Annotated in this window: 202 protein-coding genes and 1 pseudogene (2 of these 203 running past the window's edge); 120 read left to right on the top strand and 83 right to left on the bottom strand. The window is 58.5% G+C overall.

Annotation, left to right across the window (positions count from 1 at the left end):
• A protein-coding gene (locus tag R2940_14980) for a DnaJ C-terminal domain-containing protein (GenBank protein ID MEZ4601091.1) crosses the window boundary here: on the bottom strand, positions 1 to 725 show its 5' portion. Its footprint begins 214 nt before the window's first position; 725 of the gene's 939 nt are visible here — the first part of the coding sequence; it begins with the start codon at positions 723 to 725; its stop codon lies off the left edge, out of view.
• Positions 726 to 1,091: 366 nt separating this feature from the next.
• Between R2940_14980 and R2940_14975 the strand changes: the two genes are divergently transcribed.
• From R2940_14975 to R2940_14960, 4 genes are all read left to right on the top strand, one after another.
• On the top strand, positions 1,092 to 1,538 hold the full coding sequence (locus R2940_14975) for an Hsp20/alpha crystallin family protein (GenBank protein ID MEZ4601090.1): 447 nt from the start codon (positions 1,092 to 1,094) through the stop codon (positions 1,536 to 1,538).
• A gap of 32 nt (positions 1,539 to 1,570) precedes the next feature.
• On the top strand, positions 1,571 to 1,963 hold the full coding sequence (locus R2940_14970) for an Hsp20/alpha crystallin family protein (protein ID MEZ4601089.1): 393 nt from the start codon (positions 1,571 to 1,573) through the stop codon (positions 1,961 to 1,963).
• Between the two features lie 199 nt (positions 1,964 to 2,162).
• Positions 2,163 to 2,408 (top strand): hypothetical protein, encoded by a 246-nt coding sequence (locus tag R2940_14965; GenBank protein MEZ4601088.1) that lies wholly within the window; start codon positions 2,163 to 2,165, stop codon positions 2,406 to 2,408.
• Complete coding sequence (locus R2940_14960; GenBank protein MEZ4601087.1) at positions 2,405 to 2,959, top strand: hemerythrin domain-containing protein; 555 nt, start codon at positions 2,405 to 2,407, stop codon at positions 2,957 to 2,959. The genes R2940_14965 and R2940_14960 overlap by 4 nt, the downstream gene beginning before the upstream one ends.
• A gap of 32 nt (positions 2,960 to 2,991) precedes the next feature.
• Here R2940_14960 and modC read toward each other — a convergent pair whose 3' ends face one another.
• The 3 genes from modC to modA all read right to left on the bottom strand — a co-directional run bounded on the left by modC (position 2,992) and on the right by modA (position 5,611).
• Complete coding sequence (modC, locus tag R2940_14955; GenBank protein ID MEZ4601086.1) at positions 2,992 to 4,047, bottom strand: molybdenum ABC transporter ATP-binding protein; 1,056 nt, start codon at positions 4,045 to 4,047, stop codon at positions 2,992 to 2,994.
• Positions 4,044 to 4,733 carry a molybdate ABC transporter permease subunit gene (gene modB, locus R2940_14950; GenBank protein ID MEZ4601085.1) on the bottom strand — a complete coding sequence of 230 codons (690 nt, stop codon included), beginning with the start codon at positions 4,731 to 4,733 and terminating at the stop codon, positions 4,044 to 4,046. The genes modC and modB overlap by 4 nt, the downstream gene beginning before the upstream one ends.
• A gap of 110 nt (positions 4,734 to 4,843) precedes the next feature.
• Positions 4,844 to 5,611, bottom strand: coding sequence for a molybdate ABC transporter substrate-binding protein (modA, locus tag R2940_14945; protein MEZ4601084.1), 768 nt, complete (start codon positions 5,609 to 5,611; stop codon positions 4,844 to 4,846).
• Positions 5,612 to 5,731: 120 nt separating this feature from the next.
• On the opposite strand from modA, the gene R2940_14940 reads away from it, so the two are divergent.
• The 10 genes from R2940_14940 (at position 5,732) to R2940_14895 (ending at position 13,674) form a co-directional block, all read left to right on the top strand.
• Positions 5,732 to 6,793, top strand: coding sequence for a substrate-binding domain-containing protein (locus tag R2940_14940; GenBank protein ID MEZ4601083.1), 1,062 nt, complete (start codon positions 5,732 to 5,734; stop codon positions 6,791 to 6,793).
• A 224-nt stretch (positions 6,794 to 7,017) separates the two neighbouring features.
• Entirely contained in the window at positions 7,018 to 8,427 is a 1,410-nt protein-coding gene (atpD, locus tag R2940_14935; GenBank protein MEZ4601082.1) for a F0F1 ATP synthase subunit beta, read from the top strand.
• Positions 8,424 to 8,807 carry a F0F1 ATP synthase subunit epsilon gene (locus tag R2940_14930; GenBank protein MEZ4601081.1) on the top strand — a complete coding sequence of 128 codons (384 nt, stop codon included), beginning with the start codon at positions 8,424 to 8,426 and terminating at the stop codon, positions 8,805 to 8,807. Before atpD ends, R2940_14930 begins: the two co-directional genes overlap by 4 nt.
• Positions 8,807 to 9,184 (top strand): AtpZ/AtpI family protein, encoded by a 378-nt coding sequence (locus R2940_14925; GenBank protein MEZ4601080.1) that lies wholly within the window; start codon positions 8,807 to 8,809, stop codon positions 9,182 to 9,184. The genes R2940_14930 and R2940_14925 overlap by 1 nt, the downstream gene beginning before the upstream one ends.
• Positions 9,174 to 9,461, top strand: a complete 288-nt coding sequence (locus R2940_14920) for an ATP synthase subunit I (protein MEZ4601079.1) — start codon at positions 9,174 to 9,176, stop codon at positions 9,459 to 9,461. The genes R2940_14925 and R2940_14920 overlap by 11 nt, the downstream gene beginning before the upstream one ends.
• Positions 9,462 to 9,507: 46 nt before the next feature.
• A complete protein-coding gene (locus R2940_14915) occupies positions 9,508 to 10,206 on the top strand; it encodes a F0F1 ATP synthase subunit A (protein ID MEZ4601078.1) in 699 nt (232 codons plus the stop codon).
• Entirely contained in the window at positions 10,199 to 10,480 is a 282-nt protein-coding gene (locus R2940_14910) for a F0F1 ATP synthase subunit C (GenBank protein MEZ4601077.1), read from the top strand. The genes R2940_14915 and R2940_14910 overlap by 8 nt, the downstream gene beginning before the upstream one ends.
• A gap of 2 nt (positions 10,481 to 10,482) precedes the next feature.
• On the top strand, positions 10,483 to 11,262 hold the full coding sequence (locus tag R2940_14905) for a hypothetical protein (protein MEZ4601076.1): 780 nt from the start codon (positions 10,483 to 10,485) through the stop codon (positions 11,260 to 11,262).
• A gap of 4 nt (positions 11,263 to 11,266) precedes the next feature.
• Positions 11,267 to 12,799, top strand: coding sequence for an alternate F1F0 ATPase, F1 subunit alpha (locus R2940_14900; protein MEZ4601075.1), 1,533 nt, complete (start codon positions 11,267 to 11,269; stop codon positions 12,797 to 12,799).
• Entirely contained in the window at positions 12,799 to 13,674 is an 876-nt protein-coding gene (locus tag R2940_14895; GenBank protein MEZ4601074.1) for a F0F1 ATP synthase subunit gamma, read from the top strand. The genes R2940_14900 and R2940_14895 overlap by 1 nt, the downstream gene beginning before the upstream one ends.
• Positions 13,675 to 13,721: 47 nt before the next feature.
• On the opposite strand, the gene arsJ is transcribed toward R2940_14895, so the two are convergent.
• Both arsJ and R2940_14885 read right to left on the bottom strand, forming a co-directional pair.
• The gene (gene arsJ / locus R2940_14890; GenBank protein MEZ4601073.1) at positions 13,722 to 14,930 is read right to left on the bottom strand and encodes an organoarsenical effux MFS transporter ArsJ; all 1,209 of its coding nucleotides are present in this window, start codon (positions 14,928 to 14,930) and stop codon (positions 13,722 to 13,724) included.
• Positions 14,927 to 15,937 carry an ArsJ-associated glyceraldehyde-3-phosphate dehydrogenase gene (locus R2940_14885; protein MEZ4601072.1) on the bottom strand — a complete coding sequence of 337 codons (1,011 nt, stop codon included), beginning with the start codon at positions 15,935 to 15,937 and terminating at the stop codon, positions 14,927 to 14,929. The genes arsJ and R2940_14885 overlap by 4 nt, the downstream gene beginning before the upstream one ends.
• A gap of 127 nt (positions 15,938 to 16,064) precedes the next feature.
• Between R2940_14885 and R2940_14880 the strand changes: the two genes are divergently transcribed.
• The 6 genes from R2940_14880 to R2940_14855 all read left to right on the top strand — a co-directional run bounded on the left by R2940_14880 (position 16,065) and on the right by R2940_14855 (position 20,468).
• The gene (locus tag R2940_14880) at positions 16,065 to 16,403 is read left to right on the top strand and encodes a metalloregulator ArsR/SmtB family transcription factor (protein ID MEZ4601071.1); all 339 of its coding nucleotides are present in this window, start codon (positions 16,065 to 16,067) and stop codon (positions 16,401 to 16,403) included.
• 58 nt (positions 16,404 to 16,461) lie between these two features.
• Entirely contained in the window at positions 16,462 to 17,853 is a 1,392-nt protein-coding gene (locus tag R2940_14875; protein MEZ4601070.1) for a heterodisulfide reductase-related iron-sulfur binding cluster, read from the top strand.
• Between the two features lie 95 nt (positions 17,854 to 17,948).
• Positions 17,949 to 18,263 (top strand): carboxymuconolactone decarboxylase family protein, encoded by a 315-nt coding sequence (locus R2940_14870; protein ID MEZ4601069.1) that lies wholly within the window; start codon positions 17,949 to 17,951, stop codon positions 18,261 to 18,263.
• Between the two features lie 60 nt (positions 18,264 to 18,323).
• Positions 18,324 to 19,637, top strand: coding sequence for a permease (locus R2940_14865; GenBank protein MEZ4601068.1), 1,314 nt, complete (start codon positions 18,324 to 18,326; stop codon positions 19,635 to 19,637).
• 30 nt (positions 19,638 to 19,667) lie between these two features.
• Positions 19,668 to 19,901: a thioredoxin family protein gene (locus R2940_14860; GenBank protein ID MEZ4601067.1), complete on the top strand. Its 234-nt coding sequence runs from the start codon at positions 19,668 to 19,670 to the stop codon at positions 19,899 to 19,901.
• 243 nt (positions 19,902 to 20,144) lie between these two features.
• Positions 20,145 to 20,468, top strand: a complete 324-nt coding sequence (locus tag R2940_14855; GenBank protein MEZ4601066.1) for a carboxymuconolactone decarboxylase family protein — start codon at positions 20,145 to 20,147, stop codon at positions 20,466 to 20,468.
• A 508-nt stretch (positions 20,469 to 20,976) separates the two neighbouring features.
• On the opposite strand, the gene R2940_14850 is transcribed toward R2940_14855, so the two are convergent.
• Positions 20,977 to 21,138, bottom strand: a complete 162-nt coding sequence (locus tag R2940_14850) for a hypothetical protein (protein ID MEZ4601065.1) — start codon at positions 21,136 to 21,138, stop codon at positions 20,977 to 20,979.
• 126 nt (positions 21,139 to 21,264) lie between these two features.
• Between R2940_14850 and R2940_14845 the strand changes: the two genes are divergently transcribed.
• From R2940_14845 to R2940_14835, 3 genes are all read left to right on the top strand, one after another.
• Entirely contained in the window at positions 21,265 to 22,365 is a 1,101-nt protein-coding gene (locus tag R2940_14845) for an XdhC family protein (protein ID MEZ4601064.1), read from the top strand.
• A 15-nt stretch (positions 22,366 to 22,380) separates the two neighbouring features.
• Positions 22,381 to 22,842: a YhcH/YjgK/YiaL family protein gene (locus tag R2940_14840; GenBank protein MEZ4601063.1), complete on the top strand. Its 462-nt coding sequence runs from the start codon at positions 22,381 to 22,383 to the stop codon at positions 22,840 to 22,842.
• A gap of 73 nt (positions 22,843 to 22,915) precedes the next feature.
• Positions 22,916 to 23,389, top strand: coding sequence for a VOC family protein (locus R2940_14835; GenBank protein MEZ4601062.1), 474 nt, complete (start codon positions 22,916 to 22,918; stop codon positions 23,387 to 23,389).
• Positions 23,390 to 23,450: 61 nt separating this feature from the next.
• Here R2940_14835 and R2940_14830 read toward each other — a convergent pair whose 3' ends face one another.
• From R2940_14830 to R2940_14805, 6 genes are all read right to left on the bottom strand, one after another.
• Positions 23,451 to 24,719: an HlyD family efflux transporter periplasmic adaptor subunit gene (locus R2940_14830; protein MEZ4601061.1), complete on the bottom strand. Its 1,269-nt coding sequence runs from the start codon at positions 24,717 to 24,719 to the stop codon at positions 23,451 to 23,453.
• A 35-nt stretch (positions 24,720 to 24,754) separates the two neighbouring features.
• Positions 24,755 to 27,118: an FtsX-like permease family protein gene (locus R2940_14825; protein MEZ4601060.1), complete on the bottom strand. Its 2,364-nt coding sequence runs from the start codon at positions 27,116 to 27,118 to the stop codon at positions 24,755 to 24,757.
• Between the two features lie 6 nt (positions 27,119 to 27,124).
• A complete protein-coding gene (locus tag R2940_14820; GenBank protein ID MEZ4601059.1) occupies positions 27,125 to 27,883 on the bottom strand; it encodes an ABC transporter ATP-binding protein in 759 nt (252 codons plus the stop codon).
• Between the two features lie 292 nt (positions 27,884 to 28,175).
• Positions 28,176 to 30,272 carry a DUF4388 domain-containing protein gene (locus tag R2940_14815; GenBank protein MEZ4601058.1) on the bottom strand — a complete coding sequence of 699 codons (2,097 nt, stop codon included), beginning with the start codon at positions 30,270 to 30,272 and terminating at the stop codon, positions 28,176 to 28,178.
• Positions 30,273 to 30,297: 25 nt separating this feature from the next.
• On the bottom strand, positions 30,298 to 31,350 hold the full coding sequence (locus tag R2940_14810; protein MEZ4601057.1) for a type IV pilus twitching motility protein PilT: 1,053 nt from the start codon (positions 31,348 to 31,350) through the stop codon (positions 30,298 to 30,300).
• Positions 31,351 to 31,508: 158 nt separating this feature from the next.
• Positions 31,509 to 32,990, bottom strand: coding sequence for a B12-binding domain-containing radical SAM protein (locus R2940_14805; protein ID MEZ4601056.1), 1,482 nt, complete (start codon positions 32,988 to 32,990; stop codon positions 31,509 to 31,511).
• A 220-nt stretch (positions 32,991 to 33,210) separates the two neighbouring features.
• On the opposite strand from R2940_14805, the gene R2940_14800 reads away from it, so the two are divergent.
• From R2940_14800 to R2940_14740, 13 genes are all read left to right on the top strand, one after another.
• Positions 33,211 to 34,689: an ATP-binding protein gene (locus tag R2940_14800; GenBank protein ID MEZ4601055.1), complete on the top strand. Its 1,479-nt coding sequence runs from the start codon at positions 33,211 to 33,213 to the stop codon at positions 34,687 to 34,689.
• Positions 34,686 to 36,050, top strand: coding sequence for a sigma-54 dependent transcriptional regulator (locus tag R2940_14795; GenBank protein MEZ4601054.1), 1,365 nt, complete (start codon positions 34,686 to 34,688; stop codon positions 36,048 to 36,050). Before R2940_14800 ends, R2940_14795 begins: the two co-directional genes overlap by 4 nt.
• 259 nt (positions 36,051 to 36,309) lie before the next feature.
• Positions 36,310 to 36,705, top strand: a complete 396-nt coding sequence (locus tag R2940_14790; GenBank protein ID MEZ4601053.1) for a response regulator — start codon at positions 36,310 to 36,312, stop codon at positions 36,703 to 36,705.
• A gap of 20 nt (positions 36,706 to 36,725) precedes the next feature.
• Positions 36,726 to 38,189, top strand: coding sequence for a DegQ family serine endoprotease (locus tag R2940_14785; GenBank protein ID MEZ4601052.1), 1,464 nt, complete (start codon positions 36,726 to 36,728; stop codon positions 38,187 to 38,189).
• 173 nt (positions 38,190 to 38,362) lie between these two features.
• Entirely contained in the window at positions 38,363 to 39,346 is a 984-nt protein-coding gene (locus tag R2940_14780; protein MEZ4601051.1) for a MoxR family ATPase, read from the top strand.
• Positions 39,347 to 39,425: 79 nt separating this feature from the next.
• On the top strand, positions 39,426 to 40,349 hold the full coding sequence (locus tag R2940_14775) for a DUF58 domain-containing protein (protein MEZ4601050.1): 924 nt from the start codon (positions 39,426 to 39,428) through the stop codon (positions 40,347 to 40,349).
• Position 40,350: 1 nt separating this feature from the next.
• Entirely contained in the window at positions 40,351 to 40,845 is a 495-nt protein-coding gene (locus R2940_14770; protein MEZ4601049.1) for a DUF4381 domain-containing protein, read from the top strand.
• Positions 40,842 to 41,843, top strand: coding sequence for a VWA domain-containing protein (locus R2940_14765; protein ID MEZ4601048.1), 1,002 nt, complete (start codon positions 40,842 to 40,844; stop codon positions 41,841 to 41,843). Before R2940_14770 ends, R2940_14765 begins: the two co-directional genes overlap by 4 nt.
• Entirely contained in the window at positions 41,840 to 43,654 is a 1,815-nt protein-coding gene (locus R2940_14760) for a VWA domain-containing protein (protein ID MEZ4601047.1), read from the top strand. Before R2940_14765 ends, R2940_14760 begins: the two co-directional genes overlap by 4 nt.
• Positions 43,648 to 45,408 (top strand): BatD family protein, encoded by a 1,761-nt coding sequence (locus R2940_14755; GenBank protein MEZ4601046.1) that lies wholly within the window; start codon positions 43,648 to 43,650, stop codon positions 45,406 to 45,408. The genes R2940_14760 and R2940_14755 overlap by 7 nt, the downstream gene beginning before the upstream one ends.
• Entirely contained in the window at positions 45,405 to 45,746 is a 342-nt protein-coding gene (locus R2940_14750) for a zinc ribbon domain-containing protein YjdM (GenBank protein ID MEZ4601045.1), read from the top strand. The genes R2940_14755 and R2940_14750 overlap by 4 nt, the downstream gene beginning before the upstream one ends.
• 210 nt (positions 45,747 to 45,956) lie before the next feature.
• Complete coding sequence (locus tag R2940_14745) at positions 45,957 to 47,249, top strand: HipA domain-containing protein (GenBank protein ID MEZ4601044.1); 1,293 nt, start codon at positions 45,957 to 45,959, stop codon at positions 47,247 to 47,249.
• Entirely contained in the window at positions 47,246 to 47,542 is a 297-nt protein-coding gene (locus R2940_14740) for a helix-turn-helix transcriptional regulator (protein MEZ4601043.1), read from the top strand. The genes R2940_14745 and R2940_14740 overlap by 4 nt, the downstream gene beginning before the upstream one ends.
• Here the strand turns inward: R2940_14740 and R2940_14735 are convergent.
• Positions 47,493 to 47,942 carry a hypothetical protein gene (locus tag R2940_14735; GenBank protein MEZ4601042.1) on the bottom strand — a complete coding sequence of 150 codons (450 nt, stop codon included), beginning with the start codon at positions 47,940 to 47,942 and terminating at the stop codon, positions 47,493 to 47,495. The two genes, R2940_14740 and R2940_14735, sit on opposite strands and share 50 nt — an antisense overlap.
• A gap of 155 nt (positions 47,943 to 48,097) precedes the next feature.
• Here R2940_14735 and R2940_14730 point away from each other — a divergent pair, with 155 nt between their 5' ends.
• On the top strand, positions 48,098 to 48,538 hold the full coding sequence (locus R2940_14730; GenBank protein ID MEZ4601041.1) for a DUF2267 domain-containing protein: 441 nt from the start codon (positions 48,098 to 48,100) through the stop codon (positions 48,536 to 48,538).
• Positions 48,539 to 48,618: 80 nt separating this feature from the next.
• On the opposite strand, the gene R2940_14725 is transcribed toward R2940_14730, so the two are convergent.
• The 9 genes from R2940_14725 to R2940_14685 form a co-directional block, all read right to left on the bottom strand.
• On the bottom strand, positions 48,619 to 50,013 hold the full coding sequence (locus R2940_14725) for an alkaline phosphatase (protein ID MEZ4601040.1): 1,395 nt from the start codon (positions 50,011 to 50,013) through the stop codon (positions 48,619 to 48,621).
• A complete protein-coding gene (locus tag R2940_14720) occupies positions 50,010 to 51,116 on the bottom strand; it encodes a phytase (protein MEZ4601039.1) in 1,107 nt (368 codons plus the stop codon). The genes R2940_14725 and R2940_14720 overlap by 4 nt, the downstream gene beginning before the upstream one ends.
• Positions 51,117 to 51,171: 55 nt before the next feature.
• A complete protein-coding gene (locus tag R2940_14715) occupies positions 51,172 to 51,837 on the bottom strand; it encodes an energy transducer TonB (protein ID MEZ4601038.1) in 666 nt (221 codons plus the stop codon).
• A 6-nt stretch (positions 51,838 to 51,843) separates the two neighbouring features.
• Positions 51,844 to 52,257 (bottom strand): biopolymer transporter ExbD, encoded by a 414-nt coding sequence (locus R2940_14710; GenBank protein ID MEZ4601037.1) that lies wholly within the window; start codon positions 52,255 to 52,257, stop codon positions 51,844 to 51,846.
• Between the two features lie 3 nt (positions 52,258 to 52,260).
• Positions 52,261 to 52,866: a MotA/TolQ/ExbB proton channel family protein gene (locus R2940_14705; protein ID MEZ4601036.1), complete on the bottom strand. Its 606-nt coding sequence runs from the start codon at positions 52,864 to 52,866 to the stop codon at positions 52,261 to 52,263.
• Entirely contained in the window at positions 52,838 to 54,280 is a 1,443-nt protein-coding gene (locus tag R2940_14700; protein MEZ4601035.1) for a MotA/TolQ/ExbB proton channel family protein, read from the bottom strand. Before R2940_14700 ends, R2940_14705 begins: the two co-directional genes overlap by 29 nt.
• Before the next feature lie 29 nt (positions 54,281 to 54,309).
• A complete protein-coding gene (locus R2940_14695; protein MEZ4601034.1) occupies positions 54,310 to 55,059 on the bottom strand; it encodes a DUF3450 domain-containing protein in 750 nt (249 codons plus the stop codon).
• 73 nt (positions 55,060 to 55,132) lie between these two features.
• Entirely contained in the window at positions 55,133 to 56,371 is a 1,239-nt protein-coding gene (locus tag R2940_14690) for a tetratricopeptide repeat protein (GenBank protein ID MEZ4601033.1), read from the bottom strand.
• A gap of 17 nt (positions 56,372 to 56,388) precedes the next feature.
• Positions 56,389 to 59,115: a TonB-dependent receptor gene (locus tag R2940_14685; protein MEZ4601032.1), complete on the bottom strand. Its 2,727-nt coding sequence runs from the start codon at positions 59,113 to 59,115 to the stop codon at positions 56,389 to 56,391.
• 382 nt (positions 59,116 to 59,497) lie between these two features.
• Between R2940_14685 and R2940_14680 the strand changes: the two genes are divergently transcribed.
• From R2940_14680 to R2940_14665, 4 genes are all read left to right on the top strand, one after another.
• The gene (locus R2940_14680) at positions 59,498 to 61,756 is read left to right on the top strand and encodes an inorganic phosphate transporter (protein MEZ4601031.1); all 2,259 of its coding nucleotides are present in this window, start codon (positions 59,498 to 59,500) and stop codon (positions 61,754 to 61,756) included.
• 315 nt (positions 61,757 to 62,071) lie between these two features.
• Positions 62,072 to 63,274, top strand: coding sequence for an efflux RND transporter periplasmic adaptor subunit (locus R2940_14675; protein MEZ4601030.1), 1,203 nt, complete (start codon positions 62,072 to 62,074; stop codon positions 63,272 to 63,274).
• Complete coding sequence (locus tag R2940_14670) at positions 63,271 to 66,360, top strand: efflux RND transporter permease subunit (GenBank protein ID MEZ4601029.1); 3,090 nt, start codon at positions 63,271 to 63,273, stop codon at positions 66,358 to 66,360. Before R2940_14675 ends, R2940_14670 begins: the two co-directional genes overlap by 4 nt.
• Positions 66,357 to 67,862: a TolC family protein gene (locus R2940_14665; GenBank protein MEZ4601028.1), complete on the top strand. Its 1,506-nt coding sequence runs from the start codon at positions 66,357 to 66,359 to the stop codon at positions 67,860 to 67,862. Before R2940_14670 ends, R2940_14665 begins: the two co-directional genes overlap by 4 nt.
• A gap of 69 nt (positions 67,863 to 67,931) precedes the next feature.
• Here R2940_14665 and R2940_14660 read toward each other — a convergent pair whose 3' ends face one another.
• Positions 67,932 to 68,888, bottom strand: coding sequence for a DUF2383 domain-containing protein (locus tag R2940_14660; protein ID MEZ4601027.1), 957 nt, complete (start codon positions 68,886 to 68,888; stop codon positions 67,932 to 67,934).
• A 285-nt stretch (positions 68,889 to 69,173) separates the two neighbouring features.
• On the opposite strand from R2940_14660, the gene R2940_14655 reads away from it, so the two are divergent.
• Positions 69,174 to 70,034, top strand: coding sequence for an SDR family oxidoreductase (locus R2940_14655; protein ID MEZ4601026.1), 861 nt, complete (start codon positions 69,174 to 69,176; stop codon positions 70,032 to 70,034).
• A 61-nt stretch (positions 70,035 to 70,095) separates the two neighbouring features.
• On the opposite strand, the gene R2940_14650 is transcribed toward R2940_14655, so the two are convergent.
• From R2940_14650 to ubiG, 6 genes are all read right to left on the bottom strand, one after another.
• Positions 70,096 to 70,605: a type 1 glutamine amidotransferase domain-containing protein gene (locus R2940_14650; GenBank protein MEZ4601025.1), complete on the bottom strand. Its 510-nt coding sequence runs from the start codon at positions 70,603 to 70,605 to the stop codon at positions 70,096 to 70,098.
• Positions 70,606 to 70,623: 18 nt separating this feature from the next.
• Positions 70,624 to 71,835, bottom strand: coding sequence for a hypothetical protein (locus R2940_14645; protein ID MEZ4601024.1), 1,212 nt, complete (start codon positions 71,833 to 71,835; stop codon positions 70,624 to 70,626).
• 45 nt (positions 71,836 to 71,880) lie between these two features.
• Positions 71,881 to 72,072, bottom strand: coding sequence for a hypothetical protein (locus tag R2940_14640; GenBank protein MEZ4601023.1), 192 nt, complete (start codon positions 72,070 to 72,072; stop codon positions 71,881 to 71,883).
• Between the two features lie 104 nt (positions 72,073 to 72,176).
• Positions 72,177 to 73,970 carry a thiamine pyrophosphate-requiring protein gene (locus R2940_14635; protein MEZ4601022.1) on the bottom strand — a complete coding sequence of 598 codons (1,794 nt, stop codon included), beginning with the start codon at positions 73,968 to 73,970 and terminating at the stop codon, positions 72,177 to 72,179.
• A gap of 502 nt (positions 73,971 to 74,472) precedes the next feature.
• On the bottom strand, positions 74,473 to 75,123 hold the full coding sequence (locus R2940_14630) for a lactate utilization protein (GenBank protein MEZ4601021.1): 651 nt from the start codon (positions 75,121 to 75,123) through the stop codon (positions 74,473 to 74,475).
• A 30-nt stretch (positions 75,124 to 75,153) separates the two neighbouring features.
• Positions 75,154 to 75,957 (bottom strand): bifunctional 2-polyprenyl-6-hydroxyphenol methylase/3-demethylubiquinol 3-O-methyltransferase UbiG, encoded by an 804-nt coding sequence (ubiG, locus tag R2940_14625; GenBank protein ID MEZ4601020.1) that lies wholly within the window; start codon positions 75,955 to 75,957, stop codon positions 75,154 to 75,156.
• 298 nt (positions 75,958 to 76,255) lie between these two features.
• On the opposite strand from ubiG, the gene R2940_14620 reads away from it, so the two are divergent.
• The 10 genes from R2940_14620 (at position 76,256) to R2940_14575 (ending at position 85,550) form a co-directional block, all read left to right on the top strand.
• The gene (locus R2940_14620; protein ID MEZ4601019.1) at positions 76,256 to 76,453 is read left to right on the top strand and encodes a hypothetical protein; all 198 of its coding nucleotides are present in this window, start codon (positions 76,256 to 76,258) and stop codon (positions 76,451 to 76,453) included.
• A gap of 297 nt (positions 76,454 to 76,750) precedes the next feature.
• Positions 76,751 to 77,953, top strand: coding sequence for a GGDEF domain-containing protein (locus tag R2940_14615; GenBank protein MEZ4601018.1), 1,203 nt, complete (start codon positions 76,751 to 76,753; stop codon positions 77,951 to 77,953).
• A gap of 48 nt (positions 77,954 to 78,001) precedes the next feature.
• On the top strand, positions 78,002 to 78,328 hold the full coding sequence (locus R2940_14610; protein ID MEZ4601017.1) for a hypothetical protein: 327 nt from the start codon (positions 78,002 to 78,004) through the stop codon (positions 78,326 to 78,328).
• 224 nt (positions 78,329 to 78,552) lie between these two features.
• A complete protein-coding gene (locus tag R2940_14605) occupies positions 78,553 to 79,401 on the top strand; it encodes an epoxyqueuosine reductase (protein ID MEZ4601016.1) in 849 nt (282 codons plus the stop codon).
• Positions 79,402 to 79,681: 280 nt separating this feature from the next.
• Positions 79,682 to 80,722 carry a methylglyoxal synthase gene (locus R2940_14600; protein ID MEZ4601015.1) on the top strand — a complete coding sequence of 347 codons (1,041 nt, stop codon included), beginning with the start codon at positions 79,682 to 79,684 and terminating at the stop codon, positions 80,720 to 80,722.
• 47 nt (positions 80,723 to 80,769) lie between these two features.
• Positions 80,770 to 81,132, top strand: a complete 363-nt coding sequence (locus tag R2940_14595; GenBank protein MEZ4601014.1) for a hypothetical protein — start codon at positions 80,770 to 80,772, stop codon at positions 81,130 to 81,132.
• Positions 81,133 to 81,384: 252 nt separating this feature from the next.
• Complete coding sequence (iorA, locus tag R2940_14590) at positions 81,385 to 83,145, top strand: indolepyruvate ferredoxin oxidoreductase subunit alpha (protein MEZ4601013.1); 1,761 nt, start codon at positions 81,385 to 81,387, stop codon at positions 83,143 to 83,145.
• Positions 83,142 to 83,720 carry an indolepyruvate oxidoreductase subunit beta gene (locus R2940_14585; GenBank protein MEZ4601012.1) on the top strand — a complete coding sequence of 193 codons (579 nt, stop codon included), beginning with the start codon at positions 83,142 to 83,144 and terminating at the stop codon, positions 83,718 to 83,720. Before iorA ends, R2940_14585 begins: the two co-directional genes overlap by 4 nt.
• Before the next feature lie 69 nt (positions 83,721 to 83,789).
• Positions 83,790 to 85,091: a phenylacetate--CoA ligase gene (locus R2940_14580; protein MEZ4601011.1), complete on the top strand. Its 1,302-nt coding sequence runs from the start codon at positions 83,790 to 83,792 to the stop codon at positions 85,089 to 85,091.
• Positions 85,092 to 85,118: 27 nt separating this feature from the next.
• Entirely contained in the window at positions 85,119 to 85,550 is a 432-nt protein-coding gene (locus tag R2940_14575; GenBank protein MEZ4601010.1) for an ACT domain-containing protein, read from the top strand.
• A 129-nt stretch (positions 85,551 to 85,679) separates the two neighbouring features.
• On the opposite strand, the gene R2940_14570 is transcribed toward R2940_14575, so the two are convergent.
• Positions 85,680 to 87,968: an ATP-dependent DNA helicase gene (locus tag R2940_14570; GenBank protein MEZ4601009.1), complete on the bottom strand. Its 2,289-nt coding sequence runs from the start codon at positions 87,966 to 87,968 to the stop codon at positions 85,680 to 85,682.
• A gap of 234 nt (positions 87,969 to 88,202) precedes the next feature.
• Here R2940_14570 and R2940_14565 point away from each other — a divergent pair, with 234 nt between their 5' ends.
• A complete protein-coding gene (locus R2940_14565) occupies positions 88,203 to 88,907 on the top strand; it encodes a hypothetical protein (protein MEZ4601008.1) in 705 nt (234 codons plus the stop codon).
• A gap of 48 nt (positions 88,908 to 88,955) precedes the next feature.
• Here R2940_14565 and R2940_14560 read toward each other — a convergent pair whose 3' ends face one another.
• From R2940_14560 to R2940_14550, 3 genes are all read right to left on the bottom strand, one after another.
• The gene (locus R2940_14560; protein MEZ4601007.1) at positions 88,956 to 89,411 is read right to left on the bottom strand and encodes a hypothetical protein; all 456 of its coding nucleotides are present in this window, start codon (positions 89,409 to 89,411) and stop codon (positions 88,956 to 88,958) included.
• A 74-nt stretch (positions 89,412 to 89,485) separates the two neighbouring features.
• Complete coding sequence (locus tag R2940_14555) at positions 89,486 to 89,644, bottom strand: hypothetical protein (protein MEZ4601006.1); 159 nt, start codon at positions 89,642 to 89,644, stop codon at positions 89,486 to 89,488.
• Between the two features lie 33 nt (positions 89,645 to 89,677).
• Complete coding sequence (locus R2940_14550; GenBank protein MEZ4601005.1) at positions 89,678 to 91,315, bottom strand: CARDB domain-containing protein; 1,638 nt, start codon at positions 91,313 to 91,315, stop codon at positions 89,678 to 89,680.
• Positions 91,316 to 91,475: 160 nt separating this feature from the next.
• Here R2940_14550 and R2940_14545 point away from each other — a divergent pair, with 160 nt between their 5' ends.
• The 3 genes from R2940_14545 (at position 91,476) to R2940_14535 (ending at position 94,119) form a co-directional block, all read left to right on the top strand.
• Positions 91,476 to 92,978 carry an Ada metal-binding domain-containing protein gene (locus tag R2940_14545; GenBank protein ID MEZ4601004.1) on the top strand — a complete coding sequence of 501 codons (1,503 nt, stop codon included), beginning with the start codon at positions 91,476 to 91,478 and terminating at the stop codon, positions 92,976 to 92,978.
• 31 nt (positions 92,979 to 93,009) lie between these two features.
• Entirely contained in the window at positions 93,010 to 93,561 is a 552-nt protein-coding gene (locus R2940_14540) for a methylated-DNA--[protein]-cysteine S-methyltransferase (GenBank protein MEZ4601003.1), read from the top strand.
• Positions 93,562 to 93,642: 81 nt separating this feature from the next.
• Positions 93,643 to 94,119 carry a DUF4112 domain-containing protein gene (locus R2940_14535; protein MEZ4601002.1) on the top strand — a complete coding sequence of 159 codons (477 nt, stop codon included), beginning with the start codon at positions 93,643 to 93,645 and terminating at the stop codon, positions 94,117 to 94,119.
• Positions 94,120 to 94,146: 27 nt separating this feature from the next.
• On the opposite strand, the gene R2940_14530 is transcribed toward R2940_14535, so the two are convergent.
• Positions 94,147 to 94,815 carry a YkgJ family cysteine cluster protein gene (locus R2940_14530; protein ID MEZ4601001.1) on the bottom strand — a complete coding sequence of 223 codons (669 nt, stop codon included), beginning with the start codon at positions 94,813 to 94,815 and terminating at the stop codon, positions 94,147 to 94,149.
• 234 nt (positions 94,816 to 95,049) lie between these two features.
• Positions 95,050 to 95,289, bottom strand: a pseudogene (locus R2940_14525) (IS30 family transposase).
• A gap of 278 nt (positions 95,290 to 95,567) precedes the next feature.
• Between R2940_14525 and R2940_14520 the strand changes: the two are divergent.
• A complete protein-coding gene (locus tag R2940_14520) occupies positions 95,568 to 96,335 on the top strand; it encodes an RNA methyltransferase (GenBank protein ID MEZ4601000.1) in 768 nt (255 codons plus the stop codon).
• A gap of 247 nt (positions 96,336 to 96,582) precedes the next feature.
• Here the strand turns inward: R2940_14520 and R2940_14515 are convergent, their stop codons facing one another.
• Both R2940_14515 and R2940_14510 read right to left on the bottom strand, forming a co-directional pair.
• The gene (locus R2940_14515; protein MEZ4600999.1) at positions 96,583 to 98,478 is read right to left on the bottom strand and encodes a monovalent cation:proton antiporter-2 (CPA2) family protein; all 1,896 of its coding nucleotides are present in this window, start codon (positions 98,476 to 98,478) and stop codon (positions 96,583 to 96,585) included.
• Positions 98,475 to 99,083, bottom strand: coding sequence for an NAD(P)H-dependent oxidoreductase (locus R2940_14510; protein ID MEZ4600998.1), 609 nt, complete (start codon positions 99,081 to 99,083; stop codon positions 98,475 to 98,477). The genes R2940_14515 and R2940_14510 overlap by 4 nt, the downstream gene beginning before the upstream one ends.
• Positions 99,084 to 99,445: 362 nt before the next feature.
• Between R2940_14510 and R2940_14505 the strand changes: the two genes are divergently transcribed.
• Positions 99,446 to 100,828, top strand: a complete 1,383-nt coding sequence (locus tag R2940_14505) for an NAD(P)H-dependent oxidoreductase (GenBank protein MEZ4600997.1) — start codon at positions 99,446 to 99,448, stop codon at positions 100,826 to 100,828.
• Between the two features lie 251 nt (positions 100,829 to 101,079).
• Positions 101,080 to 102,027, top strand: coding sequence for a glycosyltransferase (locus R2940_14500; protein ID MEZ4600996.1), 948 nt, complete (start codon positions 101,080 to 101,082; stop codon positions 102,025 to 102,027).
• A gap of 27 nt (positions 102,028 to 102,054) precedes the next feature.
• On the opposite strand, the gene R2940_14495 is transcribed toward R2940_14500, so the two are convergent.
• Together R2940_14495 and R2940_14490 are read right to left on the bottom strand one after the other, a co-directional pair.
• The gene (locus tag R2940_14495) at positions 102,055 to 103,458 is read right to left on the bottom strand and encodes an amidohydrolase family protein (protein MEZ4600995.1); all 1,404 of its coding nucleotides are present in this window, start codon (positions 103,456 to 103,458) and stop codon (positions 102,055 to 102,057) included.
• A 290-nt stretch (positions 103,459 to 103,748) separates the two neighbouring features.
• Positions 103,749 to 105,056 (bottom strand): ABC transporter substrate binding protein, encoded by a 1,308-nt coding sequence (locus R2940_14490; GenBank protein ID MEZ4600994.1) that lies wholly within the window; start codon positions 105,054 to 105,056, stop codon positions 103,749 to 103,751.
• Positions 105,057 to 105,773: 717 nt separating this feature from the next.
• Here R2940_14490 and R2940_14485 point away from each other — a divergent pair.
• The 7 genes from R2940_14485 to R2940_14455 all read left to right on the top strand — a co-directional run bounded on the left by R2940_14485 (position 105,774) and on the right by R2940_14455 (position 114,449).
• Positions 105,774 to 106,322, top strand: coding sequence for a PadR family transcriptional regulator (locus R2940_14485; GenBank protein MEZ4600993.1), 549 nt, complete (start codon positions 105,774 to 105,776; stop codon positions 106,320 to 106,322).
• A 60-nt stretch (positions 106,323 to 106,382) separates the two neighbouring features.
• A complete protein-coding gene (locus R2940_14480) occupies positions 106,383 to 107,072 on the top strand; it encodes an ABC transporter ATP-binding protein (protein MEZ4600992.1) in 690 nt (229 codons plus the stop codon).
• Positions 107,069 to 109,660, top strand: a complete 2,592-nt coding sequence (locus tag R2940_14475; GenBank protein MEZ4600991.1) for an FtsX-like permease family protein — start codon at positions 107,069 to 107,071, stop codon at positions 109,658 to 109,660. The genes R2940_14480 and R2940_14475 overlap by 4 nt, the downstream gene beginning before the upstream one ends.
• A gap of 148 nt (positions 109,661 to 109,808) precedes the next feature.
• The gene (locus tag R2940_14470) at positions 109,809 to 110,576 is read left to right on the top strand and encodes an outer membrane lipoprotein-sorting protein (GenBank protein ID MEZ4600990.1); all 768 of its coding nucleotides are present in this window, start codon (positions 109,809 to 109,811) and stop codon (positions 110,574 to 110,576) included.
• A 39-nt stretch (positions 110,577 to 110,615) separates the two neighbouring features.
• A complete protein-coding gene (locus R2940_14465) occupies positions 110,616 to 111,989 on the top strand; it encodes a DUF1302 family protein (protein MEZ4600989.1) in 1,374 nt (457 codons plus the stop codon).
• Positions 111,990 to 112,140: 151 nt separating this feature from the next.
• Positions 112,141 to 113,331 carry a fibronectin type III domain-containing protein gene (locus tag R2940_14460; GenBank protein ID MEZ4600988.1) on the top strand — a complete coding sequence of 397 codons (1,191 nt, stop codon included), beginning with the start codon at positions 112,141 to 112,143 and terminating at the stop codon, positions 113,329 to 113,331.
• Entirely contained in the window at positions 113,328 to 114,449 is a 1,122-nt protein-coding gene (locus R2940_14455; protein ID MEZ4600987.1) for a GEGP motif-containing diheme protein, read from the top strand. The genes R2940_14460 and R2940_14455 overlap by 4 nt, the downstream gene beginning before the upstream one ends.
• Before the next feature lie 120 nt (positions 114,450 to 114,569).
• On the opposite strand, the gene R2940_14450 is transcribed toward R2940_14455, so the two are convergent.
• Positions 114,570 to 115,124 carry a hypothetical protein gene (locus R2940_14450; GenBank protein ID MEZ4600986.1) on the bottom strand — a complete coding sequence of 185 codons (555 nt, stop codon included), beginning with the start codon at positions 115,122 to 115,124 and terminating at the stop codon, positions 114,570 to 114,572.
• Positions 115,125 to 115,181: 57 nt separating this feature from the next.
• Between R2940_14450 and R2940_14445 the strand changes: the two genes are divergently transcribed.
• Positions 115,182 to 115,622: a hypothetical protein gene (locus R2940_14445; GenBank protein ID MEZ4600985.1), complete on the top strand. Its 441-nt coding sequence runs from the start codon at positions 115,182 to 115,184 to the stop codon at positions 115,620 to 115,622.
• Positions 115,623 to 115,670: 48 nt separating this feature from the next.
• On the opposite strand, the gene R2940_14440 is transcribed toward R2940_14445, so the two are convergent.
• Positions 115,671 to 116,957, bottom strand: a complete 1,287-nt coding sequence (locus R2940_14440; protein ID MEZ4600984.1) for an MBOAT family O-acyltransferase — start codon at positions 116,955 to 116,957, stop codon at positions 115,671 to 115,673.
• A gap of 374 nt (positions 116,958 to 117,331) precedes the next feature.
• Here R2940_14440 and R2940_14435 point away from each other — a divergent pair, with 374 nt between their 5' ends.
• The 5 genes from R2940_14435 (at position 117,332) to R2940_14415 (ending at position 122,891) form a co-directional block, all read left to right on the top strand.
• Positions 117,332 to 118,336, top strand: a complete 1,005-nt coding sequence (locus tag R2940_14435; protein ID MEZ4600983.1) for an extracellular solute-binding protein — start codon at positions 117,332 to 117,334, stop codon at positions 118,334 to 118,336.
• Positions 118,337 to 118,339: 3 nt separating this feature from the next.
• Positions 118,340 to 120,046, top strand: coding sequence for an iron ABC transporter permease (locus R2940_14430; protein ID MEZ4600982.1), 1,707 nt, complete (start codon positions 118,340 to 118,342; stop codon positions 120,044 to 120,046).
• A gap of 149 nt (positions 120,047 to 120,195) precedes the next feature.
• Positions 120,196 to 121,248 (top strand): ABC transporter ATP-binding protein, encoded by a 1,053-nt coding sequence (locus R2940_14425; protein MEZ4600981.1) that lies wholly within the window; start codon positions 120,196 to 120,198, stop codon positions 121,246 to 121,248.
• Between the two features lie 132 nt (positions 121,249 to 121,380).
• Positions 121,381 to 122,151: an endonuclease/exonuclease/phosphatase family protein gene (locus tag R2940_14420; protein MEZ4600980.1), complete on the top strand. Its 771-nt coding sequence runs from the start codon at positions 121,381 to 121,383 to the stop codon at positions 122,149 to 122,151.
• A 62-nt stretch (positions 122,152 to 122,213) separates the two neighbouring features.
• Positions 122,214 to 122,891, top strand: coding sequence for an SOS response-associated peptidase (locus tag R2940_14415; GenBank protein ID MEZ4600979.1), 678 nt, complete (start codon positions 122,214 to 122,216; stop codon positions 122,889 to 122,891).
• Between the two features lie 13 nt (positions 122,892 to 122,904).
• On the opposite strand, the gene R2940_14410 is transcribed toward R2940_14415, so the two are convergent.
• A complete protein-coding gene (locus R2940_14410) occupies positions 122,905 to 124,413 on the bottom strand; it encodes an FAD-dependent oxidoreductase (GenBank protein ID MEZ4600978.1) in 1,509 nt (502 codons plus the stop codon).
• Positions 124,414 to 124,696: 283 nt separating this feature from the next.
• On the opposite strand from R2940_14410, the gene R2940_14405 reads away from it, so the two are divergent.
• The gene (locus R2940_14405; GenBank protein ID MEZ4600977.1) at positions 124,697 to 125,605 is read left to right on the top strand and encodes an NlpC/P60 family protein; all 909 of its coding nucleotides are present in this window, start codon (positions 124,697 to 124,699) and stop codon (positions 125,603 to 125,605) included.
• Positions 125,606 to 125,705: 100 nt separating this feature from the next.
• Here the strand turns inward: R2940_14405 and R2940_14400 are convergent, their stop codons facing one another.
• The 5 genes from R2940_14400 to R2940_14380 form a co-directional block, all read right to left on the bottom strand.
• Entirely contained in the window at positions 125,706 to 126,977 is a 1,272-nt protein-coding gene (locus tag R2940_14400; protein ID MEZ4600976.1) for a solute carrier family 23 protein, read from the bottom strand.
• Between the two features lie 18 nt (positions 126,978 to 126,995).
• Entirely contained in the window at positions 126,996 to 127,478 is a 483-nt protein-coding gene (locus tag R2940_14395) for a YchJ family protein (protein MEZ4600975.1), read from the bottom strand.
• 121 nt (positions 127,479 to 127,599) lie between these two features.
• Positions 127,600 to 127,824 (bottom strand): DUF3820 family protein, encoded by a 225-nt coding sequence (locus R2940_14390; GenBank protein ID MEZ4600974.1) that lies wholly within the window; start codon positions 127,822 to 127,824, stop codon positions 127,600 to 127,602.
• A 107-nt stretch (positions 127,825 to 127,931) separates the two neighbouring features.
• Positions 127,932 to 130,274, bottom strand: coding sequence for a penicillin-binding protein 1C (gene pbpC, locus R2940_14385; GenBank protein ID MEZ4600973.1), 2,343 nt, complete (start codon positions 130,272 to 130,274; stop codon positions 127,932 to 127,934).
• Between the two features lie 165 nt (positions 130,275 to 130,439).
• Positions 130,440 to 136,199, bottom strand: a complete 5,760-nt coding sequence (locus R2940_14380; GenBank protein MEZ4600972.1) for an alpha-2-macroglobulin — start codon at positions 136,197 to 136,199, stop codon at positions 130,440 to 130,442.
• Positions 136,200 to 136,463: 264 nt separating this feature from the next.
• Between R2940_14380 and msrA the strand changes: the two genes are divergently transcribed.
• The 3 genes from msrA (at position 136,464) to R2940_14365 (ending at position 139,356) form a co-directional block, all read left to right on the top strand.
• Entirely contained in the window at positions 136,464 to 137,003 is a 540-nt protein-coding gene (msrA, locus tag R2940_14375; GenBank protein ID MEZ4600971.1) for a peptide-methionine (S)-S-oxide reductase MsrA, read from the top strand.
• 230 nt (positions 137,004 to 137,233) lie between these two features.
• Entirely contained in the window at positions 137,234 to 138,745 is a 1,512-nt protein-coding gene (locus R2940_14370) for an OmpA family protein (GenBank protein MEZ4600970.1), read from the top strand.
• A 371-nt stretch (positions 138,746 to 139,116) separates the two neighbouring features.
• Positions 139,117 to 139,356 (top strand): lipopolysaccharide assembly protein LapA domain-containing protein, encoded by a 240-nt coding sequence (locus R2940_14365; GenBank protein MEZ4600969.1) that lies wholly within the window; start codon positions 139,117 to 139,119, stop codon positions 139,354 to 139,356.
• 42 nt (positions 139,357 to 139,398) lie between these two features.
• Here R2940_14365 and R2940_14360 read toward each other — a convergent pair whose 3' ends face one another.
• The 6 genes from R2940_14360 to R2940_14335 form a co-directional block, all read right to left on the bottom strand.
• Positions 139,399 to 139,731 carry a c-type cytochrome gene (locus tag R2940_14360; protein ID MEZ4600968.1) on the bottom strand — a complete coding sequence of 111 codons (333 nt, stop codon included), beginning with the start codon at positions 139,729 to 139,731 and terminating at the stop codon, positions 139,399 to 139,401.
• 65 nt (positions 139,732 to 139,796) lie between these two features.
• Entirely contained in the window at positions 139,797 to 140,279 is a 483-nt protein-coding gene (locus R2940_14355; protein ID MEZ4600967.1) for a DUF3106 domain-containing protein, read from the bottom strand.
• Between the two features lie 45 nt (positions 140,280 to 140,324).
• Positions 140,325 to 140,774, bottom strand: a complete 450-nt coding sequence (locus tag R2940_14350) for a hypothetical protein (GenBank protein ID MEZ4600966.1) — start codon at positions 140,772 to 140,774, stop codon at positions 140,325 to 140,327.
• Positions 140,771 to 141,424, bottom strand: a complete 654-nt coding sequence (locus tag R2940_14345; GenBank protein MEZ4600965.1) for an RNA polymerase sigma factor — start codon at positions 141,422 to 141,424, stop codon at positions 140,771 to 140,773. Before R2940_14345 ends, R2940_14350 begins: the two co-directional genes overlap by 4 nt.
• Positions 141,425 to 141,517: 93 nt before the next feature.
• Positions 141,518 to 143,512 (bottom strand): transketolase, encoded by a 1,995-nt coding sequence (gene tkt, locus R2940_14340; GenBank protein ID MEZ4600964.1) that lies wholly within the window; start codon positions 143,510 to 143,512, stop codon positions 141,518 to 141,520.
• A gap of 110 nt (positions 143,513 to 143,622) precedes the next feature.
• Positions 143,623 to 144,993: a glutamate-cysteine ligase family protein gene (locus R2940_14335; protein ID MEZ4600963.1), complete on the bottom strand. Its 1,371-nt coding sequence runs from the start codon at positions 144,991 to 144,993 to the stop codon at positions 143,623 to 143,625.
• Between the two features lie 224 nt (positions 144,994 to 145,217).
• Between R2940_14335 and R2940_14330 the strand changes: the two genes are divergently transcribed.
• Entirely contained in the window at positions 145,218 to 146,228 is a 1,011-nt protein-coding gene (locus R2940_14330) for a potassium channel protein (GenBank protein MEZ4600962.1), read from the top strand.
• Positions 146,221 to 146,991 carry a sugar phosphate isomerase/epimerase family protein gene (locus R2940_14325; protein ID MEZ4600961.1) on the top strand — a complete coding sequence of 257 codons (771 nt, stop codon included), beginning with the start codon at positions 146,221 to 146,223 and terminating at the stop codon, positions 146,989 to 146,991. Before R2940_14330 ends, R2940_14325 begins: the two co-directional genes overlap by 8 nt.
• Here R2940_14325 and dinB read toward each other — a convergent pair.
• The 10 genes from dinB to rpmH form a co-directional block, all read right to left on the bottom strand.
• On the bottom strand, positions 146,947 to 148,164 hold the full coding sequence (gene dinB / locus R2940_14320) for a DNA polymerase IV (GenBank protein MEZ4600960.1): 1,218 nt from the start codon (positions 148,162 to 148,164) through the stop codon (positions 146,947 to 146,949). The two genes, R2940_14325 and dinB, sit on opposite strands and share 45 nt — an antisense overlap.
• A 216-nt stretch (positions 148,165 to 148,380) precedes the next feature.
• Complete coding sequence (locus tag R2940_14315; GenBank protein ID MEZ4600959.1) at positions 148,381 to 148,803, bottom strand: polymer-forming cytoskeletal protein; 423 nt, start codon at positions 148,801 to 148,803, stop codon at positions 148,381 to 148,383.
• A 12-nt stretch (positions 148,804 to 148,815) separates the two neighbouring features.
• Positions 148,816 to 149,586: a ParB/RepB/Spo0J family partition protein gene (locus R2940_14310; protein MEZ4600958.1), complete on the bottom strand. Its 771-nt coding sequence runs from the start codon at positions 149,584 to 149,586 to the stop codon at positions 148,816 to 148,818.
• Between the two features lie 83 nt (positions 149,587 to 149,669).
• Positions 149,670 to 150,434 (bottom strand): AAA family ATPase, encoded by a 765-nt coding sequence (locus R2940_14305; GenBank protein MEZ4600957.1) that lies wholly within the window; start codon positions 150,432 to 150,434, stop codon positions 149,670 to 149,672.
• Positions 150,435 to 150,600: 166 nt separating this feature from the next.
• Positions 150,601 to 151,257 carry a 16S rRNA (guanine(527)-N(7))-methyltransferase RsmG gene (rsmG, locus tag R2940_14300; GenBank protein MEZ4600956.1) on the bottom strand — a complete coding sequence of 219 codons (657 nt, stop codon included), beginning with the start codon at positions 151,255 to 151,257 and terminating at the stop codon, positions 150,601 to 150,603.
• The gene (mnmG, locus tag R2940_14295; protein MEZ4600955.1) at positions 151,250 to 153,118 is read right to left on the bottom strand and encodes a tRNA uridine-5-carboxymethylaminomethyl(34) synthesis enzyme MnmG; all 1,869 of its coding nucleotides are present in this window, start codon (positions 153,116 to 153,118) and stop codon (positions 151,250 to 151,252) included. Before mnmG ends, rsmG begins: the two co-directional genes overlap by 8 nt.
• Positions 153,119 to 153,205: 87 nt before the next feature.
• Positions 153,206 to 154,579, bottom strand: coding sequence for a tRNA uridine-5-carboxymethylaminomethyl(34) synthesis GTPase MnmE (gene mnmE, locus R2940_14290; protein ID MEZ4600954.1), 1,374 nt, complete (start codon positions 154,577 to 154,579; stop codon positions 153,206 to 153,208).
• A 147-nt stretch (positions 154,580 to 154,726) separates the two neighbouring features.
• Positions 154,727 to 156,364 carry a membrane protein insertase YidC gene (gene yidC / locus R2940_14285; protein ID MEZ4600953.1) on the bottom strand — a complete coding sequence of 546 codons (1,638 nt, stop codon included), beginning with the start codon at positions 156,362 to 156,364 and terminating at the stop codon, positions 154,727 to 154,729.
• 45 nt (positions 156,365 to 156,409) lie between these two features.
• Positions 156,410 to 156,622 carry a membrane protein insertion efficiency factor YidD gene (gene yidD / locus R2940_14280; GenBank protein ID MEZ4600952.1) on the bottom strand — a complete coding sequence of 71 codons (213 nt, stop codon included), beginning with the start codon at positions 156,620 to 156,622 and terminating at the stop codon, positions 156,410 to 156,412.
• Between the two features lie 364 nt (positions 156,623 to 156,986).
• A complete protein-coding gene (rpmH, locus tag R2940_14275; protein ID MEZ4600951.1) occupies positions 156,987 to 157,139 on the bottom strand; it encodes a 50S ribosomal protein L34 in 153 nt (50 codons plus the stop codon).
• Positions 157,140 to 157,600: 461 nt separating this feature from the next.
• On the opposite strand from rpmH, the gene dnaA reads away from it, so the two are divergent.
• The 9 genes from dnaA to nth all read left to right on the top strand — a co-directional run bounded on the left by dnaA (position 157,601) and on the right by nth (position 169,997).
• Entirely contained in the window at positions 157,601 to 158,959 is a 1,359-nt protein-coding gene (gene dnaA / locus R2940_14270) for a chromosomal replication initiator protein DnaA (GenBank protein MEZ4600950.1), read from the top strand.
• 301 nt (positions 158,960 to 159,260) lie between these two features.
• Entirely contained in the window at positions 159,261 to 160,379 is a 1,119-nt protein-coding gene (gene dnaN / locus R2940_14265; protein MEZ4600949.1) for a DNA polymerase III subunit beta, read from the top strand.
• A 39-nt stretch (positions 160,380 to 160,418) separates the two neighbouring features.
• The gene (recF, locus tag R2940_14260) at positions 160,419 to 161,516 is read left to right on the top strand and encodes a DNA replication/repair protein RecF (protein MEZ4600948.1); all 1,098 of its coding nucleotides are present in this window, start codon (positions 160,419 to 160,421) and stop codon (positions 161,514 to 161,516) included.
• A gap of 12 nt (positions 161,517 to 161,528) precedes the next feature.
• On the top strand, positions 161,529 to 163,916 hold the full coding sequence (gene gyrB, locus R2940_14255) for a DNA topoisomerase (ATP-hydrolyzing) subunit B (GenBank protein MEZ4600947.1): 2,388 nt from the start codon (positions 161,529 to 161,531) through the stop codon (positions 163,914 to 163,916).
• Between the two features lie 147 nt (positions 163,917 to 164,063).
• Positions 164,064 to 166,562, top strand: coding sequence for a DNA gyrase subunit A (gene gyrA, locus R2940_14250; protein ID MEZ4600946.1), 2,499 nt, complete (start codon positions 164,064 to 164,066; stop codon positions 166,560 to 166,562).
• The gene (locus R2940_14245) at positions 166,501 to 167,388 is read left to right on the top strand and encodes a tetratricopeptide repeat protein (protein ID MEZ4600945.1); all 888 of its coding nucleotides are present in this window, start codon (positions 166,501 to 166,503) and stop codon (positions 167,386 to 167,388) included. The genes gyrA and R2940_14245 overlap by 62 nt, the downstream gene beginning before the upstream one ends.
• Positions 167,389 to 167,474: 86 nt before the next feature.
• Positions 167,475 to 168,476 (top strand): NAD(P)H-dependent glycerol-3-phosphate dehydrogenase, encoded by a 1,002-nt coding sequence (locus R2940_14240; protein ID MEZ4600944.1) that lies wholly within the window; start codon positions 167,475 to 167,477, stop codon positions 168,474 to 168,476.
• 51 nt (positions 168,477 to 168,527) lie between these two features.
• Positions 168,528 to 169,244, top strand: coding sequence for a hypothetical protein (locus R2940_14235; GenBank protein ID MEZ4600943.1), 717 nt, complete (start codon positions 168,528 to 168,530; stop codon positions 169,242 to 169,244).
• A gap of 102 nt (positions 169,245 to 169,346) precedes the next feature.
• Complete coding sequence (gene nth / locus R2940_14230; protein MEZ4600942.1) at positions 169,347 to 169,997, top strand: endonuclease III; 651 nt, start codon at positions 169,347 to 169,349, stop codon at positions 169,995 to 169,997.
• A 147-nt stretch (positions 169,998 to 170,144) separates the two neighbouring features.
• Here nth and R2940_14225 read toward each other — a convergent pair whose 3' ends face one another.
• Positions 170,145 to 171,449: a pyridoxal phosphate-dependent aminotransferase gene (locus R2940_14225; GenBank protein ID MEZ4600941.1), complete on the bottom strand. Its 1,305-nt coding sequence runs from the start codon at positions 171,447 to 171,449 to the stop codon at positions 170,145 to 170,147.
• 363 nt (positions 171,450 to 171,812) lie between these two features.
• Here R2940_14225 and R2940_14220 point away from each other — a divergent pair, with 363 nt between their 5' ends.
• From R2940_14220 to R2940_14135, 18 genes are all read left to right on the top strand, one after another.
• Complete coding sequence (locus R2940_14220; GenBank protein MEZ4600940.1) at positions 171,813 to 174,212, top strand: PBP1A family penicillin-binding protein; 2,400 nt, start codon at positions 171,813 to 171,815, stop codon at positions 174,210 to 174,212.
• A 261-nt stretch (positions 174,213 to 174,473) separates the two neighbouring features.
• On the top strand, positions 174,474 to 175,439 hold the full coding sequence (locus R2940_14215; GenBank protein ID MEZ4600939.1) for an HD domain-containing phosphohydrolase: 966 nt from the start codon (positions 174,474 to 174,476) through the stop codon (positions 175,437 to 175,439).
• Between the two features lie 109 nt (positions 175,440 to 175,548).
• A complete protein-coding gene (locus tag R2940_14210; GenBank protein MEZ4600938.1) occupies positions 175,549 to 175,800 on the top strand; it encodes an AtpZ/AtpI family protein in 252 nt (83 codons plus the stop codon).
• The gene (locus tag R2940_14205) at positions 175,790 to 176,173 is read left to right on the top strand and encodes an ATP synthase subunit I (GenBank protein ID MEZ4600937.1); all 384 of its coding nucleotides are present in this window, start codon (positions 175,790 to 175,792) and stop codon (positions 176,171 to 176,173) included. Before R2940_14210 ends, R2940_14205 begins: the two co-directional genes overlap by 11 nt.
• A 206-nt stretch (positions 176,174 to 176,379) precedes the next feature.
• Positions 176,380 to 176,919, top strand: coding sequence for a BCAM0308 family protein (locus R2940_14200; GenBank protein MEZ4600936.1), 540 nt, complete (start codon positions 176,380 to 176,382; stop codon positions 176,917 to 176,919).
• A 17-nt stretch (positions 176,920 to 176,936) separates the two neighbouring features.
• Positions 176,937 to 177,347, top strand: a complete 411-nt coding sequence (locus tag R2940_14195; protein MEZ4600935.1) for an archease — start codon at positions 176,937 to 176,939, stop codon at positions 177,345 to 177,347.
• A 21-nt stretch (positions 177,348 to 177,368) separates the two neighbouring features.
• A complete protein-coding gene (locus R2940_14190) occupies positions 177,369 to 178,811 on the top strand; it encodes an RtcB family protein (GenBank protein MEZ4600934.1) in 1,443 nt (480 codons plus the stop codon).
• Between the two features lie 129 nt (positions 178,812 to 178,940).
• Complete coding sequence (locus R2940_14185; protein ID MEZ4600933.1) at positions 178,941 to 181,496, top strand: helicase C-terminal domain-containing protein; 2,556 nt, start codon at positions 178,941 to 178,943, stop codon at positions 181,494 to 181,496.
• A 15-nt stretch (positions 181,497 to 181,511) separates the two neighbouring features.
• A complete protein-coding gene (rfaD, locus tag R2940_14180; protein ID MEZ4600932.1) occupies positions 181,512 to 182,459 on the top strand; it encodes an ADP-glyceromanno-heptose 6-epimerase in 948 nt (315 codons plus the stop codon).
• Between the two features lie 15 nt (positions 182,460 to 182,474).
• Positions 182,475 to 183,038 carry a methyltransferase domain-containing protein gene (locus R2940_14175; GenBank protein MEZ4600931.1) on the top strand — a complete coding sequence of 188 codons (564 nt, stop codon included), beginning with the start codon at positions 182,475 to 182,477 and terminating at the stop codon, positions 183,036 to 183,038.
• 68 nt (positions 183,039 to 183,106) lie between these two features.
• On the top strand, positions 183,107 to 183,859 hold the full coding sequence (locus R2940_14170; GenBank protein ID MEZ4600930.1) for an NRDE family protein: 753 nt from the start codon (positions 183,107 to 183,109) through the stop codon (positions 183,857 to 183,859).
• Positions 183,860 to 183,938: 79 nt separating this feature from the next.
• Positions 183,939 to 186,284, top strand: a complete 2,346-nt coding sequence (gene lon, locus R2940_14165) for an endopeptidase La (protein MEZ4600929.1) — start codon at positions 183,939 to 183,941, stop codon at positions 186,282 to 186,284.
• On the top strand, positions 186,281 to 187,276 hold the full coding sequence (gene thiL, locus R2940_14160; GenBank protein MEZ4600928.1) for a thiamine-phosphate kinase: 996 nt from the start codon (positions 186,281 to 186,283) through the stop codon (positions 187,274 to 187,276). The genes lon and thiL overlap by 4 nt, the downstream gene beginning before the upstream one ends.
• Before the next feature lie 33 nt (positions 187,277 to 187,309).
• A complete protein-coding gene (locus R2940_14155) occupies positions 187,310 to 188,056 on the top strand; it encodes an outer membrane lipoprotein carrier protein LolA (GenBank protein ID MEZ4600927.1) in 747 nt (248 codons plus the stop codon).
• Between the two features lie 208 nt (positions 188,057 to 188,264).
• A complete protein-coding gene (locus R2940_14150; protein MEZ4600926.1) occupies positions 188,265 to 188,750 on the top strand; it encodes a YajQ family cyclic di-GMP-binding protein in 486 nt (161 codons plus the stop codon).
• A gap of 160 nt (positions 188,751 to 188,910) precedes the next feature.
• Complete coding sequence (gene rimO, locus R2940_14145; GenBank protein MEZ4600925.1) at positions 188,911 to 190,272, top strand: 30S ribosomal protein S12 methylthiotransferase RimO; 1,362 nt, start codon at positions 188,911 to 188,913, stop codon at positions 190,270 to 190,272.
• Positions 190,273 to 190,374: 102 nt separating this feature from the next.
• Positions 190,375 to 192,102 carry an ABC transporter ATP-binding protein gene (locus R2940_14140; protein MEZ4600924.1) on the top strand — a complete coding sequence of 576 codons (1,728 nt, stop codon included), beginning with the start codon at positions 190,375 to 190,377 and terminating at the stop codon, positions 192,100 to 192,102.
• Between the two features lies 1 nt (position 192,103).
• Positions 192,104 to 193,897, top strand: a complete 1,794-nt coding sequence (locus R2940_14135) for an ABC transporter ATP-binding protein (GenBank protein MEZ4600923.1) — start codon at positions 192,104 to 192,106, stop codon at positions 193,895 to 193,897.
• A 76-nt stretch (positions 193,898 to 193,973) separates the two neighbouring features.
• Here R2940_14135 and R2940_14130 read toward each other — a convergent pair whose 3' ends face one another.
• The 4 genes from R2940_14130 to R2940_14115 form a co-directional block, all read right to left on the bottom strand.
• Positions 193,974 to 194,756, bottom strand: a complete 783-nt coding sequence (locus R2940_14130; GenBank protein MEZ4600922.1) for a PilZ domain-containing protein — start codon at positions 194,754 to 194,756, stop codon at positions 193,974 to 193,976.
• A gap of 275 nt (positions 194,757 to 195,031) precedes the next feature.
• The gene (gene nifS, locus R2940_14125; GenBank protein MEZ4600921.1) at positions 195,032 to 196,258 is read right to left on the bottom strand and encodes a cysteine desulfurase NifS; all 1,227 of its coding nucleotides are present in this window, start codon (positions 196,256 to 196,258) and stop codon (positions 195,032 to 195,034) included.
• A complete protein-coding gene (gene nifU / locus R2940_14120) occupies positions 196,255 to 197,097 on the bottom strand; it encodes a Fe-S cluster assembly protein NifU (GenBank protein ID MEZ4600920.1) in 843 nt (280 codons plus the stop codon). Before nifU ends, nifS begins: the two co-directional genes overlap by 4 nt.
• A gap of 266 nt (positions 197,098 to 197,363) precedes the next feature.
• Positions 197,364 to 199,622, bottom strand: a complete 2,259-nt coding sequence (locus R2940_14115; protein ID MEZ4600919.1) for an EAL domain-containing protein — start codon at positions 199,620 to 199,622, stop codon at positions 197,364 to 197,366.
• Between the two features lie 366 nt (positions 199,623 to 199,988).
• Between R2940_14115 and R2940_14110 the strand changes: the two genes are divergently transcribed.
• Positions 199,989 to 201,371 carry a sodium:alanine symporter family protein gene (locus R2940_14110; protein ID MEZ4600918.1) on the top strand — a complete coding sequence of 461 codons (1,383 nt, stop codon included), beginning with the start codon at positions 199,989 to 199,991 and terminating at the stop codon, positions 201,369 to 201,371.
• Positions 201,372 to 201,698: 327 nt separating this feature from the next.
• On the opposite strand, the gene R2940_14105 is transcribed toward R2940_14110, so the two are convergent.
• From R2940_14105 to R2940_14090, 4 genes are all read right to left on the bottom strand, one after another.
• Positions 201,699 to 203,570 (bottom strand): long-chain fatty acid--CoA ligase, encoded by a 1,872-nt coding sequence (locus R2940_14105; protein MEZ4600917.1) that lies wholly within the window; start codon positions 203,568 to 203,570, stop codon positions 201,699 to 201,701.
• A 108-nt stretch (positions 203,571 to 203,678) separates the two neighbouring features.
• Positions 203,679 to 204,851: an acetyl-CoA C-acyltransferase gene (locus R2940_14100; protein MEZ4600916.1), complete on the bottom strand. Its 1,173-nt coding sequence runs from the start codon at positions 204,849 to 204,851 to the stop codon at positions 203,679 to 203,681.
• Positions 204,852 to 204,976: 125 nt separating this feature from the next.
• Positions 204,977 to 207,349 (bottom strand): 3-hydroxyacyl-CoA dehydrogenase NAD-binding domain-containing protein, encoded by a 2,373-nt coding sequence (locus R2940_14095; GenBank protein MEZ4600915.1) that lies wholly within the window; start codon positions 207,347 to 207,349, stop codon positions 204,977 to 204,979.
• A gap of 384 nt (positions 207,350 to 207,733) precedes the next feature.
• Positions 207,734 to 209,554 carry an acyl-CoA dehydrogenase family protein gene (locus R2940_14090; GenBank protein ID MEZ4600914.1) on the bottom strand — a complete coding sequence of 607 codons (1,821 nt, stop codon included), beginning with the start codon at positions 209,552 to 209,554 and terminating at the stop codon, positions 207,734 to 207,736.
• A 320-nt stretch (positions 209,555 to 209,874) separates the two neighbouring features.
• Between R2940_14090 and R2940_14085 the strand changes: the two genes are divergently transcribed.
• The 3 genes from R2940_14085 (at position 209,875) to R2940_14075 (ending at position 211,570) form a co-directional block, all read left to right on the top strand.
• Positions 209,875 to 210,447 carry a thioesterase family protein gene (locus R2940_14085; GenBank protein ID MEZ4600913.1) on the top strand — a complete coding sequence of 191 codons (573 nt, stop codon included), beginning with the start codon at positions 209,875 to 209,877 and terminating at the stop codon, positions 210,445 to 210,447.
• A gap of 74 nt (positions 210,448 to 210,521) precedes the next feature.
• Positions 210,522 to 211,034: a YeeE/YedE thiosulfate transporter family protein gene (locus R2940_14080; GenBank protein ID MEZ4600912.1), complete on the top strand. Its 513-nt coding sequence runs from the start codon at positions 210,522 to 210,524 to the stop codon at positions 211,032 to 211,034.
• An 8-nt stretch (positions 211,035 to 211,042) separates the two neighbouring features.
• A complete protein-coding gene (locus R2940_14075; GenBank protein ID MEZ4600911.1) occupies positions 211,043 to 211,570 on the top strand; it encodes a DUF6691 family protein in 528 nt (175 codons plus the stop codon).
• 91 nt (positions 211,571 to 211,661) lie between these two features.
• Here R2940_14075 and R2940_14070 read toward each other — a convergent pair whose 3' ends face one another.
• The 4 genes from R2940_14070 to R2940_14055 form a co-directional block, all read right to left on the bottom strand.
• On the bottom strand, positions 211,662 to 213,308 hold the full coding sequence (locus R2940_14070) for a thiamine pyrophosphate-binding protein (GenBank protein ID MEZ4600910.1): 1,647 nt from the start codon (positions 213,306 to 213,308) through the stop codon (positions 211,662 to 211,664).
• Between the two features lie 4 nt (positions 213,309 to 213,312).
• Positions 213,313 to 214,038 carry a hypothetical protein gene (locus tag R2940_14065; GenBank protein MEZ4600909.1) on the bottom strand — a complete coding sequence of 242 codons (726 nt, stop codon included), beginning with the start codon at positions 214,036 to 214,038 and terminating at the stop codon, positions 213,313 to 213,315.
• Positions 214,035 to 215,327, bottom strand: a complete 1,293-nt coding sequence (locus tag R2940_14060; protein MEZ4600908.1) for a glycosyltransferase — start codon at positions 215,325 to 215,327, stop codon at positions 214,035 to 214,037. Before R2940_14060 ends, R2940_14065 begins: the two co-directional genes overlap by 4 nt.
• A gap of 239 nt (positions 215,328 to 215,566) precedes the next feature.
• On the bottom strand, positions 215,567 to 216,967 hold the full coding sequence (locus R2940_14055; protein ID MEZ4600907.1) for a radical SAM protein: 1,401 nt from the start codon (positions 216,965 to 216,967) through the stop codon (positions 215,567 to 215,569).
• 261 nt (positions 216,968 to 217,228) lie between these two features.
• Between R2940_14055 and R2940_14050 the strand changes: the two genes are divergently transcribed.
• Positions 217,229 to 218,146, top strand: coding sequence for a M23 family metallopeptidase (locus tag R2940_14050; GenBank protein ID MEZ4600906.1), 918 nt, complete (start codon positions 217,229 to 217,231; stop codon positions 218,144 to 218,146).
• Positions 218,147 to 218,294: 148 nt separating this feature from the next.
• On the opposite strand, the gene R2940_14045 is transcribed toward R2940_14050, so the two are convergent.
• Positions 218,295 to 218,465, bottom strand: a complete 171-nt coding sequence (locus tag R2940_14045) for a hypothetical protein (protein ID MEZ4600905.1) — start codon at positions 218,463 to 218,465, stop codon at positions 218,295 to 218,297.
• Between the two features lie 287 nt (positions 218,466 to 218,752).
• Here R2940_14045 and R2940_14040 point away from each other — a divergent pair, with 287 nt between their 5' ends.
• From R2940_14040 to R2940_14030, 3 genes are all read left to right on the top strand, one after another.
• Entirely contained in the window at positions 218,753 to 220,273 is a 1,521-nt protein-coding gene (locus tag R2940_14040; GenBank protein ID MEZ4600904.1) for a hypothetical protein, read from the top strand.
• Positions 220,274 to 220,282: 9 nt separating this feature from the next.
• Positions 220,283 to 221,338, top strand: a complete 1,056-nt coding sequence (locus R2940_14035; GenBank protein ID MEZ4600903.1) for a metal ABC transporter substrate-binding protein — start codon at positions 220,283 to 220,285, stop codon at positions 221,336 to 221,338.
• A gap of 133 nt (positions 221,339 to 221,471) precedes the next feature.
• Positions 221,472 to 222,329, top strand: coding sequence for a metal ABC transporter permease (locus tag R2940_14030; GenBank protein MEZ4600902.1), 858 nt, complete (start codon positions 221,472 to 221,474; stop codon positions 222,327 to 222,329).
• Between the two features lie 13 nt (positions 222,330 to 222,342).
• Here the strand turns inward: R2940_14030 and R2940_14025 are convergent, their stop codons facing one another.
• Positions 222,343 to 222,690: a DUF190 domain-containing protein gene (locus R2940_14025; protein ID MEZ4600901.1), complete on the bottom strand. Its 348-nt coding sequence runs from the start codon at positions 222,688 to 222,690 to the stop codon at positions 222,343 to 222,345.
• Between the two features lie 22 nt (positions 222,691 to 222,712).
• On the bottom strand, positions 222,713 to 223,084 hold the full coding sequence (crcB, locus tag R2940_14020; protein MEZ4600900.1) for a fluoride efflux transporter CrcB: 372 nt from the start codon (positions 223,082 to 223,084) through the stop codon (positions 222,713 to 222,715).
• Positions 223,085 to 223,415: 331 nt separating this feature from the next.
• On the opposite strand from crcB, the gene R2940_14015 reads away from it, so the two are divergent.
• Genes R2940_14015 through R2940_14005 form a run of 3 tightly spaced genes read left to right on the top strand, consistent with a single transcriptional unit; the run spans position 223,416 to position 225,627 of the window.
• Positions 223,416 to 224,045, top strand: a complete 630-nt coding sequence (locus R2940_14015; GenBank protein ID MEZ4600899.1) for a cobalamin-dependent protein — start codon at positions 223,416 to 223,418, stop codon at positions 224,043 to 224,045.
• 5 nt (positions 224,046 to 224,050) lie between these two features.
• Complete coding sequence (locus R2940_14010; GenBank protein ID MEZ4600898.1) at positions 224,051 to 225,169, top strand: HAMP domain-containing sensor histidine kinase; 1,119 nt, start codon at positions 224,051 to 224,053, stop codon at positions 225,167 to 225,169.
• Positions 225,163 to 225,627 (top strand): hypothetical protein, encoded by a 465-nt coding sequence (locus R2940_14005; protein ID MEZ4600897.1) that lies wholly within the window; start codon positions 225,163 to 225,165, stop codon positions 225,625 to 225,627. The genes R2940_14010 and R2940_14005 overlap by 7 nt, the downstream gene beginning before the upstream one ends.
• Before the next feature lie 106 nt (positions 225,628 to 225,733).
• Here R2940_14005 and R2940_14000 read toward each other — a convergent pair whose 3' ends face one another.
• On the bottom strand, positions 225,734 to 226,666 hold the full coding sequence (locus tag R2940_14000) for a carbohydrate kinase family protein (GenBank protein MEZ4600896.1): 933 nt from the start codon (positions 226,664 to 226,666) through the stop codon (positions 225,734 to 225,736).
• Between the two features lie 123 nt (positions 226,667 to 226,789).
• A complete protein-coding gene (locus R2940_13995; GenBank protein MEZ4600895.1) occupies positions 226,790 to 226,954 on the bottom strand; it encodes a hypothetical protein in 165 nt (54 codons plus the stop codon).
• A gap of 86 nt (positions 226,955 to 227,040) precedes the next feature.
• On the opposite strand from R2940_13995, the gene R2940_13990 reads away from it, so the two are divergent.
• The 4 genes from R2940_13990 to R2940_13975 all read left to right on the top strand — a co-directional run bounded on the left by R2940_13990 (position 227,041) and on the right by R2940_13975 (position 230,625).
• Complete coding sequence (locus R2940_13990; protein MEZ4600894.1) at positions 227,041 to 227,904, top strand: YitT family protein; 864 nt, start codon at positions 227,041 to 227,043, stop codon at positions 227,902 to 227,904.
• A gap of 135 nt (positions 227,905 to 228,039) precedes the next feature.
• Positions 228,040 to 228,159, top strand: coding sequence for an entericidin A/B family lipoprotein (locus R2940_13985; GenBank protein ID MEZ4600893.1), 120 nt, complete (start codon positions 228,040 to 228,042; stop codon positions 228,157 to 228,159).
• A gap of 153 nt (positions 228,160 to 228,312) precedes the next feature.
• Positions 228,313 to 229,998: an energy-dependent translational throttle protein EttA gene (gene ettA, locus R2940_13980; protein ID MEZ4600892.1), complete on the top strand. Its 1,686-nt coding sequence runs from the start codon at positions 228,313 to 228,315 to the stop codon at positions 229,996 to 229,998.
• Positions 229,999 to 230,247: 249 nt separating this feature from the next.
• Positions 230,248 to 230,625, top strand: coding sequence for a hypothetical protein (locus R2940_13975; protein ID MEZ4600891.1), 378 nt, complete (start codon positions 230,248 to 230,250; stop codon positions 230,623 to 230,625).
• Between the two features lie 40 nt (positions 230,626 to 230,665).
• Here the strand turns inward: R2940_13975 and hslO are convergent, their stop codons facing one another.
• Positions 230,666 to 230,686, bottom strand: the end of a protein-coding gene (gene hslO, locus R2940_13970; GenBank protein ID MEZ4600890.1) for an Hsp33 family molecular chaperone HslO. 864 nt of this gene lie beyond the right edge of the window; the window shows 21 of its 885 coding nt (coding positions 865-885); its start codon lies off the right edge, out of view; its stop codon occupies positions 230,666 to 230,668.

Raw genomic sequence — 230,686 nt, 5'->3', positions numbered from 1 at the left:
GGCGTCGGAATCTTGATCTTGCCTCCCAGCGCCGCCTCCCAGGGAGCGACTGGCAGATCCAGGTAGAGGTCCTTGCCGTCGACGCGGTAAAAACGATGGGGACGAAACTCCACCTCCAGATAGAGATCACCGTAGTTCCCCTGGTTTTCAGGGGGCCCACCATACCCCGAAAGCCGGATCTGCTGGCCGGGCAATATACCTTTTGGAATCCTGACCGAAAGATCCATTTTTCCTTGACGCAACCTGCCATAGGGATCAATTTCGGGGATCTCGAGGGTGATGGTGCGCACCGCCCCCCGGTATGAATCTTCCAGGTCGACCTGAACAGTGGCATGAAGATCTTCCCCCTGTCGATAACCCCAACTGCCGGAATCTCCCGGGTAGCGGAAACGATCGCGCCTCAACCCCTCGAACAGATCGGACAACTCTTCCACGCCCCCATGGGGGAAATCCTGGCGGGAGTAAAAGCTTTCCGGCCGGGAATTATTGTATATCCTGTTTCCAGGAGTTACATTCACCTGGCTCCTGTCATAGTCCGCCCTCCGCTCCCGATCCCCGAGCACTTCGTAAGCTTCCGCAACCTCCCTGAATCTGCGTTCGGCATCCGGCTCTAAACTGACATCGGGATGATACTTCTGGCTCAGCCTTCGGTAGGCCCGCTTGACCTCTTCCGACTCGGCATTTCGCGCCACCCCGAGAGTCCTGTAATAGTCCCGGTTTGGCATGTCGTTTTCTCCTTGGTCGTCTGCATTTCTATGATTGAATCAGCCTTACATGGCATCAAAAGAACAATTTTTGTGCCAATAAATGCCATTTCTGAAGGAGCCCCGTCGGCCTTGGGAATGAGCTCGCCGGCAAATCGACAGACGACCTCTGCAACGTTGCACTTTCGACACCTGCGACAGAGATGCGACGTCATTCTGCGACACAAAAGCTTCGGAAAAATCCACAATGGATACCAAACATCTCGTTTTCACTGCTCTTTTTCAAAACTCCGGGTTTTTGTCCATTGGCACGGGATTTGTTCTTTAGAGTGGCGTGTGCTGCAAAAGATAAAACGGCATTCGAGACCGAAAGAAAGGAGAACTGATATGGCAGCGTGGGACATGTTTCGCGAAATGGATGAGCTCCGTCGTGAAATCGATCACGTGTTTCGTGGTTTAGGGGTTGGCCGGGGACTGAGCCCCGCGTTTATTCCCGGGATAGGAGTCGGAGATTTTCCCCGCATCAATGTGAGTCAGGATGAAAACAATTACTATATCCATGCGATGGTTCCCGGAATCGATCCCAGCGACCTCGAGCTGAATATCATGCAGGGAACGCTGACCCTCTCCGGGGAGAGGAAAGAGTCCGGGAATGGGGATCGAAGCTGGCACCGTCGGGAGAGAGGATTCGGAAAATTCCTGCGCACAGTGGAACTCCCCGAGAGGGTCAACACGGAAAAGGTCGACGCCCGGTATCATAACGGCATCCTCACCATCACTCTGGGAAAAGCGGAAGAGGCGAAGGCGAAAAAGATTTCTGTAAAAGCCAGCTGAGCATCGCTGAACATCGATAGGAGGAACTAGCCATGGCGGATAGAAACGTTACCGTTCGCAGTGAAAACACCCCCTCCGGGGTGGAAGAAGTGAGCCGCCCGGAGCGTTACTCCCGGCCTCCGGTTGACATTTTCGAAACGGAGGACAGCCTCACCCTGGTGGCTGATCTTCCCGGTGTGGAAAAGGATCGGCTCGATATTCATCTGGAAAAAGGAATTTTAACCATCAGCGGCAGGGTCATGCCGACCCAGGGCCCGGAAGTCCTCGCGCGGGAATTCTCCCTGATTGACTACTATCGGCAGTTCCAGGTCCCCTCTGAAATAGATGCCGACCGGGTCAGTGCAGACTTTAAAAACGGCGTACTGACTCTGTCGATGCCGAAATCGGAGGCGGCGAAACCGAGACGTATCGAGATCAGACACTGACATTGCGACTAAATACAAGTTAAAGACTGCGGGCCGTGGGAGAAATGTCTCCCCGGCCCGTTCTCTCCGTCCCTGCATCCCCGCTCCGCTTCTTCTGAAAAAAGACTTCTGCATAGATCCATCCGAATTTGATCCAGATCATGTGTTGACAAGGACTTTCGGCCTATAGTCGAACCATCCAACGACGAGGAGCGAAATCATGAAACTTCCAGCGGGAATCGGAGATCAGCCAATCAAAAAAATGATTGAAAAACATCCTTTCATCGGCGAGGTGCTGCAAAAGTACGACATCGGATGCATCACTTGTGGTGTGGGCATCTGCCTTGTCAAGGATGTGGTCAGTATTCACGCCTTTGGAGAGGAAACCGAAGCGAAAATCGAGCGGGAAATTATGGACTACTTGCAAAACCGAGAAGTTGTTGCCGGGGCAGGGAGGAAAGGATGAAGCTTGACATTACCCAGGTACTGGCAGACGAACATCAGTTGATTCTGCGCATGATCGCCCTGATTGAAAAGAACGTGGCATTGATGGAGCAGGGCAGGTTCCGCAACTGGCAGTTTTTTATCGACGCGGTCGATTTTATCCGCAACTATGCGGATCGTTTCCACCACGCCAAGGAAGAGGATGTGCTGTTCATCGCACTGGTCAGAAACGGCATGCCCGAAAAGCAGTCGCCGATCGAGGCGATGCTCCTGGAGCATGACCAGGGGCGGGAATTTGTCCGCGCTCTGGAAGAGGCAGCCGAGAAGGCCCTGTCCGGAGAGACCGGACAGTTACCGATAATCGCCGAAAACGCGAGAGGATATGCAGCGCTGCTGCGCAACCACATCGGCAAGGAAGACTCGATCCTCTACCCGCTCGCCGAACGGGTGCTGCCCGAAGAGGTGCGTTCCGGCGTGCTGCAAAATTACCAAAAGGCCGAGGCCAGAACTCCCGGTTTGGAGGAAAAATATCGCAGGTTGGTGGAAAAGTATGAAGATAAGGATGTGATCTGATGCAACCAGCTTTTGCAGGGGGGAAGGAAAGTTCAGTACAACCGGCCAAACGCCGAGGCCTTGATGGCGGCGAAAATCTCCCTGCCCGGCTCCAGTCCGAGTTCCTCAACCGCTTCATCCACGACCTGTGCCACAAGATGCCGGCCGTTGCAGTCGAGTTCGACCCCGATCCGATGACCGGCATCGAACAACCTTTCGACCCTGCAGCGCAGAAGATTGCGGGCGCTGGTCGCTTCCGGATGGCGCTTGAACAGGGTGATGTCCTTGGAGGAAAGCTCGAACATCGCCACCTTTTCCACTTTGTCCGCAGCCACGACCAGTTCCTCGGTACCCCATCGATAGACAAAAAGCCCCCCTCTGGGTTGGGGGTCGCGCAATTCCAGAAGGTTGATGTACCCTGCGCGACTGTTCCCCATCCTTCGGACCGCCAGTTCGTGGGCGGTCGTCTGATTGCAGAGTCTGCCACCGGACAGTTCCAGCACCTGATCGGTCATCAGCCGCATTTCATTCAGAGAGTGGCTGATGAAGAATAGCGGAATTTCGAACTCGGTGAAAACCTTCTTCAGATAGGGAATGATCTGGTATTTAAGCCCCTCGTCGAGGCCGTTGAGGGGTTCGTCCATGAGCAGCAGCCGGGGGCAGGACAGAACCGCCCGACCCAGGGCCACCCGCTGACGCTCGCCGCCGGAGAGGGTGCCGACCCCCCGATCGAGCAGAGGACCGAGGTTGAGCACCTCGACCAGGGAGTCGAAATCGATCCGCCGCTCCTCTTTGGGGATGCGTTTGTAGCCGTAGAGAAGGTTGCGCCGGACACCCATGTGTGGGAAGAGATGGGCATGCTGGAAGACCACTCCGAGCCGGCGCCGATCGGAGGACTTGTTGACTTTAGCGCTGCAGTCGAAGAGGGGTTCGCCCTCCAGGCGGATGTAGCCCCGGTCGGGTTTGAGCAGGCCCGCGAGCATATTCAGCAGCGTCGACTTGCCGCTGCCGGAAGGCCCGAACAGGCCGATGCGCCGGCAACAGGAGACGAATTCGGCGGTAAAGGAGAAATCCCCCAGTCTCTTTTCCAGACAAACTTCGAGGTTCATCGCCGTGCCTCCCGCCTGAAGCGCTTGATCAGGCCTTCGCTGAAAAGCAGTACCCCCAGGGCCAGAAGTATGGAAATTAGACAAAGCCCCAAGGCCATGTGGTCTCCGCCGGGTGTGCTGGTGTAGTCGTAGATGGCCAGGGGAATGGTCTGGGTCACTCCCGGGATATTTCCGGCCAGGATGATCGTGGCGCCGAACTCGCCGAGGCTGCGGGCGAAGAGCAGAGTGGAGCCTGCGAGGATGGCCCGGACGGAAAGCGGGAGGATGACGGTAAAAAGGGTGTCGTACCAGCGGGCACCAAGGGTGCGGGAGGCCTGAATCAGTTTTTCGTCGATATCCTCCATGCCGATGCGGATCGAATGCACCAGCAGGGGGAAACCGACGACGATCGAAGCGATGACCGCCGCCTTCCAGGTGAAGATGATCGGAAAGCCCAACCGGACAAGCTTTTCACCGAGCCAGCTTCGGTTGCCAAGGGACAACAACAGCAGGTAGCCGACCACTACCGGCGGCAGGACGAGGGGCAGGCTGATGATGCCGTTGATCAGGGATTTGCCCGGAACCCGGCCGAAGGCCAAAAGATAGGCGACGGCAAAGCCCAGCGGCAAAGCGGCGAGAGTGGCCGTGATGGCCACCCTCGCGCTAAGCATGATAGCCTGCCAGTCGGTTGGGGAGAATTCGATCATGGTCTTGAAAAATTCAACAATCTATATTTTACAGGGATATATAGGATAGACAGGATTAAAATCAAAGTCTTTGTGCCTTTATCCTGAACATCCTGCCCATCCCTGATAATTCAAGGTTTCGTTTTCTGTCCGGAATTTTCACAGCGAACCACAAACCCGTACTTCCTCAGCATTTCTGCGGCCTCGGCGGTTTTGAGATAATCGGCGAAGGCGACCGCCTCAGGCTTTTTCAGGCCCGCAACGGTGAGGGCGATCGGATAGTTGACCTCGCTGTACAGCTCCTGAGGAATCTCCAGCAGAATCTTGGCCTTCTCCGCCAGCAGTGCGTCGGTCCTGTAAACAAAAGCTCCGTCCACCTCCCCCCGATCGGCGTAGATCAGCGCCTGCCTCACGTCCTTGGCCATGACCAGTTTCGGCTGCACCTTTTCAAAAAGACCCGCAGCCTTGAGAGCCTGTTCAGCGTATTGTCCCGCAGGCACGCTTTTCGGACTGCCGATCGCTATGCGCCCAAGCTTGGCGACATCGTCCAGGGATGTTACCGAAAGGCCGGGGTCTCCGGCCAGAACCAGCGAATTGAAGGCGAGGATCCGAACCTGATCGGCGGGAATCATTTTTTCTTCCACCAGGTAGTTCATCCACTTGGGATTGGCCGAAATGAACAGATCCGCCGGAGCTCCCTGGACAATCTGCTTGGCAAGGGCTCCGGAAGAGGCGAAATTGGGCAGAATCTCGACATCCTCGACCTTTTTCTCGTAGCTGGCAATGATCTCCTTGACCGCATCGGTCAGGCTGGCCGCAACCGAAATGCGAACTTCGGCGGCAAAGGCGGTGGAAACGAGGAGCAGGGACAGCAGCAGGGAAATCAGCAGCGAACGCATAAAATGGGTTTCCTTTCCTTACAAATAAGGTTATTTTTTCCGGAAGCTGCACTTATAACAGGAAGGGGCGAGGTGCAGGACCTCTTGATTTCGCCATGATGATGTCATAGAGTTATTACCATGTCAAAAGATAATTTCATCCTGCAGAATACTGTTCGCAAAACTCGGGAAGAGCATGGATGGTCGCAACAGGATCTGGCCGAACGATCCGGCCTGTCCAGAACCGGCATCAGCGCTATCGAGGCCGGTCGCCTGATCCCTTCCACCGCCGCGGCTCTGGCTCTGGCGGCGGTTTTCGGGTGCAGAGTGGAAGATCTTTTCATGCTGGGTGGAAAGGAATCGGCCGAATGGGCCTGGCCTCCGCCCAAGCAGCCCTGCCGCTACTGGCGGGCGCTGGTCGGTTCCCGCCAATTGATCTACCCTGTTGAATCGAATCCACTGGGAACGATCCCTCACGACGGCGTCTGGCGCGACGGCCAGTTTCACGACCATCCGTTTGCGGAACCGGTACGCACCCTGGTGGTAGCCTGCTGTGATCCGGCGGTCGGCCTGCTTGCGAACGAATACGCTCGCCAGAGCCCTTTCCGGATGCTGGTCCTGCAGCGGGGCAGCCGCGCTGCCCTTGAACTGCTGGCGGCCGGCCTGGTCCATATTGCCGGGTTGCATCTGGGTGGAACCGAGCACGCCGAGGGCAATAAGCGGGCAGCCCTTGAGATCTATGGCAGAAATTTCCAGCTGCTGCGAATTACCGACTGGGAGGAAGGGCTGGCGCTTGCTCCGGGATTGGCAAATGCAGGGGTCAGCTCCATCATCAAATCCAACCTGAAATGGATTGGCCGGGAACCGGGCTCCGGTGCTCGAAAGGTACTTGACAATTTATCCGAGGGCCGGATCGTTCCCGAACATCTGGCCCGTGACCATCGCGGAGTCGTCCAGACCATCCGCAGCGGCTTCGCCCAGGCTGGTGTCTCCGTCCGCCTGGTCTGCGAGGAGGAAGGTCTCGACTTTCTCACCGTCAGCCAGGAGGCCTACGAGCTCTGCATTCCGGAATCCTCACTGGAGGACCCCCGTGTGCAGGCCCTGGTCGAGGTCGTGCGGTCTTCCACCTACCGGCGGATGCTGGCGGAGCTGCCGGGGTACGACTGCCACAAGACAGGGGACACGGAGACGGTCAAAAAGTAACTCCGATTCCCCCAGTCCATATACAGACATTCCCCCCGTTTTTACCGTCTGCCTCACTGTCGCGAACAATTCCGCCTCATACCATCCAAGTATTGCCGAACCGCGACGATCAACCGTTCTGATTCCCTATCCGATACGTGCGCAACTTTGTTTTTCTCCAGCAGTTGATAGAATAAAAGAAGAGTCGTTTTTCATGAACCGTGATGAGGTCGAGCCGGGAGATTATGAATCCTTCAGCGACAAAATCCGGTTCCGTGGTTTCCGTGCGCGGAAGCGTCATCGACGCCGAGTTTTCGGGGGTTCTGCCCCGGATCAACGACCTTCTGCTGGCGGGGGAAGCAGAGACTATCCCTGTCGAGGTCGTTCTCCATCTTGACCGGAGCCATGTGCGGGGGGTCGCCCTAACACCGACCCAGGGCCTGGCGCGGGGCGCGCCGATCCGCGATACGGGCCGGCCCCTCGAGGCGCCGGTGGGCCGGCAGATCCTTGGCCGGGTCTTCAACGTGTTTGGGGATACCATTGACCGCGGGGAGCCCCCTGCAGGATGCGAATTGCGCCCGGTGCATCACAAGCCGGCGGCGCTTGCAGAGCGTTCGACCCGCACGGAAATCTTCGAGACCGGGATCAAGGTCATCGATCTGCTCGCCCCCCTGGAGCGGGGCGGCAAGGCCGGGCTTTTCGGAGGAGCCGGGGTCGGCAAAACGGTCCTGATCACCGAGCTGATCCACAACATGGTGGGCCGCCATCAGGGTGTGTCGATATTTGCAGGCATCGGCGAGCGCTGTCGTGAAGGGGAGGAACTCTACCGCGCGATGCGTGATGCCGGGGTGATGGACAGCACCGTGATGGTTTTCGGCCAGATGAACGAGCCGCCGGGAGCCCGCTTTCGAGCGCCCCTCATCGCCTTGACCATCGCCGAGTATTTTCGGGATGATCTCGGGCAGGACGTGCTGCTGCTCATCGACAACATCTTCCGCTTTATCCAGGCGGGCATGGAGATCAGCGGCATGCTCGGCCTGCTCCCCTCGCGCCTCGGATATCAGCCGACTTTGGCCTCGGAACTGGCCGAACTGGAAGAGCGGATCATCAATACCCGGCGCGGGGCCATCACTTCCATCCAGGCCGTCTACGTTCCGGCCGACGACTTCACCGATCCGGCAGCGGTTCACACCTTCGCTCACCTGTCGGCCTCCGTCGTTCTCTCCCGGAAGCGGGCGGGCGAGGGCCTTTATCCGGCCATGGACCCGCTGGAGTCCGGCTCGCGGATGCTCAATCCCGCAATTGCCGGCGAGCGCCACTACCGGATAGCCCAGGAGGTGCGCCGCACCATGGCCACCTATGAGGAATTGAAAGACATCATCGCCATGCTGGGGTTGGAAGAGCTGTCCCGCGAGGATCGAAAAACCGTTTTTAGGGCCCGGCGTCTGGAGCGCTTCCTGACCCAGCCGTTCTATACCACCGAACAGTTTACGGGCCTGCCGGGAAAAACCGTGCCCCTCGCCGAAACGCTGACGGGTTGCGAACGGATTCTGAACGACGAGTTCGAGCAGTCGCCCGAGAAGGCGCTCTACATGATCGGTTCTGTCGAGGAGGCGGGCCAGGAAAGGAACCGCAAATCGGGATCGGCGGCATGAGGCTGAAAGTTTTTACCCCCACCGGGGTCGTATTCGATCGGGAGGTTGCCGGGATCGTTGCCGAGGGGAGCAACGGCCACTTCGGGCTCAGGCCCCGACACATCGACTTCGTCTCGGATCTTGTGCCCGGTTTGCTGCGCCTGCAGATGGAGTTGCCAAACGGGGATGAGGAGTATATTGCAGTGGACCGAGGCCTCCTGATCAAACAGGGGGATGATGTTTTGGTTTCCGTCCACGATGCCGTCGGCGAGGCGCCGCTGGAGGAGTTGATGGAGATCGTGAACTCCCGCTTTGCCACCCTGAATGACAAGGAAAGGGCCGTACACTCGGCTCTGGCCCGGTTGGAGGCAGACTTTCTCAGGAGGTTCATGGACCTTTGATGACGGCAGAAAACCGACCACCACAGGAGGATCATCCGTCCCGGGAAGAATTCAAGCGGCAGGTCGAGGCCAAGCGGCAGCGCAGACTCAGGTCCATGCGGCACCCGGAGCAAAAGGTCTGGTTCGGTCTGGGCATGTTCGGCCTGGTCGGTTGGTCCGTGGCTTTGCCCACCGTTGCCTTTATCGCCCTCGGGGTCTGGCTCGACAATCGGCTCCGCGGAGATGCCTCCTGGACCCTGATGCTGCTGGTGGTCGGCATCGGCCTGGGATGTCTGAACGCCTGGTTCTGGGTCAGCAGGGAACGCCGGGAGATTGAAAGGGAAAGACGGAACGCAGGGATGAGGCCGGGCGAAGGGGAAAAGGACGATGAAACTTGATCCGTTAATGGTAACCGCGGGCTTCGCAGCCGGCATCGGACTGGGTCTGGCGTATTTCGGCGCCTTGTGGCTGACGGTGGTGCGGATCGGCCGGGTGCGCCGGCCCTGGCAGGTCTGGATGATCAGTCTCGCCCTGCGTCTCGCCCTGGTACTGGCGGCCTTCTACGCCCTGCTGAACCAGGGCTGGACGGTCCTGGCTGCCGCAATGGCCGGATTTTTGGCCGGCCGCCAGATATGGATTGCAGTCAAGGGGAGCCCCTCCCCTCCCTCACCCTAACCCTCTCTCCCCCAAGGGAGAGGACATAACTTCAACTTCGGTCAACATGGAAATCAGTCCGGACTTCATCATCTTCTGGCAGCATGGAGCGCTCAAGCTCAACGCCACCATTCTCGTCACCTGGCTGAACCTGGTGCTTCTCACCGGCGGAGCGGCTCTGATTACCGCCCGGCTTTCGAGGGGTGAACGAATGTCTCGCTGGCAGAATCTGCTGGAGGCCCTGGTCGACGGCATGGCCCGGGAAATCGAGGATATCGGCCTGCGCCCGGCCAGGGATTTTCTGCCTTTTCTCGGCACCCTGTTTCTTTTCATCCTCTTTTCCAACCTGCTGGCGGCGGTTCCCGGATACCGGGCGCCGACCGGATCCCTGTCCACCACAACGGCTCTGGCGCTCAGCGTGTTCGTAGCCGTCCCCTGGTGGGGCATAAAACGGAGGGGCCTGCGGGGATATCTTCAGCTCTACATCCAGCCTTCGCCCTTCATGCTCCCCTTCAACATTCTCGGCGAACTGTCCCGGACCCTGGCTCTGGCCGTCCGTCTGTTCGGAAACATCATGAGCGGGGCCATGATTATCGGCATTCTGCTCAGCGTGGCGCCCCTGTTCTTTCCGGTGATCATGAACCTGCTGGGATTGCTGATCGGAGTGATCCAGGCCTATATTTTCGTTGTTCTGGCTGCTGTCTACATCGCCGCCGCAGCCCGTGTCCAAAAAGAAATGGAAGAGAAAGGAGTCACACATGGATAGTCTCGGATGGGTTGCCGTCGCCTCGATCATATCGGCCGGGCTTTGTATCGGGATCGGAGCCATCGGCCCTGCCTTGGGGGAGGGCCGCGCCCTGGCCCAGGCCCTCAGCGCCCTGGCCCAGCAGCCTGACGAGGCCAATACCATCACCCGTACCCTCTTCGTCGGCATGGCCATGGTGGAATCGACGGCCATCTACTGCTTCGTGGTCACCATGATCCTGATTTTCGCCAACCCCTTCTGGAATTTCTTTCTCGCCCAGGCCGGCGGAGGATAATCGTGCTCATCGACTGGTTCACGGTCATTGCCCAGATCATCAACTTCCTGATTCTGGTCTATCTCCTCAAGCGCTTTCTCTACGGCCCGATCCTGAGGGTCATGGACCGCCGCGAGCAGAAGATCGGCGACCGGTTCCGGGAGGCGGAGAAAATGCGGACTGCGGCGGAAGAGGAGGCGGAACACTTTCGCCGCAAGTCCCGGGAACTGGAGGACGAGAGATCGCACCGGCTGGCCGCTCTGGGCGAGGAAATAGATGAGCGCCGCCGGAAAATGGTCGACGCAGCCAGGGACGAGATCGAGGGCTTGCGAAAGGCCTGGCAGTCCTCTTTGCATCGGGAGCAGCAGAATTTTCTCGGGGAGTTGAAGCGGCGAACCGCTATGGAGGTGGTGAGGATCGCCGGCAGGGCCCTGGCAGCGCTAACGGGTGAGGACTTGGGGGACAGGCTGTTGGAAAGATTCCGCAAGCGCCTTGGCGACCTGTCCGCCGAGGAAAAGGAAAAGTTGGCCGCGGCGGCGTCAGAGGAGGTGACCTGCCGCACCTCCTTTGAGCTCGCCCCGCCCCTGCAAAGCGAAATCGAAGCCGCTCTCCAAAAGGCCTGTGGCGGCGAGCCCAGGGTGCTCTACCGGACGGACCCCGAAATGCTTCTCGGTGTGGAGCTGATCGGCAAGGGAATCAAATTGTCCTGGGGCCTGGAGAGCTATTTTGAGGCCATGGAGAAGGAAGTGACCGGGTTGCTGAAGGAACAGGCAGCCCCGATCGAACACACCCAGGGAAGGTGAAGGGATGAAGCCGTCGACCGCGCCTCTATCCTCTGTGCTGGAAGAGACTTTCGCAGCCATCGACAAGGTTGGCTCGGAGTATGAGCCGGGTCTTTACCTTCAGGAAGTGGGCCATGTGATTTACGTGGGAAAGGGGGTAGCGAGGGTCGCCGGTCTGTCCGGTGCCCGCAGCGAGGAGCTGTTGACCTTTCCCGGCGGACTTCTTGGACTGGTTTTCAACGTCGATCCCGGTGAGGCCGGCGTACTGCTGCTGGGCGATTACGGCCATCTTCGCAGCGGCAACGAGGCGCGCCGCACCGGCCAGGTGTTCGAGGTGCCGGTGGGCGAAGGTTTCGTGGGCCGGGTGGTGGATCCCGCCGGCCGGCAGCGGGATGAGCTGGGCCCGATCCGGTCTCAGGCCCGGTTGCCAGCCGAAAGACCGGCTCCGGCCATTATGGACCGTCTTCCCGTTTCCGTTCCCCTGATGTCCGGGCTCAAGGTCGTCGATGCGCTGATTCCCGTCGGCCGCGGACAGCGGGAGCTGATTCTGGGAGACCGGCAGACCGGCAAGACGGCCCTGGCCGTCGATACGATCCTCAACCAGAAGGACAAGGACGTCCTCTGCGTCTACTGCGCCATCGGACAGCGCTCCTCCAGCATTGCCCAGGTCGTGGATCATTTGCGGGAACACGGGGCCATGGCCTACACCACGGTGGTCGTGGCCGAGGGGGACGATCCTCCGGGATTGCAGTTTGTCGCCCCTTATGCGGCAACCACCATGGCCGAATTCTTCATGGAACAGGGCCGGGACGTTCTGGTGGTCTATGACGATCTCACCCGCCACGCCCGGGCTTACCGGGAGTTGTCGCTGCTGCTGCGCCGGCCGCCGGGGAGGGAGGCCTTTCCCGGGGACATCTTTTACATCCATTCCCGACTGCTGGAGCGTTCGACTCGTCTGCGGGCGGACAAGGGCGGCGGCTCGCTGACGGCCCTGCCGATCATCGAAACCGAAGCTCAAAACCTCTCGGCCTACATCCCCACCAATCTCATCTCCATCACCGACGGCCAGATCTACCTGTCCCCGGAGCTTTTCAGAAAAGGGCTTCTCCCACCGGTCGATGTGGGCAGGTCCGTGTCCCGGGTGGGCGGCAAAACTCAGCTGCCGGCCTATCGTGCGGTCGCCGGCGACCTGAAGCTGAGTTACGCCCAGTTCGAGGAGCTGGAGGTTTTCGCCCGCTTCGGCACCCGCCTTGACGAGGAGACCCAAAAGGTGCTTCGCCGCGGCAGGAGGGTGCGCGCTCTGCTCAAGCAGCCGCAGTTCTCCCCGTTGACGGCAGCCGAGCAGGTCATGGTCCTCCACGCCCTCAACCAGGGGCTCTTCGATCCCTTGGAGGACGAAGAACTGGATAGAGCAGAGTCGGCCGTGCGCGGGGCGATGGCCCGGGTGCCGGACGTGGCGCGGAAGATCGAGCGGGGCGAGGAGCTGGACCGGGAGGACCTCGAGAGCCTGCTGCAGGCCGCCAAAGAGGCCATCAGCGGACTGCCGGGGAGGTCCTGATGGCGACCCTGCAAGAACTGCAGCGCAAGATCAAAAGCGCCGAGGACCTGCATGGCGTTGTGCGGACCATGAAGACCCTCGCCGCGGTCAACATCCGGCAGTACGAGCGGGCGGTCGCCTCGCTGGACGAATACTACCGGACCGTGGAACTGGGACTGCGGGCGGTGCTGCTCACCCAACCCACCTTGAGGCGGCAGGAGGCTCCGGCGGAAACGTTGGCGATGATCTTTGGGTCGGACCAGGGTATGGCAGGGCGGTTCAGCGAAACCATTGTCGATTTTGCCGACTGCAGTCTGGAGACAAAAGAGTTCTCCCCGGGACGAGTCTCCTTCTGGGTGGCCGGCTCACGAACGGAAGCGGCGGCGGAAGCCTCCTTCGGCCCCATCGAACGACTCTGTCCCCTGCCATCCTCCGCCAACCTGATCACCACCTCGGTCCAGGAGATCGTTCTCCAGTTGGAGGAACGGCGTCGCGAACGGGGGGATGTCCGGTTTGTCCTCTTCTACAACACCCCGACCAGCGGCCTGGCCTATGATCAGCGCAGCATGCCGCTGCTCCCGCCTGACCGGACGTGGCTGGAGGAGATCGGGACCCGGCGATGGCCCGGAAGGAGCCTGCCTCTCTACACCCTTCCCCGGGAACAGCTGTTCGCGGCGCTCATCCGTGAGTACCTGTTCGTCTCCCTGTTCCGGGCTTTTGCAGCCTCCCTGGCCGCCGAAAATGCGGCCCGTCTTGCCGCCATGCAGCGGGCCGAGAAAAACATCAGCGAAAGGAAAGAGGAGTTGCATGCCCGCTATCACTCCGTGCGGCAAAGCTTCATCACGGAGGAACTGCTCGACGTCATTTCCGGGTTCGAGGCACTGAGGAAGGAGTGAGAGGTTTTGAACGGAACCGAACGAGACCGTGCGAACATATGGATTCTCTAGGTTTTTACCCGTGGCAGCAGCAACGACAACCCGCCGGCGATAAGGACAAATCCAGCCGAAACCCACAGGCAGCCGGTCAGCCCGGCAAGCTGGAACACAACCCCTGACAGCAGGGTGCCCACCAGGCGCCCCATGGCGTTGGCCATATAGTAGAATCCGACGTTGAGGGCGATCTGGTCGCTCTCGGTATAGGCCAGGATCAGGTAGGAGTGAACCGCCGAGTTGACGGCGAAGACGATGCCGAACAGGGCCAGTCCTGCCACCACCGTCAGCCAAGGGGATAACCCGGACTGCACCCCCAGGGCGATAAGCACCGTGATGGCTGCCAGAGCAAAGGCTCCTGCGCTGGCTGTGCCTCCCTGTGGCGTGCCTCCGGCCAGCCCCCGCTTCAGCAGGTTGGGTGCCATGGCCTGCACACCGCCGTAGCCGATCACCCACAGGGCGAGAAACCCGCCAACCTGCGGATGGCTCCAGCCCAGGCTGGTCGAAAGGAAGACCGGCAGGCCGACCACGAACCAGATATCCCGGGAACCGAACAGAAACAGCCGCGCCGCCGAAAGCAGATTGATCTCGTGGCTCTTGGAGAAAATCCGCGAAAACTTGACCTTGGTCTTCGCCTTGCCCATCTCTTTCGGCAGGGACATGACCGACGCCAGCAGCACCAGGGCCAGTCCCCCCGCCATGGCCAGCAGCGCCGGACGGAAACCTAGCCAGGCCAGCAGCAGCCCGCCGAGGAAAAACCCCACCCCCTTCAGAGCGTTCTTGGAACCGGTGAGGATCGCCACCCACTTGAACAATGCCCCCTGGGCATCCTCGGGAATCAGCACCTTGATGGCGCTCTTCGAACTCATCTTGGTCAGATCCTTGGCGATGCCCGACAGGGCCTGAGCGCCCATCACGTAGGCCACCGACAGGGCGACGGACCAGGACGGATCGAGCAGCGCCAGTGCGGACAGGGCCGCCACCTGCAGGGCCAGCCCGGCGAACAGGGTGATCTTCAGCCCCATGTGAGAGCCGATCCAGCCGCCGACGAGATTGGTAACCACGCCGAAGAATTCGTAGAAGAGGAACAGGAAGGCGATCTGGACCGGGGTGTAGCCCAGCTGGTGAAAGTGGAGCAGTACCAGCATGCGCAGGGCCCCGTCGGTGAGGGTAAAACCCCAGTAGGCCCCGGTGACGAGGGTGTAGTTGCGAAGGTCGGTCATGGTAAATTTGCAGCCACCTTCCGGCAGAGCTCCATCATCCGATGGGCATAGCCCATCTCGTTGTCATACCAGACATAGAGTTTGAGCTGGGTGCCATCGACCACCATGGTGCTGGGGGCATCGACGATGGCCGAACGGGTGTCGCCTTTGAAATCGATGGAGACCAGGGGGCGGTGCTCGATGCCGAGAATCCCCTTCAGACAGGTTTCCGCCGCCTCCTGGAACAGGCCGTTGACCTCTTCGGCGGTGACCGGCCGCTTCATCTCGAACACGCAATCCGTGATCGACCCGGTCAACAGCGGTACGCGCACCGCATGGCCGTTGAGCTTCCCCTTCAGTTCCGGATAGATCAGGGTGATGGCCGTCGCCGAACCGGTGGTGGTCGGGATCAGGGACAGGCCCGATGCCCGCGCCCGCCGCAGGTCCTTATGCGGCAGGTCGACGATGACCTGGGTGTTCGTCATGTCGTGAATGGTCGTGATCACCCCGTGCTCGATGCCAATCCTCTCGTGCAGCACCTTGACCACCGGCGCCAGGCAGTTGGTGGTGCAGGATGCCGCGGTGAGCAGATGGTGTTCCCGCGGGTCGTACAGGTGATCGTTGACCCCCATGACGATGTTCAGGGCGCCCTGCTTGACCGGAGCGGCGACAATGACCTTCTTCACCCCCCGCTCGTAATAGGGTGCCAGCAGCTCCGGAGTGCGGAATTTGCCCGAGGATTCGATGACGATGTCGACGCCGAACTTTTCCCAAGGGACTTCCCCCGGGGTCTTGAATTCGCTGAAACCGACACGTTTGCCGTCAATGATCACGGCGTCCGCCTCGGCGCGAATCTCGCGCTGCCAGCGACCATGAACCGAATCGAATTCCAGCAGATGGGCGGCGCACTCTGCGCCCCCCTTGATCTCGTTGATGTGAACGATCTCCACTTCCGGCCAGTCCCAGGCCGCCCGCAATGCCAGCCGTCCCATGCGCCCGAAGCCGTTGATGCCGATGCGAATGCTCATGTCAAACTCTCCTTTTATATGTTTCGTCAATTCATGAATACACCATATCCGAAAAACCGGATATAAACAACCCGTACCCTAAAAAAACTACTTGCTATATCCGAAAAAACGGATTAGGTTTTTACTTATGAAAACGACAACAGCCTTGTTCAAAGCTCTGGCCCACCAGACCCGGCTGAACATTCTCAGCCTGCTGCTCGACGGCGAAATCTGCGTCTGCCAGATCATGGCCATCCTGCAATTGCCCCAGTCCACGGCCTCGCGCCATCTGGCCATCCTGAAAAATGCCGGTCTGGTCAAGGACCGTCCCGACGGCACCTGGGTTCACTATTCTTTGGCCAATGGGCACAGTGCCCTGTCCGATCAGTTGCTGGCGGCCCTGAAAGAACATCTGCCCAAAACCCGAGAAGGTGCCAAAAATCGCCAGAAATTGTCCGAGGCCCTGCAAAAAACCATCTGCGCTTGATTTTTTTTCACCCCAATATCCGAATTTGCGGATATATCAACTCCCGGAAAGTTGATTGATGAATACCCGAAATGATCAAAGCGATCTGACGCCACAACAAATCATCCGAGAAGTAGTCCGGCTGTGTGCCGACTGCGATACCTGCCGCACCATGATGGAGCAGGACTGCGCGTTTTTTGTCGAGCTCTATCGCCTCCAGGACCAGGAGCAGGAAGAGGGGAAACCGATCACCGAAGAGCAATTGCGTTACCTGACCGAGCTCTGTACCCTCTGCGGCCTGTGTCCCTGCCCCAAGGTGCCCATGGACGTGATGGAAGCCAAGACCCGGTATATCGAGAAAGAGGGCATGCCGCTGGCGACGCGCCTGCTCAATGACGTGCCGCGCTTGGCCAGATTGTGCGGCACCTTTCCGGCGCTGACCAATGCAGTGCAGTCGAACCCCGTCCTGGGCCCCCTTCTGAAGAAGGCGACTCGCATCCATCCCGACCGGCAGTTCCCCGTTTTCCCAAAAAAGGGCTTTTTCCGTTGGGCGAAAAACCGGGGCCTGATGGAGCGCCGGGAGGGCCCTCGTCCCATCTCCTATTTCGTCGGCTGCACCGCCGGATACCTGTTTCCTCAGATCGGACGCAGCGTCGTCGAAATCCTCGAGCACAACGGCGCGACGGTTTACATTCCGCCACAGCAATGCTGCGGCATGCCGTTCCTGGTGGAGGGGGATCGGGCCAGGACACTGTCACTGTCCAAGGCCAACATGGAGCAACTTCTGAAAGCGGCCCGGGCCGGTGACGACCTTGTCTATTCCTGCCCCACCTGCGGGTTTTTCCTGAAAAAACTCCTCAAGGAAAGAGCTTACTATTCCGATATTTTCCAGGAGTCGGTCGGTGCCCGGGAGGGGGAATTGAAGGTCCCCGCCCCGGAGAAGGGCAAGAACGAATTCTGGACGCTGAAAAAGTCCATGTACCGTCAGATCCTGAAGGATGACGGTTATTTTTCCGCCATCGACCCTCTGGAACGGGTCGCCCTTTCCGATCATCTGTCCGATTTCGGCGGCTACCTGACCAGGCTCCACGGCGAAGGACGGCTCGCCACCGACTTCGCGCCTCTGCCCGAGCGGATGGTCTATTTCGCGCCCTGCCATCTGCGCGAAAAAAAGATGGGCCGCCCCTACCTGGATCTTATGAACCTGATCCCCGAACTGGATATCGAACCGGTGGGCAGCGATTACGACTGCTGCGGCATGGGCGGGGTGTTTGGCTTCAAGGAGCATTTCCACCAGAAATCCCTCGACCTGGGCGCGTCGGTGATGGACAAGATCCGCGAGCGCAACCCGCAGGCCATCGTCACTGACTGCATGAGCTGCAAGCTCCAATTCAGTCACTGCCTGCCGTACCCGGTGTTTCATCCCGTGGAAGTACTGGCCCGGGCCTACCGGCAAGGAGGAAAGCAATGAAGGGGCTGCGTAAGAAATTTTACCAAAAGCATTCAAAAAACCGGATATAAACACAAGACATGAAATTTTTAACCACGAACAAAAGGAGAATTTCAATGGACAAAAAAACCCTGGATGCCCTTGCCCGCAGGGCCGGTTGTTTTCCAACGACCGATGAAAAAGACGACCAGGTGAAAACCTGCCGGACAGAGAGCGATGTTAAGGTTCTGGATGCAAAAACCATCGAATTGATCGCAGTGGGTGCTTCGGTAGCCGCATGCTGCACCCCCTGTCTGGAATATCATGTCAAGGCGGCCCTTGAAGCCGGGGCCAGCCTCGCCGAACTGGCGACAGCCGTAAAGATGGGTCGAAAAGTCCGCCAGGCCCCAATGGACAAGGTCGACCAGAAGGCAGCGGAACTCGGAATATGAAATGGAATGGCAGAGCCGACAAGCGCCTAGAGGTTCTACCAAGGAAGGGGTGTTGTTGACATGAACTGGAAAAAGGAATGGAAGCCCCTGGCTCTCATCATAGGCGGCTTTATTCTCTGCTACTACCTGCCGGTGGATTGGCTCAAAGGGCTGGAGCGGCTGCAAAATGCCCTGTGGGAATCCCTTTACCTGGTCAAGTGGTACGCCCGCGAGCATGTGCTGCTCTGCCTTGTGCCAGCCTTTTTCATCGCCGGGGCCGTGGGCGTATTCGTCAGCCAGGCCGCGGTCATGAAATATCTGGGCGCAAGGGCCAACAAGGTGCTGGCCTACGGCGTTGCCGCAGTGTCCGGATCGGTGCTGGCTGTCTGCTCCTGCACTATCCTGCCCCTGTTCGCCGGTATTTATCGCATGGGAGCCGGATTGGGACCCGCCTGCGCCTTCCTCTATTCGGGGCCGGCCATCAACATCCTGGCCATCGTCCTGACCGCCCGGGTGCTCGGCCCTGAGCTCGGCATCGCTCGCGCCATCGGCGCTATTTTGTTCAGCATCGTCATCGGTCTCTGCATGCATTTCTTCTTCCGTAAGGAGGAACAGGAAAAGATCACCGCCCAGGCCATGCACCCGGAACCGGAAGTGGCCCGTCCTCTGTGGCAAAACGCTCTTTATTTCGCCTCCATGGTCGGCATCCTGGTCTTTGCCAACTGGGGTCGACCGGACAGCGAAATCGGCCTGTGGCATGCCATCTTCTCGGCCAAATGGCCGCTGACCGGTGCTTTCGCCCTGGCTTTGGCTCTGATCCTGGTCCGCTGGTTCCAGGTCAGATTCTGGAAAATCGCCTTGGCCGGACTGCCGGTGGTGCTGCTGGCCCTTCTGCTGCCCCAGTTTCCGCAAGTGGCCTTCGTGGTCGGCGTGATCGGTTTGACCCTTATCCTCAATACCGAGCAGGATGAGATGCAGGAATGGTTTGCCTCTTCCTGGGGCTTTGCAAAGCAGATTCTGCCGCTGCTGCTGATCGGCGTGGTCATTGCCGGCCTGCTGCTCGGCCAACCGGGGGCCGAAGGCCTGATCCCTTCCGAATGGGTGGCCAATTCGGTGGGCGGCAATTCCTTGGGAGCCAACCTGTTCGCCTCGGTAGCCGGCGCCTTCATGTATTTTGCAACCCTGACCGAAGTCCCGATTCTCGAGGGTCTGATCGGTGCCGGCATGGGCAAGGGTCCAGCCCTGGCCCTGCTCCTGGCCGGTCCTGCCCTCAGTCTGCCGAACATGCTGGTCATCCGCAGCGTCATGGGCACCAAGAAAACGGTGGTCTTTGTCCTGCTTGTGATGGTGATGGCAACGGTGAGCGGTCTGATTTTCGGAATGTTCTGGGGATAAACACCATCTTTTAAAAGAAAGGAATTCTTTATGAAGAAAATTCAGATTTTGGGCACAGGCTGCCCCAAATGCCGTAAACTGGCTGAAACCGCTCGTCAGGCGGCGGACGAAATGGGTATCGCCTATGAGCTGGTCAAGGTTGAGGATATCCGTGACATCGCCTCTTTCGGGGTCATGATCACCCCGGCCCTTGCCATTGACGGGGATGTAAAACTGGTCGGCAAGGTTCCCAGTGTCGACGAACTGAAAAAAATCCTAGCCTGAAATAACAGAGAAAAGTGAAGATTATGATAAGGGCAGCAGAATAATGCTGCCTTTATAGTTTTATCCGGGTTCCCCAAAACGCTCCTACCTCATCCTTTTATTGCCAATCGCTGGACAATCTTCTAAGATTTTGGTGCTGCACAATTTGAATGTTTCCGAAAGTGACTCCCGGAAAGGTTTCGGGAGCTTTTGCCCGATGGGCGCCGGATGCGGCTTAAACATCAATACTAGGAGGAAACAGCCATGCGGATGCTTGCGGAATTTTTCCCTGAGTTCACCCAACTGCTCGACCAGATGGACGAACTCTACCAGCAGAAAAGGACCATCGACGAAAAGACCTACCAGTTCATCTGCTTTGCGGTATCTATCAAGGCCCGCTCCAAGCCCTGCGTTTTGAAACATTTCAAGGGGGCGCTGGAAGCCGGCGCAACGGTCAAGGAGCTCTCCTATATCTTCGCCCTGGTCATGCGCGAGGCCGCCGGCGCCGACGACTGCTGGACTCACGATGTGCTCGGCGACTGGAAGGAGATCGTGGCCGGGAATGTTGACTGCGGCTGCCCGACCTGATCCTTTTGCAGGGCCGAGGTCGTTTATCGGCCCTGCTTCCTTCGGTTTGCCGTGCGCACGCGGTACAGGCGCTCCGTAAACCCGCCTTCGCTCTCAAAATCGAGGGCAAGCCGCTCGACCTGACGGTCGAGCAAATAGCAGGCCAGGTTAAGGAGAGAGAGTACGCCGTTGGCCGCCAGGCAGGCGGAGGTCAAGGACGAACACGGACGGTCACCGACCGGCACGGACCCGGACGCGGGTCCAGGTTTGTCTTTGTCAGTCCGTGCCGGTCCTTGCTCCGCTTCCGCTCTCCCCTGACCCAAGCCGCAAACGCCTCGACCGTTTGCGGCTTCTGCTGCTTGAAGCGCGTCAAGGCGGGGTGGTTCGGCTCCAAAGTCGCCAAACCCCGCTGCCGCAGAAAATCCTCAAAGTCGAGTCTCAGTTCCTCCAGACTGGCGCGCGCCACCTGGGTGAGTTTGAGCTCGGTCTTCTTCGAGGTCGCCGAAGCCTGCGAGCCCTCGGCGATATTTTAGACTCCCGACCGCGCCGCCTGGACCATCTGATCCTTCGACCGGCTGAAGCGATCGATATATTTATCGCAAAACCGCACCGTCACGTCATAGACCAACTGCGCCACCTGAAAGCTCTTCAACTTACGATAGCCGCCGTGCTTGGGGATCAGATCGGACACGATGCCACCCCTTTCGCGGGTCCCGAAAACCTCTTTGCCAAAAATTTATCTTGCAACCAGAGATGCCTGCTTTTATTTATTATCTATTGCAAATGAAGATAATACATTTCAGAAAAGGGATCGGCAATGGAAAACCTCTATGCGAAAATGGCTGAACTCATCGAAAAAAATGAGAGTTTTGCGGTAGCGACGATTTTCGACAAGACGGGATCGGCGCCGCGCACCGAAGGGGCCAAGATGGTCGTCCGGGCCGACGGCACCATCTTCGGCACCATCGGCGGTGGGCGGCTTGAGGCCGGCACCATCGAACTTGCGAAAAGTGTGATTGCCGAAGAAAAATCCGTGATCAAGAAGTTCGATCTGACCGGCGCGGACGCAGCCTGCTCCGATATGATCTGCGGGGGTGCGGGCGAGATCCTGGTCGATTTCATCGATGCCGGAGACCAGGATAATCTGCTGATCTGCCGCGAAGCCGCCGGGATTGTGGACCGTTCCGACAAGGGTTGGCTGGTGACGGTATTGGGGAAAGAATCCGAAACGTCCGGCATCCCGAGGCGGCAATGCCTGGTCAAAGCCGACCGAACGCTAGTCGGCCAAATCGACTGCAGCCCCTATCTGTTGGAAAAGCTGGTCACCGGTCCGGCCAAAATCACCCTCCATTCCGAGGCCTTTGACGAGCGGCGCTTCCTGGTGGAACCACTGCGGCAGGGAGGGACGGTTTTTATCTTCGGCGCCGGGCACGTCTCCCAGAAAATAGCGCCCCTCAGCGCAAGCGTCGGCTTCAGGACCCTGGTGCTGGACGACCGATCGGACTTCGCCAACCGGGACCGGTTCCCGTCCCCCATTCAGGTCAGGGTGATCGAGGATTTCCGAAAATTGCCCGATCTAGGCATCGACGGGGACAGCTATCTGGTCATCGTGACCCGGGGGCATCTGTTCGACAAGGATGTACTGGAACAGGTGCTGCGCAGCGGCGCGGCCTATATCGGCATGATCGGCAGCCGCAGCAAGCGGGACCTGGTTTATGAGGAAATCATCAGCCACGGCTTCAGCCGGGAGGAACTGGCCAGGGTGCATTCGCCCATCGGCACCAATATCGGCGCGGAAACCCCGGAAGAGCTTGGAGTCAGCATTGTCGGCGAACTGATCCAGGTGCGGGCGGCCCGAAATGCCGGAAAAACCGAAAAACCCCGGGAGGCCTCCGGCTGCCGGATTCAAACCCTCTAAACGGAAAGAAGGGTTATGATTATCGATCTTTTGGCAAACGCGGACCGTTACATTTCTCTTCATCCGGATTTCGCCAGGGCCTTCGCTTTTTTGAAGCGGGACGACCTGCGTGACCTGACCACTGGCCGATACGATATCGACGGGGATCGGGTTTTCGCCATAGTGGCCAGGGATCAGGGGCGCAACAAGGAAGGGTCGCGGCTGGAAATACACAGGAAGTATATCGATATCCAGATGGTGCTGGCCGGGACCGACGAAATGGGCTGGCTCCCAATCTCCAGTTGCACTGAATCGACAGGGCCCTTTGATGCGGAGAAAGATATCGGATTCTTCGACGACCTGCCCTCCGCCTGGTTTCCGGTGGAACCGGGGATGTTTGCCATCTTTTACCCGGAGGACGCCCATCTGCCTCTGATCTCCTCGGGAGAGATTCACAAGGTCATCGTCAAGATCGCAGTGAGCGAAGGACCGGTTTGACGGGCGAAAAAACCGGGATACAGTGTTGAGGATACCGGCAAACAGCCAGATCCTATCCACAAGGAGATCTCCGATGACTAAAAAAATCCCAGAGGGTTTCCATAGCGTTACACCGATGCTCGTCCTGAAGGATGCCCGCAGAGCCATCGATTTCTACAAAAAGGCCCTGGGCGCCCAGGAGTTGATGGTCATGCCGGGCCCCGAAGGGAAAGGCGTGATGCACGCCGAGATCCGCATCGGCGACTCGATCGTCATGATGGGCGAGGAATGCCCGGGGAGTTCCAGCAAAAGCGCGGAATCCCTGGGCGGCTCGCCCATCAGTTTCTACATCTATGTCGAAAACGTCGATGAGGCTTTCCAGACCGCGGTCGACGCCGGTGCCCAGGTTGAAATGCCAGTTCAGGAGATGTTCTGGGGAGACCGCATGGGGTCCGTCCGCGACCCCTTCGGCTACAGCTGGAGTCTGGCCACCCATACCCGGGATCTGACCCAGGAAGAGATCGACAAGGGCGCGAAGGAGGCTTTTGCGCAAATGGGGCAGCAGTAGAGCCAGCGACGACGAGGGCTTATTCCGTTATGCCCGAATGCCTTTGTCGGGCATCCACCCTCTATCCCTCCAATTCCGCAAAATCAACCGCGGCTCCGTCGGTCAGGCTGTCCGGCGGATAGACGATGACCTCCTCACCCTCCGACAGGCCGGACACGACCTCCGCGTCGATACCGTTGCTGTGGGCGATGTCCACTTTTCGCAGGCGGGCCTTGCCCCCCTCGACAACAAAGGTCATCCAGTCGCCGCCCCGCCGAAACAGTGCTCCGGCCGGCACCTGCAGCACGTCCTTGCCTTGCCAAGTGGCGATGCGCGCCTCCACCCGGTAGCGGTCGCCCAGTTCTCTTCCGGGCGGCGGATTTTCGAGAAACTCCACCCGCACCTTGACCCGCTGCTCTTCCACGCCGAGGGCCGAAATCTTGGTGAAGCCGCCCTTTTCGACCAGGGTGACTCGGCCGCGCAGGGACTGTTCGCCACCCCACTGCTCGATGGCGACCTCCGCTCCCGGAACGACCGCCACGGCGTCACTTGAGAGCAGTTCGATCTCCGCTTCCAGATCCCGGGGATCGCCCACTTCCATGATGGGGGTCCCGGGAGCGACCACCCGGGCGTTTTCCTCGAAGACGTTGAGAACGAAACCGTTGATGGGAGCCACGATCCGCAAAACCTTGGATGATCCGGGTTCGGGAGACTGCAACTGGACCAGCCGGGCCCGGGCCTGGTCGAGCTCGAACTCCGCCACCCGCAGGGCAAATTCGGCGGCATTCCGTTCCCGGGTCAGGATGTTCAGGCGGTTTTCCGCGGCGTCCCATTCCTGAACGGAGATGATTCCCTCCCGGCGCAGTTCATCCGCCCGTGCGAACTCCTTCCGGCCGAGATCGAGGGCGATCCGGGCGCGCTCGACTTCGGCGCGGCGCAGTTTCCGGTTGGCCTCGGCGGCTTCGACCCTCGCCTCGGCCTCGGCCCGCGCCCGGGGGTCGAGAAATCCCGATTGTTCGGCTTCGATAGTCGCCAGAACGGTTTCGCCGGCGCGGATCGGGGCTCCCGCTCTCAGCGGCACGCGCTGCAGATATCCTGACACGGGCGGGGATATCACATACCGGTGGCGGATGCGGGTCTTGCCCTCTTCCAGCACGCTGACCGTGAGCGGCCCGCGGCGGACCTTTGCGGTCTCCACCGGAATCGGGTTCGGCCACAGACCGAGGATGATCGCCGCCAGCAGCAGGCCGGCCAGAGCCCAGAGAAGGAGTTTACGCCACTGGCCCCGCTGGTTTCGGGCGGGAATGGCAATACGGGTTCGGTCGGATGCGGAATTTTGTGTAGTCGTCATCGATACCTTCATAAAATCAGAGGATGGCTAAGCCATCATTCCCGGGCCTTGAGCACCGCCAGCAGATCGAGCCTGCGGATCCTTCGACTGACGACAGCGAAAGACAGCCCTGAAGAGGCGAGCACGATCAGCACAGCGGTGGCGAAGGAGCGGGCGGTGAGGACCAGCGGCATGCGGGTGGTTTCGGTGCTGGCGCTTTCGATCAGCAGGGCCGCCAGCCAGCTGCCGATGTACAGGCCCGGCAGCAGAGCCAGCAGGGTCAGCACGGCCAGTTCTCCGATCAGCACCGCCGCCACCTCCCTTTGAGTGAAGCCGATGACCCGCAGGGTCGCCAGGTCGCGGGTCCTCTCTGAGAGGGCAATGCGCGCGCCGTTGTAGATCACCCCGAAGGACACGATCACCGCGAAACTGAAATAGATTGTCTGGACGATGTTCATCATCTGCGCCATGGTCCGGTCGAAACTCTCCCGGGCGGACCGGGTGGTTGTAACGGAGCCGATCCGGGGAGCTTCCTTCACCTCGGCGAAAAAGTCGTTCCAGCGCGACCCGTCCACTGTCACATGCGCCCCGCTGACGGTAGCGCCTTCCTGCATCAGGCGAAGGAGTCCGTCGATCTCCATGTAGGCGCCGATCCCGGCGAAATCGGTGATGGTCCCGGCGAGCACGGCGTCGACCACGGGCCTTCGGCCCTCCTGAATTTCAAGCCGCAGGATGTCGCCGGGCTCGGCATCGAGGATCTCGGCGAGTTTCGCCGACAGCAGCAGACCGGACAGGGGCAGGGCGACCTGTTTGCCCTCGGCGTCGAGCAGACGGTTCAGCCGGGTGACGGTCGGCAAACCGGTGATGGCGATGCGCCGTTCCCGATGGCCGTAACAAATCCGGGCGGCCACGCTCCGATACGGTTCGGCGCTCAAAACGCCCGGTAGCCGGGCCAGATTGTGGAGAGCTTCCGGAGAGCCGGCCTCGATCAGGTCCAGGGTCGCATCCTGGCGCTGGGCACGGCGCCATTGGAAATCCATCAGATAGTCGACCCCGTCGCGCATCGCCCCCGGCACGATCGGGATCGCGGTGGCCAGCGCCAGACCCAGGGCGGTGAAAAACGCCTGCCACGGCTTGCGTTCCAGATTGCGCAAAGCCATGCGGAAAGCCGGGGACGCCAGTTTCTGCACACCGAAGCGCTCCAGCAGGGACGGCTTGAATTCCGCGGGCGGCTCCGGCCGCATCGCCTCGGCGGGGGGCAGATTCATCGCCTGCCGCACGGCATTGAGGACGCCGAGGAACGAAGTCGCCGCGGTCGCCGCCAAACCGACCAGCAGGGCAGGCAGGTCGGGATGAAAAACCAGGGACGGAAAGCGGAAGAACTGACGGTAGAGGACGACCACCCAACTGCCGAGCGCAAGGCCCCCCAGGGAGCCGATCAGGGTGCCGGCGATCACCACGACCAGGGCGAACTTGAAGTAATGCCAGCCGACCGCGGCGGCGGAGTAGCCGAAGGCCTTGAGCTGGGCTATCTGCTCCCTCTGCAGGCGCACCAGCCGGGTGAGGGCGGCGCTGGTCATGAAAGCGGCGATGCTCAGAAAAATGACCGGAAAGGCGATGGCGAAGCCGCGCAGAATCCGGATCCGATCGTCGACCTGCCGGGCCGAAGGGTGATCGGTGCGGTTAAAAGCCACCAGTCCGCCGTAGGGTGCCAGCAGACGGTCGAGCTCCGCCTTGACCTTGCGCCCATCGCCCCCGGGGGCTACATCCACCACCACGTTGTTGAAGGCGCCGTCCAGGTCGAAAGCATTGGCCAGCTCCCGCTCGTTCATCCAGATAACCCCGTAGCGGCGGTTGTCGGGCACCACGGTACCGGGCGGCAGCTCGAAAACGAACTCGGGCGACAGGGCGATACCGACAATGCGCAGCCGCTGACGGGCGCCGTAGATGGTCGCGTCGAGGTAATCGCCGGGACGAAAGCCGTGTGCCTCGGCAAAGGCTTCGCTGACCAGCGCTTCGTCCCGACGGCCGGTTTCGGGAAGCCGTCCGCTGCGCAGAAAGAGCAGGTTGAGCAGATGAGGCTGTTCGTCCGGGATCGACAGCATGATGCCGTCGGCGGGCTCCGCCATCCCCGGCAGGTCCAGCACAGCCCCGCCCTTGACCCGGGTCTGCACTGCGGAAACATCAGGGATGGCCGCCAGCCGCGAGCGCACAGCATTGGGGGCCCGCTTGAGATCGCAGAACACGTCGGCAAAACGGTAAGAGGCGTAGTACGCGTCCCGCGCCCTTTCCAGGGATTCGATCAGACCCCGGGCCATGATCATCATGGTCAGGCCGCAGGCCATCACCAGGGCCACGGCGATCATCTGGCCCTTCATGCTGCCGAGATCCCGCAACAGCTTCAGATCAAGGGGGCGCATCGCTTTTCACCAGACCAGCGAACGCACCGGACGGCGTTCGCGATTGGCAAGAATCTCGGTAATTTGGCCGTCGGAGAGGTGGATCACCCGGTCGGCCATCTCGGCAATGGCGGCGTTGTGGGTAATGATCACCGCCAGGGTGCCGAGGTCGCGGTTCACCCGCTCGATGGCTTCGAGCACGGTGATGCCGGTCTTCACGTCCAGGGCCCCGGTCGGTTCGTCGCACAGCAGCACCTCGGGCCGCTTGGCGATGGCGCGGCTGATGGCGACCCGCTGCTGCTGGCCGCCGGAAAGCTGGGAGGGGAAATGGTCCATCCGGTCGCCGAGATCGACCAGCGCCAAAGCTTCCTCGGGCGCCATCGGATCCCGGGCGATTTCGGTGATCAGCGCCACGTTCTCCCGGGCGGTCAGGCTCGGAATCAGGTTGTAGAACTGGAAGATGAAGCCGACAGCTTCGCGGCGGTAGCGGGTCAGTTCCCGTTCGTCCGCTCCGGTGAGGTTCTCTTCCCGGAAAAATATTTCTCCGGCAGTCGGCGCATCCAGCCCGCCGAGGATATTAAGCAGGGTCGATTTGCCGCTTCCGGAGGGGCCGAGCAGCACGACCAGCTCCCCCGCAAAGAGATCGAGATCGACGCCGTTCAGCGCCCGCACCTCCACATCCCCGCCCGGATGATAGATCTTGGTGAGCCCGCGGGCGCTGAGCAGAGGCTTGCGACCTTCGACTGCTCGATCGCCTGCCTGATTCGGCATCAAATCTTCCACCATGGATCTTCCTGAGATAACGGCAGGAACAGTGCTGCCGCCTTTTCCCTGAACGATTTTGACCGATTCGACATACCGGGTCAACATATCAGATGGTGAAATAATTCTGTCCGATTGAGAGCTATTTAGACTTTTCGTTGTCGTTGTCGTAATCGTAGTCGGAGTAAAGGGAACTTCTTCGATCACGATTACGACAACAACAACCGTTCCGCTGCCGCTTCACTGACAACGAACAAAGGCTCCAGACCCGAAGCGAGTGGAGCCTTTGTCAAATTCATTTGGGAATATTACTTTTCTATCTTCCGGCTCTGGCTTCATCCAGAATCCGGCATCCCTCCATGAGGACCGATTCGAGGGACATCTCGATGTTCTGTTCCGGGAACTCCTTCGCGGGCTCGACGACGAACTCCCCGTCCTCCAGCCAGGTTATGACCTCGTAAACCGCTTCAGGACCCGTCAACTCTCCGCAGCGAGCGTGATTCAGCCGTCCCCGATTGAGGTAAATGGTGGCCTTGTTCCCTCGGCTGTTGGCGAGATCGATTTTCACCGATTTGAGTCCCTGGCTCAGGCCCTGTAGCAGGTCGGTAAAGGAAAAGGCCGAAAACGCGGCCCGAAAACTTCCGAGAGGGGCAGGTTTGGGACGCTCCATGGTGGTTTTCCGCAGGCGGGCGGCAACAATATCCATGTTGTAAGGAAAAGGGAAAACATCATCGAAACCGGCGTCGAACAGGTTGAGCATCTGCGAGGGATCATTCTCCCTGGTGATCGCATAAAGAGAGGTCTCTTCCCTCTTATTAAAAAGAGAAGCGCTTTTCATAATCTCTCTGGGGAAGCTCGGCTCATGGATAAAAATGGCAGCAGGGGGCTGACGCTCGCTCATGTTGGCGGCCTCCTGCAGGGAATTGATTTGAACCGGGTGATATCCGAGATAACGCAAACGGGTGGCAAGTTGGATCAGGTTGTGGTCGCTTTTCCCGACAATGAACAACTGGACATAGGCTGTCGCCCTGAAGTTTTCGGCACTTCTCTCGATTATCCTCAGGTAGGCCTCGACAACCTCGGACCGGGCCAGAAGACCGCTTTTCTTCCTCAGTTCGCTTTTTACGTTCATGACATGGCCTTCCGTCCGGCCCCGTGCAATATGATAGAAATGATGCCAGACGATGGCCAAAATCTGTCCGGCCAGTGCCGTTTCCGGATCGCAGTCGGTGAACTCCTTGAGATTAACCCGCTCGGAAAGGATCTGACGGAAAGCGCGGATGGCATCGTCCAGGGGCCACGGAAATTGGAGGAATTTAGCCTGTTCCAACGTCCTGTTCCAGTCGATGCCGGCAAAGTCATTTTCCGGTAATGAGGAATTCTGGTCGACCACACTTGTTCCGGTCGGAACGATCAACAGGGCCGTCAAGCGCAGGGCATCGATGGCCACCCGGTTCATTTCCAGAGCTTTGGCGAGATTGCCGATATCGTCCCGCAACAGGTCGTAGGGAGGAGTGAATGCGGCCTGTGTGGCATGGCCCTCGGTTATGATCCTGAGGGACTGGGTCAGACTCTGGTACATCCTGTCATAGGAAGCGAGATTGCCAAGTAGGCTGGTACTGATGCGGCCGAATTCAACTATATCCAGACCCGGAAGGGAGGGGGCACGGTGGCGGCACCAGTGGCGTACTTGAGGAGCCATCTCCTCTGAAACCAGAATTTTCTTCACCTCCGGTGATTGGAGCTGCTCGCGGATTTCATTCCCGTCCGAGGGCGCTAGAAGATCGAATCCCTCCCGTTCGAAAATAGGCCCCAGGAAATTTTTGAGAAACACTTCATTGCTGATCAGAAGAACCTGAGGAAGGTTTTTATCTTCTGCGGATTGCAAGAACGAATTTTCGTTTTTGGAGGCTTGGGGTTCTGTCTGGTCGAAGAGGTCCGGGAGCCTGATTCTGTTATTTATTCCGTCTATTTCGGTTTCCATTCCGAGGCTCTCGACCAGACTGGCAAACATTGCCTCCGGCGCAACCAGTATCCTCATTTTCGAACATTTGATCACTCTCCTGACGGCCATGAACGCTTTTTCGTTTTTTGGATCCGTAATCACCAGCGTCAGAATTCCGCTGCTTGCGTCGTAATCGATCGGCAGCACTTCGTTTTCGGAAACAAGGTCAGCGGGAATGGTTTTGACAAACTCCCGGGATACAGGGTCACGGGCCGGATTAAAGGCGGGTACCTGGTGCTGCAGGGAAAGAGCTTCTGCCAGTTTCCCTTCATCAATGGCTTTGGTGTTCAGCAGATGGCTTCCGATCCGGCCTCCGTGAATTTTCTGCTTCTGAAGAGCAGCTTTGATCTGTTCTTCATTGACATAGCCGAGGCGAATCAGGATCTGGTCAAGTCGGTTTTCATTCATGATGTTTTTTTGTTATTTGGCGAAATTATTGATTTTGAACGGCAATCGGGCTCTCGATCATATAGCGGACTGCCTCATCCTGGGTGATGACCTTTTCGGAAACGAGCTGTTTCAGGTGGAGATCCATCAACTGCATGCCGCTGGCCCGGTTGCTCAGGATTGCATTGTTGATGAGGTGGCTTTTCTGGTCACGGATAAGATTGCGGATGGCATGGTTTCCCATCATGATTTCAAGGGCAGCTACCCTTCCTTTCTTATCGGAGCGGCGCAGCAGCTGCTGGGAACAGACACCGACCAGGACCTCAGCCAGCATATGCCGGATCTGGGTCTGCTGCCCGGCCGGAAAAGGATCGACCACACGGCTGACGGTCTGGGCCGCTGAGCGGGTGTGCAGGGTACCGAGAACAAGCTGACCGACTTCCGCTGCCGACAAGGCCAGGGATATGGTTTCGAGGTCCCGCATTTCCCCGACCAGAATAACATTTGGATCCTCCCGCAAGGCGGCACGCAGACCGCTTGCGAAATTTTCGCAATGCTCACCGATCTGCCTCTGGTTGATGAGGCATTTCTTATTTGGATGGATGAATTCCAGGGGATCCTCCAGGGTAATAATATGGTGATTCATGGTGTCATTGAGATGATTGACCATCGCGGCAAGTGTGGTGGATTTGCCTGAGTTGGTTGGTCCCGTCACCAAGACCAGACCGGAGCGAACCGCCAGCATTTTTTTCAGAACATCGGGCAAACCCAGCTCATCGAGGGTGGGGACCTGGTTGGGTATTATCCTGAAGGCTGCAGCCATTCCCGGATATTTTTTAAAAATATTGATACGGAACCGGGCAATCCCAGGCAGGGTATAGGCGCAATCGAGGTCACCCTTCTCCTCCAGATGGCTGATCTGAGCATCGGTCAGAAGCTCGTATATGATGATTTTCACCTCATCTTCGGATAACTGGCGGTGCTCCGCCCTTTGCAGAACCCCGTTGATTCTCAGCATCGGTTCCGTGTTGGCGCTGAGATGCAGGTCCGAGACGTTGTTTTCCTGCATTATTTTCAAAAATGTGTCGATTCTTGGCATTTTCACCCCTATTTACCAACCCGGACGGACTGGAAGCATATTGCATTGAAATCAAGCAATTAGTATGCCTTGGGGTTTCCCGCTTTATGGTTGTCCTTGTCGTAATCGTTTGTGCGCATCGAGGATGAGGAAAGATCTGGACTACGCAACAGTCTCATTCAGCGCAGAATGTACCGTTCGCAGATGGTTCTGAAATGGTAGCCGTAGATGGCCAGGGTGATGACCTGAGGAAAGAGGCGGGGCCGGTGAAAAAGGGTCCAGCAAAGGGCTTTCCAGAAATAGAGACGCCCCTTGCTGAAAAGTCCCAGACGGTACAACGATTTTATAAAGGCCAGCTGATGATGAAAGTTGAGAGATGTTCGCACTTTGGGCGGGCGGTATTCCTCGAGAAAAGCCATGACCCGCTGATAATAGATCCTGGGGGAGTAAATGGTCCGCAGAATGGTCTTGTACCCTTCCTGAAGCATTTCCAGATTCATGGCAGGGATGACATTGGTCAAAAGGCTGACGTTGTCCCCTGTCGAATCGCTGTTGATACGACCCTCCCGCTTCAACCGTTCGTACAGCCTGGTTCCCGGAAGAGCCTGCAGCATCCCGACCATGGCGGTGACGATACCGCTTTCCTGGATGAAATCGATCTGGCGCTGGAAAATGGAGGGTGTATCGCTGTCAAAGCCGACGATGAATCCGCCCTGGACCTGCAGGCCCGCACGCTGCAGCCGCTTGACGTCCCCCACCAGATCGCGGCACTGGTTGTGCAGTTTGCCCGCCTCCACCAGGCCGGCATGGTTGGGGGTTTCGATACCGACGAAAACGGTATCGAAACCGGCGGCGGCCATAAGTTCCATCAGCTCATCGTCATCGGCCAGGTTGATGGAGGCTTCGGTATAGAAGCAGAGAGCCTCATGATTTCTCTGCCAGTCAATGAGAGCGGGAAGGAGGTCGTTTTTGAGCTGCTGTTTGTTGCCTATGAAGTTGTCGTCAACAAAAAATACGCTGCCCCGCCAGCCCTTTGCGTAGAGGCAGTCGAGTTCGGCGATCACCTGGGTTGTGCTCTTGATGCGCGGCCGGTGGCCAAACAGTGTCGTCACGTTGCAGAATTCGCAGTTATACGGGCAGCCACGGGAATACTGCAGACTCATGGCGGCATACCTCCGCATATCCACAAGTTCCCAGAGAGGTACCGGAGACTGGCGGATATCGGCAAACTCTGTTGTCTGATAAAGCCTTTTTGCCTTTCCCTCGGCGAAATCGGCCAGGAAGGAAGGCAGCGTCAACTCCCCTTCATTCAGAACGAAATGATCGACCTCGGGAAACAGTTCGCAGGAAGCGGTGAACAGAGGCCCGCCGGCAATGATCCGGACCCCCGCCTGCCGGCAGAGTGCGATCACCTGCCGGGCCGATTCCTGCTGGACCAGCATGGCGCTGACCAGGGCGATATCGGCCCAGGCCAGGTCCTCGGCCCTGAGCCGTGTAACGTTGAGATCGAGCAGGCGTTTATTCCAGTCGGCCGGCAGAAGCGCGGCGACCGTGACCAGACCCAGGGGCGGGGAAGACGCTTTCTTGTGGGCGAATTTCAGCGCGTGCTTGAAACTCCAGAAGGTGTCGGGAAATTCGGGATAGATCAAAAGAACATTCATTTGATCTTTCTCCTTTTCAGTATTCCGAAGCATACCAGAGAGCACGGGTTTCTCAATCCAGCCGGGGCTTTTTCCTGCTGTTCCGAATTCCTCGCGATCCAGAGTGGCGCATGCCCGTGCTCCGCATCTGCCGCCTCTGATGCTGACGTCTTGACTTCCAACTACGCTCGTTGCAGGATACCGGCAACAAACCAGAAAATATTCTCCGGGATCACAGCCGATGCGCCTGACGCTGAAAATATCCATTGCCTTCCTGCTGAGCGTGGTTCTGCTTTTTTCCCTGCACAGCTACCTTTCGATTCAACGGGAAAGGACCCAGCTGAAGGAGCGGTTGAGCCGGGAGGCCCGCAACCTTGGGGAGAGTCTGCGGGTGATGATGACGGAGATCTGGCGAATTGGGGGGCAGCAGGCCGCCATACGGTTTCTCGAAACCACCAATCTGGTCAGCGGACCTGTCCGGGTTCGCTGGGTCAGCGTCGGCGAGCCGACCGCGGAGAGGTTCCGTCCCCGGGTGCCGAAAGTCGCATTAGCCCCCCTCAGAGCGGGAGAAACCATTTCGCTGCTGGTAGAGTCCCCAGACGGTCGCGACTTTCTGGTCACCTATCTGCCCGTTCCGGTCAGCGGGGAAAAACTGGGCGCTATCGAGCTCATCGAACCGTTGGATGAGTTGCAGGGATACATCAGGGAAAGCCTGCAACGATCGGCCCTGCTGCTGGTGATTACCATCGGTTCCGGGCTGCTGCTGATGGGTTTTCTCGGCAGTTTCTGGATCAACCGCCCGGTTCGCAAGCTGGCGGAGCAAGCCGAGCGGATCGGGCATGGCGATTTTTCCACGGCCATAGCCGTCTCGGGACGGGACGAATTGGCAGAGCTTGCCGGCACCATCGACCGTATGCGCAGCCAACTGGCAGAAGCCAAAGCGGCTGAAGAGGCCGCCAACGAGGCCAGAATCGAAGCCCTGGAAAAGCTGCGGCATACCGAGCGGCTGGCCACTCTGGGGCGACTTTCGGCAGGCATGGCTCATGAGCTCGGCACCCCTCTGAACGTGATTGCCGGCCGTGCCCAGCTTATCGCCCGCCAGGATCTTTCGCCGGAAGAAGCACAGCGGTCGGCGCGGATTATCGACGATCAGGCCCAACGAATGACCACCATCATGCGCCAGCTGCTCGATTTCGCCCGTCGCGGTCAGGCGCGCAAGCAAAAGGTGGAAATGAGCGGGCTGCTCCAGAGTGTCATCGAGCTGCTGTCCCCGACAGCCCGCAAGCAATCCGTTCAGATCGTCAAGGAACACTCGCCGGAAACGTTGACCGTAGATGCCGATCCCGGCCAACTCCAGCAGGTGCTGCTGAACCTGGCCATGAACGGAATCCAGGCTATGCCCGCAGGCGGGGAACTGAGACTGAAACTGTTCCGGGAAGAGTCCCGGCCCCGACCGGAAGGCGAAACAGAAACAGACGGCCCCTGGTGCGTCATTCAGGTATCGGATGGGGGTCAGGGCATCCCTGCGCAGGATCTGCCCCATATCTTCGATCCCTTTTTTACCACCAAGGAGGTCGGCCAGGGTACGGGTCTCGGCCTGTCCATCGCCTACGGCATCATCGAGGAGCACGGAGGCTGGATCGACGTCACCAGCGCTGTGAACGAGGGGAGCACTTTTACCGTCTATCTCCCCCTGGCGAAACAGGGAGGGCGGGAATGAGCGAAGCGCGTCCGACAGGCCATCTTCTGGTGGTTGACGATGATCCGGCCCTGTGCGAACTGCTGGAGGAAATTCTGTCCGGGCGTGGCCACCGGGTGGAAATTGCCCTGGATGTGGCGGCAGCCTGGGGTATTCTGCACCAGAAGGAAATCGATGTGGTGCTGACCGATCTCAACCTGCCGGGGAAAAGCGGCATCGACTTCTGCACGGAATTGCACGTCAACCGCCCCGACCTGCCGGTGGTCATCATGACCGCCTTCGGTTCTCTTGAAACCGCGATCGCCGCCCTGCGGGCCGGTGCCTACGACTTCGTCACCAAACCGGTCGACTTCGACCTGCTGGGGTTCTGTCTGGAACGGGCGCTGCAACATCGGCAGCTGCAGGAAAAGATCCGGCTGCTGAAGGACCAGGTCCGATATCGCCAGGCGGAAGGCGACCTGCTCGGTGAAAGCCAGGCCATGCACATCATCCGGGAACAGATCGCGCGCCTGGCCGACCTGGATACCTCGATCCTGATCAGCGGCGAAAGCGGGACCGGCAAGGAACTGGTCGCCCGGGCCCTGCACCGCCAGAGCCACCGCAGCCAGGGCCCCTTTGTTGCCATCAACTGCGCCGCCCTGCCGGAGACCCTGCTGGAAAGCGAGCTCTTCGGGCATGTCCGAGGCGCCTTTACGGATGCCCGGGAAACCCGTAAAGGGCTGTTCGTCGAAGCTTCCGGCGGGACCCTGTTCCTCGACGAGATCGGCGAACTACCCCTGTCCCTGCAGCCCAAACTGCTGCGGGTGATCGAAGAACGCAGGGTCCGGCCCCTGGGGGGCAGCACCGAGATCGAGTGCGACGTGCGCATCATTACCGCCACCCACCGGGACCTGGCGGAGGCGGTCAGGGAAGGGATTTTCCGTAGCGATCTCTATTACCGCCTGAATGTCATCCCGATTGAACTGCCCCCCTTGCGGGCCCGGGGCAACGACATACTCCTGCTGGCCCATCGCTTCATCGGCGAACTGGCCCGACGATTCAACAAATCGGTGACCGGTCTCGCCGAACCGGCTGCCCGCCGCCTGCTCACTTATCGCTGGCCAGGCAACGTGCGGGAACTGCGCAACGTCATCGAACGGGCAGTTGCGCTTACCGTGCACGACCGCATCACGGTGCAGGATTTTCCCGAATTTCTTCAGAAGCCCGGAGATGTTCCCTCCCCTGCAGCCCTTCCCGATCCCCTGTCCCTGCTTCCCTTGGCTGAAATGGAACGCCGCTACATCGAACAGGTCCTCGAACAGGTCGGCGGCAACCGCACCCTGGCCGCCCGCATTCTCGGCGTGGACCGCAAGACGCTTTATCGGAAGTTGAAAGAAGAGTGAACGGTCAATCTGCCGAAAGTTGAAAGCTAGCAGTTGGCGGCGATCGGACCGATCAGTTCGATCCGACTGATAGGTCCAATGAAATTGATCGCCGCCAGCCCGCTTCGAAATATCCGACGAGGCATTTTGCCCCACAGGGGCATGTTGCCCCACTCCATTGACTACCCAACCCATTGATTTACAATGATTTTCTCTTGGCACGATGGTTGCGAATAGAATGCTTGTTCGCTAACCGATTCTAGCGCGAAGGGAGAACTTCATGAACCTTACTTATCCCCGCATCCTGCTCGCCGAGGATGATCGCGAACTGAGGGAGCTTCTGGCCTTCTGTCTGTTCCGCGCCGGCTACAGTGTGACCAGCTGCGACAATGGCCTTGAACTGCTCGAGCGCCTGGAGCTTTCTTCAGGGGGCAAGGAAGAGCGGTTCGATCTTGTACTGACGGACCTGCGCATGCCGGCCCTGACCGGTCTGGAAGTACTCGAGGCCCTGCACGACCTGCCCGACCGTCCGCCGTTTGTGTGCATGACGGCCTTCGGCGACGAGGCCACCCATATACAGGCGGAGCGACTCGGCGCAACTTTGACCATCGACAAGCCTTTCGACCTGGATGATCTGATTTCCCTGGTCAATTTACTGTGTACCAGCAAATCTTAACGCCATGAGAGGAAAGCATTATGACAAATCGAAGACTTGGAAAACTTTCTATCATTTTGTCCTTGTTGGCCGCCCTGGGGTTCGGGGCTATCCTGCCGCAGCCGGGTCTGGCCCAGGAACAGGGCCTTGAAAGCCTGCGGCAAAGCGGCAACGCCTTTCGCAGCGTCGCCAAAAAAGTTTCTCCGGCAGTGGTTTTCATCCAGACGGAGCGAGTGATCTCCGGACAGCAGCAGACGGAATTTTTCTTTCCCCACGGCAGTCCTTTCGATGACGAGTTTTTCCGACGCTTCTTCGGAGAAACTCCGCAGTTCCGCAGTCCCAACAACTCCCCCCGTCAGCGTCAGGAGATGGGGCAGGGCTCCGGTTTCCTGATCTCCTCCGATGGATACATCCTGACCAACAATCACGTGGTCGGCCAAGCCGATACGGTGACGGTCAAGCTGCAGAACGGCCGGGAATACACCGCCAAAATCGTCGGCACCGACCCCCCCACCGACCTTGCCGTAATCAAGATCGAGGCCACCAAGCTTCCTTTCCTCAAGCTTGGAGATTCGAGCAATCTGGAAGTAGGGGACTGGGTTCTGGCCGTCGGCAACCCCTTCGGCCTTTCCCACACCCTGACGGCGGGGATCGTCAGCGCCAAGGGGCGTAGCGGCATCGGCCTCAACGACTACGAGGATTTCATTCAGACCGACGCGGCCATCAACCCCGGCAATTCCGGGGGACCGCTGGTCAATCTGGACGGCGAAGTGGTCGGCATCAACACCGCCATTTTCAGCCGGAGCGGCGGTTACATGGGCATCGGCTTCGCCATTCCCATCAACATGGCCAAGAACATTCGCGAGCAACTGGTGGAAGAGGGCCAGGTGACCCGCGGGAGGGTCGGCGCCTACATTCAGGATATGACCCGGGAACTGGCCGAGTCCTTCGGACTCGACAAAACCGAGGGTATCGTCGTCACCCAGGTGATGGAGGATTCCCCGGCACAGAAAGCCGGCCTGCGTCAGGGCGATGTCATCCTGGAAATGAACGGCAAGAAGGTGGACAAGGCCTCCACCTTCCGCAATCGTGTGGCCATGACGGCCCCGGGCACCAAAATCGAACTCTCCATCGTTCGGGAAGGCAAGCCGAAAAAGGTGGATGTCACCATCGGCCGACTGGATGCGGATGAGCAGACGACGGCAGCCGATTCCGGTAGCCTGCCCAAACTGGGCATGGGACTCCAGGAGCTGACACCCGACCTCGCCGCCCGTCTGGGTTACACAGGCCAGACCGGGGTCCTGGTCTCCTCCGTGGAACCGGGCAGTCTGGCCCAGCGAGCCGGGATACAGCGCGGCGACCTGATTCAGGAGATCGACCGGAAACCGGTCAAAAATCCCAGGGAGGTACGCCAGCGCCTGACCCTGGAAAAGGGCAAGAGTCATCTGCTGCTGATCCGCCGCGGTCAGGGCAGCCTGTTTCTGGCCCTGAAAAATGACGGATAATGTCCAACTCTTCCCCTGCCCCGGACTCCATTCCGGGGCGGGGGATCGTTGCTTGATTCCAGCGTGTCTTGCGGTTATGATCCTTTACTTATTTATCCCCTAAAATCCATTTTCATCCATAGGTCTTGTGGGTTCCACAAGACTCATAAGACCTATAATAAGGCCCTTTTTCCATGGATTCCGTTCAAAACCGTTTTTCCCGATTGAACCTCGCGCTCAGCCAGCAGGTCATCGGTCAGGAGCTGCTGCTTGAGCGATTGCTCATCGCTCTTTTAGCCGACGGTCACCTGCTGGTGGAAGGGGCGCCGGGTCTGGCCAAGACCCGGGCCATCCGCCAGCTCGGCGGCAGGATCGAAGGCAGTTTCCACCGCATCCAGTTCACTCCCGACCTGCTGCCGGCCGACCTGACCGGCACCGATATCTACCGCCCTCAGGACGGCTCTTTCAACTTTCAGCCGGGTCCTCTTTTTCACAACCTGGTATTGGCCGACGAGATCAACCGGGCTCCGGCCAAGGTGCAGTCGGCCCTGCTGGAGGCCATGGCGGAGCGGCAGATCACGGTGGGGCACAAAACCTATCCCCTGGCCGACCCTTTTTTGGTCATGGCGACCCAGAATCCCATCGAGCAGGAGGGAACCTACCCCCTGCCCGAAGCCCAGCTCGATCGCTTCCTGCTTCATGTCCGCGTCGGATACCCGGCGCCCGAAACCGAACGGCAGATTCTCGCCCTGGCGCGGGCGGAAGCCACTGCCGAGATGGACAACCCTGGACAGCCTGAACGGGTCGAGTCGGATCAGCTCTCTGCTGCCGACCTGCGTCAGGCCCGCCGGCAGGTGCTCGAATTGCACTTGGCCGACAGTCTCGAGGAATATCTGCTGCAGCTGGTGCTCGCCACCCGAGACCCCCGCCCCTATGGCGAGGATCTGGCCGGCCTTATCCAGTTCGGCGCCAGTCCCCGCGCCGGCATCGCCCTCGATCGCTGCGCCCGGGCAAGAGCCTGGCTGCGGGGCCGTGACTATGTGCTGCCTGAGGACATCCAGGACCTGGCTTTCGATGTGCTGCGCCACCGGGTGCTGCTCAGCTACGAAGCCGAGGCGGAGGGGATGACGGTCGACCGGCTGGTCGGGGAACTGATCGCCCGGGTGCCGGTGCCTTAGTACAGCAATTTATGGGACCTATGAGACCCATATGACCCATGAGTCCTATTGTATTAAAATTTCCAGGCAAGATCAGACCATGACGTCACCAAATTCACCTGTCAGCATCGACCTGCCGGGCCTGATCGCCCTGCGGAATCGGCTGGTTGGCATCCCTCGGACTGAGATCAAAACAGCGGCCTCCGGCGATGGGCCCTACCGCACCCGCTTTCGGGGCCGGGGTATGGAGTTCGCCGAGGTGCGGGCCTACCAGCCGGGGGACGATGTGCGCAGCATCGACTGGCGGGTGACGGCCCGGCGGGGCAAGGCGCATACCAAGCTGTTTCACGAGGAGCGTGAGCGGCCGGTGCTGCTGGCGATCGATTATCGCAGGCCGATGTTTTTCGGCACCCGCGGCTGCTTCAAGGCGGTGCAGGTCAGCCGACTGGCGGCCCTGCATGCCTGGCAGGCCCTGGACCATGGCGACCGGGTCGGCGGTCTGATCTTCTCGGAAGACCACCATGTCGAGGTGCGCCCCCGGTCGGGCAAGGGCGCGGTTCTCGGTCTGTTGCGGCGAATGGTGCAGGATCCCGCCTGGCAGCGGCCGCTCCATCGCCCCTTTGATCCGGCCCGTGACCTGGCGGCGACCCTGCAGCGGCTGCACCGGGTCGCACGACCGGGCAGCCTGATCCTGCTATTGAGCGATTTCACCGGTTGGGATCCGGAGGTGGAGAAGCAGTTGGCCCTGCTCGGCCGCCATTGCGAACTGACCCTGGTGCATTGCTATGACCCGCTGGAAAGGGAACTTCCCCCGGAGGGAACCTACCGGGTCAGCGACGGCGCCGCCGATCTGACCATCGCCACCGACGACCCTGCGGCCCAGCTCCGCTATCGGGCAGGTTTTGCCGCCCGCTGTCTGCAGGTGCAGGATTTCGCCCGCCGCTACCGCTGCCGCCACCGGGAATTGCGCACCTGCGACGATCCCCTGGATTGTCTTCAGCCGACTCCGGCAGGGAGGCGCTGACATGCTTGCTCCCTCCGTCATCGATCCGCAAACCCTGCCCCTGCGCGACATCCATCTGCCCGATCCGGTCTCCTGGTGGCCGCCAGCCCCCGGCTGGTGGCTGCTGACGATTCTCGCCCTGGCCCTGACAGCAGGATCAGGATGGCTGTATGTCCGCTATCGGCGCGGCCGTTATCGGCGGCTGGCCCTGGCGGAGCTCGACCGGCTGGACACCCTGCCGGATGCCGAACTGGCCGCCGGGCTGTCGCAACTGCTGCGGCGGGCGGCTCTATGCCATTTCAACCGGGCGGATTGCGCCGGGCTGAACGGCGAAAAGTGGCTGGAATTTCTCGACCGCCCCTTTGCCGATCGCCCCTTTACCGAAGGGATCGGTCGCTGTCTGCTGGAAGCTCCCTATCGCCCCGATGTTCAATTCGACCGCAAGGAACTGGCCGATCTCTGCCGCCGCTGGCTGACCTCTTTGCCGCCCGCGGGTGGTTCCGGGAGGATTCCATGATCCAGTTCGCCTGGCCCTGGGCCCTGCTGCTGTTGCCCCTGCCCTATCTGGTCTATCGCCTGCTGCCGCCGGCCCTGGCCGCCGAGGAGGCGGCCCTCTGGGTGCCGAGCCTTGAGGCCTTTGCCGCGGTGCGACACGAAGGGGGGAGGCGGCGGACCGGGCGTTTTTGCAAAGTTCTGGCGGCCTGCTGCTGGCTGCTGCTGGTCCTCGCCTGCGCCCGGCCCCAGTGGCTGGGAGACCCGGTCGAGCTGCCCGTCAGCGGTCGGGACCTGGTTCTGGCGGTAGACATTTCCGGCAGCATGACCACCGAGGATTTTGAGCTGGGAGGCAACACAGTGGATCGGCTGACCGCTCTCAAGGCGGTGGCCGCGGAATTCATCGCCCGCCGGGTCGGCGACCGCCTCGGACTGATCCTGTTCGGTGAACAGGCCTATGTGCAGACCCCGCTGACCTTCGATCGCCCGACCCTGCAGCAGCTGCTCGACGAGGCTGTTGTCGGCCTGGCGGGGCAAAAGACCGCCATCGGCGATGCCATCGGTCTGGCGGTCAAACGCCTGGAGGGGGAGGAAGGGCGGCGCCGGGTGCTGATCCTGCTGACCGACGGTGCCAATACGGCCGGCCGCGTCTCCCCCCTCAAGGCGGTCGAACTGGCCGCAGGTCAGGGCCTGAAAATCTACACCATCGGCATCGGCGCCGAAGCCATGGAGGTGGGCGGCCTGTTCTTTTCCCGAACCGTCAACCCTTCCGCCGATCTCGACGAGGAGACGCTGACAGCCATCGCGGGACAAACCGGGGGCCGCTATTTTCGTGCCCGGGATAGTGCCGAGCTGGTGGACATCTATGCCCTGCTCGACCGTCTCGAGCCGGTGGAGCGGGAGCAGGAGGTTTATCGTCCCATCACCGAACTCTACTTCTGGCCCCTGGGCCTGGCCTCGGCCGGAGCTTTTCTTCTGATGCTCGCCCGGCACCCGCTGCCGTTTTTCAGGAGGCGCTCGTGACGGATTTTCATGTCCTGCGTCCCGGTTGGCTTCTGGCCCTGCCACCGGTACTGGCGCTGCTGGTCTGGCTCTGGCGCAAACAGGTGCGCAGCCGCAGCTGGGAGAAGGTCTGCGATGCGGACCTGCTGCCCCACCTGCTGCTGGGACGTTCGCGACGCCGTGCAGCCTGGCCCTTGTGGCTGCTGCTGGGAGGCGCGCTGCTGTCGATTCTTGCCCTGGCCGGACCGGCCTGGCGCCAACAGCCGCAGCCGCTTTTCCGACAGCAGTCGGCGTTGGTGATCCTGCTCGACCTGTCCCGCTCCATGAGCGCGGGAGATCTCAAGCCGAGCCGTCTGGAGCGGGCCCGGTTGAAGGTCGAAGACCTGCTGAGCCTGCGCAGCGAGGGGCAGACCGCTCTGATCGCCTTTGCCGGCGACGCCTTTACCGTGACGCCCCTCACCGATGATACAAATACCATCCGCGCCCTGCTTCACAGCCTCGACCCCAACCTGATGCCGGTTCAGGGCAGCGAGCCGCAAAAAGCCATTGAACTCGGCCTCCAGCTCCTGCAACGGGCGGGGCTGAAACAGGGCCGCCTGCTGCTGATCACCGACGAGGATCGCCCGGACAAAGCTCTGGAGGCGGCCCGGGGCCTGCCCTCCCAGGGCATCGACCTGGCAGTTCTGGGCGTGGGCACAACGGAAGGAGCTCCGGTGCCGCTGCCGAGCGGCGGTTTTCTCAAGGACAACGGGGGCGCCATGGTCCTGCCGAAACTGGAGGAAGCCGGACTGAAACAGCTGGCGGCAGCCGGGGGCGGCAGCTATCGACGATTGAGTATCGATGAGGGCGACCTGCGGGCTCTTCTGGCGGGGGTGGACAGTCAACGCATCGACCGGGCCGAACAGGCGGGCGGCAGGACGGGACAGCGCTGGCGGGAGGAGGGCGTCTGGCTGCTCTGGCCCCTGGCCCTGCTGGCTTCTTTGGCCTTTCGCCGCGGCTGGCTGGTCCTGTTCATTCTGATCGCGCTGCAGCCCCGTCCGGTTTTGGCCTTTTCCTGGAACGATCTCTGGCAGCGTCCGGACCAGCAGGCCGCCGCGGCTTTTGCCGAGGAGGATTACGAAAAAGCCGGGCATCTGTTCCGGGACCCCCGCTGGAAGGCGAGCGCCCATTACCGGGGAGGGGACTACCAGGCCGCCGCCGAAGCCTTGCAGCAGCCGGAGACCGCCGACGACTGGTACAACCGGGGCAATGCCCTGGCCCGCGCCGGGCAGCTGCCCCAGGCCCTGGAGGCCTATCGCCAGGCTCTGGCCGGCGACCCGGAACACGCCGACGCCCGCTACAACAAGGATTTGGTGGAAAAAGCCCTGCAGAAACAGCAGCAACCGCAACAGAACGACGGATCACCCTCCGAAAAGCCCCAAGCATCCTCCCGGGATTCGGAGAAAACCGGGCAACCTCAGGATCACCCGGATGACGAATCCCGGACGGCGGACGATGACCCGGCCCGGGAAAATCCCGCTGAAGACCGGAGTCGGGATTCGGACGCTTCCCCCGAATCCTCCCGGCCCCCGGCACGCGCATCCGATGCGAGGTCTGACCGGGAAACTCACCCGCAGCAGGAGAGTGTCGCCCCGCCTGATGAGCCCGAAAAGCGACCGGAATCGCCCCCGGCGGCCCCGGCCGACGAGGAGCAGCTCTCAGCAGAAGAGCAACGGGCGATGCAACAATGGCTGCAGCAGATCCCCGATGACCCGGGCGGCCTGTTGCGGCGGAAATTTCTTCACCAGTACCGGCAGCGCGGCCGACAGCTGGAAACGGATCGACCATGGTAATCATTCGATTATTCTGCCTGACCTTGCTGTTTTCCCAGCTCCTGTCCTTTGCTTCCTTCGCCGCCGAGGTGCGGGCGATCGCCGACCGGGATCGGTTGAACCTCGGGGAGAGTCTGCAGCTCGAACTGCGGGTCGACGGAAAACCCGACGGAGAGGCTGATCTGTCCGTGCTGGAAAAGGACTGGGAACTTCTCAATCAGTCGCAGAGCAAACAGATCAGTCTCGTCAACGGCGAATTCAACCGCTCCGTTGTCTATTCCCTGACCCTGATGCCCCGGCGCGAAGGGGAACTGGCCATTCCGGCCCTCTGTTTCGGCTCCGACTGCAGCCTGCCGCTGCCGATTCGGGTCCTTGCGGGCGAGGGCCCTTCCGAATCCGCCGAAAGCGCCAAGGTTTTGCTGGAAGTGGAGTTCGACGCCGCACAGGTCCTAAGCCAGAGCCAGGTGCTGCTCACCGTCCGCCTGCTGCATCGGGCGGATCTGCTGCGGGGAAGCTTGAGCGAACCGGAGCCGGCCGGAGTGGATGCAGTCCTGCAGAAACTGGGGGAGGACCGCAAGTACCAGACCCGCCGTGCCGGCACCCTTTACGGCATCATCGAGAGGAGATATGCGATCTTTCCCCAGGAACCGGGCACTCTGAGCATCCCTCCCCTGCGTTTCGACGGCCTGCTGGCGGGAACGCCCTCCCGTTTCGATCCTTTCGGCCACCAGGGGGAACGGATCCGGCTTTTGTCCAAACCAAAGACAATCGAGGTGCTTCCCCCTGCCTCAGACCTCGCGGACCGTTCCTGGCTTCCCGCCCTGGCTCTGACCCTGGAAGACGACTGGCAGGGGCGGGTCATGGAGGTCACCGTCGGCGAGCCGGCAACGCGAACCCTGACTCTCACCAGCGAAGGTCTGCAGGCTGCTCAACTCCCGGAACTTCAGGTTGGAATCCCCCCGGGATTCAAAAGCTATCCTGACCAGCCGAGCCGCAAGGACCAAGTCGGCCATACGGGACTGACAGGGGTTTTGCAGCAGAAAGTCGCCCTGGTGCCGACCCGGGCCGGTCGTTACCTGCTGCCGGCCATCAACCTCGAATGGTGGGATGTCCGGGGCGGCCAATGGAGAACGGCCCACCTCGACCCGGTGGAGATGGTGGTCAAACCCGCGCCCGGAACCACCGCTGCGGCTCCCGATGCCGGAGCACCGCCAGCCGAACCGGAGATCCAGGAAAATGAGCCGTCTCCCGGATCTGCGGCGGTTCAGGAGCACATTGCGCTGCCGCCCGCTCCCCCTTCCGCAGCCCCCTCCGGTTTCTGGTTCTGGCTCAGCCTGGCCCTGGGTGCCGGCTGGCTGATTACCCTCATGCTTTTGCTGCGGGAAAGGTTCAAGCGTCAACCCCCATTAGAGTCGCAGTCCGATGAAAACCCGCGAAGGCGGGAGAAAACGGCTCGTCAGGCCCTCCTGCAAGCCGCCCGAAACGACGATCCCCGTGCCACCCGCGCCGCCTTGACGCGTTGGATCGCAACCCTCTGGCCCGGGGAGCCCCAGGCCGGCCTGGAGCGGCTTTACCGGAGCGCCCCTGCTCCCTTGAGGGTTGAACTTGAACGCCTCGACCGGGCACTCTATGCCGCTGCGGGGGAAGTCTGGACCGGGCAAGCCCTGATCGAGAACCTCACCCAATGGCAGCCCCCCGGCCGAAACAGGGCCCCCCAGAATGGCCTGCCCGAACTCTATCCCGCAAGCTCAACCGATGAAAGGATTGTACAATGAGTGAGTTTCCCGAATGTCCGCAATGCGGCTCCGAATACACCTATGAGGATGGGCTGATGTTCGTCTGTCCCGAATGCGGTCATGAGTGGCCCCGGGAAGGTACGACGAATAAGGAGGAAAGGGCAGGTGCCAGCTGCGATGCCTACGGCACCCCTCTTCAGGACGGCGACAGTGTTACCGTGATCAAGGACCTGAAGGTGAAAGGATCGTCGCTGACGGTCAAGGTCGGCACCAAGGTCAAAAACATCCGTCTCTGTGACGGCGATCACGACATCGACTGCAGGATCGAAGGCATCGGCGCCATGAAGCTGAAATCCGAGTTCGTGAAAAAGGCCTAGAAGCCTGTCGGACTTAAGCATGAATCCCGCAAACCCAACAGGCTCCCAGCCGCAATGTTCACTAAAGTGAAAAAATACTTGAATGCAGCGCTTTTTTCCTTCACTATAGTGATCCAGAGATTATTTTCCACCGCAATTTAAAAAGGAAAAAATTCACTATACTGAAATAAAAAAAACCTCTTTGAGCCCTTTATATCACTTAAGTGAACCATGAATTGTCATCTGCAAATATTTCTCGACGGTCGTTGGCAAGTTGCTGCGATCTTCGAGCCGGACCCCCAGAGCATCACCCGGGGTGTTGCGGGAAGCGCTCGCCTGCAGTATGAAATCGATTACGCTATGGCTCATCTTGGTCGCCGGGACGCCGAACTCATCCCCGGCCTTACCGTCGGATTTGAATTGTTCCGCTTTGATCAATGGCCGCCATTTCTGCTCGATCTGATGCCGAGCGGCGCAGGGCGAAGGGCCTGGCTCCGGCGGTTGCAGGTTGACAAAGATGGCCCGCATGCTGACTGGCACCTTCTCACCAAAGGGGCCGGCGCTCCACCGGGCAGTCTGAGGGTGGCTGAAGCCGCGCCTCTTCCTCCTCGCGATCATTTCAAGATTGGCTTTCCCCGCCAGGATATCATCGAACAGCGGGAGGGATTCCTCGATTACGCCGAAGAAAGAGGAGCTCATGTCGCAGGTGCCTCCAGCGTGCAGGGAGAAGCGCCGAAATATCTGCTTGCCGAGGACCTTTTCGGGATGTTTCACGCCGAAGGAGCTCTGACCGATGAGCAAAGCAAACGCTTCTGGCTGGTGAAGTTCCCTCGCGGCCGCCGTGCCGATTCGCGCAACCAGCAGGTTCTTCGCAATGAACCGTTTTACCTGGAAGTGGCCAGAAGGTTCGGCATCCGGGTCGGAGACCCTTTGATCCATGACCAGGGCGTGCTGTTTGTTCCCCGTTTCGATCGGGAAGTCATCGATGGTCGCGTCACCCGCCTTGCCATGCACAGCCTCTATGCCCTGGCCGGCATACCCGGGTATGGCACGGTGGTTCGCCACGATACCTTCTGTCAGGCCCTCGCGAAAGCCGTCACCGAACCTGCTGGAGAAATTCGCGAGTATTTGCGTCGCGACATGCTGAATCTGGCACTGCGCAACACCGACAATCATGGACGCAACTCCGCTGTCCTGAGAAGCAAGGGTCGCATCCAGCTTTCTCCACTTTTCGACTTCGCCCCCATGTTTCTGGACCCGGAAGGCATTGGACGCGTCACTCGGTGGGAGGATGAATCTCCGGGGAATCAACCGGAATGGGGAAAGGTCTGTGAGAAGCTCGCAAACTTTCTAGATCCTGGTGAAACCAGAGTCTGGCTCGCCGGTCACGGGAACGCCGTCCGAAAACTGCCTGAGACCATGGCGGATTGCGGCGTCGATTCCGAGATCATCCAACGGCTGGCACCCTGGACCGAAGCGGTCGCGAAAGGCCTGGAGGAGGCAAAACCGAGGATCACGTTATGAAACGACCCGATGCCCATGCAATGGCAGAGATGAAAGAGGAGCTCTATGCGGCTCTTGCCAGGGGAGATATCGATATCCGCCAGGCGACGCGCCGGATGAGGAAAATCCTCGGCATGACTCAGAAGGAATATGCTCAAAAAATCGCCGATATTTCTCCGCGCATCCTTTCCGAATTTGAAAGTGGAACCGGCAATCCCACGCTGGCCACACTGGAGAAGATAGCCTCGCCTTTCGGCCTGAAAGTCACCTTTCTCCCACCCGAATCCTGGCGGTTCCGGCCTGAAAAGGGATAGCGCCTGACTTCCCTTCCGGTATCGCCAGGTTGTCCCAGGCCTGCCGCAACAGGGTGTGCCCGCCGTAAACAAAATATCCGCTCAGGAGAATAGCGACCGTTTTAAGAAGATACTCTTTGAACGAGATATAAAGAATGGCCCAGAAGGCAGGAAATATCTGCAGGAAGAGAACCAGACCGACCAGGAAGAGGGCGCCGGTGCGCCTTTTGACCGCCAGCCAGGAAAAAGGAACCAGGAAAGCGATCTCGGCCAGCCGGATATAGGGAAAAAAGACCGGTTTTTCACCGGTCAGAAAAGCATTGACGGTCTGACCGATTTTAAAGGCAACGAACAGCGCCAGAATCAGTTTGGGATCCAGCAATATCCGGATTGCCGTTTTCAAGCCATGGCCAGTTGTCACCCGATCCTCCCGTCCGAAATTATCTCCCATTAAGAATAGCAAGCTTTTTGGAAATTTCAGCAAAAGGCAGCAGCAGGGAAGGGTGACGTTTGGCCTTTCACTTAACCGGTGCTGAAACAGGCTATAATGGGGTAAAAAACAGAGGAGGTGAGATCATGAGCGTAACCTGCATGGAGGCCTTTGAAACCTCCCTTCACAAGACCAATGTGTGGTTTCGTGAGATCATGGACGAGATGCACTGGGAAGACCGCCACCGGGCCTATCTGGCCCTGAGGGCCGTGCTGCACACGCTGCGCGACCGCCTCTCTCCGCAGGAAGCAGCCCACCTGGGTGCTCAGCTTCCCCTGCTGGTGCGAGGCATCTACTACGAGGGGTGGACACCGACGGGAAAACCGACCAGGGAGCGGCACAAGGAACAGTTTCTCGGCAAGATCTCCGACTTTTTCGTGAAGGAACCCGAGGTCGACGCCGAGGGGATCGCCCGGGCCGTTTTCCATGTGCTGGACAGGCACATCACCGAGGGCGAGCTGCAGGACATCAAACACTCCCTGCCCAGGGAACTGCTCCTGCTGTGGGAGGCGAAAGGAACCGCTTGAGAGTGAGGCGTGAGGGGTGAGGACCCCATGCATCCCGGTTCAGGGGCGATTCGAGAATCGCCCCTGCCGCTGATTCTCGATCAATTTTTGGAAGCCGACCCTTCCAACAGAGCCATGACCCCTTTGGCGATGGCCGTGTTGTCCAGATAGAGGCCGCGCACAGGGTCGGGGGAGGGCAAAAGGTGCTGAAGGAAAGAGTCTGCACCGGCTCCCCTGGCGAAGAAGGGGACCAGGGAATTGGTATGTTCGGCTGACTGCCACTGCAGATTGGGCACCCTCAGGAGTCCATTTCCGACCAGGGGATTCGGCCGGTCGCTGGAACCGGGGCCGTTGAGAAAGCCGGTTTCATGGTCAGCCGTGACGATCAGCAGGGTTTCCTCCCAGGAGCTTCGGGTTTCCACCCAGGCGATCACCCGGGCCACCGCATGGTCGAAGGCGATCTGCTCCTCGATCATCCTCCCCGCCTGATTGGCATGGCTCGCCCAGTCTATGGCGCCCCCCTCGATCATCAGAAAAAAGCCGTCCTCGTCCTCATCGAGCACGTTCAGGGCGGCTGCCGCCATCTCCGCCAGGGTCGGTACCGTCTCGACAAGGGGGACAGCGAAAGGGGGATCGGAGGCGTAGGTCCCGTCCTCCGACGAATCGCCCCGTTTCTGCTGCAGGGTCGGTGCGATGCGGGCAATGCCGATGACCCGCCCGGGGGTCGCCCCTTCGGCCAACTCCCGGAAAGCCTGGCGATCCTCGATCAGGGTCCAGGGATCTTCCTTGCCGTCGCCATCCATGTCTCCCCCCGCGGTCCCCTGCTCCAGGGCGCTCCAGGTCGATTCGCCGCCGACGGATCGGAAGGACCCGGGCTCCGCTCTTTTCTCGCCATTGCGGTCGAACCAGGGATGCCCACAGCCCATCAGCACCTCCAGGCCGCTTTCGTTTATCATGTACCGGGCGATCTCTTCCATGTTTTTGCGGGTCGGATTGTGGGCGACAAAGCCGGCCGGGGTGGCATGACTGACCGGCACGGTGGTAATCACCCCCGTGGACCGGCCGGTCTCTTCGGCCACTTCCACGACATTGCGCAGCGGCTGACGCTGCATGTCCACGCCGATGGCGTAGCGATAGGTTTTGTGTCCGGTGGCCATGGCCGTGGCCGCCGCCCCTGAATCGGTCGCACCGGTTCCGGCAGAAAGGTAATCCGTCCAGAACCCCTGGGGATCGTATTGGCCCCCGGCGGCATAGGTGCTCATCGCCACCCGGACCGGAAAGGCATGGTAGGGCTGCCCGTCGGCCTGGCCGTAAAGAAACAGGCTGGCGGCCTTGACGTGGTTGAAGCCCATGCCGTCGCCGATCATCACGATGACATTCTTCGTCGATGGCTGTTTCGCGGCCACCGGTTCCTGCCGCATCTGTGGAGTGCAGGACAAGAGAAGGGCTGCCGACAGGGTGAGGAGAACAGGAAACACGAGATTATTCCGGGTCATGGGACATTACCTCCTTTAATCGACAAGGCCGGTTCACCTTTGGCCAGGTCCTCCCATCGGTAATACTGAAAAGTTCTGTTGTCGGACATGGCGACGAACAGCCCATGGGGAAATCGGCTCCCGAGGGGATGGGAAACGACTTCGCACCCATCGCACTCGTTGGTTACCGTGGCAACCGACTTCAATAACGGGTGGTGATGGGGACGAGTGGGCTCCCCCTCGCGGGGATAGATGTTGAAGCGGTTCCCCTGCTGATCGGAAACCAGGATATAGCCGCGCGTTTCGTCGAGCTGATAGATGGCGATCCCCTCACGATCCTCGGTAAAACCATCGGTTCCGAACAGGGCGAGCTCAGCCGATCCCTGATTGTGGTCCGCATGATACTTGCGGATGCCCGCTCCCTCATCAGCATAGTAGATGTAGCCAAGGGCGTCGTCCACGGCAATCGCTTCGATTTCGCCGCGGCCGCTGAAATCGCCGAGCTTTCTTACCAGAATCCCATCGATTTGTCCATTGCCGTTATCTACCAGATGATATTGCCACAGATATTCTCCGGACGGTCCGCTTTTTCTGCCGACGATGGCGAATATCTCGCCGTCCGCGTGATGACGGTATAGCGCGATGCCCATAGGAGCTCGAAAGTCCCCGGCTTCTTCACCGGCAAAGACTTCAATGCCCCCGCCGTCGAGAGGCTGCATATCCGGCAGGCTGAAAATGCGTATCTTGCTGGTCAGCCGTTCTGTCACGACCGCTATATCGATCGATCGCCCTGCCAAAGAGAATCCATATTCGACATCGACATTATTCGGCCGCTGCAGGTTGCGCACGACCCTCTCCTGCAGGATGCGGCCCTGCAGGTCGTAGACGTAGAGAGCCCCGTCCTCATTTTTGTCTGTTCCCAGAACCAGGCTCTCCGAAGGCTGTTCCCGGTTGATCCAGATGGCCGGATCGTCGGTGTCGTAACGGGTCATTTCGGTGACCACTACCGGGTGGAGATAACGGACTCCGGTCAAAGAAACACCCTCCTGACCGGCAGCAACGGCGGCCGACGGCAGGAACAGAAGACAGGAGAGTACGAGACGGAACTTTAAAAGACGGGACACGGCGTTTTCCTTTCCTTTGCGGTCAATGGGAATCCATCGCCGATCTCAATCAGCTTTATTCATTCATTCTGAAGCGGATCGGCACCGACATCCAGGTCGCCACCGTTTCACCGTCGAGGCTCGCCGGCTGGAACCGCCATTGGCGGACCGCATCCAGCGCCGCCTGGTCGAAGACGTCAGGAGGTTTGGAGTCGACAACCGAGACCCGGGTGACCCGGCCTTCTCCGTCGACCAGAAATTTGACCATGACCACCCCCTCGATGCCTTTCTGTCTGGCATCGTAGGGATAGACCGGACTGATGCGGCTGACCGGCATCGGCTGGGAATCGACCTCGCCCAGGTCGAATTCGGTCTGCGGCTGGGCCATCGGGGCAAAGACGGCGAGCCCCATCTCGGGGGTTCCCGCCGCCATCTCGAAACTCGGCGTATTCAGACTCATTCGCGGGCGGTTCGGCGCAGTGGACCTGCTCGTCTGATTGAACCCGACGACCTCGGCGATTTTGGGCAGCTGTTTCGGCTTCGGAGGCTCCTTGGGCAGTTCCCTGTCATCCGGATCCGGCGGCCGCACCCGGGTCGCCTTGCGAAAGGAGAAGCTGCTCGAGATCTCGGTCTGCCGGTTCTTCAGGGACAGATGGGACAGGAGCGGGATCGACAGAAAGAGCAGCAGATTCACCGCCACGCTGAACAGGAAAAATGAGTTGTTGCGAAGCCACTTGGTCATTGCGAGCTATTCCGGTTGCTGGGCTGCGACGCTGAGGTTTTTCACCCCGGCCAGACGGCAGGCATCCAGGGTGGAGATGATGGTTCCGGAGCGGCTGTCCTTGTCGGCGGCGATGACCACCGAACCGGTCGGGTTCTGCATGATAAATCGCTCCATGTGGCCGCGCAGGGAACGGATGTCGATCGGCTTGCCCTCGATATAGAGGATATTGCTGTCGGTGATGGCCAGCACCAGATTGGTGCTTTCCTTGGTTTGCGCCGTAGCCGCCACCGGCCGCTCCACGTCGACGCCGGCTTCCTTGACGAAGCTGGTCGTGACGATGAAGAACAGCAGCAATATGAAGATCATGTCGATGAGGGGCGACATGTTCAGTTCGGTGCCTTTGCGGTTTCTGCGTCTGCTGATGGTCGAATTGCGCATGAATCACCCCTTCGAGGATGTCTGTCGGGAAGCCAGAACCAGTCCGATGGAGAACGCCTGCAGGCGCTCCTTCAGGTTTTCGGCCCGTCGCGACAGCAGATTGCCCAGAACCAGGCCGGGGATCGCCACCACCAGACCGGTCTGGGTGGAGATAAGGGCTTCGGAAATGCCCGCGGCCATGGCCCGGGCGTTGCCGGTGCCGAACACCGCGATGACGTCGAAGGTGGTGATCATGCCGCTCACGGTGCCGAGCAGGCCCATCAGGGGAGCGACCCCGGCGAGCACCAGGATGCTGGGGATGAAACGGTCGATGTCGCTCTCCTGCTTCTTGCGCACCCGGGCCAGATGATCGAAGTCGACCGTCCCCCGCCGTCCGCTCAGCAGGCGAAAATTCCGCACCATATTTCGCTGCCAGATGGAGCCGGTTTCCTCTCCATCCCGGGCGGCAAGCAGATCCAGGACGGTGCCTTCCCGTTTTCTGGCGTTCAGGAACTGCCAGCTTTTGTAGGAAATCAGGAACCACATGATCAAGGACATGATCAGCAGGGGCGGCATGACCGCACCGCCGCTGAGAAAAAAATCAGAGGCTTGACGGTAAAGGCTGCTCATCTTTCGCCTCCCTGACATGGCCGCTTTTCAGCATCGAGATCATGAAGGCGGTGCCCTTCTCCTCCATGTCGGTCAGGATGAGATCGACCTTGCGCTCGAACAGGTGGTGGACGAAAAGGATCGGGATGGCCACCACCAGGCCCAGCTGGGTGGTGATCAGGGCTTCCGAAATCCCCCCGGACATCATGCGGGGGTCGCCGGTGCCGAACAGGTTGATCACCTGGAAGGTGCCGATCATCCCGGTCACGGTTCCCAGCAGACCCAGCAGCGGAGCGATGCCCGCGAACATGGCCAGGGTGGGCAGAAACCGTTCGAAACGGGGGATCTGCTGCAGCAGGGCCTCGTGCAGGGCGTTCTCCAGCACCTGCTGCGACTGGCCGAGGTGACGCAGTCCGCTGGCCAGCACCTGGCACAGAGGGGATTTGCCATTGGCGCGACAGTACGCGACGCATTCGTTTATGGAGTCCTTTTCCACCATCCCCGCCACATCGTCGATGATCCGGTCGGAGTTACTGCGCACGCGGAGGAAAAACAGCCCCCTTTCCACCGACAGCAGCAGGGCCAGCACCCCGATCCCGAGAATCGGCCAGACCAGGGAGCCGCCCGCCTTGAAGGTTTCAGTCAGGCTTTTGCCGTTGGTCATCTTGAGAAAGGCCCCGCCGCCCGACAGGTCGAGGGGGAGAGGCCCCCGTCCCTCCGCAATGAAATGACGGATGCGGGATTCAACCCAGCCCGGTACGGTTCCGGCGACGGCGCTCAATTCACGACCGTTGTTCGTCGGCACCAGATATCCCTGCTCGCCATCGGCCGAGTAGACTGCGGCCAGGGCGCCGATACGGGCTACCCGGCCCTGATTCGGCCGACCGTCCCCGCCGATAAAGGTTCCCTCGCCGCTACGGACCTCCGCTGATGCCTCCCGATAGCGGGTGAACAGACGGACCACGGTTTCGATTTCGGCCAGCCCCGGGAATTTTTTCCGCGCCACCATCTCGTCCACCGCCGCCCGCTCCGCCGCGAGATCCGCACCGAGGAGGCTGTCCTCGAACAGTTCCCCGCTCTGCCTGGCAAAACCGAACACGGTTCCCTGGATATTTTCGATCTCCTCCCGCTCTTTTGCCAGATCGGCGCGGAGTTTTTCCTCTGTTTCCTTCAAGCGCTCATATTCCGCCGTCAGAGGTTTCAGGCGGGATTCAGCATCCGCTGCCTGTTCCCGGTAATTCTTGAGAACCGCTTCCAGGGTAGAGCGGTCCTGCCGAACCAACTCCTCGACCTGCCGCGCCCGATCGGCCGCCCGGGCATTGGCCGATTCGAGGTCGCGGACAACATCCCGCCAGTCTGCGGTCGCCGCCGGGCTGTTGGCGACCGGCGCCAACAGCAGGAAAAGGGTACATAGGAAATAGGCAGGGATTTTCATGATCTCCTCGGTGGGTAATGGGCTCATCGCTATAAAGGCAGTTCCACCAGTTCGGCGGCCCGCTTGCGTTCAACGATGTCCATGGTCGACCGCAACGGGGCGGCATACTTTTCCTCCAGGCGGACCCAGCTCTTCCCGGCGGCATTCCAGACCCCCGGGCTTGTCCCGTCCTTCGTCAGGTAGAACAGGCCGACCCTCCCCAGCCGCAGCACCTCCACCTGGGTCGATTGCCCTTCCAGCTCGAGCTTCTCCGAGGTGACTTCGATATGGTTGCCGTACTCGGCCTCGACCTTGAGCCCTTCGAGGATGCGGCGCAGCTTTTCGCCGAGGGCCAGTTCGGGGTCTCCCAGGGATTCCCTGAGGAAGGCCAGCCGGTCCGCTCTTTCCTCGGGGAGGAAGGGGAGATCCGCGGCTGCGAATCGGGCCAGATTGTCGAGCACCTGATCCAGGTAAGGTTCGAGGGCCATGCGCAGCTGCCGCATGCTTTCCTTCTGTTCGCGCAGCGCCACCAGTTGCTCTTCTTTCAGTTTGATGTACTCCTGGTACTGCCTGTTCTGGTAGCGATTCCACTGCAGGCGGGTTTTCTGGTCCAGGATGCTGTTCGCCAGCGCCTGTTTTTCCGCTGACCAGCTGTCCGTCTGCTGCTGGCTTTTCTGCTCCCGGGCCAGCGCGGAAACCGTCGCTTCCTGCACGGAATCCACATCGACCGCCGCCGCCTGCGTGGCGACGCAGAGCAGCGACAGAACGACCAGCCTTTTGAAGCGTTCGGATTTGAGCATGTCTGTCTCCATTGGCAGGAGCTCCGGCTTTCCGGAGTTCCCCGGTTTTAGGGCTGAACGGTCAAAGGCGTTTTCACCGGACGGCACTGGTCACGGCAGTCTGGCCCGCCTGAAGGGGCCCCGCCAGCAGCATCTCGATAATGTCCAGAGCCGAATCGGCCGCCGCCCTGGTGGCCGGGAACCGGCGGGCCGTCCGGAAACTCAGCATCGCCTCCTCCCAATCCTCCAGTTGCCAGGCGGCGAAGCCTCTGAGCGGGTAGAGCTCGGCATGATCCGGGTACGTTTTGCAGGCCGACCGGAGCAGCTCCAGTGCCTTGCGGTACTCCGATCTCTCATAAAGCCATGCGGCCTTCAGCCGATAGGTTTTGGCATCCGGCCACCTCTGCAGCTTCTGGGTCAAACAACTGTCGGCCGGCTCATAAAGCCCCCCTTGCCAGTAAAGCAGGGCAAGTCGCTCCAGCCCCTGGCCGATTTTTCTGATCTCAGGGTTTTTTTCCAGGGTTTCGGCGGCCCGCAAGGGGAGGTTGAGGGACAGATAAAGATCGGCCAGATGTTCCAGGTCCGAGGCTGAGGGGGTCTCGTAGCGATAGGCGACCTCCAATGCCGCGGCCGCCTCGGCATACTTCTGCCGGTACAGCTGCAACTGGGCGAGAAACCTCCAGTAGTCCGCCTTCCCCGGGTTTATCGCCAGCAATTGCCTGACTGCGGCCGTGGCCTCGTCATAATCCTTCAACTCCAGAGAGGCATGCAGCAGCAGTTCGAACCATTCCGGTTGTCCGGGGGGATGGGCTTTCAGAAGCCGTCTGGCGGCCTCCCTGGCCTTGTGGTAATCCTTGACCCGGAGCAGCAGCGCCGCTCCCTGGTGAAGAAGCCGTGGATCGGCCGGGTCGGTCAGCTCATAGGCCCGAACGTACTGTTCCCCTGCCAGCTCCAGCCGGCCGGATCGCTCCAGCGTCAGTGCCAGATTGAGGTTCAGCAACGGGTCTCCCCGATGCAGCCGCAAACCCCTCTGGTAGGCCTTTTCCGCCTCAAGGTACTTTTCCTGCTGAAAATAGCTGTTGCCCAGCAGAAGGAAAAACCGGGCATATCCGGTCTCGGGGTGTTCTTTCAGGTACTCCTCGAGAATCAGAGCGCAGGCCTGAAGGTCTTTGTTTTCAAACCTTTTCTGGGCCTGGTAGAGAATTTTCCGCTCCCCGTGGCTGGGCTCCCTCCCGGAGGATTGGGCCGCAGCCCCGCCGGACGGCAGAGCTGCGGCCATGAACAGCGCCAGGATCAACCCGGCCCAGAAGGGAATGTCTTTTCTTCGCGACAAGAGCAAGCCAACCTTTCCTACAGCGCGAATTTCAGACCGATCCTGGCCGACCATCCGTATTTCTCATACTGGCTCAGCCGATTCGACTCTCCCCAGTAGGCTTTCAGCGGCTCGTCGGTCAGGTTGATGAAATTGGCAAACACCGTGTATCTCTCCTTGTAGGTATAGGCGGTGGAAAGATCGAGTTGGAAATGGTCGTCGATATAGCGGTCTTCGAAAGATTCCTCTCCGACCTCGTCCAGATAGGAGCTGCGGTAGGTGCCGCTCAGGCGAAGGAAAAAACCATACTTTTCATAGGAGATGGCTGCGCTGCCGACAGTATCCGAGTTGCGGATGAAATCGACGCTGCGCGATTCGCCCCCCTCTTCGGCGGGCAGGATTTTGGCCCTGCTGTCCGTCAACGCGATGTTGCCCTGAATGGAAAAACCTTCCAGCAGAGGTGTCAGGGAAGCAAGCTCCAGGCGCCCCGCCAGTTCGACGCCGGCGATATGTCCGCCATCGCCGTTTCTCCAGCTGATCAGATCGAAATCGTCTTCAAAGGAAGTCTGGGAATAGATGAAGTTGTCGATGTCCTTATAGAAGACCCCCGCCGAAGCCATGCCGAGCTTGGGCGCGTAGTAGGTCAGGGTGGCATCCCAGTTCATCGCCTCGTAAGGGTCGAGATCCGGGTTGCCCACCTCCACCTCGCCGTCGTCCTCGACCCGGGCGTACTTGGTCTGCTCCCAGGTGGGGCGGGAGATCGAGTTCGTCCAGGCGGCGTTGAGGATCAGGTTGTCCGTCAATGCGGCCCTGACATGGATGCTGGGCAGAATGTTGTCGTAGTGGTGCTTGCGGGTTTCGCTGCCGAGAACGGCCTCAGCTTCGGCATCGACCACGTTGCCGGTCGCCTTCAGCTCGGTATATTCGTAACGCACCCCCGGCAGAAGGCTGACCCGGCCGAAATCGACCTGGCCCATCAGATATCCGGCATAGATATTTTCGTCGGTATCGTAGTCCTGCCCCTCGGAGTCGACCAGATCCCGCTCCATGGCAAAAGCGCCGGAATTTCTCCGGAACCGTTCCACCAGATTGCTGGAGAGCAGGGGAAAATCGGAATATTCCCTGCGGCCGTCGCCGGTATTGCCTTCGAGGGTGTCGAACGCGGCCGGATTGTCGTCGCTCGTCCAGACTTCGGTATCGTTGTTCTTGTTGCGCAAACTGACGTAATAGCCGGTCTTGAGATAACTCTGCAGAGGGAGACGGAAACTCTTTTTCAGGTTGCCCTGGAAGATCCAGGCATCTTCCTCGACGATCTGATCGGCATCCTCCACCCCGTCCAGCTCGTAACTGCTCAAATCGAGCAGATCGCCGCCGGTCACCGCCACCGAGGGCGTATCGGTAGCGGCATCGCTGTAGCTGTAGCTCAGGGTCGTGTTTTCGTAGACGATCTCGGTATCGTCGGGGGTATCCTGCTCGGCATAGGAATAGGCCAGCGAGTAATCCCAGGACCAGGAGCCCGCCTGCTGTTCCCCGCCGGCGCTCAGGGTCCAGTTGAGCTGGGTTTCCTCGCGATCCTTCAGTTCAGAGGAGGTGGTCAGGTCGTCACCGCCGATGGTACCGGCATTGCCGGAGGCATCCGGGGTCATTTCCATGTCGGTGATGGCGGTCAGGCGTCGGATTTCGTGGTCGGTGAATTCGCTGAACACGCCGCGCAGGAAAAAGAGGTTGTTTTCCGAAGGCTTATACTCCAGATTGGCGGTGGCGCCGAAACGCTCCCGGGTCAGATCATACTCCCGGTACTGGATCTCTTCGGTCACCCAGGCGCCGTCGTCGTTCTGCTCCCAGGGATCGGCTTCGACATTGTCCGACCCGTAATCCCGGCGGTCGTAACTGACCGAGCCGAGGAATCCGAACTTGTTCCCTTGACCGAAAGTGTTGCCGAAGGTCAAGGACCCGCTGGGAGCATACTGGTCGGTCAGATCGGCATAGTTGACGCCGGCGGTGGCGTCAAGAGTCATCTGGTTGCGATCGAAGGCGCTCGGGGTTTCGATTTCGATGTGGCCGCCGATGCTGTCGGCCGGCATGTCGGCGGTGAGGGCCTTGGTGACCACGAGGGTCTCCATGACATTCATGGGGATGACGTCGAGCAGAACCGCCCGGCTGGAATCGTCCGGCGCTGCCAGAGCCACGCCGTCGATGGAAACGCTGTTGAGATTGGGGTCGATGCCGCGCACGATGACAAAACGGCCTTCACCCTGGTCCCTTTCGACGGAGACGCCGGGCAGTCGGTTCAGGGCTTCGGCGGCGTTCTGATCGGGAAACCGCCCGAAGGCGTCAGAGGCTACGATATTGGTCAGGTTCGGAGCCGTTTTCTGGCGGTTCAGGGCCCTGGCCTGACCCACCGCCTGCCCCTGCACGACCATTTCATCCATGGCCACCGTCTCGGCGCCGAGGTCGATGTCCAAGGTGGCGGTTTCGTTTTCCTTGACGACGACGGTGCGCGTGACCGGCTCGTAGCCGAGATAGGAGAAGGTCAGGGACTGCTCTCCCGCGGGCAGGATCAGGCTGAATTCCCCCTGCCGGTTGCTGACCGCTTTCCGGCTGTTGTCCTGATTGGTAACGAGAACCCCCATCAATTTGATGTTGTTCTCCGAATCGATGACCGTCCCGGTGACCTTGCCCGGCTCGGCGGCCAGTGCCGCACTGCCGCCTGCAAGGCAGAACAGGAAGACAGCAAAAGCTACTGAACTGACGCGTTTCAGCATTGAATATCCCTCCTTGACAGCAAATGGAACCAATAGTGGATCCGGCCGGTAGCCGCAAAAGCGACAACCGAACTTTCTTCAGCGGTCAATTAAAGGGGAATTTTATTAAGTTCTTGTTTCGAAAGAATTAGTTTACGATGGAAAGGCAGCCTTTCCGCTAACCTCTGCCTAACATTTTGCTTTACAGGAGAAGGCGAATTTCTTAAAGTCTTGCACGATGCAAAACCAAAAAATTCGATCAGGGAAACGGGACGCCGGCCGGACAAACCTTTGCAGTTTGCCCGGTTTTTTACCGAATGGCGGCCGTTGAATTAAAACAGCATTCTGGTTTTCCTGCAGTCCGTCGGCAACCGGCTTCAAGACAGAAAGGACTCAAAGCAAGATGAGTACGGAATTCGTGTATGTCGGGCTCGGCATCCTGATCGTTGTCGCCTTCTTCGACATTATCGTCGGGGTCGCCAATGACGCGGTCAACTTTCTCAACTCCTCCTTCGGATCGAGGGTGGCGCCGAGAAGGGTTGTGCTGGGCATAGCCAGCCTGGGGATCCTGCTCGGTGTGACCTTTTCCAGCGGCATGATGGAAGTGGCCAGAAAAGGGATCTTTCATCCCCAGCTCTTCAATATGCCGGAACTGCTGACCATGTTCCTTGCGGTCATGATTGTCGACATCATCCTGCTCGACCTCTTCAACACCTATGGCCTGCCCACCTCCACCACGGTTTCGATCGTTTTCGAGTTGCTAGGCGCCGCCGTCGCCGTCTCGGTGCTGAAAATCGTGCAGGCAGGGGAAAGCCTGGCCGACATCGGCAACTACATCAATTCGGACAAGGCCTTCACCATCATCATGGGCATTCTGCTCTCGGTGGCCATCGCCTTTGTCTGCGGGGCGATCATCCAGTTTTTCACCCGTCTGCTCTTCACCTTCGATTACCGCAAACGGATTAAGCGTTATGGCGCCCTGTGGGGCGGGCTGGCGATGTGCTCCATAACTTATTTCATCCTGGTCAAGGGCGCCAAGGGCGCATCCTTCATGACCATGGAGAACGTGGCCTGGATCAAGACCCACACCTTCACCCTGCTGTCGATCATCTTCCTGATTTCGGCAGCCGTCATGCTGATCCTGCAGCTCCTTAAAATCAACATTCTCAAACCGATCGTGCTGATCGGCACCTTCGCTCTGGCCATGGCGTTTGCCGCCAACGACCTGGTCAACTTCATCGGCGTGCCCTTGGCCGGCCTGGATGCCTTCCGGGCGGCGATGGCTGCGGACAACCCGCTGACAGTCGGCATGGGGGCTCTGGGGGAGAAGGCGCAGACGGAGACCTACGTCCTGCTGATTGCCGGCATCGTCATGGTCCTGACCCTCTGGTGGTCGAGAAAAGCCCATACCGTGACCGAAACCGAAATCCGCCTCAGCCAGCAGGAGGAGGGGAGCGAGCGGTTCGAATCGATTTTCCTGTCCCGCGGCATCGTTCGGCTGTTTCTGCACGTGTTTGAAACAGTTAGGTTCACCGTGCCACCGGGAGTTCGTGCCTTCATCAACCGGCGCATGGACCCCGCCGCCTCCACCATCGCCGGAGCGGGAGAACGGCCCTCCTTCGATCTGCTGCGTGCGTCGGTCAATCTGATGGTGGCAAGCGCGGTCATTTCCTACGGTACCGCCAACAAGCTGCCGCTTTCGACCACTTTCGTCACTTTCATGGTGGCCATGGGCACCTCCTTTGCCGATCGGGCCTGGGGCCGGGATAGCGCCGTCTATCGCGTGACCGGCGTGCTCACGGTCATCGGCGGGTGGTTTATGACTGCCGTCATCGCCTTCATCTTCGCCGGCCTGTTCGCTACCGTCATCTTCTATCTGAAGGGACTGGGCGTGCTCCTTCTGCTGTTCATCGCCGGAGCTCTGATCTGGAATGCTCATCGGAAACACCGCGCCATGGCTCGGGAAGGGCAAAAGGAGAAGGTTTTCAATCTCGTGGCTGTTGCGGACGCCCGCAGCACGGTGGAGACGACCTTCGAACACATGAGCTTCCTGCTGGCCGAGATCCGCGAATCCCTCGACACCACCCTCGATGCCCTTTTCCGGCAGAGCTTCGACCGGCTGGGCGTCGAACGGAAAAAAGTGAGCAGGATTCAGCAGTGGTCCAACATCATCAGCGCCAACGTCTTCAAGTCGATGCGACTTCTCGATCAGCAGGGGCTGATGGTTTCGCACAAGTATCCGCAGGCCGTGCGCCGCCTGCAGAAGCTCACCGACGGCCATCGCGACCTGGTCCTGCGGGCCTACACCCATGTCGGCAACCATCACAAGGGGCTGCTGCCGGTTCAGATCGAGGAACTGCAGCGGGTTCGGCAGATGCTCAGCGACATTCTGCTCGAAACGGAGAAAACCTTTCGTGAGCGCCGGACCGCCAATATCGAAGGGTTGAAGGCAAAAATGACGCAACTCCGGGCCCTTGCCGCCGAGCTGAATGTTCGGCAGGTGGCCAGGATTCACGACAGCTCCTCCAAAACCCGTCTGAGCATCCTTTTCTATGCGATCGTCGGCAACGCCATCATGCTGTCCAAGCAGAACCTGGAACTGATGGAAATTTTCCACCAGTCCTTCAGTCAATTCGAAAAGAACAACACGGATAATTCCTGAAACTGCCTGTCGATTCTGTCAAAAGCCTCCGGTTCAAGAACCGGAGGCTTTTTTCTTCTCTTGCCGACGATCCGTCACGTCCGAGCGCATATTTTTCAATTTCCGGAATCAGGGTCCAACCTTCTTTCGGAGCACTTTCACAATATTTCCTCTTTCCTCACCGACTTTTTGTCATACAATTGATTGCCCGGTCCGCTCATGAGCCTGAAAGGTTTGTCCCCGGCTCAGGCCCAAGCCTGACTGGCTCACTGTTGCCCCTTTTCCCGGAATACTTGCGGTTTCGAGTAAACTTTTTTCCCCCGCAGAGAGTCTTCAATGAACCTTCGTCTGCTGAAAAAGTCTGTTCTCATGGTCTTGCTGATCCTTGGGGTGTTGGCCGGATGGCTGTTTTTCCGGCCCGACTCGGCAAAACGGGAGTCCCTGTCCAAACCTTCCGATCAGCCGATTCCTGTCGAGGTGGTCGATATCGTGCGCGGTCCCATGGAGTTGCGCCGCACCTTCAGTGGAGCTTTGGAAGCCCCCAGCGAGTTTGTGGTCGCCCCTAAGGTGAGCGGCCGGGTGGAACGGCTGAAGGTGAACCTGGCCGATCAGGTCTCCCGCGGACAGGTCGTGGCGGAAATGGACAATGACGAATATGTGCAGGAGGTGGCCCAGGCCAGGGCCGAACTGGCGGTGGCCGAAGCGAACCGGGCCGAGGCCCGGAGCGCGCTGGAAATTGCAGACCGCGACCTGGATCGCGCCACCCGCCTGCGCCAGCGGGGAGTGGCCTCCGAGGCGGATCTTGATACGGCCAGGGCCAACAAGCTGGCGAAGCAGGCCCAGCTCGAGGTGGCCCGGGCAGGAGTGACACGGGCCAGAGCCGCCCTGGAAACAGCCAGGATCCGTCTCGGCTATACCAAGATAACGGCTGACTGGAACGACGGCAGCGGCACCCGGGTCGTTGCCGAACGTTTCGTTAACGAGGGGCAGACCGTTTCGGCCAATACCTCCCTGCTGCGAATCGTGGAACTCGATCCGCTCACCGGAGTCATCTTCGTTTCGGAAAAGGATTACGGCCAGCTGCGGACTGGTCAAGCCGTTACCCTGACTACCGACGCATATCCCGGTCAAACCTTCAAAGCCCGCATCGAGCGCATCGCACCGGTTTTCCGGGAAGCCACGCGACAGGCCAGGGTCGAGCTGTCCGTTGCAAATCCCGAGCGGCAGCTGAAACCGGGCATGTTCATCCGGGCCACCATCGTTCTCGACCGGGCGGCTGATGCCGTCATTGTTCCCGATCAGGCACTGACCAGCCGAAGGGACCGGACCGGAATCTTTCTGGTCGCAGAGGACAGCCGAACGGTACATTGGCGGGAAGTGCGGACCGGTATTCGCGAGGAGGGGCGGGTGCAGATTCTGGACCCCGAACTTTCCGGGCAGGTCGTCACCCTGGGCCAGCAGCTGGTGGAGGACGGTTCACCGGTGATTATTCCCACCGGTAAAGAAGCGGCCGGCCGGCGGGGGGAGAAACGTCGATGAATTTGCCGCGATTCAGTGTCAGCAGGCCGGTTTTCACGACCATGGTCACCCTGATCGTGATCGTTCTTGGCGGCATTTCCCTGAGCCGTCTGAAAACCGATCTGCTGCCCCAGATCGAGCTCCCCACCCTGTCCATTACCACCGAATATGAGGGCGCGAGCCCGGAAGTCATGGAACGCCTCGTGACCCGCATCGTCGAGGAGATCGTCGCCACCGTACCCGGAGTGGAAGAGCTCGCCTCCCGATCTTCGGAAGGTTCCAGCCGGGTCACTGTCACGTTCGTCTGGGGAACCGACATCGACACCGCCGCCCTGGACGTGCAGGCACGGCTCGAGGACGAAATCAACGAGCTCCCCGAGGACATCATCCGGCCGCGAATCAGCAAATTCGACGTTTCGAGCTTTCCGGTGGTGCTGTTGGGGATTTCCAGCAGCCTCGATCCGGTGGAACTGACCCAGCTGATCGAGGACCAGGTCCGCTACCGTTTCTCACGGCTGCCCGGCGTGGCCCAGGTGGACCTCTGGGGGGAATTCAAGCGCGAGGTGCGGATAGAGATCGATCCCAACCGGCTGAAAGCCCTGGGACTGGCCTTGGACCTGGTGCTGCAGGCGATCCGGGATGCCAATCTCGACCTGCCCGCGGGACGGATCGAGCAGGGACAATACGAGGTCACCCTGCGGGCTCCTGCCGAATTCACCCAGCTTGACCAGATCCGCAACACCGTAATCTACCGTCAGGGAGGCGCAGTCGTCACCCTTGGGCAGGTGGCTCAGGTCCGGGACACCTACGAGAAACTGCGGCGCCTGGTCCGGGTCAACGGGGAGCGGGGGCTGAGGGTGGCGATCCGCAAACAGGCCGACGCCAACACGGTGGAGGTGTCCCGGCGGGTTCTCAAAGAGATCGAAGAGGTCAACAAAGCCTTCCCGCAGATCCGCATCGTTCCGGTCATCAACCAGGGCAACTTCATCGAACGCTCCATCGCCAACGTGGCCCAGTCGGTGCTTTACGGCGGCGGCCTGGCGATCATCGTGCTGCTCTTCTTCCTGCGCGACATCCGCAGCACCCTGGTCATCTCCCTGGCCATCCCGATCTCGATCATCGCCACTTTCGTCCTGATCTATTTCGGAGGCTTCACCCTCAACCTGATGACTTTGGGAGGACTGGCGCTGGGGGTCGGAATGATGGTGGACAGTTCCATCGTCGTGCTGGAGAATATTTTCCGCCGACGCAAGGAAAACAGGGAGGAGACGGCGGAGGCAGCGGTGGAAGGGGCGCGGGAAGTCGGCCCGGCGATCGTAGCCAGCACCCTGACCACCCTGGTCATTTTCCTGCCGATGATTTTTATTCGAGGTGTGGCCGGAGTCCTGTTCAAGGAACTGGCCTATGTGATCATCTTTTCCCTGGTCTGCTCACTGCTGGTGTCCCTCAGCCTTGTGCCGATGCTCGCCTCCCGGCTGCTGGCCAGGGCGCAAAGGCCGGCAACCGGACGGAATCAATGGAGCCAAGCCCTGGCCGAGCGCGCAAATACCGTCTTCGGCCGGTTCGACAACAGCTACAGCAATCTGCTGCATTTCGTCCTGCAGCACCGCTGGCGTACGATTCTGATTGCCGTGTCGCTGCTCGCCGTCAGCCTGCTGCTGTTGCCGGGCATCGGGACCGAATTTCTTCCGCCCAGCGACGAAGGGGAGGTGCGGATAACCGGGGAGATGGAAACCGGCACCCGGCTCGACCTTGTCGACCAGCAGACCAGGCGGTTGGAGCAGATCGTCACCCCGGAGGTACCGGAGACGATCTCCTACGTGGCCAGTGCGGTAACCTCCGGCATGTCCAACAGCGGCGCCGCGGAGGGTCATCTGAATATCGCGCTGATGCCGGCCACCCGGCGGACCCGCTCCAATGAGCAGATCGCTCAGGAGCTGCGCCGCTTGCTGGAGGGCAGGGTTCCCGGCATGACCGTGCGTGTCAGAGCGCCTCAGGGACAGTTTCTTTTGGACAGGCTGCTGGGAGGAGAAGAAGCTGTCACCATCGAGATCCGCGGCTTCGATTTTGCCACCCTCGATACTCTGGCGGCACGGGTGGAACAGTCTATTCTCGATGTGCCGGGGGTCACCGATCTGTCCGCCAGCAAAAAGGCGGGAACCCCGCAACAGGAGATCCGGGTCAACCGGGACAAAATTGCGGATGTCGGTTTGAGCGTCCGGGATGTCACCCGGGCCCTGGAAACGGCAGTAGCCGGCTCCAGGGCCGGTGAATTCCGCGCCGAGGGGAATTCCTATCGGATCTTCGTTCAGTTGGCCGATGCCGAGAAGCGCTCCATCGAGGAAATACTCGACCTCACCCTGACCACGGCTGACGGGGAGCAGGTGGCTCTGCGCAATCTTGTCACTTCGGATATGAGCCGAGGACCGACTTTTATCGAACGAAAGGACCAGCAGCGTTTATTGGCGATCCAGGCCAATGTCGCCGGTCGCGATCTGGGGTCGGTGGCGCAGGACATCCAGGAGCGCCTCGAACTCATTCCCCGTCCGGTCGGTTACGACCTGACCATCGCCGGGAAATTCGAGGAGCAGCAGGAAGCCTTCCGTGAACTGATCATCTCCCTGCTGCTGGCCCTGCTGCTGGTCTACATGGTGCTGGCCTGCCAGTACGAGTCCCTGCGCAACCCGCTGGTGGTCATGCTCTCGGTGCCGGTGGCCGCGGTGGGCGTGCTGCTGATCCTGTTTCTCACCGGGACCACCCTCAACCTGCAGTCCTACATCGGCTGCATCATGCTGGGGGGCATCGTGGTCAACAACGCGATTTTGCTGGTCGACCAGGCCGGCCAGCTCTCCCGCCAGGGCATGAGCGTGAACCACGCCGTGGCCGAGGCAGGCCGGCGCCGATTGCGGCCCATCCTGATGACCAGTCTGACCACCATTTTGGCCCTGATGCCCCTCGCACTGGGTATCGGGGAAGGCGCCGACGCCCAGGCCCCGCTGGCCCGGGCCGTGGTCGGAGGCCTCACCGGCTCCACTCTGATCACTCTGGTGCTGATTCCGGCGGTCTACAGCCTGTTCCATGCCGAATCGAAAGGAGCCGGAAAGTGAAGGTTATCTGTCCCAAGTCGATCCTGATTCCATTCCTGCTCCTGCATGTGCTGCTCCTCGGGCCAGCTGCCGGCTTTGGGCAATCTGAAACTGATACCGCTTCCCAAAAGGTTCTCGATCTCTCCGTGGAGGAGGTCGCCCTGCTGGTTCTGCAGAACAACCGCGACCTCCGGGTGCAGCGCCTCAACCCGGTCATCGCCGGAGCCTTCGAGAAGCTCGAAAGGGGAGCCTTCGACCCCGAACTGTTTGTCCAGGCCGAGTACGCCGAGGAAAAGGCAACCGAAACCGCACGATCCACCGGCACCCAATTCGAGGTGGATGGCAGCGACAGCGCCATAGCCGCCGGTGTCAGTCAGTTTCTCCCCACGGGAACCTCCGTCGACCTTACGGTCGATCAGTCCCGCAGCATTTCCAACCGTGCACCGGAACAGCAGGTCGCTCGACTCGGGCTGACCGTTACCCAGGCTCTGCTGCAGGGGTTCGGCCCGGCCGTCAACCTGGCCGCCGTTCGCCAGGCCGAACTCGGCACCGTCGCCAGCCGATATGAACTGCGCGGGTTCGTCGAAACGCTGCTGGCGGAGGCGGAAATCGCCTACTGGAACTTCGTGCTGGCCCAGGAACAGATCGCGATTTTCGAAAGCTCCCTGGAGGTGGCCCGCGAACAGCGAAACGAAACGGAACTGCGCATCGAGGTCGGACTGCTGCCGGAGGTGGAAGCGGCCGCCGCCCGGGCCGAAGTGGCACGCCGGGAACAGGCCCTGATCGCCGCCCGCAGTCTGCTCGAGGAACGCCGCCTGCGCCTGTTGCGGCTTTTGAGCCCAGCTGACAGCTTCAATCAAAGGATCAACGCCACCAGCCAGCCTCGCATGCGCACAGAGCCGGTCAAGGAACTGCCGGAACGCCTGCAGCTGGCTGAAAAGATGCGCCCGGAACTCAACGAAGCCAGGATGCGGATGCAGCAGCGGCGGCTGGAAACCGTGGTCACCCGCAACGGCCTGCTGCCTCGGCTCGATTTTTTCGTCACCCTGGGCAAAACCGGCTACGCCGATACTTTCGACGACGCCTTCCGCGAGCTGGACGGCGACAACTACGACCTGGTCGCAGGAATCCGTCTGAGCCGGGCCCTCGGCAACACCGTGGCCGAAGCACGGGATTTGGCCGCCCGAACGACCCTGCGCCAGGCGGAGGAGGCCCTGGCCAACCTGCGTCAGCTGGTGCTGCTGGATGTGCACCTGGCCGCAAACGACCTGGAGAGAACCCGCCAGCAGATCGCAGCATCCGCTGCAACCAGGGACCTCCAGGAACAAACACTGGCCGCCGAACAGGAGCGCTTCGAAGTCGGCACCAGCACCACCCTGCTGGTCTCCCAAGCCCAGAGAGACCTGCTGGTCAGCCAGATCGCCGAAGTCGAAGCCATCGTCAACCACCGCATCGCCCTGGTGAACCTGTTTCTCGCCGAGGGAACTCTCCTCGAAAGAAGGGGGATCGATCTGGGGCCATAAACAGGGGTGAGGGGTGAGGAGTAAAGGCCGATCGGCAGAGGATCGGCCTTTATATCACCCGAACGAGCCTTACGCCCTGACCCCCGGCGGCTGCATGGTCACAAAGGGGATATCGGGATAGTTGGACTTTGCCATCTCCTTCTCCCGGTTGAAACCGTCCAGTATCTCCTTGGCCCGCTTGTCGCTCAGAACCTGCCGCAGATCCTCGAAAATTGTTTCCTCTTCCTCCTTGATGTGATGCTCGACCATCTCCTTCAACACTGAGGCCTTGGCCCGAAAGTGCTCGTCGTCAGGGGAGAGATGAACCAGTTCCTGCAGTACGATCTGGGCGGCATGGTGCTCCTCGATGCTTTCGAGAGCATCGGACCAGGCGTCCTTCTGTTCTTTAAGGGATGCATAAATGATCTTTTCCTCCCCGATCATGTGGGGCAAAATCTCCTTGCGCAGGGTTTCCACCAGATTCTTGCGCTCCGAGCCGCTCTCCGTTTCCTGGATTCGGGTAAAGATCTTCTTGACTTCCTCATGATCAGTTTTAAGCGTATTGAACAGTTGATCGTGCATATCTGTCCTCCTTGTCGGCTGTTTGGTTTCCCACATCTTCTGTGAAAGAGCCTCCTCGATGTACCGGAGGTGTTTCGCCTCCTCAAGCCGGTTGTTTTCGATAATGCCCCTGATATCAGCGGGAAAATCTTTCTTCACGGCTTCTTCATACTTGCGGTTGGTCAGTTTTTCATTGGATTGCATGGCTTTGAGTGCCCCCTTCGTTCCGGTGCTGCTGCGAAGGGAAGTAAACCCCTCGATCAGGTAGCCCTTCAGATCGGGAGAACGGGGGACTTTTCCGCCAAGTGCGGCCAATTTTGGAGACAGATCACGAACATGTCTCTCATGCTCCTGCTTGAATGAAAGCAACTGCCTCCTTACCTCGATAATCTCTATCTTTTCTATAGTTTGTTCGTAGGAATGAATTGCATCAATGTCAAGCTGAATAAGATCTTCAATCTCCTTCTGCATCTTTTTCTGATCCATCTATGCCTCCTTCCTGCCCCCGGATTCGACAAAGTTTATAAATGGTATAGGTAAAAAGAATATTGTCAATTTCTTGATAATATTACAATTAAAACCATGATTTTCATTAACTGTTGATGGTTCTCATTATCGATCTATTCATCAAATATCGAAATTTGATCGCTGATTTTATACTTTCTTGTATTTATAAATATTGGTGATATTCAAATAATCGTCATGATCTCCATGCTTAACCAAAGAACCCATCTTCAAAGAAGACAACTTCTTTCCGAGGGAGGAAAAATTATGGGCGATCAGAACCAGCAATTCCCACCTCAGCACCAGGAACGGCAGCCGGGGCGTCGCGAGGAAATGGAGCCGCATCCCCTCAGCAACATGGAAGATTACAAGGGAAGCGGGAAGCTGAAGGACAAGGTGGCCATCGTCACCGGGGGAGACAGCGGGATCGGCAGGGCGGTCGCCATCGGTTTCGCCAAGGAAGGCGCCGACGTCGCCATCGTCTATCTGGAGGAGCATGAGGATGCAGAGGAATCGAAACGGCTGGTGAAAGCCGAGCAGCGGCGCTGCCTGACTATTGCCGGCGATCTCGCCTCCGATGAGTTCTGTCGACAGGTGGTAGAGAAGACCCTGGAAAAATTCGGCAAGCTGGACATAGTGGTCAATCATGCCGGGGTCCAGTTTCCGCAGAAATCGATCACCGACATCTCACCGGATCAACTGGAAAGGACCTTCCGGGTCAATGTTTTCGCCATGTTCCACCTGATCCGGCACGCCCTGCCGCATATGCAGGAGGGCAGCGCCATCATCAATACCGCCTCGGTCACAGCCTACAAGGGGATGCCGATACTGATCGATTATTCGGCTTCCAACGGAGCGATCGTCTCCCTGACCCGCTCCCTGGCCCTGAACCTGGCACCGAAAGGCATTCGGGTCAACGCCGTGGCGCCCGGTCCCATCTGGACGCCGCTCATTCCGGCAACTTTCGAAGAGGACCAGGTGGAAAAATTCGGCGCCAACACGCCCATGGGCCGGGCCGGCCAGCCGGACGAGCTGGCTCCCAGCTATATCTTCCTGGCCTCCAACGACTCCTCCTACATGACCGGGCAGATGCTGCATCCGAACGGGGGGAGGGTGATGTCGAGTTGATCCGAGTGAGGAGTGATGAGTGAGGGCGGTTTTCAGGCCGCCCTCTTTTTCTTTGCCAACCTTACAACTTCTTCAACGTTTCAACGATGAACGACGGGATATCCCCCGGGTTGCGGCTGCTGACCAAGTTGCGGTCCACCACCACTTCCTGGTCGACGAAGTCCGCCCCGGCGTTCTTGATGTCCTGGATAATCGACTTGTAGCCGGTGAACTTCCGCCCCTCCAACACCTGGGCGGTGACGAGCAGCTGGCCGGCGTGGCAGATGGCGAAGACCGGTTTGTCGCTGCGGACAAATTCGGCAGCAAACTGCACCGCCTTTTCGTCAACTCTGAGCTGGTCAGGAGAATACCCCCCGGGAATGAGCAGGGCATCGAAATCGTCCACCCGGACATCCCCGACCGATTTGTCGATTTTTATTTTGGTCCCTTCGGTTTTCCCGGTCACCGTCTCCCCAGCCTCCAGGCCTATGTTGACCACCTCGTGGCCTTTCTGCCGGTAGGCATCGACCGGCTTGTTGTATTCCGAATCCTCGAACATCTCTGCTACTATCGCTGCGATTTTCTTCCCCATACTTGTCTCTCCTTGGGCTTAGTGAGCGGCCCGGTATTTTTCCAGGTTATGGGGGCCCTTGAGCTCCTGGCGGTACTCGCCGCGCCGTCTCTCGATATGGCTCTTGACCACCTCGACGCTGGGGGTTCCCCCTGCATTGACGATGTCCTGATGCTTCCAGTAGCGGTGATCCTTCGGCAGGCTGTCCATCTCCTTGTATTCGATGCCGTCGGCGGTCCAATCGGACTGTTCGGCAATGATCTGCCGGACGTAGTCGATGTTGGACTCGAAGATGGTCAACTGCTCAGGCATGGTCTTGGGCAGGAATTCCGCGGCGTCCCGCTTCTCCACCTGTTTCATCATATCGATGGCCGCATGCAGGTGGGCGATCTCCATGTCGAGATGCTCCTGCCACATCTGTTTGAGCATGGAATCGGTCTCGCTCTGCAGACAGGAGTAGTAGAGGTAGCACTCATTGTATTCGTGCATGACCAGGCGCTCACACCAGGTCATGGAGGGGTCCAGCAAGGATTCGTAGTGGGTGACATGCTGCTCCTCGATCTGAGCGATCTCCATGTACAGCCCGCGTCCCAGCATCTCCTCCGGGCGGTTGCCGACGTTCATGTAAAAGTTCATCGTCTGCTGTTCGGCGGCAAGGATGGTCATGGCGTGCAGCTTGGTCAGGAATTCGGCCTTTTTGCCGTCAAAATGATTGCGGACTTCGTCGAAGGGATGGCGGTGTTCGAGCACCGTCGGCCGGCCTACGGTGATCTCAGTATATTCTCCGGTCAGTTCCGCCGCTTTCTTGCCCATGGTCATGTCCATCAGATTGGCGTAGCGGTAGAGGTGGTCGAAATCCTCGAGCAGGGCAAAATCGAGGGCGCTTTTGACCAGCGGATCCGGTTCGGTGCGGGCCAGGTAGGCGGTAAGATCGACGGCAACCTGTTCGTAGCCGATGGTTGTCTCCAGCACGGTTTCATCCGCAGGGAAGCGCCAGCTGATCATCTTCTGCTGCTGCTGTTCCGCCCGTCGGGTCAAGGCCAGCTTGCGCTTGATTTCCGCATCCGCATGCCGCGCGAACTGATGGCCGAACCAGTTGGCCTCGAACTCGGCACCGTTCATGAGGATCAGGCGGCAGCGGCTGTAGGGATGGATGCCGTTCTTGTCGTAGGGCTTGACGTTCATTTTCGACCAGTTGGTGAACTGCTTTTCCAACGGCATACCTTTTTCATCCAGAGGGTTGAATCCCATGATCCTGTTCTCCTTTCTGGTTAAGTTTCTGAAAAACGTTCAGAGTCAGTCTCCTGGCTTCATGCGAATATGTTCACGGGAAGGCTCTTGGCCCAGACCTTCCCGCCCCTTCCTTTCATGCCGCTTCCTCCAGCGGCGGAAAGTATAATAAGTCGTGGCGCCGAGGGCTCCACCCAACAGCGTCAGGACGGGTCCCTTGCGGGTCTTGATATCCCTAAAAGAGTCGCGTCCGAACATGAAAGTCTCCTTTCTTCGTCTTGATGGCTTTGCCCCCGTTTCAATCGACGGGGAAAGCCATGGTGGTGACCAGGGGTCCGACCCTCCATTTTCTTTTCTCCGGCTCACTTTCGACCATGGGGGAGCCATGACTCGACCAAGTCCTTCATCGACTGCCTGACGATGCCGGAGGCATCCGGATCCCCCTTGACCAGGGAGGAGAGAAAGGATCTTGCCTGTTCGTAGCTGATGTGAGGGGGCAAGGGCGCCACATCCGGATCGGTGTGGGCGTCGATGATGACCGGCCGGTCGCTTCTCAACGCCTCCTCCCAGACCCCGCCAATCTCTTCCGGGCTTTTCAGTTCGATGCCGTTGAGGCCGACCAGTTCGGCGAAACGGGCATAGGGGAAATCGGGCAACTGCTGCGAGGCCAGGAATTTCGGATCACCCGACATGATGCGCTGCTCCCAGGACACCAGGTTGAGGTCGCGGTTGTTCATCACGCAGATGATCAGCCGCGGGTCCTCCCATTCACGCCAGTGGGCGGAAACGGTGATCAAACCCAGCAGCCCGATCATCTGCATGGAGCCGTCGCCGACCAGGGCGATGGCCGGGCGATCGGGATGGCAGAATTTTGCGGCGATGGCATAAGGCACCCCGGGGCACATGGTCGCCAGAGAGCCGGAAAGGGAAGCCATCATGCCCGGCCGCAGCTTCAGATCCCTGGCGTACCAGTTGGTCGACGAACCGGAATCGCAGGTGATAATGGCGCGATCGGGCAGGCGGGACGAGAGCTCCCAGACGAGCCGTTGAGGATTGATCGGATCGGCTCTGTGATAGGCCCGGGCCTCCAGGATCTGCCACCACTGATCGACATTCTTTTCCACCTTTTTGCGCCAGGAGCGGTCTTTTTTTCGTTTCAGCAGAGGCAGCAGGGCGCGCAGGGTCAGGGCGGAGTCACCGTGCAGGGGCACTTCCATGGGGTAGCGCAGACTGAGCATGCGCGGCTTGATGTCGATCTGAACGCCGCGGGCCTGCCCTTCAGGCGGGAGAAATTCGGCATAGGGGAAGCCGCTGCCGATCATCAGCAGAGTGTCGCACTCCATCATCAGGTCCCAACTCGGTTTGGTGCCCAGCAGGCCGATGGACCCGGTGCAGTGGGGCAGATCATCCGCGACCACCGCTTTTCCAAGCAGCGCCTTGGCAATGCCCGCACCGAGCACATCCGCCGTCTCCAGCACTTCGTCGGTCGCATCCAGGGCACCGGCGCCGACCAGCATGGCGACCTTGCTGCCGGCATTGAGCACCGCGGCGGCGCGCTGGAGATCCTTCTCGCGGGGCACGATGGCCCCTTCGGAAAAGCCGATACCGGTAAAAACGGTGCCGTGCTTGCGCGGGGGCGACTCCACCGCCGGCTTTTCCTGAACGTCGTTGGGGATGATCACGCAAGTCACGGTGCGTTCGGCCTTGGCGATGCGCAGAGCCCGATCGATGATGGTGCGGACCTGGCCGGGTACCGCCGCCATGTGCACATACTGATGGGCGACATCCTTGAACAGGGAGATCAGATCGATCTCCTGCTGGTAATCAGAGCCGATAGCTGTGGTGGCCTGCTGGCCAAGGATGGCCACCACCGGCTGGTGGTCCATCTTGGCATCGTACAATCCATTGAGCAGATGCACCGCCCCTGGACCGGACGTGGCCATGCAGACGCCCACCTCCCCGCCGAACTTGGCATGGGCGCAGGCCATGAAGGCGGCCATCTCCTCATGCCGGGTCTGGATGAAGCGGATTCTGTTCTCGGCCCGGTTCAGAGCCCCCATCAGACCGTTGATGCCATCTCCCGGATATCCATATATGCGGCGTACGCCCCAGGCGTAAAGACGCTGGATGACAAAATCGCTGACGTTCATGGCCATGGTATCCTCCTTTTTCAAGAGCGGTGTGTTCCGTTTGTTCAGGTTATGCACTTTCCGGAGGAGTTCTTTTCGTTGTCACTGAAGCGGCAGCGAAACGATTCGCCCAAACTGAAACCTGGTGCATTACCAGGATGGGGCAATGTTTTGCTTTGTCGCCCGGGGGCGGGGAAGGTACGCCGCGGCTTGAGAGCAATTGCAGCAAGCAGCAGTTGGTGAACTTTTACGAAAACATCAATGTTTGAAGAGATATCATCCGCAAGGTCAAATGCAATGAACAATCGAAAGAAAGTTACGATAATTCGATATGTTATGAAACAGAAGGGGCTTGAGGGGGGACGATAAGGAGCTGATTTTTCTGGGTCTTTCGGGGCCGCTGAACTGCCGGGCACTTGTGGAGATAAAACTCGACGTGGATAAACGAACGGAGTCTTTTATCCGACCTCGATTGCACCCGACCGAGCCGGATAAAGTTCACTCTGAAGGAGGATCCATAAAGTAAAGGTCAGTAACCGAGGTTCTCCCCGACCAATTTAACGTGGATCCGACCCTCGTTCACGGCGAGTTGCCCTTCGGTGATAGCCCAGACATTGCAGATTCGCTGGGGGGATCGGCAGTCGCTGCACAGGCCGGTTTCGACACAGGGATTCTTGTAGCCGGCGCGTAAAGTGTTGACCGTGGCCGCGTAATGCTTGACCCTGGTTTTGGCCGTCGCCAGATCCGGCACCACCTTGTTCATGCCCGCCACCAAAATGACCTTTTTCGGACCGAAGGTCATGGCGGCGACCCGATTGCCGACGGCGTCGAGGTTGACCAGAACGCCATCCAGGGTAATGGCGTTGGCGCTGGCGATCATGACGTCGGCCAGCAATCCCTGACGCCTCAGATTCATCGATTCTTCCGGAGAGAGACCTGGCCGGTAATGATCGATGATCTGCACTCCGGGCATTTCGGCCATCCTGTCCCAAAGACCGATCCCCGCAGTTGTCATCGAGGCGCAGCGGTAAACCACTGCCCCTTCCGGGATCATCGCCAGCACTTCCTCTCTGGCTTGAGCGGCATCGGGGGCGTAGCTCCCCTCCATGTGGCGCTTCTTCAGGTTATCGATAATGACCGCAGCGGCTTTTTCGTTCCATGTTTTCTGGTTCTGGTCCATTTCCCTCTCCCCGGGGTCCCCCTGCTGAACCTATCCGTTCGATTTCCTGATCGCGTAACCCATGTAATTCACATTGATATCCGGTCCTTCAACCGACCCGCCGACACGTCTGCCGAATTCCGCGGCCGATATCCTGCCGCGGTTGAGTCCCCGCATGGCCCAGAGCATTCTGAAAGGGTTTTTGGGGGGATTGGTGCCTCTGATGTCCATGTTGAGCAGGCCATGCCGATTCATTGCGGAAGTGAGTTCCTCCGGCCGGATGAACATATCCCAGACATGCAGGTTCGGGGGCAGAAAACGGGTATATTTCCACTCCTGGGCCAACTTGATGAAAACCAGTTTGCTGATCGGGGTCCGGTTAATGGTGTCGTAGAAAAAAAGACCTCCCGGTTTGAGCACTCGGGCCACCTCGGCAACCACGTGGTCCCAATTCTGGATATGCTCCAGCACATCGCAACAACTCACCAGATCGAAGGACCCGGTGTCGAAGGGGAGCCGGTCGCCCGACCCGTGCCGGTATTCGATCGCCAAACCGTTTTCCCTGGCATGGGCCCTGGCTGCCTGGATCGATTTTTCAGAGGGATCGAGGCCTGTCACCGTCAGTCCAATGGCAGCGAATTCTTCGGTGAGCACTCCGCCGCCGCACCCCACATCCAGCAGGCGTTTTCCGCAAAACCCTTTCCTGCCTTCATGATGCAATATTCGCTGAAAGTACGGAAAGCGCCAGGGATTTGAAACATGTTCCAGGAGTGAGGCAAATCCGGTGGCGCTCCACCAACGTTCCGGATACTGATCATAGATGTCGTTGTCTATGGCTGCCGCGGTTGTTTTCATGTTTTTCGTTCCTTTGGTGATTGGAGTCTCAAGAGACGAAAAAAACCCGCTCCTACCCCTGATTGATTCATGGGAATTGGAGCGGGTTTCGTTGAGTCTGCCAGAGGCAGAGGACGAAAGAGGCGCCTTCAACAGTTTGAAGAATTGCCCTAAATTCTTCACTTTGTCAAGTTTCATGACAAAATTCTCCCTGTTGGGCAGGTTTTCAATCTTGGACTGGGCAGAGTCTTGGGCAGAGGATGCCCGAGCAACCGAAAAATGTTATAATGGCCCTTCAGGATGAAGAAAGGAGTGAACAATGAATCGAGAAAACTATATCGATATCTGCGAAATCATGGCTACTGGTAAGGAAGCCTTTGTTCGAAATATCTCCAGCGGGGAAGAGGGACGGGTTGAGAGTTGTACCCGCGAGCATATCCTGGTAAAAACCCGGGAGGGTAAGGAAAAAGTCTGGGACTACCACGAATGCGACAAGGTTCGGGGCTCTTTTCACTAGCCGAATCGCTTCGCCACAATAACTCACTCGAAATCAATTAGAACAGAAGTTTACAAAGAAAGCCCTGGCCGCGTCATCCACGGTCGGGGTTTTCTTATTCCTGATCGGCGCGAGAATGCGTAGTTTCTGAGCTGAAACAGCCAAAATCTCATCTGGCCCACCTCTTGCATACCTTACAAAATATGCCTTTTCGAATTAAATATTTTTTATATGGGTGGCGATAAAATTTCTTCTTTCCCGCATGGTCACCGCAAAATTTGGGGCTATTGATCGAAGCTTTACGTGGAGACGACTAGCTTGAATCTTGACAGGCCGTACAATATTCTGACTCTGAAGTTCTTTGACAAGGAGCTCGAAGAAAACTTCAGGAAGGATTATTTCAACAAAGACCTCCTCCATCACCGTTCAGCACTGCTGGCAGGAACCTTCCTCTATGCCATTTTCGGCATTCTCGATTGGTTTATACTGCCGGAGAAAAAAGAAATTTGCTGGCTTATCCGGTATGCCGTCGTCTGCCCCGTGCTTGTTTCCTGTTATTTCATAACCTTTACAAACCTTTACAGAAAGTTCCAGCCTTATATCATTTTCCTGGTGGCGATGACAGCCAGCCTGGGTCTCATCGTGATGATTTCCATCGCTTCCGAGCCCGGCAACTACCTCTACTATGCCGGCTTGTTCCTGTGTGTGCTTTTTTACTACGAGCTGATCCCCGACCACATTTTGTCCAACATCCTGGCTTGGGGTACCTTCGTCCTTTATGTGATTGCCGCCGCCCTTTTCAGCTCGACGCCCGCATACTTCCTCTTCAACAACAGTTTCATCTTCTTTTTCTTCAATATCGCCGGGATGTTCGCCTGCTATAACATGGATCAGTCCAAACGCGCGGACTATCTGCAACGGCAATTTATCGAGCAGCAGGCCCAGCAGCTGAAAAAAGCCCTGGAGGATGTCGAACGGGAAAGGGCCCGGGTGGAAAAACTCAGCCTTCAGGATCCATTGACCGCTCTTTCGAACCGACGCCACTTCTTTACAATCGCCGAAAAGGAAATGAAGCGGAAGGCCCGCTACCAGCACCCCCTTGCCGTCATGCTGATGGACCTGGATCATTTCAAGAAGATCAACGATACCTTCGGCCATGCGGCTGGGGACATGGTGCTGCAGAAGGTGGCGGAGATCATCATGAGAACCATTCGAAGTTCCGATCTGGCCTGCCGCTACGGAGGGGAGGAATTCGCCATTCTTCTGCCTGAAACCGACCGCGCCTCGGCGCGGCAGCTGGGAATCAGACTGCTTCACAATATCGAGCAGTCCCAATTCGTCACCGAAAGGGGGACCGTCTATCTTTCAGCAAGCCTGGGAATCGCCGCGCTGAATGGTGAGGAGCAGGTCGATCCCCTGAATCTGATAGAGAGAGCCGACCAGGTTCTTTACCAGGCTAAAAATGCAGGTCGCAACCAGCTCCGCTTCTGGGAAGCCCCCAGGCAGGACGAGCCTGAATGAGGCTATCGTCAAGACACTTTTCCATCAATTATTCAAGGAGGAATTATCATGAAGCGTGTACTTTTTTTCTTGTCCCTGGCCGCTGTCGGATTTTTGGCGGTAAACACCTTTGCCGGCCATATGCCGGATTATCATTGTGACGAACAACTGTCCCAATGCGAAAGAGGGTGTGACCAGTTGGCAGAGGAATCCCGAAATGCCAACGCCTACCAGGAGTGCCTGGACCGCTGCGCCAAAGCTCACCGGCGATGCCAGGAGCGTCAGGACAAGACCACCATTTGCGCCGAGGCCTTTATGGATTGCATCAAAGAGGCCAAGGACAATGAAGCCGCCATGGAGAGCTGCCGGGAAACTTACCGCAACTGCAAGCCCTGAAGAAAAGGCTTGTTATCTGCTTTTTTTACGGCTGAAAGACGTCTGCACCGGCCAGGAAGCCAGCCCGGGCTGACTCATGAAAAAACCGCCAGGGCCCTTACCCCTGGCGGTTTTTCTTTTTTTCCAGGAGCCTTTTTTCAGGGAAGGTGCCGGCAACCTTTGCTCCCGAGCCTACTCGGAGTATAATCACTTCTCAAAATTCTCTGCAAAAAAAGGGAAGATCGATGGACCAGGTGATCAGGGAAGAAATTCGCAGCTTTGTTCGGGCCAGTCCGGACAATCGTTTTGCCGGCAGCAACCGACCGTACTTTGATGAACCGCTGGTCGGTTATGCCGCCGCGGAGGATCCTCTCTTTTCCGAATTCAAGAAAATCATCGGGGATTTTCATCTGACACCGGGCGAAGTATTGCACAACGCCAGCGGTTGTCGGGAAGAGGAGGCGAAAACGGTCATTTGCTGGGTGCTGCCGATCTCTGAAGCGACCCGCCGCAGCAATCGGCAGGAGAAGAAGATGCCCTCCCGGGAGTGGGCCATGACACGGTCCCACGGGGAACGCTTCAACAATCTGCTGCGGATTTACGTGACCAACCTCATCCACTCCATCGGCGCGATAGTCGCCTCTCCCCTGCTGACCGGCCTGTGGCGCCCGGTCAAGGACCCCCGCATCGGCATGGCCTCGACCTGGTCGGAACGACACGCCGCCTACGCGGCCGGCCTAGGCACCTTCAGTCTCAACGACGGTTTCATTACCGACCGCGGCATCGCTCACCGCTGCGGCAGCGTGGTCACCGATCTGGAAATAACAGCCAGCCCGAGAACCTGCGCCGATCCCTGGAGCAACTGCCTGTACCACCGAAACGGCAGCTGCGGGCTCTGTGTGCACCGCTGCCCGGCAGGCGCCATTTCGTTGGAAGGCCACGACAAGGAAAAGTGCCAGGCCTACGTCTACGGAGAATTGCGGCAGACCGCCGGTCCGCTCTACGGAGTCATGGAGACGGGGTGCGGGCTGTGCCAGACGGGGGTACCCTGCGAGGCGCGGGTACCGACCACGCATACAAATCAGGGAATTTGACTTCCGCAGGAATAAAACCCTTCTGCTTGCCTGCGACGCTAAAAAGATTAAAAACTGGAAAGGCCTCCCTTGACAAACTGTTCTCTCTATGACATCACTACTTATCAGATATCCTGAAAACCTTTAACAATAATAGGTTTTGAATTAGATAGCGCCCCCTTCGTCCTCTGCCACAGGCAGACGCAACGAAACCCGCATTGAATCTGCCTTTACAGAATCGATGCGGTTTTTTTTGATGCCTCGGTTTGTTACACTTCGCTGCCGTCAGGAGCACCGGAACATGGAAAATGGCGAAGCGCAAAAAACCTTCATCGGTGTTCTCGGCAACAACGACAATCCCAAGATCCACGCCTCTCTTGCCTCGATTTTTCATCACTTCTACCGGCATTCAAACCGCGCCACTTTGGAAAAATACCACTTTCTATTCTCCGGCCGGGCTCATGACCGGCTGTTCTATGGATATGAAGCCAACGGTTTGCCCCCTCTCGATTCCAAGGTATCCGACTGGCTTTACGACGATTGCGGTGTCACGGCCCTTCCCGGAGGCAATGAAGGAGGGGTTATCGTCCTTTCCAACCTGATCAGCTACCGCAAGTGCAGTATTGCCTGGCCTTTCTTCGACCCCTTCGACACCCCCTGGCTGCGCCCGGACATCCTGGCGTTTCTGCGCCTGTCCGATCACTGTCACGTCAAGCGGCTGATGAACCGGGGGTCGGTTCTGACCTGGTTCGACCATGAAGCCGAGGCCGATGCGGGACGCAATCTGCAGCCCTGTCCGCCGACCCTCTGGCTTGGCCTTGAAGAGGATGAATCGAAGGGGCTGCCTTTCCCCCATAAAAAACCGGAGGTTCGTCACGAGGGCGAACCGTCAGTAAACGCCCTGAAGGGGAGGCCCATACCCTTTTCGGAGATGACCGTCGCCCTCATCGCCCATTATGAAATGAAACCGAGAATGATCGATTTCGCCATCGACCATGAGTCCGAGCTGAACAAATTCGGACGCATTCTCGCCACCGGGACGACCGGCAGGGAAGTGGCGGCGGCCACTTCGCGCAAAATCGAAAAGAAGATGGTTCGCTACCATTCCGGACCTAAAGGCGGCGATATCGAGATTGCCACGGCGATCCTCTACGACCAGTGCCACGTGGTCATCTTTTTCGTCGATCCCCTCAATCCTCATCCCCATATCGAGGATGTGAGAGTGGTTTTTCAGTCATGCATGTTCAAGGATCAGGTGGTCATGATCACCAACGAAATGCACGCCCGGGAATTCATGTCCCGGGTGGTTCGGGGAAAAGATGCCCTCACCCTCTATCTTTAGCCTGGTCAACAAGCCGTGCCATCAACCACAATCGAAAGGAGAACAGGATGAACAATCGGGATAGCTGCTGTTCCATCGCCCCCTACTTCAGGGTGCCGTCGGAAAACCTGCAGAGCTTCAAGGAGCTCTGCGCCAGATTTGTCGAAAGTTCGAGCCAGGAACCCAAATGCCTGTATTACGGTTTTACTTTTGACGGGGACCAGGCGCACTGCCGGGAAGGTTATGCGGATGCCGAAGGGCTGCTGGCCCATCTCGCCAATGTCGGCCCGTTGCTGCAGGAAGCGTTGAAACTGGCCGAGATCACCCGCCTGGAAATTCACGGGCCGGCCGAGCAGATCGAGAAACTGAAGGAGCCGCTGGCGGCATTGAATCCGCAGTTTTATACCCTCGAATTCGGTTTCCGTCAGTAACGACCAACCTCGGGTCTGCCCCCATCTCGGCGGGCAGACCCGATGCCCGGCAAAGACCGGATCTTCTCCCTCTATTTCCGCCGCTTTTTACTCTCCCGAAAATCCTGTGAAATCTTCAAACGGTATTTCCAAAACGGTTCCATGATTCACGGATTAATTGACTTTCCGGGGGTGATTTTCTATATTCATGGTTCGATTTTTTCAGGCCGCTGCCGAATTTTTTACCCGCACTTCTACAAGGAATGATGTTTTATGGAACGCGCCATCTTATCAGGCAACGAGGCGATCGCCCGCGGAGCCTACGAGGCCGGGGTCAAGGTCGCCTCCGCCTATCCCGGCACTCCCAGCACCGAAATCCTTGAAAACATGGTTCAATATCCGACCATCGACTCTTCCTGGGCACCGAACGAAAAGGTTGCCCTGGAAGTCGGCATCGGCGCCTCCTTCGGCGGGGCGCGGGCACTGGTGGCGATGAAGCACGTCGGGGTCAATGTGGCCGCCGATCCGCTCTTCACCCTGTCCTACTCGGGAGTCAAGGGAGGACTGGTGCTGGCCGTGGCCGACGATCCCGAGCTCCATTCCTCTCAGAATGAACAGGACAGCCGCAACTACGCCAAGTTCGCCAAGATTCCGATGTTCGAGCCGGCGGACAGCCAGGAGGCCCTGACCTTCACCCGGCTGGCCCTGGAAGCCAGCGAACAGTTCGACACCCCGGTGATGCTGCGCACCACGACCCGCATCTCCCATTCTAAATCGGTGGTGACGCTGCGGGATCCGGTGGACGGGTTGCCCGCCCCCGGTCTCGAAAAGAATCCCTCCAAATACGTGATGCTCCCGAGCAATGCCCGCAAACGCCACCCCCTGGTCGAGGAACGTCTGCGGAAGATGGAGGAGTGGGCCTGCGGGCAGGACTTCAACCGGGTGGAAAAGGTGGGGGGCAAGGTCGGCGTGATCACTGCCGGCGTTTCCTATCAATATGCCCGGGAAGCGCTGCCGGACGCGGACATCCTCAAACTGGGCCTGGTCTATCCTCTGCCCAAAAAGCTGATCCGTGAATTTGCCGCCAACTACGAAACCCTCTACGTCATCGAGGAGCTCGACCCCTTCATCGAAGAACAGGTCAAGGCCATGGGCATCGACGTCCGGGGCAAGGACGTTTTCTCCATCTGCGGCGAGCTGACTCCGGGCCGGGTGGCCGAGAGCCTGACCGGAAAGCAGGACGAGCCCTATTTCACCCACAACGAGACGTTGCCGAACCGGCCGCCGAGCATGTGCCCCGGCTGCCCCCACCGCAGCGTCTTTCACTCGCTGAATCGCCTGAAGGCCTTCGTCACCGGCGATATCGGCTGCTACACCCTCGGTTTCATGGAACCTTTCGCGGCCATGGACACCTGCATCTGTATGGGTGCCAGCATCGGCAATGCCACGGGTTTGAGCAAGGTTTTGTCTCCCGAGGACCAGCGCAAGGTGGTGGGGGTCATCGGCGACTCGACCTTCCTGCACACCGGTATCAACGGTCTGATGGACATGGTCTACAACAAGTCCACCGCCACGGTGGTCATCCTCGACAACCGCACAACCGCCATGACCGGCCGCCAGGAAAACCCGGGGTCCGGCTACACGCTGATGGGAGCGGACAGCTACCAGGTGGATCTGGAGCAGATCTGCCAAGCTTTGGGGGTGAAGCATGTGCGGGTGGTCGACCCCTATGAGGTCGCCCATACCTATCAGGTCCTCAAGGAGGAGATGGAACGCCCCGAAGTTTCGGTGGTCATCGCCCGGCGCCCCTGCATGCTGGTCAAGCGGGATCCGGCGCTCCGCAAGCCGGCTGTGATGATCGACAGCAACCTCTGCAGCGGCTGCCGGGCCTGTCTAAAGCTGGGCTGTCCGGCCATCGAATGGCGCACCCTCGAAGACGGAAAAGAGGTCGCCCATGTCAATCGACTGTTCTGCGTCGGCTGCGGTCTCTGCAGACAGGTCTGCCGCTTCGACGCCGTGAGGGATATCGAATGAGCAATCAGGTCACAAACATTCTTATTTCCGGGGTCGGCGGCCAGGGCATCCTGCTCGCCAGCGAAATCCTGTCCGAAGTGCTGATGCTGGCCGGACACGACGTCAAGAAAAACGAGATCCACGGCATGTCCCAGCGCGGTGGCAGCGTGGTCTCCCATATCCGCTACGGCCAGAAGGTCTACAGTTCCATTATTCCCGAGGGGCAGGCCGATGTCCTGCTCGGCTTCGAACTGCTGGAAACCTACCGGTACCTGCCGCTGGTGCGGGAGGGCGGTTGCGTCATGGCCAACAACCTGCAGATCTTTCCGCCGCCGGTCACCCTCGGCAAGGAGACCTATCCGGACAATATCCCGGGCAAGATCAAGGCTGCCTTTCCCGACAGCCTGCTGGTCGACGGGCTCGGCCTGGCGATGAAAGCGGGCAACCAGCGGACAGTCAACACCGTCCTCCTCGGTGCCCTCTCACGACGGGTTCCCGTGGAGCAGAGCTGCTGGGTGGAGACCCTGCAGAAAATGGTGCCGGCCAAGTACCTCGAAGAAAACGTCACCGCCTTTCACCTGGGGCGCAATCTGTGACCTCGAACAGCGGACCGGGGCCGGACCGCCTTCCTTCGGCCCAGCTCCGGTCCGCGACGGAAAACCGCCATGATCTGGAATGACGAATTCGAAACCCTGCCTCGCGAAGCCCTGGCCTCTCTGCAGCTCAAGCGCCTGCAGAACACCCTGGAGCGGGTCTACGCCACGGTCCCCTTCTATCGGGGCGCCTTCGACCGCGCCGGGGTCAAGCCGGAACAGGTGAAAACCCTGTCCGACCTGCAGCGTCTTCCCTTCACCCTCAAACAGGACATGCGGGACAACTACCCCTACGGCCTCTTCGCCGTGCCGCTGGAGCAGATCGTTCGCCTGCACGCCTCCTCCGGCACCACCGGAAAACCGACCGTCGTCGGCTACACCCGCCGGGACATCGACATGTGGGCGGAGCTGATGGCTCGCTCCTTCACCGCCGCCGGAGTCGGCCGGGGGGATGTCATCCACAACGCCTACGGCTACGGCCTGTTCACCGGCGGTCTCGGCGCCCATTACGGGGCCGAGAAACTCGGTGCGGCGGTTATCCCCATGTCCGGGGGGAATACCAAGAAACAGATCATGATCATGCAGGACTTCGGCTCCACCGTCATCACCTGCACCCCCTCCTACAGTCTCTACCTGGCGGAAGCGGCGGCCGAGGAGGGCCTCGACATCCGCACCTTCTCCCTGCGGGTCGGCATCCTCGGCGCCGAACCCTGGAGCGAATCGATCCGCCAGGAGATTGAGCGGAAACTCAACATCAAAGCCATCGACATCTACGGCCTGTCCGAGATTCTCGGGCCCGGCGTGGCCATCGAATGCATCGAGGCTCAAAAAGGGCTGCATATCTGGGAGGACCATTTCATCGCCGAAATCATCGATCCCGAAACGGGACAGGTCTTGCCGGACGGGGATGAGGGCGAACTGGTGATCACCACCATCACCAAGGAAGGGATTCCCATGATCCGCTACCGGACCCGGGACATCACCCGCCTGATCAGCGCGCCCTGCATCTGCGGCCGGACCCACCGCCGCCTGCAGCGCATGAGCGGCCGCAGCGATGATATGCTGATCATTCGCGGGGTCAACGTCTTCCCCTCGCAGATCGAAAGCATCCTGATGCAGGTCGAAGGGGTGGAGCCCCATTATCAGCTGGTGGTTGACCGGGAAGAGAATCTGGATACCCTTGAGGTGCAGGTGGAAGTGACCGAGCACATCTTCTCCGACGAGGTGAAGGTGATGCAGGGGCTCAGCGATCGCATCCGCAAGGAGATCAAGGACCTGCTCAACATCACCTGCAAGGTGCGACTGGTGGAACCGAAGAGCATCACCCGCAGCGAAGGCAAGGCCAAGAGGGTTATCGACCGGCGCCCCCGGTAGGATTTGCTTTGTGAAAGGAGAGGGCAGATGACTGTGCAGCAGATTTCCATTTTCATCGAAAACCGGCCCGGCCGGCTGGCCCAGGCGACTTCGGTGCTGGGCGGCGCCGGTGTCAACATCCGTGCCCTGTCCCTTGCCGACACCTCGGATTTCGGTATTCTGCGCCTGATCGTCGACCAGACCGATCTCGCCAAGGACGTGCTGAACAAGGAAGGTTTCACCGTCGAAAAGACCGAAGTCGTCGCCGTCCAGGTCCCCGACCGGCCGCTTGGACTCGCCCATATCCTGCAGCAGTTGGACGAGGCGCAGATCGTCGTCGAATATCTCTATGCCTTTGTCGAGCGCTGCGGGGACAATGCTGTCATCATCTTCCGCTTCGACGACACGGCCCAGGCCGTCGCCGCTCTGTTGGAACGGGGGATCAAAGTTCTACCGGCTCAGGCGGTCTATGCCCTTTAGCCCTTACCGTTAAGCGCCATTTCAAACCACGCCTGCTTGTTCTGTCATGAGGTTCTGAATTTCTGCTGGCAGCATCCTGCGCAGGAACCAATCAACCGGAGCTCCGCCCGGTACTTCGCAGTCTTCTTTTCAGCAGCCTGCTGAAGGTTCCACGTTCCACCAAATCGGAAATAACCGAAATACTTCCGGACGGGCAAAGCGGTCATCGATTAAAAAAATCACCCCCTGGTCCTGCTGGTTTCGTATCACCCGGCCGGCGGCCTGCACCACCTTTTGCAGACCGGGATAGAGATAGGCGTAATCATAACCGGCGCCGAACAGCTTTCCCATCCGCCCCCGGATCTGCTCGTTGACCGGATTCACCTGCGGCAGCCCAAGCGTGGCGATGAAAGCCCCGATCAGGCGCTCGCCGGGCAGGTCAATCCCTTCGCCGAAGGCGCCTCCCAGCACGGCGAATCCGATGCCCCGGCTTTCAGGGGTAAAGCGGGCGAGGAAATCCTCCCGTTCTTTCTCCACCATGAAGCGTGCCTGCCGCCAGGCCGGGATGCCGGGATGACGGGCTTCGAGCAGATCCGCCACCTGGGCCAGATACTCGAAACTGCTGAAGAAGGCCAGGTAGTTACCGGGCTGGGCGTCGAACTGTTGGGCCATCAGATCGACGATCGGTGCCAGAGAGGCGTCGCGATCCCGGAAACGGGTCGAAATCCGGTCGACGATATTCACCGACAGCTGGTCGGCGGTGAAGGGCGATTCAACGTCGATGCGGGCGGTATCGGCGGGCAGTCCGAGCAGATCGCGGAAGTAGTGACCCGGCCGCAAGGTTGCGGAAAAAAGGACGGTCCCGTGGGCGAACTCGAAACGGGAGGCCAGGAAGGGGGCGGGAACCAGGTTGCGGATGCAGAGGGTCCCGTTCCGGCGTTGTCCGCCGCCGGGCGATACCCGGATGTCGAAAAGGGAATGCGCGTCCAGCAGCTCGGCCATACGGCAGAAATGCATCGCGTCAAAGTAGAAATCCCGCAGCCCGCTGTCGAGATCGAAGGCATTCTGGTCAAGATAGTCAGTTATGGCAGCGATAAATTTCTGCAGCGCGCCCAGCAGCTTTGCGGGAGTCGTTTCGTAAACCCGGTACTCCTCCTGCTGCTCCTTGTACGCCTCGTTCCAGCAGCGCTGGATCCGATCCAGAGTTTTCTTGAGTTCGGGGGGAGACGATCGTCTCACCGTCCGAAGGGTCGCCTGGTCCAGCTCGGCGGTATATATTCTGCGGGCCCGCTCCACCAGGTTGTGAGCTTCGTCGACCAGCAGGCCGATCCGCCACTGATTCACCGAGGCCAGGGTATAAAGCATAGCGGTAAGGTCGAAGTAGTAGTTGTAGTCTCCGACGATGACGTCGGACCAGCGTGCAAGCTCCTGGGCCAGGTAATAGGGGCAGAGAGCGTGCTCCAGCGCCACGGCCCGCAGCCTAACCCGGTCGAGGCGGCCTTCCTCCAGGGCGGCCAGGCGCGCATCGGGCAGCCGATCGTAGAAACCGTGGGCCAGGGGGCAGGATTCACCGTGGCAGGCGAGATCCGGGTGTTCGCAGGCCTTGTCCCGGGCAACAAGTTCCAGAACCCTCAAGTTCAAATCGGGCGCGCTTTCCCGGATCAGCTGCGCCGCATCCAGGGCCAGTTGGCGGCCGGGGGTTTTGGCCGCAAGGTAGAAAATCTTGTCCAGCCGGTGCTCCGGCATCGCCTCGAGCATCGGAAACAGGGTGCCGATGGTCTTGCCGATCCCGGTGGGAGCTTCCGCCAGCAGGCAGCGGCCGGCGACGACTGTCCGGAAAACCGCTTCCGCCAGCGGACGCTGACCGGTGCGGAAGGACGGATAGGGGAAGCGCAGCGCCCCCAAGGCCGTGTCCCGCTGCAGGCGGTGGGCCTGCTCCCGCTCGGCCCAGTCAAGAAAACCCTCGCACTGCTCCTCGAAGAACCGACGCAGATCTTCTGCCTGGTACTTTTCGCTGAGCCTGGTTTCCCGCTGGCTGGCGATGTCGAAATAGATCAGCGCCAGGTTGACTTCAAACAGACCTGAGGACTGGCAGAGCAGCCAGCCGTAGATCTTGGCCTGCGCCCAGTGCAGCCGGCGGTGGTTCTCCGGCAGGAGGCTCAGATCGCCCCGATAGGTCTTTATCTCTTCCAGCCGGTTCGCTGCGGGATCGTAGCCGTCGGCCCGCCCCCGGACCAGCAGCCCCTTGTACTCTCCACTCAGCGGCAGCTCCCTCCTGTAGTCCTCGCTCCGCCGCGCAGCCACCACTTTATGTCCAATGATCCCTTCCTGAGCCGAAGGCGAGGGGGTAAAACGCAGATCAAGGTCGCCGGCCTTGGCTGTGAATTCACACAAGGCGCGGACCGCTATCTGGTATTTCTGTGGTAGAGGTAAACTCATTGGCTGCGATGCAATTTCGGCTGATGGCTGATGGCTGATGGCTGATGGCTGATGGCTGATGGCTGATGGCTGATGGCTGATGGCTGATGGCTGATGGCTGATGGCTGATGGCTGATGCAAGATAGCAGGGGCGAGGGGTCCGGACAAGCGATTGCTGGTTTTTCTTTTCATCGGGCTTCATTTTTGCTTATCATTCACAAACAAGTCCTGTCCTGTCTTCTCCTGGAGTAAATTATGCAGATGTTGAATGTTTCAGAACTGCTCCTCTGGTATTTCGCATTTCTCGCGGCGATCGTCGCCCATGAAGCCGCCCATGCCTGGGCCGCCCTGAAACTCGGCGACCCGACGGCCCGGGACGGCGGGCAGGTGACCCTCAACCCCTTTCCCCACGTCCGCAGGGAGCCCGTTGGCGCCCTGGTCGTGCCGATCGTCTCCTATGCCATCGGCGGATGGATGATCGGCTGGGCCAGTGCCCCCTACGACCGCGCATGGGCCCTGAGATACCCCCGCCGCGCCGCCCTTATGGCGCTGGCGGGACCGCTGGCCAATTTGGCCGTGGTACTGGCCGCAGCCCTGCTGATCCGCCTGGGCATTCTCCTGGATGTTTTTGCCATCCCCTCAAGCATCAGCTTCACCAGCCTGGTCGCCGCCCCCTACGGCGGGGTGTGGGACGGTCTGGCCATGCTGATCAGCATCTTTTTCTCCCTCAACCTGCTGCTCCTGGTCTTCAACCTGCTGCCCCTGCCGCCTCTCGACGGCAGTGCCATCGTCCCTCTGCTGCTCAGCAACAAGCTGGCCCTGTCCTATCGACGTCTCCTCGACAGTTCCACCGCCGCCATGCTCGGTTTGCTGCTGGCCTGGAAGTTTTTCGGGACCGTCTTTCGCCCCCTGCAGCTGCTGGCGGTCAACCTTCTCTATCCTGGTGTGGGATATCATTGATTCTGTGGGCAACTCGGCAAGTGTCAGCATCCTGAAGCGGGCCGCAGGTTAATTCTTTCCGTTGCCCTTACCATTCCCTTTGGCACCTCCTCCACCGTTGCCCCGGCCGCCAGGGGCATTTTTTGCCTCCCATCCCAAATGTCCCTGTTTTAGAGCATGGAACTCGGCCGATCCCGGCTTGATGCCGAGGCTTTTGGCCAACGCCCCCCATCCCTGACCCTTGCGGCTGCGGTATTCGCGAACCACCATCTCAACAGGCTTGCCGGAGTGTACCGCCAGCCAGAAACAGACCGCGGCGTCAGCCGGGTAGTCGACGGAGCGAAAAACGAGATCTATCTGGGGACCGGAGGCACCAAAATGGGCACCGACCTGTGTACGGAAGCCGCCGATATCCCCCTCAGCGCTGATATTGAGGCTGTGCAGATAGGCATCGAGGTCCGCGCGAGCAATTCCGGCAGTAAGCAGGACAAGGGCGAAGGTCAATAGAAAAGGTCTGATACGCATGGTGTTCCCTCCCAAATCATGAAGAAGAATTTCTGATCCCCGAACCGGCAAGCCGCCGGATGAATCAGCATAAGTCATGCCATTTGCAAAGGAATTGCGGACTGGGTTTTTTCCGCCACCTCCTTCGGCAGCGAGCTGAAATCCTTTACTGCCGGAACAAAAAAGGACAGTGTATGATCGCCATTTGCACTGGAATCTTTTTCAGGTATCACGATTTGGGTACAGGAGAACATTCGTTCTCCTGTCCGCATGCAGCATCCGTTATCCTATCCCAGGCACCCCCCGTTTGCACTGTTGTTTCCCTCGTTGGTGAACTCATCGACCTGATTGTCCGAATCGACTCTGATAGTGAACGAGCAATCGGGGCTGAAGCAGTTCGACGGGACGTTGAACAGCAAATCCACCGAAGCTCCGGCGGGAACAGGGGGCGTGTCGAGGGTGACAGGGCCGCCGCGGAACAACACCGTCGTTCGGGAGGCGGCCGCGTCCCCGTTCCCCTGGTTTCTGACCGTGACCCTCAGCAGTGTCCCCGAATCCTCCAGCCGGCAGAAAGCCAGGGGGTCGGTTCCGAGCGGGCTGAAGGGAACGAGGTCAGGCGCCACTGCGGAAGCAATCGGTTTGATCCCGAGAATCGCGACCTTGTGGGAGAAAGCATGGCCCGGGCTGCCGTCCTTGTCCTTCAGGATGGAGGAAACCTTGTAGCGCAGGGTTCCGGTCGGATCCCCCGCGGCCTTTTCGTACTGGAATTCATCCAGCCAGGTTCCGATCTCGGTCACCTGCTCGTCGTCGCATCCGTAGTGCAGGTCCCACCCGACCAGCATGGGAATGGCGTATTCGAAGGGAACATTCTCGACGGTAACCTCTTCCGTCTTCTCACCGGGCCCCTCGCCGAGGCAGGCTCCGATGATCCCTTTGTCCTCGATCGGCAGGATGGCGAAGGGCGGCTGGATCACTCCGACATCCGGGCCGCCGAGGCCAGAAACCATCTCCCCGAAACCGTAGCCCCTGCGACCGGCGTTGTCTTTGAAAATAGCGTAGGTTTCCCAGCTGACGAAGCCGGAATCGACCTGATGAGTCACTGTCGGAGGCAGCGGGGGATTCTCGATCGGCGTCACCTCCTCGCGAAACCCTTTCTTATAATTTTTCTCGTTTTCGACAAAAGCTTCGGCGTGATCCAGGTTGAAACCGAGCTGGAGCAGATGGTGATCCGTCTCGCAATCGGAACTCCAGCGAAACCCGAATCCCCGGGGGAGAACCGCCACCGTCCTGCCGGAAGCAAAACCCGGATTGAAGAGGAAGGAGGAAAAAGCGGACAGGGCCGTCGTCGTACCCGCGTTGTCGGTAATGAAGAAGTTCGTCTCCGCGGGATCCCGCGACTCGCAGCTTCCATCCCGCTGATCGACGACGAGATTCAGGTTCGCGGGGTTCCAGGCCACCACCGTATAGTGATAGCACCAGCGGTAGCCGTCATCGAAATTCTTGTCCGAGAGCGCCCCCGCTGCCTGCCACTTCAGGGTACTGCCCTCCATCCGGATATTGCTGATCATGGTTCCGAGGCCCCCGACATGGTGGTCGGAGCTGAGGTATGTCATGCGCCAGCCGTTGAGAAACACGGTCGCCCGGGCATAGCGCTGAAGCTCGAGGCTCTCTTCGACCTTCAGCACGTCTTCGATACCCCTTTTGTCGGACTCCGAGCAGCTGAATCCGTGCCAGACGGCGATGGTGCCGGGATCCTCCAGCACCACCATCCGGTTCGAGCTGACCACCTCGGCCTCCGGCACCCCGCCGATAAGATCGCACAAATCGGTGTAGACGACACAGGGGGTGCAGGATGTGCAAAGGGCAGCCACAAGGACGGCGAGAGTCACCAATACGCAGTGGGACATGGAATTTCGGCTTTTCATTCTATCCCTCCCGGTCGCTTTAGCGTTGTTTAATGGAAATATAGAGGAATAAAAAGCTTTTTCAAGCAGCAGGACTTGCCGAGGGACACCAACCGGATTTTCCATGCCGATGTCCGGATCTGGCGAGTATTTCCTGTCTGATCCTGCTAGAATGAGCCCCATGAAACAGCTCGATGAAGACAAATGCTACAACGCCCTGCTGGCCCGCGACCGGCGGTTTGACGGATTGTTCTATACCGCCGTACTGACGACCGGGATTTTCTGCCGCCCGATCTGTCCCGCCCTCACTCCCAGGCGCGAAAATGTGCGGTTTTTTCCCACGGCCGAGTCTGCAATGGCGCACGGCTTTCGTCCCTGCCTGCGTTGCCGGCCGGAAGTCACGCCCGGCAGGCCCGCCGCCGAGGGGGTTCATGCCACCGTGCGTCGCGCGGTGCACCTGATCGAGGAAGGGGCGCTGGCAACCGGCTCCCTGGAGGATCTGGCTGCCCGCCTCGGCATCGGCGCCCGCCATTTGCGCCGGCTCTTCAAGGAACATACCGGCGTCACCCCGCAGGAACACGCCAAAGCGCGCCGGCTGCTGCGCGCGCGGCAACTGATCGTGGACAGCAACCTGTCGATGAGCGAGATCGCCGAGGTGGCCGGTTTCGGCAGCCTGCGCCGGTTCAACGATGCGATGAAGATCGCTTACGGCCATGCCCCGACAGCCTTTCGGCGCGGTTTGCCCCTTGCAGTGCGCGCTCCGGTCCCGGACTCGCCCGGAGCGGCCGCGCTCGACCTATGGGCACCGCGACCCGACGATCTCGTTCTTCGGCTGCGCGCCCGGCCGCCTTTCGATGCCGGCTATCTTCTCTCCTTCTTCAGCGATCGCGCCATTCCCGGGCTGGAACAGACAGGACCCGACTGGTATTGTCGAGGTTTTCGGCTCGGCGATGCCGTGGGGTTGATGATCTGCAGGTTTACCCGGGACGGCCTGGGGGTAGATGTTACCCTGCGCGGCTCCGTCGGTGGCAAGGTACTGGACATCGGCGGACGGGTGCGCCGCCTGTTCGATCTGGATTCCGATATCGGCGCCATTACCTCTGTTTTGGCCGAAGATCCGCTGCTTCTCCCGTTGATTGAAAAACGGCCGGGGTTGCGGGTTCCCGGCTGTTGGGACCGGTTCGAACTTGCGGTACGGGCGGTGCTGGGGCAACAGGTTTCGGTGGCGGCGGCGCGCACCCTGGCCGGGCGCCTGGTCAAGCTTTATGGGGAACCTTTGCCGGAAGACCTTGTGGCCGGTTCCGCTGTCACGCACCTGTTTCCTGCCGCCGAGGTTCTGGCGGGCCGGGATCTGCAGCCGATCGGCCTGACCAGGCGCCGCGCTCTTACCCTTTCCGGAATCGTCGAGCTGTTTGCCTGGCCCCACCTTCAAGATCAAGCGGGAGAAGCGCTTCTCGCTAATCTCGCCCATATTCCTGGAATCGGTCCCTGGACCCTGAATTATTTCGCCCTGCGGGGACTGGGCGATCCGGATGCTTTTCCGGCAGCCGATCTCGGTCTGCTCAAGGCCTCCTCCCTTGGCCTGGGGCCGGACAAGGCGAGGCCGCTGGAACAGCGCTCGCAAACGTGGCGCCCCTGGCGGGCGTATGCCGCCCAGTACCTGTGGTCAGCTCTGATTCCTTGATGATCTATCCGTTCGAGAGGAGAACACTGCCGTGAACACCCGTATCGACATCGCCCGTTATCCCAGCCCTGTTTGCGAACTGATCCTTGCCTCCACCGGAGGCAAACTGGTTCATCTCGACTTCGAGGGGAATGACGATCGGCTTCGAACAATCCAGAGCCGCCGTTTCGGAAAGATCGACTGGCGGGAAGGGGGGACGATGCCGGCCTCAGTTTTTTGCTGGCTCGACGCCTATTTTTCCGGAGAGATACAACCGTTGCCGATGGCCGATATCGAGATGATCGGCACCGACTTTCAGAAAAGGGTCTGGCAGGCGCTGATCACCATTCCTTTCGGGGAGAGCCGGTCCTATAGCGGACTGGCTGCCGCCCTCGGCCATCCGGCAGCCGTGCGGGCCGTTGCCCGGGCCAATGCGCTCAATCCGGTGTCGATCATCGTGCCCTGTCACCGAGTGATCGGAGCGAACGGCAAATTGACCGGCTATGCCGGCGGTTTGGAACGCAAGCGGTGGCTGCTTGCACACGAGGCGCGGATGCGCCGTGCAGAAACTGCATCTTTTCCAGCCCGGGGGTTGTTGCTGTAACCTTTGGCGAAAAACGTTATAGTTGTTTACAGAAAAAGATTTTCATCCCCCTCGATCAGCTTGCTGAAAGGGAACCACTGCATGAACACCGACGAAAGGGACAAGGCCAGAAGGCAATTGGAACGGCTGGCGTGGTTTCTGGACAACCTCATTCCGATTCCCGGACTCGATATCCGGGTCGGACTCGATTCTCTGATCGGCCTGTTCCCTGGGATCGGGGACACCGTGGGCGCTCTTTTATCGAGCTATATCCTGGCCGCCGCCTCCCGCCTGGGCGTTCCCAAATCGGTCCTGCTGAAAATGGCCTTCAACATCGCGGTGGACGCGCTGATCGGCGCCATTCCCTTCCTGGGCGATCTCTTCGACGTTGCCTGGAAAGCCAACAACCGCAACGTGAAACTCCTCGGCGAATATCTGGACCAACCGCGCAAGACCGTCGTCACCAGCCGCGTATTCGTCTGGGTTTTGGCCCTACTGCTGGTGGCCTTCGTGGTGTTCGTCGGCATGCTGGGGTTTTTGCTGGTTCGGGCGCTGTGGCTGGCGGTCAGCAACGGCTGAGCTTTCCGAAGAGATTGTCGCCTCGCATTAGATCCTGAAATTCTTCCAGTCGGTCCGGGCAAAATCGATCAGAAGTGCGGTGGGGATGAAGGTATCGAGCTCAATGAGGGGAGAGCCGAGCAGGCGGGCTGAAAACTTGCGGAAAATAACGATTTCCTCTTCGAAGGTCTTGCGGAACTCCCAGCGCAGCTCCGGCCGTTGCAGAGGATCGACGCCGGGGAAATTCTTCGTGCACCATACATCGGAAAAACTCTCCCCCGAGAAGTCGATGTTCGGCAATCCGTGGAGGCGGCAGATCATCGGCCGCCAGGCGTAGACCAGGCAGGTGCCGTCGGCGCCGAGGAGCGGACAGGGTGTTTCGTCGTCCTCTGGCATCTCGGTCCACTCCTCGTCGGGAATGCCGTTGAGAATGTAGGGGGCGGCAAAGCCCGGCCAGCGGACCCTAAGGTCCTCCAGTCGCCTCCGGGACTTCTCCAAAGAGACCTGGCGGATGTTTTCCGGAAGGTGCTGGAAACCCTGCTGCAGAAGGAAGGCGTCGAGGAGGGAAATGTCGAAAAACCCCCGGCAACAGGCGCTGCACCCCTTGGAGCAGGCGATCCGCCCGGGGCCGGCCGCGGCCACGGATCGTTCGAACCAGCCATCGATGCGGGCAAGGAGATTCTTGTACTCTTCGAGGAGATCGTCCATGGAGAGCATGCTACCCTTTTTCCGCCGTTTGGCGCAAGTCAGACGGAAACTGCTGCTCCGGTGGGTGGAGTAAAACACCCATCGGCGTTACCATGGAGGGCGGCAGCTCCAGGTGATATCTTTTTTGCCTTCCCGGGAACCTTTTACTTCCTCGGAGCATCTAAGGGGTGAAGCCGCAGAAACGGAGACTCGAAAATGGACAAGGCAGGTTTATCCCCCGCAACCCTCAACGAGATGGCAGATTCAATTTGCAAGTGCACCACTCAGGGCTTCATCGAAGACTTCCTGGGGTGTCCGGTAGCCAAGACATTTTCTTGGCCGGTTGTTGAGCTTTTGAACCGCTTTGGCCAGTGTTTTTTCTGATAGGCGGCGGAAATCGGTTCCCTTGGGAAAATAGAAGCGCAACAGACCGTTGGTGTTTTCGTTCGTGCCTCGCTGTCAAGCAGCATACGGTTCGGCGAAATAAACTTTAAGTCCTGTCTGGTCCTCCAGTTCAAGGGGACGTTCTTTACAGTTCAAGGGGACGTTCTTGCATAACCCAACATAACCCAAGGGGACGTTCTTGAAAAATATAAATTTATGACGCGGCAGGACGACTGACCGGCGAGGGCAACTTCCAGGAAGGGCTCATTATCAGGATCGGGGAGTGGGTGCGGGATGGGGTGAGGAAGCGACCGGGGCGGCCCCGGTGCTCGATAAGATCAAGTAGGGCGTCAACCTTCTCTTTTGAAAATTTGAACTTCGGCCGGGGGACAGATACCATGCCTGCAAACGAAATCAGCGCCTCGCCCGACCCTTGTAAGGGGCCCGTCATCGTACTGTGCGGACCTCAGATCCCGGGCAATGTCGGTTCCGTGGCCCGGGCCATGGCCAATTTTGGGTTGAGCGATCTGCGCCTGGTCAATCCCTGCGATCACTTGGCCGAGGAAGCTCGCATGTTCGCCGCCGGCGCGACACACCTGCTTGAATCGGCCCGGATTTTTCCCGCCCTGGCTGACGCGATCTCCGACCTGCAGATCACTATCGCAACAACCCGCCGGGAAGGCCGGCTGCGCGGCCGGCTGCTGGACAGCACCCAACTGCCGGCCCTCTTCGGGTCTTTGCCCGCCGGCACGAAGGCGGGTCTGATCTTCGGCCGTGAGCAGAGCGGGCTGACCAGTGACGAGGTAGCCTTGTGCAGCCATACCGCGAGGGTGGCGACCAGCGATGCAGCCGGCTCACTCAACCTTGCCCAGGCCGTTGTGCTGTTTCTCTACGAACTGGCCCGACAACCCCAAGGGGCCGTATCCGAAGCCGAGGGCGAATTGCCAACCCAGCAAGAGCTGGACAGCATGTTCGCCCAGATGGCTGCCGTGCTGGAGAGAATCGCCTTCCTCAATCCAAGCCGCCGGGAGGCGGGGCTCAACAGGTTGCGTCGTCTGATCTCCCGAGCCCATCCCGACCGGAACGAGGTGGCCCTGCTAAGGGGTCTCTGGAGCCAGCTTTCCTGGAGCATTAACGACTGGCGGGGTCGAAAACGGGGCGGCTGAACCGTCGCCGGGGGCGTTCAAAGCCATTCGCGCAAAGTTCGCTAAGCACGCAAAGAAAATTCAAAGCCAGGTAAAGCCTTTGAAAGGACTTCGCCTTCCTTTGCGACCTTTGCGCCTTTGCGCGAGACAGATTTTGCTGGGCGGGTTGCGGTTGCGATGTTCATCGTGGCATGTTCACCCTCAATTTCGGTCTTTGCCAGCGACGGCACGATTCAATCCGCATCAGGAGCGTTCACATCAAATTTTATCATTCCGCCGACAGACAGACCCCATTCTCCTCTGCTGCCGTCACCGGACCGATGGAATCCCAGGCATGGTCGTGCTGGTTATGGATGCTGGCGCGGTCGCTGGCCAGCAACTGTTCCTGCAGCCGGATCTGCTCTCTGGCGCTGGAGATGTAATCTTTTGTGTCGTGGCGATGCGGAGCAAGATGGCGCATGGCGGCTTCGTCATATTTCATGAAGTTCTGGCCGGCCCGGGTCGCACTGTAGCGCCGGTGTCCGAGGTTTGCCAGAACGTCAACCCCCGCCCGCACGGAGGTGTCGAGAAACGCCCGATAGACATGGTTTACTCCGAGATCCAGCAACTCCTGGGCATCCAGGTTGTCTCCGGCGCAGGCCATGATCTGAAGCTTGGGGAAATGCTTTTTCGCGGTTTCAACGAGATTGTTGACGATCGAGGGGCTGTCTATGGCGATGAACAGGATGCGGGCGCTGCCGGCACCTGCGGAGTGGAGGATGTCCAGCCGGGTGGCATCCCCGTAAAACACCTTGAATCCCATCCTGCGCAGCAAGTCCACCTGGTCGGAGTCGTTGTCCAGGATGGTCGCCTCAACGCCGTTGGCCCGGAGAAAACGGCCCAAGGTGCTGCCGAAGGAGCCGAACCCGGCGATGATGACCGGGTGCTCGGTATCGATGTGGTCGGCTTCCTTTTCCACCTGCTGGAGGGTGCCGAAGCGTGACAGGACCAGCCGTTCGTTCAAGAGGAGCAGCAGAGGGGTCATGGTCATGCTGATGGCGGTGACCGCCATCAGCGTATCTATCCACTTGTTCCCGATAATCCCCAGCCGGCTGATAAAGGCGAAGAGGACAAAGGCGAACTCCCCTACCTGGGACAGGCCGAGGGCGAAGATGCTGTTCTGGTCGAAGGAAAGCCGGAACAGCCGCCCCGCCAGGATCAACACCGCGGCTTTGAGCACGATGACCGCCAGGACCAGGGACAGGATGACAACCGGGCTCTCGGACAGCAGCCTGAAGTTGATGGACGCCCCGACCGCGATGAAGAAAAGGCCGAGCAACAGCCCCTTGAATGGTTCGATGTCGCTTTCCAGCTCGTGGCGGAATTCACTGTTAGCCAGCAGTAAGCCGGCGAGGAAAGCGCCCAGCGCCGGGCTCAGGCCGACCAGCTTCATCAAGAGGGCGATGGCGACGATGATCAGCAGAGCTGCGGCGATGGAAAGCTCCCGGACACTGGTCTTGGTGACGATGCGAAGGATGGGAACAACGATATATCGGCCCATGATGATGACCGCGGCCAGGGCAAAGAGGACTGACCCGGCCTTCAACCAGACCGGCAGGCCTTCCAGCAGTCCAGGAGCGTCGCCATGGGGCGCACCTGCGCCGGCCTGCAGGGCAAGAAATGGGAGCAGAGCCAGGATCGGGATGACGGCGATGTCCTGGAACAGCAGCACGGCGAAGGAGCTGGCCCCTGCTTGAGAGCCGCCGAGCCCCTTTTCCTTGAGGGATTGAAGCACCATTGCCGTGGATGACATGGAAAGGGCCAGCCCGGCGGCCAGGGCGCCCCGCCAGTCCAGGCCCAGCATCAGGAGGCCGCCCGTGAAGGCGAGGGTGGTCAGGACCAGCTGCAGCGTCCCCAACCCCAGAATCCGATTGCGCATCTTCCAGAAATGGGCCGGCTCCAACTCGAGACCGATCAGGAAGAGCATCATGACCACGCCGAATTCCGCGAAGTGCATGATGTCTTCTCCCTCATGGCCGATAAAGCCGAGGCAGAAGGGGCCGATGAGAATGCCGGCCAGCAGGTAACCCAGCACCGATCCCATCCCCAGACGCTTGGCCAGCGGCACGCAGATCAGCGCCGCACCAAGGTACACGACTGCCTGGCCAAGCAAACTGTCTGTCATGGCTGCTCCTTTCCGTTCATGTCCGCAATCCAGTCATTGAGGAAATCGTAGCGCCAGACCGATTCCAGAGAAGGGGACCGTGCCAGCTCCAACAGCACCTGACGGTACATGCTGCCGTAGTTCGCCAGCATGTCGTCTGTCAGACGGTAGGTTCCCTGCACCGCGAAGGGGGGAAGCCATGTCATCCGGCAGAGGCGGGTCGCCTGCCTGAGCGGGAACAGCAGCTCAGACATTGTGTGCCGATTGAATCCGCTGTGGGAGTAGCTTTCCCGTGTGCCGCCACTGGTGATGGTGACGAATAACTGTTTGTCCTCGAGGGTTGTTACCCCCGCACCGTGAGCCCAGCCATGCTCCAGCACAAGGTCCATCCACTGTTTGACCATGGCGGGTGCCCCATACAGGAACAAGGGGTAATGCCAGATGATGATTTGGTGCGCCAGCAGCAGGTCCTGCTCTCGCGCAATGTCGACGTTGAAATCTGGATACAGCTCATAAAGATCATGCACCGTAATGCCGTCCTGACCGTGAAGAGCGCCAAGCAGCGCCTTGTTGGCCCGGGACTTTTCAAAGCGCGGATGTGCGAACAGAATCAGTATGTTCTTCATGCTGTGCTCCTGAACACCCAAAGGAAAAATAATCCCAACCTATGGCACCAGCGACCAAAGGTCAAGCGCTATCCCTTGTCCCTCCCGGGTTTCGTTATGCCTTCGATTTCGACGCGGCCGTCGTATGCGAATCGGCCTTTTATGGGATACGCATCAAGGGGATTGCGCGGAGACGGACACCGGCACACCTCACATTATTTTTACCTGATCTTGTCCCCAAGCTTAGAATTCCCGGGCGATTCCGGAAAAAAATAGTATACTCCTCATATCTTTTCTCATCATGTACCGACCAGTTGAAGTCAAAGCCTCTTTTGGCTTCCTTCATAAAAAACTTCCTTATCACTTTAATAGAGAAACAAGCAATGAATGTTGTAGTGCTGAGCGGCAGTCCCAAGGGCGAACAGAGCATCACACTGCAATACGTTCGCTACTTCGAAAAGAAAAATCCGCAACACAAATTCACCTACCATCATATCGCCCGCGACCTGAAAAGCATCGAACAGGACCCATGTCAATTTGCCGCCGTTATCGACCGTATCAAAAATTCCGACCTGATCATCTGGAGCTTTCCCCTCTACTACCTGATGGTCCATGCTCACTATAAACGCTTTATAGAGCTGATCTGGGAGCGTCAGGCTGCGTCCGCTTTTGCCGGTAAATATGCCCTGGCCATCGCTACCTCGGTCCATTTCTACGACCACACCGCCCTGCAATATATCCGCGCCGTCTGCCACGACCTGGGGATGCGTTTTATCGATGCCTTTTCAGCCGACATGCAGGATCTGCTCGACGCCGAAAAGCGTCGCATGCTGCTGCAGTTCGCCGACAACGCCTTGCAGATTACAGAGCAAGGTCGGCCGACCTTCCATCAGGCCCAACCTGTGTCCGCAGAATCTGGCCCCTATGATCCGGGGCCGGTCGCAGCGACTGTGGATCCCGGCGGTAAAAAGGTTCTCATCATCTGTGACCTTGAGGAACCGGACGGTAACCAGGCTCGGATGGTCAGGCGGCTGCAAATCTGTTTCGGCGGCAAGGCGGAAACCGTCAATCTCCGTGAGCTGCATATCGAAACCAGTTGTCTAGGCTGCATCCAGTGCGGTTACGACAACAGCTGCCCGCTCGAGGAGCGGGACGACTTCATCTCCTTTTACCGGCAGCGGGTGATGGCTGCCGATATCCTCATCTATGCCGGCGACATCCGTGACCGATACCTCTCGGCCCGCTGGAAGACCTTTTTCGACCGGACCTTTTTCCTGGGCCATACTCCAAGCATCATCGACAAGCAGGTTGGCATCCTCGTTGCCGGTCAGCTGAGCCGCAACCCTCATCTGCGTGAGATCCTTGAAGCGTACTGCGAGTGGGCAAAGGCCAATCTGGTGGCGATAGTGAGTGACGAATGCCATGATTCGGCCGCCCTCGACGGCCAGCTCGACCTGTTGTCCCATTGCCTCGTTACCAGTAGCGCCCAGCACTATCGCAGGCCCCAAACCTTTCTCGGCCTCGCCGGCACCAAATTGCTGCGTGACGAGATCTGGGGTCGGCTGCGCTTTCCCTTTGTGGCCGATCATCGCTATTTCAAAAACCACGGAGTGTACGATTTTCCGCATCGCATTTGGCGCATACGGTTTAGAAACGCATTGATGATAATGCTGGCGAACAGCTCCCGCATCCGTGAGGAGCTTTATCATAGTCGGATGAAAGGCGAAATGGTCAGAGCCTTGCGTAAAGTTGTCGAGGAAAGCTGACCTCTCAACATGTTCCAAATCATGTCCAGACTCTTTGCAATACCTTTTGGTCCTTCCCTTACGGGTAAAAAATTACTCTTCCCCCACCAGGAAAATGCCCCGAAATAATTTGGCTCTTACCGCATTTTTTGTTTTGACAGATTTTATAAGTGAGTTGTACCCTTAAAAAACTTTTCAAAGAACATTCTTACCCGATAAAAACTTCTATGGGAATGGAAAGGCTATTATAATAAGGAGGATGGGTTGGTTCCATGCTTGTTTCGATCCTGATCAATAATCATAATTATGGAAAATTTATTGAAGAATCAATAAATTCGGCTTGTAATCAATCCTATTATAATATTGAAATAGTTGTGGTTGATGATGGATCCAATGATAATTCAGTTGAAACAATAAGCAGACTCGCCAAAAAAGACAATAGAATAAAAACTTACTTTAAAGAAAATGGAGGACAGCTTTCTTCCTTCAACCGTGGGTTTGAACTTGCAGGCGGTGATATTATTTGCTTTCTTGACTCCGATGATGCTTATAAACTTAATTATATTCAAAAATTAGTCGATTTGTATTCGGAAAGAAAAGAGTGTGATTTTATTTACTGTGGACTTCAAGAATTCGGCCAAAGCCAGAAACAAATCATTCAACCTTTTACCGATAAAATCACTGATTTAGGATATACTGCTTTTTTGACGTATCTCAGTCATTCCTGGATCGGGGAACGAACTTCAGCTATTTCGATACGACGGTCGCTGGCAAACAAAATATTTCCGATTCCAATGGAGGAAGACTGGCGCATTCGTGCTGATGATTGTGTCATCTGGCTGGCCTCTATTGTGGGCGGGAGAAAGTTTTATCTCGCAGAATCTTTAGTGAATTATCGTGTGCATCAAAGCAATCATTTTTTTGGAAAAAAGGAAGACTTTGAAGCAAAGTATAAAAGAAGTTTCCAGGTTGCCAGATTTTTCGGGTGGGTTGATGAAAATTACCCACAGTTTAGACAGGTCAGGAGGGAAAAGATTTTTCAATTGTTGCTCTTAGAGGCGCTCACCGGGAAAAAGAATGCGCCCCTTTTGCGACATTATGCCCGGAGGATGGGAAAGTACAAAAAATATTTTTCCCTTAAACACCGATGGTACATTCATAACCTTCGTAAAAATCCCGTTGCTTTTCTTAACTCTTGCCAACCGAAGGACAGTCGGTAGCCCCGAATTGAGGGGCGACATGGTTCATCAGGGAGTCGCCGCTGCGGCGCTTTTCGCGTGAGCCAGCTTGTCCGACTTCAGGGCTGCCTTATCGAAGGTATACACCTGCCGGGCGTTGTCGGCGAAAATGCGGTTTTTCAGCTCGCCGACGGCCGAGCCGAGGGGGCGAAATCCGAATTTTTTCTGGAGATTTTCCGGAATTTCCAGGCGGCGCAGGGCCTCGATCTGCCATTGGGGGGAGCCATACCAGACGGAATCCGTCCCCCAGAGCACCCTGTCCGCGCCCATCCCCTTGATCAGCGTGCCGAGGATGCCCGCACAGTAGCGCGGAGCGCTGACGCAGGTGACAGCGAACACCGAGCCCAGTTCCGCGTAGACGTTGTTCACGCCGTGCCGTTCCGGAATTCTTGCCAGGTCGCTCACCCAGGGTATCTCTCCCGTTTCCTCGAAGGTTTGCAGCTCTTCGCCGGTCGGTATGCCGCCCCGGCGGATGGCGGAGTGGTAGATGAGAAAGCGCAGCTGCGGCCAGTCCTTCGCGGCTTTGGGCACGTCGTCCACACCTCCGTAGCGCCAGGTACTCGCCATGCGCTGCCGGTAATTGGAAGGCAATAATCCTTTATGAACGCAGACCGTGGTGATGCCCGCCTCGACCATTTTTTCATAGGCCGGGTACACGAGCTTTTCGTCATCCATGCGCCATGGCCAGCGGGATTCGCCGGAGGGCATGCCGACGGTGTAGCCTTTCCAGGCGTCGGGTTTCATGGCGATGGCCCGCTCCAAATCCTCCATCCACCCGGGGCGTCCGGGAGTGAACAGGGCATGGACGTTGAGACGCCGGCTGCCGGCCTGCTTTTCGACCCGATCTCGCGCCCGGATCAGGTCCTCGTTGTGAAGAAAGTAGCGCTGCGGGTCGTCGGCCGGGGCGCTGCTCAGCACCGCCAGGGCCGTGTCGCTGTTCAGGAAGACTTCCCGGTAAAAATTGTCGTACTGGATTTTTTCCAGGGTCTGGCGCCCCTGAATTTCCGGATTCCAGCGTTTGGCAAGTTCGCGCAGACCGAGCAGGCCCCGCGAAGGGTATTCCGGATAAACAAAATGGGTCTGTACATCGATGACGAGCTGCCCGGCCAGGGCCCGGGATCGTTCCTCGGCTGATTGCGGATCGGCTGCTTCCGCCGGACTCACGTCGAACAGCGGCCCGAACACGGCATTCATGGACAGGAATGCCGCTGCCAGACCGCAACTGCTGCGCAGGAATTGCCGGCGATCCATCCCCAGGGGCGGCCCGCAACAGTCGGCAAGGTTATGCAGATGGGCTTCGACCTTGCGCATTCGGGGCGTTTGCATCTCCCCTGCGGCACCTTCCGGGCGGATGCGGGTGGGCCACGGTTGGATCGAACCCTTGCACGCCCTCGCGCCTTCTCCCTTTTTCATCGCCTCCCCCTTTGTCGGCATACGAAACAGTCTACCCTCTCTGTTTTCAAAGTCGAATTTGAAGGCAGGGGGGGTATAGGTCTGGCTGGAGTATCAAGAACCGGCGGAGGTTGAAAACGGGGAGGCTAACCTGGCAATTGGCTGCATCAGGTTCTTCCACATATCGGCGATAAGATTCACGGTTGATTTGGAGGTCAATGGAAAGCTCGATGGAAGCAAACTCGAGAAAGGCATTCAGGTATTTGAAAAGCGATGGGTGTCATCGCCAGCAGCCGAAACGGTGACACCATTCAAGGGGCGGGTTTAAGGGATTTGCTGCCATTGCCACCTTCGCTCGGCTCCAGCAGGCAGCACTCCATCCGGTTTCGCCCCAGATTTTTTGCCTGATAAAGGAGGTCATCCGCCCGCTTCAGCAGGGATTCCATAGACTCTCCGGTATATTGCACCAGGCCACCGCTGATGGTTGTCCTGAAATTTTCCCGTTCCCATTGATAGGACTGGATACTTTTTCGGATGCGGTGGGCGATTATTTTGCCTTTTTTCAGGTCGGTCTCCGGAAGTATGACCAGAAATTCCTCCCCCCCATATCGGCCGACCAGGTCTTTTTCCCGCAGGCATGATCTGAGAATAGTACTGATCTGTTCCAACACCTTGTCACCGGAATCGTGGCCGTAAGTGTCGTTGATCCTTTTGAAATAATCCAGATCCATAAGAATAATCGACAAATCGCCACCTTGTCGATCAACCGAAGCGATTTTTGCGGCAAGCTGCTTCAACAGAAAGCCGCGGTTGTAAAGCCCGGTAAGATCATCGGTAATGGCGATCTTCTGGAGAACCTGGTTGGTTGCCTGCAGGCAAGCGGTCTTTTCCTCCACGAGTTTGTCGAGGGCGACATTCATTTGCACCAACCGATCCCGTTCGCGCTTTTCCCGGAGCAGCCGCCACCAGCAAAGAACAAGCAGAAGACCGGCGCCCAGACAGAAACCGAGCACAACCCTGTGGTACTTTTCATAAAAACCGGGAGGACTGTTTATAATACGGGCATTTTTCGGCAACTTGCGGGTGTCGATGCGAAAGGCCTGCAGCTGATTGTAATCGAACAGTGGACGACTGCTTGTGCCGGAGACGATCGCTATATTGTGCGGATTTTCCCCTTTCAGAACGCGCAGCGCCAGTTGCGCGGCGATTTTCCCCTGTTCAAATCCCGGAGTTATCAAGCCCCCAACGATGCCTCTACCGAGATAGAAATCCCAGGGACCGTAAATCGGCACCTTTGACGCCTCTGCCAACAGGGCTAATCCTTCAGCATAGGAAATATAATTATCATTGCGATCTCGATTGAAGGTGAGAAGGAAGATCATGTCCTCGGGCCCCAAAGCGGCCGTATAAGAGGCCGCTTCTTCCAGGGTGAAGTCATGCAGAAGTTCGACCTGGGCACGATCATGAAACTTTGCGACTGCTTCATTCAGGGAGTTTTTTAAAGCCTTTCCGGTCGGGGTGCCGTCCAGGATCACCACGATCCGTTTTCGCTCCGGATGCAGCCGCAGCATCAGTTCGAGGTTCCCGGCAATATCCGTTTCCTCGGTAACTCCCGTCACCAACGGCAGGGTATCGATGAGGTCGGGCTGAAAATGATTGATGCCACAAAAGATGAGCGGTGGACCTCCTTTCAGTAAACCATAATTCTTTTTTATAAAAGTAAGCGCATTGTTGTCAGAGATAATCACTGCCTTAAATTGAACATTCTTCATTTTTGCAGAAAAAAGCTCTGTCAACTTTTTGTCATAGTCATCCCCGACATTTCTTTTTGCATCAAGATATTCATAATAAATTTCATAGTTCCTATCGAAAGGCTTGAAAATAGCCTGAATACCTTCTGTGATGCTGTCGGTCCACTCCAGTCCCTGGTGGTAAGAGTGTAAAACCAGGATTCTTTCCTTCCGGGCTCCTTCAGCCAGACACGGCAATCCCCACAAAACAAGAATGATTATGAAAGCCCTGAATTTTACAAAGTGTTTCCCCAATGGCATTTTGTTGAATTCCACTTCTTGAAAAAAGAAACCCACTTAGGGGTATTTTTATCCCAACTGCCGGGAGTCATGTTTATAACCGGATCCCCCCGGAAATACTGTTCTCTATCAGTGTTTTTGCAATTAACGCTCCAGAAAAATTCCCCTCTACGGCAGGACGCAGCTGTTCCCAGGAGATTTACTTCCATAGCTCACCCGATTCCCCAATGACTGTGAAAGCGATCAAGAAGATGTTGACATCCTATAAAACATTTTATATATACTTTTATCTAAAGGAGAAGGCGTATGTCAGTCAAATATGCGATGCTCGGCATCCTGGCCGAGAAAGACCTGCACGGTTACGAACTGAAAAGCTCTTTCGACGAGAAAATCGGGGAATTCTGGAGCCTGAACTACGGCCAGATTTACACAACCCTCGACCGCCTCGAGAAGGAAGACCTTGTAACCCATGACCGTCAGGCGCAGGACAGGCGTCCGGACAGGAAAATCTACAGCATTACCCGAAAAGGCAGGGAGGAGTTGCTCGAATGGCTCTCCACTCCGGTCAGCAAGGTGCGGGCGCTGCGCGATGAATTCTTCATCAAGCTCGTCTTCATGGACAAGCGCGACCCGGCATCCATTCTGGAATTGATAGAAAAACAGAAAGCCCTCTATCTCAAACAGATGACCCGCCTCACGCAGCGAAAGGTCGCCCTGAAGAAAAAACCGGGGAATCCCGATATGCTCACAACCGAGTTGCTTATGGACGCGGGGCTGTTCCATGCGGAGGCCGATATCAAGTGGCTGGATTTGTGCGCCTCGAAGATTAAAAAGGACGTGAGGAGTGAGGAGTGAGGGGTGTGAGGCTGTGAACTGCATGTATTTGTAAACGCATAGAAGGTTGGGAGAGAACCTATGATTGAAGTCGTGAATGCCGGGAAAACCTATCATCAGGGAGCAAAGGAAGTTCATGCGCTGCGGGATGTTTCCTTCAGGATCGAAGCGGGGGAATTCCTGTCCATCATGGGGCCGAGCGGATCGGGCAAGAGCACCCTCCTGAACCTCATCGGCGGGCTGGATCAGCCGACAAAGGGAGAGGTTTTTATCGACAACCGGCCCCTGCACGGCATCTCCGACGACGAACTCACCCTCATCCGGCGCCGGCGGGTCGGATTCATCTTCCAGTTTTTCAACCTCCTGCCGATCCTGACCGCCATCGAGAATGTCAGCCTGCCGCTTCTTCTGGAAGGGATCCCTTTTTCTCGGGTCAAGGACAAGGCGGCCAGTCTCCTGGAACAGGTCGGACTGGGAGGACGCATGGAGCATCGACCGGAACAGCTTTCGGGCGGGGAGATGCAGCGGGTGGCCATCGCCCGCGCCCTCATCACCGAACCCGCGGTGCTGCTGGCCGACGAGCCGACCGGCAACCTGGACTCTCACACCAGCGAGGAAATCTTCCTGCTCCTGGCAAAACTCAACGAAAAGGGGCAGACCATCGTGATGGTCACCCATGATCCCAAGGCGGCGGCCTACGGCACGCGGATCATCACCCTCAGGGACGGCACCCTGTCGGAGGACGTTTTCCTCCAAGAGGTCATGCCATGAACCTCGCCAACCTGCTCCGCCACATCAGCCTCAAGCACCTGAAGCACCAGAAAGCCCAGACGATCATGGCTGTAGCCGGGATAGCCCTTGGCGTGGCCGCCATCGTCTCGATCGGCATCGTCAACAAGAGCGTCCTCCGTTCCTTCGAAGATTCCTTCATTCATGCGACGGGCCGCGCCAGTCTCCAGGTTACCGGCGCCCAGTCGGGTTTCCCCGAGGCGATCCTCGAACAGGTGCAGGCCGTGCCAGGCGTGGAGTATGCCGTGCCGGTCATCGATACCGAAGGGCTTCTCTCCGCCGGCCAGGAACGCTCCCTGATGATTCTCGGCGTGGACGTCCTGATCGATGGCCAGATTCGCGATTACAGCCTTTCCAACGAGAGTGCGGACATCCCCGACCCCTTGCTGTTCCTGGCCAGACCCGACTCCATCATCATCACGAAAACCATGGCCGAGCGGGAGCAGATCGCCCTGGATCAGCAAATCCAGGTGGAGACGGTCCAGGGAACCCGCACCTTTCGCGTCCGCGGCATCCTGAACCCCGAGGGGCCGGCCAAGGTCATGGGAGGCAATCTGGCGGTCATGGACATCTACGCCGCCCAGATGGCCTTCGGCAAGGAGGGGCGCATCGACCGGGTCGACGTCAGCCTCCTGCGGGGCGAGGACCTGGAAACGGTTAAACGGCGCATCCTGGCCGCGCTGCCTGAAGGGTACTCGGTCGAGACGCCGGTGGGCAGGACCCGCCAGATTGAGAGTATGCTGGCCAACTTTCAGACCGGCCTGAACCTGATCAGCTTCTTCGCCATAATCGTCGGCATGTACCTGATCTATAATGCCGTCTCCATCTCCATCGTTCATCGCCGCAAAGAGATCGGCATCCTGCGCGCGCTCGGGGCCACCCGCGGCCAGATCATGCAGCTGTTCTTGGGCGAAACCCTGGTGATTTCCGCCGTCGGATCGGCGCTCGGCGTCGGGCTCGGGATCCTGTTCGCGGGCTCCGTCGTCGGGACCCTGGGCAAGATCGTTTCCCAGTGGTACGCGAGGACGGCGGTCACCGGAATCGAGCTGACCTGGGTCTATCCCGCGGCCGGCATCGCCTGCGGAATCGCCGCCAGTCTTGCCGCAGCCGTATTCCCCGTCCTGGCGAGCAACCGCATTTCCCCCGTCTCGGCCATTCGTTCCGTGCCCTGGCTAGAGGAAGGATTCTTCACCGGGAAACGCCTGAACATCACCGCCGGTATTTTTCTCCTGTTGGCGGCAGCGGTATTCTGCCTGTACAAGTTTTCGGACTTCTCTCCTGTTTTCAAAAACGGAACATTTCTCTTCTCGGCCCAGCTCTTTCTCATCCTCGGGATTTCCTTTTTCACGCCGGCATTCCTAAAAGGCTTTCTTTCCCTGTTCCACCGGTTTCTGGCTTCCCGCCTCGGGTCCATGGGAAGGCTCGCCGGGCTCAATCTGCAGAAGAACATCACCCGCAATGCGGTTGCGGTGGCGGCCATATTCTTCGGCATTTCCGTTTTTGTCAATTCGGCCGGTTACGTCCACAGCAGCAAAGAGTCGGTCATGACCTGGCTGGATGCCGTGGTCCGCGCCGATATCATCGTTTCGGCCGGGCACCCCAGCTCCAGCACCAACGCCCAGACCGTGCCGATGCCGGTGGAGATGTGGCGCGACATCGAAGAGGTACCCGGGGTGCGCTCCGCGGATCCTTGGCGAAAACTGTATATGGATTACAACGGCCAGCGGGTGCTTCTCTCGACCATCGACATCGTACGACGGGGGGAATACAGTCACTTCATCGTCACTCAGGGGGACGGGGAGGAAATCCGGCGTCTTCTGCCGCACCAGGACAATATCGTGGTCAGCGAACCTTTCGCCACCCGGTTCGGCCTCAAACCGGGGGACGTCATAACGCTGGCCACCCCTTCGGGACCTGTCCGGTTCGGCATCACCGCCGTGGTGGTGGACTACCTGTACGACAGCGGCACTGTAATTTTCGATCTGTTCACCTTCCAGCGCCACTGGGGAGACATGCTGGCCGACCAGTTTTCGGTCCGGGTCGTGCCGGGGGCGGACATCCCCACCGTGCGCGATGCCATCCAGAAACGACTGGGAGGCGACAGAAAACTGTTCGTCCTGCCGGTACAGGAATTCAAGGACGAAATTCGCAAGGCGATGGACGGGACCTTTGTTTTCAATTACGCGCTGAGCGTCATCACTATGACCATCGCCTGTTTCGGCATCATCGTCACCCTGCTGGCCTCGGTGCTGGAGCGGACCCGGGAGGTCGGCATCCTCCGCTCCATCGGCATGCTTAGACGGCAGGTCACCGCCGTCGTGCTGATCGAGTCCCTGCTCATGGGTGCCGCAGGGGGGCTGCTGGGGTGCGGCGCGGGCGTCATCACCGGGTGGCTCAACCTCGAAGGCTCGTTCCGGGCCAACTACAGTTCGGCGGCGCAATATTTCATCCCCTACGGCTCCATCGCCTGGGCACTCGTCCTGGCGGCGGGGCTTTCGGCCCTGGCCGGGATATATCCCGCCCGCCGGGCGGCCAAAACCGATGTCGTGGAGGCACTGACCTATGAATAGAAGAAAATCGGGCACAGGGCACAGGGTGCAAGGCACAAGGAGTGAAATATTGAATCGAAAGAATCCCCTTCCCTCTGGCTGGAAAGGAACAGGATGGGGGGGCGCAGGGGCAGACCCGCGTGTCTGCCCACCAGGAGGGCGACACATTGTGCTGATCATATGGCTCGCATGCCTGTTGATCGTTTCTCCGGCAATTTCCGCCCAGGCCATGAGCGGCCGCGAGGTGTATGAAAAGGTGCACGAAGTCCGCTCCCGGGCCCTCGACCGGCAGACCGAGGCCACCATGGTCCTTTTCGACAAGGGCGGCGGCAAGCGGACCAGGACCCTTACCGAGTACAGCAAAAAAGCCGACCCGGAAGCCTACAAGGTGCTGGTGGTATTCAATTCTCCGCCGGACCTGAAAGGAGTGGGTTTCCTGATCCACGCCCACACTTTCGCGGAACGGGACCTCTGGGCCTATTTCCCCGAATACAAACGGGTCCGGCGCATCCCGACCACCTCCCAGGACGATTCCTTCTTTGGCTCCGACTTCTCCTACGACGACTTCGGCGGGCCGCCCAGCCTGGACGATTACAAATTCAAGATCCTGAAGGAGGAAAACATCGACGGCAGGCCCTGTTACGTCGTCGAGGTGACGCCCAAAATCCGGCGCAAATACACCAAATACATCGGCTGGGTGGCAAAAGACCTGTGGGTGCATCTGAAGATCGAATATTACCAGGACGACAAGGTCTACCGCGCCGGGGAATTCACGGATGTCAGGATCATCGACGGCATTCCGACGCCGTTTCAGCTCAAGGTGGAGAACAGATCGACCAGCCACCGAACCGAGCTGACCCTTGAAAGCATCCAGTATCATACAAAGTTTTCGGACGACCTGTTTACCCAGCGGTCACTGCAGCGGAGCGGCAGATAGCGTCCAAAGACCCGGCAAGCGCGCTCCTCTGGGAATCCTATGCGAAGAATCTGCCTGTGCCTGGCCTGCATCTTGCTCGCCGCGAAGCCCTTCACCGCGCCCTGTTTCGCCGGCGACTACTTTTCCGTTTCCGGCAGGCTTGATCTGAGGGGCGTGGCGGCGCTGGACAGCGAAAGCGAGGAGGAATACCCGAGCCTGATCGGCAGGCTGAAGATCGATACGCCTCCATCGAAGTGGCGTTTCCATTCCTGGCTGGAAGGCGGTTGGGACGGAACCGTGGATCTTCCCGCCACGGACAATGCGCTGCTCAAGACATTCGACGAGGTCTATCAGAGCAACACGCCGTTTCTGGAGTTCAAGGAACTGTATGTCGGCTTTACAGCCAATGATCTGGAACTGCGGGCCGGAATTCAACGGTTTGCCTGGGGCAGGCTGGATGAGTATCCCATAAACGACCTTTTGAATCCCTGGGACTACACCCGCTTCATCCTGCGGCCGCTGGAAGACCGCAAGATCGGGGTGCCCTCCCTCTCCGCCAATCTGTACAAGGGCGTCTGGAACCTGGATGCGGTCTGGGTCCCGGCGCTCGTCCCTTACCGTCTTCCCCTGCCTGACGAGCGATGGTTCGGCAGATCGATCCTCTCGGAATTTTCCCGGGCAGCGGATGCCGAAATCGAGCCGGACGAACCCGACCTGCCGGCGCGCACCATCGAAAACAGCGCCGTCGGCCTGCGGGCGCAGCACGTCGGAGACATCGAATGGGCCTTGAACTTCTTCCACGGCTTCGATACGAGGCCGGTCTTCAAAACCACCGCGCTCGCCATCATACCCCAATCCGGCAAGATTTTGATCGATCCGGGATTCGTTCCGGACTTTCACAAAATCACTTCCATCGGACTGGATGCGGCCGCCATTGCCGGTGACTGGAGCCTGCGGGGGGAAGCGGCCTACACCTTCGACCGCATCTTCAACACCCGCCAGGAACTGTGGGGATATCCGGCGGCACCGGCGCCGGGAGTGTTCCCCCTGGCCCCCAATCAGCACCGAAGCGATACGATTGCCTACGGCGTCGGCGCCGATTACCGCATTGTGGAGGACGTGCTGCTGACCCTACAGGCCCAGCAGACCGCCATTCTCGACCGGCCGGACACTCTTTATGACAGAAAGTTCGAAACCCTGCTCTGGGGCAATCTCAAGGTATTCCTGATGAACCAGAAGGTGGAAACGAATTTGAACATCGCCTACAACCCGGAGCACGGCGACGGGATGGCAAAAGTGAAGCTCTGGTACACGTTTACCGATTCCTGGAAAGCCGGGGTAACGGCAGTCGCGTTCACCGGCCCCGCCCAATCCATGTTCGGCAGGTACGCCTGGAACGACCAGCTGGAGGTGGAAATCAGGTATGCTTGGTAGGACGGTTTGATCTTGCCCGCAAGGGTTTGTAGCATTTCCCTCCAAATTGCCTTTTCAACAGTTTATAATCCAGCTTCCGGCGTTTCCGCCGGCAGCCTTCTTTTTTATCTCTTGCGAAAAACTTATCCGTAAGCTGTGAAGGAGGATTAAAATGCATCCGTTCAAACAGAAAAGTTTTTTTCTTATATCCACCTTCGTATTTCTTTTCATGGCAGGCGCTTCTGCTGTGAAAGGAGCCGACCTTTCCGCTGTGACCGTTACAGCCGCATCTTTGGTTCCCGGAGAGGAAACTCGCTATATTGTGAAATTCCGTGCCGAGGGTCCGTTGGATTTATCCAAAGGGGCCGGGATAAAAGTCGAGCTTCCCCAGGGTTTCAGAATTATCCAGAATGACATTCTGGCTGCTGATCCCGGCTGCACCTTGACCAGACTGGAGTATAAAATGCCGCAGGACCGGTTTTACGGGGTGGTTCGCGGCACCATGGATGTAAAAGATGCCATTGACAATGTGCAATGCACATTTACACCGCAAGCAGAGCAATTGGTCATACCTGCGGGCACCGATCTTTACCTGACCCTGCCCGGTGTCATCAACCCGCCTGTCACGGGGCCCATGGTGCTGAACCTGATGATACAGGATATTCATGGTGTTTGTTATCAAGGCGAAGGGCAGTTCAATCTGGGGTTGCCGCCGGCCACTGTTCCCCGGCAGGTGCGGCTTGTGGACGCTACCTCCTATGAAGTAACGCTGGCCTGGGATCCGGTGCCGGGAGCAAAACGATACCGTGTCACATTTTCCTCCCAACCTGACGGATACTTTATCAGCGCTCTGGATCTTTCAAGAGAACCGTATCCGGGGGAAGATTGGCAGCTTGCAGACACGACCCACACCTTTAGCGGGCGCGGGAACGGTGGTCTTTTGCCCGGCAGAACCTATTATTTCAAAGTACAGGCCGGCAACGAGGCAGGTTTTGGGCCCTCTTCGAAGCTATTGCCTGTTACGCTGCCGGAAATTAGGCCGAGAGATAAAAGGATGAGCACCGCTGTTCTACCAGAAAATACGCCTGCTGTCTGGCTGGACCAGCCGGTGAAGATTGCCGATCCCGACGCCATCATAGTTTATGAAAAACCTTCCGGAATCAAGGTTCAAGACGTACAAGTCCTCCTGGACGAGGCCGATGGAAGGATGATCCGGGTCAGTGCCAAGATGCAGCCCGGGCAAGAATATATGGTGGTTTTTTATGAGGGCGCCCTGGAAAGCCGGGTCAAGGCGAATGTTGTTAATAATACTTTTGGCTGGACCGCGATTGTCGAGGACGGCAGTCAGGGGGGTAAAAAATGAAAAAACTCTTCACTCCATCTCTATTGCCTCCGATTCTGGTACTTCTGGCACTGTTGACCTTTCCCGTGCTGGCGGCTTATAAAGCCCATCTTAACATTCTGGATTCAATGCTGTTTGTGGATGCTTATCCCCAAGCCAGGGACACCAAGACGGATAACTGTTTTTTGTGCCATACCGGTGGTGTTATCGAAGGAAGGTATCTTAATGATTGTGATTATTGCCACACAGTCTACGGGTATAAGGCCCCCCACCCCCAGGGCAGTCTCGCCAAGACGCTGAATGCTTACGGGGCGGCATACCTCAAGGCCGGCAGAAACGTGGAGGCCTTCATCACTGTTGGCGCACAGGATTCTGACGGAGACGGCTTCAGCAATGCGGAGGAGATAAAGGGCGGCTATCTTCCCGGAGATAAAAACGACAGTCCGGCAACGCAAGAGGCGCCGGCGGTTATTTACGACAGGACCAGACTCAGCCGGCTGCCGCGCACCAGTCAGTTGATGGCGTTTGATACGGCCAAGTTCGGGGATTATTATGCCGTATATTCCGGAGTAAAGGTTTTGGATCTTTTGCTGGATGCGGGAATCCTGGATTCGGCTACGGATATTACCGTTTACTCCATCAGCGGCTACAGCCGCAACTTTGCCATAAAAGACCTCCAGGAAGGCTTTGCCCAGGGAGTATTTTTCTCACGCTATCCATGGATAAAACACCCTGCGGAGGTCCCATTACGGGATGGGCAGCAGATACCGGGGAAGCAGTTCTTCTTAGTGGCCTTTGAGCGGGATGGTTATCCTCTGCTGGAAGGCAGAATGAAGTCTGACGCCAAAGGTCATTTCCACATGCACGGCGAAGGCCCTTATCGTTTCATATCGCCATACCTGCAACCGATCGTACCTGATCGATCCCAATGGAGCATAGACCGGGACGAACCGCCCTATCCCTTCAATCCCGGCAGGCCGGTAGCCAAAAATGCCGACTATTGCGTTAAATCAATTGTCGCCATTCAGGTGAACACAGAGGACAACAAGTCCTATCGATATAACTGGGCCGAGCAGCAGTTCCAGATGGCCGCAAAAGGAGAACTGGTCGTATACGGTGCCATCAGGCCCCCTGAATAGGCCCTTTTCTGTCGGAATCTGAAACGGATCTCCACCTTTCTGCGCATCCCGATGTTGCGGGACTGATCGAAGTGGATTTGGGCCGAGCGAGAAATCGACCTCTTTTTAATGGCTTCTGGATTACAAAACGCCAACGCCGGCCGATCGCCAACCTTGAGGCTGATTATACTTCCTGGAAAAATAAATGGCCGCATCTCGCAATTTACGCATCTGCTCTTCGATCGATTCTTCACTGATCCGGAATTTATCCGACCCCAGGGAATCGACGATGAAATCATCGATGTGGGGGGAGTAATGGGAGATGTCCTTGTAGTTGTCGAAATTGAAGGTGATCTCCTCACACGCCTGGAAGTCGTACAGTTTCACATTCGGTAAACGACGCGTCAGCTCGAAAACGCCCCGCTTGAAGGCAAGGATAGGCTCTAAAGTGCCTTTCTTATAGGAATTCGCCCAGATCAGGGCTGAATATGGTGGGTAAAAAATATAAAAATCGATCTGTTTATTTTTTTCCAGGATGGGTAGAAAATTCAGCTCGAAGCTGCGGACCAGTTTTTCCACCTCGAAATCGTCAGGCTTCAGCGTCTTGCCGAACTGAGCCCGCGCCCAATCTTGGAACACAGCCGCTTCACTGAACCGGGAGTCTTTCTCCGTAGCCCAAGTACCCAGACTGTCCACGTGTGTCCTGTCCAAGCCCTTGCCCGAAAAATTTGCCCGAAAAAGATATTTATAAAATTGAATGGTATCGAGGCTGAGAAGATAATTGACATCATTGAAAGGATTGTCGTCATACAGGTAGAGCGGCATGCCGGCTTTTCCATTGCTGAAGCGGTCGGGCTCTCCCGTAAAGGAAAAAACATCCAATCCGTAGATGACGTTCTTGACTTTCCCCGTCTTAAGGGCCACGTCGAGAGTCAATCGTTTCTCATAGGCGGTTCCCCCGGAGATTGTCAGCTTGACAGACCTGAACCCGAGCTTTTCCCTGACATAGCCCGGCTTGAAGTTCTGTACCATGGATGTGCCGAGTATCACCGTGTCATAGGGATAATGCCGCGCCACACCGGGGTTGAGGAAACGGGAATTCTTGAAATACGGTTTGTAAAAGGTCGCTTTACGAAAGTGTTGAAACGGATCGATGACGAAGTTACAAAAACCTACCAGAAAAAGTACGGATAGGCAGACGATCATCCAGATGCATGTCCAGCGTTTATGTTGTCTCATTTTTCAGAAATTAAAATATAGAAACTCAGATACCTGCGTGAGCTTGAAGGTGGCATAGGTAAACAGCACAAGCGAAAACGCCAGGTGCCTCTTGTTCGTTCTCATGCAGGCGCCGATTTCGAGCGAATTTTTTGCTGCCACGGCAATCAGGCCGAAGAGAAGAAGCATACTGGCTGCAGTGCTTCCTCCATCGATACCGGCCAGGGCCTCGCCGAATTCGACGCCGTAATTCCCCAGCCAGCCAAAAGCTGCGCCGAGGCCCTCCGGCAGAACAAATCCGCTCAACCCGAACAATCCCCGAAACACCTTGAGGGCATCGTCAAAGCTTTGGGCCCGGAAAAAAACCCAGGCGAAGTGCACAAAAAGAAAAGTCGTCAGCCAGGCCGCCCACTTCGGCATCCGCATACCCTTGTCCTGCCACCACTTGTGCAGGGCCGTCCCGGCGCCGTGCATGCCCCCCCAGAGGACAAAGGTCCAACCCGCCCCATGCCATAAGCCCCCCAGGAGGAAAGTCAAAAAAAGGTTGATGTAGGTGCGGCCGGGCCCCTTGCGGTTGCCACCGAGGGGAATATACAGATAGTCGCGCAACCATCGGCTGAGAGTGATATGCCAGCGGCGCCAGAAATCCTGAATGTTGACCGCCTTGTAGGGGGAGTTGAAATTGATCGGCAGCTGGATGTTGAACATGTAGGCCGAGCCGATGGCCATGTCCGTATAGCCGCTGAAGTCGTAATACAGCTGAAGGGTGTAGCTCAGAGACGATGCCCAGGCTTCAAAAAATGTCAGGACGTCGGCTCCGTCAAAGCCGGCAGTGGCCCAGACGGCGAAAGAATCGGCAACCACGACTTTTTTGAAGAACCCGATGGAGAAAATAAAGACGCCCATAGCCATGTTCTTCCAGTTGAAGAAAACGTTCTTCACCCGTGCAAACTGCGGCATCATCTCCTTGTGGTGGACAATCGGCCCCGCGATCAACTGGGGAAAGAAACTCACGAAAAGGCAGTAGTTGAGAAAGTCGTATTCGGTCGTCTCGCCTTTATAGCTGTCAAACAGGTAAGCAATCTGCTGGAAGGTAAAAAAGCTGATGGCAAGCGGCAGGGCCAGGCGGAAGAAACTAAAATCGGTTCCGGCAAGAGCATTGATGTTTTCTATAAAGAAATCCGAGTACTTATAGAACCCGAGCAGAGCCAGATTGATCGAGATTCCAAAAATAAGAACTGCCTTTGGATTCGCTCTCCCGCCCTTCTCATGCCTTGCCATGGCGGTGCCCAAGGCATAATTGAAAAGCATCGAGGCCACAATCAGGAGAAGATATCTCGGATTCCAGTATGAATAGAACAGAAGGGAGGCAAGGACGAGCCAGGCTTTCGCCGGCTGAACCCACCGCAGGCGGTTAAGAAAAAAGAAGCCAGCCAGCACGGCCGGGAGAAAAAGAAAAATATAAACATGTGAATTGAATAGCATCTGATACCTCGGGAAAAACGATCCTTGAATAACATTTTTCAGATCTGTTTGCCAGCTTAATCCGATCAGCCTGCCGGATAACCCCATCAAAACTATCGTCGCAGGATGCTCTTTTCCACTCATTCCGCTTGACAACAGTTCCCCTTTTTCATTATCTTTCTGAAAACAATTTTCATTTCTATTTTCCCCCAGGAGAAAACATGATCCCCTTGCGTTCGTATTTCCTTTTCTTTTCCCTGCTGCTTCTCATCCTTCCCGCAGCCGCTCTGGCCGAAGAGGTGGTGGTCTATTCAGCGCGCAATGAGCATCTCATTCGCCCCCTTTTTGACGCCTACACGGCTGAAACCGGGGTCAAGGTCACCTTCATAACCGACAAGGAAGGTCCCCTTCTGCAACGGCTCATGGCCGAAGGGAAGAACACGCGGGCCGACATGCTGATCACCGTCGATGCGGGCAACCTCTGGCAGGCGGCGGAAAAGGGCCTGCTGCAGCCCGTCCGGTCCAAGGTGCTGGAGGCAAATATTCCGGATCATCTGCGGGATCCCGAAAACCTCTGGTTCGGCCTGTCGCTCCGGGCCCGGACCATCGTCTACAGCACCGAGCGGGTCAACCCAGGGGAGCTCTCCACCTACGAAGCTCTGGGAGATCCCCGCTGGAACAAGCGCCTGCTGCTGCGCACCTCGAACAAGGTCTACAACCAGTCGCTGGTGGCCATGCTGATCGCCGAGCATGGAGAGGCGAAAGCGGAGCAGATCGTCCGCTCCTGGGTGAAAAATCTCGCCGCGCCCCCCTTCTCCAACGACACTCAGGTGATGGAGGCCATCGTTGCCGGGCAGGGTGATGTCGGTCTGGTCAACACCTACTATTTCGGCCGACTGAAAGAGGACAATCCCGACCTGAAACTGGCCCAGTTCTGGCCCAACCAGAAGGGGAGCGGCGTCCACGTCAACGTCTCGGGTGCCGGGATAACCCGGCAGGCTCCCAATGCCTCCGGCGCCCGCAAGCTGCTGGAGTGGCTCTCCTCCGAAAAAGCCCAGAGCCTGTTCGCCGACGCCAACCTGGAATACCCTGCCAATCCCGCGGTCAAGACCCATCCCGATGTTGCGGCCTGGGGAACGTTCAAGCAGAATCCGATCAATGTGAACAACGCCGGGGAGCTGCAGGCCGAAGCCATCAAGCTCATGGATCGCGCCGGTTACCGCTGATTCATGCCGATCCCTTTTTTTCGCAACCCTTCCCCGAGGGGGGCCGGGGCGCCGCTGGCGATCGTCCTGGCCCCTCTCGGTCGACTTCGCTTCTATGACGGCTGGCGGATTTTCACCATCCTTGTAGCCCTGCTCGTTCTGGTGCCCCTGTCGGTGGTCGGATTCTCCTGGCTGACCCCGGCCGGGGATATCTGGAGCCATCTGCGGGAGAACCTGCTGGCAAGACTGCTGCTGAATTCGCTGTGGCTGGTAGTTGGGGTAGGGGGCGGCACGCTGCTTCTAGGGGTGAGCCTGGCCTGGCTGACCGCCGTCTGTGAATTTCCTGGGCGAAGTTTCTTCTCGTGGGCGCTGCTGCTTCCTTTGGCCATGCCGACCTATGTGCTGGCCTTTGTCTTTCTCGGCCTGTTCGATTACGCCGGTCCGATCCAGAGCGCCTTCCGGGAATGGTTCGGGGTCGGGACACCCTTTCCCAACATGCGTTCTGGCGCAGGGGTCGTCCTGGTCATGTCCCTGGCCCTGTATCCCTACGTCTATCTGTTGACCAAGAATGCCTTCCAAAGCCAGGGCAAGCGGGCTCTTGAGGCTGCCGAGACCCTGGGGTGCGGTCTGCTCGAAGGGTTTTTCCGGGTGGCTCTGCCCATGGCCCGCCCCTGGATCGGCGGTGGACTGCTGCTGGTGCTGATGGAGGTCATGGCCGACTTCGGTGCCGTCTCCATCTTCAACTTCGACACCTTCACCACAGCCATCTACAAGGCGTGGTACGGATTCTTCTCCCTGCCGGCGGCGGCGCAGCTGTCTTCGCTGCTGGTCGCGCTGGTGCTTTTGCTGGTGGCGATGGAACGGAAACTGATTTCTCCCCGGCGGCGTTTCACCACTTCCCGTCAATACGGTTCGGGAGAACGCCTCCGGCTGCGGGGCTGGAAAGGGGTGGCCGCGACGGCCTGGGCCTCGGCGGTGCTGCTGGCCGGATTTCTGATTCCTGTTTTCCAGCTGGGGACTTGGGCCCTGGCGAGTTTTTCGCAAGAATTCAACAGCCGCTACCTCGGGCTGGTGGGACGTTCCCTTCTGCTGGGAATCTCCGCCGCCCTGCTGATCACCGCCACAGCGCTCGTCATCTCCTACGCTTCCCGCCGTCATCCCGATGGTCTGACCCGCACCCTGGTACAGGTGGCCAATCTCGGCTACGCCTTGCCGGGGGCGGTGCTGGCGGTCGGCATCTTCATCCCCCTGGCCGCCCTCGACAACCTGATCATCGATGTCGCCCGGCAGTTATGGGGAGTGCGCCTCGGCCCCCTGCTGCAGGGGACCGTGATCATCATGCTGGCGGCCTATCTGGTGCGTTTTCTGGCCACGGGGTTCAAACCGATCGACAGCGCCATGCACAGGGTAACGCCGAGCATCGATGAGGCCGCCCGCCTCACCGGCCTGCGGGGGCCCGGCATTCTTGTTCGAATTCATCTGCCGATGCTGCGCGGCGGCTTGATGACCGCTGCCACCATTGCACTGATCGACGTGATGAAGGAGATGCCGATTACTCTGATGACCCGCCCGTTCGGTTGGGACACCCTGGCGGTCAAGATCTTCGAGCTCACGTCAGAGGGGGAATGGGAGCGGGCGGCATTGCCGGCCGTGGGCCTGGTCCTGGCCGGACTCGCTCCCATCGTGCTGCTGATGCGCCATTCCGAAAAATCGGAGAAAAGTCGGAAATAAGGCTTGATGTTTGGCAAAAAGTCATTCCCAAAGCGATGTTGATCGGGAATCCAGTCTTTGAATCCTGGAAAACATGGATGCCCGATAGACCCATCGGGCATGACGAATCGAATTTTCGAATGCATAACTGTTTGGATGAGAAGAAAGATATGAAGCAACCGGTTCTACAGATTGACAAGATTTCCCAGTCCTACGGTCCTCAAATGGTGATCCGCGAGCTTTCCCTGCAGCTGGACAAAGGCGAGATCGGCTGCCTGCTCGGAGTCAGTGGGTGCGGGAAAACCACGGTACTGCGCACAATCGCAGGATTTGAACGGCTGCTTGACGGTGAAATTCGCCTGAACGAGCGTCTTGTCAGCAGTCCGCTGCTCCATCTTCCGCCGGCGAAGCGGGGGATCGGCATGGTCTTTCAGGACTACGCGCTCTTTCCCCACCTTTCGGTCGCGCAAAACATCGCTTTCGGTCTGCGGGGGGTCGAACGGGAGCTTAAACCGCTACGAGTGCAGGAGATGCTGAAACTGGTCGGGCTGGAGAAGGAGCGCGACCGGTATCCCCATGAAATTTCAGGGGGGCAGCAGCAGAGGGTGGCCCTGGCGCGAGCCCTGGCCCCCCAACCTGAGCTCCTGCTCCTGGACGAACCCTTCTCCAACCTCGATGTCACCTTGCGGGAACGACTTTCGATGGAGGTGCGCGACATTCTCAAAGCCAATGGAGCTACAGCCCTCTTCGTCACCCACAATCAGCATGAGGCCTTTGCAGTAGCCGACCGGATCGGGGTGATGGATAGCGGCCGGCTGCGGCAATGGGGAACGGCCTTCGATCTCTATCATGCGCCCTCCGACCCTTTCGTGGCCTGTTTTGTGGGGGAAGGAACTCTGCTTCCGGGAACCGTCCGGAAAGATGGAGGGGTGGAAACCGCTCTCGGCATCCTCAGGGGAGATTTTTCCCCTGGACTGGCTGAAGGGCGGGCCGTCAGGGTACTGATTCGCCCCGAGGAAATTGCCTGCAATTCTCACGATTCGGTGAGCGCCGAAATCGTGAGGCGAAGTTTCAGGGGTGGCGACATCCTCTACCTCCTGCGCTTGCCGAATGAAGATCTGGTTCAGGCGCTTGTTCCCAGCCATCTCTCTTACGATGTCGGCGACCTGATCGACATTCACCCCAAGGTGCGCGACCTGGTGGTATTCCCGGTGAAAGAATGATCCTGCAGAGATCGTTCAAGCAGGGGCGGAGGGAGGCTGCCGCTCAAGAGCAAAGAAGGGGCAGGGCTTGCATTCCTTGCGGTCGCTATTTACCCTTTGAAAGCAGGCATCTTAAACGACTGCGAGGGGACCATGAGGTTTGTGCTCTACAACATCCGATACGGGACGGGTTCCAGGTCGCACGGATTTGTGCGGCCCTCAGCCAGAAATCTGAAACGGATCTCCACCTTTCTGCGCAGTCTCAACCCGGATGTGGCCGGTTTGATCGAGGTCGATCTGGGCTCCTACCGCACCGGGTGGAAAAATCAGGCGGAACTGCTGGCGGATTCCCTGGAGTGCTACCATTCGCATTCAGTCAAATACGCCCAGACCTCTCTCTGGTCCCACCTGCCGGTCTTCAACAAGCAGGGAAACGCTTTTCTGGCCCGCGACCGCATCTGCAACGAGACCTTTCATTTCTTTCAAAAGGGGATGAAGCGTCTGGTCATCGAGCTGGAGCTGGACCATGTGGTTTTCTATCTGGTGCACCTGGCCCTCGGGGCGCGGACGCGCCATCAGCAACTGACGGCACTCTACGACCTGGTGAAGAGTACCGGCAAACCTTATGTTGTGGCGGGGGATTTCAATGCTCTGTGGGGCGAACGGGAAATCGACCTTTTTTTGGCTGCCTCAGGCCTGCAGAACGCCAACGCCAGCCGTTTGCCAACCTTTCCGAGCCGGCATCCGACCCGGCATCTCGACTTCATTCTCTACAGTCAGGGGATTAAGGTACGGGATCTCCGGATTCCGCAGGTTCTTTTCTCCGACCATCTTCCGCTGGTCCTCGATTTCGATATTGAAGTCGAACAGGAGAAGCGGGAACGCCCCAGACAATCGGAAAAAAGAGCGTTCCGGGTTCCCTAGGAAACCGCTTGAGATAGAATGTTGGGGAAAAGGAGTTTTTTCCTTCTCGGGGAGAGTCTCAAATGCCCGGACGCTTCTCGCAGGCCCTCTCTCAAGCCGACCTCAAGAACTACTTTGACCTTTTCGAGGCCAAACTGCCGAGGCGGCGATACAATGTTGCGCCCAACACGGTGATTGGTACGGTGCGCGCCGATGCCGAAGGGCACCGCCTGCTGGCGATGCTGCGCTGGGGGCTTATCCCGGAATGGGCCAGCGATCCGAAGATCGGTTACTCGATGATCAATGCCCGCAGCGAGACGGTGGCGCGAAAGCCGGCCTTTCGCCGGGCTTTCCGCTCGCGGCGCTGCCTGGTGCCGGCGAGCGGTTATTACGAGTGGGAAAAGAAGGGGAAAGAGCGCCTCCCCTTTCATATTACCCGGTGGGACGGAAGTCCGCTGGCTTTTCCCGGGATCTGGGAGAGGTGGGAGGGACCGGAGGGGCCGGTGGAATCCTGCTCGATCCTGACCACCGAGCCGTGCCCCTTGATCCGTCCCATCCACCACCGCATGCCGGCCATTCTGCAACCAGTGGATTTCCCCCTGTGGCTTGATCCCACCGTCTCAGATGCGGACCAGCTTTTACCCCTTCTCGCCCCCTATGACTGCGGCGACCTGCTGCTGACAGCCGTCAGCACCTACGTCAACAAGGTCGGCCACGAGGGGCCGGAGTGCTTTACACCGCGCAGGCCAGATTCGGATTGACCGGTGGAAACGCCTAACTTCCCCGCAAATGCAGCTCCCTCCTTGCCAGCGGCTCCAGAGCCGGACCTTCGATCACGCTGCCATCGGGAGCGAAACGGCTGCCGTGGCATGGACAGTCCCAGCTTTTTTCCAAAGGGTTCCAATGGACGACGCAGCCGAGATGGGTACAGACCGGCGAGACGGCGCTCCAGCCGTTCTGTTCGTCGCGGTACACGGCGACCCTTTTCCCTTCGAAATCAGCCACCTTGCCGCTGCCTGGCGGTATATCCCCCAGTTGCTTCTTTTCAGAAGGGGTCAGGTAATCCTTGAAGAAATGCTTCACCACATCGACATTTTCCTTGAATATTTTTTGACCCCCTTTGCCAGGGGCAAAGCGGGTGGAACGATAGACCTGTTCCCATCGGTTTTCCCGCCCGTGGATCACGTCCGAAATAATCATCGCCGCCAGCGGTCCGTAAAGCAGACCGCTGGTGCTGAATCCCGTTGCCATGTGGACCTTCCCCGACGCCGCCGTGCGCCCGATGTACGGCAGGAGGTCGGCCGGTCGGTAGTTCTGGGCCGACCAGCGGAAATCGATGGCTCCTATGTCAAAACAGTCGCGGCCGTACTCCTCGAGCCGCCGGAAATAGTCCGACTTCGGATCGTGCTGGCCGGTCTTGTGCTCTTCGCCGATGACCATGAAATACCTGGTCCCTTCCCTCTCAAAGGATCGAATGGAATGGCTCATCTCCTGCATGGTCCAGAAGATTCCATCGGGGACCGTGCCGGAACGCAGCCGGCCTGCAATGCCGTACTCCCGATTGGGCCTGAGTTCCGTCTGCACCAGGTTGAATCCCTTGGGAGTGTGGGTCGCCATGATCACGGCAGCCGCCCGAACCTCGCCCGAGTCCGTCTTCACCCTGACATGGAGTTCGTCGATCTCCCTGACCGGTGAGTTTTCGAAGATCCGGCATCGATCCGAGGAGATCCTGCCGGCCAGTTGCTGGACGAACAGCAAAGGATGAAACTGTGCCTGCCCCTCGATGATCAATCCCTTCCGTCCCGAGAAGGGAGCAGGCAGGTCCGTGACTCTGGAAACCATCAGGCCCGCCTCGTCCATGGCTGCATGTTCCTCCTCCAGGGGCTGCAACTGGGAATCGTCTGTCGCAATCAGGTGATGCGGCCGGCGGCAGAAACGGCAATCGAGATTGTACTCTGCCACAGTCGACTCGAGCAGTTTCAGAGCCTCTCCGCGGGACTCCGCGACAAGCGCCATCGCCTCCTTTCCCCACTTTTTCCTGATGGGATGGAGAGTCTCGTCCGGCACAATGTGAAGATTGCCGGTCGAACGCCCGGTGGAGCCGGAACCGAGCCGCTTCGCTTCCAGCATCACGACCCGTTTTCCTCCTTCAGTGAGCAGCATGGCCGCCATGATTCCGGTGATGCCGCCACCGATGATGACCACATCGGTTTCAATAGACCCGGTCAATGATGGAAAAGCCGTGCCGTCCGGGGACGTCGCCTCCCAGATCGATTTCGTCATTGCCCACCTCCCGTGACTGGTTTTGATTTGAAAACACTAACAGGTGTAAAACCAATGGCAAACGGCTGCAGATACCGGAACCTCCACTCTTTCTTCAGCTCGGCAAAATCCTTGAAAAAACCTCCATCTCGAAGCCTCATAGAAGGACGGAGAAATTTCTGATGACTTTTTCGCAAATATTCTTTAAAAGGAAGTTTGATTCTGACGGACTGATATGTCTCCGCTGATTCGTTTTTTATGGGGGGCCTGGACGTTTTGCCAGGTGATTTTCAGAATGCCAGACATGAGCAGAAAGTTTCTGTTGGTGATCGCTTTCACCTTGTGGGCGACCACCGCCTTTGCCGAACCCGGTGCCGGAGATCAGGCCTATACCCTGCAGGTCGGCGCCTTCGCCCTTGAGACCGCCGCTGAAAAAATCGCTTGCAAGCTTGAAGATACCGGTCTGAACCCCTTTGTCACTCCCAACAAAAAGGGGTTGTTCGTCGTACGGTTGGGCAACTTCGTTTCCCGGGATCAGGCCCGGCAGACGGCCGCCAGACTGAAAGCCGAAGGGGTTGTAAAAAGCAGCCTGATCGTGAAAACCACCCTTCCCACGCCCGAGGTTCCCGCCGAATCTCAGACATCCGGTCAGCCGATAGAGTCTGCGGACGTTGTCGGCGAGGTCCCGCCGGCCGCAGAAGAGGCGGTGCCCCAAACGGTGGAACCGGCTGCGATCGAAGCAGCGATTGCGGTTCCTGCGGAACCGGAAATGACGGTACGAGCCATGGTCGCCAGCGAGCTGAAGGACCTGGCCCGGCATCCGCTGGGCCCCCAGAATCTCGGATTCCGGGCCGCCCGGATCGCCCTCGACTTTCTCGGCGTGAAATACCGCCTGGGAGGCATGTCGAGGGAAACCGGCATGGATTGCAGCGGGTTCGTCAAAACGGTCTATTCCCTCTGCGGCATCAACCTGCCGCGCACCTCTTCCGAGCAGTACCATCAAGGGAAGCCCATCGAGCGTACCGAGCTGGCCGCCGGCGACCTGGTCTTCTTCGGCAAGAATCAGCGGGTCAACCACGTCGGCATCTACCTGGGGGAGGGGAAGTACATACATGCCCCGCGCCCGAAGGAAACAATCCGCATTTCGAATCTGGAAGAAAAATCCACCTTGCGGAGATTTCTTGGAGCTCGTCGGCTGCTGTCCGATGATTGAGGATAGACATTCCTGCTTTTAGTCGAAAAGGGGCCAAATCTCATTCGGGATTTGGCCCCTTGATTTATTGTGGAATCGGTTCGAGCAGAGTTCGCGGCGGTCATCCATCTTTCAGGATCAGATGTTCCAGAAGCAATACGGCCCCGGTACCGACGACGAAACCGTTGCCGAGCACCGGACGCAGGACAGGCGGGAAGGTGGCGACGGCCTCCGGAGGCAGGAAGGCGATGATGGTCCCGAGAAGGAGGGGCAGGCCGAGGATCAGCCCATGACGGAACTGGAAGGGCCCGGACTGCTGGAGAATGTCAAGTCCGGCCGCGACCTGGGCGGTAAGGATGTAGAGCAGGATGCTGCCGATCACGACATCGGGGAGCAGACCGGCCAGGGAGATCGCAGCGGGAAAAAACGACAGGACCAGGAGCACCAGGGCCGCCGGCAGAATGGTATAGCGGGAGGCGCAGCCGGTGGCGGCGACCACGCCCGGACTGATGGAAAAATTGACCGGGCCGAGGACGCCGAAGAGCCCCGACAGGGCATTGCCCAAGCCGGTCAGGGTAATTCCGCGGCGCAGGCGGGCGGGCATGTCGGGCGGCCGCAGCAGGGAGCCGATCGACTGGATGGAGCCGAGATCGTTCACCGACAGGGCGAGAAAGCAGAAGAGGAAAGCCAGAAGGACACCAAGGTCCGCGACCGGCTGCAGGACGAGGCCGCGCAAAAAGCCGCCAACTGCGGGGATGGGCGAAACCGGCCGGGGCTGGAGGCCGAACAGGGCGGCATAGGCTATTGTCCCGGCAACCAGTCCCCAGACGATGAGGGTGGAGCGCCACAGCCCGCCGAGCCGTCCATAGGCGATGAATAGGGCCATGAGCAGACCCATGGCAAAAAGGAGATTGGCCAGGGGGGAGGCTCCTCCGTCAGGAATCAGAAGCCGCAGAATGGTCGGGGTAAGGGTGAGGGCGATCAGCAGCAGCACCGCGGCAACGACGCGGGGGGAAAACAGTTTCTGCAAATGGTTGAAAATCCCGGTGGCGCTGAGGATGGCGAGGAGCAGCCCTCCGGCGAAAATGGCCGTGTAGACGGCGGCGGGAGCCGCTCCCGCGCTGGCCACCGCCCCTATCAGCATCACGGCGGCCGGCCCTGACACCAGCGGCAGGCGATGACCCCAGAGGATCTGGACGGCCATGGTCAGGGCCATCACGAAGCAGGTTTTCTGCAGGAAAAGGATCTGGTCGAGGTAGTCGGGAAACTGGAGAATGCCGACCACCCGGCCAATGATCAGTATGGCCGGAAAGGCGATTCCCAGCCACTGCAGACCGAAAAGCGTCGTCTCGCGAAAAGGGGGCAGGTCATCCAGCCGGTAGCGAAGATCCATGAGGCGGCCTTCTCCCGGTCACTTCCCGCAGCACTTCTTGAACTTGCTGCCGCTGCCGCAGGGGCAGGGATCGTTGCGCCCGACCTTGCTGGAACTCAGCGGCTGCTCCTTGACCATGACACCTTCGGCGAAGAACCATCGCTTATTCTTGCGCTTGAACTGGCCGCGCTCGTGGTAACTGTGCACGCCGCCCTTGTCCCGATAGCGGGCGATGAACTCGACTTCCCCCGCCTCGTCATCGGGGCCTCCCTGGGCCGTATCGAGAATCTGCAGACCGTGCCATTCGGCCTTTTCCGCCCAATCGCGGGTCCCCTTGTGATCGTACCCTTGCCGGTGGTCGGGATGGGTGCTTTCGAAGAGGAAATCGACCGCGACCTTGACATGGGCCGAGTAGCGCGCCCGCATCAGTTGTTCCGCCGTCTCGGCGGGTGTTTTTCCGGAAATGATCGGTTCACAGCAGGCGGCGTAGTCCTTACCGCTGCCGCAGGGGCAGTTGTTCATGGAGAGACTCCTTGATCGGCATGGATGCCGGATTATGAAAAACTTAAAGTATAATCAAAATAACGATTTCGATCCCGATTTCGATTTCGATTTGGAGAAACCTGATCGGTTGTAACCAGACTCACCGCAAGGGCTCGAAGAGGTATTCCAGCCCGTTGACCTTTATTTCGTAGACGATGCCCAGCATCCTGCCTAGTTTCCCTTCCGGAAACCCCTGCTTGGCGAACCAGATGACATAAGGTTCGGGCAGGTCGATCAGCCGCAGTCCGGCGTGCTTTCCGAAAGGCATGCGCATCTCGGCCAGTTCCAGAAGGGCCGCGTGGTCGAAGGGAAAAGAGGGTTTCATAAGGGCACCGGGAAGCAGGGCAGAAACATCGCATCCTTATACCCGCGTCAGGTTCTTTTTGCAAGCATGTGAACCCTCGGCATGACTTCTCTTGTCATTTCTGCCTTTCAATTCTCCCGATCCCTCATCATCCCCACCCGTAACCGCCGATGATCAGCCCGGCCGTGATCGTCTACGACCCGGACCACGTAATCACCGGCGACCGGCGGCCAAAAAAAGGGTTCGTCGGATTTTGAGGAGCTCACATAGCGGTCGTCGACGAACCAGAACAACTCCCGCACGTCGCCGTCGGCCACGGCACTGAAGGGAATCCTTTCCTTTTCCAGCTTTTCGCTCCGCAAGCGGTATTCCAGGTTGTCCACCGGGGACTGGATGCTCGGCGCCGCCCCGCTCTGACTCTGCAGGTCGAGACTGCAGTCGGCGGCGAAGGGGGGCGGGCTTTTGAGGGCCAGGCCGGCCTGGCGGAAGATCTGCTGCAGGTCGGAAGGCCAGAATTCGTACACCTGCATTTCAGTCGTTCCCGGCTGGGGCCGACAGGCGCGCAGGCCGGTTTTTTTGTCGATCGGTACGGCGCGATGGACGGTGGACACCTTGATCGGCGACACTCCGGGGATGAACCAGGATTCGGCGGTGCGGGGGCAGTAGCGGCCGGGAAGATCGCCGGTGTCGGCGCACATGGGGACCTTCTGCAGGTTGAGCAGACCAGGATTGAGGGTATCGGCGGCCCGCCAGGGGCGGCCATTGGCCAGATTGTGAAAGACCTCGAACAGCAGCGGACCGGCGGCATCCCGACCGACGAAGGCCCGGTTGCTGGAACCGTCGAAGTTGCCGATCCAGACGGCCACTGTATAGGGGCCGGAAACACCAACCGCCCAGGCATCACGAAAGGCATGCGAAGTGCCCGTTTTCCAGGCGACCTGCGGCCCGGAAACCTGCTGACCGGGAAGGGCGGGGCGGATTGGCGGAGGATTGTGACGCAGGATGTCGAGCACCAGGAAGCAGGCTTCGGGACTCAAAGGGGAGGGCCCTTCCGTAGTGATTGGATCATGTCGCAACAGGCGCAGGGGCTGGAGAAGACCGCCATTGGGCAGCATGGCATACAGCTTCAGCAGATCGAGCATGGTCACCTCGACCCCTCCCAGGGCCAGGGCCAGGCCGTAGTAATTTTCCTCCCGGAGGTTTTTCACCCCGGCGGTCTGCAGCAGTTCGTACAGCCCGGGCTTGCGGAGAGCGGCCTGCAGATGGGCGGCCGGGAGGTTGCGGCTGTTGATCAGGGCATCGCGGGCCAGCATCGGGCCGAGGAAGGCCTGATCGTAGTTTTCCGGAGCGAACCCGGCGAAGCGGCGCGGCGCGTCCTTGAGCATGGTCATGGGATGGATCAGACCCTGATCCATGGCCAACCCGTAGACGAAGGGCTTGAGGGTCGATCCGGGGGAACGGGGTGCGGTGCAGCCGTCGACCTGTCCGTCGATTGTGCGATTCCAGAAGTCGGCAGAACCGACCAGCGCCTCCACCTCCATGGTCTGGTGATTGAGAATGGCCACGGCGCCGTTGACGATGCCGACATTTTTATGCCGCGCGACATAATCCTTCAGGCGCCGTTCCGCCAGGCTCTGCAGCTCTCCGTCGATGGTCGTGGCGATGCGCCCTCTCTGCGCCGGAGGCAGCTGCTGGTCGAGGCCGGAGACCAGGTGGGGGGCGCGAAAAGGCAGATCCTCCGGAATCCGCACCTGCAGGGGCAGATCGAAAAAGGGCTGCAGACGAGCAGCTTCGGGATAGCTCTCCTGCCAGCGCCGGAACAGCTGATCCCGGGCGGCCTTCAGGGCGGCGAATCCCCCGGGAATGGTGGGATTGCGTTTCACCGGGTTTTGCGGAACGACGCACAGGCTCAGGGCTTCGGGTAGGGTCAGATCCTTAGCGGACTTGTTGAAATAGATCAGGCTGGCCGCCTCGACCCCCTCGATGTTGCGGCCGTAGGGTGCCAGATTGAGGTAGGCTGCGAAAATCTCGTCCTTACTGTAATGACGGGTCAGCTGCAGGGCCCGCAGGATCTGCAGGAATTTGCCGGGCAGGGTGCGGGTCTGCAGGCGCCAACGCACCCGAGCCACTTGCATGGTGATGGTGGAGGCGCCGACCGGGCGCTCCCGCAGGATGTAGCTGGTCCAGAAGGCGCGCAGCAGCGCCAGGGGATCGACTCCGGGATGACGGTAGAAATCCCGGTCTTCGTAGAGCAGGGTGGCTTCCCGTAACTCCGGGGCGATTTCCTGCAGGGGGACGGGCAAACGGTACCGCTCGTCATCAGCCAGGGTCAGGCGCAGCAGCCGTCCCTGGCGGTCGAAATAGGCCCGCGAGGCACTGCGATACTGCAGCAGGTCCGGTTTGGGGATGATGAGGATGCCGGCTGCGATCACCAGCAGGAAGATCGCGGCCGGCCGGAGCAGTTTTTTCATGTTTTGGCATTAGCCATGGATCAAGACCTTTTTATTGAACGCAGATAACGGCGGATAAAAGCGGATGAAATCAAACCTGCTTTTGACATTATCTGCGAAAATCCGCCTTTATCTGCGTTCGATTGGGGTGGCTTTCTTTGTTACTGTTTTTTCCGCCCCGAATCGTCACTCAGGAGTGACTTTGATATGCCCCGCCTCTCCGGCAGCCTTTACCGCCCGGTCGTACATGGCTTCGGCCCAGGGCGGCGGCACGATGAATTCACCGGCGCTGGTGACCTTGGCCCTGTAGGTGAGCTCCCGTACCGAGGTGTCGAAGCTGCCGTAGAAGATCACCCTGTCCTCCCTTACGTCCACATAGTCGGCCCGCCAGTTGTAGGCGGTGCGGGGCACCGAGTCGCGCAGCACTTCGAAACCGCCCGGCATCAGCTCGATGACCGCCACGTTGTCCACCCTCTCCTTCAGGGCCCTTATCCGCAGGCGCACGGTGACGTCCTGTCCCTGGCTCAGTTCGGTGGCCGGTTTGCCTTCGCCATCAAGGAAATCGCGGCTGATCTCGAGCCCGTTGCGAACCACGGCGGCGGGCGGTTCTCGGTCGAACCCGGCCTGGGACAGGAGATAGAACAGGGCCCGGTCCGCTTCCGCCAGCACCCGGGCCGTGCCCGGGTTGATGGAAGCGCGGGGCAAAGGCTGCGCTTTTGCCGTCAGAACCTTTTTCCCTCCCTTAACGTCGATAGCCGTGAACCGGATCGACTCCGAACCCTCGTCATGCTGCAGCTTGCCGTAGGCGCCAAGGGCCAGAATGGTGTAGGCCGCGGAAATGGTGTTGTAGCGGCCGCGGAACACCGGCTCGATCAGGGGGAGCAGGTTCTGTCCGTCGAGTTTTGCCGCCTGCGGCGGGAAGTGGTTCGCCAGCAGATAGACGAACTGGGCGTCCCGGGTCAGGGGCGAGTGGAATACCCCATCCTTTTTGTCGCCGGCCTCGCCGAGCCGGTAACGTCCTATCAGATCGTCGGCTTCGCCATTTTTTCTGAGCAGCTTGTAGGACGCGGCCATGTAGGCGGCCGCCAAATCCTGACGCCAGGTTTTCGAATGGTTTTCCTCGAGCCAGGTCTGCAGGTGAACCAGATGGTTCGTGGTGACTTCTCCCATCCGCGTCAACAGATAGACGGCGTAGGCCCGGACCCTCGCCTCCTCCAGAGTCGAGGGGGTCCGGCCGACATATTCCCGCAGGTAGTCCTGCCCGCGGATCATGAGGTCTTCGGGAACGGCGTAGCCGAGCTCCCGCACCTCGTGAAGAAAATGCATGGCGTAGACCGTGGGGAACTCCGCTGTTTCACTGCCGCCGGGCCAGAAGCAGAAGCCGCCGTCGGCCATTTGCCGCTCCCGCAGACGGGAGATGAGGGCCGCGAAGCGGGCCTGGTTGTCGGCCGAGTGGGGCGCGAAGGCCGGATGGCTCATCAGTCCGACCAGGGGAAAGACCTGGCTGACCACCTGTTCGGTACAGCCGTGGGGGAAGTGTTCAAGATAGGATGAGAGGCCCTCGATGAGCACCAGCGGGCTGCCCGAAGCCGCTAGCTGCTGATCGGCCAGGTCAGGATAAAGGCTGCGGGGCACCTCGATCTCCACCCGTCCGTCCTTTTCGAAGCCGCTGATCATGCTGGTGGAGTAGGGGATGGCCGGGCGGATGCTCAGGGTCGCCCGGCGGGCGGCCTGCTCTCCGGAAGAGCTGACCAGGAAACGCACCTGGGCGGCACCGAGCCGATCGCCCGCTTGAAGCTCGAAGTGCACGGTCTTTTCGTCCCCTTCGCTGATAGTCAGGCGCTGCTCTTTGGCGCCGACGATGCGGAGATGTTCGGAAGCTTCCAGCCGCACTGTCACAGGTGCATTTTTTCCGGAACCTTCCAGGATGTTGCTGATGTTCGCCGAGGCCCGGAAACTATCGCCCGGCGCGGCCTGGGTCAGAAGACTGGGGGTGATGACGAAGGGCCCCCGTACCAGGCTGGAGCTTTGGGCTACGCCGATGGCGCCGTCCGCCACCGCCACCGCCATGACCTGAAGGGTGCCGGAAAAGGTGTCGGGCACCGTGAAGTGGACGGTGCGGCGGTCGCTGTCGGCCTTGAGGATACCCGACCAGAACACCGCCGGCTTGTCCAGGGCCCGGGCGAAGGGATTGAGGTTGGCGGCCAGAGCTTTGCTCCGCTCCGAAGCCGCATCCCCGCCGCTGGCGGACACCTCGCGGATGAGGTCGAACTCGGGCAGGATCAGGTCGAGCATCTGCAGGGTGTCGACCTGCAAGGCGCGTTTGCGCAGAAAATGATCCAGGGGCTGGGGGGTCCGATAGCCGGCCACCTGCAGAATCCCTTCGTCGACGGCGAACACCGCGATGCGCGAGGGTTTCGAGGCGTTGTAGGCGATCTCCATCCGGGCCCCGGGCCGAACCTTTTCCGCAACTTCGAGACCGACGTGCAGGGTCCTCCGGCCCCGGTCGATGGTGAAAGGCGCCACCGCGTAGCTCAGGGGACTGGTGAATATCTCTTTCGATCCGGAATCACGAACGAAGGCCACGTTCACATAGGCGTTCCCTTCGAGATCGGCCGGCACGGTGATGGTCTGCAGGGTACTGGTGGTGTCGGTGGTGAAACGTTTCCAGGCATGCACCCGGTCGCTTTCTATGGTGATCAGACCACTGCCGGTGTAGGGAGCGGTGATGTTCATCTCGATGGTGTCGCCGGCCTTGTAGTCGGACCGATCGAGCTTAAGCTCCAGTTCGGCATTCTTTTCCAGCCGGCCGAGCAGGTTGCCGTGCCCGGCCACGCTGAAGCGCACCCGGGCCAGCTTCAGCCCCTGCGGTTCGATCAATTCCCAGACGTAAGTGCCCGCCCGGTTGGTGGGCAACCGGTAGCGGGTGCCCTCAGCGGCGATGGCGAAATCTGTCGTGCTCAGCTCCTGTTCCTTTTCCACCGACTGGTAGGCAAAGGTGCCGTTGGGCTGCCTGACCAGGGTCGAAAGGGTGCGGATCTCGATCAGCCGGGCTTTCAGGTCCTTCAGGGCCCGCCTCTCGAGGTCGGAGCCGATGGCGATTAGGTCGATAAAACGTTCGGCTCCCTGGCTGACATAGTCCAGCCTGCCGTCCGGGCGGATGCCGACCAGGGTCTCCAGGGGGGAGAGGAGTACCCGATTGCGGGCGGAGACGCTGCGCCCGCCGCCCGGTTCGAAACCTTCCGCTGTCAGGGTCAGCAGGTAGGTCCCTTCGGCAAAACGGTCCAGCGGCAGGGTGAATTCCGCCCGGCCCTCCTCATCGATCGTCTGGGCGGGCAGCTCCTCGTTGACCTCCAAAATTGGCTTGTCCGGATCGTACCAGGGATCGGCGAAGATGAAACCGGGGTACCGCTCGAAATCGAACCGGGCGGTCCGGACATTGAGAAAACCTGTCACCTTGCGCCCCTGGGCCGGGGTACCGAACAGGTTGCGCAAGGTCACCTTCGCCGTGAGGCGTTTCTCGGTGCTCCAGCCTTCATCCCTCACCCCGGCCAGGGTGCTCTGGATCTTCAGGGTATCGGGCTGGAACTCCTCGATCCGGAAACTGCCCGAGCCGATCATCCGCTCCCGGTACTTCTGGTCCCGCACCAGGTAGAGGGCGACCTGGTAGGTGCCCGTCTCCGAGGAAGGTTCGGTGACGAAGGGATAATCGAAAAAACCCTTCTCCGGCAGGTTGAGGCGCCTGCTCGCCACTTCATTGCCGCGGGGGCTGCGGATGGCGATCTCCAAAGGGACCCCTTCGACGTTGTCGAGCAATCCCGACTTGACGATGCAGCCCACGGCGACCTTTTCACCCGGCCGATACAGACCCCGATCCGTGAACAGATAGGCGTTCAGGCCGTTCCCCTCCTCCGATTGGCGATCCCGTGCGCCGCCGACCTCGAAGCGGGAGAAGTTCAGCCGGCGGGAAGGCCGCTCGAAGGGGATGAAGGCCATGTCGCCGCCCGCCCGGACGACGTAGACCGTCGGCTCCTGTTCGTTTTCAAACCCTTTGGTGCTCGGCAGCGCTGCATGACCCCGCTGGTCAGTTGAACGGGTCAGCAGCGGCAGGCCGTTGCGCCCCAGCAGGGTGACCTGGGCGCCTGCCACCGCTTTGCCGGTGGCGACGGACTGGACGAAAACCTCATGACTTTGGTCGGCATTGTCCTTGGCCAGCAGGCCGAGATCGGTCACCAGGATCACCCTCCGGTCGCTGATCCAGTCCATGGGGGTCCGGTGTTCTTTGTCCCAGCCGCAGACCTCGATAAAAAACAAGCCGAACCGCTCGTCGCCGGCGGGGAGGTGGTTTGTCAGATCGACGGAGGCGTAGTTGGCCTGTTTGGGGTGAAGGGGTTTCAGGTCGATCACCTGCTCGGCATACTCGACGAGATTGTTCTGGTCGAAGGAGAAGCCCTGGAAAACGGGATCCCGGATATCACCGCGGGTCTGGCTGATGAGGTGCTGCAGCTGGCCCGGCAGCAGTTTTCCGATCCGTACCCGAAAGGCGCCCAGATTGCGGGTCAGCAGCCCCAGCTGGTGAGCACCGCCCAGGGAGAGGAGGGCTCCGTCGGCGGCGAGCTTGATCTCCTGAGGGTATGCGGGAGGCTGGATGAGGGTGTCGTAAAGGGACGCGTGGACGAATCCTCCCAAAGAGGTCAGGCCCGGTTCCAGACGCAGGTAGAGGGTCCGTTCGGCCGGCACGTCGAAGGGGATGTGGTATTCGCGGGCAAATCCCTTTTCGGTCTCCAGGGGAGCGAGATTCAGCGCTTCCGACTGTCGCAGAACGGCCTCGGTGACCTCCCGGGGCCCGCTCCAATAGCGGTTGCGATGGCGGGGATTCTCTTCGGGCAGCAGCCAGATCCGCAGCTTGCCCTTCAGTTCCTCTTCGGCGATGTCGTCGGTGAAGCGAAGGAAGAGAACCTGCTGCGGCTCGTCCTGCTGGTTGCGCACGATGTCGGCCCGGGCCTCCTGCACCTTGAGATAGCTGTTGCGGTCGGGAATCAGCAGGTCCCGGTAAAGATCCTTGTCCGAAGCCTTGCCGCCGATGGCCGGTTCGACTCCGGAAGCGACCGTCAGCCGCAGATAGTTGGAACGCTCCGGCAGCTCCAGAGGCACGCTGTGCACATAAGCCTCGCGCCGGTTCCGGTCGAAGGTGACCTCGTATTTCACCTCCTCCGGCGCAGCTTCCGCCCCTTTATCCGCAGGGCGCATGGTCATGGTCAGATGTTTTTTCAGGCTGCTTTCGTCAACCGGATGGGAGAATTTGAGGGTGGCAACGGCCTTGCGGATCTTGCGGTCCCGGGGATCCTGGTAGAACTCCGGATCGTCCAGGGTGATGGTGAAGGCGGGGGTTTGAAAATCGTAACGCAGCTCGCTGAACCGGATTTCGGGAACGAAGATTTTTTTATCGAGGCGAACGGTGAAGGAGCTGCCGGCCGGCCATTCCCGCTCGGGAACGAAGACCAGCGTCCGGTCACCCTCGAAGCTCCAATTGCCGGTCATCGCCGGATCGAGGCGGATTCCGTCTTCCAGCCGCTGGTTTACCAGATCGATGCGGGCCACCGATGGCGGAGACTCCGGAACCTCCTGACCCGGACCAAGGCCATCGGTCTTATAGGAGAAGATGATGCGCAATGGATCGGGTCGGGGATCTTCGACGTTGGGGGTAAGGCCCGGTTCCTCGATCGATGCCGACACCATCAGAGGCTTCGGCAATCGTAGATATTGGAGATAGCCGGCAATCCCTCCCGTCAACAAAATCAGCAGCAGGAAAAGTCCGCTCCAGAATCGGCCCGGGCGCTCTTTGCGGCGGCGATTCAGGGCGGTCGCCCAGGGGGGAGGGGTCCAGGAAAAGGTTCCAGCCAGTTTTTTGCCCACGGACCCGAAGCTGTTCAACAGATTCCCCATTTTCTCCATCCTTTCAGAAAAATCAGAGACCGGCCAATCACTTCTTCATACCCGTCCCGGCGACAGCGATCAAGCTTTTTCCTCCAACTGTATCCGCCGTTTTTTTTTTAAGGTCATAAGGAGGACAAAAAGGTCTTCGCTAGACCCGCTGGTATCGATCACCGGGGAATCTGGAGGGGGATTACGCATTTTTGACAGCTCTGTGGTAGAATTTTTTTGATTTTTACGACAGGAACGCCGATTAAAAAGAGAACAAGGAGACCCATGAACGATCAGCTTGAAGTGGCTACCCTGGCCGCAGGTTGCTTCTGGTGTGTGGAAGCCGTTTTCAGCCAGCTGAGAGGAGTCATCAATGTCGTTTCAGGTTATGCCGGCGGAAACCTGCCCAATCCCGGATACCGGGAGGTGTGCAGCGGCCGAACCGGCCATGCGGAGGCTGTACAGATCCGTTTCGATCCGCAGATCATTTCTTTCGCCGAGCTACTCGAAATTTTCTGGAGATCCCATGATCCCACCACCCTCAACCGCCAGGGCGCGGACGTAGGCACCCAGTACCGCTCGGCCATCTTTTTTCACAATGAGGAACAGCGTAAGATCGCTGAGAAGTCCAAGGCCAACATCGAAAAGATCCTCCTCTGGCCCGATCCGATCACCACTGAAATCGTTCCTTTCACCGCTTTCTACCCGGCCGAAGATTATCACCAGGACTACTATCGGCTGAATCCCGACCAGATGTACTGCCGGATGGTCATCGATCCGAAAATCCAGAAGCTGCGCAAGGATTTCGCTGAAAAGGTCCGATAAGACCTTTTGGCGGCAGCCTTTCACCCCCACCTTTTGTCCCAAGATCCGGCCGGTCCCGTGACTTTCCACGGGCGACGTTTCCTTTTCCCGCCGCCATGACCCTGCGCTGCAAGTCCTCACCTTCATCCCGGCAGCCTTGTGTTGCAAATGCAATCGTTTTTTTCTACACTGAGTCCACCCCTTTTCCTGTTAAAGGTTGTTTTTCATGTTATTTCCAAGGAGATTCACCGATGGGAAGTCGTTTGCGTATGGTTGCGACCGGGGCTTTGCTTATGGTTCTGCTCGGAGGCTGTGCCGGCCGGGAAGTCCTTCCCGAAATCGCCCTGGAAACCAATGATCCGGTTCAGCAATTCAACGGCCTGAAACAAGACCTCGCATCGGCGCGGGCAGAGCAGTTTGACGTGCTCGCTCCCGAGTCCTTCGTCCGGGCGAACCAGCTGTTCGAGGAAGCGGGCAGGATGTTGGCCCGGGAAGAGAAGATCTCGGACATCCTGCTGAAAGTAACCTCCGCCCGGGTGGAGCTGCAACGCGCCGAACAGGCGGTGCAGATTAGCAACACTGTCCTGGCTAATGTGATCAAGGTCCGGAACAATGCCATAGAGGCCGGTGCCATCGCATTGGGGGAAGATTTTGCCGAGGCGGAGGAAGAGTTCCTGAAATTGACCCGGGCCATCGAGAGCAGCGAGCTCACCTGGGCTCAGCGCCACAAGGCGAAGGTTTTCGATGCCTTCGACCAGTTGGAATTGCGTGCCATCAAGGACCGGCATCTGAACGAGCCCCGCTCTCTCCTGGCGGCACTGGAGCAGCGCAGGGCCGCCAAGCAGGCGCCGCTGACCCTCGCCGAGGCTAGGGACCAACTGCATCAGGCGGAAATGTTTATTTCCGAAAACCGGTACCAGACGGATGAGATTCGGAGAAAATCGGCCGCCGCCCTGTTTCAGGCGCGGCGGCTTGAAACCGTGATGCAGGAGAGCGAAAGACTGAAGACCCTGAATCCCGAACAGATCGCTCGTGAAATGGAGCACCAGCTTTTTTCCACATCGAGCCGGCTGGGCGCCCCGGATCAGCGGGATCAGCTCTTTGCCGAGCAGCTTGAAAGCATACTGGCCACCGTCGAGGCCTGGGAGGCGGCCAGTCAGGCGTTGAACGACGAGGTCATCGCCCGGGAGAGGGAGGTCGGCAAGCTGCGGGAGGAGATCGCCACCCTCGAAGGGGTGACCAGGGAAGAACGGGAGGCCCGGGAACGGTTGGCGGAGGAGAAACTGGCCGCCAGAAAGCACCTCGAGGAAGAGCGCCGGATTCAGCAACTCTTTACACAATTGCAGGATCTGTTCAAGCCTGGGGAGGCTGAAATCTACAAACAGGCGGACCGATTCATCATTCGTCTCAAAGCGCTCACCTTTCCCGTCGGCAGCTCCACGGTGAGTACCGAAAACTACCCCCTGCTGGGCAAGGTGAGGCGAGCCATACGGCTGTTCGACCGCCCCGAAACGATTATCGAAGGCCATACCGACAGCACCGGCTCTGAATTCAAAAACCGGGAACTTTCCCAGAGCCGGGCAGATGCGGTGAAATCCTACCTGGAGGCCAGTGAAACCCTGCCGGGTGGAAAGATAACCTCCATCGGCTACGGTTCCCAGCGGCCGCTGGCTTCCAACGCCACTGCCGATGGGCGGACTCTCAATCGCCGCATCGATCTGGTCATCAAACCGGTCCTCCCGGTTCAGCAGGAAAGCCTGTAAAACTGGCAGGCGGCTATCCGGGAGCTGCGCCTTTAACAACCTGATCGACAGCCTTACGCCGGCTGACAAAAAGCTCGATTCGGTTGACTCTGTCAACGACCGTCCTGGCTTAATTTTGATACAAAGTGAAACTTTTTGATAAATTTTCTTGTATTAAGATAGCCGTTGTGTTAACAACTCAAACAGATCCCATTCCTGCTTTTGTGAAAAACGATCCTTTTGGTTGCAATGTGCCCCGTTTTTGGCGAGAAAAACGGGCGATTCCTCCTAGAGTGTGTCAAATAGCCCCCCTCCTTACCCCACACAAACAAGGCGGCGGCGGCTTTTTTTTGTTCCGACGTCCTCTCATTCATTTTGCCAAGGGAGTTCATATGGCAAAAGGCCGTCTCATTTTCGCAGCCTTGCTGGCTTTGCTGGCCACCACGGTTATCCTGCAGAACACCCAGCCAGTTGAAACGAGAATCCTGTTCCTGAACATCATTTTGCCTCACGCTCTTCTGCTTCTGGTGACACTGCTCACCGGGTTTGCTCTCGGCGTCATCGTCACCATGCTTTACAGCCGTAGCAGAGGCAAAGGGAAAGCCTCGAAAAAATCCTCCGGATCTCCCTAAATACCAAAAACCACTAGGTTGTAACTTTTTGTTGGTTCCAAGTCAGAAAGTTTCAAGAATGTAATCGGCGATTTTTCTGGCCTCGCCGTCAGGGATGAGTTCCGGGCCGAAGGGGGTCATGCCCGGGCCAGGGTTGCGAAGGGTGTCGATGATGCCGTCGACATCGTCAATGCCGTTGGCTGCCAGAGTCTCTTTATCCAGCGTTTTTGCGGGGTTGATGATATTGCCTCCGTTGGGATGGCAAAGGGCGCAGTGCTGTGCGAACAGGGCCTTGCCGCTTTTGTCGGTGGCCTGTTCCGCCCAAACGAAGGAACCGCCCGTCAGCAGGGCGATCAGCAGGCACATAAGGAATATGCACAACGGTCTTTCTTTCATTCTTGCCCTCCCTGGTTTTCCCCTGGAGTATATCACCTGAGAATTTGACGACAACGCTGCCACTATCAGCGGCGACCGCCCCCCTTGCCGTTCCGTTCATGGCCGTTTTCGTCGAAGAACTTTCGACGGATCTCCTGGCGCCGCAGGCTGCGTTCATCGGGGGGGAGTTCCTTGAGCTGCTGCCAATCCCTTTTCAACTCTTCCTGCTGCTGTGGGGTAAGTTGCTGGATGCGCTGGTGGCGTTCCAGCATCTCCTGCTGTTTTTGCGGGGACATGTCCTTGAATCGCTCATAACGCTGTCGCAGCTTCTGCTGCTCCTCGGGCGATAGTTCCCGAAATTTCTGATATCGTCTCTCCAGTTCGCGGCGCTGGTCAGGGGTCATTTCCCGCCGGTCTTCATGCCGGTATTGACCTCGGTCGTCGTCTGCCCTGGCTATTCTCCAGGATTCGAACGACTCGAATTTGTCGAGGTTTTTAGCCAACGCCAGGTCATGAATCAGAACCAGACCGAAAACCAGAGCGAGTACGGGCAGCAGGAAGCGTTTCATTTTTCTTTTTCCCCATTGGTCGGGATATCATATCCCCATTCAGCCTTATCCATCGAATTCCTGCAAAAGATCAAGCTGTTCGAGCATTTCCATTTTCTGCAGCAGGTCCATTTCCTTCAAAAGGGTGGATTCCGCCACTTTATTCGAACTGTCGCCTGGCCCCGGCCGCAGAGCGGGGGGGCGAACCGACAGCATCAGGGCGAGCAGTCCTGCGGTGGCCAGGGTCCCCCCCCAGAGCCAGCCACGGGACAATCTGCGCCGTCCGGCACGCCGGGCCACCCGGGCTGCAAAATCGAGCGTTTCCTTGTGGGACAGAGTCACGCCAACCCGAGGTACGGCTCCCAGAGTCCGCAGCAGCGACCGCCAGATGTCCCCGCATGTCTGACAACCGGCGATATGGCTCTCCATCCGGGATCTCTCCTCGCGGCTGGTTTCGCCGTAATAGTGGAGCAACAGGTCCTCTTCGCTGTAATGTTCTCTGTGGTGGCTGTTCATGGCTGATCCTCATGCAGATCTTGGAGTTCGACGCGCAGAACACGGACCGCCCGGTGAAGATGGGCTTTGACTGTTCCTTCCTCCAGTTGGAGCACGGCCGCGATTTCCTTGAGCGGGAGCCCTTCCTGATGGCGCAGAACGAATACTGCCCGCTGCCGCCCAGACAGGCGTTTCAGCGCCTGCTTCAAGCGGCTCTCCGTCTCCCGGGCCTGCAGAATATCGACACTGGAAGGACCCGAGTCGGGCACCAATTCCAGGGGGTCGGCCTCTTCGTCGCTCTGGCGGAAGAAAAACAGTTTGCGCCTTAACTTTTCCCGCCGCAAGTGATCGATAGCCAGGCGGGAAACGATCCGGTAGAGCCAGCTGGAAAGGCTGCATTCGCCGCGGAAAGTATCCAGGGTTCTGTGCATTTTGAGGAAGGCTTCCTGGGCAATGTCCTCTGCCTCCTCCCGATTGCCTACCAGGCGATAGGCGAGATTGATCATCTGTGGCGCCTTGGCCTGCACCAGCTGCTCGAAAGCCAAGGGATGCCCGGACCTGATCTGGTCGAGCAGAATCTGCTCGGTTAGAACACTTTCTGTTTCCAAAACCTCAGAAACCTCCGCAAGACGGTCCGGATCGATAACAGTTGCGGCGGCATTCAAATTCATCAGCCTTCCCCTGAATCTACTGGTCTGTTTGCGAATTCTGACGTTTCAGCAGAAAAAAGGTTTACCCGGGCAATGCGACGATCGGAACAATTTTTATCTTTTCAACAATTGCACCACAGCTTCGATGACTTTTTCCGGCGTAAACCCGAAATGCGACATCAACTCTTTTGCCGGGGCGCTGGCACCGAAACCGCTCATCGCCAGGATACGGCCTTTCCGGCCGACATAGCGCTCCCATCCGAAGGGCGAAGCCGCTTCCACGGCTACCCGGACTTGACAGGTAAGCGGCAGGACGTCCTCCTTGTAGTCCTCCGGTTGATCCTCGAACAGTTCCCAGCAGGGAAGGGAGACCACACGCGTGGGGATGCCCTGTGGCTCCAGCTTCTCCCGGGCGGCCAGTGCCAGAGCCACCTCCGATCCGCTGGCCAGCAGAATCGCTGACAAGGGTCCCTGCTCCCGTGCCAGGACGTAGCCTCCACGGGCCAGGCCGGCGGCGGGGGCGAATTGGCTGCGATCGAGGATAGGCAAGTTCTGACGGCTCAGAATCAGGGCCGTCGGTCGCCTTCTGCTGGCGATGGCGACCTGCCAGGCGACTGCCGTCTCGTTTCCATCGCAGGGGCGGATGACCTGCAGCCCCGGCACCGCGCGCAGGCCGGGAAGCTGTTCGATGGGCTGATGGGTCGGTCCGTCTTCGCCGAGACCGATGGAATCATGGGTGAAAACATAGATTGTCCCCAGACCCATCATGGCTGCCAGACGGATCGGCGGACGCATGTAGTCGGAAAAGATGAGAAAGGTTCCGCCATAGGGGATAAGCCCCGGGGTGTGGGCCAACCCATTGAGGATCGCGCCCATGGCATGCTCGCGCACTCCGAAATGGATGTTGCGTCCACTGGTTCCGGGAGCGAAGGCACCCTGCCCCTTGATCATTGTATTGTTGGAAGGACCGAGATCAGCCGATCCGCCCAAAAGCAGTGGCAACCTCGAGGCGAGGAGGTTGAGAACCAGGCCGCTGGCTTTACGGGTGGCCATGGGGCCGTCCTTGGGAGCGAACTCAGGCAGAGCCTGCTCCCAGCCGTCGGGAAGATGCCCTTCAGCGGCCTTCCACCAGATCTCCGGCAGCGCTTCGCCGTGACGCTCGGCCAGCTTTGTGCGCCACTGGTGTTCCAGTTCTGCGCCCCGCTGTACCGCCTCCGCCATATGTCGTGCCACATCTTCCGGTACGACGAACATCTGATCCGGGTCCCGACCGTATGCCCGCTTGGTCTGCCGGAGTTCCTCGGATCCGAGAGGAGCGCCGTGAGCCTCTTCGCTATCCTGTTTGCCTGGTGAGCCCTGGGCGATATGGGTTCGGAGGACGATCAGGGAGGGGCGGGGATCCCCCTTGGCCCGCTCGAGAGCGGCGTCGATCTCAGGAAGGTTTTCCCCTTCGGCCCTCTGCACATGCCATCCATAAGCAAGAAACCGGGCGGCGACCTCCTCGCTGAAAGTCAGGTCGGTTTTTCCCTCGATGGTGATACGGTTGTCCAGGTAGATACAGATCAGATTGCCCAACCGCAAATGCCCTGCCAGGGAGGCTGCTTCAGCTCCCACGCCTTCCATCAGGTCTCCATCGGAGCAGAGAGCGAAAATTCGGTAATCGAACAGGTCGACATCGATCTGCTGGGCCAGGAAACGGGCACCCATGGCCATGCCGACGCTGACTCCGACCCCCTGGCCCAGAGGTCCGCTGGTGGTTTCCACTCCTGGCGTATGGCCGAACTCGGGGTGCCCCGGAGTCCGGCTGCCAAACTGTCGGAAATGGCGGATATCGTCCAGGGACAGATCGTAGCCGGTCAAAAACAGGGCACCGTAGAGAAGCATCGAGGCATGGCCGCAGGAGAGTACGAAGCGATCACGACCGGGCCATTGGGGGTTTTTGGGGTTGTGGCACAAATGATGGCGGAACAGCAGATAGGCGACCGGAGCCGCTTCCATGGGGGTTCCGGGGTGTCCCGAATTGGCTTGCTCCACGGCGTCAGCCGCGAGAAGTCTCAAAGTGTCGATAGATGCCCGGATGAGTGGGATATCGGTTTTGGCGTCTTTCATACAGCAGATTCTCCGCTTTGCTTTGGGCACCAACAGGTCCGGATCAGTTTACTACCTCCAGGCCCTGCAATTCAAAGACCTTTTTTAGTTAGTACTGATGTGCCGGGTTCCTAGGAACAAAAGGAATAACCACAATGCTCCCTGAGCAGGGAAAGCTTTTCCGCCCTGGACCCCTGCCAGCCAGCCAGCAGCCTTTCGGCCAGGGTCAGACCGCTCTCCGCTATTTCTCCTATCTGATCGAGAAATTGGCTTTCATCGGGCCGATCCAGGCCCTGCCGGTGTTGGCGGCGCAGCCCATCTCGGGCAAGGGACAGGATATCCAGGGTCACCTCCCTCAAAGTGCGGTTTCCGAATGGCGTCTTGAGGCCCATTTTCCATGAATTCCGGTAAACTTGGAGAAACTTTTCCACCCCCAGTTCCTCGAATATCGAAGCGACTGCCCTGCGGGACTCCCGATCGTACAACAGCCCCTTGGCCAGGGCCGCTACCGCCAGAGCGAGACGGGGCGGCAGGCTGTCGGCGCTCCGCAGTTCTATCTGCGGGCGCAGGCGGACCTCGGGAAACAGGGTGGAAAGATGCAGGTCCCAGTCAGCCAGGGTAGGGCGAGCCTCGTCAAACCCCTCGGCCAGGTACCGGCGAAAGGAAAAACGCTCCCCGGTCATATCCAGCATCCGGCCTTGCCGGTGTATGAAGTACATGGGAACATCGAGGGCGTACTCGGCGTAGGTCCCCAGATCGGCATTTCCGGCAAAAAGCCCGAGCAGCAGGCCGGTCCTGTCGGGATCGGTGCGGGACCAGATTTCTCCACGAGTGGAAAGAAAACCGGTTGGTCGGTCGTCCATGATCGGCGAGTTGGCAAACAGGGCGTAGAAGAGGGGAGACAACCACTGGGCAACGCGCATTTTTTCGATGCAGTCCTGCTCATCGGAAAAATCGAGGTTGACCTGCAGGCCGGCACTCTGTTTCATCATGCGATGCCCCATGTCGCCGGTTTTACTCATATAGGAACGCATGATGTCGTACCGGGCCTTGGGCAGCCAGCCGATGTCATCGGGATTGGAAAAGGGCTGCACCCCCAGACCGAGGAACAGCAAACCGAGGCTTTCAGCCTGCTCGACGATCTGTGCCGCGTAGCGGCAGAAGTCCCCAAGGCAGCAATAAAGGTCCGGGCAAAGGGCACCCGAAAGCTCCAACTGACCGCCCGGCTCAAGGGTTACGGAAGAATCGGGTCCTCGCAGCGCGATCAATCGCCCCTGCTCATGGATTCGCTTCCATGGGCCAAGGGAAGCCAGGCGTTCGAAAAGGACCTCGATCCTCTCCAAAGCAACCGCCTCTCCGGAATGAACATCCAGGACCAACTTTTCCATTTCGACCCCGACCCCCCATTTTTCCGGAGGACGGGCGCCTGACTTCAGGTAATCGACCAGGTCCCGTACCCCGGTCACGGGGTGGTCGAGCCCGGTTTTCAGCATTGTGGTCATGGGTTATCGAAACCATCCTTCCCAAGAGAGGAACCGAAGCAAAGCAGATGGTACGCCGGTATCTTTGCCATCCATCCGCGCAGGCTTCAGCAGGTTTTTCGAATTGTAAGCAGTTTCCCCAGTCTGTCAAGGTGTTTAGCTCAGGAACCAGGGCAGGGTTCCTTGCTTGCCTTTTTCCCGGTGCAAGGCTATCATCCGGAATATTTTGTTTCACCGGAGAGGACATGAATCCGGCTCGCAATCTTAAAATCTCCCTGCTGGTCCTCGTCACCACCATAGTGCTCGGCACCGTTGGCTATGCCACGATCGAGCACTGGTCCTACCTGGATGCCCTTTACATGACCGTTATCACGGTTTCAACGGTGGGCTTCAAGGAGGTGAATACCCTTTCGGAAGCAGGGCGTATCTTTACCATTCTGGTTATCGTCTTCGGAGCCGGGACCATCGCCTATACCATAGGAAGCCTCGCCCAGTCGATGGTGGAATGGCAGCTGCTGCGGATACTGGGGAGGATGAAATTGGAAAAAAAGATCAATCAGCTTCAGGGGCATTACATAATCTGCGGTTATGGAAGAATAGGAGCCCTGATCAGCAAGCAGCTTCAGGGCAGGTTACCCTTCGTTGTCGTGGAAAACAATCCGGAACTCTGCCAGCAATTGCGGACAAGCGATATTCTGTTTGTCGAAGGGGACGCCACGGAGGACGAATCTCTCATCGAGGCGGGCATTCAGAGAGCCAAAGGCCTGATCACCGCTGTCAATTCCGAAACGGCCAATGTCTACATCACCCTGACCGCCCGCGGACTCAATCCGGATCTCTTCATCCTGGCGCGGTGCGGGGAAGAAGGAACCGAGGTCAAACTGAAAAGGGCGGGTGCCAACAAGGTCATTTCTCCCTATCAGATCGGGGCCAACCGTATGGCATGTGCAATTCTGCGCCCTTCGGTGGTCGATTTCATCGACATCGCGGTCGGTGGGGAAAACCTCGAGCTGCAGCTTGAAGAGATCCGGGTGGCCCCCGGATCCTCCCTCGTGGACAAGACCCTGATCTCCTCCGGCATCCGCAAGGAATGGGGAATCATGATTATCGGCATCAAGAAGGCGGCCGGCAACATGCTGTTCAACCCCGCTTCGACAACGGTCATCGATGCCGGGGACATCCTCATTACCCTGGGAGAGCAACCCGCTATCCAGAAACTCGAACTGATCGCCGCCGGAGGAGAGGATCATGGGTGACCGGCTCCATGTCCACGTTCCCTGCCATATGCTGAAGGAGCACCTCGGGCTGCTTCTGGAAAATCGGCTGCAGCCGGAAATCGGTCTCAAGTGGGATGATCTGGAGAAGCCGGTAGGAGAGTTGATCGACTGCTGCCGTCAACTGGAAGAGGAGGGTCTCGGGATTATTTTCCATGCCCCCTTCATGGATCTGAATCCCGGCGCCCTCGAACCCCTGGTGAGAAAAGCCAGCAAACTCCGCTTCCGTCAGACTCTTGACCTGGCCGGGAAGTGCCGGGCAAGCCTGGCCGTGTTCCATCCCGGATACGATCGCTGGCGATATGGCGGCCGCAGCGAGCCCTGGCTCGAAGCCAGCTTGGCTTTCTGGCCCGATCTGATCAACCAGGCCGGTGAACAGGAATGTCTGCTGGCCCTGGAAAATATTTTCGACGATGAGCCGGAGCCCCTTGCGACCCTGATTGAAGAACTCGACAATCCATGGGTGGGCCACTGCTTCGATATTGGCCACTGGAACCTGTTTGCCAAAGTGCCGCTCCGGCAATGGCTTTCAGCCTTCCGCTCACGACTGATCCATCTGCATCTGCACGACAACGACGGGACCAGCGATGCTCATCTGCCGGCCGGGGAGGGGAATATCGACTTCGAGGACCTTTTCCAGCAGATCGATTCAATGCACCGGTTACCGACGGCCACGCTCGAGATTCACAGCAAGGCCGGTTTACTTCGAACCATCCCCTTTTTCGCGGCCCGGTTTCGGCCCTGATGGCCCTTCCAATAGCGATGCCCTGCGGATTCCATCAAATCCAAATCGCCCCCTAAGACTGTCTACGGCCTGATCAAGCGCCATCTGTCGCTGGCGCGACTCGATTCCGAAAAGTTCCGTCTGTCCATCACCATGGTTCTGCAGCCTGCCGAGGCTGATTCCCAGCAAACGGACGGCCTTTTCACCGGCCGCTGTCCGCCCCATCAGTTCAACAGCCTGATGATAGATATCCATGGCATGGTTGATTCCCTGATCCAGGGTACGGCTTCGGGTCACCGTCGAAAAGTCCGCATACTTGACTTTGAGTGTGAGGGAGGCTCCGCACAACCCTTTCCGTCGGAGGCGGGCGGCAACCCGCTCCGCCAGATCGAGCAGGGCTCGGTGCATTTCCTGCCGATCCCACAGATCCCGCTCGAAGGTGTCTTCGTGCCCGACCGATTTGACCTCCGAAAAGGGCTCGACCGGCCGGCTATCCTCCCCTCTGGCCAGGCGATAGAGATGTTCGCCCATGGCTCCGAAGCGTTTCTGCAGACTCTCACGGCTCATCCGCCTCAAATCGGCCACGGAGCGCAACCCCTGATTTTCAAGAGATTTGAGCATCACCGGACCAACACCCCAGAGCCGCCCCAGCGGCAGCGGCAACAAAAACGATTCCGGTGGATCCGGCACGATGAAAAGACCATCGGGCTTGGCCTGCTCGGATCCGAGTTTGGCCAGAAACTTGTTCCCCGCCACTCCGGCACTGATGCTCAATCCGATCTCCGAAGAGACCGTCTTTCGAATTTCGGCCGCTATTTTCCCAGCCGGACCGAACAATCTTTCGCAACCGGTGACGTCCAGAAAGGCCTCATCTACCGATAGGGGTTCAATACAGTCGGTATAACGGGCAAAAATTGCGAAGACCTCCCTGGATACTTCGCCGTAGCGTTTTATTCGCGGCGATCGGACCACGGCCTGGGGACAGAGACGCATCGCTTTTGCCATGGCCATGGCCGAGCGAACTCCGTATCGCCGGGCCGGGTAGGAACAGGCGCAGACCACCCCGCGATCCCGACTTCCGCCAACGATGATGGGAAGACCGCGCAATTCCGGATAATCCAGCTCCTCAACCGAAGCGTAGAAGGCGTCGAGATCGAGATGAATGATAGATCGCTCGGCCTGCATCAGATTCATTCCACCCTTCACTATGAAACGACTCATTAAAAAGGCGAAACCACCAATATAGCGGTTCCGCCTGATATCTTACTTCATGCAATTGTCTTAAGTCGATGCGAATATTTTCCGATGCTGCGTCCGACCTCGTTCTCGATCAAAATTCAGGGGATCGGTTGAAGGCACTGGATTGGCCATATGGCCGGGTTAAAGGGGGGAGGGTGACAATTAGGGGCGTCATTCCTTCTGGTTGATGGCGGCCACAACCTTCGGGCTTTCTTTTAACCCTTCCTTGCGCATTGTGATGGTGCTGTTCAGCACCACCCCTTCCTCGACTGCCAGGGAGGGGCTTTCTATGGTCCCCTCGACTTCCGCGGGGGCCCTCAATTCGACTTTTTTCGCCGCTTTTATGGTGCCTTTAAAACGGCCGCTGAGAATCAGGGTGCCCACTGTGACATCCGCATCGATTTTGGCGGTTTCCCCGACGATGAGAGTGTCCTTCGACGTAATCTTGCCGCTGAAGATGCCGTCCATCCGGACGATCTCATCAAAAATCAAGGTCCCTTCGAACTGGCTGCCTGCACCTAAAAAAGCCTTAATTTCTCCTTTTTCCGTACCGGATTCTTTGCGCATGGTTGTTTTGTCCTTTTTTTTCAGCATGATCGCGTGTCCCTAGAGCACCCCGAGCACCTCCAGCAATCGATTGAGGTCGTCTGCGGAGAAATAGGAGATTTCAATTTTTCCGCCTTTTTTTCCGGGCGATATTTTGACCTGTGTACCCAGTGCTCTTTGCAATTCTTCTGCCAAATGGACAATTTCCGGGGCAGGACGAGGTCTTGGCTTGCGGTTCGGAACGCCGCCGAAGCTCTTGATTTTTCTCACCAGTGCTTCGGTCTCCCGCACGGAGAGTTTCTTTCGCAACACCTGTTCCCGCGCTTCGAGCAGATCCGCATCATCATCCAGTGAGAGCAGGGCCCTGGCATGCCCCATGGTCAGTCGAGCTGAAGTGACATCCTCCCTGATCTCCGCGGGCAACCGGAGCAGGCGCAAGGAATTGGTTACGGAGGATCGATCCTTTCCGACCCTTTTTGCGGCCTCTTCCTGGGTGAGTTCATAGCGGTCTATCAAATGGCGGTAGGCTTCGGCTTCTTCGATCGGGTTGAGATCCTCCCGCTGAAGGTTTTCAATCAGGGCCATTTCGAAGGCTGTATCCTCCGTGACATCCTGTATGACCACCGGGACCTCATGCAAAGCCGCTTTCTGGGCCGCTCTCCACCGCCTTTCCCCCGCAATGATCTGATAATGGTCTTCGGTCCTGCGAACAACCAGTGGTTGAATAATCCCTTTTTCCCGGATTGAGGCTACCAGCTCGGCCATTTTCATATCATCGAAGGTTTTTCTCGGCTGCTCCCGGTGTGGACGAAGTTCTTCTATGGGGCACATAAAATACTTGCTCCCGTTATCCGATGAAACCGAAGTCAGGAGGGCGCCGATTCCTTTTCCGAGTGCGGGTCTTTTAACCATTTTCATTTCCTCGTGTGGATAATTTCTTTCGCCAGCGCCAGGTAGGCGGAAGCTCCGCTGGAGGCAATGTCATACATCAGCACGGGGAGGCCATGACTTGGAGCCTCAGAGAGCCTGACATTGCGGGGAACGACCGTTTGAAAGACACGGTCCGCAAAATATTTGCGCATCTCCTCGCTCACCTGGTGGGAAAGGTTGTTCCGGCGATCGAACATCGTCAGCAAGATACCGTTTATCTCCAGCCGGGGATTCAGATCCCGCTGGATCAGACGGATGGTCTTGGTCAATTGGCTCAAGCCCTCCATGGCGTAGTACTCGCACTGCAGCGGGATCAGCACCGAGTCCGCTGCGGTAAGGGCATTGACGGTCAGAAGTCCGAGGGAAGGGGGACAGTCGATGATGATATAGCGGTAATCATCCCTCAGCTCGGATAGAACCGAACGGAGGCGGGTTTCCCGCTCCTTTTCTCCGACGAGCTCAATTTCGGCGCCGATAAGGTCGGTTGTCGCGGGGAGAATCTGCAGATATTCGATGCATGTCGGCTGGATGACATCCTGGACGGGAACCTCGCCCAGAAGAGCATGATAGGTTGTTTTGCGCAGGGAGGTTCGGTCGATGCCGATACCACTGGTGGCATTGGCCTGAGGGTCCATGTCAACAAGCAAGGTGCGCTGTTCGGCAATTGCCAGGCTGGCGGACAGATTGACCGCCGTCGTGGTTTTACCGACCCCGCCTTTCTGGTTGGCCACTGCTATAATCTGGCCCATAACTCAACCCTCCCGAAGAATTCACATTGTTGGAAGCTACCACATTTTCTCCCTTCGATTAAAGGGAAAAGGTGTCGTCTATATCTTCAACATACCGCTGGTTATGGAATCAGGACTGGACGAAAACTCACCGGGACGGGCACCAGTACCATCAAAAGAGAATGTTTTATCGGTTTTTCCTGGAAAAGAAAAACAGAGTACGGGAGGCTCCGGAAACCGGCAGTTGCAGGGAGTGTTGACCTGAGCAGACCATCTCTGCTGCTGCCAGGGCAGGAGCCGCTTCCGCCAACTCCCTGTCCCCATCGGGACCTTTCATGGCGACAATCATCCCTTTTTCTGAAAGCAAAGGCTCAGCCAATTCAAGAATCGGGAGAATCCCTGAAAAGGCTCTTGCCACGATCATGCCGAATTTCGGAATATGCTTTACGTCCTGCAAATTCTCTGCCCGAAGGCGGCAGGCCTTGAAGTTCTGCAGACTCAATTCCCTGACCATATGGTTCTGAAAGGCGATTTTCTTACCATTGGAATCGATCGACCATACTTCCAGATCCGGGCAGACTATTTTAATCGGGATACCAGGGAAGCCCGCACCTGACCCCAGATCAAGCAGGTTGCCGTTTTTCTCAATGAAGGGGAGAAGAGTCAGCGAATCCACCAAGTGTTTTTCCATGGCCTCGTCTGGATTCTTTATCGCCGTCAGATTGATGGTGCTGTTCCATCGCAGCAACTCATTGCGCAAGTGTAATAATTGGGTAATGGCTTTTTCAGACACCGAAATACTCAGCGCCGCCAACATTTCAGATAGTTTTTCCCGGTCAGACATGGCTGTGTTTTCTCAGCATTACGGACAGAATGGCCAGGGCTGCCGGGGTCACTCCCGGTATCCTTGATGCCTGGCCCAGATTTTCCGGTCGGGTCCTGGAAAGCTTCTCCTTTACTTCAGAAGACAGGCCCGAAATGGTCGTAAAGTCGAAATCCTCCGGAATCAGGATACGTTCAGTTTTTTGAAACCGGCCGACCTGGTCCAGTTGTCGCTTAATATAACCCTCGTATTTAGTCGCAATCTCCAATTGCTCAAGGACGGAAGGGTCGAGAGCGGACAAATCTGAATCCAGTGTTGCCAGCTGTTCGATAGTCACATCCGGTCGGCGCAACAACTGTTCCAGGGTTGAGCCGTTCTTCAGGTCTGTCAGGCCCAGATGATCCACCGCCTTTCGATTACCGGGTTTTATCCTTGTCTGTTCCAACAGGATTCGCCCTCGAGCCAATTGGTTCATTTTTTCGGAGTAGTGCCGCCACCGCTCTTCCCCAACAACGCCTAAATGATAACCCTGTTCCGTCAACCTCTGGTCGGCATTGTCCTCGCGCAATAGCAGGCGATATTCTGCTCTTGAGGTGAACATGCGATAAGGTTCTTTGGTTCCGTGGGTCACCAGATCGTCGATCAGTACTCCGATATAACCTTGGTCACGCCCGACAATCAATGGACTCCGACCATAAACCTGCAGGGCGGCATTTATCCCAGCGATCAAACCCTGAGCTCCGGCTTCTTCATACCCGGAGGTACCGTTGATCTGTCCCGCATGATACAGACCTTCTATCTCCCTGGTCTCCAAAGTCGATTTCAGCTGGACAGGATCGACGTAATCATATTCGATTGCATAACCCGGCCGGGTTATTTCAACCTGTTCGAGTCCCGGAATGGTGCGCAGAAAGGCCAGTTGAATATCTGGCGGCAGGGATGTCGGTACTCCATTGGGATACATTTCCGACGTATCCAGACCCTCCGGTTCCAGGAACACCTGGTGATATTCTTTTTCCGGGAAACGAACCACCTTATCTTCAATTGATGGGCAATAGCGGGGACCGACCCCTTCGATGACACCGCTGTAAAGTGGAGACCTGTCCAGGCCCGACCTGATTATTTCATGGGTGCGGGGATTGGTTCCGGTTATAAAGCAGGGCACCTGAGGCCCTGTTATCTCCCTTGTCAACAGGGAAAAAGGACGGGGAGGCACATCTCCCGGCTGAGGCTCTGTGCGGGAAAAATCAACCGTATTACCATCGATTCGTGGGGGAGTGCCCGTTTTCAAGCGGCCGACACGGAATCCCAACTGGCGGAGGAAATCGGATAAACCTTCCGAGGGAGGTTCCCCTGCGCGACCCCCGGGAAAATTTTTGAGACCCACATGAATCAGGCCCCGCATAAAGGTACCGGTGGTCAGCACGACGGCCTGTCCCCGAAATACCAGACCATCCCTGGTTTCCACCCCCTTGACCCTGGTCCCTTCCAACAGAAGCTTGACAACCGCCGCCTGTTTTAAATCCAGGTTCGGTGTCCTCTCGAGACATCTTTTCATCCAGGCCTGGTATTTCCTGCGGTCGGCCTGGGCTCGTGAGGCCTGTACCGCCGGACCTTTTTTTGTATTCAGGATACGAAACTGGATCCCTGTCTCATCGATGCAACGGGCCATCATCCCATCGAGGGCATCGATCTCTTTAACCAGATGACCTTTTGCCAATCCTCCTATAGCCGGATTACAGGACATCTGGGCAACCGCATCCAGGCTCATATTCAGAAGAAGGGTGGTGCAGCCCATTCGGGCAGAAGCTAAAGCGGCCTCACAACCCGCATGACCAGCACCAACGACTATCACCTGATAATCTTTTCCGTACCCATACATGGTAATAATTCCTTGAAATCAGCCGGGAATTGAAAAGGGATGTTTCACGTGGAACATTTTAGAGGCCTCTCTATAATCCGAATATTTCTATTTCCCAATACAGAATCGGGAAAATATATTTTCCAGAATAGAGGCAGGGGTTGTTTCCCCGGTGATCTCTCCAATGGCATCAAGGGCATCCCTGATTTCTACTGCCAGAAGTTCCGGCGCTGTTTGCGCTTTTAATCCCAGCAGGAACCTTTCCAAGGCTTGTTTTCCCCTCACCAGTGCTTCACGATGCCGGGCATCGGACAGTGCAACCGATTCACGAACATCGGCACCAGATCCTCCTCCGAATATTTTGGATATGTATGCCTCTATCTGATCCAGTCCATCACCGACCAATGTGGACACATGGATTTTCGGAAGCTGTGCGAAAGGAGGAACAAGGTCGACGACACCCAGGTCCTTCTTGTTGACGATCAGCAGAACACGCCTCTCTTTACAAGCGTCGAGGGCGAAAAAATCATCCTGATCCAGAGGGCCGCTTCCATCGATGACCAGAAGAACCAGATCAGATTGGCTCAGTTTACCCCTGGCCCGTTTAACCCCTTCAGCCTCCACGGGATCGACGGTTTCCCGGACTCCGGCAGTATCGACGAGTCTGAGAGGGATACCTCCCAGGACGAGGCTTTCCTCGATGGTATCACGAGTCGTGCCGGGAATCTCGGTGACAATGGTCCTGGCCTCACCGAGCAAACCGTTCATCAACGAGCTTTTCCCTACATTCGGTTTCCCAAAGATAAGGATCCCAAGACCCTCCTTCAACACGCGCCCTGATTCAAAGGTGGCGAGGACAGACTCCATATCGGCGAGCAACAGGGTCCCCCTGTCATAGAGCTCCTGCCCTTCCTCGGTTTCCAGATCCTCTTCAGGAAAATCGATCCCGGCCTCTACCTCCCCCAGCAAATACCCCAATTGATCCCTGTACTGGTGAATTTTCTTGGACAGTTTCCCCGTCATCTGCCCGAGAGCTACATGAAAAGCAGCCTCGGACCTGGACCGAATCAGGTCGATAACGGCCTCAGCCTCGGCGAGATCTATCCTGCCATTGAGAAAGGCGCGCAGAGTGAATTCACCGGGCCGTGCCAGACGGGCTCCGCTATCCACAAGCAGGTGCAGAATCCGGGTTTGAACCACTCTGCCGCCATGACATTGAATCTCAACGACATCTTCCCGGGTGTAGGAGCGGGGCGACCGCATGACAACGGCCAGAACTTCGTCGATCATTTCACCTTCCGCCCCAACAATTTTCCCATAGTAAAGTTTGTGAGACTGAAGGGATTCGCCGGGCATTCCCGGCTGAAAATGCTGCAACAGCAGGTTCTCGGCCTCGACACCGGATAGCCGGATGACACCTATTCCTCCTTCTCCGGGAGGAGTGGCTATGGCGACAATGGTATCCTGATCCGCCAGCTCCATAAAAATCCTTTTGATTCCTGTTGTCCTGTGGGCATCTCGGGGTTGAGAATCCGAAGGCCTATTTGTTATTCCGCTCTCAGCAAAAAAGGATGGGAGGCACCTGAAAGGGCCTCCCAACAATTGACGCTAAAACTGTTTACCGGAAAATCAGGCCGTGGCCGGCTTGCTTTCCCGGTTGATAAACCATTGCTGCAAAATGGTCAATAGATTGTTGACCAGCCAGTACAGAACCAGACCCGACGGAAAGTTGAGAAACATAAAGGTAAAAATGATCGGCATGAACATGAAAATTTTAGCCTGTGCAGGATCCATGGTACTGGGACTCATCTTCTGCTGGATAAACATGGTGGCTCCCATTATAAGCGGCGTGATGTAGTAGGGATCCTTGGCCGCCAGATCTTGAATCCAGAAAACAAAGGGAGCGTGCCGCAGTTCGATGGTACCCAGAAGAACCTTGTAGAGCGCGAAGAAGACCGGGATCTGAATAAACATAGGGAGGCATCCACCCATGGGGTTGACCCTTTTGGTCTTGTAAAGCTCCATGATCTCCTTGTTCATCTTCTCTTTGTCGTTCTTGTGCTTCTCCCGAATTTTCTGCATTTCGGGTTGCAAGGTCTGCATCGACTTCATCGACTGGTAACTCTTTCTGGTCAAGGGCCAGAAGAGCAGTTTGATTATAAACGTCAGTAGAATGATGGCCACACCGTAATTGCCGACATACTGGTAAAAGAACTTGAGTACACTGAGCAGCGGCCGGGCAATGACCCCGAAAAATCCAAAATCGATAGCCTCTTCGAGGGAATGGCCGACCTTCTTGAGAATTTCGAGATCGCGGGGGCCGTAATAAAGGAGAAATTCAAACGCGGTCTGTTCCCCGGGATTGACAATCCGGACATCGCTGACAATGCTGTTTTCCACGGCCTGCCCCACCTTGGCCAGGCGGTAATTTTCACCGGCCCCGGTAAGGGGGACGGCTGCGGCCATAAAATACTCCTTCTCAAAAGCCGTCCAGCCCGCACCTTCCCCATGTTCGACGGCCTGCTCCTCGATATCCTCGACCTTATAGGTGTGAACCTTTTCATCCTCGAAAACGGCCGGTCCGGTAAATGAATATCGCGATTTGTCCATGGAATCGTCCCAGGGTTGAACCAGGGCGAGACTCAAAGATCCGCGGCGGGGCTGCGAGGAGGTATTGGTCACTCTGACTTGGAGGTCGAAATCGTACCGGTCTCCGTAAACCGTAAAGACCTTGTCGACGCGAAGGCCGCTGTCCGCCTGGGTACTGAAGACAATTTCCTTTTGCTCACCGGGTCCCAAAACCAGGAGGTCCTCTTGGGTGGCCATGGAAAAAAGTGTTTCAGAGGAAAAACCGAAATCTCCGAGACCGGATGTCCTCAGAGTGGCCAAATGATCATCCTTCACCGAAACCAGTGAGACCAGGGGAGAGTCCTTTTTGGGAGTCTGCCTGTAATCTTTCAGGGTAAGAGATTTGAGACGACCACCGGAGTTGGTGAAAACAGCGGTAAAGAGGTCGGTTTCCACAACCAGCTCTCTCGATTCCAAGGCGGCCGCGGATTCCGGTAAAGGAAGAGTCGTTTGTTTCAATTCCCTGTCGTCACTGACGTTCTTTTCACTGAAGGATGTCTCTGCTTTTTCCCCGGATGTCTGTACCTCAGCAGATCCTCGATCTGCCTGGGGCACTGGTTTTGCCGGGAAGAGCAGGCTGCTGCCAAACCACACGCCCAGAATGAGGATGAAAGCTATAATAAGGTTTCTGTTTTCCATATATATGCGTTCTCTCCGCGGTTAACCGCTCGAAATCTCTTTCGGTTATTTGACCGGATCATACCCTCCCGGATGGAAAGGATGACAGCGCAGCAACCGGCAGAGTGTCATAAGCCCTCCACGAAGGGCGCCATATCTGGTGATCGCCTCAAAAGCATACTGGGAACAGGAGGGATAATATCGGCAGGAAGGCACCAGTAGGGGGGAAATCAGCCGCTGATAGGCTACTATCAACACGAGAATCAGTTTTTTGAACATCGTTTTTTCACAGCGGAGAGGCCGAAAACCGTCTTCAACTCGGAACAGACCTGGTCAAAATCCAGATCCGGGGCTCCTTTTTTAGCGACGACGGAAATATCGGTGTTTTCCGGCAAATGTTTTAAATGACGGCGAAAAAACTCTCTAACCAGTCTTTTGACCCGGTTTCTCTGAATGGCCCCTCCGACTTTCCGACTGACGGTTAAACCGAGCCGGGTGGAACATTTATCGGTATTTCTCAACAAAATGACTAGAAAGTGCGGGCTGTTCCGCCTTTGCCCCCGGCGAGAGGCGAGAAGAAAATCCTCCCGCCTGCAGATTCGCCTTTCCCTGGGAAATTCCTCCCCCATCGATCCTTGAAATCCTACTTGGTGGGTATAGTAGGCACCAGGCTCTTCCGACCACGGGCACGACGGCGCTTCAGCACCAAACGGCCGTTCTTGGTCTGCATCCTGGAACGAAATCCGTGGGTTCTTTTCCGGCGAATTTTGCTGGGCTGATAAGTTCTTTTCGACATTTTCTCAAATTCTCCTGTTCTTTATAATGGTTAAGGTTCAACCGGACCAAATCCGGCCGATCCCTTCGGACGGCACAAGCCGCTACATCCGGCTGAAGGCTTCTTTCCCGAAAACGGGGACCGGATTCCAATTCTGGCCGTCCTTGCACCAGACTGCTGTCGGAACGGAAACCGGCAAATCGCATTATTAATCACGATAGCGAATTTTTGTCAAGCAGGAAACCCTCTTTCCCTTGTATAAGGGGCAGGGTGCCGTTTGCCGGTTTTTTAAAAACATCTTGCAAAAGACTATCACCTCTGTTAGCTTGAATTCTCTTTTTTAATGGCCTGCAGATCGGGTCTCAGCTCCCGCCGAATTTAAAGAAATCCATTTATCCACAGCTGTTAATATCTCTGTGGATATATGTTTTTCTCCCGGAATATATAGATTTCCATAAATTTGGTTTTGTCAGACGATGCCGATGAACGGAATTTGGGAAAAAACCCTGACCCAACTGGAACAAACCCTCACCCCTCAACATTTCTCCACCTGGATTAAACCGATCAATTTTATCGGCGTGGAAGAAAATGTCATTTTCCTCGAGGTACCCAATCGTTTCGTCCTGGACTGGATCAGGGACCATTACACCCCGCTGATCCAGGAGATTCTTTCGGAAATCACCACTGAATCCTTCCGCATAAACCTGAATATCGCCTCGGCAAAGAATCGGCAGGCATCTTCCCTTCCTCCAAAAGAGCGGGAGGAACCAAACCCGGTTGCTTCCCAGGAAAAGGTGGTTCCGACCCGATCCCGAAACAACGGGTTCAACCTGAATGTCAAATATACCTTCGAGGAATTCGTTCTGGGCTCCTCCAACCAGTTTGCCTGTGCTGCGGCGATGGCAGTTGCCAACAATCCGGCCACTACCTACAATCCCCTGTTCATCTATGGAGGGGTGGGGTTGGGCAAGACCCATCTTATCACGGCCATCGGCAATGCCATCCTGAAGAACAATCCGGATATGAAGGTGTGCTATTACACCTCGGAAAAATTCATGAATGAACTCATCAACTCTCTCCGTTATGCCAAGATGGATGAATTTCGTAATAAATTCAGATCTATGGATGTTCTGCTTATCGACGACGTCCAGTTCATAGCCGGCAAGGAGAGAACCCAGGAGGAGTTCTTTCATACGTTCAACGCGCTTTACGATTCCCACAAGCAGATCGTGGTCACTTCCGACAAGTTCCCGAAGGAGATACCGGGCCTGGAGGAGCGGCTCCGTTCCCGGTTTGAATGGGGATTGATCGCAGACATTCAGGCGCCGGACATGGAGACCAAGCAGGCCATTCTGAAAATGAAGGCCGAACAGAACGGAATAGATCTCCCCGAGGAGGTGGTCTGTTTCCTGGCCAACTCCGTCAGCAGCAACGTCAGGGAACTGGAAGGTTACCTGATCCGCATCGGCGCCTATTCCAGCTTGACCGCCACCCCGGTCTCCCTGGAGATGGCACAGGATATCCTCAAGGATATTCTTATCGAAAAAAAGCGGGAGTTGACCATCGAAGAGATCCAGAAACAGGTCGCCACCCATTTTTCCATCAAGGTTTCCGACATCAAGTCCTCCAAGCGGATGAAGGCCCTGGTACTCCCCCGGCAGATCGCCATGTATCTGACCCGGCAACTGACATCCCATTCCTTTCCTGAAATCGGCGAAAAATTCGGCGGCAAGGATCATTCCACGATCATTCATGCCATCAAAAAGATTGAAAAAATCATGGACGAGGACTTCCAGGTCAGGTCGACCATCAATGCTCTGAAAAAAGATCTGACGAGTTGAAGAGTACCGGCCTGCCAGGACCGAAAGAAGTTATCCGGGAAGGGACTTTTTGGTAAATTTAGCCTCTTCGAAAACTGTGGGCGGTTCCGGGGACAGCCGTGGGTAAATTTTGAACTCTGCTGGTTATCAACAAAACGGGGTCTTCTGACCACAGCCGGAAAGGTTTTTTTTCAACAGATCAACCTGTTGAAATACAAAAAGAAAACAGAGATATACCCAAATTCACAGGAAACTGTTACTATCGACTGTCAAATAGATTATTAAAAACAATAAGAGTAGTTGCCTGTATACAGGAGGCGTCATGCATTTTTCCATTGAAAAAGAAGTATTCCTCAGGGGGCTCGCCCGGGTTCAGGGAATCGTGGAAAAAAAGAACACCATCCCCATCCTCTCCAACGTCCTTATCGAGGCGGGTGATGGGGAGATTCATCTGACGGCGACCGACCTCGAGGTGGGAATGAAGGCCACCTATCCGGCCAATGTCACCACCGCCGGAAAGATCACTGTTTCGGCGAAAAAGCTGTTTGAAATCATCAAGGAGCTTCCGGAGAAGGAGATCGATTTCAACGCCAAGGACAATTGCTGGATCGAAATTCGCTGTGGCAAGGCCTTTTTCAATATCGTAGGGCTGTCCGCCGAGGAATTTCCGTTTTTTCCAAATTTTCAGAAGGAGCAGTTCTTCCGCATCGACGGTGGTGTGTTGAAGGAGATGATCGACAAAACCAGTTTTTCCATTTCCACCGATGAGAGCAAGTACAACCTTAACGGCATCTACTTCCGCTCTCTGGAGGTGGACGGCAGACCCTGCCTGCGTCTGGTCGCCACCGATGGACACCGGCTGGCCCTGGTTCAAAAAGATATCGATGTTTCCCACATAGAACAGTTGTCGCGAGGTGTTATTTTCCCGCGCAAAGGCATTCACGAACTGCGAAAAATGGCAGATGAAAGCAACGGCGATCTGCAACTGGGTTTTCTCGACAACAATGCGGTGATCCAGAAAGAGCAGACGGTGGTCGTCATGCGTCTGGTAGACGGGGAATTCCCCGATTACGATCGGGTCATTCCGAAGTCCAATGAAATGGTTGCGGTGATCCCCACCGATACCTTCCTGCATGCCCTGCGGCGGATGTCTATTCTTTCCAGTGAAAAATCCAAGGGGGTCAGGATCGTTCTGCGAACCAACCTTCTCGAAATGTCCTCCTCCAATCCCGAGTTTGGTGACGCCCGGGAAGATTTCGACATCGAATACAACGGAGAGGAAATTGCCGTGGGCTTCAACGCCAGGTATCTGATCGACATACTCAATGCGCAGAGTGAGCCGAAAGTGCGGATGGCTTTGAAGGACAAGCTTTCACCAGGAATGGTCACCCCGGTGAATACGGCGGATTTTCTCACGGTCATCATGCCCATGCGGCTCTGATGGGACGACCGCTGAAGGGACAGGAGCTTTTCTGACTCCATGCATCTGCGCCGCCTGGTATTGCACAACTTTCGCAATGTCACTCAAGCCGAACTGGTACCAGGACCGGGCTTAAACATTCTCTGGGGAGAAAACGCCCAGGGAAAAACCAATATCCTTGAAGCCATCTATCTGCTAGGTCATCTGAAGAGCTTTCGCGGGGCCCGCAATGACGATATGATCCGGCGGGACACTCCCTTCGGCCGTCTTTGCGCCGAGGTGGAAAAGGGGAATACCCGTCACTCCATAGGACTGACCCTCCAGGAACAGGGGAAAAGCGTTCAGGTCGACGGCAAGGGGATTTCCAGCAGTTCCGATTTTCTCGGCTGGTTTTCATCGGTCCTGTTCGCTCCCGAGGAAGTGAGCCTGGTACGCGGGTTCCCTGCCGGCCGTAGGGCGCTGCTCGACCGGGCCGTTTTTCAGACCGATCCGGTTTTTTTGCAGGAGGCCCGCAATTTTCATCGTCTGCTCAAACAGAGAAACCGGCTGCTCAAGGAAGGGTGCCATGGAGATCACCTGATTCCCTGGACCGAGGGACTGATCGCCGCCGGCGCCCGAGTTCGTCTGCGGCGGAGCCGGTATTTGCAGCGATTGGTGCCTTTGTTGCAAGCGACTTACCGGGCCATTACCGACGGACGGGAAGAGGCCGACCTCATCTACCCGGATCAGGGTGAGGATATAGGGCAGCTGGAAGAACGCCTGCGCGGTGAAATAAGGCAGCGCTCTTCCCGAGAGAGGCGCCTGGGAACCACTCTCGCCGGGCCCCATCGGGACGATCCGGTTTTCACCGTCAATGGTCATTCTCTGCGGGTGTTCGGTTCCCAGGGGCAGCAGCGTTCCTTCATGCTGGCCTTCAAGACGGCTCAGATCATGGATCTGGAAAGCCATGCAGGCATCCTGCCGGTGTTGCTGCTGGACGACATGACCGGTGAACTTGACCGGACAAGACAGGAATTTTTCTTCCAATTTTTACGCAGCCGGCGAGGACAGGTTTTCGTCACCACCACCGAGCTGCATTCCATGATTGACAAAGGGTTCTGCGACATGCGGTCCTTTCGCGTAGTTCAGGGGACGTTGCTGGACTGCTGCATTCAATAGAACGAGGAATACATGAGTCTACAAGAGGAAAAAGATTACGGCGCGGGAAGCATCAAGGTTCTGGAAGGGCTCTCCGCCGTTCGCAAGCGGCCGGCCATGTACATCGGGTCCACCGGGGTCCAGGGGCTTCATCACCTGGTTTACGAGGTGGTGGACAACTCCATCGACGAGAGTCTGGCTGGTTATTGCAACGAAGTTGAGATCACTATTCACCTTGACGGGTCGGTGACCGTCGAGGACAACGGCCGCGGCATCCCGGTCGACATGCATCCAACGATGAAAAAATCGGCAGCCGAGGTGGTCATGACCGTCCTCCATGCCGGCGGCAAGTTCGACAGCGATTCCTACAAGGTGTCCGGAGGGTTGCACGGGGTCGGAGTCTCGGTGGTCAATGCCCTGTCGGAAAGGCTCGACCTGGAGATCCGTCGCAACAAACGCAAGTACCGGCAGAGCTACTGTCGCGGCGTGCCCCTGGAGCCGCTCAAGGAGGAGGGGGAGACGGGAAAAAGGGGCACCAAGATCACTTTCTGGCCTGATCCGGAAATCTTCGAGACCACGGAGTTTTCCTTCGAAACCCTGTCCCGCCGCCTGCGGGAACTGGCTTTTCTCAACGCCGGCGTCCATATCCGCATCCAGGACGAGCGGAGCGAAAAAGAACACGTTTTCGTGTATGAAGGAGGGATCGTTTCCTTCGTCGAGTATCTCAACCGGGCCAAGACACCGCTCCATACACCGCCTATCTTCTTTAAGGGAGAGCGGGAAGGGGTCGAGATGGAGGTGGCCTTCCAGTACAACGACGGCTACGACGAGCGGATTTTCTCTTTTGCCAACAACATCAACACCCATGAGGGGGGAACCCATCTGATCGGTTTCAAGGCGGCCCTGACCCGGACCATGAACCATTATGCCACCGCCAACAACCTGCTCAAGAACATCAAGACCTCCATCTCGGGAGACGACCTGAGGGAGGGGATGTCGGCAGTCATTTCGGTCAAGCTGCCCGAACCCCAGTTCGAGGGGCAGACCAAGACCAAACTGGGCAATTCGGAGATCAAGGGGTTCGTGGAGACGCTTGTCAACGAAAAACTGGCCACCTATCTCGAGGAAAATCCCCAGGTTGCCCGCAAGATCCTCGAAAAAGGGATCGAAGCGGCCCGGGCCCGGGAGGCGGCTCGCAAGGCCCGTGATCTGACCCGGCGCAAGGGGGCTCTCGACAGTCTGTCGCTGCCCGGCAAGCTGGCGGACTGCCAGGAAAAGGATCCGGGGCTTTGTGAAGTCTATCTGGTCGAGGGTGACAGCGCCGGAGGCAGCGCCAAACAGGGCAGAGACCGCCGCTATCAAGCCATTTTGCCTCTCAAGGGCAAAATTCTCAACGTCGAAAAAGCCCGTTTCGACAAGATGCTCACCTCCAACGAGATTCGCACCCTGATCACAGCTATGGGCACCGGCATCGGCAAGGACGATTTCGACATCAGCAAGATCCGCTACCACCGGATCATCATCATGACCGACGCGGATGTCGACGGCTCCCATATCCGTACCCTGCTGCTGACCTTCTTTTTCCGGCAGATGCCGGAAATCATCGAGCGGGGCTACCTCTACATCGCTCAACCCCCCCTGTACAAGGCGAAGAAGGGCAAGAGCGAGATCTATCTCAAGGACGAGGAGGCCCTGCTCGACTATCTGCTCGGCCAGGGGGTGGAAGGGATCACCCTGCAGTTTGAAAAAACGGAAAAAACCCTGCGGGGCAAACAGATTATTCCGACTCTGCGCAACATCATAGAATATAACCGTTTATTCGACAAAATGGTGCATAAGGGGATACACGCTGAACTGCTGAAGGTCTTCGTTCAGGGCAAACTGGCCAACAGCTTCGCCGACCTGGTCACTCTGGAACCCCTGGCGGAAAAACTGCGGCAGCTGGAGCCCCGGGCCACCTTTCAGGTCATGGAAGACCCGCAGCGGATACTGTTTACCCTTGGGAACATCAGGGCCCGCATCGATCAGGCTGTTCTGGAGGCACTGTCGACCCGGGAATACCAGCTGCTGCTGCAGGCCTACGGCCAGGTGGAGGATGTCTGCAAGGGAGAGAAGGCCTTTGTCTCCAGCGAAGGACAGGAAGAGGCCACCGTAGCCGACCGCCAGGAACTGCTCAATCTGTTTCTGACCAGGTCGCGCAAGGGCCAGTACATCCAGCGCTACAAAGGTCTCGGCGAGATGAATCCGGATCAGCTCTGGGAAACCACCATGGATCCGGAAAAACGGGTTCTGCTCCAGGTGAAGATAGAGGATGCGGTGGAAGCCAACGAAATTTTTACCGTGCTGATGGGAGACCAGGTCGAGCCGCGGCGGGAATTCATCGAGAACAACGCCCTCAACGTTGCCAACCTGGATATTTAATGGTTTGAGAAAAGGGGTTCGGAAGTCGGATCTTCGAACAACCGGCTCGTCTCCAATCTGAATTCCCGACAGAACCGCCTCGGCAATGAGATATCACGATTAGCAGGAAAAATTTGCGGGATGTCATTCTATCCCCGGAGGAAATAGATGCTTTCGGATCAGAACAAGCAGAGCGTCAACATCGAAGATGAGATGCGCAAGTCCTATATGGACTATGCCATGAGCGTCATTATCGGAAGGGCCCTGCCCGATGTCCGTGATGGACTGAAGCCGGTGCACCGTCGGGTGCTGTACGCCATGAGCGAACTGGGCAACGATTACAACAAGCCCTACAAGAAGTCAGCCCGCGTCGTCGGTGACGTCATCGGTAAATACCATCCCCACGGCGACACGGCCGTGTACGATACCATTGTCCGCCTGGCCCAGGATTTCTCCATGCGCTATCCGCTGGTGGACGGGCAGGGCAACTTCGGCTCCCTCGACGGCGATTCGGCGGCGGCGATGCGTTATACCGAGGTGCGCATGGACCGTCTGGCCCACGAACTGCTGGCCGACCTGGAGAAGGAGACGGTTGATTTCGGTCCCAACTACGACGATTCGCTGCAGGAACCGCTGGTTCTGCCATGCAAGTTCCCCAACCTCCTGGTCAACGGCTCGGAGGGGATTGCTGTCGGCATGGCGACCAAAATACCGCCCCACAATCTCGGCGAGGTCATCGACGGCCTGATCGCCATCATCGACGATCCGACCCTGTCCTTCGAGGAACTCTGGAAGCTCATACCCGGGCCCGATTTCCCCACCTCCGGCTTCATCCTCGGCCGGGAGGGGATCCGCCAGGCTTACCAGACCGGTCGCGGCATCGTGCAGATGCGGGCCCGGGCACTGGTGGAAAAGGATCGCAGAACCGGCCGCGAGAAGATAGTGGTCACCGAGATCCCCTATCAGGTCAACAAGGCCAAGCTGATAGAAAAGATCGCCGACCTGATCAAGGAGAAGAAGCTGGAGGGAATCTCTGACCTGCGGGACGAGTCGGACCGGGAGGGTATCCGGGTGGTTATCGAGCTGAAAAAGGACGTCATTCCCGAGGTGACCCTGAACCAGCTCTACAAGATGACGGTCATGCAGTCCTCCTTCGGCATCATCATGCTGGCCATCGTCGCCGGTCAGCCGAGGGTGCTGACCCTGCGCGAAGTGCTGGACCGTTTCGTCGATCATCGCAAGGAGATCGTCACCCGGAGATGCATCTACGAACTGAAAAAGGCCGAGGATCGCGCCCATATTCTGGAAGGTTTCAAAATCGCTCTGGAAAATCTGGACGAGGTGATCGCCATCATCAAGGAGTCCGCCAGTCCGGCGGAGGCCAAGGAACGATTGATGGGGCGGTTCGCCTTTTCCGAGCGCCAGGCCCAGGCGATTCTCGATCTGCGTCTGCACCGTCTGACCGGCATGGAGCGGGACAAGATCCTCGCCGAATACCGTGACATCCTGGCCCTGATCCAGCGTCTCAAGGAAATTCTGGCCAGCGAGGTGGAGATCCTCAACATCATCAAGCAGGAACTGCAGGAGATCAGGGACCGTTTCGCCGACAAGCGGCGTACCGAAATCATCGAGCAGACCGGCGAACTCTCCCTGGAAGACCTGATCGTCGACGAGGACATGGTGGTCACCGTCTCCCATTCAGGGTATATCAAGCGCAATGCCGTTTCCCTCTACCGTGCCCAGCGCCGCGGCGGCAAGGGAAAAACCGGCATGCGTCCCAAGGAGGAGGATTTTGTCGAGCAGCTGTTCATCGCCTCGACCCACTCCTTCGTGCTGGTCTTCACCGACCTTGGCAAGGTCTACTGGCTCAAGGTGCACGAAATTCCCCAGGGGGGTCGGGCGTCCCGCGGCAAGGCGATCGTCAATCTGCTGCAGTTGGCCAGCGGTGAAAACGTCACCAGCATCCTGCCGGTGCGCGAATTCACGGAAGGCAAGTTCATCATTACCGCAACCCGCAACGGCATCATCAAGAAAACCGACCTGATGGCCTATGCCAATCCCCGGGCCGGCGGCATCATCGCCCTTACCGTGGATGAAGGCGACCGTCTGGTCTCGACCCGCCTTTCCGACGGCACCATGGATATTCTCCTGGCCAGCCGCAACGGCAAGGCGATCCGCTTCGACGAGGAGGAGGTGCGTCCGATGGGTCGTACTTCCCGCGGAGTCAGAGGGATGCTCCTTGAAGGGGACGACTGCCTGATCGGCATGGAAGTCGTCTCAGACGCCACCTCCGCCACTCTGATCACCGTGACGGAAAACGGCTATGGCAAAAGGACCGATCTCGGAGAATATCGCCTGCAGGGACGGGGCGGCAAGGGCATCATCACTATCAAAACCTCTCAGCGCAATGGCAAGGTGGTGGATATCAAGCTTTTGAGTGAAGATGTCGACCTGATGTTCATCACCGACCGGGGAAAAGTATTGCGGACCAGGGTTTCCGATCTTTCCATTATAGGCCGAAACACACAGGGAGTGAGGCTGATGGTCCTGGAGGCGGAGGAAAGGATCGTGGCCGTCGCCAAACTGGCGGAAAGAGATGAAGGCAATGGAGATACAGAAACTGAAGAAGAAGATACTTTGGGAGGAGAAGAAGAGGAGGAAATCTAAGTCAGGGCCCGGATGGACCCGGAAGCTTCTCATCGGTCTTATCGGAGCACTGCTGGTGACGGGGGTCGCCCTCGTTTTCTATCTGCGCAACCTCGACCGGATTCTCGAAACCCAGTTCCAGCGAGCGGAAACGTTGCTTGAGGAGGGCGAATACAGCAGGGCCCAGGCAAAATTCTACCGGCTCTATGAAAAGCATCCGAACTTCAACCGTTCGGCGGAAGCGCTGTTGATGTCGGGAGAAATTCTTCATCTCTATCTGCAGAGGGAAAAGGAGGCCTTGCTGGCCTATCTGCTGCTGGAACGGGATTATCCCGACGCAGTGGAGTGCCAGCGGGCCCAGTATCGCATTGCGGAGATTTACAAATATCGGCTGGAAGATTATGATCGGGCTCTACCGGCTTTTCAGAAGCTCATCGACAGCGACTACGCCGAGGCAGATCGGGTTCAGTATGAAATAGCTGACACTTATTTCCGGCAGAAAAACCGGGAACAGGCGCGGATAGAATTTGAATACCTGGTCAAAAACTATCCCCGGAGTCCTCTGATCCCCGAGGCCCTCTTCCGGATCGGCTCCACATCGGCACTGGAAGGAAATTTCGGTGAAGCCGAGTTCGTATACCGGAAAGTCATGGAGGAATATCCCGACAGCCCTTTTGCCCAGGAGGCACAGTTGGGTCTGGTAGCGGTTTTTGAAAGAAAGGGAGAGTTGAGGGCCGCTCTGCAACTGCTGGAAACAATGCGTGGGACCTATGACAAGCAAGAAATCCTTGAAAATAAAATTAAACAGATTCGGAACCGGATGCTGAAAAAGAAAAAAGCGATCTGACAGCCAGTGGAAGTCTGTTGCCGTATTTCTTTACACCGGCTAAAGATTGAAGCGGATTTCCTGAATTTCTGTCAAGGGGAGTGAAGATGAAAATAGGGGTGATAGGGGCTGGCAGCTGGGGTACAACTTTGGCCGATCTGCTGGCCAAAAAGGGCGAGGATGTAATTCTCTGGGCTTTCGAAAAGGAACTGGCGGAGCAGATGCAGGAAACCCGGAAAAACGACCAGTTTCTTTCCGGTTTCACCTTGGATAAAAAACTCTCCTTCACCTCTGATCTCCTGGAGGCGGCCACGGGCCGTGATCTTCTGGTACTGGTCTCCCCGTCCCAGGTCATGCGCCAGGTTTTGCGGCAGCTCGAACCCTGCATCACGCCGCAGACCATTCTGGTCTCTGCCGCCAAGGGGATCGAAAACGAGACTTTGATGACCATGTCGGAAGTTCTGGAGGATGTGCTGCCCGAAACAAAACGGCAACGCACAGCCTTTATTTCCGGCCCGACCTTTGCGCGGGAAGTTGCGGCGGAAATGCCGACCGCTCTGGTCGTCGCTTCCACCTGCCAGGAAACGGCCCGCCAAGTCCAGGATATATTCAGCTGCCACTATTTCCGCCTCTATCGTCAGGGTGACGTCCTCGGGGTCGAACTGGGCGGCTCCCTCAAGAATGTGATGGCTTTGGCGGCCGGGGTTACCGATGGCCTCGGCTATGGCTACAATACCCGGGCCGGACTGATAACGCGGGGGCTGGTGGAAATGAGCCGCATAGGCCAGGCCAAGGGCGCCAGGGAGAGCACTTTTTACGGCCTTTCCGGCATGGGAGATCTGGTTCTGACCTGCACCGGCGATCTTTCCCGAAACCGCTCCGTGGGTCTCGAGATCGGTCGAGGGCGGAAGTTGACGGAAATTCTCTCCGGGATGAAAATGGTGGCAGAGGGAGTGAAAACCACCCTTTCCGGTTATCAGCTGGCGCAGAAACTGGGAGTCGAGGCTCCCATCATCGAGCAGATGTATCTGATTCTGAATGAAGATAAGGATCCGCGCAGGGCCGTCAGTGACCTTATGCAGCGGGAATTGAAGGCCGAATCGGACTGACCGGAACCAGACAATTGTCCTGAAGGGGGACGAGTGTACGCGATCCGGATAATGACCTACCATATACACCGCTGTCAGGGCGGCGACGGACAGACCGATCCCGAGCGGATTTTAGAGGTGATTCGCCAGGTGGCGCCCGATCTGGTTGCCTTGCAGGATGTCAACAGCGGCGAGGACCTCGATCAATTGGGTTTTCTTGCCCGACAGCTGGGGATGGCGGCCTACGGTAAGGAGCGACCAGGCGGCAACGCCTTTCTTTCCTATTATCCGCTGAAGGGGGTGCAGGAGTACGATCTGGACGGGGAGGGCTGCTGTCTGCGGGCCGATCTCGATATCGCCGGGCGCAGGGTCCACCTGTTCAACGTCCGTTTGAAGGGACTCTATTTCCGGCCCCGCCGCCAGATTGCTAACCTTCTTGGTCTGGAACTCCTCGGCAAGAGTTCCGTTGCCTGTCCGGTGCTGATCCTCGGTGATTTTGCCGGGTTTTCCCGAGGGGCGGGCGATTTTGCTCTGCTTCCCTCCCTGCGCCGGGCTCCGAGACCGCTCAGAAGCGCAACCTATCCTGCCTGTTTTCCCCTGCTTTCCCGCGATCGGGGCTATTTAGGTGAGGGGCTGAAGATCGAGAAGGCTTCCGTTCAGCGCACCGACCCCGCCTCCAGGGCCTCCACGCATCTGCCGATGATCTATACGGTCAGAATCAGTGATACCCGCCGCTATCTGCCCGTTGAAAAGTTGAAAGGACGCTGGGTCGAGATCGCTCCCGGGTGAACCCCATCACCCGATGGAAGAGTTGATCCGGATTGTGGAAAAACCTGTGGAAAGGGTTGATAAGTGTCCGCGGTAAAGACATCCCACCGGAAAAAGAGGTCCTTGGCGGGCCGAAGCTCCCCCGAAAAAGCCCTTGAAATGCTTGAAATTCTCCGAAAACTCTATCCAAACGCACATTGCGCCCTGATTTTCGACAGCCCCTTCCAGCTTCTGGTCGCCACCATCCTCTCAGCCCAGTGCACGGACGTTCAGGTAAACCGTGTCACACCGAAGTTGTTCACTCGATATCCTGATCCTTTGGCGATGATGTCAGCCGATCTGGAGAGCCTGGAAAACCTGATTCGTTCAACCGGGTTTTTCCGCAACAAGGCTCGTAACCTCATCGCGTGTGCGAGGCTGCTGGTGGACCAATATCAGGGAAGGGTACCCGACACGCTCGAAGAGTTGGTGCGCCTGCCCGGGGTTGGAAGAAAGACGGCCAACGTGGTCCTGGGAAACGCTTTCGGGATTCCCGGCATGGTGGTCGATACCCATGTCAAGAGATTGTCCCGCAGAATGGGATGGAGCGATGGGACAGACCCGGAAAAAATCGAGCAGCAACTCTGTGAATTGCTGCCCGAAGAAGACTGGACCCTGGCGGGTCATCTGCTGATCCTGCACGGCCGGGAAATCTGCAAGGCCCCGGTCCCCCTCTGTTCAATCTGCCCGCTGCAGGCACTCTGTCCGAAGATTGGCGTGGACAAGGCGCGCTGAAAAGACACTCGCTTTTATTCTCAGCGACGCCACAGCGGAGCGGTTGTCGTTGTCGTACTCGTACTCGGGAAAAATCCATGCTACGAGTACCGGCCCATGCGGGCCTGAGTATGAGTACGAGGATTCCAGAGTACGAAAAAAATTCCCTCAGCTATTCAGATACTCGGTTATACTCTCCCCGATGGTTCTGAAAATCCGCGTGAATTCCGCTTCGTCCTTTTCCAGCAGCGTTATCCGGAAACCCTGCTCCTCGGTACAGAAGGAGGAGAGGGGGACAACGCAGATGCCGGTGGACGCCAGCAGGTAGTAGACGAACCGCTTGTCCGGCGCGATGCCTGGGGCGCTGACCAAACCCTCCACCAGGCGCCGGACTTCATTGTTCTCGATCGGCAGGGTCTGGTGCTCCTTCAGAAGTTCCCGATTGAAGACCACGCTCATGTAAAAAGCGCCGTTGGTGCGATTGACCTTGATCCCCGGAATTTCCCTGAGTTGGTCATAGGCGATGTTGCTGTGTTTCTCGTAGCGGCTCTTGCGCTCTTCGAGATAAACCGGAAACTGAGGATGGCTCAGAATCAGCGGAATGGCTTTCTGCGGCAGGGTGGTGGAGCAGACCTCCACCATCTTCGCATTCAGGATGCTTTTTACATATTTCTGAAACACCGGATCCTTGTCCGCATTATAGACTTCGATCCATCCACAGCGGGCACCGGGCCAGGGCAAATCCTTGCTGATCCCCTTGAGAGCCATGGCCGGAACATCGCCGATCAGATCGGAAATCGGTTTGGTGGATTGTCCGTTGTAGACGATGTTGTGATAGACCTCGTCGCAGATGACAAAGAGATCGTATTGCCGGGCAATAGCGATCATTTCCCTGAGGATCCTCTCTGGATAGACTGCCCCCGTTGGATTGTCGGGATTGATGATCAAAATACCCGAAATGGTCGGATTGTATTTGACCGACAGTTCCAGATCGTCCAGGTCCGGGTACCAGTTGTTGTCCGGGTCGAGGCGGTAGGAAATCGGCCGGGTGCCGGCATGGGCCGCTTCGGCCGAGGAGTGGGTCGAATAGGTCGGAGATGGACCGATAACCCGTGCTTCCCGGCGCAGAAACCCGTAAACCTTCTGGATGGCGTCCCCCAGACCGTTGAAGAAAATGACATCATCCGGCGAAATCTGGGCCTTGCCCCGGCTGTTGGTACGGGCAGCGAGGAATTGCCGGGTTTCGAGAACGCCCCGGGTCGGGCAGTAGCCGTAGGAACAGTCCTGCATCACCAGATCGGCGACCACCTCTTTCATCCACTGGGGAATTTTTTCCCCCTTGGCCACGGGATCGCCGATATTTTCCATATTGGTCTTGATGCCCATCCCCTGAAGCTTGTCGGCAATCTCGACGATGGCCCGTATTTCATAAGTCAGTTCGCCGGCCCCGATATGAACGATATTATTTCGCATAGCATCCTCTCCCAGCATTCGATTGCCGGTTGTTAGCCGGATAAAGATAAAAATAAGAAGGCCATGGACCCGCGAGCCCATGGCCTTACTGCTGAATTTTCAGGAAGCCGATTTTTCAGTCAGCAAGACAATGAGCGAAGGCGCATCCCCGCCGCCTTGCCCGCTCGAACCGCCGCTGCATACGCCGACTGTAAATTCCCCTGTCTGGCACCGAGTTTCGACATACGTTTTTTCCTTTGTTATCCTCCCCGCTTGGGTAGCATAGTGCCGGGACAATGTCAACACGTTTCCCTTTTTACAGGCCCTTTTGCCCTCTCCTGAAATGTGTTATAAAACAACGATAATTTCGGGAGATTCCATTCTATGAATATGACTAAATTAGCACGTATGGCACTTTTCTCCCTTTTGGGAGGGTTGCTGGCCGGAGCCATCGGTCTCATCGCGATTTACTTCATGGTTTCGGCCTCACTGCCCAGGGTCGATTCCCTGGCCGATTACAGACCACCTGTCATCACCCGGATCATGGGGGATGACGGGACGGTGGTGGCGGAATTTTTCAGGGAGAGGCGAATCGTCGTTTCCGTGGACAGGATGCCCGAACAGCTCATACGGGCCTTCGTTGCCGCGGAAGACAGCAATTTCTTCGACCATCAGGGGATTGATTTCAAATCCATAATCCGCGCGGCGATCAAGAACCTGCGTGCCGGCGGGATCGTCCAGGGGGGATCGACCATCACCCAGCAGGTGGCGAAAAGTCTTCTGCTGACGCCGGAACGGAAATTTTCCCGCAAGTTCAAGGAGGCCATTCTGGCCTGGAGGATGGAGAAGAAGTTGTCGAAAACGGAAATCCTCTACCTCTACCTCAATCAGATCTATCTCGGCCACGGAGCCTATGGAGTGCAGGCAGCCGCGGAAAATTATTTCGGCAAGAATGTTGAGGAGCTGTCCCTTGCCGAATCGGCCATGCTGGCGGGCCTGCCGCAGGCACCCAGCCGGTATTCCCCCTACCATCACTACAAGAGGGCTGTCGAAAGGCAGAAATACGTTCTGGGACGGATGCTGCAGGAGGGATTCGTCAGCCAGGAAGAGATCGACCTGGCCCTGGCCGAGGAGTTGGTGATCCATCCGCGGCCCCGTCTGCATATACCCGGCGCTGCTTATTTTACAGAGCAGGTGCGCCGTTATCTGGAAGCCCGTTACGGGGCGGAACAGGTTCAGGGGGGAGGTCTCGAGGTGCACACCACGATAAATCCCGCCATGCAACAGGCTGCCCAACTGGCGGTCCAGGAAAACCTGCGCAGTTACGACCGCCGCAGGGGCTATCGGGGACCAATGCGGGTTCTGTCAACCGAAGAAGAGGCGGGCTTCCTGGCGGAACAGACCGAGCAGCTGGGCGCAACAAGGCCGCCGACCGGCTCCTTTATCGAGGGGGTTCTGGTGGGCGGAGAAAAGGGCGATCTGCTGATCCGGTGCGGAGCCTTTACGGGACGAATCCCTTCAGGAGAGACCGGATGGGCCGGTCAGATCCGAGTGGTCGAGCGGGGCAGGCCGGTGAAGATCAAATCCAGGCCGATCCATCTGCCGGCCGGATCGGTACTGCTGGTCGGTGTGGAGGAACACCTTGCCGACGGCACCTTGCGCCTCAGCCTGCAGCAGGAGCCCGAGGCCCAGGGGGCCCTGGTCGCCCTCGACCCGCGGACCGGCCAGGTCAAGGCGATGGTGGGCGGTTACGACTTCGGCAAGAGCCAGTTCAATCGTGCCATCCAGGCCCGCAGGTTGCCCGGCTCCGCCTTCAAGCCGTTTATTTATTCAGCGGCCATCGACAAGGGTTATACCCCGGCCACCATCGTTTTGGATACGCCCCTGATCTACCGGCAGAAGAACGATCAGGGCGGAGAAACGGAATGGAAACCGAAAAATTACCGGGGCTCTTTTACCGGCGCCACATCCCTGCGTAATGCCCTGACCCACTCCTACAACGTGGTAACCGTCAAGATCCTGGAGGACATCGGGGTCGGCTACGCCATCGGCTACGCCCGGAAACTCGGTATCCAGTCGCCCCTGAACCGGGACCTGACCCTGGCTCTCGGATCATCCGCCGTATCGCCTCTTGAACTGGCCACGGCCTACTGCCCCTTTGCAAATGGGGGGGTGCGACCAACGCCGGTCTATGTGACCAAGGTTCTGGACCGAACCGGGCGGGTGCTGGAATCGGTCGACCCCGCCGATTTTCCCAACGGGCCGGAAAAAGGCCAAAATCTGATCGTCAAATCTCCGGAAAGGGTCATCTCCCCGGAAACGGCTTATCTGGTGACCAATATGATGGAAAGCGTGGTTCGTGATGGAACCGGGATGGCTGCCAGGTCCCTCGGTCGCCCGGTGGCCGGCAAGACCGGCACCACCAACGATCTGAAGGACGCCTGGTTCGTCGGCTATGTTCCACAACTTCTGGCGGCGTCCTGGATCGGTTACGATCAGGAGCGATCGCTGGGCAATAGGGAAACCGGCTCCCGCGCGGCTTTGCCGGCCTGGCTGGCCTTCATGCAGAAGGCGGTGGAGGAGATACCTGCAGAGGATTTCACCGTCCCCGACAATGTGGAGTTTCGTCCCATCGATCCAGTGACCGGATTGCTGGCACCGGAAGACAGCGGAGAAATTACCATCGAGGTTTTCGCCCCCGGCACCGCCCCCACCCGCTACGCCCTTGAACTTGAAACCCCTGAGGCCCGGGATTTCTTTATGCTCGACATGGAGGATTTCTGAACCCACTCCTTGATGACCTCGCATAAACCCGCATCCGCTGCATAACGAAAGCAATCCCTTTGTATCCCTGTCCCGAACGGGAACCGGCGCACTTTTTGCTTTCATCCCATTGGGCTGTTTTCGGTAAAGGCCTCTTCTCTGAAGGCCCGCTTCCAGAAAGGAAGGAGCGGAAACACCCTACACAAGCCGGGAAAGGTTTGGTTTGCAAAGATTCAATTGGGGATTGCCCTTCACTCATTCCTGCAAAACCAGCGGTGCGGCATGAAAGCCTGTCGGAATATTGACCGGACCAGATGGTTGCCGGTGGCGCTCGATACGTTTCTCTGGGGCCGTGCGGTTCCCTGCGATCTGTATCTGCGCCTCAAGGACGGGGACTTCGTGCTTTTCGCCAGGAAAGGGCTTGTTTTTGACGAGAACAGCCGGAAAAGACTTCAGGAAAACCGCACCGACTACCTCTACATTGTCGAGGAGGAAGGCGAGTTCTATCGGGAGTATCTGAAAAAGGCTCTGTTGGGGATTATCCATAATCCGGCCGTGAGCGCAAACAACAAAGCGGAGGTTGTGCTGAATGCCTGTCGCCAGGCGATGAACCGGGTTTTTGACAACCCGCGCCCGGTCGAGGTCAAACATGCCTGTGAAATCATCGAACCGACGGTCGATCTGATCCTCCACGACCACCAGGCCACCCGGCAGCTGATAAAACTGTCCGCCTACGACCATTCCACGACCGTCCATTCCACCAACGTCGGCATCTTCAGCATGGCGTTGTCACGAATTTTTTTCGGGGACGATTGTCGGCCCGACATGCACCGTCTGGGAATCGGCTTTTTCTTTCACGATCTCGGCAAATGCCGGATACCCATCGAGATCCTGAACAAACCAGGGCCTTTGACTCCGGAAGAAAGACAGATCGTCAACCGCCACGTCATGGAGGGGTACCAAATGCTGGAAGGGAACGGTCTGGTCACCGAGGAAGCCCAGACCATACTTCTTCAGCACCATGAGCGGGATGACGGCGGAGGCTATCCCTTCGGCAGAAAAGGTTCCGACATCCACCCCTATGCCCGTATCTGTCGCCTGGCCGATGTTTACGAGGCACTGACCAGCGACCGCCCCTATCATCAGCGCAAAACCACTTTCGAAGCTCTCAAGTTCATGAAGGAAAAAGTGGTTACCGATCTGGATGAAAATCTCTTCGCCCGTTTCGTAAAACTTTTTATCGATTAACTCAAAGACCGGTTTCCGCCTGGCCCCCCGATACGGTTTGACTTCCGCAAAGCCATGTGATACCTCAGGCTATTACGGAAGGACAGGGCCATCAGGGTGAGAAGGGACCATGGGCGAAGATAAAAGAAAGCTTTACAGATCTCTGGGATTTCTCTCCAGCATGGGCATATCGATGGTGGCGGCAACCTTTATCGGTCTTGCCATCGGCTACAATCTCGATAAATGGCTGGAGACCAGTCCCTGGTTGACCCTGATCTTTCTGGTTTTCGGTATAGTCGCGGGATTCCGCAACATATTCATTCTGACCAACCGGGAAATCAGGCGCCAGGAGGAGGAAGGCAGGGGCAACCATGACGAATGACGAGCGCCTGCTGGCCGATATCGCCCGGCGCAACTGGCTGATTCTTATCGGACTGGTGCTGCTCAGCCTGCTGGCCAAATCCTTCTCCTTTACCCTGGGAGTCGCAGGAGGAGGCGTCGTGGCCATTGGCAGCTATCATTGGCTGCATGCTTCTCTGGCAGGCCTGCTGAAACCCGGCGAGCCGAAGAGCCGTATCAAATATCTTCTGACCTACCTGACGCGGCTGCTGGTGTTGGGGGTGGCCCTCTACCTGGTGCTGGTCCCGGGCAAGGCTCATCCCGTCGGCCTGGCCGTCGGCGTTTCGGTGGTGATGCTCAACCTGACCTGGACCTCGGTGACCAGACTGCTTGGGAAGAGGGATGGTGGTTCCTGATAACGGCACAGAGAACAGGAACTCTAGGGGTGGTTTTCTTCAAGGAGACCACCCTTTATTTTTAGAAGGCGAAAAGCTTGGAAGCGATGGGTGGGAAGGCATGGGTGAATGGCTGCACGGAACGGGAACTTTCTTCCGCATTGGGGGTTAGTGCTATAATTTAAGAAAAAGCTTTTTGACAGAGCCATTTGCACAAGGGGGAACCGATGCGGAACGATCCCAATATTCGTGCCATGCGGAACGAACACAAGTCGACCAACAGCGGCAAGCGGAACAGAGTCCAGACCAGTACCGATCCCTATATCGAGGAAGCTGGCATGCCGGAACCGTCCCGGTGCACGAGCTGCGGCGCCGTTTACCTGAACAAGCGCTGGTATATCGATGCTCACGCGGCTTCCATCCAGGTTGAGAAAATCGATCGCACCGTCATCTGTCCCGGGTGCCGCAAGGTCCAGGACGGGTATGCCGAAGGTTATGTCGAACTGAGCGGGGACTATCTCTGGCAGCACGAAGAAGAAATCCGCAACAACATCAGGAACGAAGAAAAAAAAGCCCAGGATAAAAATCCCCTGGAAAAGATTATCTCCATGGAGCGCCAGGGAGACCTTCTTGTCATCGAGACCACTGAAGAGAAACTGGCCGAACACATCGGCAGGTCCCTCAACAAGGCTCATCAGGGAGATCTGAAAATCAACTGGGCCGAGGACCATGCCATCTGCCGGGTGTACTGGTCCCGGTCTCATTAAATGAAGGGGGAAGAAACATGAATTACCGGCTTCTGGAGCATACCGCCGATATGGGCATCGAGGTCACAGGGAACACTCTCGAAGAGCTGTTTTTTGCCGCCGCCCTCGGGCTTCGCGAAATCGTTTTCGGCGACCAGGCGGTCGAGGGCGGGCAAGAGGAGTTTCCTGTCGAGGTGCTGGGCGGCGATGCCGAAGAGCTGCTGGTGAATTGGCTCAACGAACTGCTGTTCCTGATGCAGGACCGATCCGTCTTTCCGAGGGATTTTCATCTCCGGCTGACGGATGAACAGCATCTGCGGGGGAGGGTTCTGGGTTTTTCCCGGCCTTGCATAGAGCCGGTACGGGAGGTAAAAGCGGCCACCTTTCATCAGTTGAATATCACGCAACGGAACGGGCGGTGGCAGAGCCGGATTTACGTGGATCTCTAAGTCATTGGCAAGGTTTCCACCATGGGAGTCAAAGTGGAACAGATCGACCAGGTGCGCTGGCGGATCCCGAAAGAGGGGCCGATGCGGACCGATGGGCTGGTTTTCGCCACCCGCGGAATGATGGACATTCTGCGCAAAGAGCAGGCTCTGGAGCAGGTGCGGAATGTCGCCACCCTGCCCGGAATTGTCGGCCCTGCCATCGCCATGCCCGACATCCATTGGGGCTACGGCTTTCCCATCGGAGGCGTGGCCGCTTTTGATGCCGATCAGGGGGTCGTTTCTCCGGGCGGGGTTGGCTACGATATCAACTGCGGCGTCCGTCTGCTCCGTTCCGCTCTTTGCGTCAACGAGATCCGGCCGCAGCTCAAGGAGCTGGCCGACGCTCTGTATCGCAACGTCCCCTCAGGGGTAGGCTCCCATCGCCGGGATCTGAAACTTTCCCTCGAGGAGGAACGCAGGGTTTTACGGGAAGGGGCCCGCTGGGTCGTGGATAGGGGCCACGGCATCGAGGAGGATTTGCGGCACATCGAGGAAGGCGGCCGGATCGAGGGCGCGGACCCGGAACTGCTCTCTGACCGGGCTCTGGAACGGGGGCGGGCGCAGCTCGGCACGCTGGGCAGCGGCAATCACTTCATCGAAGTGCAGATGGTGGAGGAGGTTCTCGACACTTCCGCTGCCGAGGCGCTGGGCCTGTTTCCCGGACAGATCACGGTCACCATCCATACCGGCAGCCGGGGGTTGGGATACCAGGTGTGCGACGACTACTTGCGGCTCATGCTGCAGGCCAGCCGCAAGTATGGCATCGAGCTTCCGGACAAACAGCTGTGTGCGGCGCCCCTGACCAGTCCTGAAGGCCGGCAGTATCTGGCGGCCATGGCCTGCGCGGCCAACTACGCCTTCGCCAACCGGCAGTTCATCACCTCCTGGGTGAGGGAGTCCTTTGAAGAGGTGTTGCGGAAAAGCGCGGCCGAGCTCCAGCTTTCACTGATCTACGACGTCTGTCACAATATCGCCAAATGGGAAAACCATCAGGTGAACGGCAAGAGCCGCCGTCTTTGTGTACACCGCAAAGGGGCGACCCGGGCCTTTCCTCCTGGACACAGGGAGGTTTCGGAAATCTACCGGGGCGTCGGCCAACCGGTGCTGATTCCGGGGGATATGGGGCGCTACTCCTACGTGCTGGTAGGCACCCGGGAAGCCTATGATGAAACCTTCGGTTCCACCTGCCACGGCGCGGGCCGCGTGTTGTCTCGCCATGCGGCCAAAAAAGCGGCACGGGGCCGTAATATCGAGGCCGAGCTGGCCTCCCGGGGAATCCTGATTCGTGCCGCCGACCGGGCAACTGTTGCTGAGGAGATTTCCGAGGCCTACAAGGATGTGCTGGAGGTTGTTGGAGTGGTCGCCCAGGCCGGCATCGGCAGGATCACGGCCCGGCTGAAGCCTCTGGCGGTGATCAAGGGTTAAGCCCAGTTCCGCCGCCGGCAGAGAAAGACCGGAAGGACTTCTGGGACTCAAGGGACTCCAACCTGGAAAACTTTTCTTTTCTTCCTTCCTTTCCTATAATGACCCGACTTTTCCCCTGGAGCAGATTTCATGGAACGAAGTTTTTCCCCAGAAGCCATTGGTTTGATGCGTCAGGCCATTCAGGGCGCCGGTGGCCGCGAGGTCTTTTTTCTCGGCCGGACCGATGGGGAATTGCGGGTGGTGGAAGTGGACGTGCTGGCCCGAGGAACGGAGGAGGCGGTTCCGGCCATTCTCCACACCTGCCGCTATGGCGACGTGGTTATCCACAACCACCCCTCCGGAGGCTTGCAGCCCTCCCGTAACGATCTGGAGATTGCCGGCCGCCTGGGCAACCTCGGGGTGGCCTTCTATATTGTGGACAACCCTGTGAAAAATGTGTACAAGGTGGTGGAGCCCTTCGTCTCCCGCCAGGTACAGGAGGTGGAGGCCGGTCGCATCGAGGCCCTGCTGGGACCCGGTGGAGCGGTGGCCGGCAACCTGCCCGGATATGAGGATCGTCCCGAACAGCTGCGGATGGCGCGCGCCGTGGCAGAGGCTTTCAACCACGGCCGGCTCGCGGTCATCGAAGCCGGGACGGGAACCGGCAAGAGCCTGGCCTACCTGGTTCCCGCCTTGCTCTGGGCGTTGGCCAACGAGGAGCGGGTGGTGGTTTCCACCAACACCATCAACCTTCAGGAGCAGTTGATCCGCAAGGATTTGCCTTTTTTGCAGCGAGCCACCGGCCTTAAATTCCGCGCGGTGCTGGTCAAGGGGCGCGGTAATTATCTCTGCCGGCGGCGAACCGAAACGATCCGTCTGGAACCGGGTCTGTTCGACGACGAGCTGGCCGGAGAGCTTCATTCCCTGCTGGAATGGGCCGCGACGACCAGCGACGGGTCAAAGGAGGAACTGCCCTTTGTCCCCCGTCATGAGGTGTGGGAAGAGGTCTGCTGCGAGATCGATCAGTGCGTCCGGGTCCGCTGCAACCATTATGGAGAATGTTTTTTTCATCGGGCCCGCCGGCAGGCGGCCCAGGCCGATTTGCTGGTGGTCAATCATGCCCTGCTGCTGTCGGACCTGGCCCTGCGCCAGCAGACGGAAAACTATTCGTCCGCTGCCGTACTCCCACCCTTCGACCGGATCGTCATAGACGAAGCCCATCACCTGGAGGATGTCGCCACCCGGTACTTTTCCTCTCAGGTGACCCGGTTCGTTTTTGCCCGGGTTCTGAACCGCCTGCGCCATTCCCGAAAGCCCGAAAGGGGTCTCCTGCCTCGCTTCCTGAGCCTGCTGGCCCGGGAGTTGCCGGATCAGGAAGACGACCTATATCGTGAACTGTACGAGCAGGTGGAAAGGCTGTCAACAGCCAGGCATCAGCTGCTCGACCACGCGGTGCGGGTGCTGGAGGAGATCGGCCGGAATCTGGCGCTGCATCTGAACCGGCAGATCGGTGATGGGGAAGAATTGAAACAGCGCCTGATCCCGGACTTTGTCGCCGACGACTGCTGGCAGATCATGGTCGGACAGGTGCGGGAGCTGGCCCGGGAAACCGATGATGTGGCCAAGGGGGTCGCTGCCCTGCTCAGGGGGTGCGACAAACTGCCCGAAAAGGTGGCCGAAAAGCTTGTGGCGACCCTGACCGATCTGCGCGGCATCGGCGGAAGGCTGGCAGGGATCGCCGCCGACATGGCCTTTTTCATCTCTACCGATGAAAAGACCTGTGGCTGGATCGAGGTTGTTTCCGGCCGGGTCGGGCGAAGCAGCGGCATCGTTACCCGGTTGTGCACCGCCCCGCTGACCGTCGCCGGCCGCCTGAAAGAGGCTCTTTACGACCGCTATCGAACAGTGGTCATGACCAGTGCCACACTGGCGGTAGGCCATTCCTTCGGCTACCATAAAAGCCGTGTCGGACTCGACCGGGCCGAACCGGCCAGGGTGACGGAGCTGCTGCTCCATTCCCCTTTCGATTTCGCGCGTCAGGCCCTGCTCGGCGTGCCTACGGATGTCCCCGAACCGGGGCGTGCCGGTTACGGCGAAATGGTGCGGGACCTGAGCGAACGGGCCATATTGACCGCCGACGGCCGGACGTTTCTCCTGTTCACTGCGTATTCCCTGTTGCGGCGGGTGCATGGAGAACTGGCACCGGTGCTCTCAGCCAGGGGTTATCGCTGTCTGCGCCAGGGTGAGGAAAGCCGCCACCGGTTGCTGAAGACCTTTGCGGCGGAGGCTACCAGCGTTTTGTTCGGCACCGACTCCTTCTGGGAAGGGGTCGACGTGCCGGGGCGGGCCCTGGAGCAGGTCATCATCACCCGGCTTCCCTTCAAGGTCCCGACCGAGCCGGTGCTGGAAGCCCGCGCCGAGGCCATCGAGGCAGGGGGCGGAGACCCCTTCATGGAATATACGGTGCCCCAGGCGGTGCTCAAGTTCAAACAGGGTTTCGGCCGGCTGATCCGGCACCGTGCCGATCGGGGAGTGGTCCTGATTCTAGACAGCCGTGTGGTCAAAAAAGGCTATGGGTGGATTTTTCTGCGCTCTCTGCCCGAGGTCAGGGTGGTGACGGGGGCCACGGAAGAAGTTCTCGCCGCCCTGGAAAGTTTCATGAGCGGCACCCCCGCAGGGGTGGCCGCGCATATCGAACCATCGTAAAGAAAGGAAGCAGAGATGATTATTGTCACCGGAGGGGCCGGCTTTATCGGCAGCAATATCGTGCAGGCGCTCAACAGACGCGGGCGCGAGGACATCATGGTGGTGGACGACCTGACCGACGGCACCAAGTTCGTCAATATCGCCGATGCCCGACTGGCCGACTACCTGGACCGGCACGAATTCCTGCAGCGGATCGAGGCTGGCGACAATTTCGGCGGTGTGGAGGCCGTCATTCATCAGGGCGCCTGTTCCACGACCACCGAATGGGACGGCCGCTACATGATGGAAAACAATTTCACCTATTCCAAAGTTCTGCTCCACTACTGCCTGAGCCGGCGGATTCCCTTCATCTACGCCTCCAGCGCGGCCGTTTATGGTGGCGGCACGGTTTTCCGGGAGGAGCCCCAGTTCGAGCGTCCGCTCAATGTCTACGGCTATTCCAAGGCCCTTTTCGACCAGTATGTGCGCCGCTGCATGCCTGGCACCAGAAGCCAGGTCGCCGGTTTCCGCTATTTCAATGTCTATGGACCGCGGGAACAGCACAAGGGGAGCATGGCCAGCGTCGCCTTTCACCTGAAAAACCAGCTGGAGGCCGACGGGGTCATCAAGCTGTTCGAGGGGTGCGACGGCTATGGCGACGGGGAGCAGCGGCGGGATTTTGTCTTCGTCGAGGATGTGGTCAATGTCAATCTGTGGTTTCTCGACCACCCGGAACGGTCGGGGATCTTCAACGTCGGCACCGGCCGCAGCCAGAGCTTCAACGATGTCGCCAACGGGGTGCTGAAAGCCTTCGCCCGGGGCGAACTGCGCTATATCCCCTTTCCGGAACACCTCAAGGGACGCTACCAGAGTTTTACCGAGGCTGATCTGACCCGGCTGCGGGAAATTGGCTATGAAGAGAGATTCCGTACGGTGGAAGAAGGGGTGGCCAGCTATATGCAGTGGCTGCGTCAGGGGGGCTGAAAGGTTTGGCAAATCATGGCAGGTGACTGGAACAAGGTCTGGCAGGAAAGGGGCGAGGAACGTCTGACACCCGATACCTGGCTGATCAGGGCCCTGCCGCTGCTGCCTCCGGGCCGGTTGCTCGATGTCGCTTGCGGCCGGGGGCGCAATGCCCTCTTCATGGCGGAAAAGGGCTATGTGGTGACGGCCGTGGATGCTTCGGCCGAAGGATTATCCCAACTTGCAGCGGAAGCCGGGCAGCGGGATTTGACCATCGCTTTGCACCGTCAGGACCTGGAGGCAAAACCGGATCTGCCGGCGGAAGCCTTTGACGTCGTGCTGCAGTTTTTTTATCTGCAGAGATCCCTCATCCCCGCCCTGAAGCAGGCGGTACGGCCGGGAGGGGTGGCGGTGGTTCGCACCTTCAGTCATGCCGGGCCGTGGGCCGGCGGGCCTGGGCATCCCGAATATGCCCTTGGAGAAGGGGAACTGCTGAAGCTTTTCGCCGGATGGGAGATTCTGCTTCACGAAGAAGGGCTCGAGCAGTCCCATCGCGGCGGCAGCCTGGCCGGAATCGTGGCCCGGCGACCTGCAATTTAACCGCGAAGCCAGCGACATCGAAAAAGGCCGGGAGGAACCCTTTCAACACCCCTTGATAGAGAGCCGTCATGTGCCTGATCTTGTTGGCTGTCGACCAACACCCCGATTATCCGGTCGTGCTGGCGGCCAACCGCGACGAATTCCATGCCCGCCCCTCATTGCCGGCCGGCCGATGGCCGGACATCCCCGCTGTTTTCGGCGGTCGTGATCTGGAAAAAGGAGGCAGCTGGCTCGCTTTTTCTCCTGGAGGCCGGTTCGCCTGTGTGACCAATTTTCGCGAACCTCCCCCGCTCAGGAAACCGCAACTGTCCAGGGGCCTGCTGGTCAGGGATTTTGTCCGGGGACAAGAAAGGCCATTGGAGTGCCTGGCACGGATGGAAGAAGAGGGCCATCGATACCGGGGTTTTTCCCTGCTGGTAGGGCAAGGCAGGGAGATCGGATACGCATCCAATCGTGGCCCCCGGATGATGCTGGGTCCTGGCCTGTACGGGGTCGCCAATGCCCTCCTTGACACCCCCTGGCCCAAGGTCGTTCACGGCAAACAGCAGCTGGCTCTGCTTCTGGAAAAGCGTTGCCTCGATCCCGCGAAAATTTTCGATCTGCTGATGGATCGTTCCGTTCGGGGAAAAGCATCGCCGCAGGCCGGCTTTCCAGGCAGTGCGAACGAATCCCAGGCGCCGATATTTGTTCGCAGCCCGGACTTCGGCACCCGCTGCTCCTCTCTGCTGCTGATCGATCAAGCCGATCGGACGACCTTCATCGAGCGGACCTTTTTCGAGGGGGGGGAGGACTGGAGCGAAATCCGCCTCGACATTCCATGAAGTTGGGGCCTTCTTGACAGGGGCGACAATCTCATTGATGATGAAAAAAACCCAAAAGAGCCGTTTACCGGAGGACAGTTTGGAAAAAACGTTGAAGGACATCGACGTACCGTCGCAACTGCCGCTGCTGCCGGTCAGGGATACGGTGGTTTTCCCGCATATGATCCTGCCGCTCTATGTCGGCCGCCCGCAATCTCTGGCAGCCGTTCGGGACGCACTGGAAAAAGACAGGCTGATTTTTCTCGCCACACAGAAGGAAATTGGCGACGAACAGCCGTCTCCCGAGGATATCTACCGGATCGGGTCCGTCGCCATGATCATGCGTATGATCAAGCTGAAGGACGGCAGGGTGAAGATATTGGTGCAAGGTCTGAGCAAGGCCCGCATAACCGGATTTCAGCAGCAGGAGCCTTTTTTCGCCGTTTCGGTCAAGCCGATCCGGGAGCCGCATTTCGAGGAGCTGCCGCTGGAAGTGGAGGCACTGATGCGGGCGGTCAGGGATCAGGTTCTGCAGCTGCAGGCGCTGAGTAATCTCCTGTCGCCCGAGGTCCTGGTGGTGCTGGACAATATCGAGGATCCCGGTGGACTTGCCGACCTGGTGGCTAGCAGCATCCACCTGCGCATCGAGCAGGCCCAGGAGCTGCTGGAGATTATCGATCCCTGCGAGCGTCTGCAGGAAATCAACGATCTCCTGAACAAGGAACTCGAACTGGTCTCGGTGCAGACCCGCATCCAGATGCAGGCCAAGGAAGAAATGGGCAAAACCCAGCGGGAATACTTTCTGCGGGAACAGCTGCGTGCCATTCAAGCCGAACTCGGGGAATCGGACGCCAAAAGCGAAGACCTGGCCGAGCTGCGGGAGAAGCTCCGCGACGCCTCTCTTCCGGAAACTGTGCAGGAGGAAGCAACCAAGCAGATGCGCCGCCTGGAAAACATGCCGGCCGAGGCGGCCGAGTATTCCATGCTGCGCACCTATCTCGAATGGCTGGCTGAACTCCCGTGGCAGAAGGCCACCACCGACAACCTCGACCTGCGTGAGGCCCGGCGGATCCTGGACGAGGATCACCACAATCTGGAGAAGGTCAAGGAACGGATTCTGGAATTTCTGGCCGTGCGCAAGCTGAAAAACGAATTGAAGGGGCCGGTCCTCTGCTTGGTCGGTCCCCCCGGAGTCGGCAAGACCAGTCTCGGTAAGTCGATCGCCCGCGCTTTGGGGCGCAAGTTCGTCCGCGTCTCCCTGGGTGGACTGCGGGACGAGGCCGAGATCCGCGGCCACCGCCGCACCTATGTAGGTGCCCTGCCGGGGCGGATCATCCAGGGGATGAAGCAGGCCGGTACCAACAATCCGGTCTTCATGCTCGATGAACTCGACAAGGTCGGCGGCGCCGATTTCCGCGGAGACCCTTCCTCCGCCCTGCTGGAACTGCTCGATCCCGAGCAGAACCATGCTTTTTCCGATCATTACATCAATCTGCCGTTCGATCTCTCCAACGTCATGTTCATCGCTACCGCCAACATCATGGACCCGGTGCCTTCGGCCCTGAAGGACCGGCTCGAAGTGTTGCGCCTGGCGGGATACACCAACGAGGAAAAGCTGGCCATCGCCCAGCGCTTCCTGGTCCCCCGTCAGCTCGAAGCCAGCGGACTCAATGAGGGAGACCTGAAATTCTCACCCCAGGCCCTGGAGAGGATTATTGTCGAGTACACTTCGGAAGCGGGGCTGCGCAACCTGGAGCGGGAACTGGGCAGCATCTGTCGCAAGGTCGCCCTGCGCTTCGCCGAAAACCGGCGAAACCCGGTGCAACTCACCAGTGGCGCTGTCCCCAAATATCTCGGCCCGCAGCGGTTCTTTCCCGAGGACAAACTGCGGGAGAGCGAAGCGGGCCTGGCGACCGGTCTGGCCTGGACCGAACGGGGAGGGGAAATTTTGCACGTGGAAGTCAGCACCATGCCGGGCAAGGGACGGCTCAACCTCACCGGCCAGTTGGGGGAGGTGATGAAGGAGAGCGCCCAGGCGGCTCTGTCCTACGCCCGCGCCCATGCCGGGGAGCTGGGATTCGATCCCGATGTCGTCGAGAAGATCGATATCCACATCCATGTTCCGGCAGGAGCCATCCCCAAAGACGGCCCCAGCGCCGGAGTGACCATGGCGACGGCGCTCATCTCCTCCCTGACCGGTCGCCGGGTCGACAAGAATGTGGCGATGACCGGCGAGATCACCCTGCGGGGCAAGGTGCTGCCCATCGGAGGTCTCAAGGAGAAGGCGCTGGCGGCGGTGCGCGCCGGTATCGAAACGGTCGTCATCCCCCGTCTCAACGAAAAGGACCTGGTGGAAATCCCCCCCGCTCTGCGGAGGAAAGTTTCCTTCATCTCCGCCGAATCGATGGCGGAGGTTTTGAAGGCCGCTCTGGAGTCTGAAGCGTGAAGCTGGCCGAACTGGGTGAATTCGGTTTTATCGAGCGCATCCGGCAGGCGGTGATCGACGCGCCCGGGGTGCGCCGGGGCATCGGCGACGACTGCGCGGTTCTGGAACTGCCGCCCGGTCACCTGCTGCTGACCAGCAAGGATCTGCTCATCGAGGATGTACATTTCCGGCTGGGCTGGACCGATTGGCGCACCCTCGGGCGCAAGAGCGTCGCCGTCAACGTCAGCGATGTCGCCGCCATGGGAGGCACGCCCCGCCATCTCTATCTCGGGCTGGGCATCCCTGCCGGAACCGCTGTTGACGATCTCGAAAAATATCTCGAAGGTTTTCTGGAAGCGGCCGGCGAGTACGGCGCTATTCTGGTCGGTGGGGATACCTGCCGCTCGCCGGGACCCCTGCTGATTTCGGTGACCGTGGAGGGGTCGGCGCTGGCGGAGGAAGTGGTCTGCCGCAACGGCGCCCGGCCCGGAGATGCCATCTATGTGTCCGGTACCCTTGGCGACAGTGCCCTCGGTCTTCGCTGTCTGCTGTCGGGTGAGAAGGCATTTGGTTTTTCGCTGGGCCGCCATCTCGATCCCCGGGCACGGGTGGCTCTCGGCCGAGCCCTGGCCGCGCGGGGTCTGGCGAGCGCCATGATCGATCTGTCCGACGGGCTTTGCGGCGACCTCAAACATATACTCTCTGCTTCCGATGTGGGAGCACGGCTGGAAAAAGGTTCGCTGCCTTTGTCCTCGGAATTCCGCGAGGCCCTGGCGACCGAGCCGGAATTGTTGGAACTTGCCTGGTGTGGAGGCGAGGACTACGAACTGCTGTTTACCGTACCCAGGGAGAAGGAGCCGCTGATGAAAGACCTTGCCGCCGCCCTGGAGTTGCCCCTGACCTGCATCGGAAGGATCACCGAAAAGGAGGAGGGGTTTTTTTTCATCGATACCCAAGGTCATTTCCACCCGCCCCAAACCGGAGGCTTCAACCACTTCCGGACGGAAGTTTAGCCAACTTTCACAATTATTGGAGGAATCCCTTATATGAAAAGATGTTTGCCACGTGCCGTTCTGCTGGTTCTGCTGCTGCCCGTTTTCGCCCTGGCGGGAGGAAGCCCCGAGCCCTCCCTGAAGGAGGTGGTGACGGCGCTTGAAGCCCCCTTCCGGCCGGGGGGCGCGATCAGGGATTTCCGGGCGGATTTCGCCCAGCAGTCCTACCTTGGAGCCCTGGACAGGGTGGAAGAGGGGAGAGGCCGGGTAGCGGTCCGCTTCGATCGCAAGGGGCAGGAGGTGACGCCCCGATTCCGCTGGGAATATGCCCTTCCCACTGTCCAGGAAATCGTGTCCGACGGCCAGACCGTCTGGGTCTATCTTCCGGAAAACAACCAGGTTCTGATATCACCTTTGCCGGCGGACGATCAGCTGAAGCGTGACGACCCCCTGGCATTCCTGACGGGACTGGGAGAATTGTCCAAGCGCTTTCAGATCCGGTGGGCCGACCCGGCCAGGACCGAACAGGGGGCTTTCCGCCTGCTGCTGACCCCCCTGCAGCCCTCCTCCTTCATTGAGCAACTGGTGCTGCTGGTCGATCCCGCCGTAGTACACGGCAGGGCCGGCCAGGCGAAATATCCCCTGCGGGGCGCAACAATTTTCGGACCTACCGACAGCCGGACCACCATCCTTTTTGAAAATCTCCGCGTCAACCAGGGCCTGAAGAACAGTCTCTTTACCTTCGAACCCCCGGAAGGGGTCGAAGTGGTGCGCCCGGAGGAGGGTGGACTGGGGTTTTAGAATCGGTCCCGAGTCCATAAAATCGGTCCCGGGTCCCGGGTCGAAGGTCGAAGTCCAGGGTCTTAAGTCTTGGGTTCTTTGGTTTTGGTCTCGGGACTCGGAATCAGGGACGGTTTTGGTTCTTGGACCCTGGACCGAATTTATGCTATAAGGCCCTGTTTCCGTTGCCCTTATCCGGCGGACAGACACCGAATCAGGAGAAGTTTCCATGCCGAGTTTCGATATCGTATCCAAGGTCGACCTGCAGGAGATCGACAACGCCGTCAACCAGGCCCTGAAGGAGATCGCCCAGCGGTACGACTTCAAGGGGACGCATAACGAGATCAACCTGGAGAAGGACAGCCTCGTGCTTTTGGGGGCGGACGACTACAAGCTCGACGCCGTGGTCGACGTGCTGAAGGGCAAGCTGGTGCGGCGCAACGTATCCCCCAAGTGCCTCGATTTCGGCAAGAAGGAGCCGGCTTCCGGCGGGGCGGTCCGGCAACGGGTCGCGATCGTTCAGGGGATCTCCAAGGAAAAGGGGAAGGACATCGTCAAGCTGATCAAGGACAGCAAGCTCAAGGTCCAGGCCCAGATCATGGAGGACCAGGTTCGGGTGTCGGGGAAGAAAATCGACGATCTGCAGGAGGTCATTCAGCTGCTCAAGGGGCAGGACCTGGGGATCGAGCTGCAGTTCGTGAATATGCGCTCCTGATAAAAGTTTCAATCGAAATCCAAATCGGGATCGGGATCGAAATCGGGATCGACGTTTCTGCCTTGCCGATATCCGACAAATTAACCAGACTCAGCCCGATACCGATACCGATACCGATACCGATACCGATGCAATTTCTTTCACAAAGGAATCATCTTACGTGAACAAACGGAAAGTTTGCATGGTCAGCCTTGGCTGTGCCAAGAACCTGGTCGATGCCGAAGTGATGCTGGGCTACCTGCCCAGCGAACGCTACGAAATCGTTACCGACGAGTCCCAGGCCGAGATCATCATCGTCAACACCTGCGCCTTTATCAGTGATGCCAAGGAAGAATCGGTGGAAACCATCCTGGAGGTGGCGGATCAGAAGAAAAAGGGCCGCTGCCGGATGCTGGTGGTTGCCGGCTGCCTGTCCCAGCGCCATCCCGCTGAACTGGCCGAGGAACTGCCGGAGGTCGACATTTTCATGGGACCGGGCGAGGTGCCGCGCATCGCCGAACTGATTGAGGCCCGGGAAGCGGCGGAGAGTTCCCTGGTGGCGGTGGGGCGGCCCGATTATCTCTATGACCATAACTCCCCCCGGGTCAAATCCTCCCCGTTCTATTCGAGCTATGTGAAGATCGCCGAGGGGTGCGACAACCTCTGTTCCTACTGCGTGATTCCCCAGTTGCGGGGATCGCTCCGTTCCAGAAGCATCGCATCGGTTGAGGCCGAGGTGCGGCGGCTGGTGGCCAACGGTGTGCAGGAAGTGAATCTGATCGCCCAGGATCTGACCGCCTACGGTCGCGACCGCACAGACGTCGCCCGGCTGGAGGATCTGCTCCGGACGCTGGTCAGGATCGACGGCCTGCGCTGGTTGCGGCTGCTCTATGCCTATCCGGACGGCATTTCCGATGAACTGATCGAGCTGATGGCCACAGAGGACAAGATCTGCAACTACCTGGATCTGCCGCTGCAGCATGTCGACGATACGATTCTGCTCCGCATGAACCGTCGCATCAACCAGGCCGGAATCCGCTCGCTGCTGGAGCGGATCCGCGGCCGGCTGCCGGATATCACCCTGCGCACCTCCTTTATCGTCGGCTTCCCCGGCGAGACCGAACAGCAGTTCGCCACCCTGCTCGGATTTGTCAACGAAGGCCATTTCGACCGGGTCGGAGTGTTCCGCTATTCCTGTGAGGAAGGCACGCCGGCCGCAGTCATGGAGGACCAGGTGCCGGAACGGATCAAGAAGTCCCGCGAGCAGAAGTTGATGAAGGCCCAGCAGCGGGTGTCCTTCCGTCGCAATCGCTCCCTTGTCGGCCGCATTGTGCCGGTGCTGGTGGAAGGATTCAGCGAAGAAACCGACCTGCTTCTGAGCGGACGCAGCATTCGGCAGGCACCGGATATCGACGGACAGGTTTACATTACCGCGGGACAGGCTCTAGTGGGGACCATCGTGCCGCTGCGCATTACCGACTCGTCCGACTACGATCTGATCGGAGAAATCGTGGAGGACGACGCATCTCCCGCCGGGGGATAAACCCGGTTTCCTGGCGCCCCTTGTTCCCTCGGTCGTTGCTGACGGAAGCTCACGACTGCTGCCGGGTGGCCGGTTTTTCTGATCGCGACCGGAGCCTTGCCCATGCCGACTCTTCGTCTGCTCTGGCCCTATCTGCAGATCTATCGTTCCGCTCTCTGCTGGGGGCTCGCCTGGCTGATCATCACCGACCTGCTCGGACTGCTGCTGCCCTGGATGCTCAAGGTCGGCATCGATGCCGTGCAGCAGGGAAATCATCAGCTGCTGATGCTCTCGGCCGCTGTGCTGGCCGGTGCGGCTTTGGTGCGGTTTTTGACCCGCCTGGTGTCCCGTTTCGCCTTCCTCCGCACCGCCTGTCGCATCGAGGTGGACCTGAGGCGTGATCTGCTGGTCCGCCTGCTGCAGCAGGACGCCTCCTTCTTCGATACCCATCGCACCGGGGATCTTCTGTCCCGTTTCACCAACGATCTGTCCAACATCCGCACCATGGCGGGTTTCGGTCTGCTGATCCTGATCAATACCCTGTTCGTGTACGTCATGACCCTGGTCCTGCTGATGGCCCTGTCTCCGTCCCTGACCCTCCTGGCCCTGATCCCCTTCCCCTTGTTGCTGCTGATCGTCAAACGCCTGAGCGCGCGGCTGCTCAGAGCCTCGGGCGAGGTGCAGAAGAGACTGGGGAAAATCAGCGAAACCATCGAGGAAAGTGTCGCCGGTCAGGCTGTCATTCGCAGCTACGGACTGCATGAGGTCTACGGTACCAGCTTTGCCCGGGACAACGAAAACTATCTGGAAAGCAATCTGGTGCTGGCCAGGCTGCGGTCCCTGGTCGGTCCGGTCATGGCGATCATTGCCCCTCTCGCCACCCTTCTGATCCTCTATTTCGGCGGCATAAAGGTGGCGAACGGACGGATGACGCTGGGCGAACTGGTCGCCTTCAACGCTTATCTCATGCAGCTGGCCATGCCGACCTTGATGGTCGGCTGGGTCCTGAGCCTCGCCCAGCGGGCGGCAGCCAGCGTGGAAAGGCTCGGCTTTCTGCTGCATCGTCCGGGAGAAAAGACGACCGGGGAGGAGATCGGCCCGGAGTCTGCTCCGGCCGTCGCCATCCGCTCCCTGTCCTTTGCCTATGGCAAGGAGCCGGTTCTTAAAAATGTCGACCTCGAAGTGCCTGCCGGGTCCCTTATCGGGGTTACCGGACCCGCCGGTTCGGGAAAAAGCACCCTGCTCTATCTGCTGGCCGGGCTCTATCCACAAAGGGAAGGAAAAATTTACATCGGAGGCCGGGAGCTGAGCTCTCTCGATCTGGAGGCTCACCGACGGCGGCTGGCAGTGGTTTTTCAGGAGGGCCGGCTCTTTTCCGGCTCTCTGCGTGAGAACCTGCTGTATGCCGTCCCCGACGGCAGCGATGCTCTCGCCCGGCAGGTGGCGGCGACGGTCGGCCTGGAGAAGGACATCGCCGGATTCCCGGAGGGATTCGATACCCTGGTCGGCGAGGGGGGCAAAACCCTGTCCGGGGGGCAGCGCCAGCGGGTTGCTTTGGGGCGGGCCGTAGCCCGGGGCGGAAACTTGTGGCTGCTGGACGACCCCTTCAGCCATCTCGATGCGGGTACCGCCCGCGACGTCTGGGTGGCCCTGCGGCCTCTGCTCAGGGAAACCACGGTTTTTATGATTACGAGCCGGGTGCCGCTGCTGGCCGAGGCCGACCGCATCGTGGTGCTGGAAAACGGGGAGGTGACGGAACTGGGCCGCCATGATGAGCTGGCCGGAGGTGGAGGCTATTACGCCGGCATGGTGGAGCGGGAAAGACTTCGGCAGGAACTGGAGGGTTTCTGAGATGAAGCGGGGAATGTTCGATCTTGATGAAATGTCCGGACGTCATCTGGACTGGACCCTTTTCCGCCGCTTCCTGGCCCTGCTCCGTCCCTATCGGAGGGCGGCTATGGGCGCCCTGCTGCTGTTGCCCCTGGTGACGGTTTCCCGGCTGGTGCAGCCCTATCTGGTCAAGGTGGCCATCGACCAGCACATCGTGCCGGCACGTCTCGAGGGGCTGGGCATGGTCGCCGTCCTGTATCTCCTGGCTGTGTGCAGCGAAAGCCTGTTCGGGTTCGGTCAGGGCTACCTGGCCCAAGTCGTCGGGCAGCGTTTGATGGCGGGATTGCGGGAGCGGAGTTTTCGCCACCTGCTGCGGCTGCCCGCCGGCTTTTTCGACCGTAACCCCTCCGGAAGGCTGGTCACCCGCCTGACAGGAGATGTGGAAAATGTCGGCGAACTCTTCGGTTCCGGGGTTGCAGCGGCCCTGGGGGAAATCTTCTCCCTGGTATTCATCGTCGGGATCATGTTCTGGCTGAACCTGCGACTGACCCTGGTGGCCTTCGCCCTGGTTCCGCTGCTGGTCGGCATTCTGCTGCTGTTCCGCAGAAGCATGCGGGGAGCCATGCGCCAGGTGCGGGCCCGGGTGGCGGGCCTGAACGGCTATCTGGCCGAGCGAATCGCGGGGATCAACGAGGTGCGCCTGTACGGCCAGGAAAAGCGCACCTTGGAAGAGTTCGGCGAGCTGCAGAGGATGTACCGCAGCAGCTCCTTCCGCTCGATCCATTGGGATGCCTTTCTCTTCAGCGCCCTGGAAATTCTCAGTTCCCTGGCTATTGCCGGCATCCTCTGGGTCGGGGGAGGAGCCGTGCTGGCCGAAACCGCCACCTTCGGGACTCTGGTGGCGTTTGTCGAGTACGTACAGCGGTTTTATGCGCCCCTGCGCAAGCTGTCGGCCCAGTATTCCCTCTTGCAGTCGAGCAATGCTTCCCTGGAGCGGATTTTCGCCCTGATGGATGAAACGCCGGAAATTTATGGGACGGGGGATTGGCCGAAGGGGGACACCCCCATCAGCCTGGAGAAAGTGAGTTTTGCCTATGATGGAAAAAATCCGGTCTTGAAGGATATCGATCTGACGATCGCCCCCGGGGAGACGGTCGCCCTGGTGGGCGATACCGGCAGCGGAAAAACCACCCTGACGAGGTTATTGCTCCGCTTCTACGAACCCGATAGTGGAAGGATTCGGATCAACGGCATCGACCTCTCGGAAATCGATTCACAGCGGATCCGGAAGCAAGTGGCCTGGGTATCCCAGGAGCCGTTCCTGTTCGCCGGAAGCTTGCGGGAAAACCTCGATCCTGAAAATTGTCTGTCTGATCGGGATCTGCAAAAACTGATTGTCGGAACCGGCTGCGAGGATTCTGTACGGCGTCTTGGCGGACTGCAGGGGGTGATCACGGAACGGGGGCGCAACCTGTCGGCCGGCGAACGGCAGCTGCTCTGCCTGGTGAGGGCGCTGGCTCTGAATCCCAAACTCATGATTTTCGACGAAGCCACCAGCCGTCTCGACGGGGTGACCGAGGAGCTTGTGCAGCGGGAAATGGCCCGGGCCGGTCAAGGCCGGACATCCCTGATCATCGCCCACCGCCTGCGCTCCATTCGCCACGCCGACCGGATCGTGGTTCTGCACCACGGACGGATAAGGGAGAGCGGCACCCACCAGGAGCTGTTGGCCGCAGGCGGCCTGTACAGCCGGCTGTGGCGGCTGCAGGAATTGACGGGGGAGGGCCGCGCGGCGGAATCGGCGGCGTTTCTGTAAGGTCAAAGGCGAACGGGAAGACAAGCGGAACTTAAGGACGAACAGGGACTCTCACCGAAAGACACGGACGGTTCGGTCAGGGTGTCCTTGTGCGTCTGTGTTTGTCCGTGTCTGTCTGTGTGGAGGATGAGGCCGGGTGGGAAGCCGGCAGGGTCTCTTCGATGTGGGAAAAGTAATCCCAGATGTTCAGCAGGTCGGGCAGGCTCAGGGACAGAAACTGCACCCCCATGCCCGGTGGCAGATTGTCGTTGACCGGTTTGGCGGGAGGATTGCTCCAGGCGACGAAGGCTTTGCACACCACGGGTTGTTTGGTGTTGGGCAGGCTGAAATCGAGAAAAAGCTCCTGACTCGGATCGAAGGGGTGTTCCGTTTCGATGAACATGCCGCCGGAACTGAGGTTGCAGGAGAAGCCGTGGTGCATGTTTCTCTGGTCCAAACCGTAGCGCACGATGAGCCGGGTCGCTATGCGGTTGAAGGACCGATAGGCCAGTCCGAGAAGGCGACGGGAGGTGGCCAGCAGCAGATGGTTGCTGAAGGGCAGAAAGATGATGTCGGTGCAGTCCGCTTCCAGGCAACGGGCCAGGTCCTCCCTGCTCTGCCGGTCGATGACCAGGACCACGGGGAGTTCCTTGAGAAGGAGATCCTGCCGCACCTTCCGGCAGCACTGGTCTCCGCTCAAAAGGGGAGAGTGCAGGCTGAGAAAAACCAGATCGGGTTTCTGACGCTGGATAATCTGCCAGGCCTGCACGCCATCCTGGGCGACGATCAGACGGAAATTTTCCCGGGTGGAAAAATCGTCATCCAGGCTCAGAAAAGGTTCCAGATCGGCTGAAAGAAGAATGTTGTATTTGGGCGCCATCGAAACCCTTTCCGGTACAGCTGAATTGGCCTTAATTTTCAGTATCCGTCAAACCATTTCGAAATGGATGGCTTGGCAAAGGCGTTTGATCATGCCCGGGTCTGTCGGGCATGCATGATTTAAATGACTTAAAGCTGGATTCCCGATCAAAACCACCTCGAGAACGACTATTTTCAAAAGCGACGGGAATTGACTGAAAGTATAACCAGTTTTTTTAATCCCACCAAGTTTTTTGATGAAAGGGTTTTCTAATCCAGAAAAGTCCCTTCCACGTTTCACCCGTGGGCGTGGTGCTCGCTCTCTCCGCCGACCATGAACGGGCTGAGCGGCTTGCCTTCGAGAAAATCCTTCCAGAAAGGAGAGATGTCGCGCAGCCGCTGGATGATCGGCGGCAGGACCTTGATCACGTGATCGACATCCTCGTCACTGTTGAACACACTCAGGCTGAAGCGGATCGAGCCGTGGGCGGCGGTGAAAGGGACTCCCATTGCCCGCAAAACGTGGCTGGGCTGCAGGGAGCCGGAGGTGCAGGCCGATCCCGACGAGGCGCAGATGCCCTGGTCGCTGAGCAGCATCAGGATCGATTCCCCTTCGACGTACTCGAAGCTCAGGCTGCAGGTGTTGGGCAGCCTCCGTTCGGGATCGCCGTTGATCATGGTGTTGGGAATCCGGTCCAGCAGCCCCTGTTCCAGCCGATCCCGCAGGTTGCGAACGCGCCCGTTCTCCTCCTCCATGTGGGCCATGACAAATTCGGCCGCCTTGCCGAGGCCGACGATATAGGGGACGTTTTCGGTTCCGGCGCGTCGCCCGGACTCCTGATGTCCGCCGATCACGAAGGGGGAAAAACGGGTTCCCTTGCGGATGTAGAGGGCCCCGATGCCTTTTGGGGCATGCAGCTTGTGGCCGGAGAGGGAGAGCAGATCGATGGTGCTTTTGCGCATATCCATGGGGATCTTGCCGACGGCCTGGACCGCATCGGTATGGAAGGGGACCCCCTTTTCCCGACAGATGGTGCTGATCTCCTCCACCGGGAAGAGCACACCGGTTTCGTTGTTGGCGGCCATGATGCTGACCAGGGCGGTATCGGGATTCAGAACGGCTCTCAGTTCATCCAGATCGAGGCGACCCTGACTGTCGACGCCCAGTTCGGTAATGCGATAACCTCGGGCCTGGAGGTGATGGGCGACGTTGAGTACGGCGGGGTGTTCGACCCGGGAGATGACCAGGTGTTTTTTTTCGGGGTAGGAATAGAGGGTGCCGAATATCGCGGCATTGTCGCTTTCCGTACCGCTGCTGGTAAAGACGATTTCCCCGGGATCGGCGCCGATCAGCGCGGCCACCTTTTCCCGGGCCGCGGCGACCTGTCGGCCGACCTGGCCGCCGAAAAAGTGCATGCTGGAGGGATTGCCGTAGAGATCGCTGAAGAAGGGCCCCATGGCTTCGACGACTTCCGGAGCGGTGCGAGTGGTGGCATTGTTGTCCAGATAAACGGTTTTCATCATTTCACCTCCTCGACCTCGATTTCCGGGGCGACGAATTCCCGCAGCTTCGCCTCAACGAAGTGCTTGAGCGTAAAGCTGGACTGGGGGCAGAAGGAGCAGGTCCCCCGCAGGGCGACATAGACCTTGCTGCCGTCGATGTCGACCAGTTCGAGATCGCCGCCATCGGAGCGGATCGGAGGCAGAATCTCCCTTTCCAGGGTTTCCTGGATCAGCCTTATCTTCTGGAGGTTGGAGAGTTTTTTCCCCGCCGGAAGACGCTGCTCGACCGGTTCTGCGGGAGCGGCGTTGCCCAATTTCTGCAGGATGGCCTCGATTTTCGGATGACACATCTGGCATCCGCCGCCGGCCTTGGTGTAATCCGTCACCTGCTCGATGCTGGTCAGCTTGTTTTCCCGGGCCACCCGCTCGATCTCCCGGTCGGTAATACCGAAGCATTTGCAGACAATCTCGAACTCCTCTTTGGTCTGGGTTTCCCCCCGATAGTTGGCGATCGCCGCCTCCAGGGCCTCCTTGCCCATGACCGAGCAGTGCATCTTCTCTTCAGGCAGTCCGCCGAGAAATTCGGCCAGATCCTGGTTGCTGATCTTTTCCGCCTCCTCCAGGGTCTTGCCCTTGGCGATTTCGGTCAGGGCCGAGGAGCTGGCGATGGCGCTGGCACAGCCGAAGGTCTTGAACTTTATCTCTTTGATCCGTTTGTTGACATCGAGCTTGAAGGTCAGGCGCAGGGCGTCGCCGCAGGCCAGAGAACCGACCTCGCCGATGCCGTCCGGGTTATCGACCTCCCCCACATTGCGGGGGTTGAGAAAATGATCCTTGACTTTGTCCGTATAATCCCACATTCGCATGCTCCTGAAATTTAAGACTGGGTGGATAATTGCAAATCCAAAGATGATGACGTCGCACCTTTTGGGCTTTCTTGCGACGGCATCAAAGCTGACCAATTTGCTACTATTTTAAGTTCTCCGACCGCCCTTGTCAAAGATGGAGAAAAGTTTGGTAATTCAGGCTCACATTGCCGTTTTCCGCTAGGCCTGCCTCCAGGCTCTGAACAGAGCCCCCCGGTTATTCCATTTGTTTTTGAACAAAATCGGGGCAATCACATCTCTCATCGAACCTTATGCAGCTTGTCTTCAAAATCGGTATCGGAGGATGGAAAGGGAGGTGTTAAAGGCCGATGAAGATATGCGGTGGCTTCCTCGGTGGTGAGTGGGCGAGCAAAGAGAAACCCTTGGCCCTGATCGCACTGCCTTTGTCGGAGAAAATCGAGTTGCACCCTGTTTTCGATCCCTTCGGCCACCACCCCCAGATTCAGGTTTTCGGCAAGAGCAATGATGCCGGCCGCCAGGGAGGTTCCCTCGGCAGCGATGGTGATGCCCTTGACAAAGGATTGGTCGATTTTCAACCTGTCGAGAGGGAGTTGCTGAAGGTAGCGCAAGGAGGAGAATCCGGTACCAAAATCGTCCACCGCCAGCGACAGGCCCATGGTCCTGAGTTGCTGAAGCACGCCGGCGGCTTCCTGAATATTGTCCACCAAGATGTTTTCGGTGATTTCCAGCTCCAGGAAGCGCGGGTCGAGTCCGGTCCGAAAAAGGATCCGGTCCACCGCCTGAACGAATCCGGGCTGCTTGAACTGGCGGGGGGAGATGTTGACCGATACCCGCAGTTTGTCGAACCCCCTGGACCGCCAGAGCTGGGCCTGGGAGCAGGCCTGGTCCAGAACCCATTCCCCGATCGGCACGATCAACCCCGTCTCCTCCGCCATGGGAATGAAGTCGGATGGAGCGATCATCCCCTTGAGGGGATGTTTCCACCGCAGCAGGGCTTCGAATCCGACGGTTTCACCGGTCTTCAGATCGAGCTGGGGTTGATAGTGGAGGACCAGCTGCTGCTCCTCGAGGGCATGGCGCAGATGGCTTTCCAGTCGCAGGAGTTCATGGGACCGGGCATTCATCGCCCTTTCGTAAAACTGATAGGTGTTTCGTCCCTGCTCCTTGGCCCGGTAGAGCGCCACGTCCGCGCTTTTCATCAATTCCTCGACATCCTGTCCGTCGTCCGGATAGAGGGCGATGCCGATACTGGCGGTGGGAAACAGGACATCGTCGTTGATCCGGATGGCTTTTGCCAGCTGGGCCAGAATTTTCTGGGCGATGGCGGCAAGATCACAGTGATCGACCAGGTCCTGGACGATGATCACGAATTCGTCTCCGCCGAGGCGGGCAATGGTATCGTGGCTGCGAAGGCAGCCCCTGAGTCGCAGCGCCACTTTCCGGAGCAGTTCGTCTCCCGTCTGATGACCCAGGGAATCGTTGATGTTCTTGAAGCGGTCGAGGTCGAGAAAAAGCAGCCCCACTTGCTGCTTTTTCCTGCAGGCCGCCTTCATGGCCCGGGCCAGCCGGTCATGAAACAGCAGCCTGTTGGGCAGGTTGGTCAGGCTGTCATGAAAGGCGAGATGGTTGAGACGCTTTTCGTTTTCCAGCAACAGCCTCTCCGCCCGGATCCGCGGGGTGATGTCTTCGAGCAGAATAACTGCCCCTGAAGAATCCCCGGCTTCCGCCAGCGCGCTGAGATGAAGCTCGAAATGCCGGCGGGATTCTTCAGCCGATTTCCGGACCACCTGACACTTTTCCGGTTCGTTTTGCTCCAGGACCCGACGCAAACGGAAATGAAAATCGGTTCCTGCCAGTTCGGGAAGAAGATCGAACAGATGACTGCCGCGCGCCTCGGCTTCCTCCATTTCAAACCAGCCGGTCATTTTGCAGTTCCAGGAGGTGATCCGCAGATCGGAATCGAGGGTGAAGATGCCCAGATTGACGCTGTCGAGCACATGCCGGCTGAAGTCATGGAGTTTTCGGAAGCGGCCGCTGACGAGGCGGAGGTTTTCATAGAGGTTGGCATTTTTGATGGCTATGGAGGCATGCCTTGCCACGGTCATCAGGGATTCGAGATCGGTTTCATCGAAGGCGTGGGGGACGGGGCTCTCAACATTGAACACGCCCACCACTTGGTCCTCGACGATAAGGGGCACGGCCAGCTCGCTGCGGGCGCCCGGAATGCCGTAGAGGTAGTCGGCCGACTGGGTAACGTCAGGAACCAGGATCGGTCTGGCCTGCGCTGCAACCTTGCCCATGATGCCGCACCCGACGAGGATCTCCTGCTTAAGGGCTTCCCTGGTGTAGCCATAGGAGGCCGCCGGGATCAAACGCAGCCCGTCCTGGGACACAAGTCTGATGATGGCGTTGTCGAACTGAAAAACCTCGCGGGCCACCCGCAGGATTCTTTCCAGCAGTTGTTCGAGATCGGTGATGGTCAGCAGCTCTCTGCTGATCTCGATCAAGGCCTGCAGCAGTTTTTCCTCTTTTTTCATCTTGTGACCGTAGTTGTGCGTTGAGGAAGGATTTAAAGCATGATGCGTACCACAGATTAAATGAATTTTTCTGCTGATAAAATGGCAGGTTAGCATCATTAGAGAGGGTTTTCTTATGTGGATGACTGTTGTTTGGGCAGGGCGTTGCCTAATATTTTCGCTGACACGGCCAGGGGGCAGGGGAATAAAGCCTTGCACGGGCCAATAAAGATCGCTATTAATACCGCAATCGATCGATTTTCATACTCTTTGGGGAGACCCATCCCCGGGGCTTGGCTGCCGCCATCCTGGTGACAGACGACCCTTTGCGCGGGCACTCGGAGCCCTTTTGGCTGAACAGGTATTTCCAACGAAAGGAAACAGTGCATGCAAAGCCTGCTTGATTCCCTGAGCGGCCTGGTCTGGGGACCGGTCACCATTTTCCTGCTGGTCGGTACCGGCCTGCTTATGACCCTGCTGGTCGGATTCGTTCAGCTGCGCCGCTTCGGCTATGCCTGGCAGTTGATCAGCGGACGTTTCGACAACCCCGAAGACCAGGGGGAAATCACTCATTTCCAGGCCCTGAGCGCTGCTCTTTCGGCCACCATCGGTACCGGAAATATCGCCGGGGTGGGCACTGCCGTCGCCTTGGGGGGGCCGGGAGCCATCTTCTGGATGTGGGTTACGGCCTTTTTTGGCATGGCGCTGAAATATGCCGAATGTTTGCTGTCTCTGCATTTTCGCACAATCCATGAGGATGGTTCGGTAAGTGCCGGGCCGATGTACTATCTGGAGAAAGGGCTGGGGCAGAAATGGCTGGGGGTTCTGTTCGCCTTTTTCGCCGTGATCGCTTCCTTCGGCATCGGCAACATGGTTCAGGCCAATTCGGTGGCCGAGCCGGTGCAGGTCTATTTCGGCGTTCCCAAACTGGTGACCGGACTGGTGATCGGCTCCCTGGTTTTTGCGGTCATCGTCGGTGGTATCCGGCGTATCGGCCAGGTGGCCAGCAAACTGGTGCCCTTCATGTGCGTTTTTTACGTGGCCGGGGCCCTGTGGGTCCTGTTCGCCAATTGGCAGGGGATTCCGGGAGCGTTCGCGGTGATTTTTCGTGATGCCTTCAGCGGCAGCGCTGCGGCGGGCGGCTTTGCCGGGGCCGCGCTGGCCCAGGCGATCCGTTTCGGTGTGGCGCGGGGCGTCTTCTCCAACGAGGCCGGACTCGGCAGCGCCCCGATCGCCCATGGCGCGGCCCAGACCCGGGAACCGGTGCGGGAGGGACTGGTGGCCATGCTCGGGCCTTTTATCGATACCATCGTCATCTGCTCCATGACCGGCCTGGTGATCATCCTTACCAACGCGTACGAGAGCGGGCTGACCGGCGCCGAACTGACCGCCAGCGCCTTCCAGGCCGGACTGCCCGGGCCCGGGGGCTACATCGTGGCCTTCGGCATCATCTTTTTCGCCTTTTCCACCGCCATAAGCTGGTCCTATTACGGCGATCGTTCCATCGAATACCTGCTGGGCGCAAGACTGATCCTGCCCTACCGTGTGCTTTTCTGTCTGCTGTTGCCCGTTGGCGCCGCGATCCCCCTTAACCTGGTTTGGACCATTTCCGATATTTTCAATGCCTTGATGGCCTGGCCCAACCTGGTCGGCCTCCTCTGCCTCAGTCCGCTGGTGATCCGTATGACCCGCGAATATTTCAAGGATCCGGGCCGGGTGAATCCCTTCGGGGAAGACGGGACTCGTACCGCCCCTGCCGAAAAGAGTTAAAATAGACCTTGTTCCTGCATGGAGGAGTCCTTTTCGTTGTCGGTGAAGCGGTAGCGGAAACCAAGATTTCGCCTCTGCAAGTTGCGGATCTTCTTCCTCCATGGCGAGGCTTTAGATTTTTCCAAATCGAAATCGCTATCGAAATCGAAATCGGGTGTTAGCTTTTCGTTTTGACGATTTCGATTTGGGTCACTCTACTGCAAGGCTAAAACCCTCGGCATCCAAACCAAAGTCAAAAGCCAAAATCCGATTTCGATCCCGATCCCGATTTCGATTTCGATTAAAACCTTGTCAAACTGGTATCGCGATTCGCCCCCCTTTTCCCCTTCAGGCGCACTTGCTCTGCTGTTCCTCCTCCGAATCCTCCAGAATGCAGAAGCCGCTGTCATGGATGCCGTGATCCTCGGCGAGATACATCCCTTCGAGAACTCGGTTGAAGTTTCGGGCAATAACCTGACGTTTGAGTTTCAGGGTGGGGGTGACTTCGTTGCCCTCGCCGGAAAAATCCCGGGAGATCAGCACGAACCGCTTGATCCGGCTGAAGGAGGGCAGGTCGCGCTGCAGAGTGTCGACATGCTGCCGTACCAGTTCGAGTACCCGGGGATGGTTGACCAGATCGCAATGATTGAGAAAGTCGATCCGGTTCTGGCGGGCGAATTTTTCCAGTTTTTCGAAGTTCGGCACCAGCAGGGCAATCAAGTAGGGTTTTCCGTCACCGTAAACCAAAGCGTTGGAGAGGAGCGGGTCGCTCTTGAAGAGGTTTTCCAGGTTCTGGGGGGGCACCTTTTTGCCGCCGGCGGTGACGATGAGGTCCTTTTTACGGTCGGTAATGGTCAGGAAGCCGTTTTCATCCAGCTCTCCGATGTCTCCGGTTCTGAACCAGCCGTCCTGCAGCACTTCCTCGGTCTGTTCGGGACTGTTCCAGTAACCCTGGAAGATGGTCGGCCCGCTGAGCAGAATTTCTCCATCCTCGGCGATGCGAATGCTGGTTTCCGGCAGCGCTTTTCCCACCGACCCGATCCGCAGGTTTTCAACGGTATTGACGGCAATGCCGGAGGCGCTTTCGGTGAGGCCATACCCTTCGTAAATGGGGATCCCGGCGGCCAGGAAAAATTCGGCGACCTTGGTCATCAGGGGAGCTCCTCCCGAAATGAAAAACCGCACCCGGCCCCCAAGCCGTTCGCGCAGCCTCTCAAATACGGCCTTTTTGGCGAGGCTCAGGGCCCCCTGAAACAGAGCCCCCTGAGGCTCCTCCCTCTGCACGGCCTGGGCATGGGCTCGGCCGATCCTCAAGGCGCCGAAAAACACCTGCTTTTTCAACCAGGACCCGGACAGGACCTGCTCCATGATGCGGGAAAACATTTTTTCGAACAGCCGCGGCACCCCGATCACCACCGTCGGGCGGACTTCGGTCAGATTGAGGGGAACCGTGTCGATGCTTTCGGCGTATGCAATGACCGCCCGTTGGAAAAGCATCAGGTAGTAGCCGTCGACCCGTTCGAAGACGTGGGAAAGGGGCAAAAAGGAGAGGCAGACGTCTCCGGGACCGATATCGAAAGCCGTCACCGCCGCCCGGATCGAGGCGAGGATGTTGTCATGAGTCAGAATCACCCCCTTGGGCGGTCCGGTGGTTCCCGAGGTATAGACGAGGGTGGCGATGTCGGAGCCCTGTACCTTTTCCAGCGACTTGTCGACCTCCCTGGAGTGGCTTTCCCGGGCATGATTCAGGAAGGACTCGATCTCGATAAACGCCGGATTCTCCCCTCTGCCCTCCAGCAGGATCACCATCTCCAGATCAGGCAGTTCCCCGAGGTGTTGCGCCAGGTCCTGGGCGACCAGAGAGGAGTAGAGGAACAGGAAGCGGCTGCCCGAATCGCGCAGGATATGCAGGATGTTTTCCATCCCTTCCGTCTGATAGACGGGGACGGTCACGCCACCGGCCGCCATGATGCCCAGATCGGCATAGACCCAGCGGGGGCAGTTGGGTGCCATGATCGCCACCCGGTCCCCCTGTTCAATGCCTTTGGCCAGCAGGGCTGCGGCATAGCGGCGGATCTCGTGGACCATCAGCTTCCAGGGAATGTCCAGATAATGGCCCTGCGCCTTGAAACGCAGTGCGGGGCGGTCGGGGTCCTTCTGAGACAGTTTCAGAATGGCTCGCGGAAGGGTTTCCGTTTTCAGGATCAGGTCGTCACTCATGGCAGGTCCCTCTGTGCTGCAGGTCGCTGAATCGGCCTTTTGTGCCCGAAGCATCGGCTGTTCAGCGCCCGGTCACGATCATTGACAGTCCTGGCGGGAACAGGACATTCAAGCTCTTTCGAAAACCCCGGCGGCCCCCATGCCCCCGCCGATGCACATGGTCACCAGCCCGTATCGGGTTTGGCGCCGGCTCATTTCGGCCAGCAGGGTGGCGGTCAGTTTGGCTCCGGTGCAGCCCAGAGGGTGTCCCAGGGCGATGGCCCCGCCATTGACATTGACCAGGTTCTGGTCGAGGTCAAGGGCCCGAATGACCGCCAGGGCCTGGCCGGCAAAAGCTTCGTTGAGTTCGACCAGGCCGATCTCCTGCTGCCGCAGACCGGCCTGAGCCAGGGCGGCGGGGACGGCTTCCACGGGACCGAGCCCCATGATTTCGGGGGCCAGACCCCGCACCGCGAAGGTGGCAAACCGGGCCTGGGGCGATAGCCCGGTCCTTTTCAGGAAGGCTTCTGAAACGACCAGAGCGGCGGCGGCGCCATCGGTCATCTGCGAGGCGTTGCCCGCCGTCACGGTCCCGCCCTTTTTGAACACCGGTTTCAGCCGGGACAAAACCTCCGGACTGGTATCGGGACGGATCCCTTCATCTTCCGCTGCGGTCAGGGAAAAGTTTTCCCTGCGCCCCTCGACCAACCGGCACCCGGTCACCTCCACCGGCACGATCTCCTCCTGGAACAGTCCCTCTGCCCTGGCCCGGGCGGCCTTGTGATGGCTGGCGCAGGCAAAGGCATCCTGGTCCTCCCGGGAGATCCGGTTTCTTTCCACCACCAGTTCGGCGGTGATGCCCATGGCGGCGTAGGTTTCCGGCCAGTCGGCCATCAGCGCCGGGTTGACGCTGTACTTATGGCCGCCCATGGGCACCATCGACATCGATTCGGTGCCGCCGGCGATGATGCATTCGGCCGATCCGGCCATGATCCTCTCCGCCGCCAGGGCGATGGCCTGCAACCCCGAAGAGCAGAAGCGGTTGATGGTCATGGCCGGCACCGTGACCGGCAGTCCGGCCCGCAGGGCGGCGATGCGGGCCACGTTCATCCCCTGCTCCCCCTCGGGAAAGGCGCAGCCGAGGATGACGTCGTCCACCCGAGCGGGATCAATGGCCGTGCGGGTCAGAACACCCCGGATGGCCGTCGCCGCAAGATCGTCCGGGCGGATGATGCAAAGCTGTCCGCGGGGGGCCTTGCCGCCGGGAGTGCGGATGGCGCTGAGAATGTAGGCTGTTTTCATGCAAGTTCTCCGTTTGCTACCTTACCAAGTCCGATAACCCCGACCCCGACACCGAAAACGTCAAATTGCCTCGGGGTCGGTATCGGAATCGGTATCGGTATCGAGCCCTTTCGCTGAGACCGGTATCAATTCCGCAGCGGCTTCCCCGTAGCCAGCATGTGCCCGATCCGCTGGCGGGTGCGCTCTTCCCCGCAGAGCTTCAGGAAGTTCTCCCGCTCCAGTTGCAGCAGATCGTCCTCGGTGATCGGGGTTCCCGCCGCCACCCCCCCTCCGCACAGGACATCGGCGATCAGGCCGCCGATATACGCGTCGTAGTCGCTGATGAAGTTGCCCGTGCGCAGGTTCCAGAGGCGGTTTTTCATGGTGGCCGCGGCGCTCGGGCCGGGCGCCTTCACGTCTTTTGCCAGCAGGGGGCGGAAGGAGGCCGCCAGAGCCAGAGCCTGCCGTTTGGCGTCGCCCAGGAGCAGCGAGCGGTTCATGCAAACCTGGTCGCCGGGGCGCAGATAGCCGAGATCGAAGAGCTCATCCGCCGAGCGGGAGACCTTGGCCATGCCGATATTCTCAAAGGCCCGAAGCAGCAAAGGCAGCGGATCGATCCCACAGCTTTCGGCCAAGGTCAGGGCGCGCAGGGCCAATTCCTTGGTGCCGCCGGCGGCGGGGATCAGTCCCACGCCGACCTCCACCAGTCCCATGTAGGTTTCGGCATGGGCAGTGACGGCCGCGGCGTGCAGCACATATTCGCAGCCGCCGCCCAGAGTGAGCTGGAAGGGGGCGGCGATCACCGGAACCCGGGCGTATTTGAGGGACAAGGTCGCTTGCTGGAAAGCCGCGATCATCCCATCGATCGCTGCGAAATCCCTGCGATCCATGGCGTCGCCCAGGAGGGCCAGGTTGGCCCCCGCGGAAAAGAGCTCTCCCTGGTTGCCGATCACCAGCGCCAAACCGTCCGCTTCGGCCCGCTTGACCGCCCGGCGTGTCAGGTCGAGGAGTTCCGGGCCGATGGTGTTCTTCTTGCCGTGGAACTCCAGGCAGAAAACACCGTCTCCCAGGTCGAGCAGGGAGGCGCCGGCAATGGCTTCGACCACCCCTCCACCGGCTTTGACCGGCACCAGACGGATTTCGCCGTCGGCCGACGGTATCGGTCGATAGTCCCCGACCACCGGGTCCCACACGCACGGCCTGCCGTCCTCGATTTTGTAAAAGGCCGCTATCTCTCGAAGGATGGCCGGGACCTCCAGCCCATCCCCGTCCACCCGCCGGACGAACTCCTTTACGCCGATCGCATCCAGCATGGCAAAAGGTCCGAGCTCCCAGTTGTAGCCGGCGCTCATGGCCCGATCCACGTCCTCGAAACGCTCGGCAATTTCCGGCACCCGTCGCACGGCGTAGAGCAAAATATCCCGCAGGTGGCGCCAGGCGAAGCGGGCGGCGGAGTCGCCCTCCCTGATCAGCGCCGCCACCCGCTGGCCGAGATCGGCGATCTTCCTGACATTCAGCAAGCTGGCGAAACCCGGCTTTTCGAGAAGTCGATAGTTACCGTCCCCGGAATCGTAAACCTCGATCCCGCCATCCTTGTCCCGCCGATAGAAGCCGCCGCCGGTCTTGTCTCCCAGCAGTCCTTTTTCGACCATTTCTTGCAAGAAGGGCGGGATATGAAAAATTTCCCGTTCCTCGTCGTCCGGCAGCATCTGCCAGGAATGGCGGGCGACCTTCACCAGGGTGTCGAGGCCAACGATATCCGCGGTGCGGAAGATGGCGCTTTTGGGCCGGCCGGTGACCGGGCCGCAGATGGCGTCCACCTCGGCGAAGGACAGGCCGAGATCCTGCATATGCTGCATGGCGTTGAACAGGGCGTAGACGCCGATGCGGTTGGCGACGAAATTGGGGCTGTCTTTGCCCACCACAATCTCCTTGCCCAGTTTGCGGCGGGCGAAGGCGGTCAGTTTCTCCACCAGGAGAGAATCGGTGGCGGCCGTCGGGATCAATTCGAGCAGGGGCAGATAGCGGGGAGGATTGAAGAAATGGGTGCCGAGAAAGCGGCGGCGCAGGTCTTCCGGCAGCTCTTCGGCCAGGGCCGTCACAGACAAGCCGCTGGTGTTGGTGGAGAGGATGGCTGCTGTGGAAAGATGGGGCGCCAGGTGGCGGAAAAGTTCTTTCTTGGCCGCGGGATCTTCGATGATCGCTTCAATGACCCAGTCGCAGTGGGCCAGCTGGTCGAGATCGTCCTCAAGGTTGCCAGTTCGGATCCGGTTGGCCTTGTCAGGGGTAAAGAAGGCGGCAGGTCGGGCGGCGAGGGCGCGTTCGACGCCGATCCTGGCCCGCCGGTTGCGAACGGCCGGGTCTTCCGGGGTGAGGCCCTTCTGCCGCTCTTCGTCGGTCAGGGTGTCGGGGATACGGTCGAGGAGGAGGACGTCGAGGCCGGCGTTGGCGAGGTGGGCGGCGATGGCGGCGCCCATGACGCCGGCGCCGATGACGGCGGTTTTGTAAATTCTGGCCATTTTTCTCCTCCCCGTTCCTGGTTCCGGCTACAGGCTGAAAACCTGAACCGCGGGGTTGCGCCCCCGCGCGACGCCTTACTCTTTTGATGCGCGTCAAAAGAGTAAGCAGAAAAACGCGCCCCGGCTCCTTGCCCGCCTGCGGCGGGTCCCCTGCGCGGAGCAGACGTCGGGCGGGCGGAAAAAAACTCGCTCGCTGCGCTCCCTCAGACAGTTTTTCCGCCTTTTTCGCCCGCCGCCCGCTTCGCTCCGGCTGCGTCACAGGGGAGTTGACGGCAAAGGCAAGGCAAAGTCAAAATCAGCCACGAGCCACGAGCCACGAGCCACGAGCCACGAGCCACGAGCCACGAGCCACGAGCCACGAGCCACGAGCCACGAGCCACGAGCCTATCCCCGTTTCTCCCACTCCTTGACCATATTGTCCTCCAGCCAGGCGAAATCTCCGGCGAGAATCTTTTTGGCGAGGGGGCCGAGGTGGCGGTCGTCGTTGCAGTAGAGGTTGCGGTGCAGCTGCCGCAGCCGCCTTCGTGCCATGCGGCAAAAAAGATCAGCCAGCTCCACGGCCTTCGGTTCTCCGGCGGCGGAGGCTCGGGAAATGACGGCCGTCATGGCGAACAGTTCGGCGCCGCTGTCGACCAGGCGGCCCAGGACCAGCTGCCGGCGCTGGAGTTTCTGGCTGTGCCGGGCCAGCATGTGGAACAGATCGCGGGCCAGGCGCCGGGTGGCCCCTTGCAGGTAGCGCAGATGTTTCCGCAAAGGGCCCGCAACCGGGACATCGGGAAGGCTGAAGGAGGGCAGCCAGAGGCGCGGATACCAGCCGGCATAAAATTTGGTTGCGGCGACCAGGTCGATGCGTTGGGAGGTCGGTGTGACCCCGGCCGCCTTCATGTGGGGATCGAGGGCTTCGCGGGCGATGAACAGGCGCATGATTTCGCTGGTGCCTTCGATGATCATGTTGATCCGGGCATCCCGCAGCAGTCGCTCCATCGGCATCGGCTTCTCCCCTCGGGCCCGCAGGGAATCGGCGGTTTCGTAGCCCCGTCCGCCGCGGATCTGCATCCCGGCGTCCACGGTCCGCCACAGCGCCTCGCTGCAGAACATCTTGGCCATGGCCGCCTCCAGGCGGATGTCGGTGACTGCCTGGTCGGCCATGGCCGACGTCAGCCAGGTCAGGCTTTCCACCGCGTACAGATCGGTGGCCATGGCGGCCAGTTTGGCGGCGACGGCCTCGTGGCGACCCACCGGCACCCCCCACTGAACCCGCTCGCCGGCCCAGTCGCGGGACATGGCCAGGACCTGCTTCATCGCCCCGCCGCAGGCTGCCGGAAGAGTCAGTCGGCCGGTATTGAGGGTGCGCAGGGCCAGCGCCAGACCACGGCCGATCCCCTGCAAAATGTTTTCTTTCGGCACCCGCACGTTATCGAACTTCAGCAGGCCGTTCTGGATCCCCTTCAGCCCCATGAAGTCGCAGCGGTGGGAGACGGTCAGACCGGGACTGTCCCCCTCGACGATAAAGGCCGTGATCTCCGGACGATCCGCCTTGGGGTCGTTGGTGCGGGCCATGACGATGAGCAGTTCGGCGATGGGACCGTTGGTGGTCCAGAGCTTTTCGCCATTGAGCAGATAGACCGAATCGTCCTCAACGGAGGTCGCCGTTGTCGACATTTTCGAGGGATCGGAGCCGACCCCCGGCTCGGTCAGGGCGAAGGCGCTGATCGCTCCGCCTGCCAGTCGGGGCATGTACGTCCGTTTCTGCTCCTCGGTGCCGAACAGCTTGAGAGGCTGGGGAACGCCGATGCTCTGGTGGGCCGAAAGAAGCACGGCGGTGGAAGCGCAATGGCCGGCCACCAACTGGATGATGCGGTTGTAGTTGATTTGGGAAAGGCCAAGCCCGCCATGCTCCCTGGGCAGCTTGATGCCGAACAGGCCGAGGTTGCGGAGGCCCTCGATGACCTCGGCGGGAATTTCCTTTTCCCGGTCGATGCGGTCGGCATCGACTTTTTCCACGAGAAAAGTCTTCAAAGGGGCGAGGATTGCATCCCCGGCCCGGCGGTCGGTTTCGTCCTGTTCGGGAAAGGGGAACACCAGTTCGGTACGGAACCGGCCCATGAAAAGTTCGCCGATGAAACTGGGCTGCTGCCAGGATGTTTCGCGGGCGGCTTCGGCTGCTTCCAGGGCCCTTTTCTCGTCGCGGGGGTCACTTTGCATTGCAACTCCTCCCTGTTTAACGGATGGAGTAACCGAACCTTTCCATCCGATCGAAGAGCATTTCAGCCCCCTCGTCCTTGGGCGGAAACGAGCCCTTCTCTGTTCATTTATCTCAATTATTACCGGTATTTACGCCATTGTCAAATTTGAAGGGAAACACGACCCGATTATAATGAACTTGATGCCATCGTAGAGAAAGGTGTATCTTTCATACCGTTATTCCAAAAGCTTAATTACCCATGGGTAAAATCGTTAACTGCCTGAAGCCTTGAGGGTTTGGAGTGACCCCTCACCCCTCACGCCTTACGAGGCTTGACTTTATGAACCTCTATCTTCGCCTTTTCTGGATGCTGCTGCGACTCATCTTCCTGACGGAGGCTGCCGATCTGACAGGTGTCTTTCGGCGATCGTTCCGGGTGCTGCCCACCGACTGCGATGTCAATATGCATCTAACCAACGGCCGGTATTTCAGCCTGCTGGATGTGGCCCGCATCGAGCATCTGGCGCGCATGAAACTGCTCGGCAAGTTGCTGCGTCGGCGCTGGATGCCGGTGCTCAACGCCACGGAGATCACTTTTATCAGACCTTTGCCGCCCCTGCGGAAATTCGACATCACCACCCGCATGGTGACCTGGGACGAGAAGTATTTCTATCTCGAGCAGCGGTTTGAGAGTGGCGACACCCTGCATGCGGTGAGCCTGGCACGGGCCGCCTTTATCCGGCGCGGGGAACTGGTTCCACCGAGGGATGTGGCGCTCCTGGCCGGCTACCAGGGCAGTCCTCCCCCCTGTTCCGCCATCGTCAACGGCTGGCAATGCCTGCTGGGGGACAAGAGGGATCACTATGCCACGGTTTGTCCGATCCCTCCCCGAGCCAAGGGGAAGCAGGGGTAGCCGGAGGTTGAAGGCTACTTGCAACATATGAGAAACAGAATATCATTAATGCATCGATTCCAAGGAGGAATGATATGCAGACATCGGACAAAGGTATCTGGAATCCCTATCTGGCCGGAGCTCTGTCGGGCCTGGTCGCGGTGCTGTCGGTCGCTTTCACCGGAAAATTTTTCGGCGCCTCGACCTCTTTCGTTCGCACTACCGGGATGATTCAGGAATGGTTCGATCCCGAGCGGGTGGCGAGGATGGAGTATTACATCAAGGAAGCGCCGAAGGTCGAATGGCAGTGGATGTTCGTGGTCGGCATCCTGCTCGGCGGTTTGATCGCAGCGGTCACCTCCGGCTCCTTCCGCTGGCAGGCTGTGCCTGATATGTGGCAGGCCCGGTTCGGCGCCCGCAGCACGTTCAGCCGAGCGCTGACCGCTTTCGTCGGGGGAGTGATCCTCATGTTCGGAGCGAGGATGGCGGGAGGTTGCCCGAGTGGCCATGGCCTGAGCGGTCTGATGCAGCTTTCAGCCAGTGGCTTCATCGCTCTGGTCTGTTTCTTTGCCGGCGGTGTCGTCGTGGCCCGGCTGGTCTACAAGTGAGGTGACATATGAATCTTCTGATCTGGGGATTGGTGACGGGCATACTGTTCGGTTTTCTGCTGCAGAAGGGTCGCGTGCTGCGCTATGACAAACAGCTCGGCGCCCTGCGCCTCATCGACATGACCATCGTCAAGTTCATGCTGTCCGCCATACTGGTCGGGATGGTGGGCATCTATCTGCTCAACGACCTCGGCCTGCTGGCTCTGAAGCACAAGTCCGCGGTGCTGGGAAGCAATATCATTGGCGGATTGATTTTCGGCGTTGGCTGGGGATTGGTCGGCTATTGTCCGGGAACCTCCCTGGGTGCCCTTGGAGAGGGCCGCTGGGATTCGATTTGGGCCATACTGGGGATGCTTTTCGGTGCCGGAGTTTTTGCCGAGTTCTATCCGGGCTTGAAGCGGACCGTCATGAGCTGGGGAGACTTCGGCAAGATCTCCCTGCCTGAAATGCTGGGCGTCAACCACTGGATCATCATTGCGGTGATGTTTGTCCTGGTGATTCCGCTGTTTGTCTGGTTTGAGAAGAAGGGGCTCTGAGAAAGATTTTCCATAGGTCCCATAGGACGCATATGTCCTATAGGGTTTTAAATAAAAAAAGGGCGGCGCCGCTAGGGATGCCGCCCTTTTTTTATTTACAGGAGTTCTCCCGCACCTTTTCTCCCAGTGCGGCGGTCAACCGCTTCAGGGCCGCGGAGCAATCCTTCGGGTCAATATGGACCTCGAGGATGGCCCAATTCGATCGATCGGCCTGAGCCCGGGCCAGGGCGTCCACGAACTCTTTTTCCGTATGGATTTCGTAGCCCCGGCCGGTGCCGAGGAAGTCCGGCAGCCGGCTGAATCTCCACAGGGGGATGTCGTTGAAGTGGCCGTCCAGCATGGGCCGTTCGGTCCCGTAGCCACGGTTGTTGAGCACGATGACGATGGGGGTGAGGCCGAAACGTCCGGCGGTGGCCAATTCCATGCCGGACATCTGGAAGGCGCCGTCCCCCACCAGCACCACAGGGCGCAGGTCCGGCCGGGCCATCTGCGCCCCGAGAGCGCCGGGCACGGCAAATCCCATGGAGGTGTAGTAAGCCGATGCGATGAAGGCGCCGGAATGGTGCATTTTCAGTTCGGCAGCACCGAAAAGCGCTTCGCCCGGATCGGCCAGCAGGACGATCTGCTTGTCCAACTGATGCTGCAATGCCTGAATAAGGCGGTTGATGGTGATCGGTTCATCCGTTGCGGAAAACTCGCCCATCCCCGGTTCTTGCGGCAGGTCGAACTGACGGTCGGGCAGATCTTCCGCCGACAGACCTTCCAGAAAATCGGCGAGGAAAACGTCCGGATAGCTGTGGTAGCCGATGGAGGTGGTTTCGCTGCCGATGGAGATCAACTGGGTCTGGTTCAGCTTGGCGGTATAGATGCCCAGGTTGACATCGGTCATGAGGACGCCGCAGAGCACCACGCAATCGCTGTCCTCGACATAGCGGCGCACCTGTTCCCGGCACAGGGCCCCTTCATAGACTCCCAGGTAAAGGGGATGATCCTCATTGACCGCGGATTTCCCCAGCAGGGTCGAAGCGAAGGGGATGCCGGTCCGGGTGACCATTTCCAGAAAAGGCTGTTCCAGTTGAAAACGCGAGATTTCGACTCCGGCAATGAAGACCGGCTGCTTGGCCTGACGGAGTCGTGAAAGGGTTTCGCCTAGCGCTTCCCGGAGGGCATCCCGATCGCTCTGCTGATCGGTGCTGAAACTTTGGCGATAGGTGGGGCAGGACAGGGCGGTGAGGTCCCGCGGAAGTTCGATGTAGACCGGGCGCTTGTATCGCAGGGCCGCTTCGAGGACCCGGTCGATATCCCGGCAGCCGTTCTGGGTATCCATCAGGTCGGTGGCTGCCACCGTGAGATGACGAAAGATATTCAGCTGGGTGTCGAAATCCCGTACCTTGTGATGGAGCAGGGGGTTGCGTTGCCGTTCCCGCCGGCCGGGGGCGCCGCTGATCACTACAACCGGCGATTTTTCCGCGAAGGCCTGAGCCGTTGTGTTGGCGACTTTCATGCCACCAACGCAATAGGTGATGCAGACCACGCCAAGGCCGTGCAGACGGGCGTAGGCATCGGCGGCAAACCCCGCCCCCTGCTCATCGCAGGTATTGATGACCTGCAGGGGGCTGTCTTCAAGTTGTCGAAAAAACCCGAGCACGTAGTCTCCCGGGACGCCGAAGACATGCCTGACGCCCAGTTCATGCAGTCGGTAGATAAGATATTCGCTGACGGTTGTCGGGGGTTTCATGGCACTATCCTTTTTTGTCGTGTTTTTTTCCGATCAGTCGTTCCGCTTCTTCATGGCATCTGTCCAGGCTCTCCCGCAGGTGTTCCACCCATGGGGGAGAGCTGACGGGATCGAGGTTTTCCGGCAGCCGAAGCGGTTGCCCGATGACCAGGGCGATTCGCGAAAAGGGCCAGGGCATTTCCATCCTGTCCCAGCGGCTTTTCGACTGCCAGCAATGATTGGCCGCCACTCCGAGCGGCAACAGGGTGAAATTGAACCGGCTGGCCAGTTCCAGGGTCGACGGCTTGATGTGATGCCAGGGTCCTGTCGGGCCATCGGCGGCGGTCCCCCAAAGAGGGTGATCGGCCAGGGCACGACGCAGAGTGAACAGATATCTTTTCTCAGGTTTCTCAGGAAGATGGACCGAATGGTAGCCGAAGCGGCGACACACCTGGCCGATGACCCTGCCCCGAAAAGAACTGTTGGTCAGCACACAGGCCTTTTTTTGCTTCATCAGGGGGAACAGCGGCAGGTATTTGCCGTGCCAGAACAGAATCAGGGTCCGTTCCCCGCGCTCGATCATCGCGTCGATCCCTTCCAATCCCTGGATATGCTTCTGCCATGAGGCGGCCCAGGCCTGTAACAACCCGGCAAAGAGATTCCCCGTCAGGCACGCTGTCCGGTTTTTGGCGAAAGGGATCCCGGATTCGTCGAAAGCCAACCTGTCCTCATGTTGACCCTTTTTACTCACTCGGGATTCCCGTCAGGCTCCAGGGATGCCGAAGTTCGCATGGCCCCGCCGATGGCATTGGCAAAATTGTGCAAAATTTTCCACTCTTCCTCGAATCGCTGACGCAGGGCCGTCAATGGTCCGTTCAGCGCCTCCTGACGAGGCCCGTTCTCTACCAGCTCCCGGTAAAGATCGAGCATTTTCGCGGCACTTCCGTCCATTGAAAACGCCTGGGCGGTTTCCGCAATTTCCTGCATGAGCTGGCGCAGACAGTCATCGGCAAGATTCAGAACCCACTCGAGAGCCTCGGCGAAGGGAGCGATCTCCTCTTCCGGCAGCAGCCGGCCGTTTCTGCCGTCCCGGACAATGTCCCTCACCCCCGGTCCATCGAGGGCCACAACCGGAACTCCCGCCCCCATGGCCTCCGTCAAAACCATCCCCTGCGTTTCGCTTTTCGAGGCGAAGATGAAAACATTCATGGCCCGATAGGCCTCCGCCAGCTCATCCCGCTGAAGAAGGCCCGGGCTAAAAAGCCGATGGCTCAGGCCGGCGGCTTCGAAGGGCGCCAGAACCTCCTGTTTGGCGGTTCCTTCACCGACCAAAAGCAGGCCGGACCGGGGATGACGATGAAGGAAGGAGAGGGCGGCTTCGGCCAGAAAGCGCAAATTCTTCTCAGAGCTGAGGCGCCCGAGATAGCCCAACAGGAAAAAATCCTGGGGTATGCCATGCCGCCTTCGAAACCTTCGGCCGTCGGCTCCAACAAACATTGCCGTATCAACTCCCGTCGGAATCACCCGTACAGGAACCTTCACCCCCCTATCCCTGAGACAGTCCGCCACTGACGCACTTGGCGCTACCACGGCATCGCAAAGGTTGCAGTAGCCGATGGCCAGTTCGACGGCGAACCTTCGCAGCCGCGGAGAATCCAGGGGCAGGTAGTGGGTGTAGCGTTCGTAGAGTGTGTGATGGGTGAAGACGACAGGCAAACCCCGCTGGGCGGCGACGCGCAGCGCTGTGTCTCCCAGCAGAAAGGGGTGATGCGAGTGTACTATGTCCGGCTGAAAATCCTTCAGGGCGGCCAGCAGACGTCCCGGAACCGGCATGGGTACGCTGAAATCGCTGTTGTAGAAATGCTGCCAGGCGGGGAAACGGATGACTTCAGGTTCGTCCGGTTGGTAGCCCTCGAAGGAAGGGGCGGAAACCAGGACCCGGTGACCGAGTTGTCGAAAGCTCTCGCTGAAGGTCTCGACGCTGCGGGCCACCCCTCCCACATGGGGAGTGAAGGTATTGGTCATCATGAGAATGTTCATCCGACCCGCTCCCGCTCCTGTTAAATACTTGCAGGGCAAGGGTTTCAATACCTTGCAATGTTTCAATAGTAACGGGTTTTCCGCGGACCGCCAGTAGAGACCTTCTGTTACAGGCCCCGATATGTCTGATCTCCCTGTTGTGCTGCGGAAATCTTTTCCAGATTTTTCGGGGCCGGTATCGAAAAAACTCGACCCCACCCCGATGTATCCCGTCCAGGCAGCTGGATATCCAGGTTTCTTTAATAGTAGTCCTGCAATCCTTCTGGAATAAATTCGAATCTGGCCGGCCCGGCCAAAGGACCTTCGTTCAGGTCTGAAGGGGGATGCTGATTGCCAAGAAAGATCCGGTAGAAAAGTTCGGCCTCGCTCCCCGACAGCTGGACGTCCTGGATCGACTTGGCCCGTTCGACGATGACCTGCTGTCGCTCGCTGACCTTGACGGTCAGGAAGGGATTCTGGTAGCTCACCCGGGGAAGTTGGCGGCAGGCGGCATAGCCGACCAGCAACCGGGAATCGGACAGGTCGACCAGGGGCCAGAGGGAAGGGTGGAAGGTCAGCCGGTCCCGGGAGGAACTCAAAGCCCATTTTTCGGCCCCGCCGCACTGCTGCCGGAAAATCTCCACCTGCCGTGATAGGGTTTCCGGATTCGAAAGCAGGGTCAGGGAGCGGATGAAGCCATTAAGAGTGAGGGATTCAAAGGGTTTGATGAGGAAGGCGGCGTTTCTTCTGCGGGCTGCCGAACCCTGGTAGAGGTTCTTGAAGACGAAGGAGCAGTAGTTGACCGGCAGGCCGATCTTATGATCGATGGCGTATTCCAGAAGTTCCAGGGCCGCCAGTTCCGAGTCGAGCACCGTCACTTTTTCACCGTGGAGAAAGCGATAGCCCCGCGCAACGACCCGGTCGAAGTTGTAAGGGGTGAGGCGCAACTGGTGCAGATTGAGATGGCCGACGCCGGCCTCCGCCATCTCCAGCATTTTCTGCTTCAAGAGTGGAAGATCTTCGGGAATCGCAGGGATTTCCACGGTCACAGTGGGGATGATGCCGGCAGCAAGACGGAGCTTGTCGAGCCTGTACCCGGTGGCGCCGATATCGAAGCGGATTTCGTCGAGACCGGCATCGCTGAGCCGCCCCAGTTTGTCGGAGTCAGCCAGCGTGCCGTTGGTGTAGAGCCAGACATGCATCGCCGTGCCGAACCGTTTTTTGATGGCGGTGACGAAGGCCAGGGTCCGCTGGAAGGTCAAAAAGGGCTCGCCGCCGCTGATGCTGGCGCCGCTGAAACCGAAGCGTTCGAGATAGGCCACGTAATCCGCCGGGGTGCGAAACTCGACGGTGTTGGTTGTCGGAAGGCCGATCTCATCCTGCGCGGTGGGGCAGTAAAAACAGCGCACGTTGCAGCGGCCATTGATGAACAGGCAGGACCACCCGCCCTCGGCACAGATGCGGCAACCGGGGGAAAGGTCGGAACAGTCAAGCTTGGTGCCGCCGTAGCCTGTCAGAGCCCGGCCCTCCAGTGCGTCCAGCAGCTGCCTTCGGCGGGTCGAGGCTGCTTCCGCTTCATCAGGTGAAATAAAACGCAGCTCATTGTAACGATCGCCGTACTCCTGCTGATTTCGAGCGATGAATCCGGCACGCATTGCCATCCGATTGCTCACGGTTCCCTGCCCCTTGTGAAAAAATTGGCTCCCGTTGATAGTGTCTTTAAACGTGCGAACTATAGTCGATTTCTGGCACATAGAGGTAGGGATTTTTGTGCAGCAATGGGATGGCCCTCGCCTTTTTTATAGCCCCTGGTCGCGATTTTTCCTGAAAAGATGTAGAATGTGCCGAAGCCACCCAGGCTTTCTAATAAATTTTCTGGTACTGTGCAGAAAAAACAGGTTTTTGCTCTGAGAGAAGGGGCCATGGCAATAAAAAAAAATCAGTTGTTCCGGCACGCCCTCATCCTGCTGGTCTTCTTGCTGCTTGCCGCAGGCCCCAGCATCGCTGCGGCTGCTGAGTGGAGTGTGTCCCTGCAAACCCGGGAGCTTTTTCCGGGAGGAGTGGGCCGGGTCGAAATATCCCCCGGTGAAAAGGTTGCCTCGGCCAGTGTTATCTGGAACGGCTCCCTTATCCGCTTGATGCCTCTGAAGAAAGAGAGTTTTACCGCATTTTTCGGCATTCCCCGGGATGAAAAGCCCGGTGAAAAGACTCTGGAATTGACTGTTACCGGTCAGGACGGGCAGGTGACCAGGGATATGTTTTCCTTTCAGGTTCTTCCCCGGGAGTTTCCCGTACAGCGTCTTACCCTGCCCGAAAGTAAAGTCACTCTGGACCAGGCGAGTTTGGAACGGCATCAGCGGGAACAGAGAATGCTGGAAAAGATGTTTGCCGGGCTGCGGCCAGACCCACTGTGGCAGGAGGCCTTTATAATTCCTGTAGAAGGAAAGGTGCTGTCGCAGTTCGGTTTTCAGCGCATTCTGAACGGAAAGCCCCGCAGTCCTCATTCCGGTGTCGATCTGCGGGCGGCGATGGGGCAACCGGTGGCTGCCTCTGCGGGAGGGGTGGTGGTCCTGGCCGAGGAGCACTTTTTTTCAGGCAAATCGGTCTATATCGATCATGGAATGGGCATCGTGACCATGTATTTTCACCTCTCGGAGTTCAAAGTTCGGCCGGGGGACCGGGTGGAAACCGGACAGACCATCGGCCTGGCGGGTTCCACCGGCCGTTCCACCGGGCCCCATCTTCACTGGGGAGCGAGAGTCCATGGCGTCAAGGTCGACCCCTTGACCTTGACGGCGGCGACCGGTGCCAGGGACTCAGGCCCGGAAAAAGAGGGGTGAGAGGTGGCACCTGTTGACAGTTGAAAAGAATGCACTAGGATTATCAAGGTGCCACTCTTAATGAGCCCATCGGCTCATATGCAATTCAATGGTTGGAATTATCATGTTAAAAGGGATGCCGACGACAATCAGGATGGCGAAGGCTGCTCTAACGATGCTGGCCCTGTTCATCCAGTTGGGTCTGCTCCCGTTCCAGCTTTTTCATCTCGGTCATGAAACAGGACCTTGTCCTGCTGCGAAGCAGCGGCCATCGGTGGGCGCGGATGTCACAGGCAGCGTTCCTGAGGTTGGCGAAAGGGGCGGCTTCCCCCACCGGCACGATCCATCCACCTGTCCTTTCTGTCAATCCCTGGCGCGGATCGGAGCCCCCGTCCTTGGCACTGCCTGCCGATACCCCGCCCCTTCACAAGTTGTCCACAGGTTTTTCTCCGTTCCCAAAATCCAAACCGTTCGCTCCCTCGTCTGGACCCCTTTTTCACCCCGGGCACCTCCCTTGTCGCTTTGAATCCTTCTGTTCATTGTTTTTCGCTTTCGATCCGGAAGGCGATTGCTTTTGAGAGGGTCCGAAGGGCCCCGTGAAGAGTATTTTTTGACAAGGAGAGTTTTATGCCAAAGGTACAATTGCGGCTTCTGGCTGCAGTCTGTCTGTTGCCGACCGCTCTGGTTCTTTTGAGTTGCGGGCAGGTTGAAGCAGCCCAGACCGACCAGTTGGAGGTGATCATGCAGCGCCTGGATGCGCTGGAGCAGGAAAACCGGGCTCTGAAGGAAACCGTTCGGCAGTTGCAGCAACAGGTGATGCCGCAAGAAAAAACGGCCGTCCCCGTCGACCCTCTGGAAGAGGCGCTGCAAACCCTGCCCGCGGCTGAGAAGAGGGTTCCGGAAAGGGAGGAAGACCGGACGGACCTGGCTTCGGTGGAACTCGGCCGCGGGGCCAGGCTGCGTCTCATCGACGTTTCCCTGGATATCCTGGTGGCCGCAGGGACCTCCTCGGAAAGGGACGAAGTCATAAAGGTTTTGCAGGGGGGAGGACATGATCCAAAGCGGCGAGGTTTCACTTTGCAGCAGGCCGAACTGTCCCTCATAGGGGCCGTGGATCCCTATTTCCAGGCCGAAGCCCATATCCTCGCCTCGGAGGATGCGGTCGAGCTGGAGGAGGCCTTTGCCCGTACCCTGAGCCTGCCATGGGGTCTGGAGCTGGAAGCCGGCTATTTCCTGACGGAATTCGGGCGCATCAACCCGACTCATCCCCACGCCTGGATCTGGATGGACCAGCCGGTGGTCAACACCCGTATCTTTGGGGGAGAAGGGATGCGGGGCGCGGGAATGAGGGTATCAAAAATGCTCGGTACCCCCTGGTATTCGGTGCTGCACGCCGGCGTACAGAATGCGGACGGGGAGTTCATGGCCAGTTTCCTCGGCGGCGAGGTGGCGCATGATCATGGACATGGAGACGACCATGGTGAGGAAGGGCATGACCACGAGTTTGGCATCGGCCGGCGGCCCCTGGTGGACCAGGAGGTGCGCGGCCTTGGCGACCTGGTCTACCTGGTGCGCTGGGAAAACGCCTTCGATCTGTCCTCCACCTGGACGACTAAAGTGGGGCTGTCGGGCCTGCACGGGCCCAACTTCACCGGGCCCGACGGTGAAACCTGGATCTACGGCGCCGATTTTCTTTGCAAGTGGATGCCTTCCGACAACGTTCAGGGACGCCCGTTTTTCCGCCTTGAAGGGGAATTCATCAAGCGCGATCTGCGGGCGGACAATGCCGTCGTCGAGGAGGATGGCGAAATAGAGGAGATCGCCGGCGACACCCTGCGGGACTGGGGTTTCTATTTGCAGGGGCTCTACGGCTTTACCGGCCGCTGGGCTGCCGGTCTGCGTTACGAATACGCCTCCGGAAGCGGCGCCAGCTTGACCCACGAGGGGGCCTTCGAAGGGCGCAGCGACGATCCCTATCGCGACGACCGCTGGCGCATTTCCCCGCTGGTGGTGTTCAGCCCGTCGGAATTTTCCCGCTTGCGTCTGCAGTACAACATTGACGATGCCGATCACCTGGATGACGTTGTGCACTCCGTTTGGCTGGGACTGGAAGTACTGATCGGCGCCCACCCGGCGCACAGCTATTAGGAGGAGAGTATGAAATGCAAATCTTCTTTTTCAGTCGCCGCCCTATTGAGCTGGTTCCTCCTGCTGGTTGGACTGGCGATGCCGGGGGCCGTTTTGGCCGCCCCCCTGAAAATCTGTGCTACCGTAGTCGAACTCGGCAGTCTCGCCAGCTCCGTCGGCGGTGACCGGGTCTCTGTCACCGTGCTCGCCAAGGGGAATGAGGATGCCCACTACCTGGATGCCAAACCGAGCTTTATCAAGCTGCTGAGCGAGGCCGACCTGTTCATTCAGGTCGGGATGGAACTGGAGGAGGGATGGGCCCCCTATCTCCTGCAGAATTCCCGCAATGCCCGGGTTCAACCGGGAGAAAAGGGATTTCTGGACGCCTCGCGGGTGATCGCCCCGATGGAGGTGCCGTCCGGCACCCTGGACCGGAGCATGGGGGATGTCCATCCCCACGGCAATCCCCATTACCTGACGGATCCGCTCAACGGTTTGAAGGTCGCCGCCTTGATCCGCGATCGGCTGGCCGCTCTCGACCCGGCAGGGAGGGAGATCTACGAGGGCAATTACAAGACTCTTCAAAACCGGATGGGCGAGTTGATGATCGGTCGGGAGCTGGCCGGCAAATACGATTTCGAGAAAATAGCCCTGCTTTTCCAATACGGCAAACTGTCCGCGTTTCTGAAGCAACAGAGGGAGGAGAATCTGCTCGGCGGCTGGCTCGGCACCCTGCAGCCCTTCCATGGCAGTCCGGCTTTGACCTATCACAAAAGCTGGCCCTATTTCGCCCGCCGATTTGGCCTGAGCATCATCGGTCAGCTCGAACCCCGGCCCGGCATTCCGCCGAGTCCGAGCCATCTGAAACGGGTCATTGATAAAGGCCGTCAGGCCGGGGTCCGGGTCGTTCTGGTGGAACCCTGGCACCCTGTAAAGCCGGCCGGAATGGTCGCGGACAAGATCGGCGCCAAGGTGGTCCGGGCGGCTGTTTCCTCCACCGGCAGACAGTCCGACTACGATTACCTGGCCGGGGTTGACGGGGTGGTCAAAGCGGTGGCTGCCGGGTTGGGCGAAGCCGGGAAATAATGGGGCGACGGTCGGACACACGGGTCCGCCCCTGCAGCGATTCCCGGAAGGATCGGAAATTGTAGGGGCAGACCTGCGTGTCTGTTCTCTCGGCGGGCTGGAGGATGTTTTCCGGGGATAAAGGATTTGAAATATGGACGGTTTTTACGGATTGCTGGCAGCCTCCTTCGCGGCCTGCCTGGTGTTGGCGGGTATTCACTGCTATCTCGGACTGCATGTGGTCCTGAGAGGGGTGATTTTCGTCGATCTGGCGCTGGCCCAGATAGCCGCCCTGGGGGGAGCGGTGGCCCTGCTGTCTGGACACGAGCCGGGCAGCGTGGCTGCGTTCGGCTATTCCCTGGCTTTTACCTTCGTGGGGGCGGCGGTCTTCGCTCTGGGCCGCTTCCGCGACGAACGCATTCCCCAGGAGGCGGTCATCGGCATCACCTACGCGGTGGCGTCAGCGGTGGCGGTGTTGATTCTGGACCGGTCGGTACACGGCCAGGAGGAGATCAAGGCGATGCTGCTGGGCAGCATTCTCTTTGTCGGCTGGGCAGAGGTGGGAAAGACGTTCGCTCTCTATCTTGCGGTGGGGGCTGTGCATTTTTTCCTGCGCAAGCCGTTTCTTGAGATATCCACCGATGTCAATGCAGCCCGCGCGTCGGGACGGATCATCTGGTTCTGGGATCTGGTTTTCTATGCCACCTTCGGTCTGGTGGTGACCAGTTCCGTGGCGATTGCAGGAGTCCTGCTGGTCTTTACCCTGCTGGTGGTGCCGGCCGCCTGCGCCATGCTGTTCCTGGACCGCATCATGCCCCGTCTGCTGGCCGGCTGGTCTCTGGGTTTTCTCGGCTGCAGCGCGGGCCTTTTCCTTTCCGTTAGGGGGGATTTGCCTACCGGTCCGGCCATCGTGGCCGTTTTCGGGCTGCTGCTGGCGATAGGGGCGGCTGGTCGCTACCTTGGTTGCAAGCTTTCTCTCTTTACCCGAAAAAACCCGGGCGAGAGGCAGTAGAGGCGTGACAGTTCTATACGCAGGTGCCGTCCGGTTTGCGATAGCGGATGACGTGGACCTTCTCCAGGGTGATCATCCCGCCCCCCATCATGCCGTCGATCCGGGGCATGATGGTCTCGATCTTTTCCGGTTTATCGACCACTTCCACAATGACGGGCAGGTCGGCCGACAGGCGCAGCAGCTTGTCGGTATGGAGTCGGCTGTGGCAACCGAAGCCCATGATGCCTTTATGCACCGTGGCCCCGGCAAAACCTTCCTGACGCAACATTTCTACCAGCGCCTCGTAAAGCGGCTTCGTCTTCCACCGGTCGCTTTCGCCGATGAAGATGCGCATCAAGGTCTGTTCTCCTTCGAGTTTCATAATAGGGCCTCTCTGAAATGGTCTAAAGTTGCCGGGCCAGATGGATCCCGATTCCGGCAAAAACGATACAGACGATGACATTCAACAGAATATTGGCTCCGGCGGCCAGAAGGCTGCCCTCTTCGAGCAATCGCACGGTCTCGAAGGAAAAGGTCGAAAACGTCGTAAATCCCCCCATGAAGCCGGTCGTGATGCCCATCCTGATATCGGCCGGCAACAGAGCGCTGCGTAGCCCGCCCTCCATGACCAGGCCGAGCAGCAGGGAGCCCGCCACGTTGACGGCCAAGGTTCCGTAAGGCAATCCTCTGCCGGCCAGAGTGTATACCCAACCGGAGACAAAATAGCGTGAAAGGCAGCCCAGCGCTCCAAAAACAGCAATATAGGTCAGTTGCATCACAACCTCCAAGGTTCATTGGGTGAGGCTCGTCCGGTTCCTGACAAGGTCATTGGCGGCCGGTTGCCATTATCCGAACTCCCTTCAGTTTTGTCAATGAACAGCTCTCCATGTCGCCTACCTTCAAGACGGACTGTCGCACCCGAAGCTCACAGAATTCATATCAAAGCCAGATTTGCCCTTCGAGAGAAACAAAATAGGGGTTGAGAAGGATTTTGTCGATAGGTTATACTCGGTATCCACTCGATAGAGTAGTTAATAGCCTGTTATATTTTGGAAAATAACGACTTTTTTTCTATTCAATGCAGTGAAGGGCAACAGGAACCTCTGCATGATAACCGAAATTTACGCGGATTATTTCGACAATCTTATCAAGGGAAATCGTTCCGCCTGTCTGCAAACAGTCAAAGAACTTCTGGATGACGGGATCGACATCAAGACTCTCTATCTGGACCTGTTTCAAGGCACCCTTTACGAGGTGGGCGAGTTGTGGGAAGGCAATCGGATTTCGGTGGCTTCGGAGCATCTTGCCACCTCGATCACCGAATCCGCCATGGGCATGGTGCAACCCCTGATTTTTTCCCGTGACCGGTGCGGGAAAAAGTCGGTAGTCGCTTGCGCGGCCAATGAGTTTCACCAGGTGGGCGGCAAGATGGTGGCCGATATTCTGGAGCTCCACGGCTGGGACGGCTACTTTCTCGGCGCCAATACCCCGATTGCGGATCTGCTCGCCATGGTTCGGGAAAAACATCCCGACCTGGTCTGTCTGTCGCTGTCCATCTACTCCAACCTGCCTCAATTGATCAAAACCATAGAGGCCCTGCAGGAGGAGTTTCCGCAGATAGAGATCAGAGTGGGAGGTCAGGCCTTTCGGTGGGGCGGTCGGGAGGCTGTTGAACAGTACCCGGGGGTCAGACTCTTCCCTACCCTCGACGATCTCGAGCAGTACCTGATGGGTTGATGGACATGTCGTGTGAAAAAGTTATCTGTTCGTATCTGGACCAACAGGCCAAAGTCCTTTTGCTCGACCTCGATCCCGGGGGGGCCATACGCCAGGCGAATGCGTTCACCAGCAGTTTCCTGGGGGGCGATCCGAGCGGCAGGCATGTCTCGGAGGTTTTCCTCGACTTCAGCGGCGATTTCGATTTTGCAGGCTGTTTTCATTCGGGCGACCGTTTCCTGCTCAACCTGCCGCGAAACGACGGACTCCCCCAGACCTTTCATGTGCAATTTCTCCCCCATTCCAAGGGGTTTTACGCGGTCGGCGAAATCAACAGCGACGAGATCGAAATGCTTCGCACCGAACTGGTTCGCAGCAACAATGAACTGCATAATCTGACCCGGGAACTGCACAAGAAGACGGCGGAACTGGAAAGGCTCAACGAACTCAAAAACCATTTTCTCGGCATGGCCGCCCACGACCTGCGCAACCCCCTGACCGCCATCATGGGATACAGCGAGTTCATGTTGACGGACACCGCAGGCGCGCTCAAAAGCGAACACCTCGGCTTTCTCAACGACATCCGCTACCTGAGCCAGTTCATGCTCAGTCTGATCAACGATCTGCTGGATATCTCCGCTCTGGAGTCCGGCAAGCTGCAACCGAAGTACGAGCCTGGCTACCTTCCCGACCTGCTTTTCCGCATCGTCTCGGTGAACCGCCCCTTCGCGACCCGAAAGGAGATCGAGCTGGTTTTGGAATCCCGGCTGCCGGATGAGATCAGCCTGTTCGACGAACACCGCCTCAGGCAGATCATGAACAACCTGATCAGCAATGCCATCAAGTTTTCTCCCCGGCAAACGCGCGTCGTCGTATTTGCGGGCAGGGAGGAGGACAAGCTGAACCTCTCCGTGAGCGACCAGGGGCCGGGGATTCCGGTCGAAGAGCAGGCCCGCCTTTTTCACCCCTTCCCCAATATCAGCGTCAGAAGTACCGACGGAGAGAAAAGTACCGGCCTCGGCCTGGCCATAACCAAAAAGATCGCGACCTCCATGAGGGGACAGGTCTGGGTTGAAAGTGCGGCGGGAGCGGGTTCAACCTTTCACTGCCAGTTGCCCTGGCTTTGCTGTGAGGGACCATGCTGAAGAAGGGGGAATTGATCCGATCGGCGGGAAAGCTGCAACAGCCTTCCCTGGAGGCCGCGAAGGAATATGAAGCCGTACGGGAGGAGATGGCGGCTCGAATCAACGCCATTCTGAGCCGGAGGAAAGATCTCGACGCGCTGATCGGCCCCGGAAATCTGGAGATGATGCAGGACAATCATCGCAACCATGCGCGCTTTTTCTCATCCCTCTTCACCTCCTACAGCCCGGAAGTTCTGGTCGAGACCGTGCTCTGGGTGTTCCGGGCCTACCGGTCTCACGGATTTCATGAGGATTATTGGATGGTTCAACTGGACAGTTGGATGGAGGTCCTCGAATCCTCTCTCAGCGAAGCAGCCTTTCTCGAGATCGCTCCCTTTTATCGCTGGCTGATTTTCAACCACATCTGGTTCGTGGTTCTGAGCGAAGCAGATCCAGGACAAACGTTTTCACAACATTGACGCAGCCGTTTGTGGTTTCCTCTGACCGGTCCGCCCTCTCAAAACCCGCCTCTCGGCAGAATCCCGCCGAATTGTCAGGGCAGGCCAGGCCTTCCGCCTGTTTCGCTCAAAAATCCTGTCCGAATGACTCCTGAAACCGGGCACGGAACTCCTCCATGGTAAAGCTGTGGTTCTGGGTGCCCCAATGTTCGATCTTGATGGCGCCCATGAGGGAGGCGATGCGGCCGGTTGTTTCCCAGTCGAGTTTCCGGTTCAGGCCGTAAATGAGCCCGGCCCGGTAGGCGTCGCCGCAGCCGGTGGGATCCTTGACGGCCTTCGGCCTGGCTGCGGGGATGAGATATTCGCCCCCGGCCGTATGGATGACCGATCCTTTGCCTCCCCGGGTGATGATCAGGGCTTTCAGTCGCTTTGTCATCTCTTCAATCGTCAAGCCGGTTTTTTCCCGGATCATTTGCCACTCGTAATCATTGACTGTCAACCAGTCGGCCTGGTCGATGAAGCGGATCAGCTCGTCCCCGCCGAACATGGGCAGCCCCTGCCCCGGATCGAAGATAAAAGGGATGCCGGCGTCGGTCATCTGGGTGGCATGCTCGATCATACCTTCCCGTCCGTCGGGGGAAATAATGCCGAGGGTGATCTGACCCGCATCTAGGATGCTGTTGCGGTGGGAGAACCCCATGGCGCCGGGATGGAAGGCGGTTATCTGGTTGTCGTCCAGATCGGTGGTGATGAAGGCCTGGGCGGTAAAAGTGTTTTCGATGGCCTTGATGTAACGCCGGTCGATGCCGCAATTGTCCAGCCATTGCGCATAGGGGCCGAAATCCTGCCCGACCGTGGCCATGGCCAGGGGTCGGTCGCCGAGCAGTTGCAGATTATAGGCGATATTGCCGGCACAGCCCCCAAACTCCCTCCTCATTTCCGGCACCAGAAAACAGACGTTGAGGATGTGCACCTGGTCGGGAAGAATGTGATTCTTGAAACGATCGCCGAAAACCATGATGTTGTCGAAAGCCAGCGATCCGCAGATCAGGTTATACATGGGCGGACTCCTTGAAAACAAAAAAGAGAAGTTACATGTTCATCCTGCAGCATGTTGGGCGAAGACCCTGCGGCGGGGCTAGCAGGAAGAGGCACAAGGACTGATCGGGTTGGCGAAAAGACCTTAATCCAGGTGGTTGCGGCAGTATTGCCGGCTCAGAAAGAGACCGATGGAGGCGCCCAGAACCGAAAGAAAAAAGCCGGTCATTATGCCGATGGAAGCACCCATACACCAGCCCAGCGCTCCGCCGCAGCTGATACCGATCACCACAACGATAAGTTTGATCATGGCAGGCCTCTCCATCAAACCAAGGCATTTGACAAGTACACGGCAAATATGTTTTTTTCTTGGAAACGTTTTTTCAGGAGCGACGCATGCCAAAAAGCAGTCCCCATTTCAGGTTTTCGGTCGCATGGAACTGCGGACTGATTCTGGTCGGCACCTTCATCCAGGCGATCGGTTTCAAGGCCCTCGGAGAACCCCAGGGGTTCGTACCCGGCGGCCTGTTCGGGGTCGCCACCCTGATATACTACACTACCGGAATTTTCAACAGCGGTTTTCTCTACCTGCTGCTCAACATTCCCATGTTCGTCCTCGGCTATATCTACCTTTCCCGGCGCTTTATCGGGTACAGTTTTCTTGCCATGCTCTGCCTGAGCCTGTTTTTCATGCTGATCGATTTTCGCATCCATCTGGAAAACCAGCTCTATGCCGCGGTGACCTTCGGCGTCATCATCGGCTCAGGAGCCGGCATGGTTCTGCGCTCGCTCGGTTCCAACGGCGGAATGGATGTCGCAGCGATTATCCTCCACCAGAAATTCAACATCGGCATCGGCAAGTTCTTTTTCTTCTTCAACTGCACGCTGTTCAGCATCAGTTTCGCTTTTCTGGACAACGATCTGGTGATCGCCTCGATGATCTCGGTATTCATCACCGCCAGCACCGTCGATTACTGCCTCTCCCTTTTCAGCCAGCGCAAGCTGACACTGATCATCTCCGACGAGCCGGAAAAAATCGCCGACAAGGTGATGACGCATCTCAAGATCGGTGCGACCTTTCTGCCCGCTATTGGGGCCTATCGGCGGCTGCAGAGAACAGTTTTGATGGTGGTTATCAACAATATTCAGCTCAAGCGGCTGGAGGAGATCGTTTTTACCACCGATCCCCATGCCATGTTTATCGTGGAGAACACCTTCACGGTGCTTGGCTCGACTTTTTCACGTCGCAAGATCTACTGAACTCGTTATTTTTCTCTTGAAATTCAAAGGCTTTGATCCTATTCTCTGACGACCGTCAGCGAGGCCGCCTTGTTGTTGAGGGCGGAAAGGCGGCCCCGGCACCATTCAATGGTTTCCTTCTGGAGGAGAGTCGCCATGAAAAACTGGGTTTTTCTGCTGCTTTTGTGTTTGGCCCTGACCGCCTGCAATACCATGGCAGGGGTGGGCAAGGACCTTGAGAAGGCGGGCGAAGCCATTCAGAGAAGCGCGAATTGATAACCGCTTTTTCCGATTCGGTGAGGCGGTAGTGTTCATGATCGAACTCTTTTTTCTGGGCGAGTACGATTACGATTACGAGTACGACAACGACAACACAACGACTGGCCAAGGTGTTATTGCCAAATCAGTTTTCCATAAGGAGCAGGTTGCATGAGTGACGACGGCCGCAAGGTCATCTATTCGATGATCCGGGTCAGCAAGCATCACAACAAGAAGCCGATTCTGAAGGATATTTCCCTGTCCTATTTCTACGGCGCCAAAATCGGGGTTCTCGGTCTCAACGGATCGGGAAAAAGCTCCCTGCTGCGTATTCTGGCCGGGGTGGATCAGGATTTCGAAGGGAAGACCATCCTCTCGCCGGGGCATACCGTCGGCTTTCTCGAACAGGAGCCTCAGTTGACTGCAGGCAGGACGGTGCGCCAGATCGTCGAGGAAGGGGTCCAGGCGGTTGTCGATCTGGTCAACGAATTCAACGAAATCAACATGAAGTTCGCCGAGCCGATGTCCGACGACGAGATGAACGATCTCATTGCCCGGCAGGCGGAAGTTCAGGAGAAGCTCGACCATCTCGACGCCTGGGACCTTGACAGTCGCCTGGAGCAGGCCATGGACGCCCTGCGCTGCCCCCCCGGGGACACCCCGGTGGACGTTCTCTCCGGCGGCGAAAAGCGCCGGGTGGCGCTCTGCCGGCTGCTGCTGCAGAAGCCCGACATCCTGCTGCTGGACGAACCGACCAACCATCTCGATGCCGAGACGGTGGCCTGGCTGGAGCAGCACCTGCAGCGCTATGCGGGCACGATCATCGCCGTGACCCACGACCGTTATTTCCTCGACAATGTCGCCGGCTGGATACTCGAACTCGACCGGGGGCACGGCATCCCCTGGAAAGGGAACTATTCCTCCTGGCTGGAGCAGAAGCAGGAGCGGTTGCGGCAGGAGGAGAAACAGGAGACCGCCCGCCAGAAAACCCTGCAGCGGGAACTGGAATGGATCCGCATGTCGCCGAAGGGGCGCCACGCCAAGGGTCAGGCCCGCATCACTTCCTATGAGAAGCTGCTCGGCCAGCAGGTCCAGGAAAAGGAGCGGGAACTGGAACTGTTCATCCCGCCGGGACCGCGCCTCGGTGACATCGTCATTGAAGCCGATCAGGTGGCCAAGGCCTACGGCGACAGACTGCTGGTGGAGGGGATGAGTTTCCGCCTGCCGCCTGGGGGCATCGTCGGCGTCATCGGTCCCAACGGCGCCGGCAAGACCACGCTGTTCCGCATGATCACCGGCCAGGAAAAGCCCGACAGCGGCACCATCCGTCTGGGAGAGACGGTCAAGCTGGCCTATGTCGACCAGAGCCGGGAGACCCTTGATCCGAACAAGAGTATCTGGGAGGAGATCAGCGGCGGCCAGGAAAGCATCGAGCTTGGCAATCGGGCCATGAACAGCCGGGCCTATGTGTCCCGCTTCAATTTCGGCGGTGATCAGCAGCAGAAAAAGGTCGGCGTTCTTTCGGGGGGGGAGCGAAACCGGGTGCACCTGGCCAAGATGCTGCGCAGCGAGTCGAATGTGCTGCTGCTGGACGAACCGACCAACGATCTCGATGTCAATACCATGCGTGCTCTTGAGGAAGCCCTGGAAAACTACGCCGGCTGTGCCGTCGTCATCAGCCACGACCGCTGGTTCCTGGACCGGATCGCCACCCATATCCTCGCTTTCGAAGGGGACAGCCGCACCGTCTGGTTCGAGGGGAACTGGTCCGAGTATGAGGAAGACCGGCGCCAGAGACTGGGGGCCGCCGCTGACCAGCCTCATCGGATCAAGTATCGCCATCTGACCCGAGCCTGATCGAGCGGGACAATATCATCAAGGAAAACCGGAGCCTTTTTTCCTTAAGGGCTCCGGTTTTTTTATTGTCCGCTCCAGCCGGCCCTTCAGCCAGGAGTTCGTTTTTTTCCCGCATTGACAGGGCGGCATTCTGAAGGTAACGGTTAAGAGAGTCTCCTGAGTCCCTGCCCCGGCGGGACTGTTCCAAAGGTTAAGCTGAAAAGCAGGTTCCGTCCAGTTCGGACGGGGCCTTCCGAAAGGAGTAGCGATATGAAATACCTGGCTCACTGCACCTTTGACGAGGATAACCACTCGAAACACGGCTACTTTACCGTGCTGCTTTCGGCGGAAAATACAGAAGAGGCCGTCCAGGCCCTGCGCCGAAAGCTTATGGCGATCCGTTCCGAATCGGACGCTTTTGATAATGTGGACGAAATCTACCTGGACGATATCATCGAGATCGACCAGTTTCCTGATGCACCGGTCATCATGCGTTACGAGTCCATGGATCTGGCCGACCAGAGCACCCTGTCGAGCAATCCCATTGACCAGGAGGGTTTCCAGGTTTATCACTGGTGGCCGAAAGGCAAGGAAAGGGACTACGCCGGGGAAAGGTACGACATCGAACCCTTTGTGCGCTGGCACTGATTCCCGCGAAAATTTGCGAGGGTCGGTTGCTCTGGGACCCTTACCTGGTTGAGTCCAACTG

The organism is Syntrophotaleaceae bacterium, from assembly GCA_041390365.1.
In the GTDB taxonomy this organism is placed as follows: Bacteria; Desulfobacterota; Desulfuromonadia; order Desulfuromonadales; family Syntrophotaleaceae; genus JAWKQB01.
Note: the sequence above shows the minus strand (reverse complement) of the source record. Positions and strands in the feature narration are given on the sequence as shown.

Bases quoted from the DNA above. Each gene is read 5' to 3' on its own strand.
- R2940_14975 (MEZ4601090.1), top strand. From the start codon at position 1,092: ATGGCAGCGTGGGACATGTTTCGCGAAATGGATGAGCTCCGTCGTGAA.
- R2940_14970 (MEZ4601089.1), top strand. From the start codon at position 1,571: ATGGCGGATAGAAACGTTACCGTTCGCAGTGAAAACACCCCCTCCGGG.
- R2940_14965 (MEZ4601088.1), top strand. From the start codon at position 2,163: ATGAAACTTCCAGCGGGAATCGGAGATCAGCCAATCAAAAAAATGATT.
- R2940_14960 (MEZ4601087.1), top strand. From the start codon at position 2,405: ATGAAGCTTGACATTACCCAGGTACTGGCAGACGAACATCAGTTGATT.
- modC (MEZ4601086.1), bottom strand. From the start codon at position 4,047: ATGAACCTCGAAGTTTGTCTGGAAAAGAGACTGGGGGATTTCTCCTTT.
- modB (MEZ4601085.1), bottom strand. From the start codon at position 4,733: ATGATCGAATTCTCCCCAACCGACTGGCAGGCTATCATGCTTAGCGCG.
- modA (MEZ4601084.1), bottom strand. From the start codon at position 5,611: ATGCGTTCGCTGCTGATTTCCCTGCTGCTGTCCCTGCTCCTCGTTTCC.
- R2940_14940 (MEZ4601083.1), top strand. From the start codon at position 5,732: ATGTCAAAAGATAATTTCATCCTGCAGAATACTGTTCGCAAAACTCGG.
- atpD (MEZ4601082.1), top strand. From the start codon at position 7,018: ATGAATCCTTCAGCGACAAAATCCGGTTCCGTGGTTTCCGTGCGCGGA.
- R2940_14930 (MEZ4601081.1), top strand. From the start codon at position 8,424: ATGAGGCTGAAAGTTTTTACCCCCACCGGGGTCGTATTCGATCGGGAG.
- R2940_14925 (MEZ4601080.1), top strand. From the start codon at position 8,807: ATGACGGCAGAAAACCGACCACCACAGGAGGATCATCCGTCCCGGGAA.
- R2940_14920 (MEZ4601079.1), top strand. From the start codon at position 9,174: ATGAAACTTGATCCGTTAATGGTAACCGCGGGCTTCGCAGCCGGCATC.
- R2940_14915 (MEZ4601078.1), top strand. From the start codon at position 9,508: ATGGAAATCAGTCCGGACTTCATCATCTTCTGGCAGCATGGAGCGCTC.
- R2940_14910 (MEZ4601077.1), top strand. From the start codon at position 10,199: ATGGATAGTCTCGGATGGGTTGCCGTCGCCTCGATCATATCGGCCGGG.
- R2940_14900 (MEZ4601075.1), top strand. From the start codon at position 11,267: ATGAAGCCGTCGACCGCGCCTCTATCCTCTGTGCTGGAAGAGACTTTC.
- R2940_14895 (MEZ4601074.1), top strand. From the start codon at position 12,799: ATGGCGACCCTGCAAGAACTGCAGCGCAAGATCAAAAGCGCCGAGGAC.
- arsJ (MEZ4601073.1), bottom strand. From the start codon at position 14,930: ATGACCGACCTTCGCAACTACACCCTCGTCACCGGGGCCTACTGGGGT.
- R2940_14885 (MEZ4601072.1), bottom strand. From the start codon at position 15,937: ATGAGCATTCGCATCGGCATCAACGGCTTCGGGCGCATGGGACGGCTG.
- R2940_14880 (MEZ4601071.1), top strand. From the start codon at position 16,065: ATGAAAACGACAACAGCCTTGTTCAAAGCTCTGGCCCACCAGACCCGG.
- R2940_14875 (MEZ4601070.1), top strand. From the start codon at position 16,462: ATGAATACCCGAAATGATCAAAGCGATCTGACGCCACAACAAATCATC.
- R2940_14870 (MEZ4601069.1), top strand. From the start codon at position 17,949: ATGGACAAAAAAACCCTGGATGCCCTTGCCCGCAGGGCCGGTTGTTTT.
- R2940_14865 (MEZ4601068.1), top strand. From the start codon at position 18,324: ATGAACTGGAAAAAGGAATGGAAGCCCCTGGCTCTCATCATAGGCGGC.
- R2940_14860 (MEZ4601067.1), top strand. From the start codon at position 19,668: ATGAAGAAAATTCAGATTTTGGGCACAGGCTGCCCCAAATGCCGTAAA.
- R2940_14855 (MEZ4601066.1), top strand. From the start codon at position 20,145: ATGCGGATGCTTGCGGAATTTTTCCCTGAGTTCACCCAACTGCTCGAC.
- R2940_14845 (MEZ4601064.1), top strand. From the start codon at position 21,265: ATGGAAAACCTCTATGCGAAAATGGCTGAACTCATCGAAAAAAATGAG.
- R2940_14840 (MEZ4601063.1), top strand. From the start codon at position 22,381: ATGATTATCGATCTTTTGGCAAACGCGGACCGTTACATTTCTCTTCAT.
- R2940_14835 (MEZ4601062.1), top strand. From the start codon at position 22,916: ATGACTAAAAAAATCCCAGAGGGTTTCCATAGCGTTACACCGATGCTC.
- R2940_14830 (MEZ4601061.1), bottom strand. From the start codon at position 24,719: ATGACGACTACACAAAATTCCGCATCCGACCGAACCCGTATTGCCATT.
- R2940_14825 (MEZ4601060.1), bottom strand. From the start codon at position 27,118: ATGCGCCCCCTTGATCTGAAGCTGTTGCGGGATCTCGGCAGCATGAAG.
- R2940_14820 (MEZ4601059.1), bottom strand. From the start codon at position 27,883: ATGGTGGAAGATTTGATGCCGAATCAGGCAGGCGATCGAGCAGTCGAA.
- R2940_14815 (MEZ4601058.1), bottom strand. From the start codon at position 30,272: ATGAATGAAAACCGACTTGACCAGATCCTGATTCGCCTCGGCTATGTC.
- R2940_14810 (MEZ4601057.1), bottom strand. From the start codon at position 31,350: ATGCCAAGAATCGACACATTTTTGAAAATAATGCAGGAAAACAACGTC.
- R2940_14805 (MEZ4601056.1), bottom strand. From the start codon at position 32,990: ATGAATGTTCTTTTGATCTATCCCGAATTTCCCGACACCTTCTGGAGT.
- R2940_14800 (MEZ4601055.1), top strand. From the start codon at position 33,211: ATGCGCCTGACGCTGAAAATATCCATTGCCTTCCTGCTGAGCGTGGTT.
- R2940_14795 (MEZ4601054.1), top strand. From the start codon at position 34,686: ATGAGCGAAGCGCGTCCGACAGGCCATCTTCTGGTGGTTGACGATGAT.
- R2940_14790 (MEZ4601053.1), top strand. From the start codon at position 36,310: ATGAACCTTACTTATCCCCGCATCCTGCTCGCCGAGGATGATCGCGAA.
- R2940_14785 (MEZ4601052.1), top strand. From the start codon at position 36,726: ATGACAAATCGAAGACTTGGAAAACTTTCTATCATTTTGTCCTTGTTG.
- R2940_14780 (MEZ4601051.1), top strand. From the start codon at position 38,363: ATGGATTCCGTTCAAAACCGTTTTTCCCGATTGAACCTCGCGCTCAGC.
- R2940_14775 (MEZ4601050.1), top strand. From the start codon at position 39,426: ATGACGTCACCAAATTCACCTGTCAGCATCGACCTGCCGGGCCTGATC.
- R2940_14770 (MEZ4601049.1), top strand. From the start codon at position 40,351: ATGCTTGCTCCCTCCGTCATCGATCCGCAAACCCTGCCCCTGCGCGAC.
- R2940_14765 (MEZ4601048.1), top strand. From the start codon at position 40,842: ATGATCCAGTTCGCCTGGCCCTGGGCCCTGCTGCTGTTGCCCCTGCCC.
- R2940_14755 (MEZ4601046.1), top strand. From the start codon at position 43,648: ATGGTAATCATTCGATTATTCTGCCTGACCTTGCTGTTTTCCCAGCTC.
- R2940_14750 (MEZ4601045.1), top strand. From the start codon at position 45,405: ATGAGTGAGTTTCCCGAATGTCCGCAATGCGGCTCCGAATACACCTAT.
- R2940_14745 (MEZ4601044.1), top strand. From the start codon at position 45,957: ATGAATTGTCATCTGCAAATATTTCTCGACGGTCGTTGGCAAGTTGCT.
- R2940_14740 (MEZ4601043.1), top strand. From the start codon at position 47,246: ATGAAACGACCCGATGCCCATGCAATGGCAGAGATGAAAGAGGAGCTC.
- R2940_14730 (MEZ4601041.1), top strand. From the start codon at position 48,098: ATGAGCGTAACCTGCATGGAGGCCTTTGAAACCTCCCTTCACAAGACC.
- R2940_14725 (MEZ4601040.1), bottom strand. From the start codon at position 50,013: ATGACCCGGAATAATCTCGTGTTTCCTGTTCTCCTCACCCTGTCGGCA.
- R2940_14715 (MEZ4601038.1), bottom strand. From the start codon at position 51,837: ATGACCAAGTGGCTTCGCAACAACTCATTTTTCCTGTTCAGCGTGGCG.
- R2940_14710 (MEZ4601037.1), bottom strand. From the start codon at position 52,257: ATGCGCAATTCGACCATCAGCAGACGCAGAAACCGCAAAGGCACCGAA.
- R2940_14705 (MEZ4601036.1), bottom strand. From the start codon at position 52,866: ATGAGCAGCCTTTACCGTCAAGCCTCTGATTTTTTTCTCAGCGGCGGT.
- R2940_14700 (MEZ4601035.1), bottom strand. From the start codon at position 54,280: ATGAAAATCCCTGCCTATTTCCTATGTACCCTTTTCCTGCTGTTGGCG.
- R2940_14695 (MEZ4601034.1), bottom strand. From the start codon at position 55,059: ATGCTCAAATCCGAACGCTTCAAAAGGCTGGTCGTTCTGTCGCTGCTC.
- R2940_14685 (MEZ4601032.1), bottom strand. From the start codon at position 59,115: ATGCTGAAACGCGTCAGTTCAGTAGCTTTTGCTGTCTTCCTGTTCTGC.
- R2940_14680 (MEZ4601031.1), top strand. From the start codon at position 59,498: ATGAGTACGGAATTCGTGTATGTCGGGCTCGGCATCCTGATCGTTGTC.
- R2940_14675 (MEZ4601030.1), top strand. From the start codon at position 62,072: ATGAACCTTCGTCTGCTGAAAAAGTCTGTTCTCATGGTCTTGCTGATC.
- R2940_14670 (MEZ4601029.1), top strand. From the start codon at position 63,271: ATGAATTTGCCGCGATTCAGTGTCAGCAGGCCGGTTTTCACGACCATG.
- R2940_14660 (MEZ4601027.1), bottom strand. From the start codon at position 68,888: ATGGATCAGAAAAAGATGCAGAAGGAGATTGAAGATCTTATTCAGCTT.
- R2940_14655 (MEZ4601026.1), top strand. From the start codon at position 69,174: ATGGGCGATCAGAACCAGCAATTCCCACCTCAGCACCAGGAACGGCAG.
- R2940_14650 (MEZ4601025.1), bottom strand. From the start codon at position 70,605: ATGGGGAAGAAAATCGCAGCGATAGTAGCAGAGATGTTCGAGGATTCG.
- R2940_14645 (MEZ4601024.1), bottom strand. From the start codon at position 71,835: ATGGGATTCAACCCTCTGGATGAAAAAGGTATGCCGTTGGAAAAGCAG.
- R2940_14640 (MEZ4601023.1), bottom strand. From the start codon at position 72,072: ATGTTCGGACGCGACTCTTTTAGGGATATCAAGACCCGCAAGGGACCC.
- R2940_14635 (MEZ4601022.1), bottom strand. From the start codon at position 73,970: ATGGCCATGAACGTCAGCGATTTTGTCATCCAGCGTCTTTACGCCTGG.
- R2940_14630 (MEZ4601021.1), bottom strand. From the start codon at position 75,123: ATGGACCAGAACCAGAAAACATGGAACGAAAAAGCCGCTGCGGTCATT.
- ubiG (MEZ4601020.1), bottom strand. From the start codon at position 75,957: ATGAAAACAACCGCGGCAGCCATAGACAACGACATCTATGATCAGTAT.
- R2940_14620 (MEZ4601019.1), top strand. From the start codon at position 76,256: ATGAATCGAGAAAACTATATCGATATCTGCGAAATCATGGCTACTGGT.
- R2940_14610 (MEZ4601017.1), top strand. From the start codon at position 78,002: ATGAAGCGTGTACTTTTTTTCTTGTCCCTGGCCGCTGTCGGATTTTTG.
- R2940_14605 (MEZ4601016.1), top strand. From the start codon at position 78,553: ATGGACCAGGTGATCAGGGAAGAAATTCGCAGCTTTGTTCGGGCCAGT.
- R2940_14600 (MEZ4601015.1), top strand. From the start codon at position 79,682: ATGGAAAATGGCGAAGCGCAAAAAACCTTCATCGGTGTTCTCGGCAAC.
- R2940_14595 (MEZ4601014.1), top strand. From the start codon at position 80,770: ATGAACAATCGGGATAGCTGCTGTTCCATCGCCCCCTACTTCAGGGTG.
- iorA (MEZ4601013.1), top strand. From the start codon at position 81,385: ATGGAACGCGCCATCTTATCAGGCAACGAGGCGATCGCCCGCGGAGCC.
- R2940_14585 (MEZ4601012.1), top strand. From the start codon at position 83,142: ATGAGCAATCAGGTCACAAACATTCTTATTTCCGGGGTCGGCGGCCAG.
- R2940_14580 (MEZ4601011.1), top strand. From the start codon at position 83,790: ATGATCTGGAATGACGAATTCGAAACCCTGCCTCGCGAAGCCCTGGCC.
- R2940_14575 (MEZ4601010.1), top strand. From the start codon at position 85,119: ATGACTGTGCAGCAGATTTCCATTTTCATCGAAAACCGGCCCGGCCGG.
- R2940_14570 (MEZ4601009.1), bottom strand. From the start codon at position 87,968: ATGAGTTTACCTCTACCACAGAAATACCAGATAGCGGTCCGCGCCTTG.
- R2940_14565 (MEZ4601008.1), top strand. From the start codon at position 88,203: ATGCAGATGTTGAATGTTTCAGAACTGCTCCTCTGGTATTTCGCATTT.
- R2940_14560 (MEZ4601007.1), bottom strand. From the start codon at position 89,411: ATGCGTATCAGACCTTTTCTATTGACCTTCGCCCTTGTCCTGCTTACT.
- R2940_14555 (MEZ4601006.1), bottom strand. From the start codon at position 89,644: ATGTTCTCCTGTACCCAAATCGTGATACCTGAAAAAGATTCCAGTGCA.
- R2940_14550 (MEZ4601005.1), bottom strand. From the start codon at position 91,315: ATGAAAAGCCGAAATTCCATGTCCCACTGCGTATTGGTGACTCTCGCC.
- R2940_14545 (MEZ4601004.1), top strand. From the start codon at position 91,476: ATGAAACAGCTCGATGAAGACAAATGCTACAACGCCCTGCTGGCCCGC.
- R2940_14535 (MEZ4601002.1), top strand. From the start codon at position 93,643: ATGAACACCGACGAAAGGGACAAGGCCAGAAGGCAATTGGAACGGCTG.
- R2940_14530 (MEZ4601001.1), bottom strand. From the start codon at position 94,815: ATGCTCTCCATGGACGATCTCCTCGAAGAGTACAAGAATCTCCTTGCC.
- R2940_14520 (MEZ4601000.1), top strand. From the start codon at position 95,568: ATGCCTGCAAACGAAATCAGCGCCTCGCCCGACCCTTGTAAGGGGCCC.
- R2940_14515 (MEZ4600999.1), bottom strand. From the start codon at position 98,478: ATGACAGACAGTTTGCTTGGCCAGGCAGTCGTGTACCTTGGTGCGGCG.
- R2940_14510 (MEZ4600998.1), bottom strand. From the start codon at position 99,083: ATGAAGAACATACTGATTCTGTTCGCACATCCGCGCTTTGAAAAGTCC.
- R2940_14505 (MEZ4600997.1), top strand. From the start codon at position 99,446: ATGAATGTTGTAGTGCTGAGCGGCAGTCCCAAGGGCGAACAGAGCATC.
- R2940_14500 (MEZ4600996.1), top strand. From the start codon at position 101,080: ATGCTTGTTTCGATCCTGATCAATAATCATAATTATGGAAAATTTATT.
- R2940_14495 (MEZ4600995.1), bottom strand. From the start codon at position 103,458: ATGAAAAAGGGAGAAGGCGCGAGGGCGTGCAAGGGTTCGATCCAACCG.
- R2940_14485 (MEZ4600993.1), top strand. From the start codon at position 105,774: ATGTCAGTCAAATATGCGATGCTCGGCATCCTGGCCGAGAAAGACCTG.
- R2940_14480 (MEZ4600992.1), top strand. From the start codon at position 106,383: ATGATTGAAGTCGTGAATGCCGGGAAAACCTATCATCAGGGAGCAAAG.
- R2940_14475 (MEZ4600991.1), top strand. From the start codon at position 107,069: ATGAACCTCGCCAACCTGCTCCGCCACATCAGCCTCAAGCACCTGAAG.
- R2940_14465 (MEZ4600989.1), top strand. From the start codon at position 110,616: ATGCGAAGAATCTGCCTGTGCCTGGCCTGCATCTTGCTCGCCGCGAAG.
- R2940_14460 (MEZ4600988.1), top strand. From the start codon at position 112,141: ATGCATCCGTTCAAACAGAAAAGTTTTTTTCTTATATCCACCTTCGTA.
- R2940_14455 (MEZ4600987.1), top strand. From the start codon at position 113,328: ATGAAAAAACTCTTCACTCCATCTCTATTGCCTCCGATTCTGGTACTT.
- R2940_14440 (MEZ4600984.1), bottom strand. From the start codon at position 116,957: ATGCTTTTCAATTATGCCTTGGGCACCGCCATGGCAAGGCATGAGAAG.
- R2940_14435 (MEZ4600983.1), top strand. From the start codon at position 117,332: ATGATCCCCTTGCGTTCGTATTTCCTTTTCTTTTCCCTGCTGCTTCTC.
- R2940_14430 (MEZ4600982.1), top strand. From the start codon at position 118,340: ATGCCGATCCCTTTTTTTCGCAACCCTTCCCCGAGGGGGGCCGGGGCG.
- R2940_14425 (MEZ4600981.1), top strand. From the start codon at position 120,196: ATGAAGCAACCGGTTCTACAGATTGACAAGATTTCCCAGTCCTACGGT.
- R2940_14420 (MEZ4600980.1), top strand. From the start codon at position 121,381: ATGAGGTTTGTGCTCTACAACATCCGATACGGGACGGGTTCCAGGTCG.
- R2940_14415 (MEZ4600979.1), top strand. From the start codon at position 122,214: ATGCCCGGACGCTTCTCGCAGGCCCTCTCTCAAGCCGACCTCAAGAAC.
- R2940_14410 (MEZ4600978.1), bottom strand. From the start codon at position 124,413: ATGACGAAATCGATCTGGGAGGCGACGTCCCCGGACGGCACGGCTTTT.
- R2940_14405 (MEZ4600977.1), top strand. From the start codon at position 124,697: ATGAGCAGAAAGTTTCTGTTGGTGATCGCTTTCACCTTGTGGGCGACC.
- R2940_14400 (MEZ4600976.1), bottom strand. From the start codon at position 126,977: ATGGATCTTCGCTACCGGCTGGATGACCTGCCCCCTTTTCGCGAGACG.
- R2940_14395 (MEZ4600975.1), bottom strand. From the start codon at position 127,478: ATGAACAACTGCCCCTGCGGCAGCGGTAAGGACTACGCCGCCTGCTGT.
- R2940_14390 (MEZ4600974.1), bottom strand. From the start codon at position 127,824: ATGAAACCCTCTTTTCCCTTCGACCACGCGGCCCTTCTGGAACTGGCC.
- pbpC (MEZ4600973.1), bottom strand. From the start codon at position 130,274: ATGAAAAAACTGCTCCGGCCGGCCGCGATCTTCCTGCTGGTGATCGCA.
- R2940_14380 (MEZ4600972.1), bottom strand. From the start codon at position 136,199: ATGGGGAATCTGTTGAACAGCTTCGGGTCCGTGGGCAAAAAACTGGCT.
- msrA (MEZ4600971.1), top strand. From the start codon at position 136,464: ATGAACGATCAGCTTGAAGTGGCTACCCTGGCCGCAGGTTGCTTCTGG.
- R2940_14370 (MEZ4600970.1), top strand. From the start codon at position 137,234: ATGGGAAGTCGTTTGCGTATGGTTGCGACCGGGGCTTTGCTTATGGTT.
- R2940_14365 (MEZ4600969.1), top strand. From the start codon at position 139,117: ATGGCAAAAGGCCGTCTCATTTTCGCAGCCTTGCTGGCTTTGCTGGCC.
- R2940_14360 (MEZ4600968.1), bottom strand. From the start codon at position 139,731: ATGAAAGAAAGACCGTTGTGCATATTCCTTATGTGCCTGCTGATCGCC.
- R2940_14355 (MEZ4600967.1), bottom strand. From the start codon at position 140,279: ATGAAACGCTTCCTGCTGCCCGTACTCGCTCTGGTTTTCGGTCTGGTT.
- R2940_14350 (MEZ4600966.1), bottom strand. From the start codon at position 140,774: ATGAACAGCCACCACAGAGAACATTACAGCGAAGAGGACCTGTTGCTC.
- R2940_14345 (MEZ4600965.1), bottom strand. From the start codon at position 141,424: ATGAATTTGAATGCCGCCGCAACTGTTATCGATCCGGACCGTCTTGCG.
- tkt (MEZ4600964.1), bottom strand. From the start codon at position 143,512: ATGAAAGACGCCAAAACCGATATCCCACTCATCCGGGCATCTATCGAC.
- R2940_14335 (MEZ4600963.1), bottom strand. From the start codon at position 144,993: ATGACCACAATGCTGAAAACCGGGCTCGACCACCCCGTGACCGGGGTA.
- R2940_14330 (MEZ4600962.1), top strand. From the start codon at position 145,218: ATGAATCCGGCTCGCAATCTTAAAATCTCCCTGCTGGTCCTCGTCACC.
- R2940_14325 (MEZ4600961.1), top strand. From the start codon at position 146,221: ATGGGTGACCGGCTCCATGTCCACGTTCCCTGCCATATGCTGAAGGAG.
- dinB (MEZ4600960.1), bottom strand. From the start codon at position 148,164: ATGAATCTGATGCAGGCCGAGCGATCTATCATTCATCTCGATCTCGAC.
- R2940_14315 (MEZ4600959.1), bottom strand. From the start codon at position 148,803: ATGCTGAAAAAAAAGGACAAAACAACCATGCGCAAAGAATCCGGTACG.
- R2940_14310 (MEZ4600958.1), bottom strand. From the start codon at position 149,586: ATGTGCCCCATAGAAGAACTTCGTCCACACCGGGAGCAGCCGAGAAAA.
- R2940_14305 (MEZ4600957.1), bottom strand. From the start codon at position 150,434: ATGGGCCAGATTATAGCAGTGGCCAACCAGAAAGGCGGGGTCGGTAAA.
- rsmG (MEZ4600956.1), bottom strand. From the start codon at position 151,257: ATGTCTGACCGGGAAAAACTATCTGAAATGTTGGCGGCGCTGAGTATT.
- mnmG (MEZ4600955.1), bottom strand. From the start codon at position 153,118: ATGTATGGGTACGGAAAAGATTATCAGGTGATAGTCGTTGGTGCTGGT.
- mnmE (MEZ4600954.1), bottom strand. From the start codon at position 154,579: ATGGAGCTGGCGGATCAGGATACCATTGTCGCCATAGCCACTCCTCCC.
- yidC (MEZ4600953.1), bottom strand. From the start codon at position 156,364: ATGGAAAACAGAAACCTTATTATAGCTTTCATCCTCATTCTGGGCGTG.
- yidD (MEZ4600952.1), bottom strand. From the start codon at position 156,622: ATGTTCAAAAAACTGATTCTCGTGTTGATAGTAGCCTATCAGCGGCTG.
- rpmH (MEZ4600951.1), bottom strand. From the start codon at position 157,139: ATGTCGAAAAGAACTTATCAGCCCAGCAAAATTCGCCGGAAAAGAACC.
- dnaA (MEZ4600950.1), top strand. From the start codon at position 157,601: ATGAACGGAATTTGGGAAAAAACCCTGACCCAACTGGAACAAACCCTC.
- dnaN (MEZ4600949.1), top strand. From the start codon at position 159,261: ATGCATTTTTCCATTGAAAAAGAAGTATTCCTCAGGGGGCTCGCCCGG.
- recF (MEZ4600948.1), top strand. From the start codon at position 160,419: ATGCATCTGCGCCGCCTGGTATTGCACAACTTTCGCAATGTCACTCAA.
- gyrB (MEZ4600947.1), top strand. From the start codon at position 161,529: ATGAGTCTACAAGAGGAAAAAGATTACGGCGCGGGAAGCATCAAGGTT.
- gyrA (MEZ4600946.1), top strand. From the start codon at position 164,064: ATGCTTTCGGATCAGAACAAGCAGAGCGTCAACATCGAAGATGAGATG.
- R2940_14245 (MEZ4600945.1), top strand. From the start codon at position 166,501: ATGGAGATACAGAAACTGAAGAAGAAGATACTTTGGGAGGAGAAGAAG.
- R2940_14240 (MEZ4600944.1), top strand. From the start codon at position 167,475: ATGAAAATAGGGGTGATAGGGGCTGGCAGCTGGGGTACAACTTTGGCC.
- R2940_14235 (MEZ4600943.1), top strand. From the start codon at position 168,528: ATGACCTACCATATACACCGCTGTCAGGGCGGCGACGGACAGACCGAT.
- R2940_14225 (MEZ4600941.1), bottom strand. From the start codon at position 171,449: ATGCGAAATAATATCGTTCATATCGGGGCCGGCGAACTGACTTATGAA.
- R2940_14220 (MEZ4600940.1), top strand. From the start codon at position 171,813: ATGAATATGACTAAATTAGCACGTATGGCACTTTTCTCCCTTTTGGGA.
- R2940_14215 (MEZ4600939.1), top strand. From the start codon at position 174,474: ATGAAAGCCTGTCGGAATATTGACCGGACCAGATGGTTGCCGGTGGCG.
- R2940_14210 (MEZ4600938.1), top strand. From the start codon at position 175,549: ATGGGCGAAGATAAAAGAAAGCTTTACAGATCTCTGGGATTTCTCTCC.
- R2940_14205 (MEZ4600937.1), top strand. From the start codon at position 175,790: ATGACGAATGACGAGCGCCTGCTGGCCGATATCGCCCGGCGCAACTGG.
- R2940_14200 (MEZ4600936.1), top strand. From the start codon at position 176,380: ATGCGGAACGATCCCAATATTCGTGCCATGCGGAACGAACACAAGTCG.
- R2940_14195 (MEZ4600935.1), top strand. From the start codon at position 176,937: ATGAATTACCGGCTTCTGGAGCATACCGCCGATATGGGCATCGAGGTC.
- R2940_14190 (MEZ4600934.1), top strand. From the start codon at position 177,369: ATGGGAGTCAAAGTGGAACAGATCGACCAGGTGCGCTGGCGGATCCCG.
- R2940_14185 (MEZ4600933.1), top strand. From the start codon at position 178,941: ATGGAACGAAGTTTTTCCCCAGAAGCCATTGGTTTGATGCGTCAGGCC.
- rfaD (MEZ4600932.1), top strand. From the start codon at position 181,512: ATGATTATTGTCACCGGAGGGGCCGGCTTTATCGGCAGCAATATCGTG.
- R2940_14175 (MEZ4600931.1), top strand. From the start codon at position 182,475: ATGGCAGGTGACTGGAACAAGGTCTGGCAGGAAAGGGGCGAGGAACGT.
- R2940_14170 (MEZ4600930.1), top strand. From the start codon at position 183,107: ATGTGCCTGATCTTGTTGGCTGTCGACCAACACCCCGATTATCCGGTC.
- R2940_14155 (MEZ4600927.1), top strand. From the start codon at position 187,310: ATGAAAAGATGTTTGCCACGTGCCGTTCTGCTGGTTCTGCTGCTGCCC.
- R2940_14150 (MEZ4600926.1), top strand. From the start codon at position 188,265: ATGCCGAGTTTCGATATCGTATCCAAGGTCGACCTGCAGGAGATCGAC.
- R2940_14140 (MEZ4600924.1), top strand. From the start codon at position 190,375: ATGCCGACTCTTCGTCTGCTCTGGCCCTATCTGCAGATCTATCGTTCC.
- R2940_14135 (MEZ4600923.1), top strand. From the start codon at position 192,104: ATGAAGCGGGGAATGTTCGATCTTGATGAAATGTCCGGACGTCATCTG.
- R2940_14130 (MEZ4600922.1), bottom strand. From the start codon at position 194,756: ATGGCGCCCAAATACAACATTCTTCTTTCAGCCGATCTGGAACCTTTT.
- nifS (MEZ4600921.1), bottom strand. From the start codon at position 196,258: ATGATGAAAACCGTTTATCTGGACAACAATGCCACCACTCGCACCGCT.
- nifU (MEZ4600920.1), bottom strand. From the start codon at position 197,097: ATGTGGGATTATACGGACAAAGTCAAGGATCATTTTCTCAACCCCCGC.
- R2940_14115 (MEZ4600919.1), bottom strand. From the start codon at position 199,622: ATGAAAAAAGAGGAAAAACTGCTGCAGGCCTTGATCGAGATCAGCAGA.
- R2940_14110 (MEZ4600918.1), top strand. From the start codon at position 199,989: ATGCAAAGCCTGCTTGATTCCCTGAGCGGCCTGGTCTGGGGACCGGTC.
- R2940_14105 (MEZ4600917.1), bottom strand. From the start codon at position 203,570: ATGAGTGACGACCTGATCCTGAAAACGGAAACCCTTCCGCGAGCCATT.
- R2940_14100 (MEZ4600916.1), bottom strand. From the start codon at position 204,851: ATGAAAACAGCCTACATTCTCAGCGCCATCCGCACTCCCGGCGGCAAG.
- R2940_14095 (MEZ4600915.1), bottom strand. From the start codon at position 207,349: ATGGCCAGAATTTACAAAACCGCCGTCATCGGCGCCGGCGTCATGGGC.
- R2940_14090 (MEZ4600914.1), bottom strand. From the start codon at position 209,554: ATGCAAAGTGACCCCCGCGACGAGAAAAGGGCCCTGGAAGCAGCCGAA.
- R2940_14085 (MEZ4600913.1), top strand. From the start codon at position 209,875: ATGAACCTCTATCTTCGCCTTTTCTGGATGCTGCTGCGACTCATCTTC.
- R2940_14080 (MEZ4600912.1), top strand. From the start codon at position 210,522: ATGCAGACATCGGACAAAGGTATCTGGAATCCCTATCTGGCCGGAGCT.
- R2940_14075 (MEZ4600911.1), top strand. From the start codon at position 211,043: ATGAATCTTCTGATCTGGGGATTGGTGACGGGCATACTGTTCGGTTTT.
- R2940_14070 (MEZ4600910.1), bottom strand. From the start codon at position 213,308: ATGAAACCCCCGACAACCGTCAGCGAATATCTTATCTACCGACTGCAT.
- R2940_14060 (MEZ4600908.1), bottom strand. From the start codon at position 215,327: ATGAACATTCTCATGATGACCAATACCTTCACTCCCCATGTGGGAGGG.
- R2940_14055 (MEZ4600907.1), bottom strand. From the start codon at position 216,967: ATGGCAATGCGTGCCGGATTCATCGCTCGAAATCAGCAGGAGTACGGC.
- R2940_14050 (MEZ4600906.1), top strand. From the start codon at position 217,229: ATGGCAATAAAAAAAAATCAGTTGTTCCGGCACGCCCTCATCCTGCTG.
- R2940_14040 (MEZ4600904.1), top strand. From the start codon at position 218,753: ATGCCAAAGGTACAATTGCGGCTTCTGGCTGCAGTCTGTCTGTTGCCG.
- R2940_14035 (MEZ4600903.1), top strand. From the start codon at position 220,283: ATGAAATGCAAATCTTCTTTTTCAGTCGCCGCCCTATTGAGCTGGTTC.
- R2940_14030 (MEZ4600902.1), top strand. From the start codon at position 221,472: ATGGACGGTTTTTACGGATTGCTGGCAGCCTCCTTCGCGGCCTGCCTG.
- R2940_14025 (MEZ4600901.1), bottom strand. From the start codon at position 222,690: ATGAAACTCGAAGGAGAACAGACCTTGATGCGCATCTTCATCGGCGAA.
- crcB (MEZ4600900.1), bottom strand. From the start codon at position 223,084: ATGCAACTGACCTATATTGCTGTTTTTGGAGCGCTGGGCTGCCTTTCA.
- R2940_14015 (MEZ4600899.1), top strand. From the start codon at position 223,416: ATGATAACCGAAATTTACGCGGATTATTTCGACAATCTTATCAAGGGA.
- R2940_14010 (MEZ4600898.1), top strand. From the start codon at position 224,051: ATGTCGTGTGAAAAAGTTATCTGTTCGTATCTGGACCAACAGGCCAAA.
- R2940_14005 (MEZ4600897.1), top strand. From the start codon at position 225,163: ATGCTGAAGAAGGGGGAATTGATCCGATCGGCGGGAAAGCTGCAACAG.
- R2940_14000 (MEZ4600896.1), bottom strand. From the start codon at position 226,666: ATGTATAACCTGATCTGCGGATCGCTGGCTTTCGACAACATCATGGTT.
- R2940_13995 (MEZ4600895.1), bottom strand. From the start codon at position 226,954: ATGATCAAACTTATCGTTGTGGTGATCGGTATCAGCTGCGGCGGAGCG.
- R2940_13990 (MEZ4600894.1), top strand. From the start codon at position 227,041: ATGCCAAAAAGCAGTCCCCATTTCAGGTTTTCGGTCGCATGGAACTGC.
- R2940_13985 (MEZ4600893.1), top strand. From the start codon at position 228,040: ATGAAAAACTGGGTTTTTCTGCTGCTTTTGTGTTTGGCCCTGACCGCC.
- ettA (MEZ4600892.1), top strand. From the start codon at position 228,313: ATGAGTGACGACGGCCGCAAGGTCATCTATTCGATGATCCGGGTCAGC.
- R2940_13975 (MEZ4600891.1), top strand. From the start codon at position 230,248: ATGAAATACCTGGCTCACTGCACCTTTGACGAGGATAACCACTCGAAA.